The sequence below is a fragment of the Tenacibaculum sp. UWU-22 genome (assembly GCF_041021355.1).
In the GTDB taxonomy this organism is placed as follows: domain Bacteria; phylum Bacteroidota; class Bacteroidia; order Flavobacteriales; family Flavobacteriaceae; genus Polaribacter.
The window spans coordinates 403,700-634,385 of record NZ_JBFNGP010000001.1 but is presented as its reverse complement, the minus strand read 5'-3'; the positions used below and the strand labels follow the sequence as shown (position 1 = coordinate 634,385).

Annotated in this window: 192 protein-coding genes and 1 tRNA gene (2 of these 193 cut by a window edge); 71 read left to right on the top strand and 122 right to left on the bottom strand. The window is 32.3% G+C overall.

Translation table 11 applies throughout. The annotated features are described in order from the left end of the window. From sprA to AB2B44_RS02715, 7 genes are all read right to left on the bottom strand, one after another. Positions 1-6,891: the 5' portion of a cell surface protein SprA gene (gene sprA, locus AB2B44_RS02745; RefSeq protein WP_369048016.1), read on the bottom strand. 171 nt of this gene lie to the left of the window's left edge; only the first 6,891 of its 7,062 coding nucleotides appear in the window; the start codon lies at positions 6,889-6,891; its stop codon lies beyond the left edge, outside the window. Positions 6,892-6,897: 6 nt separating this feature from the next. Beyond that, complete coding sequence (gene ruvA, locus AB2B44_RS02740; protein WP_369048015.1) at positions 6,898-7,479, bottom strand: Holliday junction branch migration protein RuvA; 582 nt, start codon at positions 7,477-7,479, stop codon at positions 6,898-6,900. A gap of 52 nt (positions 7,480-7,531) precedes the next feature. Beyond that, positions 7,532-9,826 (bottom strand): NADP-dependent malic enzyme, encoded by a 2,295-nt coding sequence (locus AB2B44_RS02735; RefSeq protein ID WP_369048014.1) that lies wholly within the window; start codon positions 9,824-9,826, stop codon positions 7,532-7,534. Positions 9,827-9,934: 108 nt separating this feature from the next. Then, positions 9,935-11,650, bottom strand: a complete 1,716-nt coding sequence (locus AB2B44_RS02730; protein WP_369048013.1) for a glycosidase — start codon at positions 11,648-11,650, stop codon at positions 9,935-9,937. A 28-nt stretch (positions 11,651-11,678) separates the two neighbouring features. Then, complete coding sequence (locus tag AB2B44_RS02725; protein ID WP_369048012.1) at positions 11,679-12,617, bottom strand: carbohydrate kinase family protein; 939 nt, start codon at positions 12,615-12,617, stop codon at positions 11,679-11,681. A gap of 30 nt (positions 12,618-12,647) precedes the next feature. Beyond that, on the bottom strand, positions 12,648-13,994 hold the full coding sequence (locus AB2B44_RS02720; protein WP_369048520.1) for an MFS transporter: 1,347 nt from the start codon (positions 13,992-13,994) through the stop codon (positions 12,648-12,650). A gap of 103 nt (positions 13,995-14,097) precedes the next feature. After that, positions 14,098-16,722 carry a TonB-dependent receptor gene (locus AB2B44_RS02715; protein WP_369048011.1) on the bottom strand — a complete coding sequence of 875 codons (2,625 nt, stop codon included), beginning with the start codon at positions 16,720-16,722 and terminating at the stop codon, positions 14,098-14,100. 157 nt (positions 16,723-16,879) lie between these two features. Here AB2B44_RS02715 and AB2B44_RS02710 point away from each other — a divergent pair, with 157 nt between their 5' ends. Further along, positions 16,880-17,902, top strand: coding sequence for a LacI family DNA-binding transcriptional regulator (locus AB2B44_RS02710; RefSeq protein ID WP_369048010.1), 1,023 nt, complete (start codon positions 16,880-16,882; stop codon positions 17,900-17,902). On the opposite strand, the gene queG is transcribed toward AB2B44_RS02710, so the two are convergent. Beyond that, the gene (gene queG / locus AB2B44_RS02705; RefSeq protein ID WP_369048009.1) at positions 17,899-18,825 is read right to left on the bottom strand and encodes a tRNA epoxyqueuosine(34) reductase QueG; all 927 of its coding nucleotides are present in this window, start codon (positions 18,823-18,825) and stop codon (positions 17,899-17,901) included. The genes AB2B44_RS02710 and queG overlap by 4 nt on opposite strands. Before the next feature lie 121 nt (positions 18,826-18,946). Between queG and AB2B44_RS02700 the strand changes: the two genes are divergently transcribed. After that, positions 18,947-21,547, top strand: coding sequence for an AsmA-like C-terminal region-containing protein (locus AB2B44_RS02700; protein WP_369048008.1), 2,601 nt, complete (start codon positions 18,947-18,949; stop codon positions 21,545-21,547). Between the two features lie 106 nt (positions 21,548-21,653). Further along, on the top strand, positions 21,654-24,116 hold the full coding sequence (locus AB2B44_RS02695) for a DUF5686 and carboxypeptidase regulatory-like domain-containing protein (protein ID WP_369048007.1): 2,463 nt from the start codon (positions 21,654-21,656) through the stop codon (positions 24,114-24,116). 115 nt (positions 24,117-24,231) lie between these two features. Here the strand turns inward: AB2B44_RS02695 and AB2B44_RS02690 are convergent, their stop codons facing one another. Continuing rightward, positions 24,232-25,215, bottom strand: a complete 984-nt coding sequence (locus tag AB2B44_RS02690; protein ID WP_369048006.1) for an FAD:protein FMN transferase — start codon at positions 25,213-25,215, stop codon at positions 24,232-24,234. A gap of 118 nt (positions 25,216-25,333) precedes the next feature. On the opposite strand from AB2B44_RS02690, the gene AB2B44_RS02685 reads away from it, so the two are divergent. From AB2B44_RS02685 to tsf, 5 genes are all read left to right on the top strand, one after another. Further along, entirely contained in the window at positions 25,334-26,200 is an 867-nt protein-coding gene (locus AB2B44_RS02685) for a flagellar motor protein MotB (RefSeq protein ID WP_369048005.1), read from the top strand. A gap of 351 nt (positions 26,201-26,551) precedes the next feature. After that, complete coding sequence (gene rplM, locus AB2B44_RS02680) at positions 26,552-27,007, top strand: 50S ribosomal protein L13 (RefSeq protein ID WP_369048004.1); 456 nt, start codon at positions 26,552-26,554, stop codon at positions 27,005-27,007. Next, positions 27,007-27,393: a 30S ribosomal protein S9 gene (gene rpsI, locus AB2B44_RS02675; protein WP_369048003.1), complete on the top strand. Its 387-nt coding sequence runs from the start codon at positions 27,007-27,009 to the stop codon at positions 27,391-27,393. The genes rplM and rpsI overlap by 1 nt, the downstream gene beginning before the upstream one ends. 119 nt (positions 27,394-27,512) lie before the next feature. After that, positions 27,513-28,310, top strand: coding sequence for a 30S ribosomal protein S2 (gene rpsB / locus AB2B44_RS02670; RefSeq protein ID WP_369048002.1), 798 nt, complete (start codon positions 27,513-27,515; stop codon positions 28,308-28,310). 69 nt (positions 28,311-28,379) lie between these two features. Next, a complete protein-coding gene (gene tsf, locus AB2B44_RS02665; RefSeq protein WP_369048519.1) occupies positions 28,380-29,201 on the top strand; it encodes a translation elongation factor Ts in 822 nt (273 codons plus the stop codon). Between the two features lie 60 nt (positions 29,202-29,261). Here the strand turns inward: tsf and rsgA are convergent, their stop codons facing one another. The 5 genes from rsgA to AB2B44_RS02640 all read right to left on the bottom strand — a co-directional run bounded on the left by rsgA (position 29,262) and on the right by AB2B44_RS02640 (position 32,406). Next, the gene (gene rsgA / locus AB2B44_RS02660; protein ID WP_369048001.1) at positions 29,262-30,203 is read right to left on the bottom strand and encodes a ribosome small subunit-dependent GTPase A; all 942 of its coding nucleotides are present in this window, start codon (positions 30,201-30,203) and stop codon (positions 29,262-29,264) included. 5 nt (positions 30,204-30,208) lie between these two features. After that, positions 30,209-30,844, bottom strand: coding sequence for an AAA family ATPase (locus tag AB2B44_RS02655; protein WP_369048000.1), 636 nt, complete (start codon positions 30,842-30,844; stop codon positions 30,209-30,211). Then, entirely contained in the window at positions 30,814-31,437 is a 624-nt protein-coding gene (gene pnuC, locus AB2B44_RS02650; RefSeq protein ID WP_369047999.1) for a nicotinamide riboside transporter PnuC, read from the bottom strand. The genes AB2B44_RS02655 and pnuC overlap by 31 nt, the downstream gene beginning before the upstream one ends. Continuing rightward, the gene (locus AB2B44_RS02645; RefSeq protein WP_369047998.1) at positions 31,421-31,681 is read right to left on the bottom strand and encodes a hypothetical protein; all 261 of its coding nucleotides are present in this window, start codon (positions 31,679-31,681) and stop codon (positions 31,421-31,423) included. The genes pnuC and AB2B44_RS02645 overlap by 17 nt, the downstream gene beginning before the upstream one ends. 98 nt (positions 31,682-31,779) lie before the next feature. Next, positions 31,780-32,406, bottom strand: coding sequence for a 4'-phosphopantetheinyl transferase superfamily protein (locus AB2B44_RS02640; protein ID WP_369047997.1), 627 nt, complete (start codon positions 32,404-32,406; stop codon positions 31,780-31,782). Between the two features lie 60 nt (positions 32,407-32,466). Here AB2B44_RS02640 and ahcY point away from each other — a divergent pair, with 60 nt between their 5' ends. Then, positions 32,467-33,783, top strand: a complete 1,317-nt coding sequence (gene ahcY / locus AB2B44_RS02635; RefSeq protein ID WP_369047996.1) for an adenosylhomocysteinase — start codon at positions 32,467-32,469, stop codon at positions 33,781-33,783. Positions 33,784-33,796: 13 nt separating this feature from the next. Here ahcY and AB2B44_RS02630 read toward each other — a convergent pair whose 3' ends face one another. The 21 genes from AB2B44_RS02630 to AB2B44_RS02530 all read right to left on the bottom strand — a co-directional run bounded on the left by AB2B44_RS02630 (position 33,797) and on the right by AB2B44_RS02530 (position 61,081). Further along, positions 33,797-34,816, bottom strand: coding sequence for a LacI family DNA-binding transcriptional regulator (locus AB2B44_RS02630; RefSeq protein WP_369047995.1), 1,020 nt, complete (start codon positions 34,814-34,816; stop codon positions 33,797-33,799). 26 nt (positions 34,817-34,842) lie between these two features. Next, positions 34,843-36,015: a mannosyltransferase gene (locus AB2B44_RS02625; RefSeq protein ID WP_369047994.1), complete on the bottom strand. Its 1,173-nt coding sequence runs from the start codon at positions 36,013-36,015 to the stop codon at positions 34,843-34,845. A 179-nt stretch (positions 36,016-36,194) separates the two neighbouring features. Beyond that, positions 36,195-37,685: a cellulose synthase family protein gene (locus tag AB2B44_RS02620; RefSeq protein ID WP_369047993.1), complete on the bottom strand. Its 1,491-nt coding sequence runs from the start codon at positions 37,683-37,685 to the stop codon at positions 36,195-36,197. Next, entirely contained in the window at positions 37,682-38,377 is a 696-nt protein-coding gene (locus tag AB2B44_RS02615) for a glycosyltransferase family 2 protein (RefSeq protein WP_369047992.1), read from the bottom strand. Before AB2B44_RS02615 ends, AB2B44_RS02620 begins: the two co-directional genes overlap by 4 nt. Further along, positions 38,340-39,776, bottom strand: a complete 1,437-nt coding sequence (locus AB2B44_RS02610) for a 4Fe-4S binding protein (RefSeq protein WP_369047991.1) — start codon at positions 39,774-39,776, stop codon at positions 38,340-38,342. Before AB2B44_RS02610 ends, AB2B44_RS02615 begins: the two co-directional genes overlap by 38 nt. Further along, a complete protein-coding gene (locus AB2B44_RS02605; protein ID WP_369047990.1) occupies positions 39,773-41,128 on the bottom strand; it encodes an NAD(P)/FAD-dependent oxidoreductase in 1,356 nt (451 codons plus the stop codon). The genes AB2B44_RS02610 and AB2B44_RS02605 overlap by 4 nt, the downstream gene beginning before the upstream one ends. 234 nt (positions 41,129-41,362) lie before the next feature. Then, positions 41,363-43,483: a carboxy terminal-processing peptidase gene (locus tag AB2B44_RS02600; protein ID WP_369047989.1), complete on the bottom strand. Its 2,121-nt coding sequence runs from the start codon at positions 43,481-43,483 to the stop codon at positions 41,363-41,365. Between the two features lie 120 nt (positions 43,484-43,603). Then, positions 43,604-44,158, bottom strand: coding sequence for a ribosome recycling factor (gene frr, locus AB2B44_RS02595; RefSeq protein WP_369047988.1), 555 nt, complete (start codon positions 44,156-44,158; stop codon positions 43,604-43,606). Positions 44,159-44,183: 25 nt separating this feature from the next. Continuing rightward, entirely contained in the window at positions 44,184-44,897 is a 714-nt protein-coding gene (pyrH, locus tag AB2B44_RS02590; RefSeq protein WP_369047987.1) for a UMP kinase, read from the bottom strand. A 192-nt stretch (positions 44,898-45,089) separates the two neighbouring features. Further along, positions 45,090-45,485 carry a rhodanese-like domain-containing protein gene (locus AB2B44_RS02585; protein ID WP_369047986.1) on the bottom strand — a complete coding sequence of 132 codons (396 nt, stop codon included), beginning with the start codon at positions 45,483-45,485 and terminating at the stop codon, positions 45,090-45,092. A 17-nt stretch (positions 45,486-45,502) separates the two neighbouring features. Then, positions 45,503-46,918, bottom strand: coding sequence for a rhodanese-like domain-containing protein (locus AB2B44_RS02580; protein WP_369047985.1), 1,416 nt, complete (start codon positions 46,916-46,918; stop codon positions 45,503-45,505). A 109-nt stretch (positions 46,919-47,027) separates the two neighbouring features. After that, on the bottom strand, positions 47,028-48,761 hold the full coding sequence (locus AB2B44_RS02575; RefSeq protein ID WP_369047984.1) for a SulP family inorganic anion transporter: 1,734 nt from the start codon (positions 48,759-48,761) through the stop codon (positions 47,028-47,030). Between the two features lie 15 nt (positions 48,762-48,776). Next, positions 48,777-49,799 carry a Holliday junction branch migration DNA helicase RuvB gene (gene ruvB / locus AB2B44_RS02570; protein WP_369047983.1) on the bottom strand — a complete coding sequence of 341 codons (1,023 nt, stop codon included), beginning with the start codon at positions 49,797-49,799 and terminating at the stop codon, positions 48,777-48,779. A 98-nt stretch (positions 49,800-49,897) separates the two neighbouring features. After that, positions 49,898-51,667: a cbb3-type cytochrome c oxidase subunit I gene (locus AB2B44_RS02565; RefSeq protein WP_369047982.1), complete on the bottom strand. Its 1,770-nt coding sequence runs from the start codon at positions 51,665-51,667 to the stop codon at positions 49,898-49,900. Between the two features lie 33 nt (positions 51,668-51,700). Beyond that, entirely contained in the window at positions 51,701-52,702 is a 1,002-nt protein-coding gene (locus tag AB2B44_RS02560; protein WP_369047981.1) for a cytochrome c oxidase subunit II, read from the bottom strand. A 33-nt stretch (positions 52,703-52,735) separates the two neighbouring features. Then, a complete protein-coding gene (locus tag AB2B44_RS02555) occupies positions 52,736-54,103 on the bottom strand; it encodes a quinol:cytochrome C oxidoreductase (RefSeq protein ID WP_369047980.1) in 1,368 nt (455 codons plus the stop codon). A 21-nt stretch (positions 54,104-54,124) separates the two neighbouring features. After that, a complete protein-coding gene (locus tag AB2B44_RS02550; protein WP_369047979.1) occupies positions 54,125-54,676 on the bottom strand; it encodes a cytochrome c in 552 nt (183 codons plus the stop codon). A gap of 7 nt (positions 54,677-54,683) precedes the next feature. Beyond that, complete coding sequence (locus AB2B44_RS02545; RefSeq protein WP_369047978.1) at positions 54,684-55,214, bottom strand: DUF3341 domain-containing protein; 531 nt, start codon at positions 55,212-55,214, stop codon at positions 54,684-54,686. Next, entirely contained in the window at positions 55,201-56,604 is a 1,404-nt protein-coding gene (gene nrfD, locus AB2B44_RS02540; protein WP_369047977.1) for an NrfD/PsrC family molybdoenzyme membrane anchor subunit, read from the bottom strand. The genes AB2B44_RS02545 and nrfD overlap by 14 nt, the downstream gene beginning before the upstream one ends. Positions 56,605-56,670: 66 nt before the next feature. Further along, positions 56,671-59,730 carry a TAT-variant-translocated molybdopterin oxidoreductase gene (locus AB2B44_RS02535; RefSeq protein ID WP_369047976.1) on the bottom strand — a complete coding sequence of 1,020 codons (3,060 nt, stop codon included), beginning with the start codon at positions 59,728-59,730 and terminating at the stop codon, positions 56,671-56,673. A gap of 52 nt (positions 59,731-59,782) precedes the next feature. Further along, on the bottom strand, positions 59,783-61,081 hold the full coding sequence (locus AB2B44_RS02530) for a c-type cytochrome (protein ID WP_369047975.1): 1,299 nt from the start codon (positions 61,079-61,081) through the stop codon (positions 59,783-59,785). A 211-nt stretch (positions 61,082-61,292) separates the two neighbouring features. On the opposite strand from AB2B44_RS02530, the gene AB2B44_RS02525 reads away from it, so the two are divergent. Next, positions 61,293-61,658, top strand: a complete 366-nt coding sequence (locus AB2B44_RS02525) for an SPOR domain-containing protein (RefSeq protein WP_369047974.1) — start codon at positions 61,293-61,295, stop codon at positions 61,656-61,658. A gap of 37 nt (positions 61,659-61,695) precedes the next feature. On the opposite strand, the gene AB2B44_RS02520 is transcribed toward AB2B44_RS02525, so the two are convergent. After that, positions 61,696-65,691 (bottom strand): response regulator, encoded by a 3,996-nt coding sequence (locus AB2B44_RS02520; protein WP_369047973.1) that lies wholly within the window; start codon positions 65,689-65,691, stop codon positions 61,696-61,698. 161 nt (positions 65,692-65,852) lie between these two features. On the opposite strand from AB2B44_RS02520, the gene AB2B44_RS02515 reads away from it, so the two are divergent. The 5 genes from AB2B44_RS02515 (at position 65,853) to AB2B44_RS02495 (ending at position 75,084) form a co-directional block, all read left to right on the top strand. Then, complete coding sequence (locus AB2B44_RS02515) at positions 65,853-66,812, top strand: glycerophosphodiester phosphodiesterase family protein (RefSeq protein ID WP_369047972.1); 960 nt, start codon at positions 65,853-65,855, stop codon at positions 66,810-66,812. A 135-nt stretch (positions 66,813-66,947) separates the two neighbouring features. Next, positions 66,948-67,772, top strand: coding sequence for a sialate O-acetylesterase (locus tag AB2B44_RS02510; protein ID WP_369047971.1), 825 nt, complete (start codon positions 66,948-66,950; stop codon positions 67,770-67,772). Between the two features lie 382 nt (positions 67,773-68,154). Next, a complete protein-coding gene (locus AB2B44_RS02505; RefSeq protein WP_369047965.1) occupies positions 68,155-71,289 on the top strand; it encodes a SusC/RagA family TonB-linked outer membrane protein in 3,135 nt (1,044 codons plus the stop codon). 18 nt (positions 71,290-71,307) lie between these two features. Then, positions 71,308-72,867 (top strand): RagB/SusD family nutrient uptake outer membrane protein, encoded by a 1,560-nt coding sequence (locus AB2B44_RS02500; RefSeq protein WP_369047964.1) that lies wholly within the window; start codon positions 71,308-71,310, stop codon positions 72,865-72,867. Between the two features lie 30 nt (positions 72,868-72,897). Beyond that, a complete protein-coding gene (locus AB2B44_RS02495; RefSeq protein ID WP_369047970.1) occupies positions 72,898-75,084 on the top strand; it encodes a WD40/YVTN/BNR-like repeat-containing protein in 2,187 nt (728 codons plus the stop codon). A gap of 824 nt (positions 75,085-75,908) precedes the next feature. Here the strand turns inward: AB2B44_RS02495 and AB2B44_RS02490 are convergent. From AB2B44_RS02490 to AB2B44_RS02475, 4 genes are read right to left on the bottom strand one after another with little or no spacing between them, the layout of a single operon-like run. Beyond that, positions 75,909-77,396, bottom strand: coding sequence for a sulfatase (locus tag AB2B44_RS02490; RefSeq protein WP_369047969.1), 1,488 nt, complete (start codon positions 77,394-77,396; stop codon positions 75,909-75,911). Between the two features lie 4 nt (positions 77,397-77,400). Further along, positions 77,401-80,538 (bottom strand): glycoside hydrolase family 2 TIM barrel-domain containing protein, encoded by a 3,138-nt coding sequence (locus tag AB2B44_RS02485; protein ID WP_369047968.1) that lies wholly within the window; start codon positions 80,536-80,538, stop codon positions 77,401-77,403. A gap of 17 nt (positions 80,539-80,555) precedes the next feature. Continuing rightward, on the bottom strand, positions 80,556-82,106 hold the full coding sequence (locus AB2B44_RS02480; RefSeq protein ID WP_369047967.1) for an arylsulfatase: 1,551 nt from the start codon (positions 82,104-82,106) through the stop codon (positions 80,556-80,558). Between the two features lie 8 nt (positions 82,107-82,114). After that, positions 82,115-84,340: a beta-glucosidase gene (locus AB2B44_RS02475; RefSeq protein ID WP_369047966.1), complete on the bottom strand. Its 2,226-nt coding sequence runs from the start codon at positions 84,338-84,340 to the stop codon at positions 82,115-82,117. A gap of 366 nt (positions 84,341-84,706) precedes the next feature. On the opposite strand from AB2B44_RS02475, the gene AB2B44_RS02470 reads away from it, so the two are divergent. The 3 genes from AB2B44_RS02470 to AB2B44_RS02460 are packed head-to-tail and all read left to right on the top strand — an operon-like array spanning position 84,707 to position 91,666. After that, positions 84,707-87,841, top strand: coding sequence for a SusC/RagA family TonB-linked outer membrane protein (locus AB2B44_RS02470; protein ID WP_369047965.1), 3,135 nt, complete (start codon positions 84,707-84,709; stop codon positions 87,839-87,841). Positions 87,842-87,859: 18 nt separating this feature from the next. After that, positions 87,860-89,419 carry a RagB/SusD family nutrient uptake outer membrane protein gene (locus AB2B44_RS02465; RefSeq protein ID WP_369047964.1) on the top strand — a complete coding sequence of 520 codons (1,560 nt, stop codon included), beginning with the start codon at positions 87,860-87,862 and terminating at the stop codon, positions 89,417-89,419. 30 nt (positions 89,420-89,449) lie between these two features. Continuing rightward, positions 89,450-91,666: a hypothetical protein gene (locus AB2B44_RS02460; protein WP_369047963.1), complete on the top strand. Its 2,217-nt coding sequence runs from the start codon at positions 89,450-89,452 to the stop codon at positions 91,664-91,666. Between the two features lie 246 nt (positions 91,667-91,912). Here AB2B44_RS02460 and AB2B44_RS02455 read toward each other — a convergent pair whose 3' ends face one another. From AB2B44_RS02455 to AB2B44_RS02445, 3 genes are all read right to left on the bottom strand, one after another. After that, positions 91,913-93,202, bottom strand: coding sequence for an aminopeptidase P family protein (locus AB2B44_RS02455; RefSeq protein ID WP_369047962.1), 1,290 nt, complete (start codon positions 93,200-93,202; stop codon positions 91,913-91,915). A 167-nt stretch (positions 93,203-93,369) separates the two neighbouring features. Further along, positions 93,370-94,332 (bottom strand): succinylglutamate desuccinylase/aspartoacylase family protein, encoded by a 963-nt coding sequence (locus tag AB2B44_RS02450; RefSeq protein WP_369047961.1) that lies wholly within the window; start codon positions 94,330-94,332, stop codon positions 93,370-93,372. Next, a complete protein-coding gene (locus tag AB2B44_RS02445; protein ID WP_369047960.1) occupies positions 94,302-95,201 on the bottom strand; it encodes a RimK family alpha-L-glutamate ligase in 900 nt (299 codons plus the stop codon). The genes AB2B44_RS02450 and AB2B44_RS02445 overlap by 31 nt, the downstream gene beginning before the upstream one ends. Before the next feature lie 188 nt (positions 95,202-95,389). On the opposite strand from AB2B44_RS02445, the gene AB2B44_RS02440 reads away from it, so the two are divergent. The 3 genes from AB2B44_RS02440 to AB2B44_RS02430 all read left to right on the top strand — a co-directional run bounded on the left by AB2B44_RS02440 (position 95,390) and on the right by AB2B44_RS02430 (position 98,561). Next, positions 95,390-98,050, top strand: coding sequence for a glycosyl hydrolase (locus tag AB2B44_RS02440; protein ID WP_369047959.1), 2,661 nt, complete (start codon positions 95,390-95,392; stop codon positions 98,048-98,050). Between the two features lie 28 nt (positions 98,051-98,078). Then, positions 98,079-98,441, top strand: a complete 363-nt coding sequence (folB, locus tag AB2B44_RS02435) for a dihydroneopterin aldolase (RefSeq protein ID WP_369047958.1) — start codon at positions 98,079-98,081, stop codon at positions 98,439-98,441. 49 nt (positions 98,442-98,490) lie between these two features. Next, a tRNA-Cys gene (locus tag AB2B44_RS02430) sits at positions 98,491-98,561 on the top strand. A gap of 36 nt (positions 98,562-98,597) precedes the next feature. Here the strand turns inward: AB2B44_RS02430 and AB2B44_RS02425 are convergent. Beyond that, positions 98,598-99,548 (bottom strand): endonuclease/exonuclease/phosphatase family protein, encoded by a 951-nt coding sequence (locus AB2B44_RS02425; protein WP_369047957.1) that lies wholly within the window; start codon positions 99,546-99,548, stop codon positions 98,598-98,600. Between the two features lie 136 nt (positions 99,549-99,684). Here AB2B44_RS02425 and hflX point away from each other — a divergent pair, with 136 nt between their 5' ends. After that, positions 99,685-100,896 (top strand): GTPase HflX, encoded by a 1,212-nt coding sequence (gene hflX / locus AB2B44_RS02420; protein WP_369047956.1) that lies wholly within the window; start codon positions 99,685-99,687, stop codon positions 100,894-100,896. A gap of 152 nt (positions 100,897-101,048) precedes the next feature. Here the strand turns inward: hflX and AB2B44_RS02415 are convergent, their stop codons facing one another. From AB2B44_RS02415 to AB2B44_RS02380, 8 genes are all read right to left on the bottom strand, one after another. Beyond that, positions 101,049-102,119, bottom strand: a complete 1,071-nt coding sequence (locus AB2B44_RS02415; protein ID WP_369047955.1) for an SdrD B-like domain-containing protein — start codon at positions 102,117-102,119, stop codon at positions 101,049-101,051. Between the two features lie 63 nt (positions 102,120-102,182). Next, positions 102,183-103,922 (bottom strand): OmpA family protein, encoded by a 1,740-nt coding sequence (locus AB2B44_RS02410; RefSeq protein ID WP_369047954.1) that lies wholly within the window; start codon positions 103,920-103,922, stop codon positions 102,183-102,185. A gap of 211 nt (positions 103,923-104,133) precedes the next feature. Then, entirely contained in the window at positions 104,134-105,444 is a 1,311-nt protein-coding gene (gene nqrF, locus AB2B44_RS02405; RefSeq protein ID WP_369048518.1) for an NADH:ubiquinone reductase (Na(+)-transporting) subunit F, read from the bottom strand. A 2-nt stretch (positions 105,445-105,446) separates the two neighbouring features. Then, entirely contained in the window at positions 105,447-106,214 is a 768-nt protein-coding gene (gene nqrE / locus AB2B44_RS02400) for an NADH:ubiquinone reductase (Na(+)-transporting) subunit E (protein ID WP_369047953.1), read from the bottom strand. 87 nt (positions 106,215-106,301) lie between these two features. Further along, positions 106,302-106,952, bottom strand: a complete 651-nt coding sequence (locus AB2B44_RS02395) for an NADH:ubiquinone reductase (Na(+)-transporting) subunit D (RefSeq protein ID WP_369047952.1) — start codon at positions 106,950-106,952, stop codon at positions 106,302-106,304. Between the two features lies 1 nt (position 106,953). Continuing rightward, on the bottom strand, positions 106,954-107,703 hold the full coding sequence (locus AB2B44_RS02390; protein WP_369047951.1) for a Na(+)-translocating NADH-quinone reductase subunit C: 750 nt from the start codon (positions 107,701-107,703) through the stop codon (positions 106,954-106,956). A 2-nt stretch (positions 107,704-107,705) separates the two neighbouring features. Then, entirely contained in the window at positions 107,706-108,914 is a 1,209-nt protein-coding gene (locus tag AB2B44_RS02385) for an NADH:ubiquinone reductase (Na(+)-transporting) subunit B (RefSeq protein ID WP_369047950.1), read from the bottom strand. 4 nt (positions 108,915-108,918) lie between these two features. Further along, positions 108,919-110,271 (bottom strand): Na(+)-translocating NADH-quinone reductase subunit A, encoded by a 1,353-nt coding sequence (locus AB2B44_RS02380; protein WP_369047949.1) that lies wholly within the window; start codon positions 110,269-110,271, stop codon positions 108,919-108,921. Between the two features lie 160 nt (positions 110,272-110,431). On the opposite strand from AB2B44_RS02380, the gene AB2B44_RS02375 reads away from it, so the two are divergent. Next, complete coding sequence (locus AB2B44_RS02375) at positions 110,432-111,652, top strand: DUF5103 domain-containing protein (RefSeq protein WP_369047948.1); 1,221 nt, start codon at positions 110,432-110,434, stop codon at positions 111,650-111,652. A gap of 122 nt (positions 111,653-111,774) precedes the next feature. On the opposite strand, the gene AB2B44_RS02370 is transcribed toward AB2B44_RS02375, so the two are convergent. Genes AB2B44_RS02370 through AB2B44_RS02350 form a run of 5 tightly spaced genes read right to left on the bottom strand, consistent with a single transcriptional unit; the run spans position 111,775 to position 115,029 of the window. Continuing rightward, positions 111,775-112,617, bottom strand: coding sequence for a YgcG family protein (locus AB2B44_RS02370; RefSeq protein ID WP_369047947.1), 843 nt, complete (start codon positions 112,615-112,617; stop codon positions 111,775-111,777). Between the two features lie 31 nt (positions 112,618-112,648). Next, positions 112,649-113,086, bottom strand: coding sequence for a TPM domain-containing protein (locus AB2B44_RS02365; RefSeq protein WP_369047946.1), 438 nt, complete (start codon positions 113,084-113,086; stop codon positions 112,649-112,651). Further along, positions 113,087-113,692, bottom strand: a complete 606-nt coding sequence (locus tag AB2B44_RS02360) for a LemA family protein (RefSeq protein ID WP_369047945.1) — start codon at positions 113,690-113,692, stop codon at positions 113,087-113,089. Positions 113,693-113,704: 12 nt separating this feature from the next. Beyond that, a complete protein-coding gene (locus AB2B44_RS02355) occupies positions 113,705-114,034 on the bottom strand; it encodes a MerR family transcriptional regulator (RefSeq protein ID WP_369047944.1) in 330 nt (109 codons plus the stop codon). 26 nt (positions 114,035-114,060) lie between these two features. Then, positions 114,061-115,029: a M23 family metallopeptidase gene (locus AB2B44_RS02350; RefSeq protein ID WP_369047943.1), complete on the bottom strand. Its 969-nt coding sequence runs from the start codon at positions 115,027-115,029 to the stop codon at positions 114,061-114,063. Between the two features lie 149 nt (positions 115,030-115,178). On the opposite strand from AB2B44_RS02350, the gene alaS reads away from it, so the two are divergent. Together alaS and AB2B44_RS02340 are read left to right on the top strand one after the other, a co-directional pair. Next, positions 115,179-117,794 carry an alanine--tRNA ligase gene (gene alaS / locus AB2B44_RS02345; protein ID WP_369047942.1) on the top strand — a complete coding sequence of 872 codons (2,616 nt, stop codon included), beginning with the start codon at positions 115,179-115,181 and terminating at the stop codon, positions 117,792-117,794. Between the two features lie 20 nt (positions 117,795-117,814). Beyond that, a complete protein-coding gene (locus tag AB2B44_RS02340; protein ID WP_369047941.1) occupies positions 117,815-118,765 on the top strand; it encodes a GSCFA domain-containing protein in 951 nt (316 codons plus the stop codon). Between the two features lie 4 nt (positions 118,766-118,769). Here the strand turns inward: AB2B44_RS02340 and AB2B44_RS02335 are convergent, their stop codons facing one another. Beyond that, positions 118,770-120,095, bottom strand: a complete 1,326-nt coding sequence (locus AB2B44_RS02335) for a serine hydrolase domain-containing protein (protein WP_369047940.1) — start codon at positions 120,093-120,095, stop codon at positions 118,770-118,772. Positions 120,096-120,193: 98 nt separating this feature from the next. Here AB2B44_RS02335 and AB2B44_RS02330 point away from each other — a divergent pair, with 98 nt between their 5' ends. After that, on the top strand, positions 120,194-121,405 hold the full coding sequence (locus AB2B44_RS02330) for an aminotransferase class V-fold PLP-dependent enzyme (protein WP_369047939.1): 1,212 nt from the start codon (positions 120,194-120,196) through the stop codon (positions 121,403-121,405). A gap of 27 nt (positions 121,406-121,432) precedes the next feature. Here the strand turns inward: AB2B44_RS02330 and AB2B44_RS02325 are convergent, their stop codons facing one another. Genes AB2B44_RS02325 through trxA form a run of 3 tightly spaced genes read right to left on the bottom strand, consistent with a single transcriptional unit; the run spans position 121,433 to position 122,942 of the window. Next, complete coding sequence (locus AB2B44_RS02325; RefSeq protein ID WP_369047938.1) at positions 121,433-121,972, bottom strand: DinB family protein; 540 nt, start codon at positions 121,970-121,972, stop codon at positions 121,433-121,435. A 56-nt stretch (positions 121,973-122,028) separates the two neighbouring features. Then, positions 122,029-122,565: a Crp/Fnr family transcriptional regulator gene (locus AB2B44_RS02320; protein ID WP_369047937.1), complete on the bottom strand. Its 537-nt coding sequence runs from the start codon at positions 122,563-122,565 to the stop codon at positions 122,029-122,031. A gap of 17 nt (positions 122,566-122,582) precedes the next feature. Further along, positions 122,583-122,942 carry a thioredoxin gene (gene trxA, locus AB2B44_RS02315; RefSeq protein ID WP_369047936.1) on the bottom strand — a complete coding sequence of 120 codons (360 nt, stop codon included), beginning with the start codon at positions 122,940-122,942 and terminating at the stop codon, positions 122,583-122,585. A gap of 242 nt (positions 122,943-123,184) precedes the next feature. On the opposite strand from trxA, the gene AB2B44_RS02310 reads away from it, so the two are divergent. From AB2B44_RS02310 to pruA, 3 genes are all read left to right on the top strand, one after another. Then, a complete protein-coding gene (locus AB2B44_RS02310) occupies positions 123,185-125,329 on the top strand; it encodes a prolyl oligopeptidase family protein (protein ID WP_369047935.1) in 2,145 nt (714 codons plus the stop codon). A gap of 10 nt (positions 125,330-125,339) precedes the next feature. Beyond that, on the top strand, positions 125,340-127,415 hold the full coding sequence (locus AB2B44_RS02305; protein WP_369047934.1) for a M13 family metallopeptidase: 2,076 nt from the start codon (positions 125,340-125,342) through the stop codon (positions 127,413-127,415). A gap of 142 nt (positions 127,416-127,557) precedes the next feature. After that, positions 127,558-129,186 (top strand): L-glutamate gamma-semialdehyde dehydrogenase, encoded by a 1,629-nt coding sequence (gene pruA / locus AB2B44_RS02300; protein WP_369047933.1) that lies wholly within the window; start codon positions 127,558-127,560, stop codon positions 129,184-129,186. A 166-nt stretch (positions 129,187-129,352) separates the two neighbouring features. Here the strand turns inward: pruA and AB2B44_RS02295 are convergent, their stop codons facing one another. Together AB2B44_RS02295 and AB2B44_RS02290 are read right to left on the bottom strand one after the other, a co-directional pair. Beyond that, positions 129,353-129,826, bottom strand: a complete 474-nt coding sequence (locus AB2B44_RS02295) for a hypothetical protein (RefSeq protein ID WP_369047932.1) — start codon at positions 129,824-129,826, stop codon at positions 129,353-129,355. Between the two features lie 54 nt (positions 129,827-129,880). Next, entirely contained in the window at positions 129,881-135,937 is a 6,057-nt protein-coding gene (locus tag AB2B44_RS02290) for an alpha-2-macroglobulin (protein ID WP_369047931.1), read from the bottom strand. A 122-nt stretch (positions 135,938-136,059) separates the two neighbouring features. On the opposite strand from AB2B44_RS02290, the gene murC reads away from it, so the two are divergent. Beyond that, a complete protein-coding gene (gene murC, locus AB2B44_RS02285) occupies positions 136,060-137,412 on the top strand; it encodes a UDP-N-acetylmuramate--L-alanine ligase (protein ID WP_369047930.1) in 1,353 nt (450 codons plus the stop codon). Here the strand turns inward: murC and AB2B44_RS02280 are convergent. Together AB2B44_RS02280 and trkA are read right to left on the bottom strand one after the other, a co-directional pair. Continuing rightward, positions 137,409-138,908 carry a TrkH family potassium uptake protein gene (locus AB2B44_RS02280; RefSeq protein ID WP_369047929.1) on the bottom strand — a complete coding sequence of 500 codons (1,500 nt, stop codon included), beginning with the start codon at positions 138,906-138,908 and terminating at the stop codon, positions 137,409-137,411. The genes murC and AB2B44_RS02280 overlap by 4 nt on opposite strands. Before the next feature lie 3 nt (positions 138,909-138,911). After that, on the bottom strand, positions 138,912-140,258 hold the full coding sequence (gene trkA / locus AB2B44_RS02275; protein ID WP_369047928.1) for a Trk system potassium transporter TrkA: 1,347 nt from the start codon (positions 140,256-140,258) through the stop codon (positions 138,912-138,914). A 374-nt stretch (positions 140,259-140,632) separates the two neighbouring features. Here trkA and radC point away from each other — a divergent pair, with 374 nt between their 5' ends. The 7 genes from radC (at position 140,633) to AB2B44_RS02240 (ending at position 148,502) form a co-directional block, all read left to right on the top strand. Continuing rightward, complete coding sequence (gene radC, locus AB2B44_RS02270; protein ID WP_369047927.1) at positions 140,633-141,319, top strand: DNA repair protein RadC; 687 nt, start codon at positions 140,633-140,635, stop codon at positions 141,317-141,319. Positions 141,320-141,330: 11 nt separating this feature from the next. Next, positions 141,331-142,638: a polysaccharide deacetylase family protein gene (locus tag AB2B44_RS02265; RefSeq protein WP_369047926.1), complete on the top strand. Its 1,308-nt coding sequence runs from the start codon at positions 141,331-141,333 to the stop codon at positions 142,636-142,638. Beyond that, the gene (locus tag AB2B44_RS02260; protein WP_369047925.1) at positions 142,635-143,492 is read left to right on the top strand and encodes a hypothetical protein; all 858 of its coding nucleotides are present in this window, start codon (positions 142,635-142,637) and stop codon (positions 143,490-143,492) included. Before AB2B44_RS02265 ends, AB2B44_RS02260 begins: the two co-directional genes overlap by 4 nt. A gap of 40 nt (positions 143,493-143,532) precedes the next feature. Further along, positions 143,533-144,690, top strand: a complete 1,158-nt coding sequence (locus AB2B44_RS02255) for a glycosyltransferase (protein WP_369047924.1) — start codon at positions 143,533-143,535, stop codon at positions 144,688-144,690. Positions 144,691-144,692: 2 nt separating this feature from the next. Continuing rightward, a complete protein-coding gene (locus AB2B44_RS02250; protein ID WP_369047923.1) occupies positions 144,693-146,393 on the top strand; it encodes an asparagine synthase-related protein in 1,701 nt (566 codons plus the stop codon). After that, entirely contained in the window at positions 146,390-147,637 is a 1,248-nt protein-coding gene (locus AB2B44_RS02245) for an oligosaccharide flippase family protein (RefSeq protein ID WP_369047922.1), read from the top strand. Before AB2B44_RS02250 ends, AB2B44_RS02245 begins: the two co-directional genes overlap by 4 nt. 109 nt (positions 147,638-147,746) lie before the next feature. After that, positions 147,747-148,502 (top strand): hypothetical protein, encoded by a 756-nt coding sequence (locus AB2B44_RS02240; protein WP_369047921.1) that lies wholly within the window; start codon positions 147,747-147,749, stop codon positions 148,500-148,502. 86 nt (positions 148,503-148,588) lie between these two features. Here the strand turns inward: AB2B44_RS02240 and AB2B44_RS02235 are convergent, their stop codons facing one another. Together AB2B44_RS02235 and AB2B44_RS02230 are read right to left on the bottom strand one after the other, a co-directional pair. Continuing rightward, a complete protein-coding gene (locus AB2B44_RS02235; protein WP_369047920.1) occupies positions 148,589-149,857 on the bottom strand; it encodes an MFS transporter in 1,269 nt (422 codons plus the stop codon). Positions 149,858-149,882: 25 nt separating this feature from the next. After that, on the bottom strand, positions 149,883-150,542 hold the full coding sequence (locus tag AB2B44_RS02230) for a hypothetical protein (RefSeq protein ID WP_369047919.1): 660 nt from the start codon (positions 150,540-150,542) through the stop codon (positions 149,883-149,885). An 80-nt stretch (positions 150,543-150,622) separates the two neighbouring features. Here AB2B44_RS02230 and dut point away from each other — a divergent pair, with 80 nt between their 5' ends. Then, on the top strand, positions 150,623-151,054 hold the full coding sequence (dut, locus tag AB2B44_RS02225; RefSeq protein ID WP_369047918.1) for a dUTP diphosphatase: 432 nt from the start codon (positions 150,623-150,625) through the stop codon (positions 151,052-151,054). A 64-nt stretch (positions 151,055-151,118) separates the two neighbouring features. Here the strand turns inward: dut and recA are convergent, their stop codons facing one another. Both recA and AB2B44_RS02215 read right to left on the bottom strand, forming a co-directional pair. After that, positions 151,119-152,126 carry a recombinase RecA gene (gene recA, locus AB2B44_RS02220; protein WP_369047917.1) on the bottom strand — a complete coding sequence of 336 codons (1,008 nt, stop codon included), beginning with the start codon at positions 152,124-152,126 and terminating at the stop codon, positions 151,119-151,121. A 148-nt stretch (positions 152,127-152,274) separates the two neighbouring features. Next, positions 152,275-153,198, bottom strand: a complete 924-nt coding sequence (locus AB2B44_RS02215; RefSeq protein WP_369047916.1) for a hypothetical protein — start codon at positions 153,196-153,198, stop codon at positions 152,275-152,277. 144 nt (positions 153,199-153,342) lie between these two features. Between AB2B44_RS02215 and AB2B44_RS02210 the strand changes: the two genes are divergently transcribed. After that, positions 153,343-154,677 (top strand): deoxyguanosinetriphosphate triphosphohydrolase, encoded by a 1,335-nt coding sequence (locus AB2B44_RS02210; RefSeq protein WP_369048517.1) that lies wholly within the window; start codon positions 153,343-153,345, stop codon positions 154,675-154,677. 55 nt (positions 154,678-154,732) lie between these two features. Next, positions 154,733-157,906, top strand: a complete 3,174-nt coding sequence (locus AB2B44_RS02205) for a PA domain-containing protein (RefSeq protein WP_369047915.1) — start codon at positions 154,733-154,735, stop codon at positions 157,904-157,906. Between the two features lie 18 nt (positions 157,907-157,924). On the opposite strand, the gene AB2B44_RS02200 is transcribed toward AB2B44_RS02205, so the two are convergent. Then, positions 157,925-158,497 carry a DUF3109 family protein gene (locus AB2B44_RS02200; RefSeq protein WP_369047914.1) on the bottom strand — a complete coding sequence of 191 codons (573 nt, stop codon included), beginning with the start codon at positions 158,495-158,497 and terminating at the stop codon, positions 157,925-157,927. A gap of 76 nt (positions 158,498-158,573) precedes the next feature. Here AB2B44_RS02200 and AB2B44_RS02195 point away from each other — a divergent pair, with 76 nt between their 5' ends. Together AB2B44_RS02195 and AB2B44_RS02190 are read left to right on the top strand one after the other, a co-directional pair. Beyond that, on the top strand, positions 158,574-159,152 hold the full coding sequence (locus AB2B44_RS02195; RefSeq protein ID WP_369047913.1) for a MarC family protein: 579 nt from the start codon (positions 158,574-158,576) through the stop codon (positions 159,150-159,152). Between the two features lie 3 nt (positions 159,153-159,155). Then, positions 159,156-159,767: an FAD-dependent oxidoreductase gene (locus tag AB2B44_RS02190; protein ID WP_369047912.1), complete on the top strand. Its 612-nt coding sequence runs from the start codon at positions 159,156-159,158 to the stop codon at positions 159,765-159,767. 44 nt (positions 159,768-159,811) lie between these two features. Here the strand turns inward: AB2B44_RS02190 and AB2B44_RS02185 are convergent, their stop codons facing one another. Beyond that, the gene (locus AB2B44_RS02185; RefSeq protein ID WP_369048516.1) at positions 159,812-161,587 is read right to left on the bottom strand and encodes a 1-deoxy-D-xylulose-5-phosphate synthase; all 1,776 of its coding nucleotides are present in this window, start codon (positions 161,585-161,587) and stop codon (positions 159,812-159,814) included. 101 nt (positions 161,588-161,688) lie between these two features. Between AB2B44_RS02185 and AB2B44_RS02180 the strand changes: the two genes are divergently transcribed. Then, complete coding sequence (locus tag AB2B44_RS02180; RefSeq protein ID WP_369047911.1) at positions 161,689-162,138, top strand: nucleoside deaminase; 450 nt, start codon at positions 161,689-161,691, stop codon at positions 162,136-162,138. 4 nt (positions 162,139-162,142) lie between these two features. On the opposite strand, the gene AB2B44_RS02175 is transcribed toward AB2B44_RS02180, so the two are convergent. Further along, entirely contained in the window at positions 162,143-162,703 is a 561-nt protein-coding gene (locus AB2B44_RS02175) for a DNA-3-methyladenine glycosylase I (protein ID WP_369047910.1), read from the bottom strand. Between the two features lie 236 nt (positions 162,704-162,939). Here AB2B44_RS02175 and AB2B44_RS02170 point away from each other — a divergent pair, with 236 nt between their 5' ends. Both AB2B44_RS02170 and sppA read left to right on the top strand, forming a co-directional pair. Beyond that, a complete protein-coding gene (locus AB2B44_RS02170) occupies positions 162,940-163,368 on the top strand; it encodes a DUF6146 family protein (RefSeq protein ID WP_369047909.1) in 429 nt (142 codons plus the stop codon). A gap of 72 nt (positions 163,369-163,440) precedes the next feature. Further along, positions 163,441-165,189 (top strand): signal peptide peptidase SppA, encoded by a 1,749-nt coding sequence (gene sppA, locus AB2B44_RS02165; RefSeq protein WP_369047908.1) that lies wholly within the window; start codon positions 163,441-163,443, stop codon positions 165,187-165,189. Positions 165,190-165,237: 48 nt separating this feature from the next. Here the strand turns inward: sppA and AB2B44_RS02160 are convergent, their stop codons facing one another. Beyond that, the gene (locus AB2B44_RS02160; protein WP_369047907.1) at positions 165,238-165,729 is read right to left on the bottom strand and encodes a dihydrofolate reductase; all 492 of its coding nucleotides are present in this window, start codon (positions 165,727-165,729) and stop codon (positions 165,238-165,240) included. Positions 165,730-165,848: 119 nt separating this feature from the next. On the opposite strand from AB2B44_RS02160, the gene AB2B44_RS02155 reads away from it, so the two are divergent. Next, on the top strand, positions 165,849-166,634 hold the full coding sequence (locus AB2B44_RS02155; RefSeq protein ID WP_369047906.1) for an alpha/beta fold hydrolase: 786 nt from the start codon (positions 165,849-165,851) through the stop codon (positions 166,632-166,634). Here the strand turns inward: AB2B44_RS02155 and AB2B44_RS02150 are convergent. Continuing rightward, complete coding sequence (locus tag AB2B44_RS02150) at positions 166,631-167,434, bottom strand: hypothetical protein (RefSeq protein WP_369047905.1); 804 nt, start codon at positions 167,432-167,434, stop codon at positions 166,631-166,633. The genes AB2B44_RS02155 and AB2B44_RS02150 overlap by 4 nt on opposite strands. Positions 167,435-167,446: 12 nt before the next feature. Continuing rightward, a complete protein-coding gene (gene thiL / locus AB2B44_RS02145) occupies positions 167,447-168,493 on the bottom strand; it encodes a thiamine-phosphate kinase (RefSeq protein ID WP_369047904.1) in 1,047 nt (348 codons plus the stop codon). 126 nt (positions 168,494-168,619) lie between these two features. Here thiL and AB2B44_RS02140 point away from each other — a divergent pair, with 126 nt between their 5' ends. The 4 genes from AB2B44_RS02140 (at position 168,620) to sufD (ending at position 172,852) form a co-directional block, all read left to right on the top strand. Next, positions 168,620-168,949, top strand: a complete 330-nt coding sequence (locus tag AB2B44_RS02140) for a HesB/IscA family protein (protein WP_369047903.1) — start codon at positions 168,620-168,622, stop codon at positions 168,947-168,949. Between the two features lie 179 nt (positions 168,950-169,128). Continuing rightward, complete coding sequence (gene sufB, locus AB2B44_RS02135; RefSeq protein ID WP_369047902.1) at positions 169,129-170,577, top strand: Fe-S cluster assembly protein SufB; 1,449 nt, start codon at positions 169,129-169,131, stop codon at positions 170,575-170,577. 138 nt (positions 170,578-170,715) lie between these two features. After that, complete coding sequence (gene sufC, locus AB2B44_RS02130; RefSeq protein ID WP_369048515.1) at positions 170,716-171,468, top strand: Fe-S cluster assembly ATPase SufC; 753 nt, start codon at positions 170,716-170,718, stop codon at positions 171,466-171,468. Positions 171,469-171,538: 70 nt separating this feature from the next. Then, positions 171,539-172,852, top strand: coding sequence for a Fe-S cluster assembly protein SufD (gene sufD / locus AB2B44_RS02125; protein ID WP_369047901.1), 1,314 nt, complete (start codon positions 171,539-171,541; stop codon positions 172,850-172,852). A 32-nt stretch (positions 172,853-172,884) separates the two neighbouring features. Here the strand turns inward: sufD and gldA are convergent, their stop codons facing one another. The 8 genes from gldA to AB2B44_RS02085 form a co-directional block, all read right to left on the bottom strand. Further along, on the bottom strand, positions 172,885-173,778 hold the full coding sequence (gene gldA, locus AB2B44_RS02120) for a gliding motility-associated ABC transporter ATP-binding subunit GldA (RefSeq protein ID WP_369047900.1): 894 nt from the start codon (positions 173,776-173,778) through the stop codon (positions 172,885-172,887). A gap of 197 nt (positions 173,779-173,975) precedes the next feature. Then, complete coding sequence (locus AB2B44_RS02115; protein WP_369047899.1) at positions 173,976-174,479, bottom strand: OmpH family outer membrane protein; 504 nt, start codon at positions 174,477-174,479, stop codon at positions 173,976-173,978. A gap of 30 nt (positions 174,480-174,509) precedes the next feature. Further along, the gene (locus tag AB2B44_RS02110; protein ID WP_369047898.1) at positions 174,510-175,319 is read right to left on the bottom strand and encodes an OmpH family outer membrane protein; all 810 of its coding nucleotides are present in this window, start codon (positions 175,317-175,319) and stop codon (positions 174,510-174,512) included. Between the two features lie 66 nt (positions 175,320-175,385). Next, positions 175,386-177,974 carry an outer membrane protein assembly factor BamA gene (bamA, locus tag AB2B44_RS02105; protein WP_369047897.1) on the bottom strand — a complete coding sequence of 863 codons (2,589 nt, stop codon included), beginning with the start codon at positions 177,972-177,974 and terminating at the stop codon, positions 175,386-175,388. After that, positions 177,964-178,716, bottom strand: a complete 753-nt coding sequence (locus AB2B44_RS02100) for an isoprenyl transferase (protein WP_369047896.1) — start codon at positions 178,714-178,716, stop codon at positions 177,964-177,966. The genes bamA and AB2B44_RS02100 overlap by 11 nt, the downstream gene beginning before the upstream one ends. A 9-nt stretch (positions 178,717-178,725) precedes the next feature. Beyond that, a complete protein-coding gene (locus tag AB2B44_RS02095; protein WP_369047895.1) occupies positions 178,726-179,415 on the bottom strand; it encodes a DUF6089 family protein in 690 nt (229 codons plus the stop codon). A 172-nt stretch (positions 179,416-179,587) separates the two neighbouring features. Next, on the bottom strand, positions 179,588-180,484 hold the full coding sequence (locus tag AB2B44_RS02090) for an NAD kinase (RefSeq protein WP_369047894.1): 897 nt from the start codon (positions 180,482-180,484) through the stop codon (positions 179,588-179,590). Between the two features lie 48 nt (positions 180,485-180,532). Beyond that, positions 180,533-181,192 (bottom strand): CBS domain-containing protein, encoded by a 660-nt coding sequence (locus AB2B44_RS02085; protein ID WP_369047893.1) that lies wholly within the window; start codon positions 181,190-181,192, stop codon positions 180,533-180,535. Between the two features lie 60 nt (positions 181,193-181,252). Between AB2B44_RS02085 and AB2B44_RS02080 the strand changes: the two genes are divergently transcribed. The 8 genes from AB2B44_RS02080 (at position 181,253) to rodA (ending at position 190,020) form a co-directional block, all read left to right on the top strand. Next, positions 181,253-181,966, top strand: coding sequence for a pyridoxine 5'-phosphate synthase (locus AB2B44_RS02080; protein WP_369047892.1), 714 nt, complete (start codon positions 181,253-181,255; stop codon positions 181,964-181,966). 14 nt (positions 181,967-181,980) lie between these two features. Beyond that, positions 181,981-182,757, top strand: coding sequence for an alpha/beta fold hydrolase (locus tag AB2B44_RS02075; protein WP_369047891.1), 777 nt, complete (start codon positions 181,981-181,983; stop codon positions 182,755-182,757). Positions 182,758-182,887: 130 nt separating this feature from the next. Then, a complete protein-coding gene (gene purH / locus AB2B44_RS02070; protein WP_369047890.1) occupies positions 182,888-184,414 on the top strand; it encodes a bifunctional phosphoribosylaminoimidazolecarboxamide formyltransferase/IMP cyclohydrolase in 1,527 nt (508 codons plus the stop codon). 81 nt (positions 184,415-184,495) lie between these two features. After that, entirely contained in the window at positions 184,496-185,524 is a 1,029-nt protein-coding gene (locus tag AB2B44_RS02065; RefSeq protein WP_369047889.1) for a rod shape-determining protein, read from the top strand. A gap of 21 nt (positions 185,525-185,545) precedes the next feature. Then, the gene (mreC, locus tag AB2B44_RS02060; protein ID WP_369047888.1) at positions 185,546-186,373 is read left to right on the top strand and encodes a rod shape-determining protein MreC; all 828 of its coding nucleotides are present in this window, start codon (positions 185,546-185,548) and stop codon (positions 186,371-186,373) included. Continuing rightward, the gene (mreD, locus tag AB2B44_RS02055) at positions 186,366-186,875 is read left to right on the top strand and encodes a rod shape-determining protein MreD (RefSeq protein ID WP_369047887.1); all 510 of its coding nucleotides are present in this window, start codon (positions 186,366-186,368) and stop codon (positions 186,873-186,875) included. The genes mreC and mreD overlap by 8 nt, the downstream gene beginning before the upstream one ends. Then, entirely contained in the window at positions 186,876-188,762 is a 1,887-nt protein-coding gene (gene mrdA / locus AB2B44_RS02050; protein WP_369047886.1) for a penicillin-binding protein 2, read from the top strand. It begins immediately after the preceding gene. Next, positions 188,743-190,020, top strand: a complete 1,278-nt coding sequence (gene rodA / locus AB2B44_RS02045) for a rod shape-determining protein RodA (protein WP_369047885.1) — start codon at positions 188,743-188,745, stop codon at positions 190,018-190,020. The genes mrdA and rodA overlap by 20 nt, the downstream gene beginning before the upstream one ends. Before the next feature lie 32 nt (positions 190,021-190,052). Here rodA and AB2B44_RS02040 read toward each other — a convergent pair whose 3' ends face one another. The 37 genes from AB2B44_RS02040 to rpsL all read right to left on the bottom strand — a co-directional run bounded on the left by AB2B44_RS02040 (position 190,053) and on the right by rpsL (position 213,868). Continuing rightward, on the bottom strand, positions 190,053-191,009 hold the full coding sequence (locus AB2B44_RS02040) for an arginase (RefSeq protein ID WP_369047884.1): 957 nt from the start codon (positions 191,007-191,009) through the stop codon (positions 190,053-190,055). A gap of 55 nt (positions 191,010-191,064) precedes the next feature. Next, positions 191,065-192,351 (bottom strand): citrate synthase, encoded by a 1,287-nt coding sequence (locus tag AB2B44_RS02035; protein WP_369047883.1) that lies wholly within the window; start codon positions 192,349-192,351, stop codon positions 191,065-191,067. 133 nt (positions 192,352-192,484) lie between these two features. After that, complete coding sequence (gene eno, locus AB2B44_RS02030; protein WP_369047882.1) at positions 192,485-193,777, bottom strand: phosphopyruvate hydratase; 1,293 nt, start codon at positions 193,775-193,777, stop codon at positions 192,485-192,487. 398 nt (positions 193,778-194,175) lie between these two features. Next, entirely contained in the window at positions 194,176-194,685 is a 510-nt protein-coding gene (locus AB2B44_RS02025; RefSeq protein WP_369047881.1) for a hypothetical protein, read from the bottom strand. Positions 194,686-194,741: 56 nt separating this feature from the next. Continuing rightward, entirely contained in the window at positions 194,742-195,854 is a 1,113-nt protein-coding gene (gene carA / locus AB2B44_RS02020; protein WP_369047880.1) for a glutamine-hydrolyzing carbamoyl-phosphate synthase small subunit, read from the bottom strand. 208 nt (positions 195,855-196,062) lie between these two features. After that, positions 196,063-196,536 (bottom strand): 50S ribosomal protein L17, encoded by a 474-nt coding sequence (rplQ, locus tag AB2B44_RS02015; RefSeq protein ID WP_369047879.1) that lies wholly within the window; start codon positions 196,534-196,536, stop codon positions 196,063-196,065. A 59-nt stretch (positions 196,537-196,595) separates the two neighbouring features. After that, positions 196,596-197,588: a DNA-directed RNA polymerase subunit alpha gene (locus AB2B44_RS02010; protein ID WP_369047878.1), complete on the bottom strand. Its 993-nt coding sequence runs from the start codon at positions 197,586-197,588 to the stop codon at positions 196,596-196,598. A gap of 98 nt (positions 197,589-197,686) precedes the next feature. After that, a complete protein-coding gene (rpsD, locus tag AB2B44_RS02005) occupies positions 197,687-198,292 on the bottom strand; it encodes a 30S ribosomal protein S4 (protein ID WP_369047877.1) in 606 nt (201 codons plus the stop codon). Between the two features lie 146 nt (positions 198,293-198,438). Further along, positions 198,439-198,822, bottom strand: a complete 384-nt coding sequence (rpsK, locus tag AB2B44_RS02000; RefSeq protein WP_369047876.1) for a 30S ribosomal protein S11 — start codon at positions 198,820-198,822, stop codon at positions 198,439-198,441. 82 nt (positions 198,823-198,904) lie between these two features. After that, the gene (rpsM, locus tag AB2B44_RS01995; protein WP_369047875.1) at positions 198,905-199,270 is read right to left on the bottom strand and encodes a 30S ribosomal protein S13; all 366 of its coding nucleotides are present in this window, start codon (positions 199,268-199,270) and stop codon (positions 198,905-198,907) included. A gap of 106 nt (positions 199,271-199,376) precedes the next feature. Next, a complete protein-coding gene (gene ykgO / locus AB2B44_RS01990) occupies positions 199,377-199,493 on the bottom strand; it encodes a type B 50S ribosomal protein L36 (RefSeq protein ID WP_369047874.1) in 117 nt (38 codons plus the stop codon). A gap of 26 nt (positions 199,494-199,519) precedes the next feature. Then, positions 199,520-199,735: a translation initiation factor IF-1 gene (gene infA, locus AB2B44_RS01985; RefSeq protein ID WP_152285504.1), complete on the bottom strand. Its 216-nt coding sequence runs from the start codon at positions 199,733-199,735 to the stop codon at positions 199,520-199,522. Between the two features lies 1 nt (position 199,736). Further along, positions 199,737-201,062 (bottom strand): preprotein translocase subunit SecY, encoded by a 1,326-nt coding sequence (gene secY / locus AB2B44_RS01980; RefSeq protein ID WP_369047873.1) that lies wholly within the window; start codon positions 201,060-201,062, stop codon positions 199,737-199,739. Positions 201,063-201,075: 13 nt separating this feature from the next. Further along, complete coding sequence (gene rplO / locus AB2B44_RS01975; RefSeq protein WP_369047872.1) at positions 201,076-201,525, bottom strand: 50S ribosomal protein L15; 450 nt, start codon at positions 201,523-201,525, stop codon at positions 201,076-201,078. 12 nt (positions 201,526-201,537) lie between these two features. Continuing rightward, entirely contained in the window at positions 201,538-201,720 is a 183-nt protein-coding gene (gene rpmD, locus AB2B44_RS01970; RefSeq protein ID WP_369047871.1) for a 50S ribosomal protein L30, read from the bottom strand. A gap of 11 nt (positions 201,721-201,731) precedes the next feature. Then, positions 201,732-202,256, bottom strand: coding sequence for a 30S ribosomal protein S5 (gene rpsE, locus AB2B44_RS01965; protein ID WP_369048514.1), 525 nt, complete (start codon positions 202,254-202,256; stop codon positions 201,732-201,734). Positions 202,257-202,266: 10 nt separating this feature from the next. Next, positions 202,267-202,617 carry a 50S ribosomal protein L18 gene (rplR, locus tag AB2B44_RS01960; protein ID WP_369047870.1) on the bottom strand — a complete coding sequence of 117 codons (351 nt, stop codon included), beginning with the start codon at positions 202,615-202,617 and terminating at the stop codon, positions 202,267-202,269. Between the two features lie 77 nt (positions 202,618-202,694). Beyond that, positions 202,695-203,240, bottom strand: a complete 546-nt coding sequence (rplF, locus tag AB2B44_RS01955; protein ID WP_369047869.1) for a 50S ribosomal protein L6 — start codon at positions 203,238-203,240, stop codon at positions 202,695-202,697. Positions 203,241-203,252: 12 nt separating this feature from the next. Further along, entirely contained in the window at positions 203,253-203,651 is a 399-nt protein-coding gene (gene rpsH / locus AB2B44_RS01950) for a 30S ribosomal protein S8 (protein ID WP_369047868.1), read from the bottom strand. Between the two features lie 164 nt (positions 203,652-203,815). Further along, positions 203,816-204,085, bottom strand: coding sequence for a 30S ribosomal protein S14 (gene rpsN / locus AB2B44_RS01945; protein WP_369047867.1), 270 nt, complete (start codon positions 204,083-204,085; stop codon positions 203,816-203,818). A gap of 4 nt (positions 204,086-204,089) precedes the next feature. Next, positions 204,090-204,641 carry a 50S ribosomal protein L5 gene (gene rplE / locus AB2B44_RS01940; protein WP_369047866.1) on the bottom strand — a complete coding sequence of 184 codons (552 nt, stop codon included), beginning with the start codon at positions 204,639-204,641 and terminating at the stop codon, positions 204,090-204,092. Positions 204,642-204,643: 2 nt separating this feature from the next. Next, a complete protein-coding gene (gene rplX, locus AB2B44_RS01935) occupies positions 204,644-204,952 on the bottom strand; it encodes a 50S ribosomal protein L24 (RefSeq protein ID WP_369047865.1) in 309 nt (102 codons plus the stop codon). Positions 204,953-204,964: 12 nt separating this feature from the next. After that, entirely contained in the window at positions 204,965-205,333 is a 369-nt protein-coding gene (rplN, locus tag AB2B44_RS01930; RefSeq protein WP_369047864.1) for a 50S ribosomal protein L14, read from the bottom strand. Position 205,334: 1 nt separating this feature from the next. Further along, positions 205,335-205,592 carry a 30S ribosomal protein S17 gene (rpsQ, locus tag AB2B44_RS01925; protein ID WP_105046104.1) on the bottom strand — a complete coding sequence of 86 codons (258 nt, stop codon included), beginning with the start codon at positions 205,590-205,592 and terminating at the stop codon, positions 205,335-205,337. A 20-nt stretch (positions 205,593-205,612) separates the two neighbouring features. After that, positions 205,613-205,804: a 50S ribosomal protein L29 gene (gene rpmC / locus AB2B44_RS01920; RefSeq protein ID WP_369047863.1), complete on the bottom strand. Its 192-nt coding sequence runs from the start codon at positions 205,802-205,804 to the stop codon at positions 205,613-205,615. 77 nt (positions 205,805-205,881) lie between these two features. Next, positions 205,882-206,313, bottom strand: a complete 432-nt coding sequence (gene rplP / locus AB2B44_RS01915) for a 50S ribosomal protein L16 (protein ID WP_369047862.1) — start codon at positions 206,311-206,313, stop codon at positions 205,882-205,884. 19 nt (positions 206,314-206,332) lie between these two features. Then, positions 206,333-207,049: a 30S ribosomal protein S3 gene (gene rpsC, locus AB2B44_RS01910; protein WP_369047861.1), complete on the bottom strand. Its 717-nt coding sequence runs from the start codon at positions 207,047-207,049 to the stop codon at positions 206,333-206,335. A gap of 12 nt (positions 207,050-207,061) precedes the next feature. After that, on the bottom strand, positions 207,062-207,466 hold the full coding sequence (gene rplV, locus AB2B44_RS01905; protein ID WP_369047860.1) for a 50S ribosomal protein L22: 405 nt from the start codon (positions 207,464-207,466) through the stop codon (positions 207,062-207,064). Positions 207,467-207,475: 9 nt separating this feature from the next. Then, on the bottom strand, positions 207,476-207,754 hold the full coding sequence (rpsS, locus tag AB2B44_RS01900; RefSeq protein WP_369047859.1) for a 30S ribosomal protein S19: 279 nt from the start codon (positions 207,752-207,754) through the stop codon (positions 207,476-207,478). A 6-nt stretch (positions 207,755-207,760) separates the two neighbouring features. Further along, positions 207,761-208,585 carry a 50S ribosomal protein L2 gene (gene rplB / locus AB2B44_RS01895; protein WP_369047858.1) on the bottom strand — a complete coding sequence of 275 codons (825 nt, stop codon included), beginning with the start codon at positions 208,583-208,585 and terminating at the stop codon, positions 207,761-207,763. A 12-nt stretch (positions 208,586-208,597) separates the two neighbouring features. Further along, entirely contained in the window at positions 208,598-208,888 is a 291-nt protein-coding gene (gene rplW / locus AB2B44_RS01890; RefSeq protein ID WP_369047857.1) for a 50S ribosomal protein L23, read from the bottom strand. Between the two features lie 8 nt (positions 208,889-208,896). Further along, positions 208,897-209,526 (bottom strand): 50S ribosomal protein L4, encoded by a 630-nt coding sequence (gene rplD, locus AB2B44_RS01885; protein WP_369047856.1) that lies wholly within the window; start codon positions 209,524-209,526, stop codon positions 208,897-208,899. After that, on the bottom strand, positions 209,526-210,143 hold the full coding sequence (rplC, locus tag AB2B44_RS01880; protein ID WP_369047855.1) for a 50S ribosomal protein L3: 618 nt from the start codon (positions 210,141-210,143) through the stop codon (positions 209,526-209,528). The genes rplD and rplC overlap by 1 nt, the downstream gene beginning before the upstream one ends. A gap of 305 nt (positions 210,144-210,448) precedes the next feature. Continuing rightward, positions 210,449-210,754, bottom strand: a complete 306-nt coding sequence (rpsJ, locus tag AB2B44_RS01875) for a 30S ribosomal protein S10 (RefSeq protein WP_024740605.1) — start codon at positions 210,752-210,754, stop codon at positions 210,449-210,451. A 19-nt stretch (positions 210,755-210,773) separates the two neighbouring features. Beyond that, on the bottom strand, positions 210,774-212,891 hold the full coding sequence (fusA, locus tag AB2B44_RS01870; RefSeq protein WP_369047854.1) for an elongation factor G: 2,118 nt from the start codon (positions 212,889-212,891) through the stop codon (positions 210,774-210,776). A 5-nt stretch (positions 212,892-212,896) separates the two neighbouring features. Continuing rightward, complete coding sequence (gene rpsG / locus AB2B44_RS01865; RefSeq protein WP_369047853.1) at positions 212,897-213,373, bottom strand: 30S ribosomal protein S7; 477 nt, start codon at positions 213,371-213,373, stop codon at positions 212,897-212,899. A 120-nt stretch (positions 213,374-213,493) separates the two neighbouring features. Continuing rightward, positions 213,494-213,868, bottom strand: a complete 375-nt coding sequence (gene rpsL / locus AB2B44_RS01860; RefSeq protein ID WP_369047852.1) for a 30S ribosomal protein S12 — start codon at positions 213,866-213,868, stop codon at positions 213,494-213,496. Between the two features lie 182 nt (positions 213,869-214,050). Between rpsL and AB2B44_RS01855 the strand changes: the two genes are divergently transcribed. Genes AB2B44_RS01855 through AB2B44_RS01845 form a run of 3 tightly spaced genes read left to right on the top strand, consistent with a single transcriptional unit; the run spans position 214,051 to position 215,587 of the window. Then, entirely contained in the window at positions 214,051-214,665 is a 615-nt protein-coding gene (locus AB2B44_RS01855; RefSeq protein WP_369047851.1) for a DUF4230 domain-containing protein, read from the top strand. A 4-nt stretch (positions 214,666-214,669) separates the two neighbouring features. Continuing rightward, positions 214,670-215,038 carry an MmcQ/YjbR family DNA-binding protein gene (locus tag AB2B44_RS01850; protein WP_369048513.1) on the top strand — a complete coding sequence of 123 codons (369 nt, stop codon included), beginning with the start codon at positions 214,670-214,672 and terminating at the stop codon, positions 215,036-215,038. Next, entirely contained in the window at positions 215,039-215,587 is a 549-nt protein-coding gene (locus AB2B44_RS01845; RefSeq protein WP_369047850.1) for a 5-formyltetrahydrofolate cyclo-ligase, read from the top strand. A gap of 6 nt (positions 215,588-215,593) precedes the next feature. On the opposite strand, the gene lpdA is transcribed toward AB2B44_RS01845, so the two are convergent. Continuing rightward, the gene (gene lpdA / locus AB2B44_RS01840) at positions 215,594-216,994 is read right to left on the bottom strand and encodes a dihydrolipoyl dehydrogenase (protein WP_369047849.1); all 1,401 of its coding nucleotides are present in this window, start codon (positions 216,992-216,994) and stop codon (positions 215,594-215,596) included. 162 nt (positions 216,995-217,156) lie between these two features. Here lpdA and AB2B44_RS01835 point away from each other — a divergent pair, with 162 nt between their 5' ends. Together AB2B44_RS01835 and AB2B44_RS01830 are read left to right on the top strand one after the other, a co-directional pair. After that, a complete protein-coding gene (locus AB2B44_RS01835) occupies positions 217,157-217,615 on the top strand; it encodes a heme-binding domain-containing protein (RefSeq protein ID WP_369047848.1) in 459 nt (152 codons plus the stop codon). An 11-nt stretch (positions 217,616-217,626) separates the two neighbouring features. Continuing rightward, a complete protein-coding gene (locus AB2B44_RS01830) occupies positions 217,627-218,862 on the top strand; it encodes a glycosyltransferase family 4 protein (RefSeq protein WP_369047847.1) in 1,236 nt (411 codons plus the stop codon). 39 nt (positions 218,863-218,901) lie between these two features. Here the strand turns inward: AB2B44_RS01830 and AB2B44_RS01825 are convergent, their stop codons facing one another. Further along, complete coding sequence (locus AB2B44_RS01825; protein ID WP_369047846.1) at positions 218,902-219,651, bottom strand: DeoR/GlpR family DNA-binding transcription regulator; 750 nt, start codon at positions 219,649-219,651, stop codon at positions 218,902-218,904. A gap of 180 nt (positions 219,652-219,831) precedes the next feature. Between AB2B44_RS01825 and AB2B44_RS01820 the strand changes: the two genes are divergently transcribed. From AB2B44_RS01820 to AB2B44_RS01785, 8 genes are all read left to right on the top strand, one after another. Then, complete coding sequence (locus AB2B44_RS01820; protein ID WP_369047845.1) at positions 219,832-222,837, top strand: SusC/RagA family TonB-linked outer membrane protein; 3,006 nt, start codon at positions 219,832-219,834, stop codon at positions 222,835-222,837. Between the two features lie 22 nt (positions 222,838-222,859). Beyond that, positions 222,860-224,212, top strand: a complete 1,353-nt coding sequence (locus AB2B44_RS01815; RefSeq protein ID WP_369047844.1) for a RagB/SusD family nutrient uptake outer membrane protein — start codon at positions 222,860-222,862, stop codon at positions 224,210-224,212. A 107-nt stretch (positions 224,213-224,319) separates the two neighbouring features. Beyond that, on the top strand, positions 224,320-225,504 hold the full coding sequence (locus AB2B44_RS01810; protein WP_369047843.1) for an exo-beta-N-acetylmuramidase NamZ domain-containing protein: 1,185 nt from the start codon (positions 224,320-224,322) through the stop codon (positions 225,502-225,504). 82 nt (positions 225,505-225,586) lie between these two features. Continuing rightward, complete coding sequence (locus tag AB2B44_RS01805; protein ID WP_369047842.1) at positions 225,587-227,038, top strand: sodium:solute symporter; 1,452 nt, start codon at positions 225,587-225,589, stop codon at positions 227,036-227,038. Then, positions 227,035-227,859: an N-acetylmuramic acid 6-phosphate etherase gene (murQ, locus tag AB2B44_RS01800; RefSeq protein ID WP_369047841.1), complete on the top strand. Its 825-nt coding sequence runs from the start codon at positions 227,035-227,037 to the stop codon at positions 227,857-227,859. Before AB2B44_RS01805 ends, murQ begins: the two co-directional genes overlap by 4 nt. A 105-nt stretch (positions 227,860-227,964) precedes the next feature. Then, entirely contained in the window at positions 227,965-229,182 is a 1,218-nt protein-coding gene (locus AB2B44_RS01795) for an exo-beta-N-acetylmuramidase NamZ domain-containing protein (protein WP_369047840.1), read from the top strand. 104 nt (positions 229,183-229,286) lie between these two features. Then, complete coding sequence (gene fabD / locus AB2B44_RS01790; RefSeq protein ID WP_369047839.1) at positions 229,287-230,171, top strand: ACP S-malonyltransferase; 885 nt, start codon at positions 229,287-229,289, stop codon at positions 230,169-230,171. Between the two features lie 321 nt (positions 230,172-230,492). After that, positions 230,493-230,686, top strand: partial view of a hypothetical protein gene (locus tag AB2B44_RS01785; protein WP_369047838.1) — the beginning only. 289 nt of this gene lie beyond the right edge of the window; only the first 194 of its 483 coding nucleotides appear in the window; it begins with the start codon at positions 230,493-230,495; the stop codon falls past the right edge of the window.

Genomic DNA, 230,686 nt, shown 5'->3' with positions numbered 1-230,686 from the left:
CGTAATTTGATTGTTTTCAATTTCGATTGAACGAATTTGAGTAATATTATCTCTAAGCGAAATATCACCTCTTAAATTAATGTCTCCTTTAAGAGTTTCTTTTTTTCCTGCAAAACGGGTATTAACTTTTACATCTTTTATTCGGTATCCAAAACCAAAAACGTATTCGGTTCCTTTAATATCGGTTAATGTGTTATTGTTGAAATTAAGTGTTAACGTTCTGTCTTTTCTTATTTCTCCTTTAAAAGATAATGAACTTAGGGTTTTTAAATTTACACTGATTAAAGGAGAAAATTCATCAATTAATGTTGTGCTATTAATTAATAATTTTGGTTGATAATTGCCTGTTGCTGAATTAGTAGCGCTAGGGTTGTTTGCTTCGTATAGTAGATTGTTTGTGTATCCTTCAATTGTGTAGGTTGATTTGTAACCGTGTGATATAGAAAATGATGAAAAATTCTTTTTAAACCATTTGTTACTCATAAAACCACTATAACGGAAGGTCCAATTAGGAAGAGGGAAATTTTTAAAAATACCTGTATTTACAGTATTCGGATTTTTACCAGAATAGGCAGCTATAAAGGCTGGTAGTAAGGTTTGTTGTCCGTTTTTTCTATAACCCGCATCTGTGGTGTTGGGTAATCCTGTTTCAGCAGATAATCTGTTAGATAGGGTAGTTCTATAATCTCTAAATTTTTGAAATAAAGCATCACTATTACTAAAAGCAGTAGTTAGCATAAAATAACTAGTACTAAAATTACCTGTTTCAAAAGATTTAATGTCTGTGTTTAATGTTCTGTTTTCGTATTGGTTTGTAGAGGTATTATAGTCTCCAATAACATCTAACTGTCTATTTACTATGCTATTTTTAATGTTGTTAGCTTGTAAATCGATGTTAAAATTTTTAAAAGGTTTTACAGTAAGGTTGTAATTTAATTTATTACTAAACGATTTGTTATAGTTTTTGTTTGTGTAAGCATCGTTTATATTGTTGGGATCACGAGTAATTAGCCAGTTGTTTTCGATAGCGGTGTTTAAAATTTCGGTTTGGCTACCAAAAACAAATCCTAAAGAAGGGGCTAACCCTCCGTTATAATTGTCTCTGCCTAAAAATCCAACTGTAGGTATATATCCTTGTAACAAGGTTTTGTTGCTTTCGGTATAATTAACTTTAGCACTTTTAACCATGCTAAGTACATCATAGAATCCTTTGGCTATTTTTTGTCCTGTAGAGGCATTTTTTCTTTGTTTATTTTTTACAAATAGTTTTTCTAAGCGAATATTTTTGTAAAACCTATCAAAATTTAACATTCCGCCTAAACTGTGTTCGTTTGAGTTTTGAACCATATTACCTACTTGGTTTACATAGCTTTGCGAAGCTGCTTTCCAATCAAAATCTGCGGTATAGCCGTATTCTGCAGTAATGAAATTTAATATAGGTATTTTATTTATAGGTATTTTATAGGTTCCGTTTAGGGTTTGATGGTAATGGTCTTGGCGTCCGACAGTAAAAAATTTGTCGAAAATATTTAAATCTTCTTCTCTTCCAAAGCTATCGTATATATAATTATTTGAGGTGTTAAAGTTTAATTGTAATGATTTTGTTAGATTAAAACCAATAGCATAATCCCAATTAAACAAAAATCTACGCTGTTTTAAGGTAGGTTGTGCAGATAGCCCAATATCAATTAAATTTCTAGATTGTTGTTCGTTATAATTTCTATTAACATTTGAATTTATCGAAAATAAACTAGGCACAGGATTAATGTTAAAATCTTTAATTAATTGTAACCACTTGCTTGACAGTTTTTTTGATTTTTTAAAAGGTTCAAACGACCAAGGGTTAAAATTAAAATTATAACTAGCACTGGCCATAACGTTTTGATTTAAAGAGTTTTCAATATTATAATCTTTATGAAACTCCTCGTTAAAGCTGTATGAGACAGAGAAATTTTCTACATCGTAAAATTTAGGTTTTTCTTTACTTTCGGTATTTCTGTTTTTCTTTATATTGGTAAAACTAATACTTTTTCTACGGGTATAGTCTTGTGCGTTTTTACTGTTGGGGTTTAGATCTTTTGCATCTTCAAATTTCACATCTTGGTACTGAGGGTCAAATTCGGGATCTCTAAATTCTTCACCGTAACTATAGCTCATTGGTATTTGCATGTTCCATTTAGGAGGCATTACTTTACCTAATTGAAAACTCGTAGATACATTGTATTGTTTTACCTCTTCAATGCTTCTTTGTTGTACTCTGTCTTCTACGTTACCAAAGCCCATAGTAGACATGCTTCCTGATAATGATAAATTAGCTACGTCGGCTAAATTAGCATCGGCATTAATTACGGCTGCCCAACCTCCTTTATTATCAAATCCAGATGAGCGTAGTTCGTTAAACCAAATTTCGGCACTTTGGTTTGTATTTGAATTATTTTTTACCCCTAGCATTACGGTTCGTATTGCAGCAAGGGTTGGGTTTCCCTTTACTCGAATAGTCATTTGGTTAGCATCATCTGTAGACGGGGCAGGGTATATTTGATTTACAGCTAAACCAGCAGCATCGCGTTGTAATTTTAGTTTTCCTAGTTTTTCTAATAATACGTTTAAATTATTTGCTTCGGGCCATACATCGGTTTGAACTAAACTATTTGTAGTAGATAGCTTTAAAGGCATTTCTATTTGATAAAAATTTTCGTTTAAGTCGGTACCTAATCTAATAATGGCAGCCATATCACCATTTTGCACATTGCTTCCATGTATAGGTTCGGCATGGATAAACATTTTTAAATTTTTGTATCTACGTAAATCAATACTAATGTTTTTATATATTGTTCTAACCTTATTGCTTGGTAAATCGGTTACTTTTAAACTTACTGATTGCTCGTTTTGTGCTTGAATTCTATTTGTGCCTTGTAATTGTTCTCGCTCAATACCTGGAGGTAAAACATAACGATTTTCGTTTTGTTCAATATTTACTACACCTACTTCAAAATTATTAACTTCTTCAGGAGTCAGATTTTCTTGAGGTGTAACCGAAGGGTCTAAAGTTTTTGTATATCGTCGCCAATCGCCTCTAACCAATTCTAATTCTCCCATACGCAATACTATAGGCATTTTAAACTTGGTTAAAAATATGCGCATAAAACGAATGCTGTTAAAATCGGTAATTCCTCCTATTTTTTGAGCGTCGGTTACATTACGAATTGGAATTCGAAATTGATACCACGTAGTGCTTCTAGTGGTTCCGTTTTCAAGGGTAACAGTAGTTGTTTTTTTATCTACAATGTTATTGGTTCCTTTTACTAAATTGTTTTTATTTAGTGATATTTTATATTCAAAATAACTATTTACCGAATTCATGGTTTGATCCTTATTAATATCTTCGATATCTGGATAGGTAGTTGAAGAAGTTGGATAGGATTCGGTTGATTGATTTGCTGTAGGTGAATTACCTTGAGTATTGTTGTAATATTTATATCGTGTTATTATTGAGGCATTTTCAGCATCTAGATTTTTACCTCTAAAATATTGAAAGTTATCGCCAGCAGGATCTTTTAAATCAGCAAATGCAGGATATTTTTCGCGCTCTTCATCGTCGGTTAACCCATCTAGCCCTAAATCTTGATGCACCCGAGCCCCTTCATCGGCATCAAAGGCATATAAAACAGATTGGTTAAATGGAACGTCACCCCAATTGGTTTTTATAATATTAGTACCAGTTTTGTTACCATCTGGAGGCAACCCATTTTCATATTGTTTACGTCCATCACGCAAAATATCTTCTGATATATTTCCTAAATCAATATATAGGTCTCCTACCTGGTTGATTGGGTCTGAAGGATTTATACCTGTAGGAACCCCTTCGGCTTGAGTTAACGAATAATGGTCGTAAGGGTCCATTAGCCAAAATTGAATATACTCTACATTGGCTTGCTCAAAATTATTAGTATTTAATGGCCGCATTATACCTGCCCAGCGATCTTCAGGATTTACCGTTGAGCTATTGTAATTGTACGCCCCTCTTTCGGATGGAAAATAGGCTAAATCAAAGGTTCGCACAAAATTTAGTTGGGTAATGTCTAATTGCTCATTTGGAAAAAGTTCTGAGTATCGTACTTGACGAGATTCCTCTCTTGATAGTTCGTTGTTATTAATATTATCAGGTTTGTTGCTTCCTTTGGTGTAAAAAAGTTGGTCAATACTATACCATGCTAATCGACCTCTTTTATCATTATAACTTACATCATCGGTAACCTCACCATTAAATCCTTGAGAAATAGGTGTGCTTGCGGTAAACCATTGTGAAGGAGCGCCTATGTTTATAGGTACTTGCGAGCCTTCAAAATCGTCTATATACGAAGTTGCAGCGCCGTTAATATCAATACCTTTTGGCGACCCTGGTAATAGGTAAGCCATGTCGGTACGAACGGATAGATTAGAAGTTGCATCGGTATCTACAAAAGGAAGTTTATTTGCTAATTTAGTTAAAAAAGGTACTTCTGTTGAATAATTTACATTAACCCCTAACATAATATTGTTAATAGGCTCAGCACCGAAATTTACCTTGGGTGTAATCGGTTTTTCGTTAACATTTAAAAAAGTACCACCAAGAATAAAATTATCTGAAAAACGATGTTCAACATCAATTCCTATAAATGATTTTCGTTGTTGATTAAAAAATGAATTGTTTTCTACAGATGCATTTATAGGGATACCTGACGACTCTAATCCTGGATCCAAAATTTGTACACTTCCGTAATTATAATCAACTACATAATCTATCCCTTCAACAAGGGTTCTTCCACCAGCAGTAACTTTTACCGATCCTCTAGGAATATTATAAGCGCCTAATGAAATACCTCTGCCGCCTTCTGCTTTATAATAACCTTTTAAAAAGAATTTATCTTTGTGTTGGTATTCGTTTTTTGCTTGAGCTTTGGTGGTTAAGTATAATTCGGGGAAAGTATATTTTTCTTGATCAGCATTAGTAGTTAATACTTCTTTTAAATCGTTACCAAAGGGTTCTGTTTCTGGAAAAATAACATATCCTTTCGCTGAGTTTACCGTTACACCTTCTACATAATCGAAAAAACCATCACCATCAGGTACAGCGTATTCGCTCTGATCTAATTTATCTAGATTAAAGAGGTTTAATAATGTTTTATTGGTTGTATTTGGGGTAGTCGCATTTTGTAAGGTGTTTTGTAAAGTACCTGTTTGATCGTCTCGGTACATTAATTCAAAACGAAATCCGTCTCTTTGTAGCGAATAAGCTCCTAGAGCATATACGTTTTTCATCATTAACCGCCAAGTAGGAAAAGATTGCGATTCATCATTAGGTCTGGTAGTGGTTAAAATTTCGCTACGTAATAATTTTACTCCGATATTAGCAGGAGCAACTACAGCATCATTAGAAAATTCACCCACTCTAAAAACAGTTTTATTATTAGAAGCACCAACAACAGTATATTCGTATGCAACAGCTAATACTTCACCGTCGTTTAATCTTCTGTTTAAAGAAATAAACCCTAATTGAGGGTGTAATGTAAACTCATCGGGTTGTAGTTTTCGGGCATTTTGCAAATACGAATAGTCTATACCTTGTTGTACATTGGTAACACCAATACTGCTGTAAGCAGAATTAATGGTAGAAACATCTCTAATTCCGTTAGTCGTTTCTTCTAATAACGTATTTAAATTGTTAGCTTCGTTATAGGGTAAATTGGCAGGTTGTCCGTTTACAAAAACTTGTGCAGGGCTTGCATCTGCTTGTACAGAAGCATTTACTAAATCGGTGTCTTTAGATTCCCCTAAATCGGCCATAGCAACAATGCTTCGGTAATCTTTTACATTGGTATTTTTATTGGTAATCCAAACCTCAATTTTTGTAATCGTTATCGGACTAGCTATTAATGGATAATTTTTTAATGCGTTTTTATAAGTATCTCTAAAATATTGTGATAAAAAAAAGTGCCGATCATTATCGTAATCAGTTGCTCTTAGCTCAAAAGGTTCAATATTAGCACCACCTCTAGCCACAACAGTTTTGCTTTCGGAGTTTTGTTGCGAAAAAGCTGCTGTAATATGAGTTTTACCAAATTGCAATTCAGTTTTCACCCCAAATAAGGCCTGCGCCCCATTTATTAACGAGTTTTTTATAGGCATGCTAATATTACCCGCTTCAATGTTTTGCAAGATGTCATCTTCTGTAGGGGTGTATTCTAATTTTATTAAATTTTGAAAATCGAATGTAGATTGCGTATCGTAATTAGCAGTAACATTAAGTCGAGTACCTACCTTTGCTTGTAAACTGGCGCTAATTTGCTGGTCAAAATCAAATGTAAAACTACGTTGGTTTTCGATTGAAATTTGAGGGTTTTCAGTTTTTTGATAGTTTGTGCCAAGTTTTATATTTACCTGCCCTTTAGGCGTTACTTCAACAGCATTACTACCAAAAATAGATTCGAAAAATTTAGAATTTACATAATATTTAGGAAGTAAGTTTTTTTGATTGTTATTATTCCCTTTTTTCTTGGTGTTTGTAGCGGCAACTTTTTCTTTAAAATAATCTTTAATATCGTTTTTTAAACGGTATTTATCATATTCTTCAGGGCTTAAAAAAATAGGAGAGCTGACATAGTAATCGCCTATTTTTTCAACGATTACAAATTTATTAAGTTGGCTATCGTATTGTATAGTGGTTTTAGAAGGGTTATTTAAAAATAGATTACCTACACTATTGTTTTTAAAGTTGTATTTTAACGGTATAACAGTGTCGCGTTGAATAATTGAAGCACTACTTTTTTTCGTTTTAGTTTGCGAAAAAAGCACGAAACTTAACAGAAGGCTAAGTGTTGTAAATAGTATATCTAAAAATAATTTTCTCAATCTTACTTATAGGTTTTTTAGTGCTTTTTTTATCAATATTTCTACTGAAGCATCAGGTGCTTCTTTTAAAATATTACCAACTACTTTCTCGGCTTGTTTTTTATTAAAACCTAAAACCTCTAAAGCAGATAACGCTTCTTCTTTGTTAGTATTGCTTTTTACTGCCGAAACTTCATCTATAGCAAAAGTTTTTAGTATTTTGTCTTTCAAATCGACTATAACACGCTGTGCTGTTTTAGCCCCAATACCTTTTGCAGATTGAATTACAGCGACATTTTCTGATGCAATTGCCTGTTGTATTTCGTCACCTGTCATTGAAGACAACATGGTTCTAGCCGTTGTGGGGCCTACACCAGAAACAGAAATTAATAATTTAAAAATAGCTCGTTCGGTTTTGTTTATAAAACCAAATAAGGTGTGTGCATCTTCTCTAACGGATAGGTAAGTGTAAAAAGTTACGGCTTCGGTATCAGGGATAGCCGAAAATGTATTGAGCGAAATATGTAATAAATAACCCACGCCATTACAATCTACTACTACATGTGTTGGGTTTTTTTCAATTAATTTACCACTAATTTGTGTTATCATACATTACCGTTTCAAGACTTCTAAAGTAGAAAAAAAAATTCTTTTTTAAAATTTAGATAGCTGCTTCTTTTTTTAATATACGTTCTCTGTTTTGAGCGTCAACTACTGCAACAGCTGCCATATTTACCATTTCATCAACACTAGCACCCAATTGTAAAATATGAACGGGTTTGCTCATGCCTAATAAAATAGGACCGACAGATTCTATTTCGTTAACCTCTTTCATTAGTTTGTAGGTTATGTTTGCTGATTCTAAATTAGGGAATATCAATACGTTAGCTCTTTTGCCATTTAATCTTGAAAATGGAAATTCTTTAGCTAATAAGTCTGGATTTAAAGCAAAATCTGCTTGTAGCTCACCATCGACTACTACATTAGGAAAATGTCTGTGGATATATGAAACGGCTTCTCTAATTTTTGTAGAGCTTTCAGATTTTGATGATCCAAAATTAGAAAATGATAGCATCGCAACATTTGGTTTCATTCCAAACATTTTTGCTAGCGATGAGGTTAGCTGTGTTATTTTTGCTAAATCTTTAGCAGATGGGTTTATATTGATAGTGGTGTCGGCTAAAAATAAAGGTCCTTGTTTAGTAAGCAATAAATTGGTTGCGGCTATACGAGTAACCCCTTTATCTCTTTCTATTAGTTCTAATATGGGTTTTAATACCGACGGGTAAGGTCTAGAATATCCTGTAATTAAGGCATCGGCTTCGCCTAAATTTACCATCATAGCTGCAAAGTAATTGCGTTCTCGCATTAATTTTTTAGCTTCTAATAAGGTAATTCCTTTACGTTGTCTAGATTTCCAAAAAATTTCTCCAAAACGATTTTTACGCTCGTTTTCTTCATCCGTTTTTGGGTCTATAATAGGTACATCTGCTGTAAAGCCTATTTCTTCTTTTAGCTCTAAAATAACTTCTTTTCTACCCAGTAAAATAGGTTTTCCTATTTTTTCTTCTTCTATTCTCTGAGCGGCTTTTAATACATCTAAATGGTCGGCTTCTGCAAAAACTACTCGTTTAGGGTTTTGACGGGCTCTATTGTGTATTAATCTCACTTCTTTGCTTCCTGTGCCAGATCGTTCCATAAGTTCTTCACGATACTCTTTCCAATCGGCAATAGGTTCTTTTGCAATGCCAGAATCCATAGCGGCTTTAGCAACAGCAGGGGGTATTTCGTATATTAATCGAGGGTCAAATGGTTTCGGAATAATATAGTCTTTACCAAACGATAAACTAATTTCATCATATACAATGTTTACTTGCTCGGGTACCGATTTTTTAGCTAGATCTGCTAATGCTAGTACGGCAGCCATTTTCATTTCTTCGTTAATTTTGGTGGCACGTACGTCTAACGCTCCTCTAAAAATAAAAGGAAAACCAAGTACGTTATTTACTTGATTAGGATGGTCAGAGCGTCCAGTTGCCATTATAATATCGTCTCGTGTATCAACGGCTAAATCGTATGCTATTTCTGGTTCAGGGTTTGCCATTGCAAATACAATGGGGTTTTTTGCCATTGCTAATAACATTTTAGGGGTAACCACATTTCCAGTAGATAACCCAATAAAAACATCGGCATTATGCATGGCTTCTTCTAATGAGCTAACGTCTTTGTCAGTAGCAAACTCAGCTTTTTGAGCATTTAAATTTTCACGACTTTTTTTAATAACACCTTTACTGTCGCACATTACTAAGTTTTCTCGTTTAGCACCTAAGGCTAGGTATAAACGTGCACAAGAAATTGCTGCTGCACCAGCACCATTAACTACGATTTGAACTTCATCAATTTTTTTACCGTTTATTTCAAGAGCATTTTTTAGGGCTGCTGCTGAAATAATAGCAGTACCATGTTGGTCGTCGTGCATTACGGGAATGTCTAATTCTTCTTTTAATCGACGTTCAATTTCAAAGGCTTCGGGGGCTTTAATATCTTCTAAATTAATACCTCCAAATGTTGGTGAAATTGCTTTTACAGTTTCAACAAACTTATCTACATCGGTACTGTCTATTTCGATGTCGAAAACATCAATATCTGCAAAAATTTTAAAAAGTAAACCTTTTCCTTCCATAACAGGTTTAGAGGCTTCAGGACCAATATTTCCTAGACCTAAAACAGCGGTTCCGTTAGATATTACGGCAACTAAATTTCCTTTAGAGGTGTATTTATAAACGTTGTTTTTGTCTTTGTCTATTTCTAAACAAGGCTCTGCTACCCCAGGTGAATAGGCTAGTGATAAATCGTGTTGGGTTGCGTATTTTTTTGTAGGAACTACAGCTATTTTACCTGGTTTTGGTTTTGCATGATATAGTAGGGCTTCATGCCTTTTTCTAGAATCACTCATAAGTTTACTATTCTAATATTACAGCTTACAAATATAGGGTTTTAGTAATAAGATAAAACGGATAGTTATTCTTTTTAAAGTGAAAGAAAGTAGTTTGGTATAAGTTTATTAAAAAGTTAAGGTTTTATTTATTCCTGATTTTGTATAAGTAATGGTAAAGCGGTACGTTGTTAAGTTGGCTTTTAACTGGGCAAAACTTTTTTGATTAGACCAAGTAATGTTTAATTCGTTTTCTGCACAGGGGTTTATTTTTATTTTTCCAGAAAAAGCTTTTAAGGTGTTTTTTAACTGCATAATTTTAAGCTGGTTTATAACAATGTTTTGTTTAAGACCCGCTTCGATGTTTTTTTTTGACAGGGTAGTTCTATTTATTTCTTTATGAGCGGCACTGCCACCTTTGTCTGCAGCAAGATAATTGTTTTTGCCAGCAAAAATATCTAAATACCAAACTTGTGCTATGCCCGGAACAAACATTTGAATAGCTCTTGCTAATAATAATTTTTCTTCACTTTCGCCTAGTGCGCTGAAAAAGGTTGCATTTACTTGGTAGTACGAAATTTTTTTCCCTTCGGGGCTGTATAGGTTTTTTACTCTTCCGCCACGTTTAATAATTAGGTTTATTATTGTTTCTATTTCTTCGTCTTTCAATAACCCTTTGTTGTAATTTCCGTTTATTTCTTTACCTTTTAAATCAAGTACAGGAATTCCGTCATGACATCCCAGCATGTTAACGGTTTTATATTTTTGTTCTATAATTTCGTTAATCCAATTTAAAAGTGCTTTATTAGAGGCTGTTTCTAGTGTGTGAATCATGAGCCCTGGCAAGAAAAAATCGTAAACATGATACCCTTTTTCTGCAACTTGATTGTGTAATTTTGCGCCATATTCTGCATGAATTTCAGGCAAAAGCATAAGGTTGTTTTTAGAGGCAATTTTTTTTATTTTTTTTAAATATTGCCAAGTGCCAGGGGTATTAAAAAAATTAGTTTGCCCAACTTCTTTATGTAAATATGCAAAGGCATCTAAACGAAGTATTTTACACCCGTAGTTGTTAATTTTATTGAGGGTTTCGGTATAAAATTTCCAAACTAAGTCAGACTTGGCATTTACATCCATTTGTCCTAATAAGGTAGCATTAGCCTTTACAATTTTTAAAATTTGCGTTTTATATTGGTTGAGTTCGTTAAAATCGATGCTAGCTATATCTTTATTTTGGTCAATAGCGTTATTTATTTTTTTACAGAGGTGTGATTTTTGTGTTCCGTTTAACTGTGATATTACTAGTTTTTCAGGAGTAATTTTTTTATATTCAATTTGTTGGTAAAAGGTGTTCCAGTAAGGTTTTTCAGTTCCGTCTGGAAAAGGAACTTTTAAAATAGGAAGCCCAGACTTTCTCATAAATAATTTATTGAGAAATTCTTTTTTTGGAATCACAATTCCTTCATCATTAATGGTTCCGTTATTTTTCCAAAACTCATTCCAATTAATAAAAAAGTTTTTAAATTCAGAATTTTCGCCATTTTGTAATAAATCTTTAAACTGAGGTGAGGCAACAGATAAGTGATTTAAAACAATATCTAGTTTTAATTCGATGCCGAGGGTTTTTAAGGTTTCTAAATCGGTTTTTGAAACTAAGTTTTTGTTAAGATTGTAATCTATAATAGAAAATCCTCTGTCTAAATCACTATTAAAAAAAGTAGGTAATACATAAAACAAAGAAAATACATTTTTAAATTCTTTTTTTTTAAGCATTGCTATAGTGTCAGAAAGTGTTTTTCCTATACTATCTGGATATGCATTTAGCATTACACCTTGAGTAATCATAATTTTACGTTTCTAGTTTGGGTTAATTTTATAGTAACTCTGATATAATATTGATATTGCTAGGTAACCGACCTATATTTTGTAGTTTTAAAGCAGCTAGTTTTAGAGCTATTTCTAAACATTGTTTTATTGGTTTTTTGTTGATATAAGCATATAAAAAACCAGACCAAAAAGCATCTCCAGCACCAGTTGTATCGATTACCTTTTCTACTTTTATAGCAGGTAATGTTATAATGTCGTCTCCTTTTTTTGATAATTTAACGCCATGGCTACCTAGAGTAAGGCATACGATTTCTACACCTTGGTTATGAAAAAAATCAAAGATTTCTTTATGGGGTAATTTTTTTTCAAAAAGGCGATACATATCATCTTCGCTAATTTTAATTAGGGGGTTAAATTTGCAGTATTCTTTAATTACAGTCAAGGCTTCTTGCTGACTGTTCCACAATTTTTTTGCATAGTTAAGATCAATGCTTAACTGGCAACCCAAATTAAAGGCTTCATTAGCCTTTTTTAAAATAGTGGTTTGTGCAGGTTGTTTGCTTAAGGCAAAACAAGTGGTATGAAATATTTTTGTTTTTAAAAGTAATTCTTTCGGTATTTGATGTTCTAAAATTTCAGAATCAGCTCCTCTGTAAGGAATAAAATCAGGAGTTCCTTTAGATTTAGATATAAAAATTACGCTTGTGTTTTTAAGATTTGTTTTTTTTAAATGTTTTGTGCTGATGTTGATTTCTTCAAATTTTTTAAAAATATAGTCTCCAAAACCATCATTGCCAACAGTAGCAATCATAATTGATTGTAACCCCAGTCTAGAAGTGTTCATGGCTACATTTGCAGGAGAACCGCCTAGATATCGATGGTAATCTTTAGTATTATTGATAAGTACATTTGTTTGATGACCAATAAAATCTACTAAAACTTCACCAACACATAAAATATCTATGTTTTTTATATTCTGTGTCAAAATTATTTATCTTAAGGGTTTATGTTATAATTAAGAATTGGCTTTAATTGAATTATTTTGAATTTCGGTATTTGCTTTTGGTTGTTTAAGCCGTAGGGCTAGTACGCCAGATATTAAAAAAAAGAATCCGCCAAATAAAATAGCATTTACCGCACTGTTTTTTAAAAAAAACTTCATTACAGGGCCAAAAGTTACTGTTTGAATTCCCATCGGAATTACAATCATCATATTTAAAATACCCATATAAACGCCACGTCGTTCTTGTGGTACAATTTTCGAAACCATAGTGTATGGAATGCCCATCATAGCTGCCCAACCAATGCCAAATAAAATCATTGGCAGTAGTACAAACAAAGGGTCGTGTATATAGGGTAGGCTAAGCATGGCGACACCCGTTAAAAAAAGACTTAAAACATATACTTTTTTGCCGCCAAATTTTAATGTTAACGGCACTAAAACTAAAGCAAAAATTATTGTTGAAACATTATAAGTGGTGTTCATTTTGGCAGCTTGACTCAAAGCTTCTGATTTATTAAATCCAATATTTTCTTCAAACATTGGCGCAATAAATTGCCAATAAATAAAAAGGGCGTACCATTGAAATAGATAAACCCCCGAGAGTTTCCACATAAATTTAGGCATATCTTTAATGGCTACAATAATTTCTAAAAAAGGCCTTTTTATTCGGTCTAAAAGAGGTAGCGCTTTCTCTTTTTTAATGTCTTCTAATTCTTTATCAGATGGTGGAATTTCAGGTGTTTTTAAAACAGACCATAAAATAGTAGCTACTGATAATATGGCGCCTATAAAAAATGAATAATAAAGCCATTTGGGTATGCCTGTAGTTGAGTTGTTTTCAACGTCGACGCCGCCAAACCAATCTTGAAAAAGAAATATTGATGCATTTGCCAATACTATACCAGCCCCAACAAATAGGCTTTGCATTTGGTAACCAAAACTTAACTGGTTGTTAGGTAGTTTGTCACCAACAAAAGCACGATAAGGTTCCATTGCCATATTGTTGCCAACATCTAAAATCCATAATAACCCTACTGCAAACCAAAGCGAAGGGCTAAAAGGGAAAGCAAATAAACACAAACTGCCTATTAATGCGCCAATTAAAAAAAACGGTTTTCTTCTTCCCCAACGAGGAGACCAAGTTTTATCGGAAATGGCACCGATTATAGGTTGAATAATTAAACCTGTTACGGGGCCTGCAAGATTTAATAAGGGTAAGTCGCCGTGATTGGCGCCTAAAAATGAAAAAATAGGATTTACTGCGGTTTGTTGTAAGCCAAAACTATATTGAATACCTAAAAAACCAACATTCATATTAAATATTTGCCAGAAACTTAAATTTGGTTTTTTTATCATGATTTATATGCAATTTAGAGAGTGCGTTATTTAAAGAGCCAATGAAAGTAGTGTCATTGGCTCTACTATTTTTCTTTTAATTCAAAATTTATTTATCAAGCATTAATTAAAATGTATATCGTACTCCTAAAGATATAGATTTTCCAGGAACAGGTCTAGCTCTAACATAGTTTACTTGACCTTCTGTTATACTACCTTCTTCTGATTCTGTAATACCTAAGGTGTCAAAAATATTGTTTGCAGATAAATTAGTGCTTAAATTTTGAGTAATTCCAACATTTAAAAACCCATTTATGATAACAAAACCAGGCATTACTAATTTGTTTTCGTCTTGAGCAAATGCTTTACTTTGTCCTATAAAACTTAAACCTAATAGGTTTTGATTTTTGGCTCCAAAACTATACGTAGGTATTACGTTATAAATAAATTTAGGTTGTCTTCTTGGAGTGTTCCCTTCAAGGCTACCCGAATTAATTTTAGCATTAGTATACGTTAAACCACCTCTCATACCAAATTTATCACTGAGTTTATATGAGCCCTCAAGTTCTACCCCCATCGATTTATAGTCGTTTTCTATAATACTGTTAGATGTTGCTTCAAAGCCACCTTGTTCTTGGGTTTTAGCATAAAACAATGTTGCGTACAAAGCTCCGTTTTCAAAGCCTTTTTTATAACCAAGTTCTGCTTGATTAATAAAGTCTAGAGCGTTTATTTTATTGCCATCAAAGTAATCTAATCCAGAAAATAAAATTCTGTCAGCTTTAGCAGAAGCTCCTCTACTATATCTTGCAAATAAGGCTTGTTTGTCGTCTAATTTATAATTTGCGCCAAATGAGTATGAAACATAGTTGTAATCGTAGTTTACTGCTGTAGGATTTGCATTATCAATCGCAGAAACACTTTTTTCTGGGTTTGAAATATTACCGTCGTTATTTACATCAACGGTGGTTTGTACAGTTCCAGCAAAAGAACCATCTACTTTACCTCTGTCAAAACGAATACTTCCGTCTATATTAAGTCTGTCAGAAGCTACAATAGAAACGCTTGCGTATGGAGCAGAAACATTGTATTGAGTGTCGTAATTTCTTGTACAGCAGTTACCCCAAAAAGGTACTCCGTAGGCATATAATCCGTTATCGCTTAATGCATTGTTGCTTGCATCAAAAGCATTTATTAGTCTTGCTTTATCATCACTTACTTCTTGTAAATAAGAGTTCCATAACCAAGACATTGATATGTTTTGCATTGATTTAAAGTACCCTATTGTAACATCAATGTTTTCAAAAGATTTTGTAAGCTTAAAATCATTCATAAAGTTATTGAAGTTGTTTAATTCTACATCAAACATGTGTATTCTAGAAACTAAACTATTTGCAGATACGGTAGAATTATCGTTAGCGAATTTTAATGTTGTTCCTGCGCCAAAAGAATTTCCAATATCTGTGGCTGTAGCTACTTGAGCAGGAAAAGGAGAAACAAAATTTCCATTATTTACAGAAAACCGCCCATTGTTTTTTATTTTCCATCCTTCACCTAGGTCAAAAGAAGCATCTAGTCCTATAGCGGTAGAAACAGGGTTCATTCCGTCTTTTACAAAACCTCTTCTTAGTTGTCCGTCAGCACCTAAACCAATATTTTGTGTTAAATAAGGTGTGTGTGATGTGCCTTTGGTGGCACTAAAATTTGGTGCGTCTTCCCAAGTTGGGTCGCTGTTTGTTCCAGAAACTGCGATAGGCATTGGTAAATATGCGGCTGTTTTGTCATTTAAATATTTTGCGCTTAATCTTACATAACCACCTTCGAACTCTTTAGTAATATTAAATTTAAACTGACCTCCGTTGTTTGCGGTAAATCCAGTTTCACGTATGCCTTCTCCAACTCTATAAAAACCGCCTAGATGAAAATAAAGATTTTCGTCAATAGAGCTGCCATAGTTAAAATCTGTTCTAAGAGAATTGTAGTCTAGCCCAAAAGTTGTTCCTATAGAACCGCCACTAACTTTGCCTGTTTTGCTTATAAGGTTAATAATTCCTCCTGGTGAATTAGAAGATTCTGTTGATGCTGAACCTCCTCTAACTGCTTCGATTCTAGAAATGTTAGAGTCGAAACGTGTAAAGATATCGGCAGTTGCAAAAGAGATGTCGCCAAATAATAAAACGGGTAATCCGTCTTCTTGTAATTGTACGTATTTTGATCCTCCTGATGAAATAGGTACCCCTCTTACAGCAATATTAGAGTTACCTTCGCCACCTGAAGATTCTGACCGTATTCCAGGGATAGTTCTAAAAATTTCAGCGGTTGTTCTTGGAGCCGACTCAGTAATTACATTCGGCTTCATGGTGGTTATAGATACGCTTGATTCTAATTTAGACTTTGGATTTGTTACCCCAGTTACGATAACTTCATCTAATGATTCTGAATTTTCTTTAATAGTAGCATTTACAGTAATGTTACTAGAATTTATGGTTACTTGTTGGGTGAAATTATCAAAGCCAACATACGAAGCAACTAAAGTATATGTTCCGTTACTTACATTTTTAATTTCGTAATTACCATCAATATCAGAATTTGCTCCTAAAGAGGTTCCTTTTAAATATACATTTACTCCAGGAATAGCCTCTCCGTTTAGGTCTTTTACTGTACCAGAAATTGTCGATTGCCCTACTAATGTTACAGAAGTAAGTAAAAATAACATAATCGCTATTTTTTTTATTTGCATTATTTTTTCCATTTTATTATTAATTTAGTAAATAATTGGTTAATGTTTTAAGGCTAATTTAACATTAGATAATAAATAATAGTTTATTTTTTTAATCGAAAACGTTTTCGATTTTACGAAAACGTTTTCGATTTTTTAATTATATTAGCAATTATTATTAAATTTAACTATGGCGGTAGTAACCTTAAAGCTTATTGCAGAGAAATTAGGAATTTCTGTAACTACAGTTTCTAAAGCACTAAAAGATTATCCTGATGTAAGTAAGAAAACAAAAAAAATGGTTAAAGAAACCGCAGCAATGTTAAATTATAAGCCTAATTCGTTTGCGGTTAATTTAAGAACTAAAGAATCGAAAACTATTGGGCTAATTATTCCAGAGATTGTACATCATTTTTTTTCTAGTGTAATAAAAGGAATTCTTTCACAGGCTGAAAAAAAAGGATATTTGGTAATTATACTTCAGTCAGGAGAATTATATGATTTAGAAAAAAAACAAATAGATTTATTGTTAAGTAAACGTGTTGATGGGATATTGATTTCTTTAGCCAATGGTACTGCCGATTATAGTCATATTAATTCAGTTCTTGAGCAAGAAACGCCTCTTGTTATGTTTGATAAAATAGCAAAAATTGTAAAATGCTCTAAAGTGATTATAGATGATAGAAAAGCGGCTTATCAAGCTACTCAACATTTGATTGATATTGGTTGTAAAAGAATAGCTCATTTTAGAGGGCCTTTATTGCCTCAGAATTCTATTGATAGATTTTTGGGCTACAAACAAGCAATAGTTGATAATGGGTTAACTTACGATGCTTCTTTAGTGTATGTTTTAGATAAGATGAGTTTTGAAGAAGGTGGGTTTTACGCTAGACAACTTTTAAAAGACCATAAAAATGTAGATGGTATTTTTATAAATACTGATTTGGTGGCTATTGGTGCTATAGCAGAGTTTAATAAATTGGGAATAAAAATTCCTGAACAAATAAGTATTGTAGGGTTTAGCAATTGGTTTATGTCTTCGGTAATATCGCCATCTTTAACTACAATAGATCAACCAGGGTATGCTATGGGAAAAAAAGCATTTAAATTGCTTTTAAAAGAAATTAATAATAAAAAGAAAAATAAATCGATACAATTTAAAGAGCTTGTTTTAGATACAGATTTAGTAATAAGAAAATCTACAAAAAGCTAATCTTGTAAAAATTGAATATTTCTTTGTAAACCTAAAAATTTTGCTCGCTTAACGGCTGATTTTTTAAATACTTTTTTAAAAGTTTCTTCGGTAATTTCTTGCCAGTCTTTTTTTGTAAACGCTAGCATGTTTTCTTTAGCATTAAATAAAGGTTCGTTGTGGGGTTTTGAAAAACGATTCCAAGGACAAACATCTTGACAAATGTCGCAACCAAAAATCCAATTTTCCATTTTATTTTTAAATGTTGTGGGAATATTTTCTTTCAGTTCAATAGTTGCATAAGAAATACATTTGCTGGCATCTAATGTGTTGTTGGGTAAAATGGCTTGGGTAGGGCAGGCGTCAATACATTTGGTGCAAGAGCCACAATGGTTGGTGGTAAAAGGGGTGTCGTATTCGAGTTCTAAGTCAATAATTAAGTGAGCTAAAAAAAAGAATGAACCTTGTTTTTTTTGAATAAGTAAGGTGTGTTTTCCTGTCCATCCTAACCCCGACTTTTTTGCCCAAGCACGCTCTAAAACGGGGGCGGAGTCTACAAATGCACGTCCATTAACGTTGCCAATTTTATCGCGAATAGTACTTAATAATTCAAATAATTTTTTTTTAATGATTGTGTGATAATCTTCTCCGTATGCATATTTTGCAATTTTATAGCTGTCTTTTTTTTGAGCGTTTTTAGGAAAATAATTATAACTTAATGAAATTACCGATTTTGCGCCGTCGACCAATAATCGGGGGTCAAGACGTTTGTCGAAATAATTTTCCATGTAGCTCATTTTTCCGTGAAACCCATTGGTAAGCCATTTTTCTAGTCGTGGAGCTTCGTCTTCTAAAAAATCAGCTTTTGCAATGCCGCAATCTAAAAAACCCAAACGTTTTGCTTCGGTTTTAATAAGGTTTGAATAGGTTTGCTTTTTTATCAAGATATACGGTTTTATCGATGCAAAATTACCAAAACAAAATTTATAATTATCTTCACTTTTTATTTGTAAATAATTATTGAACTTTGTTCGTTAATTATATGTGTGGTAAATTTTAGTCATTATGAAAAAGATATATAAAATAATACTAGGGGTTGTTGTTGCTTTTCTAATTATTCTTATCAGTGTTCCGTTTTTGTTTCAAGATAAAATAATGGATTTGATAAAAACAACTATTAATAATAATGTAAATGCACAAGTTGATTTTAGCAACTCAAACCTGAGTTTACTTAGAAATTTTCCTAATGCATCGGTACAACTTTCTAATATAACGGTAATTAATAATGCTCCTTTTAAAGGCGATACTTTAGTTTACGCCAAAGAAGTAAATTTAAAATTTAAACTTACCGAGCTTTTTAAAAAAACGTCAGAGCAATTACATATTCAATCTTTTTCGGTTGATAATGCTTTAGTAAATGTATTAATTAACGAAAAAGGAGAGGCTAATTATAATATAGAAAAAGTAGCTGAAGCAGAAGATACTAAGCCAGAAAGTCAAACTCCTTTTACGTTTTCTCTCAACTCGTATGCAATTACAAATTCAATAATTAACTATAACGATAAACAAAGTAAATTAAATTTTAAATTAGCTGATTTTAACCATAGTGGTAGCGGTGATTTTTCTCAGTCAAATTCAGAATTAAACACAAAAAGTACGGCTTTGGTTTCTTTTGCAATGGATGGAAACGCGTATGCTAAAAATCAAAAAATAGAACTAGATGCGGTTTTAGGAGTAGATTTAAATAACAAGAAGTTTTCGTTTTTAAAAAATGAAGCAAAAATTAATAACCTTCCGTTAGTTTTTGATGGGTATGTTCAAATAAACGACAACAATCAAGAAGTTAATGTTAATTTTAAAACACCTTCATCAGACTTTAAAAATTTTTTAGGGTTAATTCCTGAAACATACACAAAAAATATTGCTAATGTAGCTACCTCTGGAAACTTTAGTGTAAATGGAAAAATAAATGGAATTATTGATGATAATCACATTCCGAAACTAACAATTTCAATGAAATCTGATAATGCATCATTTAAATATCCTGATTTACCTAAAAGAGTTGAAAACATACGTATAGATGCAGAGCTAAAAAACACAACGGGTAAAACCGAAAATACTTTTATGGCGGTTAATAATTTGTCGTTTAAAATAGATGAAGATGTTTTTTCTGGAAATGGAAAGGTGTATAATTTAACAACCAATCCTAAAATAGATGCTGACTTAAAAGGCACATTAAATCTTGCTAATATTAATAAAGCATATCCTATCGATTTTAAAAATGAGTTAAGCGGAATTTTAAAAGCAGATTTACATACACAATTTGATGTTAAGGCGATTGAGAATAATACCTTAGAGCGTATTAAAAATAACGGTAAAATGGAGGTTCATAATTTTGTTTTTTCTTCAAAAGACATGGTAAACCCGATACATATTAAAAATACAGAGGTTAATTTTACTCCAGGTCGTGTTTTATTGTCAAAGTTTAATGCTACTACAGGTAAAAGTGATTTAAATGCAACGGGAACCCTAAAAAATTTATTAGGTTTTTTACTTTCCGATAACAAGCTGCAAGGTAATTTTACGGTAAACTCTAATAATTTTTATGTGAGTGATTTTATGGAAGAAAATACTGATGCTGTTGATAATAAAAAAGAATCCACTCAAAATAATGAGCCCACAGAATCATTAAAAATTCCTGCTTTTTTAGACTGCTCTATAATTGCAAATGCCCAAACGGTACATTATGATAATTTAACTTTAGAAAAGGTAAAAGGAGAATTGATTTTAAAAGATGAAAAAGCTCTTCTAAAAGATGTAGATGCTAATATTTTTAACGGTCAAATAGGATTAAATGGAGAGGTGAATACCCAGCAAAAACAACCTACCTTTAATATGAAGTTAGGTGTTAAGTCGTTTGATATAGCACAATCGTTTACAGGGCTAGAATTACTACAGGTGTTGAGCCCTATTGCAGGGGCAATGAAAGGAAAATTAAATTCAGATATTACTTTGTCGGGAAGTTTAAATAGCGATTTTACGCCAAATCTTGCTTCAATTTCTGGAAATGCCCTAGCAGAATTGTTAACCACGAGTATTCGTACAGATAAAACAAAAGTATTGAGTTTGTTGAGCGATAAATTATCGTTTATAGATTTAACTAAACTTGATTTATCGGATGTTAAAACTTATGTGTCATTTAAAAATGGACAAGTAGCGGTAAAACCTTTCAATTTAAAATATAAAGATATAGGGATTACTGTTGATGGTAGTCATGGGTTTGATAAAACCATAAACTATAATGTAACACTTAATGTGCCTGCGAAATACTTGGGTAATCAAGTGCAAGCATTACTTTCAAAATTAAGTGCTAAAGACCAGCAAAATATAACCGTGCCAGTTACTGCTGTTATTACAGGAGATATGACAAATCCTTCTGTAACAACAGATTTATCTTCGTCAATTACTAAGTTAACTCAAAAATTAATTGAGCAACAGAAAAAGAACTTAATAAATAATACTTTAGATGGATTATTAGGAAATAAAAAGAAAGATAGTTCAACCACTAATACTACAGACATAAAAACACAAACGGTTAAAAAAGTGACTGATGTAATTGGTGGTTTATTTGGCAAAAAGAAACAAAAAAAAGATACGGTTAAGTGATGTTGTATGGTGTGCTCTTTTAATAAATAATTATATATAATTTAATATTTCTTAGATATTTAGCATAAAGTTTTTTAGCTATGTTTGTTATTGCTAACTTATGTCTATGAAAAATATAACCGTATTATTTTTAGTATACTCTTCATGTGTTTTTTGTCAACTTAAAGGAAAAGTTACTGATGTCAAAAACCATCCACTTTCTTTTGTAAGCATATATTTAGAAAACTCCATTACGGGTACAACAACGAATACGAGTGGAGATTACGAATTAACACTTTCAAAAAAAGGCACATATACCTTAGTTTTTCAAATGTTAGGATATAAAACCATTAAAAAAACAGTTGAAATTAATTCATTTCCTTACATATTAAATGTTGTGTTAAACGAACAAGAAGTTGTGTTAAATGAAGTGTTAGTTTCGTCGAAAGAAAATACTGCAAATAAAATTATTAGGAAAGCGATTGCTAATAAAGATAAAAATACAGATAAATTTGCTGCATATACCGCCGATTTTTATTCTCGCGGATTGTTTAGGGTAAAGAACTTTCCTGAAAAATTTTTAGGGAAGGATGTTGGTGATGTGGGAGGGGGGCTAGATTCTACTAGAAGTGGTGTGGTATATTTATCTGAAACAGTTTCAAAAATTGCTTTTCAAAAAAAGCCTCATCATTTTAAAGAACATATTATTGCCTCGAAAGTTAGCGGAAAAGATAACGGAATTTCTTTTAATCAGGCAGAAAGTGTAAATTTTAACTTTTATCAAAATTCTTTTACGTTAGCAAATGTTAAAGTAATTTCACCAATAGCCAACGGAGCTTTTGGGTATTATAATTATAAATTAGCAGGTGTTTTTTACGATAAAAATCAAAGGTTAATTAATAAAATTCAGCTGTTACCTAAACGAAAAAACGATCGTGTTTTTAGTGGGTTTATTTATATTGTTGAAGGCGATTGGGCTGTTTATGGAGCTGATGTTATTATTACAGGTGCTCAAATAAGTACACCTATGGTTGATTCGTTACATATTAAACAGAATTATAATTTTTCGATAAAAAATAAGGCATGGGTGCCTATAACTCAAACTATTGATTTTAAAGCAGGTATGTTTGGGTTTAATTTTAATGGGCGTTTTTCGGCAGTGTATTCTAATTACAATTTTAATACTAAGTTTACTAAAAATACTTTTAATAGAGAAATACTTTCGTTTGCTAAAAATGCTACAAAAAAAGACACAGCGTATTGGAATAAAATACGACCTGTTGCTCTAACGGCAGAGGAACTATCAGATTATAAATTAAAAGACAGTATTAAAACGTTTAGAGAGTCTAAAAAGTATTTAGATTCTATCGATGTGAAAAACAATAAGTTTAAACCGTTTGATATTCTTTCGGGTTATACCTATAAAGATTCTTATAACAAGTGGTCGATAAAATTTTTATCACCTATTGAAAAACTAAATTTTAATACGGTACAAGGTTGGAATTCATCTGTAGGAATTAAGTATCTAAAATCATTTAATAAGAAAGAGAACCATATTGCTTTTGGTGCCGATATTAATTATGGTTTTTCAGAAAAAAAAGTGCGTTCTACAGCTTATTTTAATTACCAATGGAATAATATAACAAAACCCTTTTTAACTATTTCAGGAGGAGTTGCTACGCCGCAATTTAACTCAAAAAAACCAATTTCTAAGTTTTGGAATACGATAAGTTCTATAGCATTTGAGCGAAATTATTTAAAAATTTATGAAAAAACCTTTGTTAAAGCTTCTTTTTCAGAAGAGGTTACTAATGGAATACAGATGTTTTCTTCTTTAGAATTTGCTAATAGAAAACCTTTGTATAATACTACCGATTATGTTATGTTTCCTCAAGCTAATGTAGATTATACATCTAACAACCCACAAGAGCCAAATAATTTTACTTCGGCATTTACGCCACATCATATGTGGATTTTTTCTTTGGGAGCAAACATTAATTTTGGGCAAAAATACTTGTCTTATCCTGATGGAAAATATAATCTTATTAATCGCAAATACCCATCGTTGTATATTGGTTATAAAAAGAATTTTGGCTCAGGTAATACTCAATGGAATTCTGATGTTGTTTTTTCGCAACTATATCAACAGGTTAGCTTGGGTAATTGGGGTGAGTTTACATATAAAACAAAAGCAGGGTTGTTTTTTGAAAAAAAAGATATTCCGTTTATAGATTATGCTCATTTTAATGGTAACCGTTTGTTAGTTACTTCTAAAAATAATTATGTAAATAGTTTTTATATGCTTCCGTATTATAAATTAAGTAGTAATGATAAGTTTTCAGAATTGCATGGAGAGTATAATTTTAAAGGAGCATTGTTAAGTAAAATGCCGTTGTTAAATAGGTTGAATTTTTATTTGGTTGCTAGTGCTAAAGGATTGTTTACTGCAAAAAATAAACCATATACTGAATTTGCCATTGGTTTAGATAATATAGGTATTGGTAAATGGCGTTTTTTACGGCTAGATTTTGCTCGTTCTTGTTTTAATGCGAGGTATGAAAATCGAATACTTTTTGGGGTTAAATTTTAATATATACTTACTAAATAACTGTAAAAATGCATTTTTAGAAAGCTGTGTTAAAGTTTTTATTTCGTAACAATTAAATAAAGCTTGGTTTTGCAGGCGTTCTAATTTTTATCAGTACTTACTCAGGAAACCCGTTTAGATTTAGTGTTTTTAATGTTTTGTTATTGTCTTCAAAAATAAAATAGACTTGTAGCTCAGGGTGTGTTTTTAAAAACTCCGTTACTTTTTTTATACCCATTGCTTGAAAAGCCGTTGCATACCCATCTGCTACCATGCAGTTTTTTGCGATTACGGATACACTTAAAACATTGGTTTTGCTTGGGCTGCCTGTTAGAGCATTTATAATATGTGCATAGCGATTTCCGTTTTCATCAACTTTAAATTTTCTATAGGTGCCAGAGGTTGCCATTGCGCAATTTGTTAAACTAATAATTTTAGAATAGCTTTCGGTACCATCAAATTTGGGGTCGTCGATACCAATTTTCCAAGAAGATTTTTTTTTGTTGTTTCGTCCTTTAACTCGAATTTCGCCGCCAATTTCAACCACATAATTATTGCATTGCTGTTGTTCTAAAAAATTAGCAATTACATCTACCGCATATCCTTTTGCTATAGCATTAAAATCGATAAATGTTCCTTTAGGTTTTGTTATTTTATTATTTATAAGCTGTGTTTTATTAAGCCCTACAAATTGTAGTAAGCTGTCGCGCTTTAAGCTATCGATGTGCTTAATTTTTTTTCCAGAACCAAATCCGTATGCATTAACTAATGTGCCTATTGTTGGGTCGAAAACACCTTTCGTTTCAGTATATATTTTTTGAGAAGCCTTGTATACATTTTTAAAATAAGTATCTACCGAGTCAATTTCATTTCTATTAACTTTTGAAATAATAGAGTTGGTTTGATAATTAGACATTGACTTGTTTAGTTGGTCAAATAAATGGTCTATTTGTTTTTGATAGTTAATGTTTGAATCGTAAATAAGGGAGTAACTTGTACCAAAAACACCTCCTGTTAATCGTGTTTGTTTAACTTCATTTTTTTTACAAGAAGTAGTTATAATAGTGATAGCTAGAAAAAATAGAATATTAATTTTTTTCATGGTTATGATAGTGTAAGTTTGCAAAAGTAATACATAAAATTATCATAAAATATTAATAAATACGGTATTTATAAACTCATTTTATTACTTTTGAAAACTAAAATCTAATAACTACAAAATGAAAAAAATAATCTTTTTATCAGTTTTTGCAATAATTGCGACTTCGTGTGCTTCTAAAAAAGAGTTTGAAGCGTTGCAAGCAAAATATAATAGAGCGGCAAAAGAATTGGTAAATACTAAGGCGTCTTTACAAAAGTGTTTAATTGATAAGACTACAGGAGCAACCAATGTTTCAGGTTTAGAAGGAAAAGTAGAATTGCTTGAAAATCAAGTAAAAGATTTAAAAGCAGATAAAGCTCAGGCAGTTAAGCAAGTTGAAAATCTTACGGTTTTAACCCAATCGGCAAGTGATAATATTAAAAATGTAGTATCGCAATTAAGTGAAAAAGATAAATATATTAATGGGGTTAGAGATGCAATGTCTAGAAAAGATTCTATTAATTTAGCACTTGCTTTTCACTTAAAGAAAGAATTAGATGCAGGTATTCAAGATCATGATATTCAAATTAATGTAGAAAAAACAGTAGTGTATATTTCTATTGCTGATAAATTATTATTTAATAGTGGTAGTGCTGTTGTTTCACAACGCGCAAAAGAAGTGTTAGGTAAAGTGGCAAAAGTGGTAGCTACTAAACCTGAGATGGAAGTGCAAGTAGAAGGCTATACTGATAACGTGCCAATTTCTAACAGTTGTATTAAAGATAACTGGGATTTAAGTGTAAAACGAGCTACAGCTGTTGTTAGAGTATTGCAAAATGATTTTTCTATTGACCCAGGTCGTTTAATTGCGGCTGGACGTTCAGAATATGTTCCTATAGAGTCTAATGACACTGTTGATGGTAGAGCAACAAATAGAAGAACAAGAATTGTTATTTTGCCTAAGCTAGAACAATTCTTTGAAATTTTAGAGCAAAAACCAGAATAATATATTTAAAAATATAACAAAAAAAGACCGTCATAATTGATGGTCTTTTTTTGTTTAATATTATTGTGCTTGATGTAGGTAATAATTAATCTAAAAAATAAACAAAATTGCCTTTAATTTTTCAAATTAATTTGATTCATTCAAAACAATATTGGTTTAGGGTTAATTTGCTTTTAATGAGGTAGTTATATTTGTTCTTAGTGTTTCTAAAAATCTAAAAAAAATATTTTTTACGTTCAATAAATAAATAAGAATAACAACGATTTGTTAATCAAATAAATAGTTGTACATTTGCAGACCTTTTTTAAGGGTAATAAAAATAATTAATAAACAAAAACTAAGCGTGTAATTATGAACACATTAAGTTACAAAACAGTATCAGCTAATAGCGCCACAGTAAATAAAGAGTGGGTTTTAGTTGATGCGGACGGGCAAACGTTGGGTCGTCTAGCTTCTAAGGTAGCAAAGCTAATTAGAGGTAAATATAAACCAAATTATACTCCTCATGTAGATTGTGGAGATAATGTGGTAATTATCAACGCAGAAAAAATTAACCTAACAGGTAAAAAGTGGACTGATAAATCATACATCCGTCACACAGGTTATCCAGGAGGTCAAAGATCGTTAACTGCAACAGAGATGTTCGAAAAAGATCCTACGAGATTAGTAGAAAAAGCAGTAAAAGGGATGTTACCTAAAAACAGATTAGGTAACGCATTATTCAAAAACTTATATGTATATGTTGGTGCTGAGCACGCACAAGAAGCTCAAAAACCAAAAACAATTAACCTTAACGATCTTAAATAATGGAAACAGTACACAAAATAGGTAGAAGAAAAACAGCAGTTGCTCGTGTTTATGTTTCAGAAGGTAAAGGAAACATTACAGTAAACAAGAGAGAGTTTAAAAGTTATTTTACAACTCCTACTTTACAATATAAAGTTCAACAACCATTAATGTTAACTGAAAACTTAACTAGTTACGATGTAAAAGTAAATGTATATGGTGGTGGTGTTACTGGGCAAGCAGAAGCTGTTCGTTTAGCAATTACTAGAGCTTTAGTAGAAATTAACGAAGAAAATAAAGCTGTCTTAAAACCAGAAGGTTTATTAACACGTGATCCAAGAATGGTAGAGCGTAAAAAATTCGGTCAAAAGAAAGCACGTAAGAAATTCCAGTTCTCTAAACGTTAAAATAAACGTTATAGAACGGATAATAATAAATCAATTTTTAACCGTTTAGCATCTAAATGGATAAGACTCGAAAGACTACTTAACCATTGCTATAAACAGAAAGTAAACACATTTTAAAAATGGCAAACATTAACATTCAAGAATTATTAGAAAGTGGCGTGCACTTTGGTCACTTAACCAGAAAATGGAACCCTAACATGGCTCCGTATATTTATACAGAGCGTAATGGTGTACACATTATCGATTTATATAAAACGGCAGCTAAAATAGAAGAAGCTTCTGCTGCACTACAGAAAATTGCAAATTCTGGACGTAAAATTTTATTTGTTGCTACAAAAAAACAAGCAAAAGATATTGTTGCAGAAAAAGCAAAATCTGTAAGCATGCCTTATATTACAGAAAGATGGCCAGGAGGTATGTTAACAAACTTTGTTACTATTCGTAAAGCCGTAAAAAAAATGGCTTCTATTGATAGAATGAAGCAAGATGGATCTTTTGATGCCTTATCTAAAAGAGAAAAATTACAAATTAACCGTCAACGCGAAAAATTAGAAAAAAACTTAGGTTCAATTTCTGATATGACTCGTTTACCAGGAGCTTTATTTGTAATTGATGTGAAAAAAGAACACATTGCTATTGCTGAAGCACAAAAATTAAATATTCCAATTTTTGCTATGGTTGATACCAATTCTGATCCAAGACCTATTGATTTTGTAATTCCATCAAACGACGATGCTTCAAAATCAATTAACAAAGTATTAGAGTATGTAGCAGCATCAATTTCTGAAGGTTTATCTGAAAGAAAAGCAGATAAAGAAAAAGCTAAAACAGAAAAAGAAACTGCAAAAAAAGCAGCTAAAGAAACTGAGGGTAATACCGAAAAAGTAGCGGCTCAAACATCTGCAGAAAAAGAATAAATTATAAATGTATAACTGTTGTAATGTTGTGCTCAACATTACAACACCATAACTATAATAATTATGAACATGGTTAAAATAACCGCTTCAGACGTAAAAAAATTAAGAGAAATTACTGGTGCTGGCATGATGGATTGCAAAAAGGCATTAGTAGAAGCAGAAGGCGATTTTGATAAAGCAATCGAAATTTTACGCAAAAAAGGACAAAAAGTAGCAGCAAAAAGAGCTGATAGAGAATCAACAGAAGGAGCTGCTATTGCAAAAGTAAACAAAGACCACACCGTTGGTGTTTCTATAGTATTAGGTTGCGAAACTGATTTTGTAGGGAAAAATGAAAGCTTTGTAAGCTTAGCAAATCAATTAGCTGAATTAGCGTTAAACTATGCTTCAAAACAAGATTTTTTAGCAGCTGATTTTGAAGGAATGACCGTTGCTGATAAATTAGTTGAACAAACAGGTGTTATAGGTGAGAAGTTAGACATCAATGCTTTTGAAAAAATAGAAGCTCCTTATGTGGGGTCATATATTCATGCAGGTAATAAAATAGCTACATTAGTAGGTTTGTCTGCAGCAGTAGAAGGTGCTGATGTTGTTGCTAAAGATGTAGCAATGCAAGCTGCAGCTATGAATCCGATTGCCTTAAATGAAGACGGAGTAGATGCGGCTACTATAGAAAAAGAAATAGAAATTGCAAAAGAGCAATTACGTTCAGAAGGAAAACCTGAAGCAATGCTAGATAATATAGCAAAAGGAAAAATTAAACGTTTCTTTAAAGATAATACTTTAGTAAATCAAGCATTTATTAAAGATAGTAAAATTAGTGTTGCAGATTATGTAAAATCTATAGGAAATGTTTCTGTAACTGATTTTAAACGAGTTGCTTTAGGGTAATTTATAAAAGAATATGACTAGTTCTAAAAAACCATCCATTTTTTGGATGGTTTTTTTATTTTACTCCCAAAGGTCGGTACGATAATGTGTCTGCTCTTCTTCCATAATTTGAAGATAGCTTTTATACCTTGACCAAGATACTTCTTCATTTTCTAAGGCGTCTTTTACGGCACATTGAGGTTCGTTTGTGTGAATACAATTGTTAAATTTACACTGGGGTTTTAAAGCCAAAAATTCCGGAAAATAATCACCTAATTCGTTTTTTTCGATATCTACTACTCCAAAGCCTTTAATACCAGGGGTGTCAATAATTTGCGCGCCAAAAGGCAAATCAAACATTTCGGCAAAAGTGGTGGTATGTTGTCCTAATTTGTGTTGTTCAGAAATTGCTTTGGTTTTTAAATCTAAGCTAGGCTCAATAGCATTTAATAAAGTAGTTTTTCCGACTCCCGAATGTCCTGCAAACATGCTTACTTTGCCTTTCATTTTTTCTTTAATGAGCGATATGTTTTTATGTTCAAGAGCCGATATTTCTATACACTCATAACCAATAGGCTCGTATATGTCTTTTAAGTATAGCACTTCGGCACGTTGCTCAATTTCATAAGTGTCCATTTTATTAAAAACTAAAATAGTTTTTATAGAGTACGCTTCTGCAGTAACTAAAAAACGATCAATAAAAGTAGTAAAAGTGGTAGGGTTGTTTATGGTAATTAGTAAAAATACTTGGTCTATATTTGCAGCAATAATATGTGTTTGTTTTGATAAGTTTACCGATTTACGTACAATAAAATTTTTTCTATCATAAATATTCGTAATTACTCCTGTTTCTTCATCGTTGTTCGTTTCAAGCAAAAAATCTACTTTATCACCTACCGCAATAGGGTTAGTTGTTTTAATGCCTTTAATTCTAAATTTGCCTTTAATTCGGCATTTATATAAGGTATTGTTGCTTTTAATCCAATACCAACTTCCTGTAGATTTATATACAATTCCTATCATATTTTTTACGGGTTTTTTTGGTGTAAAAAATGCATGTCCCAATCAATTAACGTATTAGAATAGGAATATAGTTTTTGTTTGTTTGCAACAAGCTTGTCAATAACTTTAATGGCTGTTTTTAAACGCGTTTTTTTATTTCCTTTTAGTAAAACATAAGGCCGTTTATGCTTTATTAAAGCATTTTCGAATGCTGTAAACATCTCTATACGTTGTTCGGGTTTATCTCTTAAATCATCGGCTTCCCAAGGGGTGTCAATATAAGTTAAAAAATACATATTGTAAGTGTTGTTAAGAGCTGCTTCATTTAGTTTTGGGTCTACAAACCCATCATAATATTCTTCAGAATATACTTTAGTTTCTAACAAGTCGGTATCGCAAATAAGTACTTTGTTTGCTTTTCTTGCAAGGTTATTTTCTAACGTTATTTGTCCACTACCAATAGGTATAATGTCTTTTTTTTCACATATTTTACCTTCGTTATTCCATTTGTTTTGTAAATATTCTCGGGCATATTCAGGAACCCAAACAGTATGGTAATGACGTGCTAATTCAATAGAAAGTGTTGTTTTTCCAGTGCTTTCAGGACCAAACAAAACTACTTTTATAAGGTTTATAGGGCGTTGCTTAAGCTTTTTTTCCATGCGAGATATCCTGCAATTGCCATAAAGGTAAAAATTAAATATTGAAAACTGGTAAATGTAAGTCCTTTATAAAAATAAAGTGGAACCGATATAATATCACCAATAATCCAATATACCCAATTTTCTATTTTTCGTTTTGCCATAAGCCACATTCCTACAAAGAAAATAGCGGTAGTAATGGTATCTACATAAGCAGTCCAATAAGACCATTTACCAAAAATGGTATACACAGCAAATACAAAAATAAGGGTTGCTATAAAAATAAAAATACTTTGTTTTTTTTCTTTAGGGGTTGTTCTAGATATTGGGGTAACATGTGTTGCGTCTACTTTTCGGGTCCAAATGTACCATCCATACAGGCTCATAATAAAATAGTAAGCATTAATCATCATATCGCCTAGCAAACCCCATTTTAATAAAAGATATACAAAAATTAAGGTGCTAATAATTCCGGCAGGAAATACCCAAATGTTATTTTTTTTTGAATACCAAACAGATAAAAATCCAAAGATAACCGCTGTAATTTCTAATCCAATATCAATAGGATTATAGGAGGCGTATTGACCAAAAAAAAAATTAAAAAGTTGGCTCATAATCGCTGCGGTCGCTTTTTACGATTTTCATATATAAAAGACCTTTATCGATTAACTCAAAAGTGTTTTTTATTTCGGCAGTTAAGAGCTTCATTACGGTGTCGTAATTGCCATAAACTTGTGTGCTTAGCGGATTTTCTAAAACGGTTAACCCTGAGGCTCTGAGCTTTTTTATAAAATCAATAATAGGTTGCTCAAATTCGTCTTGAAGAGGGCTTAAAGTAAGTTCTACTGAAATTTCCATTGTTTATATATAGGTATATAATTTAAAACGGCAAAGGTAGAAAAGTTTTTGGAGAGCAAAAGCTTAGTTATAAAACTTTAAAAATAGTTTTGTTTAATTTAAAAAGCATATACGCAGGTAAAGCCTTCGAACTCTAAAAAACAAATGTTGTATAAAAATGTTTCGCCTTTATATCGAATTTCTCCAGTAGTTTTTTTGTCTTCAAATTTAAAATCTTCAATATATATATGGTCTCTAAAGAGTAAGCTTTTTTTACCATATATTTTATACAAACTTTCTTTGGCACCCCAAACAATAGTTAACTTACTAATTAAAGCATCGGTGTTGGCTATGGTTCTGTATTCTTGAATAGGGGTAAATTTATGGGCTATTTTTAAAATTTTATCTCGTTGTTTTTCAATATCAATTCCAACAGGTTGTTTTTCAGAAAAAATAATTGCACAAAATGTAAATGAATGTGTAATAGAAATATATTTACCATCTTTTAAATGAGGTTTTCCGTATTCATCATATTCTAAATCATTATCAGTATAGCCAATTTCTTTTAATAAATGCCGAATACTTAAAAAACCTTTTTGATGTAAATCAGACTTCATTTGATTTACTCTTTGTTGACTTTGTTTTGTCATAAAAATTCCTTCAGAAAGCTCTTTTAAAGACTCTTCAATTTTCCAAATAAGAACTTTAGTGTATTCGTTTACCGTTAATGTTTTGTAGATGGGCATGTTTTAGAAAGTTATTTTGTAATTTTGCAAACTTAAATATAGATATAAATATACAAAAATATGGGTACAAAAACTGCGGCATATGTTCCTTTTAAGGTTAAAGATATTTCTTTAGCTGATTGGGGAAGAAAAGAAATTGAATTAGCAGAGGCAGAAATGCCAGGATTAATGAGCTTACGTGAAGAGTATAAAGATAAGCAACCTTTAAAAGGTGCAAGAATTGCAGGATGTTTACACATGACTATTCAAACAGCGGTTTTAATAGAAACTTTACAGGCTTTAGGAGCCGAGGTTACGTGGAGTTCTTGTAATATTTTTTCTACACAAGACCAAGCGGCAGCAGCAATTGCGGCAGCAGGTACAGCAGTATATGCTTGGAAAGGAATGAATGAAGAAGAATTTAACTGGTGTATTGAGCAAACCTTATTTTTTGGTGAAGATCGTAAGCCTTTAAATATGATTTTAGATGACGGTGGTGATTTAACCAATATGGTATTGGATAAATATCCTGAATTAACAGAAGATATAAAAGGTTTATCAGAAGAAACCACTACAGGAGTTCACCGTTTGTATGAGCGTGTTAAAAATGGAACATTATCTATTCCTGCAATTAATGTAAATGATTCGGTTACTAAATCTAAATTTGATAATAAATACGGTTGTAAAGAATCGGCGGTAGATGCTATTCGTCGTGCTACCGATTTAATGTTAGCGGGTAAACGTGTGGTTGTTTGTGGTTATGGCGATGTAGGTAAGGGTACTGCCGCGTCTTTTCGTGGAGCAGGCTCAATAGTTACGGTTACTGAAATTGACCCCATTTGTGCTTTGCAGGCAGCTATGGATGGTTTTGAAGTAAAGCGTTTAGAAACGGTTGTTGGTAATGCTGATATTGTAATTACTACTACAGGAAATAAAGATATTGTTCGAGCAGAACACTTTAAAGCGATGAAAGATAAAACAGTAGTATGTAATATTGGTCATTTTGATAATGAAATTGATATGGCTTGGTTAAATACAAATTACGGTGATTCTAAAATTGAAATAAAACCACAAGTTGATAAATATACTATTGATGGTAATGATATTATTGTGTTGGCAGAAGGGCGTTTAGTAAATTTAGGTTGTGCTACAGGGCACCCAAGTTTTGTAATGTCTAACTCATTTACCAACCAAACTTTAGCTCAAATTGAACTTTGGAATAATGCTGATGCGTATAAAAATGAAGTGTATATGTTACCCAAGCATTTAGATGAAAAAGTAGCTCGATTACATTTGGCAAAAATTGGTGTTGAGTTAACTAAATTAAACCAAGACCAAGCAAAATATATTGGAGTTTCTGTTGAAGGGCCTTTTAAACCTGAACATTACCGATATTAAAATAAAACCTTAATTAATAGGTTGAATCTCTAACAACCAAATCAGTTTTAATTACTTTCGTAATTGACTGGTGAGGTTGTTTTTTGTTTTCGATTCTTTCAATTAGCATTTCTGTAGCCGTTTCACCCATTGTTTCTCCATGTTGGCTTACCGTAGTAAGTTTAGGGCTAGAATGACGTGCTAAAATTCCGTTAGAAAAAGCGATAACTGAAACGTCTTTAGGTATTTCGTATCCGTTTTTTTTCGCAGCTTTCATTGCTGCGATAGCAGCAGACTCTCCCGTAGCTATAACCCCATCAACTTTATTGTTTTTAAAAAGCGGGATTAAAACTTTTTCATATTCTTTATAATCTTTTTCTAAAATATTGACTACTAATTTTTCGTTATAAGGTAAACGGGCTATTTCTAATCCTTTTTTATATCCTAAAAAGCGTTGTTTACCAATATTTAAAGTACTCATAGTAGACACAAAAGCGATGTTTTTAAGTCCTTTGTTAGCTAAAAAATTAATGGTGCTTAATGCTCCATTATAATCGTCAGTGATTACTTTATCACAATCTACTTCTTCGGCAACTCGATCAAACATAACAATAGGCGTTCCATGTTTAATGGTGTTTTTTATATGTGTAAAGTTTTTTTGTAATTCGGTTTCTTTAGATAATGATAAAATAAATCCATCAATACTACCATTAGAAAGCATTTCTATAATTTCTACTTCTTTATCAGCAGATTGATTAGATATACAGGTAATAACTTTATATCCTTTTTTATTAGCTACATTTTCAATTCCTTTAAAAACTTGTGCAAAAAAATAGTTCAACATATTAGGTATAATAATTCCTATGGTTTTGGTTCTTCTATTTTTTAGGCTTAAAGCATTAATATTGGGTCTATAATTATGTTCCTTGGCGTATTTTATTATTTTTTCTTTTGTAGACACACTAATTTCATAGCTATCGTTTAGTGCTTTAGAAACGGTAGAGATAGACACATTAAAGTGTTTAGCGATATCTTTTATTGTAATTTTTTTCATCAGAAGCGAAGATAAAAAAAATAATCTTAGTTTGCTTTTAAGATTTTTAATTCGTATAGCAAAAAAACATAAACAATACCGTATTCTATGCCAACTAACCAAAGATTTTCTTTCCAAGGTATATTTGCGTAGGCTTGATAACTTAAAACAACCACCATGCTCCATAAAAAAGGAAATCTATAGTTGGTAAAGATTGCTAAAACAAGTAATGAGGCAAGATACCAAGGATGTATTGTTGTGCTGATAAAATAATAAAATGACAATGTAAACAGCATAGCTGTTATTAAGTTTTTTAACGGAATGTTTTTTCGAAAAACAGATATGGCTAACACCAATAAAACAGTTACTATAAAAATAATTTTTCCAATAATAGCAATTTGGTTATAGCCCGTAAATGCATAGCCAATTTTTCTAGCTATGTAATAAAAGCTGGCATTAAATTCAAAATTTCGAAACCATAACCCTACACTATTTAAATAGTTGGGTATTACTTTGGGTGAGTAAAAAGGTGAAAACAGTAGTACGCATATAAGTATTATAAGAGCATAAAACACTAATAATTTAAAAAAGCCTTTCTTTTTTAATTGATTGGTATGAGGCATTTTTATAAACCACTGGTAAAACAAAGGTAAAAACAGAAGCGGTATAAGTTTAATAGCTATAGAACAAGCAAATAAAATGGCAGCCCAAATCCATTTTTGTTGCTGTAGCTTATACAAAGCAAAAATTAAAAAGAAAAGCATTACCGATTCGAAATGTAAATTGCCTGTAAGTTCTATAATTACAAATGGATTTAAAGCATATAAAAAAATGTTTGAAGTAGACAGTTTTAGTTGTTTTAACAACTTTACTCCAAAATAAAATATTCCTATATCGGCAAAAATTATTATAGTTCGCATAACTATTACTGACCCCAAAATACTTTTATTGGCAAAAATGGCGGCTATAAAAAAACAGAATTGGTTTAATGGTGGGTAATTGGTATAATGGCTTCCGTTAAACTCACCCATGCCTTGATAGAGCTGTAAGGCTTGGTTTATAGGATAATGGTTTTGCTGAATAATTATTTTAGGTAAAGATATATATGGATTTAAGCCTTCTAAAATTAGCCTGCCATCCCAAATAAACCGATAAAAATCTTGTGATAAATTGGGGATTGCTAAAAAAAAAATTAACCGAAATAAAATGGCAAATGCCATTAAATAGGTAAAAGATATTTGTTTAGTTTTAAGTAAAAAATAATAGCATATAAAAAGTGTAATCCAAATAAAAATTAGTGTGTTAAACTGTGTTCTTTTTAAAAAATAGCCTAAAAAAAAGTAGAAAACAACACTTATTGTAACTAGTAAAAAGGGTTTGTATTTTGAAAGTAAAAACATTAGGCTCTTGAAAATAGCGAATTAAAAAACACAAAACTAAACCCTATAAAAAGCATTAAGTGAAATGGAAATAAAGCAAAGTCGCCACCTTGATTACCTACAATAAAAGCACTATACATACCAAAGGCAAAATAAACGGCTAAAAGCCCCTCTAAAATTACGTTTAGCGATATTTTTTTTTGAATATATTTATTATTTCGCCAACTGTCTTTTAAATTTCTAATATTAAATTTTGGGGTACGTATAAATTCACTTTTTTTACCGACATGCCCCTCTATAACAGCAATAGTATTGTGTAAAGAAAACCCCATTACAATCGAAAAAAAAGTAAAAAAAGCACCAATGTATTGTATAAAGTTTTTAAAGCTTTTACCATAAATGGCTTTATACATAAACCAATAGCAAATAAAAAAAATAACAGAACTACTAACAAACAAACTTAGTGCATAAAAATATCCTTTTAAATGGGTATATTCATTTTTAATATACAGCATAGGGATACTTAGTACGGCTACTATAAATACACATACAAACATAGAGCTATTTAGTAGGTGCATTATTCCCTGAATTTTTGTTTTTGTAGCAATGTGTTTGTTGGTAATAATCTGTATAGCTATTTTTTGAAAATTTTCTGCCCCTCCTTTATTCCATCGAAATTGTTGTGAGCGAGCAGCACTTATTACTACAGGTAATTCGGCAGGTGTTTCTACCTGTTCTAAATATTTAAATTCCCAATTTTTTAGTTGTGCTCGATAACTTAAGTCAAGGTCTTCGGTAAGCGTATCACTTTGCCAATTACCAGCGTCTAAAATGCATTTTTTACGCCAAACACCAGCGGTACCATTAAAATTGATAAAATAGCCTTTAGCATTTCTGCCTTTTTGTTCGAGTATAAAATGAGCATCTAAAGCAAATGCTTGAACCCTTGTAAGGGTAGAGTAATTTTTGTTTATATGCCCCCATCGGGTTTGAACCACACCAATCTTAGGATTTTTAAAATAGGGAATGGTTTGATGTAGCCAATCGGGTTGAGGTAAAAAATCGGCATCGAAAATAGCGATAAACTCTCCTTTAGCAATTTTTAAACCTTCTTTTAGAGCACCTGCTTTAAACCCTATTCTATTTTTTCTAGTGATGTGTTGAATATTTACTCCTTTTTTCTGTAGTTGTAAAATTAAATTTGCTGTGCTTTGTAATGATTCGTCTGTTGAATCATCTAATACCTGAATTTCTAATTTAGATGAGGGATAGTTTATTTTTGCTATATTTTTTAGTAGGCGTTCTACTACATATAATTCGTTATAAATAGGTAACTGAATTGTTACATACGGAATTTGATCTGGATTATTTAAATTGAATTTAGGAGCAGTATCATTTTTTTTTTGAACGGTTAAATAGTTGAAAAGCAAGTTAAGTTGACCAAGAGCATATATAAAAATAAGCACAATAGAAATTGTGTAAATAGCTATAATTAAGTAGGTTAAAATCATTTTTTAAAGCTGTATTTAAAAATCCAACCTAGTATTTTTATACCCGCTAGTACGCTGCCTTTTATAGTGCCTGAAACTTTAGATACTCCTATTCGATTTCTATAGTTTATAGGAACTTCGGTATAGGTTATTTTTTGTTTTAGTGCTTTTAATTGCATTTCTACTGTCCAACCGTAGGTTTTATCTTCCATATTTAGTGCTAGCAAGGTGTCGTATTTTATTGCTCTAAAAGGACCTAAATCAGTAAAATTTGCGTTAAAAAAAAGCGTCATTAAAAAAGTGGCTAATTTATTGCCAAAAATTTGTTGAGGTGTCATAGCTCCTTTTTCTCTTAGTGCTTTTACGCGTGTACCAATTACAAAATCAAAATGATGATGTATAATAGGATTTATTATTTTAATAAGTTGTTCGGGATAGTCAGAATAATCACCATCTAAAAAAACAACGATATCAGGTTTGTTTTTTTGTTGTGCTAAATAGTGCATTCCTTTTAAACAAGCATATCCATATCCCTTTTTAACTTCGAGTAAAACGGTTGCTCCAGCCTGCGAGGCATTTTCTTTGGTTTTGTCGGTAGAATTGTTGTTAACTACAATAATTTCATCTACTAGTTTAGGAATATCGTGTATTACCTTAGCAATAGAATTTTGTTCGTTATAAGCGGGTATAATTACTTTTATTATGAGTTTCATTAACTAATTTTATCAAATCAACATTGTTACCTAACAAAATTTCGGTAGCGTTTATACGTCCTTTTTCAAAGCCATTTTCTAATTTTAAAACACCTCTAGGGCAAACATCTGAACAAATACCACAACCTACACAACTTGCTCGCACAATATTTTTTCCTTTTTGAGCATAGGCACGTACATCAATACCTTGTTCGCAATAGGTAGAGCAATTACCACAAGAAATGCATTGGCCGCCGTTAGTAGTAATTCTAAATCGAGACTTAAAACGTTGAATAATACCCATATACCCAGCTAATGGACAGCCAAACCGACACCAAACACGACTGCCTAATAAAGGGTAAAAACCAACCCCAATAACTCCTGAAAACATGGCGCCAATTAAAAATCCGTAAGGCTTACTAAAATAGGTATATATATCTAGCCCAAAAACTTCTCCTTTTCCTGTAAAATAACCATATAATACTACTGAAGTAACTATAAAAATAAATAGCATTACGCTGTGTATTGACCAACGTTCAAGTTTCCATGCACTTATTTTTTTTGATGATAACTGCCGAAAAGAGTCGCCCGCAGTTTCGGCTAAGCCACCACACCCACAAACCCATGAACAATACCATCTTTTACCCGTAAAATAGGTAATAATAGGTGTAAAAATAGCAAACATAAATATGCCCGTAACTAAATAAAACATACCTAGCGAGCCACTGTGCATCATGTTATTAAGGTGCCACGATTCAAAAAAATAGTAGTTTAGTGGCCACATATTTTTAATATCTTTTGAAAAGTAAGGCAGTTCAGCATGTAATCCTTCTAAAATTTCAGGAATTAAATAAGCTAAAAAAAGTTGAGAGGCAATAACCACACTAGTTCTAATGAGTTGATGTTTATTGTCTCTATATTTATACATGAATTTAACTCCTAAGGTTAAAATAGCAAGTGTATAAAGCGTTCCGTAAACAAACCATTGATTAGCAGGTTTGTTTTTAAAAAATTCACTTAGCGGGTCAAATAAGGCTATTAAACCTGTATTAGGGCTTTCGTCTAGGCTTAATCCTAGATATTTTGGATACCAATATAATAATACATAAAAAAGGGTTAGTAAAACGGCTAGTGCCCAGCCTATAACACCTCTATTTGACAATGTATTAAACCAAACGCCATTGTTTTTGCTTTTGCTAGGATGTTTTAAATAGGTTGCTCGTGTGTAAACTATAGAGCCTACAAAAATTAATAAAAATGAGAGCGATAAAAACAAAGTTTTGTTTTTAAAGGTTATTCCAAACCAAGCCACTAACAAGATAAAAACACCTAATAAAGCCGATCCTAAACTTAATTTTTGAACGGTATTTAAAGGGGTTTTATGAGGATTAGAAAAAGCTAAACTATTCCACTTGTTCATGTTATTATATTTTTAAAAATAGTTTTTAGATTTTTCTTTTTCAATTGAATATGGGTGTCGTTTTCATGATTATATTTTGCTATAATTTCAGGTTCGTATTTTTTATAAAATTCAGGATCAAAATTAGCACTTGCTAAGTGTTCTAAAACATAAGTTATTGTTTTTTTTTGAGTAAGCCACCGATCAAAAATTTCATGACGCATTCGAATACCAAAGGTATTAATACCTAAAAACAGTTTTGATTTTTTATGATATGCAAGGGTAATACATTTGGTGTTATTTGGGTGTTTCCATTGAAAATGTAATTCATATTCTTTTTTGTTTTTTTCGTTAGAAACAGAGCCGTAAGTTTGGTATTCGATATCTAAAAACTTAGCCGAATTAAACCAATGCCCTGGTTTATATTCTGTTTTATTGCTGCAAATGGTTTGCGCTACGGTTTCTCCCATCATGCGCCCAGTATACCAAAGTGCTTGAATATTGGGGCGATTGTTAATAGAATTTCTTTGTTCGGCACAATCGCCAATAGCATATATATTTTTTATATTGGTTTCTAAAAAATGATTAACTAAAACACCTTGATTGGTTTCAATAGAACTATTTTTAATAAAGTCGATATTAGGTGAAACACCTGTAGTTAATCCTACAAAATCACAAGGTATTTCTTCACCTGTTTCGTTTATAATTATTGATTTTACGTACCCATTATTATTTGCTTTTATTGCTTGTAAATTGGTTTCTAATCTTAAATCAATTCCTTGTTTTTTAATATAGTTGGTAATTATTTGTGATTCTTGATTGGGTAAAACACTATTCCAAAAGCTTTGTTCTCGAACTAAAAAGGTAACGGGTATATTTCTGCTACGTAACATTTCTACTAATTCTATCCCAATTAATCCCCCTCCAACAACAATTGCTTTTTTGCAAATTTTATTGTTGGGGGTGTATTGTTCTATTTTTTCAAGATTTTGTTTAGAATACATACCTGTAACTCCTTTTAAATCTTCTCCTGGACAACCTAATTTATTGGGTTTAGAACCTGTTGCAATAATTAATTTATCATAGCTTAATGTTTCATGGTTGGCAAATTTTAACAGCTTGTTTTCAGTATCAATTTTAGTAACCCATGCTTTTTTTAAATTGATTCGATTTTTTTTCCAAAACCAATTTTCGTAGGGTTGTGTGTGCTGAAATTTTAGATGTCCCATATATACGTACATAAGAGCTGTACGCGAAAAAAAGTAATCTGTTTCGCCAGAAATTAGTGTTATTTTTTTATTAGAAAATTTACGAATAAAACGAGCTGCAGTAACACCTGAAATTCCATTTCCAATAATAGCAATATGCTCCATAATACGAGTTGTTGTTAAGTAGTCGAAATTAAGAGGTGCTTTTAGTATTAAGCTAGAATAAATATAAATATTTTTTTTGACCTAAGAGTCAATAGCGTAATACGAAAACCGATTAATAACAAAACACCAACTATTTTTAACCCTATTAAGTTAAAATATTAAAATGGTAATTTAGTTAAAAATTAGAATTCTTCAATAAATATTTAAGAAGCGTATACGTTATGGTGAAACAAATTATTTTTTTACAATTTCGTGTTTAGGGTTCATTTTTAGCTCGCTTAACACATTTAATGCTTCGTTTACGTAGATATCTTTACTTAGATTTTTATGCCAAACCTTACGTTTAGTTTCTAAAACGGTATCTTTTTTAAATAAAGGGAGTTCGTATTTTGGAGATGTAAAAGTTAAATCGGATTGGTATTTAAATACATCTTTAAATTTTTTAATCTCATTTTCTTTTGCTTCATTTCCTTTTTTAAAAGACTCATAATTTAAAGAGTAGGTGGTGTCATCTTGATTTTTTTTCAACCATTTAGCATACTCGTTTATTGCTTGAAATTTTGCGCTATTATTAATTCTGTTTTTACTTTTGTATACTACATCTGCAAAATTTGAATATGAGTTTGTTTTTTGGTATTTGGCTTGAGGCACTTTATCCCAAGGTAATGCTTCATCTAAGTCACGTTCGCCAAATTCCATATAGCTATATCTATCGGGCATGGCTATATCTGAATAAACACCTTCTATTTGAGTAGACCCTCCGTTAATTCTATAAAATTTTTGGATAGTCATTTTTATAACTCCTAAATCTTCAGGATAATTTTGTGCAAATTTATTTAATGGTAAAATATTTTGAACAGTGCCTTTACCATAGGTTTGTTTGCCTCCTATAATAATAGCTCTTTTATAGTCTTGCATGGCAGCAGCAAAAATTTCAGATGCAGAGGCAGATAGTTCGTTTACCATTATTACTAGAGGACCATTCCACTGTATTTTAGGGTCTGTATCGTCTCTGATTATAGGATTTTCTCCTCTGTATTTCACTTGTACAATTGGGCCTTTATCAATAAATAAACCGGCTATTTCAATAGCGGTTTTTAGAGAGCCTCCACCATTATTTCGCAAGTCTACAATAAGACCTTCAACCCCTTGTTCTTTTAATCGATTTATTTCTATTGCCATGTCTTTGGCAGAGTCTCGATTATTTTGATCTTTAAAATCAATGTAAAATTTGGGAAGGTTAATAACGCCGTATTTTTTACCGTTTTTTTCTACAATACTCGATTTTACAAACGTTTCTTCTAATTCTACAACATCTCTAATAATCGAAATTACTTTAATAGAACCGTCTATTTTTTTCTTAACGGTTAGCCTAACTTCGGTTCCTTTAGGGCCTTTAATAAATTTGATAGCATCATCTAAACGCATACCTACTATGTCTATAGGTTCTTTGTCGCCTTGAGCTACTTTTAAAATAATATCTCCAGTTTCTAACTCGCCTTGTTTCCACGCAGGTCCGCCAGAAATTAACTCATCAATTTCTGTATAAATTCCTTTTTTAAATAATCGAGCACCAATGCCTTCTAATTTACCAGACATATCTTGGTCGAAACGTGTTTTAATGTCGGGCGACATATATGAGGTGTGTGGGTCAAAACCACTTACTACACTGTTTAAAAAGGTAGAATACCAGTCTGAATTTTCTAATTCATCTATACGGATGTATAAATCATCCATGTCTTTTTTTACTTTACTTCGCGCCTCAGCTTCTATTGTTGAAAATGTCGGTTTTTTAAAGTTTTTGTCGGTTTTTAGTTTTTCTTTATTTGCTTCTTCAGTAGCTTCAATATTTCCTAAAACTTGTAATTTTAGTTGTTTTCGCCAATAGTCTACAAGTTCTTTTTCGTTTTTTGCAAAAGGAATTTTTTCGTAATCTATATCAATAGATTCATTTTTTTTGTAATTAAATGGGTGTGATAATAAAACGCTATAATAGGTTTTTGCCGATTGTATTTTTTCTAAGAAACGATGGTATACTAAATTATAAAAAGTTAAATCACTATCTTTTAACTGATCGTCTATTTCGTATTTGTATTGCGAAAATTCTTTCAAATCTTCTTGGGTAAAATAGCGTTTACTTGGGTCTAGGTTATTAATAAACTCATTGTAAATATATTCAGAAAAAGTATCGTCTAGTTCTTTTTGCACATAATGTCCTCGTGTTAAGATATTTCTTAGTACATAAATAATTACTTTATCTTTTTCAGGGTCTTTAGTAGTGTTAGCACTTATAGTGTTACAGGTAAGTGCAACTAGTGTAATAAAAGCGACAATAGTTTTAAAGTTCGTCTTCATAAAACTTTTATTAGTGAATTAATGTGTTTTGACGTGCAAACTACTAAAATAATGCCAATGTTTTTATTTCTTACGCTAAGATTAAGAAAAACTTTAACACTTGATTTTGTGTTAAGAAATTTACACGGTCATAATTTCTTTTTCTTTGGTTGTGTACTTTGCGTCAATTTCGCGTACAAAGGTGTCGGTTAAATTTTGAATATCGTTTTCTGCATTTTTTTTCATATCGTCAGAAACATCTACCTTTTTTATCTCGTTATTAGCATCTTTTCGTGCGTTGCGAACACCTACTTTAGCGTGTTCTGCTTCTGCTTTTGCTTGTTTTGCTAAATCACGACGACGTTCTTCGGTTAAAGGAGGTACATTTATAATAATGTTTTCGCCATTATTCATGGGGTTAAAACCTAAATTCGCAATCATAATTGCTTTTTCTATTTCTTGCAACATGTTTTTTTCCCAAGGTTGAATAGAAATTGTACGCGCGTCAGGGGTATTTATATTAGCTACTTGACTTAGAGGGGTAGCAGAACCATAATAATCTACTTGAACGTTTGCCAACATTGATGGTGATGCTTTACCCGCTCTAATTGCGCGTAATTCTTTTACCAAATGTTCAACAGCGTTAGTCATTGCTTCTTTAGCAGTATCTAAAATAAATTCGATTTCTTCGTTCATGTTTTATGATGTTTTTTGTAACGATTTAGCTATTATTATCAACTATTGTTCCAATTTGTTCTCCGGAAATAAGTTTAAGTAGGTTTCCTTTGGTATTCATGTCAAAAACAATAATGGGTAGTTGATTTTCTTCGCTTAAAGTAAAGGCGGTCATATCCATTACTTTTAGTCCTTTTTCAATAACATCTTTAAAGGTTATACTTTGAAATTTTACGGCATTTTTATCTTTTTCGGGGTCGGTATTATAAATACCATCAACCCGAGTACCTTTTAATATAGCATCGGCATCAATTTCAATAGCTCGTAAAACAGCTGCGGTATCGGTTGTAAAGTAAGGGTTTCCAGTACCTGCGCCAAAAATAACAACACGTCCTTTTTCTAAATGGCGAATGGCTTTTCTTTTGATATACGGTTCTGCCACTTCTTTTATTTCTAAAGCGGTTTGTAAACGAGTGTGCACACCAATGTCTTCTAAAGCACTTTGTAAGGCAAGCCCGTTTATACAAGTGGCCAACATACCCATATGGTCTCCTTGTACTCTATCCATTCCATTTGCAGCTCCTGATACACCTCTAAAAATATTACCACCGCCAATAACAATAGCAACTTCAATATTTTTATCAACTACATCTTTTATTTCTAAGGCGTACTCTTTAAGTCTTTCTGGATCTATGCCATATTGGCGATTACCCATTAGGGCTTCACCACTTAATTTTAAAAGGATTCTTTTATACTGCATTTGTTTTACCATTAAAAAGTCTCGCCTTTACGGTAAAGGCAAAGCTGTGCAAAGCTACATATTTTTTTTGAGAGTTTAGAGAGCAAAAATTAGCTAGTAAAAGTGTTTTTGTAAAATTTTAAATAAAACTCAGTATATGAAAAACATGGTGTAACGATAATTATAAGGGGATGCCTTTAGTTTTATTAAAAGTTAATGTACTGTATCTTTAGAATTATTATTTTGAATTGTGTTTTTCCATGCGCTAAAACCACCTTCTACATTAACGGTTTTAAAGCCTTTTTTACTTAACATTTCAGATGCTTTTAGGCTTCTTCCTCCAGAATGGCAATAGATATAAACAGGTTTCGATTTATCTATATTTTTAATGGCATCAGTTAAAAAATTTGGAGAATAGAAATCAATTTGTTTTGCATTTTCAATATGCCCTCGATTATATTCTTCTGGGGTTCTAACATCTAATAACTGAATAGATTGTTTGGTTAATAAAGTTTTTAATTCTGATGTAGAAATTGATTTAACTTCTTGGGCTTGATTACAAGCGGTTAACATTATAGCAGTAAATAAACTAATAACAATATTTTTCATTTTAATAAATTTAAGATTTAATTATTTTTCGATGTTAACGAACAAGTCTTTGTTTCAGATTTTTTAATGTTTGTTTTGGCAATTGCTTTATAACCACCATCAATGTTAACCACATTGTGGTATCCTCTAGCTTTTAAAATAGATATTGCTATTACAGAGCGATATCCGCCTTCACAATGTAGATAAGAGGTGCTATTTTTTTTGAACTCATCAATGTAATCGTTTAAATAATCTAACGGAGTATTTACAGCGCCTATCATATGTTCTTTATCATATTCGCCAGGTTTTCTTACATCAAACACCGCAATGTTTTTTGAGGCTTTTTGCTCAAGTTCTTCAGCAGATATAGAGTTAACATGGTCTATTTCCTTATTTGCGTTTTTCCAAGCACCAAAACTTCCGTCTAAATATCCTAAAACATTATCAAATCCAATTCGTGAAAGGCGTGTAATGGTTTCTTCTTCTTTTCCTTCAGGAGTTATTAATAAAATAGGTTGTGTAACATCTTTTATTAATGCACCTACCCATGGGGCAAATGTTCCTTCTAAACCAATAAAAATCGATTGGGGTATAAATCCTTTTTTAAACTCTGCTTGTGAACGAACATCTAAAATTAAAGCATCTGTTTCGTTAGCAATAAGTTCAAAATCATCAACAGATAAGGCTTTTGCAGCTGTTTTTATAACTTCGTCTATTGATTTATAACCTTCTTTATTTAATTTTACATTTAAGGGAAAATAGGCTGGTGGTGGTAATAACCCTTCGGTAACTTCTTTTATAAACTCTTCTTTAGACATGTTTTCTCTTAGCGCATAATTGGTTTTTTTTTCGCTACCAATAGTGCCTACAGTTTCTTTACTTAGATTTTTACCACATGCTGAACCCGCACCATGCGCAGGATATACAATTACATCGTCTGCTAAAGGCATAATTTTAGTTCGTAAACTATCGTATAAATAACCTGCTAAGTCGTTTTGAGTTAAAGAGCCTTTTTGGGCTAAATCAGGGCGACCTACATCGCCTAAAAACAAGGTGTCGCCACTAAAAATAGCGTAATCTTTACCATTTTTATCTTTTAATAAAAAGGTTGTACTTTCCATTGTATGACCAGGAGTGTGTAAGGCTGTTAGTGTTACCTCGCCAAGGGTAAAAACCTCACCATCAGTAGCAATATGTGCTTTAAAATTTGGGTTTGCATTGGGGCCATAAACTATAGTAGCACCAGTTTTTTCTGCTAGGGTAACATGGCCACTAACAAAATCAGCATGAAAATGAGTTTCAAAAATATATTTAATTTTTGCATTATCTTTTTCGGCTCGGTCTATATAATCTTGAACTTCTCGCAAAGGGTCTATTATTGCTGCTTCGCCATTACTTTCTATATAATAAGCGCCTTGTGCTAAACATCCTGTATAAATTTGTTCTATTTTCATGAGTTTGTAAATTGGGTCTTAATTTAATATTATTTTTTAGAGTAGTTAATTTAACTAGGTTGTTATTTATTTTGGTTCTTGATTTTTCTACATTTTATGCAAACAAATATTAAGAATATGCTTGGTGTATGTATTGGGCGTATTTTTTTTGATGCTCTCGGTCTCCTGTTTTATAAAAGTTTACGGCTCCGTTGGCTCGCATAAAAAAGTGATTAATACTTATAACATCTAGCATATCACTTCTAAACATCACATCTCTTACAGGTCCCTTTATACCTGCAAAGTAAAATGTTATACCTTTATTTTTGTAATATTTTACCCGTTCTTTAAGCATTTCTATTCCTGTACTGTCTACTCTATTAATGCTTTCTCCATCTAAAACAATCAATTTCAGTACCACTCCTTTTTTTTCTGCCATTTCGTCTAATTTGTCTCTAAAATAATTAGCATTGGCATAAAATAGTTGTGCATCGAATCTGAAAACTAAAATTTCATTATCAATAATAACATCTGCAAAACGCTCTTTATTTTTATAGAAATTAGAATTGGGTACTTTTCCTAATTCAGCCACATAAGGTCTTGAAGTTCTATAAATTAATACAATAAGCGACAAGCCTACACCTGTGATAATACCATATTTGACACCTAAAAATAGTGTTGCTAAAAATGTCGCCATTAATAGCCAAAAATCTAAATTATTTGCTTTCCATAAATAACGAGCTTCCTTTAAATTTATTAGATTAAAAACCGACACAATTATAATGGCAGCTAATACTGTTTTAGGTAAATAGTAAAATACGGGGGTGAAAAATAATAGTGTAATTATAATTATAACAACCGAAATAACAGATGCTATTCCGCTAGTTGCTCCAGACTCGGCATTAATAGCTGAGCGAGAAAAGCCTGCGGTTGTTGGATATGCTTTAAACAATGAACCTACGAGGTTTCCAATACCTAAAGCAATAAGCTCTTGATTTGGACGAATTCGGTATTCTTCTTGTTTAGATTCTAAGGTTTTTCCTATTGAAATTGTTTCTAGATAGCCAACCATTACTAAAGTTAAGGCTATGGGCAAAAGTTGTTTAACTTGCCCGAGACTAATTTCAGGAATTGAAAATTTAGGAAAACCAGAAGGAATATCTTTTACAATGGCTACGTCACTTAAAGTTTTACCAAAATAACGAACAATTACAATACCTAAAATAACAACAACTAAAGCACTGGGTAATTTTTTATTGATTTTTCGAAATATAATTATAATTACTACTGAAATTAATCCAATTATAGCGATGTGTTTATTGTAGTTGGTTATATTTTTAACAATATCTTCTAGTAAGATGTGGATTTGATCAGATTGCATAAAATCTACCCCTAATAGGTTTCGAAATTGGTTTAGACCAATAATTAAGGCTATGGCAGAAGTAAACCCTGTTATAACTGGTTTTGATAAAAAATTAGCGATAAAACCTAACCGAAAAACACCCATTAAAAGTTGAATGGAACCAACCATAAAAGCTAATAAAATAGCAATGGCTATATAACTTTCTGATCCTGCGAGAGCAAAAGAAGAAACTCCAGTAGCAACAATTAAAGAATCCATAGCAACGGGGCCTACTGATACTTGACGAGACGAGCCAAAAATAGTATACATTAAGGGAGGGGCTAATGCACAATACAATCCATAAATAGGGGGTAGCCCAGCAATAAGGGCATATGCAATACCTTGCGGAATAAGAACAATGGCTGTGGTTATTCCTGCAACAAAATCGCCTTTAAAATATGAAGCTTTATAATTTGGTAGCCACTCTAAAATTGGTACAATTTTTTTAAATTTTTGTATCATAAGCTTTTATCCAAATTAAAAAAGTTCTCCTTGGCTAGTTCCTTTTATTCTGCCTAAATGTTTATAGGCTAAATCGGTAACCTCTCTTCCTCGAGGTGTGCGCATTATAAAACCTTGCTGAATTAAGAAGGGTTCATAAACTTCTTCTATAGTTTCAGCATTTTCACTAACGGCAGTTGCTAATGTGCTTATACCTACAGGGCCACCTTTAAATTTATCGATAATAGTAGCAAGTATTTTATTATCCATTTCGTCTAAACCATGAGCATCTACGTTTAATGCTTTTAGCGCAAATTTTGCAATTTCTATGGTAATGTTACCATTTCCTTTTATTTGTGCAAAATCGCGTACTCTACGTAATAAAGCATTTGCAATTCTAGGCGTTCCTCTACTTCTACCTGCTATTTCTATGGCGGCTTCCATAGATATAGGAACGTTTAAAATTTTAGAGCTTCGTTGTATAATGGTGGTTAACAATTCGGTATCATAATAATGTAACCTACTGCTAATACCAAAACGGGCTCGCATAGGAGCGGTTAATAATCCTGATCGAGTTGTGGCACCAACGAGTGTAAAAGGTTCTAAATTTATTTGAACGGTACGAGCATTGGGGCCTGATTCAATCATAATGTCAATCTTATAATCTTCCATAGCAGAGTATAAATACTCTTCTACTATGGGGCTTAACCTGTGAATTTCATCAATAAAAAGCACATCTCGTTCATCAAGATTGGTTAATAAGCCTGCCAAATCTCCAGGCTTATCTAATACGGGACCTGAGGTAACTTTAATGCCCACGTTTAATTCGTTGGCTAAAATATGGGCTAAAGTGGTTTTTCCTAATCCTGGAGGGCCGTGAAATAAGGTATGGTCTAATGCCTCTTGTCGTTGATTTGCGGCAGCAACAAAAATTTTCAAGTTTTCAATAGCTTGATTTTGTCCTGTAAAATCTTCAAACGAAAGTGGACGTAGCTTTTTTTCTAGGTCTAGTTCGTCACTAGAAAAATGACTGCTTTCAGGATTTAGGTTCTCATTCATTGTATTACAAAGATAAGAGATTTGCCTAAAGCAAAATACCTTTTCAAAAAATGATTTGAAAAGGTATTTTTATTTTTAAGTAAGATTGTAGTTTTTAACTAAGAGGGTTCTTCGCCTTCTAGTAACAAGGTTGTTTGTGGAACAAAGTCTTGCCCATGTATATAATTACCATCTTCATCTGTTTTACTATAATCATATGCCCAACGGTGTACTTCAGGTATTTTACCTGGCCAGTTACCGTGTATATGTTCTACAGGAGTGGTCCATTCTATAGTATTTGCATTCCAAGGGTTTTGAGGAGCTTTTTTACCTCTGTAAATAGAAATAAAGAAGTTTGCTAAGAAAAATAATTGACCTAAACCTCCTATAATGGCAAACACAGTCATTACCACGTTAATATTTGCTAAATCGTCGAATAGAGGGAAATTAGTATTGGTGTAATATCTACGAGGTAACCCTGCTAAACCAAGGAAGTGCATAGGGAAAAATACGCCATAAGCAGCAATAAGGGTAACCCAAAAGTGCCAATAACCTAATTTTTTATTCATCATTCTACCGTACATCTTAGGAAACCAGTGGTAAATTCCAGCAAACATTCCTAAAATTGCCGATACTCCCATTACTAAGTGGAAGTGAGCTACTACGAAATAAGTATCGTGTACATTAATATCTAAAGCAGAATCACCTAAAACTAATCCTGTTAATCCACCTGTTACAAAGGTAGAAACAAATCCGATTGAAAACAGCATTGCGGGGTTCATCTGCAAGTTTCCTTTCCACAAAGTTGTTATCCAGTTAAAGGCTTTTACAGCAGAAGGAATAGCAATTAAAACGGTGGTAAAGGTAAATACAGAACCTAATAGCGGGTTCATACCTGAAACAAACATGTGGTGCCCCCATACAATGGTAGATAAAAATGCAATAGCAAGTATAGAACCAATCATTGCTCGGTATCCAAAAATAGGTTTTCGTGAATTTACAGCAATTATTTCAGACACAATTCCCATTGCGGGTAATATTACAATATATACTTCAGGGTGCCCTAAGAACCAAAATAAGTGTTCGAAGAGTACCGGAGATCCGCCTTGGTAATGCAATACTTCTCCAGAAATAAAGATGTCTGATAAGTAGAATGAGGTGCCAAAACTACGATCAAAAATTAATAATAAGGCCGCAGATAATAAAACTGGAAACGAAACTACTCCAATAATTGCAGTGATAAAAAATGCCCACATAGTTAAAGGTAAACGGGTCATTTTCATTCCTTTAGTTCTTAGGTTAAGTATGGTTACAATATAATTTAACGACCCCATTAATGAAGAAGCGATAAATATAGCCATAGATATTAACCAAAGTGTCATTCCAGTTCCTGATCCAGGTATAGCTTGCGGTAGTGCCGAAAGAGGGGGGTAAATTGTCCATCCAGCAGAGGCAGGACCTGCTTCTATAAATAACGAAGATAACATAACGATGGTTGATATAAAGAACAACCAATATGAAAGCATATTTAAAAATCCAGATGCCATATCACGGGCACCAATTTGTAACGGAATTAATAAGTTTGAAAAGGTACCACTTAAACCAGCTGTTAGCACAAAAAATACCATAATGGTACCGTGAATGGTAACTAAAGCTAAGTATATATCTGGGCTCATTACACCACCAGATTGATGGGATCCTAAAAATGCTTCGATTATTGAAAATGATTTTTCTGGCCACGCAATTTGTAAACGAAATAGCATAGACATGAACACTCCGATAATTCCCATAAATATACCAGTTACTAAAAACTGTTTAGAAATCATTTTATGATCTGTGCTAAAGATGTATTTGGTTACAAATGTTTCTTTGTGATGATGATCTGACATAATTTATATCTCTTTATATACTTTTAAAATATCTTATTTAATAACTTGTGCTAATGTTTTTTGTTCTGACAACCATTTGTCAAATTCGGCTGGTTCAACTACCGTAATTTTCATTTGCATATTGTAGTGCGAAGCACCGCAAATTTTATTACATAATAATAAATAATCAAACTGATAAGGGTCTTCTCCTTTAGCTTTTCTTATTTTGTTTATTTCGTTTACCTTGGCTATTACCTCTGGTTTTTGACGCATTTCTTCTGTGGTGTATTTTGGCGTAAAGCCAAATTGAGTTACCATACCAGGAACACAGTTCATTTGCGCTCTAAAGTGAGGCATGTAAGCTGAATGGATTACATCTTGTGATCGAAATTTAAATAATACTTTTCTACCTTTTGGCAGGTATAATTCGGTTACTTGTTTGTCGTCTTGCGCATTTTTGTCAGACATGTCAACTCCCATGGTGTTGATTCCTTTGATGAAGTTTACATTGTCTAAACCTAAGGTGTTGTCTTCTCCAGCATAACGAGCTTCCCATTGAAATTGTTTTCCATAAACCTCAATAGTTATTTCGTTATCGTTTATAAACATCATATTATGCCATTGCCATAAACCGTACATTATTAATAATACGATGGTTACTGCAGGTATTACGGTCCAAATTAATTCTAATTTATGACTGTCGGCAAAAAATAGTGCCTTTTTACCTTTTTTACCTCTATATTTATAAGAGAAGTAGAATAATAAAAATTGAACAGCAAACTGTACAATTCCTATTAAAACAAAGGTGATGTCAAATAGCAAATCGTCGTGTTGTCCTTCAATAGATGCTGATTCGGGTAAAAGAACAACATTAAGTGCAATTAAACAGTAAATCATCATAGCATATAAACCTGCTAAGAAAATAAGGAAATAGGTTCCTTGTCTGTTGTTGTCTTTGTCGGTAGCAATTACCTCTCTAAAATTCATAATACGAGTAATTTGCCAAAAACTAACTCCTATTGCAATTGCTATAAAAATGTAAAATAAAGCGAGCATATTATCTAAACTATTATTTGTATATTATTTTTATTAATGATGATTGTTTTCTTGTCCTCTGTCTTCTACGTTGTTGTAGTGAAATTCTTCACTTTCTCGTATATAGGGGTTTCCTTTAGCAATTGGATTAACTCTGGCAAAGGCACTAAATGTTGCATAAATAAATATGCCTATAAAAAATAATAGTGCACTAATTTCAGGAATACCAAAACTCCAATGTGCTCCAACCGTTGCAGGCATAATCATTACAAATAAATCGGTGTAATGACCAGCCAAAATTACTAATCCAGCTAAAGTAACAAACCATGGAACACTTTTAAAATCACTATTCATTAGTAATAACACAGGGAAAACAAAATTTGCTACTACCATTCCTAAAAATGGTAATTTATATTCGTTAAATCGCATTGCAAAGTAAGTAGTTTCTTCTGGCATGTTGGCATACCAAATTAACAAGAACTGAGCAAACCATAAATAGGTCCAAAATATTGAAAAGCCAAACATAAATTTTGCTAAGTCATGTATATGGCTATTGTTAACAAAAGGTAAAGCTCCTTTATTTCGTAAATATATAGTTACTAAAGCAGTTACTGTTAAAGCACTTACTAAAAGCGATGCTAATACATACCATCCAAATAGGGTTGAAAACCAGTGAGGGTCTAATCCCATAATCCAATCCCAAGAAGCCATTGATTCAGATAACATAAAAAACACTAAAAAAATAACAGATGCGTTATAATTTTTTTTGTGCAATTTTAAGTCGCCATTATCTTGTTTGATAGAATTTTTTCTGATAAAGTATCTGTAGAAATTCCAACCTGCTAAATATACAAATCCTCGTATTAACCATCCAGGTGTGTTTAACCACCATTTTTTACCATATATAATGGGGTCAAATTTATCACTTGTAGGGTCAACTGTACCTTCGGCCATCCAAGGGAATAAGTGGTTAATATGCATATACGAGCATATTAAAATTACAATCATAATAATACTCGCAGGTACAAGGTTTGCTGTAATTGCTTCCATTACACGAAATAGCACAACAGACCACCCTGCTTGTGCAACTCTTTGAGCAGCATAAAAGGCAAGCATTAATAACGAAATTCCTAAAGAAAATATTAAAGCAACATAAAATGCCGACCAAGGACGGTTTTGCATTTGGTGTAATATGTGTTCGTAATGCGCAGTACCTTCATTTTCTTCATGGGCAACTTTTTCTCCATGACCTTCTGTAGCTGCTGCTGTGTGTTCGCCGTTATGTGCATCGTGTTGAGCAATAATTTCTTTTGCTTCATCAACGGTTTTGGGTGCACTCATAAAACTAATTGCTGTACCCAAAGCTCCTAAAATTATAAGAGCAATAGCAAATATTTTTAATTTTCCTGAAAATTGGTACATATCTTAATTATCTATTATAGATTATTTTAATAAATCACTTCTTAATTTTTCTACATATTGTACAACTTGCCAACGCTCTTTTGGCGTTAATTGCGAAGCATGTGAACCCATTAAGTTTCTACCGTGCATAATTACGAAGTAAATACTACCTTCGGTAATTTCTCTATCTTTATAGTTGGGTACACCGTTGAACTTATCTCTTTGTGGTAAAACACCATTTCCATCACCTTTTTGACCATGACAAATAGCACAATAAATATCGAACATTTTTTTACCATTGTCTAAGTTTGCTTGATTAACAGGTAAAGGTGATTTTAAATTAGCTTTAGCCGCCTCATAGCCTTCATTGTTATTTGGATATTCAAAAGCAGGAACACCACCTCTTTTAATTGTGCCAGCAACAGGTTTTTTATCTACCATTTCGCCGTTTATACCATTGGCTCCATTAGCTTCGTAGGGTACAGCTACATACATATCTGGCATATACTGTACTTGACGGTTCGATTTATCTTTACAAGAAATAACACTTGTAAAAGCAAGTAAAGCTACTATAAGTTTTATAAATTTTTTCATCTCTATATTAGTGCTTATCAACTACGTTAATTTCTACAGCTCCTGTTTCTGTTAACAGGGTCTTAATTTCTTCTTCGTTACCTTTTTCTACAGGTATTTCCATTAAAAAATGGTCGTCGGTTGTTCTAGGGTCAGGGTTTTCAGCTTCTTTAAAAGGCCACAATCTACTACGTAAGTAAAAGGTGATAACCATTAAATGCGCAGCAAAAAATACGGTTAGCTCAAACAATATAGGTACAAATGCGGGCATGTTTTCCCACCAAGTAAAGCTAGGTTTACCTCCAATATCTTGAGGCCAATCGGCAATCATGGTATACCAAGTTAACCAAATAGCAACGGATAAACCGGTTAAACCAAATAGAAAAGAACAGATAGCTATTCTAGTAGGTGCTAAGCCCATTGCTTTATCTAATCCGTGTACTGGAAATGGAGTATACACTTCTTCGATGTGATGATTTGCTTTTCTTACTTTCTTAACGGCATCCATTAAGATATCATCATCATTATATAATGCGTGAATTATTTTAGTGCTGCTCATTGTTTTCGTCTCTTAATTTTTTATACTTATCGCCTGAAGACTTTAAAATGGTTTTTACTTCTGCTTGTGCTATTACAGGGAATGTTCTTGCGTACAATAAAAATAACACAAAGAAAAAGCCAATGGTTCCAACAAAGATTCCCACATCTACAAAAGTAGGCTCAAAACGCCACCAAGTAGATGGTAAGTGACCTTTACTTAATACAATAGCAATAATATCAAAACGCTCAAACCACATACCAATATTAATTACGATTGAAATAATAAATGACCATATAAAACTTCTTCTAATTTTCTTAATCCATAATAATTGTGGTGTAAAAATATTACATATTAAAAGCGACCAAAATGCCCATCCATAAGGACCTGCTTCTGCACCAAACGATAAATAGGTGTAATTTTCATAAGGTGATCCAGTATACCATGCTATAAAGAATTCGGTTGAATAAGCTACAGCAACAATACCACCTGTTAGAATAATTACAATATTCATATATTCTACATGTAATCGAGTAATATAATCTTCTAGGTGTGTTACTTTACGCATAATACCTAGTAAGGTTTGTACCATGGCAAAACCTGAGAAAATTGCTCCTGCAACGAAATAAGGAGGGAATATAGTTGAGTGCCATCCTGGGTTAATAGAAGTGGCAAAGTCCATCGATACAATTGTGTGTACCGATAATACTAATGGTGTTGCTAAACCAGCTAATACTAAAGAAACTTCTTCAAAACGTTGCCAGTCTTTTGCTCGACCACTCCATCCAAAAGATAATAATGAATAGATTTTCTTTTGAAAAGGCTTTATGGCTCTATCACGAATCATGGCAAAATCAGGTAATAAACCAGTCCACCAAAATACTAATGATACCGATAAATAGGTAGATATTGCAAACACATCCCACAATAAAGGAGAGTTAAAGTTTACCCATAATGAACCAAATTGATTAGGAATTGGTAATACCCAATAACCGTTCCAAGGACGCCCCATGTGGATTATAGGGAATAACCCCGCTTGAAAAACAGCAAAGATAGTCATTGCTTCGGCAGAACGGTTAATTGCCATTCTCCATTTTTGGCGGAAAAGTAATAATACTGCTGAGATAAGTGTACCGGCATGACCAATACCTACCCACCATACAAAGTTGGTAATATCCCAAGCCCAACCAATGTTTTTACTTAATCCCCAAACACCTATACCGGTTCCGATAGTGTAAAAAATACACCCAAAACCCCAAAGCATTGCTGCTAGTGCGATATAGAATGCGATATACCAATTTTTATTGGCTTTCCCTTCAATGGGTCTTGCAATATCTTCAGTAACATCGTGGTAAGTTTTGTTACCGAGTACTAAAGGTTGTCTATAAGATGATTCGTAATGAGACGACATTATTTATTGTTTAAATTTTAATGGTTATAAAGTATAGACTTTTAACTTTTTATTATTTAACTTTATTTATACTTCGTTAGTGTTTTTAACTTTTACTTGGTATACTACATTAGGTTTTATACCCAAATAATCTAACACGTGAAATGCTCTTCGGTCTTCTTTTAATGAAGCAACGGTGTCTTCTTCGTTATTAACATCACCAAATACCATTGCACCAGTTGTACATGCCGATGAACAAGCTGTTTGAAATTCGTCTTTATTTACAGGACGTTTTTCGCGTTTTGCTTTTAATATGGTAGCTTGAGTCATTTGAATACACATTGAACATTTTTCCATAACCCCTCTTGATCGAACTACTACATCTGGGTTTAAAACCATTCTACCGTATTCGTTATTCATATTAAAGTCAAACTCTTTATTTTCGGCGTATTTAAACCAGTTAAAACGACGAACTCTATACGGACAGTTATTTGCGCAATAACGAGTACCTACACATCGGTTATAAGCCATTTGGTTTTGACCTTGACGACCGTGAGAGGTAGCAGCTACTGGACATACTGTTTCGCAAGGAGCATGGTTACAGTGTTGACACATCATAGGTTGAAAGGTTACTGTTGGGTTTTCAGCAGAGTTTTCTAAGGCATCAAATAAATCACCTCTTTCTAAGCCCATTTTAACCGCTTCTTCTCTGGTTTCTACTTTTGAAGAGTAGTAACGATCTATACGTAACCAGTGCATATCTCTACCCACTCTTACTTCGTGTTTACCTACAACAGGTACATTGTTTTCGGCATGACATGCTATTACACAAGCACCACATCCTGTACAAGATGTTAAATCTATAGATAGGTTAAAGTGATGTCCTAAGTCTCGATTATGAGGATCCCATAAGTCAACGCTTTTTGCTTCAACTTCTTTATGGTCGTAAGACACTTCAGCTTCTTTATTCCAAGTATGTTTTGGATCTAAGTTTTTATCGTTTACCTCTTTTAAAGAGGCAACTTTTAAAATATCGTGACGACCTGCAATGGTTTTTTGAACTTGAGGACAAGCAAATTGATGCCATCCACTAGCTTTTTCAATACTTACATTGTATTGAACGTTATTACCATCAATTAAAAAAGGATAAGCATTTACACCTACCTGCATTTCTTTTTTTAGTCCTTGTTTTCTTCCATAGCCTAAAGCTAATCCAACAGAACCTTTTGCTTGACCAGGTTGAACAATTACAGGGATATTATTAATCGTTACGCCATTTACGGTTACGTTAGCATAATTACCATCAATAGCACCATTATCTTGAACAGGATTGTCGAAACCTAGTTCTTTAGAGTCAGCCATGGAAACACTTAGGTAATTGTCCCAAGATACTCGTGTAATAGGGTCAGGAAACTCTTGTAACCATGGATTATTTGCTTGTTTTCCATCGCCTAAACCTGTTGAAACGTATAAGTTTAATTCGTATTTTGAAGGTTTTGTTGAGCTTACAAGTTTTTGAGCAGCTGTATTTACATCGATACTATTTGCAGTAACATCTTTAGCGGCATTTTCTTTTTTAAAGAACCCGTTTTCTAATGCGGTATTCCATGATTTGCCTTCTAATACATTTGTAGACCAAAAACTTTTTAGTACTTTATAATAATTTTGCTCTTCTGCATTAGACCAGTTTAACAATACTTCTTGAAATGGAAGGGTGTTAAACAGTGGAGAAATAGTAGGCTGCATTAAGCCATAATTTCCTTCAGAAGTTAGTACATCACCCCAAGACTCTAAATAGTGAGGAGTAGGTAATGCATATTGAGCTAATACAGCGGTTTCATCTTTTTGAGTAGATAAGGCTACTGATAATTTAGTTTTTTTAAGACCTTCAATAAAATCTTTTGTATTTGCTACAGTATAAGCTGGGTTAACGTTGTAAGTAATAACGCCTGAAATTTTACCAGCATTTAAATCGCTTACAAATTGTGACATTGCAGCGTCGTTTCCTTGTCTTTTATATATAGGATTTGCTGCATTAATAATTTCAGAGTTTAAAGCTTTATTAATTGCTAATGCAATTAATTGTGCATTTTTATCATTTAAACCAGTTACCACTACCCCTTTGCTACCTGCTTTTTGTAAAGTAACAGCTAGTTCTTTTACCTCTTTATCTATTGAGGTTTCTTTAGAAGGTAAATTAGCACCTGTTATAGCATTGTATAAATTAATTAATGCAAATACTTGTTCAGATGGTTTTGCATTAATTCGTTTATCTGAATTAGCACCAGTTAAAGACATGTTAGCCTCTAGTTGTACATGGTAAGACATTTTACCTGTTTCTGGTTTTCTACCTTGTACATACGATTTTTCAAATCCACCATGCCAATCACCTAAGAAGTCTGCACCAATAGAAGCAATTACTTCGGCTTTACTAAAGTCATAATTAGGTAAAGCTCGTTTGCCATATACTGTTTCAAAAGCATCTGCAGCACCACTTTCTGAAACAGCATCGTATACAATGTGTTTTGTATTTGGATAAGCAGTAATAAAATCAGAAATAATTTTTTCGGTAGAAGGGCTAGCTAAAGTACCTGTTAACAATACGACAGGTTCGTTATTGTCTTTTAATTGAGTAAGCTTTGCTTTAATTTGACTATGTGCCTCTTTCCAGCTTAATACCGATTCTTTATTTTGTGGTTCTTGTAAACGTAAAGCAACATCATATAAAGATAAAACAGACGCATGTATACGAGCATTAGTGCTTGCATTAGCCTCTTTATTAGGCATCACTAAAATAGGACGGCCTTCTCTTGTTTTCACCAATACATTTGCAAAATCAAATCCATCACCAATTGAAGAAGCGTACCAATCAGGAACTCCTACGATAGTATCATCAGGTTTTACAACATAAGGTATTGATTTACGCACAGGCCCTTCACAGGCAGCTAATGAAGCTGCTGCAGTAGTGAAGCCAACGTACTTTAAAAAATCTCTACGAGAGGTAGAAGATGATTCTAAGGTTTTTTTATCTCCTAAAAATTCATCTATAGGAATTTCTTCTATAAATTCATTTTTACTTAGCGTTTCAACAATAGAACCTTCTTTTAGTTCTTCAACACTTTGCCAGTATTTTTTGTTTACAGCCATTTATATTTAATTATTTTGATATTAGTTTGAATAACTAACGATATTTTTTAAATTAATAGTGACATTTACCACACTCTTTACCTCCTAACTCGGCAATGGTAACTTGTTTAACGCCGTATTTTTTCGCTAATTCGTCATGAATTTTAGCATAATAGGCATTTCCTTTTAAATCAACATTGGTTGTTTTGTGACAATTAATACACCAACCCATTGTTAAAGGAGAAAACTGATAAACTTCGTCCATTTCCTCTACAGGCCCATGACATTTTTGACATTTAATACCTGCTACGGTTACGTGTTGAGAGTGATTGTAATACACAAAATCTTGTAAGTTGTGTACGCGTATCCATTTAATAGGTTTTGTTTTACCAGTATAGGTTAGGTTTTCAGCATCCCACCCAACAGCATCATATACTTTAGCAATTTCTTTATCTAATTCAGGTTTGCCTAGTACTTTTCCGTTAATTTCAACCTTAGTATCTTCCGCAACTTCTGAGATATTTTTATGACAGTTCATACAAATATTTGTTGGTGGTATACCTGAGGTTTTACTATGTTTAGCCGATGAGTGACAGTATTGACAATCTATTTTGTTGTCTCCAGCATGAATTTTATGTGAAAAAGCTATAGGCTGAATAGGTTGGTATTTTTGGTCTACACCAACTTTAAACAAAGTACCAAAACCTACGTAAGCAGCAATTAGCAATAAAAATATGGTGCATAAAACCTTTAAAAAAGTGTTTTGTTTAATACCTGTCCATAGCTCTTGTAAATTACCTTTTAAGCCAGGTGATTTAGGAGCTCCTTTTAGTTCGCTAATTGTTTTTAGTAAACTAGCAATAATTAAAAATGCAACGATAATAGCTGCTGCCAAAATGTATATTAACCATCCAGGTGCTTGTGCCGTTGCAACTTTTGCTGCACTTGCATTATTATCTGCGGCTGCAGCTGTTTTTACATCTCCAACGCTGGTGTAATATAAAATATCCTCAATATTTTTATCTGTTAATTGAGGAAAAGTACTCATTGGAGCACCGTTGAACTCTTCAAATATCGCATTTGCATCAGCATCTCCTGAAGCTCTTAATGCTGCGTTATCTTTGATCCAAAGTTTTAACCATGATAATTCTTTGGTGTCTTGAATTTTACCTAAAGCAGGTCCTACTAGTTTTTTATCTAACTTATGGCACGAAGAACATAAAGATTTAAATAATTTTTTACCTTCTTTTTGGCGAGTCATATCTACAGCATCTTGTGCTTGTGTAGAAAAACTAAGAAGTAGAATTAAAAGAAAAGTAAGACTTTTAAAGAATAATTTGGTTAATCGATTGTGTTGTTCCACACTTTTCATACTATAAAATATAAATTTTGTATCTATTTGGTACGATTTTTATTGATATAAGGTGAGAGTACCTATGTCAAATAATTCGACAAAAGTACCATTTATCTCCAAATCTAAAAAAGCTAAAATAATGTTAAACTCAATTTATATCGATTCTAAATAAACCAGGTTTACAATCTATCCGGATAGAAGTCGTTATTTTTGCAGTAAAAATATTTTTATGTTGAGAAATAAAGGTTTTATACTCATTTTTTTTGTGCTATTTTTTTCAGGGATAGGCACAGTAAGCGCTCAATACAGTTATAGTACTGACAGGGGTGTTGATTCATTATTGATTAAAAAAAGAATTTTTAATAAAAATAATGGGTTGGGTTATCGAATCCAACTGTACAATGGCCTAGAAAAAAAAGCAAGAAGTGTAAAAGCAGATTTTGAAACTCAATTTCCTGGCGTTTATACCAAGTTAATATACGATTCACCTGAATGGAAAATTCAGGTTGGAAACTATAAAAACCGACTAGAAGCAGATAGAGCTTTGAATAAAATTAAAGAGAAATTTTATGGTGCAATTGTAATTCCGCTTTAAAGATTTTATTGTTTTTTTTACGCAATGTTTCTGCAAATTATCCTTCTGCTTTTATTTTTTCTTTGTATTTCGACGGGAGGCATCCAAATTGTTTAATAAAAGAAACCCTAAAGTACTTATAGTCATTAAAACCTGTTGCTGTTGATATTTCAGACAGACTAATATCTTCTGTAAGAATCATTTCAGCTGCTTTTTTAAGTTTTATAGAACGAATAAAACCAGTTAAAGAAAGCCCTGTTAAAGATTTAATTTTTCTGTATAAGGTAGATTGGCTCATAAAACAAATATCAGTTAAACTGTCTATGCCAAAATCATCATTTAACAAATTATCTTCGATAGCATTAATTACTTTTTGTAAAAATATACTTTCAGTATCATTTTGTTCGTCTTCAATTACAGTAGGTTCAAACCTAATTTTATTTAAAAAATAATCTCTAAGCTTAGCTCTGTTTTTTAGGGCGCTTGCAATTCTCGCTTTTACAACATATGGATCAAATGGCTTAGAAATAAAATCGTCGGCACCAATATTTAAGCCTTTTATTTCATATACATTAGCTGAACGTGCAGTGAGTAAGATTATAGGTATGTGAGAGGTGCCGATATTTGATTTTAATTCTTTACAAGCTGTTAGCCCGTCCATTTTAGGCATCATAACATCACATAAAATTAAGTCGCATTTTTTATTTTTGGCTACAGATAATGCTTCAAGACCGTTTTCGGCTTCTAAAATATTGTAATCAACATTTAATAGTTTTTTTAGATAATCTCTTATTTCGTCATTATCATCAACTACAAGAACGGTATTTTCTTTATTGTTTATTTTTAAGCTGCCTGGTTCTGGAAGTTTTTCATAATTTTCTATTTTGTCACTGTTTTTATATTTATTATCTTTTTCTTCACTTTTATATAGATTAGTTTCTAAGGGTAATTTTATAGTAAATACACTGCCTTTGTTTGGTTTGCTTTCTACTTCAATTAATCCGTGATGTAACTCAATTATCTTTTTTGAAAAGGTTAACCCAATGCCGGTTCCCATATTATCATAAGATTTTAAATCTTCAATTTGAAAATAGTGATCAAATATTTTGTTAATAGAGTCTTTAGACATGCCGATGCCTGAATCGGTTAATTTAATAGTGCAATATTCATCATCAGCATTTATTTTTAAAGTTATTTTACCTCCTTTATTGGTATATTTAAAGGCATTTGATAATAGGTTGCTAAGCACAATTTCCATTTTATGTCTGTCAAATAATAGTGAAATGTGTTCTTTTTTTTCAATAAACGTATAGGTTATATTTTTTAATTCAGCTTGTTCTTTAAAATATAAATAGACTTCATTGGTAAATCTAACTATATTGCCTTTGCTAACCCTTAATTTTAATAATCCGTGACCAGCTTTTCTAAAATCCAACAATTGATTAATAAGTCTTAATAAGCGCGTTGCATTTTTATCGATTGATATTAATTTTTCATAAGCCTCAGGGGTATTATTTTCGTAAGCCATAAGGTCTTTAAGAGGAGCTAATATAAGGGTTAATGGGGTTTTGAACTCGTGAGATATGTTGGTGAAAAAAGTAAATTTAGCTTCACTTAACTCTTGGTCTCTTTTTAGTTGAGTTTTTAATTTAGATTGTTTTAAGATTATATGAAAAATCCAGCTAATAAGTGTTAGTAATATAATGGCATATATAATATAGGCAAGGGGGTTAAGTAGTGCAGCATATTGTATTTGTATGTCAATTTTTTTAGGATTAGTCCAATGTTTAGAATCGTTAGAAGAGCTTAAAAGTAATTCGTACTTTCCAGGAGATAGTCCAACAAAGTTAACTTCGTTTTGTGATTTAGTATATACCCATTCATTATGATATCCTACTAATTTGTATTTGTATAAAGGAGATACTCCTTTGCCAAAATCATTATTAATAAACCCTATAGAAAAAGACTTTACCTTCGATGGGAGTTTTAATTTTTTTACATAACTAAAGTCTTTATCAATAATTTGTTTGCCATAAATAGTGTCGTTAGGGGTAACAGTGGTATTATCGATTCTTAAATGTGTTAGTACAATTTCTCTATTTAGGGGTTTTTCATCGCTAATATTATGAGGGTTAAAATAGATTAGATTATCCGTTCCTCCAACATAAATTATATTTTTAGTATCTTTAAAAATACTTCTGATGTTAAATTGCGATATATAAACACCTTCGCTTGATCCATATTCAGAGAATGAATTATTTTTGAAATCATATTTAACAAGGTTTGTAAGCGTGGTAAACCACAAGTGATTTTCAGACGAAGTTGCCGCACATATAAAATCGTTAGTTAAGCCGTCTTTTGCAGAAATTTTTTGATCAATTTTTAAAACGTTATTATCAGTATGTAATTTGTATAATCCGCCAGGGGTACATAACCAAATGTGTTTTTGGTATATAAGAATAGCGTTTACAATAGCGGGGAGGTTTTCTTTGGTAAGTTGGTTTTGTCGGATAAAATTATCTGAATCAGGGTTGTAGAGTTGAATGCCGCTATAGGAACCTATCCAAATATTTTTATTAGTGTCTTGTACAATACCTGTAATTCTATTACTTCCAATATTATTTGAGCTACCATATACATATTGTTTTACAATAGTAGGTTGTGTTATTGAGCTAATGTTTAATCTTACTAATCCTTTTTGCTGAGTACCTACCCATATTTCATTATCATTTTTTAAAAAATAACAAGTGGCTTTAGGTATTTCTGGGAGTGAGGCAATAATTTTTCCACTTCGATTAAGAATATATAAGCTAGACATAGCGCCTATAAAAAAATAATCTTTGTATTTAAATATGGATGATATTTTTCCGATTTTAATTTTATCGCTTTGCTTTAAATTCTTAAAATTTTTACCTAAAAACAATCCATTTCTTAAGGTTCCCAACAAAGCTATATCTTGATCTTTATAAATAGCTTCTGTTATTAAATTTTGTTCAAGTGCATTATCATTAATTTCTTTGCTAAGATTCATGAATCCTTTTCCCTTTGTGAGTTTTACAATGCCCCCAAAATCACACGATATCCAAAGTACCTTATTTTGATCTTCATGAATATCTAGAATAATATTATAATTATCCGTTTTTTTACTATTATTGGCGTATACTAATTTTACTTGTTTAAAAGCAGATAGGTTTTTGTTGCTTCTGTATAGCCCTTGCCCCCATGTACCTATCCATAACCTATTTGATTCATCTAAATAAAAACTTGAGAAAAAATAGGTAGATATGTTTGTTTTTATAGATTGAATAGTTTGTGTTTTAAAGTCAAACTTTTTTAAGAGCATATTATTATGAAATTTTTTAGTAGCTGTGGCAATCCAAAGACAATTTCGCGAAGTGTCTTCAACTAAATCTCTTATGCTAATTATATTCTCACCGACGTTGTAATTGGTAAAAGTGTTTTCAGAAGGGTTATATTTTTTTAATATGTTTTCATTAGCAACCCAAATATTATTGTGGCTATCCCTGTAAAGGCTAAGTACACTTTTAAACGGGAAATATTTTACTAATTCTCTAGTTTTTGGGTTTATTATAAAAAGTCCGCTATCGTTAGTGCCTACCCAGATATATCCTTTACTGTCTTCTATTATTGCACGTACTTTTAGTGTTTGGTTTTTTAAGAGTATATCATTGAAATTCTCAAGTTTATTATGTTTTATGTCTAAACGAGAAAGCCCTCCGCTTTTAGTGCCAATCCACAAATTGTTCTTTTTGTCAAGAAATAAAGTTTCAATATTTTCATTTTTAATGCCAGGGTATTTAGCACTTGGCTTAATTACAGTAAAATCATTACCGTCATATTTTATTAACCCATTTTCTGAGGCAATCCATTTCATGTTTAACGAATCACTTACAACTTGACTTACGTAGTTGTGAGGAAGTCCTTCTTTGGTTGAAATATAATTGATTAAATATTTAGAATTATTATTTTGACCAAGACCTATGTAGTAGATTAATAGAAAAAAAATGTATAATCTATTTTTTGATGCCCTCATAAATTTTAACATTGTTAAGTAACAAAAATAAGTAAGATAAACAAAATAAGTAACATAAGTTATAGACCAACTTTTGTTTTTTATAGATTTTGATGTATATATCCTGATTTTTGAACTAAATGACCCTATTTTCACCTAAACATTATTGTGATATTTACAACATGAAAAAACAATTATCTTGGTTATTACTGCTTTTTATAGCGGTCATGACAACTCAGTGTAAACGAAATAAATCTAATACAGAAATATATAGCGTAGCTAAGGCAAAAAAAAATGTAGTATTTACACCGCAATCAGTTCTTAGATATTCTAAAAACCTTCCTCCTCTTGTTAGTTCGCATCGAGGTGGAGCAACTAAATTTTTTCCAGAAAATTGCTTAGAAACTTTTCAAAACACCTTAAAACACACCTTTTCGTTGCTTGAAATAGATCCTCATTATACCAAAGATAGTGTTATCGTTTTAATGCATGATGCATCATTAAATAGAACAACTACTGGAAGCGGAAAAGTATTAGAACATACTTACAAAGAAATAACCCAATATAAATTAAAAGACCTTGAAGGAAACGTTACAGAGTTTAAAGTGCCAAAATTGGCTGATATTATTAATTGGGCTAAAGGAAAAACATTTTTGATTTTGGATATGAAAGATGTGCCAACAGAACAACGGGTTAAAGAAATTCAGAGAAATAAAGGGCAATCGAGTACCATATTAATGGTATATAATTATAAAGATGCAAAATTGTGTTATGATTTAGATCCTACCATTATGATGGAAGTGTTTATTCCTACATTAGAAAAGGCTAAAGAGTTTGAAAAAACAGGTGTTCCGTGGAAAAATGTAATAGCATTTATAACACATCAAAAACCTGAAGATGATAGTGTAATTAATTACTTACACACAAAAGATGTGTTGTGTATTGTTGGTAGCTCTAGAACTGTTGATGTACAATATACAAAAGACAATGATATTGATAAATTAAATCAAGGATATGAAAGTATTTTGCAGACTGGAGCAGATATAATAGAAGCTAATTTAGGAATTTTAGCAGGAAAGTATATGAATCAAAGAAACAAGAAAGAGTATCAAGAATTTATTAACTCATTAAAAAATAAGTAACACTAAATTTTATACGGAAATTAATGAAGCGATTATTAGCAGTGATAATTTTAAGTGTATTTTCATCGATTGGATTTTGTCAGCAAATAGAAAAAGACACGATAAGGGTTTTCTTTTTAGGGGGGGCAGTCAAATATGGATGGACATGGGTATAATTCTGATTTGCCTAATTCTTTAAAAAAGAAGTTCAAAAATGTATGGATATATCACGGAAATCCTGCTCCAGACGAAAAAGAAAATGGTGGATTGAGGGTTTGGAGTGTTTTGCAACCAGGTCATGGAGATGGCTTTTCTTCGGATGGAAAAAGCAACAAGCTCTCTAATGAATTTGGGGTCGAATTATCGTTTGCAAAAACGCTAGAAGAATTTTATCCAAATGAAAAAATTGCAATAATAAAGTATTCGCGAGGAGGAACCTCAATTGATAGTCTTGCTGCTAGTCGATTTGGTTCATGGGAACCAGACTATAAAGGGGTAAATGGTCTTAATCAATACGACCATTTCTTAAATACAATTAAAGGAGCTTTTAGTGTTAATGATATTAACGGTGATGGAAAAGAGGATTGTTTGATTCCTTATGGAATTGTATGGATGCAAGGAGAAAGCGATGCCGCTTACACCGAAGAAATTGCTAAACGTTATTACTTTAGCTTAAAAAGAATGATGGATTTGATAAGAGCTAGTTTCCGTAGAGATGATTTGCCTGTTGTTATAGGTAAAATTTCAGATTCGTGGAATGATAAGAAGCAAAAAGATGGGAAAGTATGGAATTATGGTGAATTAGTGCAGTATGCACAAGAAAAATATGTGAAAACAGATAAGAATGCGGCAATTATAAGAGATATGAGATATTACAAATATTCTGATCCATGGCATTACGATAGTAATGGCTATATTGATTTGGGAGAAAAGTTTGCAAAAGCTCTTTATATATTGGATAAGAAAAAAGGGTATAATTAATTTAGATATAAGATTTATAGTAGTGTTCTGACGAATGAGTCTAGTTTTTTAAATATCGAGGGGATAGCCTCGATATTTTTTTTATTAATGTTACAGAAGAGCGGGGGGTATAAGAGGTCTTTTGTATATATTTAATGACTTAAACAAATATTTAAAAACCCTTTACAAAAGCCGTAAACACTAATGTTTTTCATGTGTTTGCTTGGTTTGACCTATTTGACCTCAAATTTGATTATTACCCCCTTAAATTTTTAACATAAAATTATGAGTTTTGTAAACCAACAAAAGCTGTTGGAGTTTTCTTTATAAAATAACGGATATTAAATTTTCAATTAAGAAGCTTAAGGGAAGCACAAAACAAAACTCAAATCAATTATTATTTATGGAACTTTTTATTAAAAAAACAAACTTAGAGTTATTTACTCATAGTTATTTACGAAAAAAGGTAGTGTATGTTATATCACTGTTTTTTTTGATTTGGTCTATTTCTGTTAAAGGATTCAATGATCCTTCTACTACAGGAGAGGGGACTATTAGTAACCAAAGTTTTCAGGTTACAGGTAACGTAACGGATTCGAAAGGAGAGCCTTTACCGGGGGTTAATGTATTAGAAGTAGGCACGAATAATGGAGTTGTGACCGATTTTGACGGGAACTATTCGATTAAGGTTAGTTCACGGCAAGCCGTTTTAGAATTTTCATTTATGGGCTTTAAAAAGGTTCGTCAATCAGTAAGTGGAAAATCTAGTCTTAATGTTGTTATGGAAGAAGAGGCGACCTCATTAGATGAAGTAGTAGTGGTAGGCTATGGTTCGGTAAAGAAAGCGAATCTTACAGGTGCGACTTCTTCGATTAGTTTTCAGAAGTTAGAGTCAAGTCCAGCCTCTAATACGGCAACGTTGTTACAGGGTCAAATGACAGGGGTAACTGTTAGTAATTTCAACACACAACCAGGTAATGACAATCCACAGATTAGAATTCGAGGAGAGGGTACTTTTAACTCAGGAAAAAATCCGTTAGTATTAGTAGATGGGGTACCAAGTTCATTATCACAAATACCCGCGGCAGATATAAAGAGTGTAAGTGTATTAAAAGATGCAGCATCAGCGGCTATTTATGGTGTAAGAGCGGCCAATGGAGTAATTTTAGTTACGACAAAGCGCGGAACCACAAAAAAGCCAACGCTTACCTTAAAGCAAAACTATGCTGTTCAAAAAGCAGTTTCATTACCAGATATGGTAGATAGTTGGGATTATGCGAAGATAATAAATGAAAGTCGTTTAGTTAAAGGTCAAGATGTTCTTTATACAGATGATATGATTCAAAAAATGAAGGACGGTTCCGACCCAGATCATTTTGCAAATACAGATTGGGTAGAAGAAATGTTTAGAGTAGCCCCAATGAGTACGACCTATTTATCTATAGATGGAGGATCAAAAAACACAAGATATTTAGTTTCAGGAGAATACTTTGATCAATCAGGGGTATTATTAAATACAGCAACCAAGCGCTATAGTTTTCGGTCAAATATAGACACCGATATTTCAAACAGTGTTAAAATAGGATTAGATTTATCGGGATATGCCCGTAGAATAGATGAGCCTTTAGCTTCAGCCAATGAATCAGGCGGGAATAGTTCTATTTTTTATGTAATGCGTAGAAGTACAAGTCCGTTAGTACCTGTAAAATATACCAATGGATATTGGGGTACAATTGATGGTGTTTTTGATCAAACTAAGATAGGATATCCTAATCCAGTTTATATGGCACAATTAGGAGAGAATTATACGAACAAATATTTCTTTCAAGGAAAACTATTTTCAGACATTAAATTTTTCAAAAATTTTAACTACCGCATGAATCTTTCAGGCGTTTACAATTCAAGTAATAAGTTAAAATTCACGCCCACAGAGAAGTTCTACTATCCAGATGGGAACATTTTATCAGAGAACTCACAAAATGCTTTAGCACAAAACAGTTCAACAGGTACACAATATCAAATAGAAAACATATTTACGTATAAATTTGATTTAGGCAAGCACGCTTTTTCAGCGTTATTAGGTCAATCTGCTCAATTTTATCGATACGATTATATGTGGGCATCAGTAAAAGATCTTCCTAATGATGAGATACATGTTTTAGGAGCAGGAGTAAATGAGAAAGATGTTTCAGGAAATGCCAATGAAGTATCCTTACAATCGTTTTTTGGACGATTAAACTATAATTTTTCAGAGAAATATCTTTTTGAGTTTAATTTACGATACGATGGTTCATCACGTATGCCAAAATCTAGCCGATATGGATTGTTTCCATCCTTTTCAGGAGCTTGGATTATAAGTGATGAAAATTTCTTAAAAGACTCAGACTTTTTATCTTTTCTTAAGTTAAGAGGAAGTTGGGGTCAATTAGGAAACCAAGAGATCGGTAATTATGCCTATGTTCAAAACATTAACCTAGGTCAAAACTATATAATTGGCGATGATCTTGCAGCCGGAGCTGCTTTAACAAGTTTAGCAAACGACAAGATAAAATGGGAAACCACCACTATTACCGATTTTGGATTAGATTTTAACCTATTTAACAACAAGTTACAATTTGTAGTTGATTGGTTCGACAAAACCTCAAGCGATGTATTAGTAAAATTACCAATACCAAATACCTTAGGAGGATTAAATCCACCATATCAAAATATAGCTGAGGTAAATAACCGAGGATTTGAAGTAGATGCTAAGTATAGAAACAACATAAATGACTTTAACTATTTCATAGGCGGAAACTTTTCAACAGTAAAGAACAAGATTGTAGATATCTCAGGGATTTCATCATGGATATCTAACGGTGGAAGAAATATTAACTTAGAAGGGCATCCTATAAACGCTTATTATGGATTAGTAGCTGAGGGGTATTTTCAATCACAAGAAGAGATTGATAATTCACCAACACAATTTAACGCCGTAGCTCCAGGAGATGTAAAATATAAAGATATCAGTGGTCCAGATGGCGTTCCAGATGGAAAGATTGATGAGAACTATGACCGTACAATTATAGGTAATCCATATCCAAAATTCACCTATTCATTTAACTTTGGTGGTAACTATAAAGGTTTTGATGCTTACTGTTTTTTCCAGGGCGTTCAAGGTGTAGATCGATATTTTTGGTACAATAATGAGGCAGCAGGAAACTTTACTACGGCTGTTTTAAATTATTGGACTCCAGATAATCCTAATGCCGATTACCCAAGATTTGGAAATGAGAACAACAATAATAAGAACTCTACTTTATGGGTAAAAGATGCCTCATACTTAAGACTTAAAAATGTTGAGTTAGGGTATACTTTACCACAAGAAGTTACCACAAGAATGTCTATAAGTAAACTTCGCCTTTATTTATCAGGCACCAATCTTTTATCGTTTACCGACCTTGTAGATTATGACCCAGAGAAGATAGTTTCAGATGAGCGAAACCGGGTTTATCCACAAGCAAAAACGATTGCATTAGGCGTAAACATTACATTTTAAACAACAAATCTTAACAAGATGAAAAAACTACAATATTTAATAATAGTAACAGCACTGGTATTATCTATATCAGGTTGTTCAGATGAATTTTTGAACACTGTTTCCCCCAATTCGGTTTCAGACGCGACTTTTTGGAAAACAGATAAAGATATAAAATTAGCATTAACAGGATGTTATGCTGTTTTAGAGAGTCGTAATTTATATAACAGTAAGCATGCAGGTCCAAGTGGTTTTCCAGGTCTTGACTATGCTTGTGATAACGGCTATATGACTTGGGACTATAAACCAGGCGCAGCGATAGCTCGAGGCGATTATACTCCTTCAGATGCGATGGTTAATGGCGTTTGGGATGATAGTTATAAAGGGATTACACGCTGTAATCGTTTAATAGACAATATAGGCAATGTAGAAGAGAGTGAAGTTTCTTCTTCAGCAAAAGCACGTTATGTAGCAGAGGCTAAATTTTTAAGAGCATTGTATTATAACAAGTTAGCTATTTTGTTTAGAGATGTGCCTTTAATAACCAAGAGTCTTACATTATCAGAGGCGGAGGTTCCGGTAACAAACCATAGCGAAATAATTTCTTTTATAACTGAAGACTTAAAGTCGGCAGTAGAAAATTTACCATTACCACAAGATTTATCATCATCAGAGTGGGGTAGAGCAACACGTGGAGCAGGTTATGCATTATTAGCCGACATTTATTTAAACGATAAACAATATACAGACGCAGCTATTTATGCGAAAAAAGTTTTGGATTTAAATTATTATCAATTATTTCCAGACTATGCAACCTTATTTTCAGTGGCAAATGAGCAATGTAGTGAGGTTATTTTTTCAGTTTGTTTCAAACGTGGAATGGGCGGTCACGGATCAGGTTTTGGGTGGTTTAAAAAATCTAGAGTACCTGATAACTGTCATCCATTGAAAAACTTAGCTGATGATTTTTATTTAAATGATGGATTATCACCATCAGAATCACTAGAGTTTAATGCTAGTTTAGAGACCGAGAATAGAGACCCACGTTTTGATGCTACCTTAATAAGTAAAGGCTCACAATGGCAAGGATCGACAGTTCCCAACTCACAATTACGCTTAACAGGTTATGCGTTACGTAAATGGGTAGACACCTCAAATCCAACGTTAGATCAAAACGATGCCGACCAAGACTTTTATGTTTTCCGCTTAGCACATGTAATATTAGATAGAGCAGAGGCCTTGGTTCAGTCGGGTAATTATAGTGAGTCAGAAGTATTAGGTTTAATCGATAAAATACGAGAGCGAGTAAATATGCCAAAAGTAGAAGATGTAGAAGGTACAGGCTTATCACAAACGGATTTAATGGATATAATAAAACATGAAAGAAGAGTAGAAACTGCTTTTGAAGGAAGAAGATATATTGATTTAAAAAGATGGGGTATGTTAAAAGAGCGTTCAGATTGGTTTAATGAGCATGAGTGGGCCAACAATAGCGCCTTACAGAAACGTAATTTTATAGAGCCCAAACACAATGTTTGGCCAATACCTCAGTCTGAGCTAGATGTTAACAAAGCATTAGTTCAGCACCCAGAATGGTAAACAATTAATTATTAACTAAATTTTATGATTATGAAACATGGTAAAAATAACTCTTACACAAAAAGAATTTTGTATTTCTTGACTCTTATGAGTGTGTTTTTACTTGTCTTTGTTGCTTGTATAGACAATGTAGTGGTACAACAACCTGAAAATGGCGGAGGATCTGAATCTGGAACAACAGATAGTATACCTAGTAGCGGAAGCGAAACAACCACTACCCCTACACCTGATTATAATAGTTCTTACCAATGGGGTAACCTTGCTGTTGGTGGTGGAGGCTATGTTACGGGTATTGTTATACACCCAACAGCCCCTGATGTAAAGTATATTCGTACAGATGTTGGTGGGGCTTACCGATGGGATGCTTCAAAATCGGAATGGATTCCGATGCTTAGAAACATAGGCGATAATAAAGGAGCGGCTGGTTTAGCATTGGATAAAAACAATCCGAATAGAGTGTATGCAGCTCTTAATGGAGGAATCTATCGTTCAAATGATAAAGGGGTTACTTGGCAGTTGTTAAAATCTGTAGCCTATAACTCAAACGCTTCACTTAGATGGTTTGGAGAGCCTATAGCCGTTGATCCAAACAACAGTGATGTTATTTATGCAGGAACTGTAAATAGTGGGGTGCTTCGATCTCTTAATGGAGGTAACACATGGAGTGCTATGCTAGGTGTGCCAACTAAAGAAATACGATCAGTTGTTATAAACCCAAACGTTCAAGCTAATGGACGATCTAAAAAAGTATATGTAGCTGTTACTGGTAAGGGATTATACCGTAGTTCAAATGGCGGTGATACCTTTGCTTTAATGGCAGGAGCTCCTGAAGCGCCAAATTGTTTAGCTTTTCAAGATAAACTTTATGTAACTCATTCACAAGGTATTGCTAAATACGGCGATGGCGCTTGGACAGATCTTACCCCTAATGGCGTAAAATTAAATTATGGAGACATTGCTATTGAGCCAGGTAATACGTCACATATGGTTACAACCCAATTTATTAAAAAAATGGGTCAAAAAATTTATCGTTCTTCTAATGGTGGAAGCTCTTGGGAGACTATAGATACAGGAGCTGTACCTGTTGTACAACATAGAGAAGTTCCATGGTGGCCAAACAATTGGTTCTCAGCAGCAACAGCGGCTTTTGCATTTGATCCACAAAAACCAGGAAATTTATATTTTACTGATTGGTTTGGTATTTGGAATGCTCCTAATTTTTGGGCTAACCCAATTGATTTTTATACAAAAGAAAAAGGACACGAAGAGGTTGTTACCTTAACTGTTAAATGTCCGCCTTCAGGAGCAAAAGTATATAGTGGTGTAGCTGATGTTTTTGGTTTTAAACATACTTCAGTAACCGATTATCCAGAAAAACAATTATATAATATGCATGAAGGTTTTGATATTGCGTATTGTGAGTCACAACCTAATAATATCGCTTATCTAGGTGCTGATAGTAATAATGGTGCAGGTACAACTAAGTTGTTAGTGTCGGCTGATTCTGGTGATACATGGACTGTACGTTCTGTTCCTGGTTCAACCTTAGGACGTGTGGCTATATCTTCAACTGATGCCAATAAAATGGTATATATAGCAGGTGGCGCTACAGGAAGTGTATACTATTCAACAAATAAAGGCGCTTCTTGGTCACAAGCTAGTGGAGCACCAACAGGATCTACTACACGTAAAACCAGTAATGATGTGTGGAATAAAGCATTTCTTCTTACTGCAGATACCGTTGATGGTGACACCTTTTTCTTATTTGATCAAGGTTATCTTTATGCTTCTTTTGATGGAGGGGCTACTTGGGCTAAAAGAAATACGACAGCTATACCTACTCAAACTAAATTTTTAAACGTAGCGGCAGCTCCTGGTTTAAAAAATGAGGTATGGGTAAGCCTTTATGGTGAAGGTCTTTACAAAACATCTGATGGTGGTAAAAACTTTACAAAAGTTGATGCCTTTACGAAAGCAATTTCTTTTTCATGGGGTAAACCTGTTGATGGTTCTACTACTCCTACTGCATATTGTTTTGGTGATAAATCGGGAGTACAAGGGTTATACCTTTCTACGGATTTAGGAGCTACTTGGACTCGAGCAGATAAAGGTGAAAAGTATCTTAATAAAGTAAGAATGATTGCAGCAGACAGACAAACTTTTGGTCGTGTATATCTTGGGTCAAGTGGAGAAGGGATATTTACTGCAGGACTATAAACGATATAACAATATTTAAGAATTATATATATGTATTTATATATAAATGTGAGTTTTTTGTGAGTTAGTTTGAATTGGAAGAATCGCCTAAGAGTAATTTTAGGCGGTTTTTTTAACTTTAGTATTTAAACTGATAAGTGCAAAAAAAGGATAGGCGGGTATTAGACCCGCCTATCCTTTTTTAGTGGACTAATTAAGGGTAAGAAAATTGTAAAGTAATTTTTAAAAAGAGTTCTATTTATGTAATAAGTATCTCTTTTCAATTGATATAATAATTTATTAGAAAAAAATCTATTTACATTGAGATGGAACATAAAGAATAAAATTGTAAAATAACTTTGAATAGGTTTTAGATAAGAAGTAAGTATTACGTAATAAAAGTAGATTAATTAATTTGGAACTTTTAAATAAACTTTTTTACAATTAACTATCCTGAAAAAATAGTTTTTTTAGTTTAGAGCAGGTAAATGTTAAGTTTGGCGTTATATATTATAGCTATGGAAACAATTACGATGCGTTAAATTAATAATCTAGTTTTTGTAAGGAACTGGAAAACCTTATTAATTAATTGTTAGACTTTGGATTTAACATATTTTAATTAAGGTTATTAGAAAAAGAATATTCTTATAGTATAATTAATTACAAAGGCACGAATCAAATTATAATTATAAAGGGTTTTACTTAATTAAGTAAAACCCTTTATCGTTTTTAGTAGTATATAGCTTTTAAAATTTTAATAAAAGCGAAATCAAAAGAACAAAATTCGTTAATTTTAGGGAGGGTAAGGTTAATGTTTAACTTCTTAAACAAGAGAAGTAATAACCTTAAAACGTCGTTGGTTTTATTTGTAATTTCTTTTCCCAGTAATTTAAAAAATCAGCATCACTAATAGATGGGTTAAGACCAACTTTTTCCATCCATTTTTTATATTCGTTAGCCATCATTTTTTTTGCGTATTCTATTTCTTTTTCACTTTCAGGATATTTACCAAAATCATTTTCTTTTACCCATTCAAGTAACTTTGTTTTAAGCTCTTGTTTAATTTCGGTATATTTCGTGTTGCTTGCTAAATTGTTTATTTCAAAAGGATCGTTAACAAGGTCATAAAGTTCTTCACTGGGTTTAGATTGTGCCATAAATTGGGCTTGAACGCCATTTAATAACCCTTTTTTATTCATTATAGTCATAAGTGTTAAAACAGGGTAGTTAAATTTTTTATAAGCATTAAATTGAGTGTATGGCCTCTCAGGATAGTAATTTTTGATGTATTTAAACCGATCGCTTCGTATCATTCTCATTCTATCTACGGTTTCATCCATTCTATCTCTTGTAGCATAAATATATTTTCTTTTTTCTTTTAAAAAATTTATGCCTTTCATATTGCTAGGAGGGGTTATTCCAGCTAGCATTAAAGTTGTTTTAGCAATATCAATATTGCTTAAAAGATTGTTGTTAATAGTACCCGATTTTAATCTGTCTGGAAATGAAATAATCATAGGTGTATGTAGGCCAGCATCGTATAAATATTGTTTAGCTCGTAACATGGGCCTACCTTGATCGCCAAAAAAGAAAACAATAGTATTTTTATCTAAACCATCTTTTTTCAACTCTTTTAATACATCACCTACTTGCTTATCCATTATTTGAATGGTTTCTAAATACATAGCCCAATCTTTTCTTGTTATAGCTTGATTAGGATAATATGGAGGAGGAGTTACTAAGTCTGGATTTATAGGGTGTTCACTATCTTTTAAAAAAGGACGATGTGGTAATTTAATTTGTACTTGAGCAAAGAAAGGTTGAGAACCTTTTCGTTCTTTCCAATGTTCACCGTCATAAAGCGTGTTTTTATCATGAATAAAATTATAGTCGGTTTTTCCAAAATTAGAAACAAAATAACCAGCCTTTTTAAATAGTTCGGGAAGTGTTTTAACATTTTTAGGTAAACTATCTTTAAATCGAGTTCTATGTTGATGGGCATTTATAGAAACAGGATATGTGCCTGTTATTAATGTTGTTCTACTAACTGAACACACCGATGCCGTTGTATACATATTTGTATATTTTATTCCTGTTGAAGCTAGTGAATCAAGGTTAGGGGTATGTATTAATTTATTACCATAACAGTGCAAATCGGTTCCTACATCATCAGCAACAATCCAAAGAATATTAGGCTTTGTAATAGTATCTAAATTATTACTTGAGGTGTCTTTTTTAATATTGTTGGTGTTACATGCTGTTGCTAATGTTAAAACAAATAACATTTTTGTAACAGCTAATACACCTTTTGATCTTTTGCTTATTCGTATCATTTTTTTAGTTGTATATATTTGGTATAATAGTAAAGCTGTATTGATAAGATTTCGCTGGAATACGATATTTTGGATGTGGTTTTGCGTTCATTGACCATGAATCGTCACCACCGACACCCATTTGTATTAAGTCAATATTTAATGTATTGTATTTGTCGGCTACTAATTCATTTGTATGCATGGCTTTTCCTATATTTTCCATAGTATATGGCCACGCACTTATGCTTAGGTTTTGTTTGCCTAAAATGGTAAGACCATAATTCGAATTTCCTTTTAAGGTAAACCAAACAACCCCGGTTCTGTTAGAGCTTTCTTGTGGATTAACGTAGTAGGTATAATCGTTTTTTATTGAATAGTTAAATAGCCCCATACGTTCTCCTTTACGTCTGTCTATATAATTTTCATTAGGCCCTAATCCAAAATAATTTAAACTGTCTAGCGATTTATTTATACGGGTTTGAATTCCAAATCTTGGAAGCTCTGGTAAATCAGCATTTTTACCTGGAATAAAAGATGCTTCTACTGTAATTTTTCCGCCATCACTTATTAGGTATTTAAGCGTATACTTTGATGAAATTTTTGGCAGGTTGTAAGCAGAAGTTATTTCAAAAATATGATTTGATTTTTCTTTTACCTTACATTTGGTTAATTTAAAATCATCAAAGGCATATTGCCAAACTTGTTGGTGATCTTGAACTTTAGCACCTCTAAAGTCATTATCGGTTAAAGGTCTCCAAAAGTTAGGTTTTAGAGCAGCTGTAATAAGCTTATTACCATCAATGTCGTATTGCTCTATAAACCCATTTTCTTTATTAAATACAATTTTTACCTTATCGTTATGAAAAATAATATGAGTATTATTTTCTGTTTTTTCTAACTCGGGTAATTTAGTTGTTAATAGTTTTTTTGGAATGTTTTTGTAACTCTGGTTTAATTCAAATTGATTAAAAGCAATTTCTAAATCTTTTGGCGCCCACGGGGTGTCATTTTTTAATCGGTAGCTTACCGTTAAATAAACATTATCATACCCGTTTATATCACCATAAGGGATGTTAATATTAGCTGATTTTTTTGCAGGGATATTTAACTGTTCAATTTTTCCTGAATTAATAACGGTTCCGTTACTTTCTAGTTTCCATTGTAAGTAATACTCGTCAAGATTAATAAAGTTATGCTTATTAGAAACCTTAAATGTTTTAGAGGTTAAGTCAACAACTGTTGTTTCAATAGGTTGAAAAATCTTTTTACATTCGTATGCCGCTGGTTGTGGTGTTCGGTCAGAATTTATAATTCCGTTTATACAAAAATCACCAGAGTTTATCACATCACCAAAGTCGCCTCCGTATGCATAATAGCTATTGTTTGCCTTGTCTTTTTTTAAGATTCCTTGATCTATCCAATCCCATATAAAACCACCTATTATACTTTTACTAGATCTTATGGCTTCCCAAAACTCATTAAGGTTACCCGTAGAATTTCCCATAGAATGGGCATATTCGCACCATAACATTGGGCGGTCATCTTTTTTTGTTTGGTCTATTTTAACAACCTTTTCAATAGGAGTGTACATTCTACTGTATACATCTACAAAACTTGGGTCAGGATTGTCTTTTATTTGTGCTCCTTCGTAGTGAATAAATCTTGTTGGGTCGTAATATTTAACCCATCCAGACATAGCACTATGAGCAGCTCCCATACCAGATTCGTTACCTAAAGACCAGCCTATAATTGAAGGATGATTTTTGTCTCGTTCAACCATACCTACCATTCTCTGCATATAAGTATTTAGCCAACGAGCCTCACTAGCTAGCTTGCTTCCTATACCGTGAGTTTCTATATTAGCTTCGTCTAGCACATAGATACCAAACTTGTCGCAAAGGTCGTACCATCTCGGGTCGTTAGGGTAATGCGAAGTTCTAACAGCATTAAAATTAAGTTGTTTTAACAGCTGTATGTCTTTCATCATTTTTTCTTCGCTTATTGTTTTTCCAGTAATAGGATCATGTTCATGACGGTTTACCCCGTAAAGTTTTATAGAAGTTCCGTTAACAAGAAGTTTGCCTTTTTTTAATTCAATTTTTCTAAAACCAACTTTTGCACTTCTTACTTCAACAGTGTTATTATTAGCATCTTTTAAAACTAATAATAGGGTGTATAAGTTAGGTGTTTCAGCACTCCATAATTTTGGAGAAGCTACTTTGATATCAAAAATAGGAAAGGCCACATCGCCGAAAGGAGGAAATTTTTCGTTAACTATTGCAGTAACATCTTTTGTTTGTTTTTCTTTGAAAACTTGATTGCCTTGATCGTCATATAGTTCGGCACTAAGGATCCAACTTTGTAAGTCACTAATATTGTTTGTGGCTAATTTTGGTCTAATTTGCAAATCAGCATCTTTATATAATGAGTCTAACTCTGTGCGTACAAAAAAATCTTGAATATGGGTTTGGGGTACAGCTTCTAAATACACCTCTCGGTAAATTCCGCTTAAACGCCAATGGTCTTGGTCTTCCATATAACTACCATCACACCATCGTAATACCGCTACAGATATTTTATTTGTACCTAGTTTTAAGAATTTAGTAATATCATATTCGGAGGGGAGTCTGCTTCCTTGGTTATACCCTACTTTTTTACCATTTACCCATAGATAAAAAGCAGAACTTACCCCTCCAAAATGAAGTATAATAGATTTCTCTTTCCAGTTGTCAGGAATATTAATTTCTCTTTCATAAAACCCCATAGGGTTAGGAATATTGATATATGGGGGTATTGCTGGTTGAAAAGGATATTTAATATTTGTATAAATAGGTATTCCATATCCTTTTAACTCCCAATTTGAAGGCACATCTATTGTTTTCCATGTGTCAAAATCAAAAGTTTTTTGGTAGTCATCTTCATTTAATTTAGAAGTGTCATCAGCAAAATTAAAATTCCATTTACCATTTAACGTCAAGTATCTTGATGAATATTTTTTATCTACATGTAATGCATTATTTTTATTAGAAAAAGATATACTTGTTGCTCTTGGAGGTAAATTATTAATTTTAATTATTGAAGGGTTTTCCCAATTTTGTGATTGCGAAATAAGTACTGCGGGAAAAAGTAATGTTAACAGTAAATAGAATATATTTTTTTTCATGGTAAAATAAAAGTTTTTTACGACTGTAACTTATTTATAATGGGCAACTCAAATTTTTCATTAGCAGGCTTTTTGTGCTCTTGCTTTATAATTTGAATAGCTTTATCAACTATTTCAGGATGTTGACTTGCCACGTTTTTTGTTTCTGATGGGTCGTTATCAAGGTTATAGAGTTGGTAAACTAGAGGTTTTTCAGATAGTATGTCTGCAATGATAAATTTCCAAGCACCCATTCGTAATGCCACTTGACCGCCTTTTCCAGGAAATTCCCAATAAATAAATTCATGGGTGTCTTGTTTTCCTTTAGATAGTAGTGTTGGTAAAAAGCTAATGCCATCGGTGTAAATTTTATCTTTATAGTCTACCAATTGACCTAAAGTAGCCATTACATCGTATTGTACAGAGATATGGTCAGAACTGCTTCCTGGTTTTATTTTGTTTTTCCAAGTAGCAATCATTGGGGTTCTTATACCTCCTTCGTGTAAAGAGCCTTTTCCTTTTCCTTCAGCATTAGGAAAAGGTTTAGTGTCGTTAAAAAATTCGGTATCAGTACCTCCAGCTTCTGCAGGGCCGTTGTCGCTAGTAAAAATAATTAATGTGTTATCATAAATTCCTTTTCTTTTTAACAAATCAATAAGTTTACCTATATTTTCATCAAAATAAGATACCATAGCTGCATAAGCAGCATGTGGATATGCTTGAGGGAAATATTTTTTTCCATAATATGGTTTTTCATCGCCAAATTTATTATGGTAATAGTCAAGCCATTTTTTAGGAGCTTGTAGGGCAGTATGAGGTATTGGTGTAGCCCAATAAATGAAAAAAGGATTTTTTTGATTTTTTTCAACAAAGCTTTCTAATTTATTATAAATTAAATCAGGGGCATATTCTTTTTGAGTGTATTTTTTGTAATTGTCTATGTTATTAGGTTCTAACCCTTTAGGCCACCCTTTATGAGGGTAAATCGTATCATTATTTAAAGCTACTCTTTTTTCGTTTTCAAATAAATGTAATGGGTAATAGTTATGAGCTTGTCTTTGACAGTTGTAGCCATAAAAGTAATCGAATCCCATTTTGTTAGGAGTTGATGTTGAGCCAGGACCTCCTAAGCCCCATTTGCCAAAAATAGCCGTTTTATAATTTATGTTTTTTAACATTTTAGCAATAGTAAATGTACTATCTGGCATAGGACGTTGTCCTTCTAAATTTATGTCTTTTTCTACCGCTTCGTAGTTCCAAACATCACCTCTTTCAGCCCATTCATCATTTCCTCGAATAGAGGCTTTTCCGGCATTAAGCCCGGTTAAAAGCATACATCTGTCAGGTGCACATACAGGTGCGCTTGTATAATGGTTAGAAAACACCATTCCATCTTTAGCCATTTGGTCTAAATTTGGAGTTTCTATTTTTGTTGAACCATATGCTCCAATTTGATTGTAGCCTAAATCATCAGCTAGTATGTAGATAATATTTGGGGTGGTAGTTGTTTGTTCAACAGGTTGTTTTACTTCTTTTTTACATGAAAATAACACAAAAGGTGCTATAAGTAGAAATAATTTAAAGTTCATAATATTTTTTATTTAATTGAATATGTTATATCGATACATTTTAACTCTTGAGAAGAGCTTCCAACCATAATTCTATATTTTCCTTGGTCAATTTTCCATTGATCTTCTTTTTCGCTCCAATAAGAAAAATCTTGAGGGTTAAGCGTAAAGGAAACTTCTTTTGAGGTGCCTTTTTTAAGATTAATCTTTTTAAATCTTTTTAATTCTTTAATAGCTCTGTTTCCTTTATTATTAAGCGGTTGTATGTATAATTGAATGGTTTCTTTACCTTCAACTTTTCCAGTGTTAGACACATTTGCTACTATTTTTAAATTAGTGTTACCATTCCACTTTTTAGAATTAAGATTAGCTTTGGGCTTTGAAATTTTGAAATTTGTATAAGACAATCCATAGCCAAAAGGATAACGTACTTTGATGTTATTTTTATCATACCATCTGTAACCAATATAAATACCTTCTTTGTATGGAATTTTTATTCTTCCAAACTTCTCATAAATTTCAGCAGAATTTGGTTTATTACCTTCCCAGTAAATTGTGCCATCAGGTAAAACATTATAGTTGTATGCCGGACTATCTTTAAAGTCTTTTTCAATAGTAAAGGGCAGTTTTCCAGAAGGGTTTACTTTTCCACTTAAAACATTTGCTATTGCATGACCACCTTCTTGACCTAGAAAATAGGTAAACAAAAGACCTTTCACATTTTTAATCCAAGGCATCGGTATTCCATTACCGCCTGAATAGAGGACAACAATGTTCGGATTAATTTTTGAGATTTTTAAGAGCTTATCGGCTATATTGAGGCTGTTGTATTTAATATCAAACCCTTCGCCAGCAGGTTTATTAGCAAAATAAAGTATTATAGAAGCATTTTTAATGTCATCTTCTGTTGGCTTAATTACTCTTTTAACTCTGTTTTCTCCAAAAGTTTCTTTTAAACCTTGTAAAGGTGTTACAACGTCGTAACCTAAAACTTTTCCACTTCCGTTTCCAGTATAGGAGGTTAGTGCTTCATCAGTACCTAAAACAAGAATTTGTTTTACATCTTTATTAATGGGCAGTATATTTTTATTTTTTAATAAGGTTATACTTTCTTCAGCAGCTGTTAATGCTGTTTTTTTATGATTTTTTAATAATGATGCATAATCTATTGATTTTAAATCTCTGTCATAGACCCCCGATTTAAAAAAAGAATTAAGGTTATGAAACACCATTGTGTCAAGCTGTTTTTCTATATACGCTTTTGACGCTGGATTGGCCTTGTTAAACTTTTCTTTAATATATGCGGCAAATTGTTTGTTGTTAGCCATAAGTAAACTTTGTCCTGAACCTAAAACTAAGTCTAAGCTATCTGGCCAAAATCGTGTTGACGCCCAATCACTCATTATAACACCTTTAAAGCCATATTCTTTTCTTAATATATCATTTGTAAGCGGTTTGTTTGAAGCACCAGGGTATCCGTTCACAAAATTATTACCTGTCATTATTGCTAGTGCATGACCTTCTTTAATAGCCGCTTTAAAAGGAGGTAAATAAATTTCTCTTAATGCTTTTTCAGAAACTTTTACATCTGCCACATGTCTAACAAACTCTTGGTCGTTAGCAATAAAATGTTTTGGGCAAGTAATAACGCCTTTGCCTTCCATACCTTTTATGTATGAAACGGTAATGCGAGAAGTTAAATAAGGGTCTTCTCCATAATACTCATAACTTCTACCTCCTTCAGAATTTCTATACATATTTATACCAGGACCTAATAATATACCAACACCCCAAGCAATACATTCATCAGCAATATTTTTAGCATATTTATTGGCTAAATCGGTATTCCAAGTTGCTGCTAAAGCAATAGAAGCAGGGAAAGCTGTTGTTTTTTCGACTATATTACAAGTGTCTTCAGGTCTTATTCTTACCCCTTGTGATGCGTCGGCAAAGAAAACAGGAGGTAACCCTAATCGTTTAACTGCAGGAAATAGAAAGTCATTCCACCCTCCAGTAAGGTTAATTTTTTCGTCGATGTTTAATCGTTTAATAACATCCCATGATCTAGCTTCTGATGTTAAGGTCGTATCTGCATATGAATTGTTTGCAATAGAATCGTTGTGTAGATGTATAGGGCTAAAATCAGTATTACACTTGTTGTAGTTACTTACTTTTTGTCCATATATAACGTTACTAAAAGTTACTAAAAACAGTGCTTTAACTGTAAATGTCTGTATTTGTTTTTTACTAATCATAATTTATAAGCTAGGTTTATAAGTGAATAAATGGAATATGCAAATTTAGCTCCACAGGTTAAATTTTAAGAGGTTAAATAATTCATTTAACAGGTCTCATTCTTTATTGTTGTGAGTCTAACCCCTCTATATTATTGAGATTGTGAAGTGAATGCAAATCGATTTAAAAGGGGTAGGATGAGTTACTTAACTTGACTCATTTGACCTCAAATTTGATTATTACCCCCTTAAATTTTTAACATAAAATTATGAGTTTTGTAAACCAACAAAAGCTGTTGGAGTTTTCTTTATAAAATAACGGATATTAAATTTTCAATTAAGAAGCTTAAGGGAAGCACAAAACAAAACTCAAATCAATTATTATTTATGGAACTTTTTATTAAAAAAACAAACTTAGAGTTATTTACTCATAGTTATTTACGAAAAAAGGTAGTGTATGTTATATCACTGTTTTTTTTGATTTGGTCTATTTCTGTTAAAGGATTCAATGATCCTTCTACTACAGGAGAGGGGACTATTAGTAACCAAAGTTTTCAGGTTACAGGTAACGTAACGGATTCGAAAGGAGAGCCTTTACCGGGGGTTAATGTATTAGAAGTAGGCACGAATAATGGAGTTGTGACCGATTTTGACGGGAACTATTCGATTAAGGTTAGTTCACGGCAAGCCGTTTTAGAATTTTCATTTATGGGCTTTAAAAAGGTTCGTCAATCAGTAAGTGGAAAATCTAGTCTTAATGTTGTTATGGAAGAAGAGGCGACCTCATTAGATGAAGTAGTAGTGGTAGGCTATGGTTCGGTAAAGAAAGCGAATCTTACAGGTGCGACTTCTTCGATTAGTTTTCAGAAGTTAGAGTCAAGTCCAGCCTCTAATACGGCAACGTTGTTACAGGGTCAAATGACAGGGGTAACTGTTAGTAATTTCAACACACAACCAGGTAATGACAATCCACAGATTAGAATTCGAGGAGAGGGTACTTTTAACTCAGGAAAAAATCCGTTAGTATTAGTAGATGGGGTACCAAGTTCATTATCACAAATACCCGCGGCAGATATAAAGAGTGTAAGTGTATTAAAAGATGCAGCATCAGCGGCTATTTATGGTGTAAGAGCGGCCAATGGAGTAATTTTAGTTACGACAAAGCGCGGAACCACAAAAAAGCCAACGCTTACCTTAAAGCAAAACTATGCTGTTCAAAAAGCAGTTTCATTACCAGATATGGTAGATAGTTGGGATTATGCGAAGATAATAAATGAAAGTCGTTTAGTTAAAGGTCAAGATGTTCTTTATACAGATGATATGATTCAAAAAATGAAGGACGGTTCCGACCCAGATCATTTTGCAAATACAGATTGGGTAGAAGAAATGTTTAGAGTAGCCCCAATGAGTACGACCTATTTATCTATAGATGGAGGATCAAAAAACACAAGATATTTAGTTTCAGGAGAATACTTTGATCAATCAGGGGTATTATTAAATACAGCAACCAAGCGCTATAGTTTTCGGTCAAATATAGACACCGATATTTCAAACAGTGTTAAAATAGGATTAGATTTATCGGGATATGCCCGTAGAATAGATGAGCCTTTAGCTTCAGCCAATGAATCAGGCGGGAATAGTTCTATTTTTTATGTAATGCGTAGAAGTACAAGTCCGTTAGTACCTGTAAAATATACCAATGGATATTGGGGTACAATTGATGGTGTTTTTGATCAAACTAAGATAGGATATCCTAATCCAGTTTATATGGCACAATTAGGAGAGAATTATACGAACAAATATTTCTTTCAAGGAAAACTATTTTCAGACATTAAATTTTTCAAAAATTTTAACTACCGCATGAATCTTTCAGGCGTTTACAATTCAAGTAATAAGTTAAAATTCACGCCCACAGAGAAGTTCTACTATCCAGATGGGAACATTTTATCAGAGAACTCACAAAATGCTTTAGCACAAAACAGTTCAACAGGTACACAATATCAAATAGAAAACATATTTACGTATAAATTTGATTTAGGCAAGCACGCTTTTTCAGCGTTATTAGGTCAATCTGCTCAATTTTATCGATACGATTATATGTGGGCATCAGTAAAAGATCTTCCTAATGATGAGATACATGTTTTAGGAGCAGGAGTAAATGAGAAAGATGTTTCAGGAAATGCCAATGAAGTATCCTTACAATCGTTTTTTGGACGATTAAACTATAATTTTTCAGAGAAATATCTTTTTGAGTTTAATTTACGATACGATGGTTCATCACGTATGCCAAAATCTAGCCGATATGGATTGTTTCCATCCTTTTCAGGAGCTTGGATTATAAGTGATGAAAATTTCTTAAAAGACTCAGACTTTTTATCTTTTCTTAAGTTAAGAGGAAGTTGGGGTCAATTAGGAAACCAAGAGATCGGTAATTATGCCTATGTTCAAAACATTAACCTAGGTCAAAACTATATAATTGGCGATGATCTTGCAGCCGGAGCTGCTTTAACAAGTTTAGCAAACGACAAGATAAAATGGGAAACCACCACTATTACCGATTTTGGATTAGATTTTAACCTATTTAACAACAAGTTACAATTTGTAGTTGATTGGTTCGACAAAACCTCAAGCGATGTATTAGTAAAATTACCAATACCAAATACCTTAGGAGGATTAAATCCACCATATCAAAATATAGCTGAGGTAAATAACCGAGGATTTGAAGTAGATGCTAAGTATAGAAACAACATAAATGACTTTAACTATTTCATAGGCGGAAACTTTTCAACAGTAAAGAACAAGATTGTAGATATCTCAGGGATTTCATCATGGATATCTAACGGTGGAAGAAATATTAACTTAGAAGGGCATCCTATAAACGCTTATTATGGATTAGTAGCTGAGGGGTATTTTCAATCACAAGAAGAGATTGATAATTCACCAACACAATTTAACGCCGTAGCTCCAGGAGATGTAAAATATAAAGATATCAGTGGTCCAGATGGCGTTCCAGATGGAAAGATTGATGAGAACTATGACCGTACAATTATAGGTAATCCATATCCAAAATTCACCTATTCATTTAACTTTGGTGGTAACTATAAAGGTTTTGATGCTTACTGTTTTTTCCAGGGCGTTCAAGGTGTAGATCGATATTTTTGGTACAATAATGAGGCAGCAGGAAACTTTACTACGGCTGTTTTAAATTATTGGACTCCAGATAATCCTAATGCCGATTACCCAAGATTTGGAAATGAGAACAACAATAATAAGAACTCTACTTTATGGGTAAAAGATGCCTCATACTTAAGACTTAAAAATGTTGAGTTAGGGTATACTTTACCACAAGAAGTTACCACAAGAATGTCTATAAGTAAACTTCGCCTTTATTTATCAGGCACCAATCTTTTATCGTTTACCGACCTTGTAGATTATGACCCAGAGAAGATAGTTTCAGATGAGCGAAACCGGGTTTATCCACAAGCAAAAACGATTGCATTAGGCGTAAACATTACATTTTAAACAACAAATCTTAACAAGATGAAAAAACTACAATATTTAATAATAGTAACAGCACTGGTATTATCTATATCAGGTTGTTCAGATGAATTTTTGAACACTGTTTCCCCCAATTCGGTTTCAGACGCGACTTTTTGGAAAACAGATAAAGATATAAAATTAGCATTAACAGGATGTTATGCTGTTTTAGAGAGTCGTAATTTATATAACAGTAAGCATGCAGGTCCAAGTGGTTTTCCAGGTCTTGACTATGCTTGTGATAACGGCTATATGACTTGGGACTATAAACCAGGCGCAGCGATAGCTCGAGGCGATTATACTCCTTCAGATGCGATGGTTAATGGCGTTTGGGATGATAGTTATAAAGGGATTACACGCTGTAATCGTTTAATAGACAATATAGGCAATGTAGAAGAGAGTGAAGTTTCTTCTTCAGCAAAAGCACGTTATGTAGCAGAGGCTAAATTTTTAAGAGCATTGTATTATAACAAGTTAGCTATTTTGTTTAGAGATGTGCCTTTAATAACCAAGAGTCTTACATTATCAGAGGCGGAGGTTCCGGTAACAAACCATAGCGAAATAATTTCTTTTATAACTGAAGACTTAAAGTCGGCAGTAGAAAATTTACCATTACCACAAGATTTATCATCATCAGAGTGGGGTAGAGCAACACGTGGAGCAGGTTATGCATTATTAGCCGACATTTATTTAAACGATAAACAATATACAGACGCAGCTATTTATGCGAAAAAAGTTTTGGATTTAAATTATTATCAATTATTTCCAGACTATGCAACCTTATTTTCAGTGGCAAATGAGCAATGTAGTGAGGTTATTTTTTCAGTTTGTTTCAAACGTGGAATGGGCGGTCACGGATCAGGTTTTGGGTGGTTTAAAAAATCTAGAGTACCTGATAACTGTCATCCATTGAAAAACTTAGCTGATGATTTTTATTTAAATGATGGATTATCACCATCAGAATCACTAGAGTTTAATGCTAGTTTAGAGACCGAGAATAGAGACCCACGTTTTGATGCTACCTTAATAAGTAAAGGCTCACAATGGCAAGGATCGACAGTTCCCAACTCACAATTACGCTTAACAGGTTATGCGTTACGTAAATGGGTAGACACCTCAAATCCAACGTTAGATCAAAACGATGCCGACCAAGACTTTTATGTTTTCCGCTTAGCACATGTAATATTAGATAGAGCAGAGGCCTTGGTTCAGTCGGGTAATTATAGTGAGTCAGAAGTATTAGGTTTAATCGATAAAATACGAGAGCGAGTAAATATGCCAAAAGTAGAAGATGTAGAAGGTACAGGCTTATCACAAACGGATTTAATGGATATAATAAAACATGAAAGAAGAGTAGAAACTGCTTTTGAAGGAAGAAGATATATTGATTTAAAAAGATGGGGCATGTTAAAAGAGCGTTCAGATTGGTTTAATGAGCATGAGTGGGCCAACAATAGCGCCTTACAGAAACGTAATTTTATAGAGCCAAAACACAATGTTTGGCCAATACCTCAGTCTGAGCTAGATGTTAACAAAGCATTAGTTCAGCACCCAGAATGGTAAACAATTAATTATTAACTAAATTTTATGATTATGAAACATGGTAAAAATGATTCTTACACGAAAAGAATTTCGTGTATCCTGACCTTTATGAGTGTATTTTTATTTGCTCTTGTTGGCTGTAAAGACAACGCAGTAGACGATTTACAACCTCAATCACAACAACCGGAAGTACAATCAAATTCAATTGCCGCAAGAGGTGTTTCTACCCCCAATTATAATAGTTCTTACCAATGGGGTAACCTTGCTATTGGAGGTGGTGGTTATGTTACGGGTCTTGTTATACACCCAACAGCGCCTAATGTTATGTATATTCGTACAGATGTTGGTGGGGCTTACCGATGGGATGCTTCAAAATCGGAATGGATTCCGATGCTTAGAAATGTTGGTGAAAAAGGTTATAAAGGAGCAGCGGGGATAGCATTAGATAAAAATAATCCGAATAGAGTGTATGCAGCTCTTATTGGAGGAATCTATCGGTCAAATGATAAAGGGGCTACTTGGAATAAGATAAAGTCATTAACGTACGATCCAAATGCTGAAAAGAGATGGTTTGGAGAGCCTATAGCCGTTGACCCAAACAACAGCGATGTTATTTATGTAGGTACTGTAGGTGGTGATGTACTTCGATCGCTTAACGGGGGTAATACATGGGCTACTGTTTATGATGGTGATTCAGAAATACGATCAATTGTTGTAAATCCTAATATGGTAAGTAACGGGCGATCTAAAAAAGTATATGTAGCTGTTAGAGGTAGTGATAAAGGGGTGTTTCGTAGCTCAAATGGAGGAAATTCTTTTTATAAGATGGACGGTACTCCAATAAATCCAAATAGTTTAACTTTTCAAGGAAGGCTTTATGTAACGTATGATACTGGGGTATCTAAATACGGTAATGGTACTTGGACAGACCTTACCCCTAACGGAAACCATGTAAAATATGGAGATATCGCTGTTGATCCAAACAATACCTCAAATTTGGTTACAAACAAGTGGATAAAAAAGAATGAATATGCGATTTATCGTTCTTCTAATGGGGGAAGCTCTTGGCAAAAAATAAATACAACATCATTGCCTGTTGTACAACATCAAAAACCTCAATGGTGGCAAAACAATTGGTTTGCAGCAGCAGCAGCAGCTTTTGCATTTGACCCACATAACTCAGGCAGCTTATATCTTACCTGTTGGTATGGTGTTTGGCGTACACCTAATGTTTGGGCTAACCCAATTGATTTTTATGCAGAAGAAAAAGGGCATGAAGAAGTTGTTACCATAGCGCTGAAATGCCCACCTTCAGGGGCAAAGGTATATAGTGGTGCAGCTGATGTTTTTGGTTTCAGAAATACTTCATTAACCAATTACCCAACCAAACGATTGTATTATAAGAATAATACTATTGATTTAAAACAAGGTTTTGATATCGCATATTGCGAATCGCAACCCAATAACATTGCTTATCTTGGTGCTGTTGGTAAATACCCAAAGGCTGGCAACTCAAAGGTAATAGTGTCGTCTGACTATGGTAATACATGGGCTGTACGGGCGCTTCCTAATTCTGGTTCAAGATTGGGTAATATAGCAATAGCTTCAAATAATCCTGATAAAATGGTGTATGTAGAGGGGGGTAGTACAGGAAAAGTTTACTATTCAAAAGATAACGGTCGTTCTTGGAAACAAGCTGGTGGAACTGGAGTGCCAACAGGAGCTTCTTTAGGTAAAGGCGGTAGTAATGATGTGTGGAATAAAGTATTTTGTATTACTGCAGATGCCGTTTATGCTAACACTTTTTATTTGTTTTATGACGGATACCTTCGTGCCTCTTATGATGGTGGAGCTACTTGGGCTATAAAAAATACGTCAAATCGAACAAATATTGAACACGGTTTTGTAAATGTGGCAGCAGCCCCGGGTGTAGGTGGTGCCGTTTGGGTAAGTCTTGATAGTCAAGGTCTTTACAAATCGTCTAATGGGGGTAAAAACCTTACAAAAGTTACAGCCTTTACAAAAGCAATTTCTTTTTCATGGGGGGCTCCTATACAAGGGTCTACTTTTCCAACGGCATATTGTTTCGGTGTTAAATCTGGAGTATTAGGGTTATACCTTTCTACTGATGAAGGAGCTACTTGGACCCGAGCGGACCATGGCGGAGAATACCTTAACAGAGTAAAAATAATTGCAGCAGATAGACAAACTTTTGGTCGTGTATATCTTGGAACTGGAGGGGAAGGAGTGCTTACTGCACAACTATAACCGATATAACAATATTTAAGAATTATATATATGTATTTATATATAAATGTGAGTTTTTTGTGAGTTAGTTTGAATTGGAAGAATCGCCTAAGAGTAATTTTAGGCGGTTTTTTTAAACTTTAGTATTTAAACTGATAAGTACAAAAAAAGGATAGGCGGGTATTAGACCCGCCTATCTTTTTTTTGCTTAGTTTTAAAACAGATTTATTTGTAAATTTTACTTTATTTTTAGATAAAAAATTTTCATTAATTCATTAACTCTTCAATTTCATCTGCCTCGATAGGAATGTTACGCATTAAATTAAATGGTTGACTGTTTTCTTGAATTACAACGTCATCTTCTATTCGAATGCCAAATCCTTCATTTGGAATATAAATACCAGGTTCTACGGTAAATACCATATTGGCTTGCATGGGTTCGTGTAGTAAGCCATAGTCGTGGGTATCTAAGCCCATATGGTGACTGGTTCCATGCATAAAATATTTTTTATAAGCAGGCCAGTTTGGGTCTTGATTTTGAACGTCTACTTTATTTAACAAACCTAAATTAATTAACTCAGCAGTCATTATTTTACCAACTTCGGTATGGTATTCATTCCACTTAGTGCCTGGAACAAGCATTTTTGTTGCTTCGTTTTTTACGCGTAATACAGCGTTATATACATCTTTTTGACGGGCAGAAAACCGACCAGAGACAGGAATTGTACGTGTCATGTCGCTAGCGTAATTAGCATATTCGGCAGCTACATCCATCAAAATTAAATCGCCAGCCTTGCATTGTTGGTTGTTTTCTATATAATGTAACACATTTGCATTTTTACCACTGGCTATAATAGGGGTATATGCAAATTTTTTTGATCGGTTTCTAATAAACTCGTATATAAATTCGGCTTCTATTTCGTATTCCCAAACATTAGGTTTTACAAAATTTAATACGCGTCTAAAACCTTTTTCGGTAATGTTACAGGCTGTTTGAATTAAGTCAATTTCTATCGCATCTTTAACCGACCGTAAGCGTTGTAAAATAGGATTGCTTTTGGCTACTGAATGTGCGGGATATTTATTTAATAACCATTTTGTAAAACGTGCTTCACGAGTTTCTGTTTCTACAGTGGCTCGATAGTGTTCGTTGGTATTTATGTATACGGTGTTAGCAAGAGCCATTATTTCTGCTAATACGTTTTTAAATTCTTGTAGCCAAAAAACAGTTTTTATTCCGCTTGTTTCTAGGGCTTTTTCTTTAGTTAATTTTTCGCCTTCCCAAATGGCAATATGCTCATTGGTTTCGCGTAAAAATAATACCTCTCTGTATTTTTCTTTTGGGCAGTTTGGAAATAAAACCAAAATACTTTCTTCTTGGTCAACTCCACTTAGGTAAAAAATATCTCTATGTTGTTCAAAAGGCAAAGTGCTGTCTGCGCTTACCGGATAAATATCATTAGAGTTAAATATGGCTACACTGTTAGGTTTCATTTGAGCCATAAAATTTTCACGGTTTTTTATAAAGAGTTGGTTGTTTATTGGAAGGTATTTCATGAGACCGTATAATTTAAATTAAAAACATTCAAAAGTACATAATCCTATTTTTTTAAGTACATTAAATATGTTTTTATTTTGGTTTTAGTAGGGTTAAGCTTAAAAACAGGTGAGTGTTTTTAAAATAGCAAAAATTGTAAGAATGCTAACTGAAATAAGTTAGCAGGTTAATTTCCTAAATGAAATAAGGCATCACCCATATTAATAATAGGAAAATTGTTTACCGCAATAATGTATCCGTTTTTAGGCGATTTTACCGCAAATTTTGTTTCTCCGTAAGTATCCATAATATAACCTAAAACTTCCCCTTTTTTAACTTGAGAACCATTTTCTATTTTCACACTAAATAATCCGGCAACTTTAGCACGAATCCAACGGCTATTCGTAATTACAATCGTTGGGTCTTCTTTTGGAATTTTTACCGTTTTACTAATCATGTTAAAATAACGGAGTATTCGAAGCGTACCATAAATACCGTGTTGGGTAGCATTTTCATCTAACCTAAGCGATTCGCCACCTTCGTATACAATAATAGGAATTGCATTTTTAAAGCACTCGTTTCTAAAAGATTTTGGTATAAGTTTAGACCCAAACATTACAGGAGCGTTAAATATTTCTGCTAATTGCTTTGCGGTATGATCTTGCGGGGTGTATCGTATTTGAGGGTAATTGCTTCGTTGTGCACCACCTGTATGAAAATCGATGCCAAAATCTACGTTTTTGATGAGCTCTTGCATTAAATAAAAAGCCATTCTACTGGCTAAAGAACCTGTTTTTGACCCTGGGAAACTACGGTTAACATCTTTGCCATGCATGTCTCTAGACAAGTTTAAAAAACCAAAAATATTTAACAGGGGTACCACAATTACACAGCCTTTGTATATTTTATACGATTTGTCTATTAACATTCTACGAATAAGTTCTATGCTATTAACTTCATCGCCATGTAAGCCGCCTTGTAATAAAATAGTAGGGCCTGCCTGTTTACCATTAAAAACATAAACAGGAATTTCTATTAGGGTGCCTGTAGGCAATCGATCTATGGCAATTTTAATTAGCTTAGATTCGCCTAAACCTATTTTTTGCCCTCGAATTTCTACTACTTCGTTTTTAAATTCTTTTTTAAACATTTGTTTTCTACGTACTTAATAATTCCTTCGGCAACATTTATTTTAGTATAAGCTTCTATACCTTGTAACCCTGGGGTTGAGTTTATTTCGATAAGTAAAGCCCCTCTTTTAGATCGAATTAAATCTACCCCAGCAATAGGCAGCCCTAAATATTTTGCAGATTGAATTGCCATTTTCTTTTCTTGATTAGATAGGTTTGCAACAGACCCACTACCGCCTCTATGAATGTTAGATCGAAAATCATCGTCTAATCCTTTTCGTTTCATCGATGATAAAATTTTGTTTCCTGCAACAAAAACACGAATATCTTCACTATTACTCTCTTTAATAAATTCTTGTAACAAAATACTAGTATTCATACTATACATTGCATCGATAATTGATTTGGCAGATTTTTTACTTTCGGCTAACATAACCCCCATACCCTGTGTACCTTCTTGTAGTTTTATAATTACAGGAGCACCGCCTAATAATTCTATTTGTTCAGATATGTTTTCGGGGTTTACCGAAAAAACAGTATCAGGAATAGGAATGTTTTTTCGATTCATAATTTGCAAGGTACGTACTTTGTTTTGAGCTCGTATAATACCAAGAGATCGCGCAGTGCTAAATACGCCATTCATTTCAAATTCTTTTACTACTGCAGCTCCGTGACGGGTTACAGAAGCACCGATTCGCGGAATAATTACGTCGGCTTTATCAATAATATTTTCACCTTTATATATAATTTTTCGTTTACCCCTACTTAGTTTAATTGAACATTTGGTGTGATTAATAATGCGAACCGTATGCCCGCGTTTTTTTGCTTCTACATAAATTCGTTTAGTAGAATAAATATTTTCGCTTACCGATAAAATAAAAATATTCATAATACACAAATCTAATTAATTTTATGGTACGGTAAAACTACTTCTGTTAACATAAAAAATGATTTTATGTTTGTACTTTTGAAATTTTAAAACAACAATAACTAAAACTGTAATTAGGTACTGCAATTTTTTAAAATAAAGTATTTAAATATTACAAAAGTAAAAGGTTTAACTTAAAATTTATATACGTGAAAAGTATCATTAAATTAGCACTCTTTTTTTTACCTATAATTGTTTTTTCACAACAACTACCTACCTCTTCAAAGGCGGTTCAAGAAGCAGTAGCTAAAAAAGCAGTAATGTCTAAAAATTCGTTAGTTAAAAACGTTGCTCTTACAAATATTGGGCCAACGGTAATGAGTGGTCGGGTAGTAGATGTAGCTGTAAACCCTAATAATACAATCGAATTTTATGTTGCGTATGCTTCAGGAGGACTTTGGTATACCAATAATAATGGAACAACTTTTACCCCTGTTTTAGATAATGCCGCTACACAAAATATTGGTGATATTGCGGTTGATTGGAAAACAGGTACATTATGGGTTGGTACAGGTGAAAATAATTCTTCACGTTCTTCATATGCAGGAATAGGAATATTAAAATCAACAGATAAAGGTAAAACATGGTTGTCTGTTGGTTTGTTTGATTCACATCATATCGGTAGAATTTTAATAAATCCAGATAATCCAGAAGAGGTAATTGTAGGGGTGTTAGGACATTTGTATTCGCCTAATGCAGAACGTGGAATTTATAAAACAACCGATGGTGGTAAAACATGGAAAAAAACGTTGTATATAGATGAAAATACAGGAATTATTGATGTACAACCTGCTCCTAATAATTTTAATGTGCTTTATGCTGCTTCTTGGCAGCGCATTAGAAAAGCATGGAATTTTGATGGAAGTGGAAGTAATTCGGCTATTTATAAAAGTATTGATGGCGGAGACTCTTGGGTTAAAATATCTGATAATAATGGTTTTGTAAACGGAAAAGGTGTTGGTAGAATTGGATTAGCTGTTTTTGATGAAAATACCGTGTATGCTTTACTTGACAATCAATTTAAAAGAAAACAACAAAAGAGAAAGAAAAGAAAAAAGATAAAAAAAACGTCAAAAAAACAACAAAAAGAAGATGAAGAAAAAGAGACAGATGCATCAGTTATAGGGGCAGAAGTATATAGAACAGATGATGGTGGGAAGTTATGGCATAAAACAAATTTATCATACTTAAATTTATATTCTTCATACGGGTATTATTTTGGTGAAATACGAGTTGATCCACAAAATAAAAATGCGATATATATACTTGGGGTTTCTATTATGAAATCAAAAGATGGAGGAAAAACGTTTACTTCAATTAGCCGAGAAAATGTACACGCAGATCATCATGCCTTATGGATAGACCCCAAAAAACAAGGACATTTAATTAATGGTAACGATGGAGGTTTAAATCTTTCATATGATGATGGAGAAAGTTGGTTTTTATTAAATCAGCCCCCTGTTGGTCAATTTTATTCGGTTTTTGTTGATAATCAAGAGCCGTATAATGTATATGGTGGTCTACAAGATAATGGTGTTTGGGTGGCTAAAAATAATGCGAAAATTAATAAACAATGGCAACAGAGTGGTAAAAACCCCTATCAAAAACTTTTAGGAGCCGATGGAATGCAAGTTGTGGTTGATAGCAGAGACCCAACTATTGTGTATGCAGGATATCAATATGGTAGTTATTATCGTATTGACAGAAAGTCTGAAGAAAAAAAGAGTATTCGCCCAAAATCTACTTCAAAAAAAAGCTCTTATCGGTTTAACTGGCAAACACCTATTCAATTATCAAAACACAACCAAGACATTGTTTATTTAGGAAGTAATAAATTGCACCGCTCTTTAAATCGAGGCGATGATTGGGAAACTATTTCTGATGATTTAACTCAAGGAGCTAAAAAAGGGAATGTAGTTTACGGAACGTTAACAACGATAAGTGAAAGCCCATTTCAATCAGGGCTAATTTATGTAGGTAGTGACGACGGGTTAGTACATGTAACCAAAAATACAGGAGGTAGTTGGGAAACCATTTCAAATACACTTCCTCAAAATTTGTGGGTTACTCGTGTTATTGCCTCGGCTCATAAAAAAGAACGGGTTTATGTAACTTTAAACGGTTATCGATACGATGATTTTACCCCGTATATATACCTGTCTGATAATTATGGTGTAACGTGGAAAAATATTGGAAGCACCTTGCCAATGGGAGCTGTTAATGTAATAAAAGAAGATCCAGAAAACGAAAATGTTTTATACGTAGGTACCGATAATGGTTTGTATGTAACTTTTGACAAAGGTAATAGTTGGCAGGTGTTTAATAAAAATTTTCCACAAGTTGCTGTACATGATTTAGCTATTCAACCAACAGAAAAAGAATTGGTTGTGGCTACTCATGGGCGAAGTTTATACAAAGTTAATATCGCCCCATTACAAAAATTAACAGCTGATTTAACCCAACAAGCAGTTCATATTTTTGAAATAAAATCAATTAAAAAAAGAGATTCTTGGGGGCAATCAGCAAAATCTGATGAACCAAAAATTTCTATTCCTTTTTATAGTGATTCAGCAACAGAAGTAACCGCAGCTATTTTTTCGGGGTCAATAAAGGTAAATACGTTTACAATTAAGGCAGATAAAGGTTTTAATGAAGCAGTTTATGATGCAACTTTTTCTGAAGAAGGAAAAAAAACATACGAACAGAAAAATAAACCTGTAAAAAAAGCAAATAATAATCGGTATTACTTGCCAAAAGGAGAGTATACGGTAAAAATAAATGGAGCAAAACAGAATTTTAAAATAAAATAATTTTTAGAGTTTTAAATAGAGTTGTCATATGGGTATTATACAAATTAATAATATTAGGCTTAATGCATTTCATGGGTGTTTAGACGAAGAGGGTAAAATTGGTAGTGAATACAGGGTTGATGTAGAAATAAAAACCGATTTAAAAAAAGCTTCTGAAACCGATAATTTAATAGATACTGTTGATTATGTACATTTAAATTATATTGTAAAACAAGAAATGGCAATTCGAGCTAAATTATTAGAACATGTTGCAAAACGTATTTTAGATAGAATTTTTGAGGAAATTTCTATGGTTAAAAAAGCCACAATAAAGGTAGCTAAAATTAACCCACCTATAGGCGGAAATGTAGAAGACGTTACTATTGTTATATCAAAAAAGCGGAAAAAGTGATTTTTTCTTGTTGTAAAGTATAAAATATGTATTTTTGTCGTCCGTAAAAGGTACCGTGGCCGAGTGGCTAGGCAGTGGTCTGCAACACCATCTACAGCGGTTCGAATCCGCTCGGTACCTCAAGTATTAAGGTTCTTCGTAAATGAAGAACCTTTTTTAATTTTTCTCTAAAAATAAATACACAGGAAAATGGTCTGAAAATCCACCTTGATACCAAGGTCCAATGTACGTTCTAAAAGGGCTTCCTTTTAATTTTCCTTTATAAACTTTCAACCATTTTTTATTAAAAACTTCTGCGTATAAAAAAGAGTGTGTTCCAGCATTTTTTTGAAAGAAATTTTTTGAAAAAATAATTTGATCAAATAAATCCCATTTACCATTATAAGTTAATGATCCATATCCTTTGTCGAACAAGCTTTCCATAGGATTGTAAAAATTATCGGTTACCAACGTTTTTTTTATACTTTCGCTTGTAGGCTCATCATTAAAATCGCCCATAATAATAATTTTTGCATTGCTATCCGTTTGGTAAATATCTGCGATAATAGATTGTACTAATTTAGCTGCTTTTATCCGTTTATGCCTAGTTTTTTCTTCACCATCTCTACGCGAGGGCCAATGGTTTACAAAAATGTACATTAATTCGCCATTTAATTTTCCTTTTACCAGTAAAATATCTCTAGTGTAATCTCTTTTGCCTTCATCTGTTTTTAATAATAATGGAAAGGTTTTGTTTTCTATAACTTCAAAATACGTTTTGTTATAAAGTAAAGCAACATCAATACCTCTTTCGTCTGACGATTCGTGGTGTATATAGCTGTAGTCGTATTTGCTTAGGTTTTTATGTTGTACTAAATCGCGAACTACTTTACTGTTTTCTATTTCTACTAGACCAACAATAACAGGAGGCATCTGTGTTTTTTTTGCCCCTAATTGTGCTATTACAGCGGTTATTTTTTTAATTTTATTTTTATACCGTTTTTTGTTCCAGTGTTTGCGACCCTTAGGTGTAAAATCATCATCTAATGTTAGTGGGTCATCTTCTGTGTCAAACAAGTTTTCGGTATTGTAAAAAGCAATAGTGAACAGATTGTTTTGAGCTGTCATTTTTTTAAATTGAATTGACAATGTACAAAAAAATATTGCGGATATAAACACTTTATGAGCCTATTGTTTTTTGTTTTGCAAAGTGCTGAAGTTAAATAATATTTACATTTAAATTCTTTGTATTTTTGCCTTTAGAATGATAGAAGCAGAAAAAATTACGTTAGAAGAAGCTGTTTTAATTGGTGTAATTACACAACATCAAGACGAAAAAAAAGCTGAAGAATATTTAAATGAGTTGGCGTTTTTAACCGCTACCTCAGGCGGTAAGGCTATAAAACGGTTTGTACAAAAATTAGAAAAACCACACCCTAAAACATTTTTAGGAGCGGGTAAACTCGAAGAGGTAAAGGCGTATATAGACGCACGTAATGTTGGTACCGTTATTTTTGACGATGAGTTGTCGCCAGCTCAGTTGCGTAATATAGAAAAGATACTAGAATGTAAAGTTCTTGATAGAACCAATTTAATACTTGATATTTTTGCTAAAAGGGCGCAAACAAGTTCGGCAAAAACACAGGTAGAATTAGCGCAATACGAATATTTATTACCTCGTTTAACACGCCTTTGGACCCACCTAGACAAACAAAAGGGAGGTATTGGTATGCGTGGACCTGGAGAAACAGAAATTGAAACCGACCGACGTATTATTCGCGATAAAATTTCGTTACTCAAAAAGAAGCTACAAACCATAGACAAACAGATGGGAGTACAGCGAAAAAATAGAGGTAAAATGGTGCGTGTTGCATTAGTGGGGTATACCAATGTGGGCAAATCTACTTTGATGAATGTAATTAGTAAAAGTGAAGTATTTGCCGAAAATAAACTGTTTGCTACGTTAGATACAACGGTTAGAAAAGTGGTGATTAAGAATATTCCGTTTTTAATGACTGATACGGTTGGTTTTATAAGAAAATTACCCACCCAATTAGTAGAGTCGTTTAAATCTACTTTAGATGAGGTTCGTGAAGCAGATTTGTTATTACATGTGGTTGATATTTCGCATCCGAATTTTGAAGATCATATTGAATCGGTAAATCAAATTTTAGATGAAATTGACAGTGCCGATAAACCCATGGTAATGGTGTTTAATAAAATTGATGCTTATACACATAAAACCATTGATAAAGACGATTTAATGACCGAGAAAACTAAAGATTATTACAGTTTAGATGACTGGAAAAAATCATGGATGAATGATCTTGAAAATGAATCTATTTTTATATCGGCTCAAAACAAAGAAAACATAGAAGAGTTTAAAGAAAAAGTTTACGAAGCGGTAAAAAATATACATATTCAACGTTTTCCATATAACGACTTTTTATATTACGAGTATAAAGAAGAAGAATAAGTTTTTCGATTTTATAATAAAAAAAGCAACTACTTATTTATTGATAAAAGAATAAATAATGAGTCTTTCGGTTTGGGTTGTAAGAAACAGAAAGACTCATTATTATTGTTCGTGCTTAAAAAAGCACTAATAACTTTTCGGGATTAACTGTTTTATTTTTTACAGTTATAAAAATTGACTATTTTAACCATATTATTGGCAACACTAACAGTTATACTTCCAGAGGCAGAAGATGAAGAAACCCATCCTGTATGAGGTATTATTTCAACCGTATATGTGCCGTCTGACAAACCTGAGAAGAAAATATTTCCGTTTATATCTGTAGTTGCTGTTTTAATAATACTATTAGTAGAATCTTTTAAATTAAATACCCATCCATTTCCTAAAACATCTGCACCATTATATGCTCCATCACAATTTTCTTCGAGTATATTTAAAATACTTATTACATTATTTTGACAACAACCCTCTGTGTTATTTGAAATAGACTTATCTCCTTTAGTTGTAGTTATGTTTCCAACCAAAGAAAATCCCAATACGACAGCGTTTGTGTTTACCAAATAAGCTCTTAAACTATAACTCCCTGCATTTAAACACACATTAGAATCTTGCCATGCTTGTATAGGGGTTGAAGCCCATGTATAAACAGAGCTAGTAGCTATAACGGTATTGTTATTATCAAGATCTATTAATTCAAAGTATACTTGGTCGTCAGCTTTAAAGGTAAAACTATAATTTATACAGGTGTTGTCTAAAACACAGAAAGGTCTTTCGAAAACATAAGGTACTGTTTCTCCTTTTTTGTTTTTTGCATTATTACAACCAAAACCATCAGTTGTTCCTAAATCTACAGGAGCTAATGTTTTAGAATTTGGTTGGTTTACCCAAGCGTTATCTCCAGAATTAGAATAATTAATTACGTATGCACTACCATTAATAGTGTTTTTTAAAGAATTGTAACATGAGGTTAGGGGAGGGTTATTTATTACCCTCCAAAACGGATCTACTACGCCTTTTCCTGGAGATATTGTATCGCCTTTAGTATCTATGCCTGTAGATAGGTTTAATGAGTCTTTCGGGTTACAGCCTGCCGTAATATATTTTTTATTTATACACTCATTTTCATCTTTATTACAAGAAAAAAGTAAATAAGATAAAGCGGCAAAGCTTATTAGTAAACTTAGAATGTTATAGGTTTGTTTTTTTATATATAGCGTTTTCATAACTTTTTTTTTTAGAAAAAGTCAAAGCAGTAAAAACCGCCTTGACTTTGGTTATTTATACTTTTATTCTGGACAAAGAACTTTGAATTCGGTTCTTCTGTTTACTTCGTGTTCTGCATCACTACATTTTACACCGTTAGCACAGTGATTTAATAGCCTATACTCACCATAGCCTTTTGCAACAATTCTATTAGGATTTATTCCTTGTGAGATAATATACGCAGCAGAGTTATTTGCTCTTCTTTGAGAGAGGTCTTCGTTATAAGCATCACTACCTTGGCTGTCGGTATGAGAGCTCAGTTCTACTTTTATTAAAGGATAGGTTTTCATAAAATCTACCAGCTTGTTTAATTCAATTTTTGCATTTTCTCTTACAATATCTTTATCTAAAGCAAAATGAATATTTTTTAAAGGTATTGTGGTGTTACATTCTACATAAGTTAAACACACTTCTAGTTTTACAAATAAGGTAGTGTTTCTGTTATAATTTGAAGTAGATACGGTTTCTATTTGAGAAAAATAATTGTCTTTTTTACCACGAATCGTATAAGTAGCATTTTCATTTATATGAAAAATATATTCCCCTTTATTATCAGTCACCGTTCTTTTTTCTTCGGCTTTAGAACTATGTTTTAGAAAAACAGAAACACCAGATAGCGGTTTATTGGTATTACAAACTACGGCCTGCCCTTGTAGAATAAAGTTTCTGTCGGCATATTCAATAACTTTTTGAATACCTTCGGTGTTTTGTTTACAATTTTTAAATTCTTCTTTAGTAATACTTCCTTCTTCTAATGTAACTCCGTATAATTTTCCTCTAATTAAGTAATTATCTTCTTTTACTTCTTTAAAAACAACTACACCATAAGAATTTGTAGTAGCACTTTGAACAATATTTCCGTTTATATCTGCTAAAACTACATCGGTATTGGGTAAGGTTTCTCCAGTATATTTATCTTTAGCGGTAATAGTTACGCTACACCCACAAGTTGAACAACAAAAAGGGGTGTGTTCTTTACCACAAACAGGGCAAACTTTAGTTTTATTAAATTTAATAGTAACACCTGCAAATAATCCTATCGAAGAAATACCGCAATTACAAGGTTCGGCCCTAACTTTTGGGTTGCCCTCTTTAATTGTTATATGGCCTTCATCATCATTAAAAGGTTGATATCCTGCAGAAATACCTAATGAAGGGTCTAATAATTCTTTAGTGTTAAAATGTTTTAAATAATATGTGCCCACATTAAATCCGAAGTTTTTAGAAAGAAAATAGGTTAATTTTACTTGTCCTTTAAAAGAAAATACGTTAGAAAGGTTATAACCTGCATGAAAGTTTAGCATTTTGGGTGGGCTAGAAGTAATGTTAGTTAATAATGTTCTTCCTCCTTTAATTGAAGCTAATCCAAAACGGGTATTAAATTCAGTTTTAAATTTGCCAGAACTACTTCTAATTTGTGCATTGGGACCAATACCATAAAATAATCGAGTAATACCATTTTCTATTAAGGTAGTATTAATGGTTCCTAAATTTGTAGGGTAGGTGCTTTTGGGTTTATTCTTTATAAAATCAAAATCAGCACCTAAACCAAACCAATTAAAATAATAGTCGAAAGATATACCTAAGTCTATCCCTCCTTTGTAGTCTATGTAAGGTGTGTCGTTGTTGTAAGAAGGAAAATCATAACCAATTCTAGGGGATAATTGAAAATAATTTCGTTCTAATGGTACGTTTTGTGCATTTGAAATTGTTACAAAAGTAAAAATTAACACAGTTGATAAAATTTTTAAAACAGTTTTCATAATAATAGTGTTTAGATTTCTTAGCAAAGATGGTTTAAAGTGACACTAATACTATCAGGGTAAAAACTGACTTTTAAAAATATAACCTTGTATTTTTGATAGGGTAATTACCCTTTACTAAAAAGTGTAATTACCCTATTTAAATTATATGAATAAAAAAAACCGACTCTTTCGAAATCGGTTTTTGTGTTTGTTTTAGATGTTAAGTGGGTTATCCACCAAAGTCGTCGAAACGGATATTTTCATCTGGAATACCAAAGTCTTGTCCCATTTTTTCAACAGCTTTGTTCATTAATGGAGGGCCACAGAAGTATAGCTCGATATCTTCAGGAGAATCGTGTTTACTTAAATAATTATCGATTACACAGTTGTGAATAAATCCTACAAAACCATCACCTTCTTCATCATTAATATCTTTTTTCACTTTCCAGTTATCTTCTTCTAAAGGTTCTGATAAGGCTAAATAAAATTTAAAGTTAGGAAACTCTCTTTCGAGTTCTCTAAAATGTTCAACATAAAACAGTTCGCGTTTAGAACGACCACCATACCAGTACGATACTTTTCGTTTAGTTTTTAAGGTTTTAAATAAATGGTATATATGCGAACGCATTGGAGCCATACCTGCACCACCACCTACGTATAACATTTCAGCATCTGAATCGTTGATGAAAAATTCGCCATAAGGTCCTGAAATAATTACTTTATCTCCAGGTTTTTGGTTAAAAATGTACGAAGAAGCAATTCCTGGATTTACATCCATCCATTGGTTTTTGTTTCTATCCCAAGGTGGTGTTGCTATACGAACGTTTAACATAATTTCGCGCCCTTCTGCTGGGTAAGAAGCCATAGAGTAAGCACGCTCTACCGTATCGTCGTTTTTCATTACCAAAGGCCATAAACCAAATTTATCCCATTCGGCTTGAAATTTGTCTGGGGTTTCATGTTCTTCAGGGTGAGCAGTAATGTCAATATTGTTGTAATTTATAGAACACGATGGAATTTCAATTTGAATATATCCTCCAGCCTTGTAATCCATATCTTCAGGTAATTCAACAACAAATTCTTTAATAAAAGAGGCAACATTGTAATTTCGTACTACTGTTGCTTCCCATTTTTTAATTCCAAAAACTTCTTCTGGAATAGAAATGTCCATATCTTGTTTTACCTTTACTTGACACGCTAATCGTGCTCCTTCAGCTAATTCTTTACGGGTAAAATGAGGGGTTTCTGTAGGTAATGCTTCGCCACCACCAGATTTTACGTGACACTCACATTGTGTACAAGTTCCACCGCCACCACAAGCTGAGGGTAAAAATATTTTTTCGTTTCCTAAGGTGGTTAGTAATGACCCACCAGAGGGTACTTCTATTGTTTTTTCTCCGTTTATGGTAATTTTAACAGGCCCAGATGGAGCTAATTTTTGTTTTACAAATAATAACAAAGCTACCAATAACAATGTTATCACCATAAATGCACTTACGGTTGCAATAATTATTCCTGACGTACTTGTTGCTAATAATATCATTATTTTATAATTTCTTTATTAGAGGTTTCTACACTTTTGTTGTCGGTAGTTTTTAATTTATCTGTTGTTTCTTTTTTTGCTAGCGTATTAGGTTTTGTTGTAGCGATAGCAACCGAAGCTGTTTTTTCAGCAGGCTTTTTTTCTTTATCGCCACCAGTTAACATACCTCCAAAACTCATAAAACCAATTGCCATTAACCCTGTGGTAATAAAGGTAATACCTAAGCCTCTTAATGGGGCAGGTACATTAGAATATCTAATTTTTTCGCGTATTGCTGCAATAGCTAAAATTGCTAAAAACCATCCTATTCCAGAACCGATACCATAAACTGTTGCTAAGCTTAAAGTTGGTATTTCACGCGATTGCATAAATAAAGAGCCTCCTAAAATAGCACAGTTTACAGCTATTAGCGGTAAGAAAATTCCTAAAGAATTGTATAGTGATGGAGAAAATTTTTCTACAATAATTTCTACCAATTGTACCATCGTTGCAATAGTTGCAATAAATAGGATAAAAGATAAAAAGCCTAAATCGTAATCGGCATATTCTGGCCCTAACCATTTTAAGGCACCAGGTTGCAATAAATATTGATCTAACAACCAGTTTACAGGTACGGTTACAGCTAATACAAAAATTACTGCAGCACCTAACCCTATTGCGGTACTTACTTTTTTAGATACAGCAAGGTAAGAACACATTCCTAAGAATGTTGCAAACACCATGTTATCTATAAATATTGATTTGAAAAATAATTCTATATATTCCATATTTTTTAGTATTGATTATTAAGTTGTTAAGTATTGAGTATTTATATAATTAATAAACTCTCGTGATTAACAGCTGTATACTATTTCTTAGTCTTCTATTAAATCTTTATTTCTACTACGTTGTACCCAAATAATAATACCAACTACAATTAATGCCATTGGTGCTAATAGCATAAATCCGTTGTTTTCGTATCCTAATTTGTATAGTCCTGTTTTTTCTCCAGCGATAGGATTTCCTAATACTTTGAATCCTAATAAGGTTCCAGAACCTAAAAGTTCTCTAAAAAAGGCTACAATTACTAAAATAATTCCGTAACCTGCGGCGTTACCTATTCCGTCTAAAAACGATCTCCAAGGGCTGTTTCCTAAGGCAAAAGCTTCAAAGCGCCCCATAATAATACAGTTGGTAATAATTAACCCTACAAAAACAGATAGTTGTTTAGATAAGCCATATGCAAAAGCTTTTAATACTTGATCTACAATAATTACCAATGCGGCAGCAATAATTAGCTGTACAATAATTCTAATTTTTGATGGAATAATATTTCTCATTAAAGAGATAACCACGTTTCCCATAGCTACTACAAACATTACAGAAATAGCCATAACAATAGCTGCTTTTAGCTCTGCTGTAACCGCTAAAGCAGAACAAATACCTAATACTTGAACGGTAATTGGGTTATTGTCTGCAAGTGGATCTTTAACAAGTTTTGCGTCTTTTTTTGATAAAAGTCCCATATTAATTTGTTTTTAATGTTTTAAAATAAGGCACATATAATTTTAAGTCATGCTTAATCATAGCCGTAACACCATTTCCAGTAATTGTTGCTCCAGCAATGGCATCTACCTTATTGTCTGTTTTATTATTGTTTTTAGGGTCGTTATTTCCTTTTGCTACGGTTATTCCTACAAAATTATCTTGTGCGTCAAACACATGTTCACCCGTAAAATCATCCATAAAGAAACGTTGTTTAATATTTGCTCCTAAACCAGGTGTTTCTCCTTTATGATCAAAATATACACCTTGTACTACCATATCTTTATCCATGGCTACAAAGCCCCAAATAGCATCCCAAAGACCTTTACCTCTAATAGGTACGATGTAATAGGTTTTGCCATCTTTTTCACCAATAAATACAGGAAGTTTTTGTGTTTCGCCTCTTTTCGCTTTTTCTTGTTCTTTTTTAATATCAATTAAGTATGCTTCTGGATTTTCAGTTATTTTGTCTCCTTCGATTACTAATTGTTTTTTTATGTATTTAGAAAAAACCTCACCAACTTTTTTACTAGGAATAAAAATAGCACTGCTTTCATCGTTTTCATTTACGCCCATTGCGTACAAAATATTTTGTTGCTTTTCTATTCGTTTATTTTCTGCTATTTTTCCTTTTAATGATCCTGATACGTAGGCTAATAAAGTTCCTACCACGATAACCATTACTATAGAAAATAGTATTGTATATAAATTACTGTCTGTTTTTTTACCCATGACTAAGCCGTTTTTGCTTTTAAACGTTTTTTTCTTTTTTTGATGTTTGCTTGTATCACAAAATGATCAATAGTTGGCGCAAAGACATTCATTAATAAAATGGCTAACATTACACCTTCTGGATAAGCTGGGTTAAATACACGAATCATTATTGAAATAAAGCCAACAAAAAATCCGTAATACCATTTACCTTTATTTGTTTGTGATGCTGTTACAGGGTCTGTAGCCATAAATGCCACACCAAAAGCAAAACCTCCGATTAATAAATGATGCCAAAAAGGGGTGCTCATTAATCCGTAAAACTTACTTCCTTCTGTAATAATACCGGCATCTACAACTTGGTTAAAAATTAACCCCATTGTTAAGGCACCAATTACAGCACTTAACATAATGCGCCAACTTCCTATTTTTGTAAAAATTAAAAAGAGGGCTCCTAATAAGATAAGTAAGGTTGATGTTTCACCTACAGAACCAGGAATAAAACCAAAAAACATATCTTGTGTAGAATAGGTTAGGTGATGTCCTTGGGCTAAACTTCCTAAGATTGTTTCGCCAGAAATGGCATCTGCCGACCCAGCTAATTCTTTAGCTCCAGTAACCCAAACTTTGTCACCAGACATCCATGTTGGGTAGGCAAAGAATAAAAAGGCACGAATGGTTAAAGCAGGATTTAAGATGTTCATTCCTGTACCACCAAAAACTTCTTTTCCAATAACTACTCCAAAAATAACAGCAACAGCTAACATCCAAAGAGGAATGTCTACAGGTACAATTAATGGAACTAACATACCCGTTACTAAATACCCTTCTTCTACTTCGTGTTTTTTAATTACGGCAAAAATAAATTCTACCGCTAAACCAATCGCATAAGAAACAATGACTAACGGAATTATTTTTTTAGCCCCAATAATAAAGTTGTCTAAATTCCAAAACTCACCACTAAAAAATGACATATCCGAAGTAAAGTTGTGATTTACGGCTACATTATGTTGAAACCCAGCATTAAACATACCAAAAACTAAACAGGGTAACAATGCCATAATAACAATGTTCATGGTTCGTTTTAAATCGTCAGCCGCCTTAATGTGTGTGCCATTATGTGTGGTTTCATTTGGCATGTATAAAAAGGTATGGATTGCATTAAATGCAGGTTCCATTTTTGTTCCTTTATACTTTTCTTTTAAATTATGTAAATTTTGTTTTAAACCCATAATATTATTCTAATTCATTTTTCATTAAATCTAACCCCGCTCGAATAATTTGTTGATGCGGTTGTTTAGATACACAAATAAATTCTGTTAATGCAAAATCTTCAGGAGCTATTTCATATGCGCCTAAAGCTTCCATTTCTTCTAAATCTTGATATAAACAAGATTTTAAAAGTTGCATTGGGTAGATGTCTAATGGAAAAACTTCTTCGTAGGCACCAGTTACTACAAAGGCTCTCTGTTCTCCATTAGTATTGGTGTCTAAATTGTATTTTTTATCGGGGTGTAACCACGAAAACGTCAATGCTCTAGAAGTCGATATTTTGTCAAAAACGGGTTTGTTCCATCCAAAAAATTCGTAGTCATTTCCTTCTGGAATTGCAGTAATTTGATTATCGTAATATCCTAAAAAGCCGTCTTCGAAAACCTGTGTACCGCTAAGTACATTACCACTAATAATTCTAGTGTTATCGGTTATTAAATTTTCTTTGGTTATCTCTTTAATAGCAGCTCCAGAATAAACAGTAATGTAGTGGGGTTTTTTAAATTCAGAACCTGTTAAAGCAATGGTTTTTTTAGCATTAAACTTACCAGTTAAAAATAACTCGCCAATAATAACCAAATCTTGTGGATTTACTATCCAAACTACTTCACCTTTATTTATAGGGTCAACTTGAGCTATTTGAGTGCTTACATTTCCTACTGGGTGAGGCCCTAATAAACCGTGTAATTCGATATTGTTTACATTTAAAAACGGAGATTGTTTTCCGTATTTTTCTACTGAAACATGTATTTTACCTTTGGTTAATTTACTTAGAGCATCAATAGCAGTTTGTATCTCTGCTTCTTTACCTTTTAAAATGTAATCGTAATCAGGTGCTAATGGCGTAGTTGCATAGGCAGAAATAAAAATTGCTTTTGGTGCTTTGTCAGGATTTGCAATAACATCGTATGGACGTTGTTTAATAAACGGCCAACACCCTGAAGCTAATAAGTAGCTTTTTATTTCTTCGGCAGTCATTTCATTAGCATCTTTTTTGCCGAAATCGCTATATTCTTGTTTGTTGTTAGAAGAAATTTTTATTTCTAACACTTTTCTTCTTTCTCCACGAGTTATTTCTGTAACTTTTCCGCTAATTGGGCTTGGAAATAAAATGCGATCATCACTTTTATCATAAAAAAGTGCGTCACCAGCTTTTACTTCTGTACCTTCTTTTGCTAAAATTTTAGGAACAACTCCGTGAAAATCATTTGGCTTAATTGCATATGTACTACCTATAGAAAGTTCAGTAGTTGTTTGTACTGCTTCGCCAACCAGCTTAATATCTAAGCCTTTTTTAATACGGATGTCTTTTGACATAGTAGGTATGACTTTTAATTATCTTAAAAAAACGCACAAATTTACGCTTTTTGAATAGGTTTATTAAAATATTTTCTTCCATATATTTCTTAAAACTCTTATTTATATTCGTTTTAAATAATAAGTTTGTCTTTGGCTTGTATTTTGATACTTTTGTAATATGAAGCTAAAGTTATTTTTATTTATAAATATGTTTTTATGTTCGCTGTTATTAAATGCGCAGCAGATAAAAACAATTCAATTGCGCCCTTTAAACAGTGGTGAGTTTTCGGCGATTGTTCCGCTAGGGAGTGTTTTAAAGTTGTCGTTTGATGATTTAGATGGCGATAGTAAAGAGTATCAGTATAAAATTGAGCATATGACTCACGATTGGAAACCAAGTAATTTAATCACCAGTCAATACGTTCGCGGATTTAACCAAAATGTTATTAATAATATTTCTAATTCGTTTAATACCTTACAAAGTTATACGCATTATTCGGTAGAAATACCTAATAAAAACACAGTAATAACAAAAAGTGGTAATTATTTAATTTCTGTTTTAACTCAAGATGACGAGGTGGTGTTTACTAGACGCTGTGTGTTTTACGAAAAAGCTGTTGATGTTGGGGTTTCGGTGTATCGAAGTAGAGATTTAGTAACCATAGATCAACAACAGATGGTTCAATTTTTAATCAATTATCCCAATTTGCGAATTAATAATCCTTCGCAAGAAATATATGTTACCTTACTTCAAAATTACAATTGGGATACTCAAATAAAAGGTATTAAACCACAATACTATAGTTCACATCAATTACTTTATAAGTATACTAGAGAAACCAATTTTTGGGGCGGAAATGAATATTTAAATTTTGATAATAAATATATTCGTAACACGAGTGTTAATATTTCTCATACGCGACGTAAAGATGTATACCATAATTATTTATATACAGATGAGTCTCGAAGTTTAAAGCCTTATACATACTATCCAGATATTAATGGGTTTTTTATAGTTAGAACTTTAGATGCAAACGATAATAATACTGAAAGTGATTATGCAATGATTCATTTTTCTTTAGCAGCTTCTAAACCTTTTAAAAACAAAACGGTATATGTGTATGGCGCGTTTAATAATTTTGAATTAACCAACGAAAATAAAATGAGTTATAATGTAGAAAAAGGAATATATGAAACTCATTTTTTATTAAAACAGGGTTTTTATAATTATAGTTATGTTACGGTTGATGAAAATGGAATAATTGACCTAACAGAAATTGATGGGTCTTTTTACCAAACAGAAAATAAATATACCGTACTGGTTTATTACAAGCCTTTTGGCGGATTATATGAAAGAGTAATAGGTGTAGGGGAAGGCTTTTTTAATCAAGATAAATAACTTGCTTGCTTGGTGGTTGAGGTGTAAGATAACTAAGTAATTGCTTACGGATAAATTAAAAGAAATAGTTGCTTTTCTTTTGGTCGTGTATTTTATCAGGAATTATGGTAAGGGGGTGTTTTTTACCATCCTCCAGTGGCACCGCCACCACCGAAGCCACCACCACCGAAGCCGCCGCCAAATCCACCACCAAAACCGCCTGAAGAGCCGCCGCCAAAAATTCCACCACCACCAAAGCCACCTCTGCCAGCATTACTTAATATAATGGTGTCTAAAATATCTCTTGCTGTATTTTGACGATAATTTCCGCCACCGCCTCGATTACCTCTGTTTCCTCTACTTAATAAGATAAAGAAAACAATTAAAATAATAATAAAGATAATAAAGCCAATGTTTTCTCCGTCAGAACTTTCTTTTTGCGTTGCTTTGTATTCGCCATTCATTACTTTAAAAATGGCATTTACCCCGCTATCTAAGCCTTCGTAAAAGTTACCTGTTTTAAAATAAGGTAAAATATCGTTTTCAATAATTTTTCGTGAAACAAAATCGGTTAATAAATGTTCGGTTCCGTAACCTGTAGAAATGGTTATTTTTCTATCGTCTTTTGCTAATAAAATAAAAATACCATTGTCTTTGTTTTTTTGACCAATACCCCATTTTTGCGCCCAATTGGCAGCTAAATAATTAATATATTCGCCTTTAGTAGATGGGATAATAGCTATTACTATTTGTGTTGAAGTACTATCAGAATAACGAATTAGTTTGTTTTCTAAAGTTGATTTTTCTGTACCCGAAAGTAAACCGATATAATCGTATATACTGGTTTCAATATTTGGTTTTGGGGGTATTTTAAAGCCTTGCGAAAATATGTTTTGCACAAGTAATAGTCCAGCAAAAAAAAGAATTTTTTTTAGGTTTAGTATGGTGGGGGTTAATGTTTTTTTATGTTGAACTGTATTTGTCATTTATAAAAATTCCTTTATATAAAAGGTTATTTTATCCTTTAGAAATTTCGTTAGGTAGCTCATTTTGATCATTACTACTCCAAGGAAAATAAGATTTTAATTGTTCACCAATTTTTAATACGCCTGCAACAATACCATCTTTAAAATCTTGTTTTTTAAAGTGGTCTTGTATTATGTTTTTAGTGGTGTCCCAAAAATTATCAGGCACAATAGTATTAATTCCTTTATCGCCGTAGATTACAAATTTACAATCATCTACAGCAACGTATATTAATACGGCATTTTGTTGCTTGGTGTTATCCATTTTAAGCATGTAAAACACTTCTATGGCGCGATTATAATGAGAAATTGAACTTGATTTTTCAATGTGTACTCGTATCTCGCCAGAAGTGTTTTGTTCTGCTTGTCGAATAGCTTCAACGATTTCTTGTTCTTGTTTTGCAGAAAGAAAATTTTCTACTGTTGACATTTATTTTTTATTAAAGTCAAAGTTTACATTGGGTGCTTTTTCTGCTCCTGGATCAGCTTTGTAGCGTGCCATATCGCTAAAATTAAAGATGCCTGCTAAAACAGAGTTTGGAAACTTTTTAATGTGTTTGTTATAGATGTTTACCTCGCTATTAAAACGATCACGTGCTACGTTAATTCTATTTTCGGTACCCTCTAATTGGCTTTGTAATTCTAAAAAGTTTTTATTTGCTTTAATATCAGGGTAGCGTTCAACAGAAACTAATAATTTAGATAAGGCTCCGCTTAACCCTGTTTGTGCTTGTTGAAATTGAGCCATTTTTTCAGGTGTTAAATCACCAGCATTAATGTTTACCGATGTTGCTTTAGCACGTGCCTCAATAACTTCTTTTAACGTGCTTTTTTCAAAATCAGCGGCGCCTTGTACGGTTTTTACTAAATTACCAATAAGGTCGTTTCTACGTTGGTATGAACTTTCTACATTAGACCATGCTGTTTTTGCGTTTTCTTGATATTCAACCGCAGTGTTATTAAAACCAACTGCCCAGTTGTATATTCCAAAAACTATAGCAACAATAATAATTAAAGGGATTAACCATTTTTTCATAATTTTTGATTTTTATAATTGATTTTTAATTTTTATTAATTCAGCTTTTACAGCTTCCAATTTACTAATAATTTCGTGATTAGTAATTATGCCATCAAAATTTTTCTTTAATTTTTGTTTTGCCCCGTCAAGGGTAAAGCCTCTTTCTTTAACAAGGGTATAAATTATTTTAAAATTTTCAATGTCATCGGTAGTGAATAGTCGATTTCCTTTTGCGTTTTTTTTGGGTTTTATAATTTCAAATTCTTTTTCCCAAAAACGAATAAGTGAGGGGTTTACATTAAAAGCCTTCGCAACTTCTCCTATTTTATAGTACCTTTTTTCGGGCAATTCGATATGCATACTTTCTTTTTCGGTTATCCTAAAAATTAATCGTAAGATTGTCCTTCTTCTTGCGAGGCTTTTTGCATAGCTATAAACTCTTCAGGACTTAAATCTCCATAATAATAATAAATGGGGTTTAGGGCTTTACCATTTTTGTGTACTTCGTAATGTAAATGTGCTCCAACAGATCGCCCAGTATTACCTACAAGACCAATTAAATCACCTCTTTTTACCCTTTGTCCTTTTTTTGTTATTATTTTACTCATGTGCCCGTAAATAGTTTCATAGCCATAACCATGGTCAATATATACAACATTTCCAAATGTTGCGCTACGTTCTGCTCTAATTACCGTTCCGTTACCTGATGCGTAAATTGGCGTACCAACAGGCGCGGTAAAATCCATTCCTTTATGAAATTTCATTATTTTTAAAATGGGGTGCATACGCATGCCAAAACCTGATGCCATACGAGTTAGGTCTTCTTTTTTTACGGGTTGAATAGCTGGTATTGAAGCTAACATTTCTTCTTTTTCTTTGCCTAAGTTTACAATTTCGTCTAACGATTTAGATTGTACTACCAATTGTTTCGATAAGATATCTAACTCTTTAGTTGTGTTTTTAATCATTTCACTATTGTTAAAACCGTCTAAATATTTATAGCGATTTATTCCGCCAAAACCTGCTTTTCTTTGTTCGTCAGGTATGGGGTTTACCTCAAAATAGGCGCGGTAAATATTGTTGTCTCGAGCTTGTAAATCGGCAAGAACTTTTGAGCTTTCTTGCATACGTTTATTTAAGAGTTCGTAGTGTAGTTTTAAATTTTCTAGTTCTCTTTTTTGAGCTCTTTCTTTAGGAGAGGTTAAAAACTGACTAAAACCAATAAATCCAAAAAAAGCAATTAGCAATATCGCTAAAAACCCAAATAGGCTTTTTTTATAGGCATCACTCTTCTTTGTCTTTATTTTTCTGTACGACAGCGTATCTGCATCATAATAATATTTTACTTTTGCCATATAACTAAATGTAGTATTTTTGTGCTCTTTAGATTATTTTTTATAAAAAAATCATTTTACAAAACTCACAAATTTACAAAATGTTTTGGAACTGCTTTTTTTAAGTAATTTTTTAAAAAATTTTTAACAATTTTTCTACCTTAAACTGTATGGAATCTCAACAAATAAGAGCCAAATTTTTAGACTTTTTTAAATCGAAACATCATCATATTGTTCCTTCGGCCCCGATGGTGTTAAAAAATGATCCAACCTTGATGTTTACAAATTCGGGTATGGCGCCTTTTAAAGAGTTTTTTTTAGGAAACTCAACACCTAAAAGTACTAGAATTGCCGATACTCAAAAATGTTTACGTGTTTCGGGTAAACATAACGATTTAGAAGAGGTTGGTTATGATACCTATCATCACACCATGTTTGAAATGCTTGGAAATTGGTCGTTTGGAGATTATTTTAAAAAAGAGGCAATTACTTGGGCATGGGAGCTGTTAACCAAAGTGTATAAAATAGATAAAGATATTTTATACGTTACTGTTTTTGAAGGGAGTAAAGAAGACGGAACAGCAATGGATCAAGAAGCCTACGATATTTGGAAACAAATTATTCCTGAAAATCGTATTTTGATGGGGAATAAAAAAGATAATTTTTGGGAAATGGGTGAGCAAGGACCTTGTGGTCCGTGCTCAGAAATACATGTTGATATTCGTTCAGAAAAAGAAAAAGCTAAAATTGACGGGAAAACATTAATAAATAAAGACCATCCACAAGTAGTTGAAATTTGGAATTTGGTGTTTATGCAATACAATCGAAAAGCAAATGGTTCTTTAGAAGATTTACCTGCAAAACACATTGATACAGGAATGGGTTTTGAAAGGTTGTGTATGGTGTTGCAAAATGTAACCTCAAATTACGATACCGATGTTTTTACACCACTTATTCGAGAAATAGAAACCATAACCGACACAACGTATGGTAGTGATAAAAAAACAGATATAGCTATACGAGTTATTTCAGACCATATCCGAGCGGTAGCTTTTTCAATTGCAGATGGGCAGTTACCTAGTAATAACGGAGCGGGTTATGTAATTAGAAGAATTTTACGAAGAGCTATTCGGTACGGGTTTACTTTTTTAAATAAAAAAGAACCATTTATTTATCGCTTAGTTGATGTTTTAAGTAAAAAAATGAGTGCTGCTTTTCCTGAAATAAAAGCTCAAAAGCAATTAATTGAAAATGTAGTTAAAGAAGAAGAAGCTTCTTTTTTAAGAACCTTAGATCAAGGGTTAGTGTTGTTAGATAGAATTATTAGTGAAACTAAAAATAAAGAAGTGTCAGGCGATAAGGCTTTTGAATTATATGACACTTATGGCTTTCCAATAGATTTAACTGCTCTTATTTTATCAGAAAGAGGATTAACTTTAGATGAAAAAGGATTTCAAACCGAACTCGAAAAGCAAAAAAATCGTTCTCGGGCAGCAAGCGAAACAATTACAGATGATTGGATTGTTTTAAAACATGATGCACATGAAGAATTTGTAGGCTATGATATTTTAGAGGCTAATGTAAAATTAACCAGATACCGAAAAGTAACGTCTAAAAAAGAAGGAACGCTTTATCAGTTGGTTTTTAACATGACTCCTTTTTATGCTGAAGGAGGAGGGCAAGTCGGTGATAAAGGGTATTTAGAAGCACCTAATGGAGATGTAATTTATATCATAGATACCAAAAAAATAAATAATGTTATCATTCATTTTGCAAAAAATCTACCTAAAGAGTTAAACGAAACCTTTAAAGTGGTAGTAGATAAAAAACAGCGATATAGAACGGCTTGTAACCATACAGCAACCCATTTATTACATCAGGCTTTACGAGAAATTTTAGGTAGTCATATAGAGCAAAAAGGTTCTGCAGTGCACTCTAAATATTTACGTTTCGATTTTTCTCACTTTTCAAAAATGAAAGAAGAAGAGTTGCGCGACGTAGAAAACTTTGTAAATGCTCGTATTGCTGGTAAGTTGCCTTTACAAGAGCAAAGAAACATACCTATGCAACAGGCAATAAACGAAGGGGCAATAGCTTTGTTTGGTGAAAAATATGGTGATTCGGTTAGAACAATTCGTTTTGGGCAATCTATGGAGTTGTGTGGAGGTACTCATGTGCAAAACACAGGCGATATTTGGTATTTTAAAATTATATCTGAAAGCGCTATTGCTGCAGGAATTAGAAGAATAGAGGCAATTACTAACGATGCGGTAAAAGATTTTTATACCGAAAATAATACGGCAATGTTGAAAATTAAAAGCCTATTAAACAACACGAAAGAGCCTATAAAAGCTTTGCAAAATTTGCAAGATGAAAATGCTGCTTTAAAAAAGCAAATAGAAGGGTTGTTGAAAGATAAAGCAAAAAATGTAAAGCAAGAATTAAAAGCTCAGCTCGAAGAAATAAATGGTGTTCAATTTTTAGCTACGAAGGTTGATTTAGATCAAAATAGTATTAAAAATATATTGTTTGAATTGGGTTCAGAAATGGATAATTTGTTTGCTGTAGTAGCTGCAAGTCCAGCTCCTGAAAAAGCAATATTAACGTGTTATATATCAAAAAATACAGCAAACGAAAAAGGATATAATGCGGGTAAAGTAGTTCGTGAATTAGGCACTTATATTCATGGTGGCGGAGGTGGACAAAATTTCTTTGCAACTGCAGGAGGTAAAAATCCTGAAGGTATATCAAAAGCATTAGAGCAAGCGAAAACCTATGTTGTTTAAAAAAACAGAATTATGCTGTTATGCAATTACAAACCAATATACCTATAAAAAAACAGTCGTGTAACCTAATAAATTATAATGCTAAATTATTGTTGTTAGGTTCTTGTTTTTCAACCAATATTGGTAATAAGTTGGCTTATTATAAATTTCGAACCATTGAAAATCCGTTCGGAATTTTATTTCACGTAAAAGCTATTGAAAAATTAATTGTAAATGCACTTAATAAAAAGGTTTATACACAAGAAGATATTTTTTTTCACAATGAACGGTGGAATTGTTTTGACGCACATTCTAGTTTAAGTGCTACAGATAAAAACCAACTACTCTCTACTTTAAATAATGCACTTGAACTTACCAACAAACAAGTAACGAATGCCTCTCATTTGGTGATAACCTTAGGAACTTCGTGGGTGTATAAAGAAGTAGCTTCAGATAATACCGTAGCCAATTGTCACAAATTACCACAGAAGCATTTTACGAAAGAAATTTTAAGCGTAGATGAAATTTTAAAGAGTTTAAAAAATATGATTACTCTTGTTAAATCGGTAAACAAAGATATAACGGTGTTGTTTACGGTTTCACCTGTACGTCATTTAAAAGATGGTTTTATTGCGAATCAACAAAGTAAAGCACATTTAATTACAGCCATTCATCAGGTGGTAAATCAAAAAGAGGTGTGTTATTTTCCTGCCTATGAAATTATGATGGACGAATTGCGTAATTATCGTTTTTACACTCAAGATATGTTACATCCTAACTCAACGGCTATTGATTATATATGGGATAAATTTTTAATAGCTTGGGTGGCAGATGAAACAAATCAAACTATGCAAGAAATAGCAAGTTTACAAAAAGGATTAGCACATCGACCTTTTAATCCAAATACAGAACAGCATATGTTGTTTGTTAAAAAACTAGAACAGCAAAAAACTGAGCTTCAAAAAAAATTTCCGTTTATGAAATTTGAATAAAAAGTTATTTTTTTATCAACGCTACAATTTGGCTTAAAAAAGTATCTGTATCGATTTTTTTAGAAAGTGCCATTCGAACCACAACTAAATTTTGCTCAGGTAAAATAAATACGTTTTGCCCCTGATAGCCGTTAAATGAAAACATTGTTTTTGGTACATTCGGATAACGTTTGCCTGCATTTAACCATATTTGTGCTCCATACCAGCCGTTAGAAGTAGGTGTGGGTGTAGTAGCGTATGTTACCCAGTTTTGATCGAAAATTTGTTGCCCATTCCAATTTCCTTTTTTCAGGTATAATAATCCCAATTTAGCCCAATCTCTTGGGGTTGCCCAAGCATAAGAAGAGCCCACATAATTACCGCTTAAATCGGTTTCAACAACCATTGAATTCATTCCAATTTTGTCAATTAATTCGGCATACCAAAAATCTAAGTAGTTTTGATAGCTACCCAGTTTGTTTCGTAAAATACCAGAAAGTAAATTTGTGCATCCTGAAGAGTAATTCCACGTTTGGTTTGGTTTGCCCACTAAAGGTTTATTAAGTTGTGAGGCAGTCATATCTTTTTCTAAAAACAGCATTTTAGTAGCGTCTGAAATAGACTCATAATCTTCATTCCACGCTAAGCCACTATTCATTTGAAGTAAGTTGTTGAGAGTTATGTTTTTACGGTTGTCGTTTTTCCAAGCTGCAAAATTAGGCTTTTCATTTACGTTTAATTTTCCTTGAAATTGCATAATACCAAATAAAGAGCCTACAATGCTTTTTGTCATTGACCAGCCTAATATTACGGAGTTTTTAGTGAATCCTTTGTCGTATTTTTCAGCTATAATATGGTCTTTATAAATTACTAAAACAGCTCTGGTTTTAGAAGAATCGTTAAAAACACTAGTAATTGTTTGGTTTAGTTTTTTATAATTAATATTGGTAAAAATAGAATCTTTTTGGTCTGCATTTCCGTATGGGTAAGGGCTTTTGTTGTCGGCAGGTAAACGTTTTGGCGTTGGTGTTTTTTTTAAAGTTTTTACGCTATTAATAGTTAATACACTACCTAATCCTTTTCTATATATTGCCTTTCGGTTAAGTAAGCCAAAGACGCTAGAAATAACCGATTTGTCTTTAAGATTAACTTGTTCAGATGCAAACTTTATAGGTAAAAAATTTAAATCGGTAGCTTGGGTAAAAGATAAACTTCTATTTGCTAAAAAAACCGAAGAGCTAGCGTATTTAGCGGTGTACCCTGCAATAATATTAAATTTAGGGTAGTTGTAAAATATTGTTGCGATAATTAATATAGCGATAACTAGCAATGTTTTTTTTACGCTCGTCATAAGTCGTTTTCTGTAAAAATAATAAATTAATTTATTAAAAAAACAAAGCATGTAAAATACAAGATGTATTTTTGCTCGATGTAAAAAAGTAAAGATTTATGTTTTCAGTTGATAAAATTCGAGACGATTTTCCTATTTTAAAAAGAAAAGTAAACGGTAACCCTTTGGTGTACTTTGATAATGCGGCAACATCGCAAACACCACAGGTTGTTATTGATGCAATTGTTGATTATTACACTAATTATAATGCTAATATTCATCGAGGGGTACATACGTTAAGTCAAGAAGCAACTGATAAATATGAGGAATCACGTAGTATTATACAGAAGCATTTTAATGCAAAGTATGCTCATGAAATAATTTTTACTTCGGGTACAACGCACGGTATCAATTTAGTTGCATCAGGTTTCTCGGCTCTTTTAAAAAAAGGAGACGAATTAATTATATCTGCTTTAGAACATCATTCTAACATTGTGCCTTGGCAAATGTTGTGCGATAAAACAGGGGCTATTTTAAAGGTAATACCAATGGATAACGATGGCTCGTTACGAATGGATATATACCACGAATTATTAAATGTTAAAACCAAGTTAGTATTTTGCAATCATGTTTCGAATGCTTTAGGAACTATAAATGATATTCAAGAAATTATTCATGCAGCGCATAAATTTGGAGCTTACGTATTGATAGATGGCGCTCAAGCTAGTCCGCATATAAAAGTAGATGTACAAGATATTGATGTTGATTTTTATGTAACCTCAGCTCATAAAATGTGTGGGCCAACTGGGGTAGGAATGCTCTACGGAAAAGAATCTCTTTTAAAAAAACTGCCACCGTATCAAGGAGGAGGTGAAATGATAGAAATGGTAACCTTTGAAAAAACAACTTATGCAGGATTGCCTCATAAGTTTGAAGCGGGGACTCCAAATATTTGTGGAGGTATTGTTTTTGGTACAGCTATAGATTATTTAAATGAAATTGGTTTTGAAGCTATTGCTAAGCAAGAAACAGAATTGTTGAATTACGCAACTGATAAGTTACAAGAAATAGAAGGGTTAAAAATTTATGGAACCGCTAAAAAAACAGCGGTAATATCGTTTAATATTGAAAATATTCATCCTTATGATATGGGGGTTATTCTTGATAAATTAGGTATTGCCGTACGAACAGGCCACCATTGTGCGCAGCCTATAATGGATTTTTATTCGATTCCAGGAACGGTACGTGCTTCTTTTGCTTTTTATAATACCCAACAAGAAATAGATCAACTAGTTAAAGCTATTCATAGAGCAAAGGCAATGTTGTTATAGCTTTTTAATATTGATAGCTTTAGAGTTTTAAGATTTTAAAGTGTTTTCAGCTTGAATAATGTGTCTTACATTATGATACACTAAAACTCTAAAAGTATCGCCTAATTTCAATTTTATCCATTTTGTTATAGAAATTGGAGTTTTTATATTTGTTAAGTCAGTATTTGTTGATTTTTCGAGGAGTTCTAAAATTTCTTCTTGTTGATGTATAAATTTGTCCAAAACAGTTTTGTCTAAGAAGCTGTTTATTGGGTTCATAGTTTTAAAAGTTTTCATTTTATTTAACTTTTCTTTAGGGAGCATGCTTTTAGCAAAATAGCTGCCTAAAAAATTACTTATAAAAACGTTAGATTTCTTATAGTTAGATTTTTCAATGCCTTTTTTGATTTCTGGAATATAAAAGTCTCCATACCTGTTCAAATGTTCAATACACTCTAAAGCACTCCAACTTTTAGCATGTTGTCTTTGGTTTAATTTTTTAATTGAGAGCTCTTTGAGAGCTTCAACTTTCTTTAGATTTTTAAGCGTCAAATCAAGTAGTTCGTTGATTAAATTTTGTGCTTCCATAAATTTTATTTATCTGCAAATGTCAGTATTTTAGAAATTGAAAATATTGATTGAAGTCAAGATTTTTTTAGCCTGGAAAGTGTTTCGGGTGACATTCTTAGATAAGAAGCAATATGTTTATTTGGAATTTCTTGAAATAATTGAGGACTTCTCTGTAAAACTCGATTGTATCGTTTTTTTGGTGAAGTGATTAAAATGTCTTTTTCTCGTTCAATTTGCTGTAAAATAAGTTGTTGTAAGGTAGTTTCCCAAAGTTTTTTATACTTGTTGTTTTGATTTATAAAATAAAGGTATTTTTGTTTTGAAATAACTTTAAGTTCAGTTTTTTTAAGGGCTTGAATATAAAAATCAGAGGGTTTTTCAGTAATAAAACTATCCAAGGATGTAATAAAATTATTTTTGTATCCAAAACGAATAATATGTTCTTCGCAATCGTCAATAATTGAGATTTTTAAACTTCCAGAGATGATGTAGAAAAGATTGGTTTCAATGGTTCCTGCATCTTTTAAATATTCGTTTCTTTTTAATAGAATATTGTTATCCCAAAGATTTTGTTTTTCAAGTTGTTGGTATAATTCGTCAACAATGTTCATACATGTTTATACCTAAACTATTTTTCAACGTTTAAAACATCTTTTATTATTTGTTCTAACTGGGCTTTAGGTAGTGCTCCATTTGCCATTTGAGGGTCTTCATTTACAGGGCAAAATAACATAGAAGGAATACTTCTTATGTCAAAAGCAGCCGCTAATTCGGTTTCAACTTCGGTATTAATTTTATAAATAGCAATCTTATCACCGTACTCTTCGCTTAATTGTGCTAATATAGGAGCTAACATTTTACATGGAGCGCACCAATCGGCATAAAAATCAATTATAGCAGGCTTGGTTCCTTCAAATGTCCATTCTTTATTTTTTTCGTAGTTAAATACTTTTTCTAAAAAGGTTGCTTTTGTTAAATTTTGTACCATCGATAATTATTTATACCTGTAAAATTACGAGTTTTTTAATCATAAAGGGTAGTTTTAAAAACCTAAATAAACGTTAAATGTTGTTAAAAACACTTACTAAATTAGTGTGAGCGTTTTTTTTTCTTCTAACTTTGAAAGCTTACTAAATCTGTGTTTGAAGAAAATTATAGATAAGGTTAAATAACCTGAAAAAATTTTGTTATAAAAATCAAAAAATAAGCGTTTAATTTAAATTTATTTTTGTGAAAAAAATACATCTTCTTACTCTTTGCCTAATAGTTATAGTGTCGTGTAAAGAATCAAAACAACTCAAAAGAAATATTATAGTGAATTATCCAGAAACACCTCAAAAACCTGTTGTCGATGAATATTTTGGTACAAAGGTAACCGATAATTATCGTTGGTTAGAGGATGATAGAAGCCCAGAAACAGAACAATGGGTAAAACAAGAAAATAAAGTTACATTCGATTATTTAAGTAAAATTCCGTACAGAGAACAGCTAAAAAAAAGATTGTCTGAATTATGGAATTATGCAAAAGTAGGCACTCCTTTTATTGAGGGAGATTACACTTATTTTTATAAAAATAATGGCTTACAAAATCAATATGTTTTATATAGAAAAGATAAAAATGGTAAAGATGAAGTTTTTTTAGATCCTAACACCTTTTCTAAAGATGGTACAATTTCATTAGGCGCTGTTCGTTTTTCAAAAGATGGAAATTTGGTCGCCTATTCTATTTCTGAAGGAGGAAGTGACTGGAGAAAAATTATTATTATGGATGTTAAAAGTAAAGAAAGAGTTGGCGATACATTAACCGATGTAAAGTTTTCAGGTATTTCTTGGAAAGGTAATAGTGGTTTTTATTATTCTAGTTACGACAAACCTAAAGGAAGTCAGCTTTCGGCAAAAACCGATCAACATAAATTATACTATCATAAACTAGGAACAAAACAAAAAGAAGACGCTGTAATCTTTGGAGCAACACCCGAAGAAAAAAACAGATATGTAGGGGGGCATGTAACCGAAGATGATCGGTATTTAGTTATTTCTGCATCTACTTCAACATCAGGAAATAAATTGTTTATAAAAGACTTAACCCAGCCTAATAGTAAATTGGTAACTATTATAGATAATTATGACAGTGATACTTATGTTGTTGATAATAAAAATGAGCAATTATATTTAGTAACTAACTTAGGCGCACCCAATAAAAAAGTAGTAACAGTTAATGCTTCAAACCCTGTGCCTCAAAATTGGAAAGATTTTATTCCAGAAACTAAAAACGTATTAAATGTATCGAAAGGAGCAGGTTATTTTTTTGCAAAATATATGATTGATGCCGTTTCAAAAGTATTACAATATAATAGTGATGGAAAATTTATTAGAGAAATAAAACTTCCAGGGATAGGAACCGCAAATGGTTTTGGAGGTAAAAAAGATGCAAAAGAATTGTATTTTTCGTTCACCAATTATAATACCCCTAGTTCATCATATAAATTAAATCCAAAAGACGGTACCTATCAAGAGTATTGGAAACCTGCTATTTCTTTTAATAGTTCTAATTATGAAAGTAAGCAAATATTTTATACGTCAAAAGACGGAACCAAAGTTCCAATGATTATTACCTACAAAAAAGGATTGCAATTAAACGGTAAAAACCCAACTATTTTATACGGTTATGGCGGGTTTAATATTTCGCTAACTCCATCGTTTAGTATTGGAAATGCTGTTTGGATGGAACAAGGAGGGGTTTACGCAGTGCCTAATATACGAGGAGGTGGTGAGTATGGTAGAAAATGGCACGATGCAGGAACAAAAATGAAAAAGCAAAATGTTTTTGATGATTTTATTGCTGCAGCCCAATATTTAATAGATAAAAAATATACCTCATCAGATTATTTAGCTATTCGAGGAGGGTCTAATGGAGGACTTTTAGTGGGGGCTACAATGACTCAACGACCCGATTTAATGAAAGTTGCGCTACCCGCTGTAGGTGTTTTAGACATGTTGCGCTATCATACTTTTACTGCAGGAGCAGGCTGGAAATACGATTATGGCACAGCAGAAGACAGCAAAGAAATGTTTGAGTATTTAAAAAAATATTCGCCTGTACATAACGTGAAAAAAATAGCTTATCCAGCAACATTAATTACAACGGCAGACCATGATGATAGGGTGGTGCCAGCTCACAGTTTTAAGTTTGCTGCCGAATTACAAAGTAAACAACAAGGTGCAAACCCTGTATTAATTAGAATTGAATCAAATGCGGGGCATGGTGCAGGAACACCTGTGGCAAAAACCATACAACAATATGCAGATATGTTTGGATTTACGCTCTATAATATGGGATATGATGAGTTACCCAATTCACTTAATAAAAAATAAATATTAATAAATGAGAACTATAAAAAAAGTAATAATAGTGCCTGCAATTATTTTGTTGGCAATAAGTGCGTGTAAAAACGAGAAAAAAGAAGAATCTGTTGCAGGGATTATGTTAAAAAACATGGATTTATCGGTTAAACCTACCGACGATTTTTATAAATATGTAAATGGTTCATGGTTAAAAAGAGTCAAAATTCCTGAAGATCGAACGTCTTGGGGGGCTTTTACTGAACTTGCTACAAAAACAGATAACGATGTGTTAGCTATTTTAAATAAGGCTATAAAAGAGGGTGATTTTGCTAAGGTAAAAGATGCTAATGGAAACACCATAGATTCTGATCAAGAAAAAGCAGTACATTATTATGAAACGATAATGGATACTGTTGCAAGAAATAAAGCAGATAAAAAACCAGTAGTTCCATTTTTGAAAAAAATAGAGAAGATAAATAACTTAGATGACGTTCAAGCATTTATTGCAAATATGGCGCCATACGGAGGGGCAGGGTTTTATCATTTTTATGTTTATAATGATTTTAAAAACAGTAGCATTAATGTAGGTTATATGGCACCTGACGGATTGAGTTTGTCTAGAGATTACTATGTAGATGAAAAGGTAAAAGACAAACTAGAAAAGTATCAAGAATTTGTAGCAAAAATATTACAAGAGTTTGGCGATAGTGAAACGGTGGCTAAAAAAAATGCGGAAACAATTGTTGCTTTCGAAAAAAGTTTAGCCGTACAAATGATGTCTAAAGAAGATAGAAGAGATACCCGTAAAAAATACAACCCAATGACGGTTGAAGAACTTTCTAAGTTAGCTCCAACTATTGACTGGAAAACGTATTTAGATAAAATTGGCGTTAAAAATATTGAAAAAATTATTGTTACCGACCCTCGGTATTTTAAAGCAATGAACGAAATTCTTAAAAATCGTTCAATTGAAGATATAAAACTACTTTTACGTTGGAGGGTAATTGACGGCTCATTAAATATCTTATCAACTAGTTTAGAAAAAGAAAATTGGGAGTTTTATAGTAAAGAAATGCAGGGTGCTAAAAAGCAACGCCCGAGAGATTTGCGTGCATTGAGTAAACTAAACAGAGCAATAGGTGAAGCCGTAGGTAAATTGTATGTTGCTGAAAAATTTCCGCCAGAGGCAAAAGAAAAGGCAAAAAAAATGATTCAAAACGTTCGGTTAGGGTTTGAAAATCGTATTGCCAAATTATCTTGGATGAGTGAAGAAACCAAGAAAAAAGCCTTAGAAAAATTACATAAACTATCCGTTAAAATAGCATATCCTGATAAGTGGAAAGATTATTCTGCTTTACAAGTAAAAGGCTTAAATCAAGGAGGTACTTATTTTGAAAATGCAATTAATGTTGAGAAATGGAATTTTGATAGAAATATTGCTAAACTAGGTAAAGCGGTCGATAGAACTGAGTGGAATATGTCGCCACAAACAGTAAACGCTTATTTTAATCCAGTAAATAACGAAATTGTTTTTCCTGCAGCTATTTTACAACCTCCTTTTTATAATTACAAAGCAGATGAGGCGGTAAATTATGGAGGTATTGGGGCAGTTATTGGTCATGAAATATCACATAGTTTTGACGATTCAGGAGCGCGTTTTGATGGAGATGGAAATCTTAAAAATTGGTGGACAGATGAAGATTCTAAAAAGTTTAAACAAGCGAGTGAAAAATTAGAAAATCAGTTTACCAATGTGGTAGCTATCGATAGTATGCATTTAAACGGAAAATATACCCTAGGTGAAAATATTGGTGATTTAGGCGGTTTGCAAGCAGCATATGAGGGATTAGAAATTTTCTTAAATAAAAATGGTCGTCCAGCAGATATTGATGGCTATACTCCAGAACAACGATTTTTTATGTCTTGGGCAACTATTTGGAGAACAAAAATGCGAGACGAAGCATTAAAAAATTTAATTATGACTAATCCACATGCGCCAGGAATGTATAGAGCCTATATGCCGCTTAAAAACATAGAAGCTTTTTACCAAGCATTTAATGTAAAAGAGGGTGATAATATGTATTTAAAACCAGAGGATAGAGTTCGAATTTGGTAGTTTGTGTAAAAAAAATGTTATAATTTTTAAGTAATATGTGTATTAACTGTAACTTGGTAACAAGCACAATTAAGTTATTTTTTGTAATAAAAGTTGTAACTTTGCACCTCAAATTAACAAACCACACATTAAATAAATAATCATGGGAAAAGGATTTTTTCAGGTGCCAACGGCGGTTAATGAACCTGTAAAAGAGTATACTTCAGGGTCTTTAGAAAGAGAAGCTGTTGCAAAACAATATAAAACGTATTTTAACGGTTCTGTTGATGTGCCAATGTACATTAATGGAGAAGAAATTAGAACAGGAAATACTAAAAATATTACACCACCACATGACCATCAACACATTGTAGGAGCCTATCATATAGGTAATAAAAGTCATGTAGAAAAAGCTATTGAAACAGCTTTAGAAGCTCGTTCGGCTTGGGCAAAAACACCTTGGGAGCAACGTGCAGCTATATTTTTACGAGCAGCAGAGTTAATTGCGGGTCCTTATCGAGCTAAAATTAATGCGGCTACTATGATTGCCCAATCTAAAACGATTCATCAAGCAGAAATTGATGCGGCATGTGAGTTGATTGATTTTTTACGTTTTAATGTAGAATACATGTCTCAAATTTACGATGAGCAACCGTATTCTGGAGAGGGTATTTGGAATCGTGTGGAATATAGACCTCTAGAAGGTTTTGTATATGCAATTACGCCATTTAATTTTACAGCCATTGCGGCAAATTTGCCGGCAAGTGCTGCTATGATGGGTAATGTTGTTGTTTGGAAACCTTCGGATAGTCAAATATTTTCAGCTAAGGTTATTGTAGATGTTTTTAAAGAAGCAGGTGTGCCAGATGGTGTTATTAATGTGATTTATGGAGATCCAGTAATGATTACGGATACTTTACTTGCATCGCCTGATTTTTCGGGTATTCATTTCACAGGTTCTACAACGGTATTTAAAGATATATGGAAAAAAATAGGCGAAAATATTCACAAGTATAAAACCTATCCAAGAATTGTAGGCGAAACAGGGGGTAAAGATTTTATTATTGCGCATCCTTCGGCAAAAGCAAAACAAGTAGCTACAGGTATTTCGCGTGGTGCTTTTGAGTTTCAAGGACAAAAATGTTCAGCGGCATCAAGAGTATATTTACCAAAATCTATTGCTAAACAAACGTTAGATTTTGTAAAAGAAGATATCGCTTCTTTTAAAATGGGTTCACCTGAAGATATGAGTAATTTTATTACTGCAGTAATTCATGAAGGTTCGTTTAATAAATTGGTAAAATATATTGAGCAGGCAAAAAAAGATACTGATGCTGAAATTATAGCTGGTGGAAATTACGATAAATCGAAAGGTTATTTTATTGAGCCAACGGTTATTTTAACCACCAATCCAAAATATGCAACTATGGAAACAGAATTGTTTGGTCCTATTGTTACCATATATATTTATGAAGATAAAGAATGGGCAAAAACATTAAAATTAGTAGATCAAACTTCTGAATATGCTTTAACAGGAGCGGTCTTTTCAACTGATAGATATGCGATTGCTGAAGCTACACAAGCACTTGAAAATTGTGCAGGTAATTTTTATGTTAATGATAAGCCTACAGGAGCTGTTGTAGGACAGCAACCATTTGGTGGCGCTAGAGCTTCTGGAACAAACGATAAAGCAGGTTCTGCTCAAAATTTATTACGTTGGGTGTCTCCTCGATTAATTAAGGAAACATTTGTTTCGCCAATAGATTATCGTTATCCGTTTTTAGGTGAGTAGTTTGTAAAAAAACATAACTTATATAAAAAAATAAGAGGTTTAGGATAAATTGATGTTCTAGACCTCTTATTTTTTATTAAACTTTTTTCTACTTCAGTAGTGTAAGTTTAATTAAAATTATAATAGGGATTATACCGTATTGGCTCTGTTTTTTTACCAAACACAGTTAAAATTGATAACGAATACCTAAGCCTAAGTCAGAATTTAATCCATCATAAAAACCGTTAAAGCCAATTTCGGGTTTAAAATCTAATGAAATTAGTAAAGGAATATCAAAACTATATTCAATACCAACTACTCCAGATACAAATATTCCTGTAGAAGATGTGTTTGTTTTTTTAACATTCCACGAACCTAGACCACCACCAGCACCTGCGTACCAATTAAATCGATCTTGTAATTGCCAAACCCATTGGTATAAAGCAGAAGCTTTAAAGCCACTATATTCGCTATTACCTCTAACTCCTAAGCCAAGCTCTATACGATTAGAGTTGCTTAGTTTATTTTGGTAGTTAATTTCTGCGCCAAAACCACTATTGTTGCCAAATCGAATTCCTATGGCATTATTAGCAATTTCTTGGGCATTTGCAGTGAAAATAGATAGTGTTAAAAAACTGATTAGCAAAAATAATTTTTTCATAAAAAAGTGAATATTTCAGGTTACTAATATAATAAAAACAGTTTGTCAATTCGGTTATTGAATACTTAATCTTTGACCTTTAGAATGACTGCTAAACTCTGGGGCATACATGCTTTGTATGGTTGTAATTCCGTTGCTAAAATTACCAACATTATTTACTCTTACGTCGTATTCAAAAACATATATTCCTTTAGGTAAACGACCAAAAAAGAAATTTGTTGCCGTATCTGTGGTGTTTTCGTAATAACCTAAACCATCTTGCCATTTATATTGTGATAGTACATTTATAGGCTCTACACCACTAGCACGAGTGTCTTTCATGTGTATAAAATCCATTTCTCTATCTGAACGTAATTCTATTCTTACTGTAATTAAATCGCCTACTTTTAAAGGGGTAGTGTTTGTAATTTGTATTAGTTTTTTTCCGGTATCAGAATTTACCTTTTTAAATAGATGTTTTGTTAACTGTAAAGGTGTTTTTGCAGGGGTAATTTTATCAATGTTTTCAAAATATTGCCAATATAAACTTCCCCAAGCAGTACCTTTTCCTTTTTTAGAAATGCTAATGGTGCTCATTTTTGGGGTAATTTCGGTGCTGTTCCAAGAGGTTTTAAAATAACCTGTGCCAGCTTCAATTTTAGTGTTTTCTAATTTTGATGGTTTTATCGGTTGCCCACCAATTTTTACAGTTAGGTTATCGGTTACTGAAACCCAATCGCTTCCTTGTAACAATAGTGCATATACAGCTTCGGTTGTTGCTTTGGTTGTTTTCCACTGGGTGGTTTGCTTGTTTTTTAAAAGCCATATTTTAAGATTATCAACGATTTGTGTATCATTTTCAATTTCAGAAAAAGCTTCAATTAATAGAGCTTGTGTTTCAATGGGTGCCTGATACCAATACCAACTAGGTTGATTTTCTTTCCAGTACATGCCCAATTCTTCTGAAGTAATGCTGTTTTCTTTTAGCGATTTTAAAATTTTAGCTGCTATGGTATTGTTATTACTTCTATGTTGAAGTAGTGCTATTTGCCCTTTTGCATAAAGATTAAAATGAGACCAATAGGTTGCTGTTTGGTTTTTGTAATAGGCAATGGCTGTTTTTACCTTATCGTCAATATTTATTTGTTTGTAAAAACTTCGCATATACAAGTACTGAATAATAAAATAATTTATATGATTTTTTTCAAGGTAGTCTGTATATGCTTTTACGCCTTTATCAGCTTTAATAAGCGTAGCCTTTTCAATTAATTTTTGGTAGTTTTTTTCTATTTCTTGATCTAAAAAATGTACAGCTTTTTTAATGATGGCAGTAGTGTTTTGGTTAAAATTTGTTACGCCTAATTTTTTTAGATGTCCAAACCCTGTAGCAATGTGATTGGTAATGTATATATTTGGATAACGACCGCCTTTAAACCAAGGAAATCCGCCGTTGTTAAATTGCATTTTGGCAAGTTTGTTAATTGCATTTTGTTCTTCATTTTTCATTTTATTGAGGTCGAACAATAAAGCTATTCGTTTTTTTTGTTCAGTTTCTGATTGTGCTTCACGCAACCAAGGTGTTTCTTGAATAATTAACGATTTTAATTCTTGATTTTTCTCCAAGTTGCTCAACAAAGCACCCGAAGATTTCCAAGCATTAAAAACTTCTTGAATTCGTGGGTTTGAATTAGCAATAAAACTCGCCAAGGTATTGGCATAATATCGCGCAAAAGTTTGCTCGCTACATTCATATGGATATTCCATTAAATAAGGTAATGCCTGTACTGCATACCAAGCTGGGTTTGAAGTAATTTCTAAAGTTAATTTATGATGATTAAGCGTGGTAGAGGTGTTGTTTTTTAGCTTATTTAATACAAATGTTTTGGTTTGATTGCTACGAACCCACATAGGTAGCGTTTCAGTAACTAACATTCGGTTTGATAAAACAGGAAGTATGTTTTGTTCTCCGTCAGAAAAATCACCTGCTTTGGCTACCACTTTGTATTGAATGGCTTGATAGGTGTTAGGAATTGATAAATTCCACGAAACTTCGCTGTTGCCATTGGCATTTACTTGAAAAGATTGATTTTTAACAGCCCCTTCAAGTAGATTAATATTTTTACCTGTAATGGCATCGGTTAATAAAAGTTGTGCTGTGCCGCTTAAGTTTTTGTTAGATATGTTGGCAATTTTAGCACTCAAGGTTATAGTGTCTCCTTCTCTTAAAAATCGAGGAGCATTAGGTGTTACCATTAGTTCTTTTTGTGTAACTGCGGTCAGTGTTTTAATGGTAGATTGTAATGTTTTGGTATGAGCTAATAATTGTAATTTCCATTTGGTTAACGATTCGGGGGTGGTAAAGCTAAATGTTACGTTGCCCTTTTTATCGGTGATTAAGTGTGGATAAAAAAATGCTGTTTCTTGTAGATTTTTACGAATTTGAATGTTTTTTAATGAAGCTTTTTCGTCTGCTATTTTTTTCTGATCAAGAGTAGTTATAGCTACATTATCTAATTCGCCTTTATCGCTTTCGGTTGCAGGTATTGCTGTTCCATAAACTTCGTTATTTGCTTCTATAGCGGGTGATCTTTTATATTTTACAGATTCGCTTAAAAAAATGGGTCTATTTCTTGCAAATTCAAATCCAAACCAGTTTAATTGGTCGTATTGTTGTTGTGCAAAACCAGTGTATGTATTGCGGTTGTTATATAACCTAAAAGCCTTAATGCCAAAACTATGGTTGGCACTTGCATGGTTTTGATAAGAATTGTAAGAAGTAATTGTAATAGGATTAAATTGCCAATTATTTGGTTTAAATTGATCTAACGATGCATCGTACATACTAGCTAATATTTCTGCAGTAACTTTATTTTTTTTGTCGTTTTTAATGGTAAAACTCCAAGTTTCATTTGTTCCTGGTTGTAGCTTGTCTCTAAAAGTATTTGTTTCAATGCTAATCGTTTCTTGTGTGTTTGGTACTAAAATAGGTATGCTGCCACTAACAAAGCTGTTGTAGTTTACAAAGTAATATTTAATAGCAAATCCGCCAAGGTCTTCTTTAGTTACAGGAATGGTAATTGTTTTAAGATTGTTGTTTAAATGGGTAAATATTGTTTTTACAATTTTTTGCTTTTTTTCAATTTGAAGCATTACTGTTACATCTTTTGAGGCCGAACCAATTTGTAAGTGTATATGATCGCCAATTTTATACATTTTTTTGTCGGTGGTATACACGAATAATTGATTGTCTGGAATAATTTTTTCGCGAGTATTTACCACACTAAAAATAGCTTTGTCTGTAACCTTTTGACCAAATTTATCTTTTGAACTTAGAACAATTATGTATTTTCCAATGGCCCATTTTTTATAATTAGTAAGAGTTATTTTTTTTGCTTTTTTAGTATTAAAAGCTTGCTCAAAAACCAATTTTTCTTGTTTCCAAGCACTTGCATTTTCTTCTTCTTTAGTATAAGCGTCATGAGGAAACAATTTTCGAAATTCAGTTTCTGAAATGTCTTGATAATCAGGGGTGCCCCAAGGTCGTTTACGTACGGGGTTTTGTGGGGCTTGTAGCTTATAAATTTTAATATTTCCTTTGGCGGACACAAAAGTTCCGTTTAAATTTTTGCTAGTTATTTCAATATTCGTTTTGTTGTCTGAGGTATAAATTTTTTCAGGTATTTGAACTGTAGCAAGTAAGGTGTGGTAGCCAATTTTTATGGTTGAAGTAGCTGAGTGTGTTTCTCCGTTTATATCGGTTACATCTACAGTAACTTGATAATTAAAAACAGGTAAACTTTCTTTTTTTAGGCTTTCGTCAGGTAAGGCTTTAAAAGAAAAGGTAAAGTTTCCTTGGTCATCAGTAGTTGATTTACCATGTGTAATTTCTTGTTCGTTAGCGATGAAATAAGGTCTTTTCCAGTACCACCAATTAGGAAATTTTACTTTTCGATGTACTCGATATACTACTTTAGCATTAGTGATAGTTGACCCCGAAAAGGCTTTGGCAAAACCAGTTACGGTAATAGTGTCGTTTAATTTATAAGTATTTGTAATCGGATTAAATTCTGTTTCAAATTTGGGGCGCTTGTATTCTTCAACCGATATTGTGTGATAATTTTTAATTCCGTCAATTTGAGCTTCTATGTTAAATTGACCTGTTAAACCCGTAGTTGGTAATACAAATTCACCCGAAAACGAGCCAAATTCATTAGTAGTTAAGCTTTTACTTTTAATTAATTGATTATTAACGTCTTTAATGTTGATGCTAACTGTTTCGCCAACTTTTAATGTAGATTTATTTTTAAAAGTTTCTATAGAAATTCCTTTAAAATAAACGGTTTGTCCAGGGCGATAAATACTTCTGTCTGTAAATAAAAATGTTTTTACATTTACCTTCGGAAGCCTTTCTTTAGGTTTGTAATATTTATTGATATAATAATTGTCAAAATAGGTAGTATCGCCTTTAAAATTTACCGTAATAACAATTTGGTTGTGTGAGGTGTTGCTTTTGTAGGAGAAAAAACCATTTTTATTGGTTATGAAATTTTTATCAATTGGTTTGTTGTATTTATCTGTGTTGTAATTTTTAAGGGTTACAGTAGCATTTGGTATGGGCGCACCATTGTTTCTATTTACTACTTGGTAAGTATACACCCCATTTTCATTTAATTCTACTAAAGCAATATTTGTAATTTTTAGGTGAGAGATACCATACAAGTTTCCTGTTTGTAAAGCATTTTTTTCAGTAGCAACAATTAAATAATCTCCCTGTGTCATTTTAGGGGTAATTACTTCGGTTGTATGTTGTAAATAATCGTATTCGTTTCGTAAAGAAGCCTCCCAAGAATAGGCTTTTTTTAAAGAGTTAATAAGCTTTATTTTTTCTGATTCGTTATGGGTAGTTTGTAGTTTGTTAAAGAAATTTCTATTTGCTCTAAATGCTGTAAAGTGTACTTTGTTTATGTTTTTGTAATTGATAAGTAGACGAGAGTTGGTGTTAATCGGCACAAAATTTTCAGCAATAATTTGAATGGTTTTCTCTTCAATTTGTGATTTTAAATAAGCGCATTTTTTTGCACTCTCACTATCTGGAAATTGTTTAATAACAGTTTTACAAATTGCCAAAGCATCTGTTTTTTTAAAACGAAAAATGCTGTTTTTATTGGCTTGTTGATTGTAAATTTGGGCAATTTCGTATTTATATAATCCAGAAACCTCGTTTTTTGAGTATTGTTTAGCAGAGGTTTCTAAAGTTTTTAAAAACAAGTCTTGTTTGTTATTAAAAGTTGCGTGTTGATATACAAAACCTAGACGTTCAAGATCCACTTTTGTTAGTGCTTTAAAATTGTTGTTTACTAAATGAAAGCCAATTAAGTCTTGATATATTTTAAGTGCTTTTAATTCTAAAGAAAGTGTATCTTTAGTAGTAATATGTAGTCTTGAAAAAGTAGAGGCATCACTTAAAAATGCGGGGTCGTCAATTTTAAATTGATAGGTTGGTTTGGTAATACTGTTTTCAGATGTTTTATAAAATGTTAAAGCATTATGAGCTAAAAAATCGAAAAGAGTAGGTCTAAATTCTTCAGAATTTTTCGCTTTTTGTAAAATTACCGAAAAAGCATCAATATTAATTTTTTGTAAGAATAACTTATCGCTTAAAGAAGCGCTGTAGTAATGGTTAATTTCTGCAAAAAGGGTGTTTAAATCCCATGTTCTAAAATCATTTTCATCTACTTTTTGAGCAGTTTGTGTTCGGTTGTAAAATCGCCATCGATTTTGATTAAAATATTGCCAATATAAATTAGCTAATATATTTTCTAATACGTTTTTAACAGGAAAATTACTGTTGCTTATTTGTTGTTTAAAAGAATTAATAATGTTTAACTGTGCATTTTCTTCTAGCGTTAAGGCAAATTTACTTTTATAAAAAAGAGCTTTAATTAGTTGAGGCGAATTGTTTTCTTTTACCGCTTTTTCGTGTATTTCATCAACTATTTTTAAAGCTGATTTAGGCAAGTTGTCCATTTCTAAACGTTGTACTTTTTTCCATAAGCCATCAAAGTTTTCTTGAGCGGTTATAATATTTGAAAATAGAAACGAAAGTAATATTACCGTTATTATTCTTTTCATTTTTTTAAATTTTATATAGTAAAAAAAACCGTCTTTTTTAGAGGTATATCGTAATTTTGACGATTAATTTTGTTAAAGATAGTTATTTGAATTTTGTATTTTTGATTTTATAAATATTAAGAATGAACATACACTTTATTGCGATAGGGGGAAGCGCTATGCACAACCTTGCTATTGCATTATACCAAAAAGGATACCAAATTACAGGAAGCGATGATACTATTCATAACCCATCAAAATCTCGATTAGAAAAATATGGGTTGTTACCTAAGGAGTTTGGTTGGTTTCCTGAAAAAATCACAACAGATTTAGATGGGGTAATTTTAGGGATGCACGCTAAAATAGATAACCCAGAATTATTAAAAGCACAGCAGTTAGGATTAAAAATATATTCGTATCCAGAGTTTTTATACCAACAATCGAAAGATAAAACTCGTGTGGTAATTGGTGGTTCGCATGGAAAAACAACCATAACCGCTATGATTTTGCATGTGTTGAAATATCATAACATAGCGGTAGATTACATGGTTGGTGGTCAGATAGAAGGTTTTGATACCATGGTGCATCTTACAAAAGAAAACGAGTTTATCGTGTTAGAAGGTGATGAGTATTTATCTTCACCTATTGATAGACGCCCCAAATTTCATCTATATAAACCCAATATTGCCTTGTTAAGCGGTATTGCATGGGATCATATTAACGTGTTTCCAACGTTTGAAAATTATGTAGAACAGTTTGCTATTTTTACAGATTCGTTAACTAATGGTGGTATTATGGTATATAATCAAGAAGATGAAATTTTAAAAGGAGTGGTTGAAAGTTCGAAGCACCCTATTAAAAAATATCCATACACCACTCCAGATTATTTTATTGATAACGGAATAACCTACCTTTCTACTGCTGAGGGAGATTTGCCTTTAGAAATTTTTGGCAAACATAATTTACAGAATTTAGCAGGAGCGAAATGGGTTTGCCAACACATGGGGGTTGATGAAGATTATTTTTATGAAGCTATTGCCAGTTTTAAAGGGGTAGATAAACGATTAGAAAAAATAGCTGAAAATGATTCGACTGTTGTTTTTAAAGATTTTGCACATTCACCTTCTAAAGTGGCTGCTACTACAGCAGCCGTTAAAAATCAATATTCTGACAGAACCTTGTTAGCTTGTTTAGAACTACATACTTACTCAAGTTTAAATACCGAATTTTTGTCGCAATATAAAGGAGCTTTAGACAAAGCCGATAAAGCGGTGGTTTATTATTCACCTCATGCGGTAGCGATTAAACAATTAGAAACGGTTTCTAAAGAACAAATAGCAAAGGCTTTTCAACGAGACGATTTACTTATTTATACTAACCCAGAAGCGTTTAAAGCGTTTTTGTTTAGTCAAAATTTACAGAATACTGCGTTATTATTAATGAGTTCAGGTGATTATGGTGGTTTAGATTTTGAGGAAATCAAAAAATTGATTTAATTTTTTCTCCAGAAAAAAGGAGTAAATAAAATTAGCACTGTAAAAAGTTCTAAACGACCAATTAGCATTAAAAACGAACAAAACCACTTGGCTCCAACAGTTAGATGATTAAAGTTATCTACAGGACTTACCGATCCAATTGCGGGTCCAATATTGCCTAACGAAGATGCCGTTGCGCCTAATGCAGAAATAACATCTAAGCCTAAAAAAGTTAAAATAACAGAACCAATAATAAAGATAAACATATATAAAACAAAGAAAGATAGTATGTTAAATATAATGTTTTGGTTTACGGCTTTTCCGTCGTAGCGAACGGGGATAATAGCATTAGGGTGTAATGATTTTTTAAATTCTAAAAAACTATTTTTAAGCAGTATAATATGTCGAACAATTTTAACACCTCCAGCAGTTGACCCTGCCGACCCTCCTAAAAAAAATAACGAAAAAATAATGGCGGTTGCAAAAGAATTCCATTTAGTAAAATCGCCTGCTACAAACCCTGTTGTTGTTACCACACTTATTACTGAAAATAAAGCATGCCTAATTGCACTTTCTGTTTTTCCGTAGGGCTGAGGGTGTGCTATGGTAGTTTTTAAATTGGGGTCTTGATCAAATAAAATAATTAAAGCAATAATGGCAGAGATACCGATTACTCCAAAAAGGTAGTATCTAAATTCTTCGCTTTTAAACACTCGTTGTACTTTACCTTTTAGTGCAAAATAGGTTAATACAAAATTGGTACCTGCAATAAACATAAAGAATATAATAATATATTGCACCATTGGTTCGCCATTCCAGTAAGCAATGCTATTGTTTTTAGTTGAAAACCCTCCTGTACTCATTGTTGCCATGGCATGGTTAATAGCGTCAAACCAAGACATACCTGCAATTTTAAGTAAAAAGAATTCTGAAAAAGTTAAAATAACATAGATAAGATATAGTCGTTTGGCGGTATCGGTAATTCGAGGATGTAATTTGTCTGCTGAGGGTCCAGGTGCTTCTGCCATAAAAAGTTGCATGCCACCAATACCTAACAAAGGCAAAATAGCAATAGTTAGAACAATAATTCCCATTCCGCCAATCCAATGGGTTGCTGAACGCCAAAATAAAATTCCTTTAGGTAAGGCTTCTATGTTAGTTAAAATAGAAGAACCTGTAGTTGAATAGCCCGAAATAGTTTCGAAAAAAGCATTGGTAACATTAGGTATTGCACCTGAAAATAAATAAGGTAACATGCCTGTAATAGATAAGGTTAGCCAACCTAAAGTAACAATTAAGTATCCTTCTTTTTTTTGAATAGAGGTGTCTTTAGGTTTATTTAAAAAATACAACAGCGCACCTGAAAAAACCGTAATAATTCCAGCATTTAGTATGCCCCATTTAGCATTTTCTTGGTGGTAAATGCTAAAAGGAACGGCTATAAACATAAATAGCCCATTTAAAATAGCAGTAATGCCTAAAAACCGATAAATAATTTTTAAGTTAAGCAAATTCATTTGTTAATTAAAAAGTTCTTCAACCGTTGCAATTGCTTCAGGTAAACAAAATACAATTACTTTGTCGCCACTTTGAATTTGCATGTCGCCAAAAGACATTAAAGCTTTTCCGTTTCTAATAACGCCGCCAAAAACTGCTTCGCGAGGAAATTTTAAATCTTTAATTAACTGTTTGGTTACTTTGGCATTAGGTTGCACTTCAAATTCAAAGACTTCGGCATCAATATTATGTAAATTAGCTAGGGCTAAAATTTCTCCTTTTCTAATGTGGCGAAAAATATTACTAGCGGCAATTAGTTTTTTATTAATAAGTGTGTCGATACCAATAGTTTGAGAAATATTAATATAGTCCATATTTTCTACTAAAGCTATCGTTTTTTTTACGCCTTTAGATTTTGCTACTAAGCACGACATAATGTTGGTTTCAGAATCGCCAGTTACAGCAATAAAAGCATCCATTTCTCGAATACTCTCTTCTTCTAGTAATTCAATATCTCGTCCGTCACCATTAATAACGAGAGTGTTGGGCAGCTCTTCGGCAATGAAAAGGGCTTTGTTTTTATCTTTTTCAATTAATTTTACATTAAAATTGTCTAGACAAAGATTTCGAGCTGTTTTTATGCCAATACTACTGCCTCCTAAAACCATAACGTTTTTAATAGCGATATGTTTTTTGCCAATAATGGCGTATAATTTGTCAATGCTATAATTTGGTATTGAAAAGTAAACTTGATCTTTGATTTTATATACGGTATCTCCGCGAGGAATAATAGTTTGAGCAATGTTTTCACGCTTAATAGCAATGGTAATAAAATCAATCATATTAAATTTTTCTTTTGATTCTTTTACCGTTAAATTTATAATAGGCGATTTGTGGGTAAGCGAGGTTCCCATTACGTTAAAAAGCCCATTTTCAAAAGCTACAGTATCATTAAACGAAGATTGTTTTAATAGCATTTTAATTTCATCTGCAGCTAGTTCTTCAGGTGAAATCATAAAATCAACACCGTAATCTTTAAAATTAATTTCGTCGTTTTTTAAAAATTCGGGGTTATTAATTCGGGCAATTGTTTTTTTTGCCCCTAGTGCTTTACCAATAACCGATATGGTGAAATTAGTGTTTTGACTTTCGGTTACAGCTAACAATAAATCGGCATTGCCAATACCAACTTCTTTTAGTAATGATATAGAAGTAGCGTCTCCTTTTGTGGTAATTACATCAAGATGATTGTTAATATAATCTAACTTTTCGCCATCGAAATCTATAATAAAAATATCTTGAGATTCGTACGAAAGCAGTTTCGCCAAATGAAATCCAACATCACCAGCCCCAGCAATAACTATTTTCATCCGAATAAATTTAGGTTAAACATTTATTTTTTAAATGAAAGTTAAATTAATAACCGTTTTTAATTGTTGTATGTTAATCGGTATTTATCGCAGGTTAATTAACTATTTCTGCTATAATGGTAAAAACCGAATACCTTATTTTACTAGTGTAAATAAGTATACTATGAAGTGTAAATATACATTTTTCGTTCAATATACTAATTTATTAAGTAAAATCTATTTATAAATAAGATGCGTGTAGAAGGCTGTTTTACGTATTGTAAATATGCTTAGGGGGTAAAAAAATATTTGTGGTTTTAATAAAAAAATAATGGGTAATTTTAAACCATGTTACAAGTTTATTAGCATAAGATAGTTAAATTAAATTTATTTAGGTGAAAAAATTAACAATAAAATCGTGGGCATTAGATGATAGACCTCGTGAAAAATTACTAGCTAAAGGTAAAAAATCGCTTTCTGATGCTGAGTTAATTGCTATTTTGATTGGTTCAGGAAATAGAGAAGAAAGTGCCGTAGCATTATCGAAACGAATTTTACAAAGTGTTGATAATAATTTAAATAAAGTAGCTCGTCTTTCAGTGGTAGAGTTAATGGCTTTTAAAGGTATTGGAGAAGCTAAAGCTATTAGCATTATTACAGCCTTAGAATTGGGTAAAAGACGCCAGTTTGAAGAAGTTTTAACCTTGCCAAAAATAACAAATTCGGTTGATGCATATAAATTAATGCAGGCAGTTATTGGCGATTTATTACATGAAGAGTTTTGGGTGTTATATTTAAATAACGCAAACAAAGTGCTGGCAAAAGACCAAATAAGTAAAGGCGGTATAACGGCTACTTCTGTAGATATTCGCCTATTATATAAACGCGCTTTAGAATTAGGATGTGTGGGTATTATAATTTGTCATAATCATCCTTCAGGAAAAATAGAGCCTAGTGTTGCTGATAAACAACTTACCCAAAAAATACAACAGGCAGGTGTAATGTTAGATATTAAATTATTAGATCACCTAATAATTACAGAAAAAGCGTATTTTAGCTTTGCAGATAAAAATTTACTATAAATTTTACGTATTTGATATTAATTTACACACATAAAATTAAACCAAGGGTACGGTATATTTTTAAACATATTTTCACTAGAATATTACAAATTCCGGTTGATTTTACAGTTACTGTAGAAGAATTTGTGGCGCATAATGGCCCTAAAATGTCTTATACTAAAGTTCCGTTAGGAGCAGAGTTTTTTGTAAAAAGTCATGACTTATTATTTGAGCAAGGGGTTAATAATTTAGAAATTATCATGAACCAATGGGATGAGGTTTCTTGCTTCTTTTCAACAGGCGCAAAGTCGGCAATTCCGTTTGATATTTTTGCAGCAAGTTTTTACCTAATAACTCGTTATGAAGAGTATTTACCTCAAGTAAAAGATCAGCACAATCGTTTTACGGCAGCCGAAAGCTTAGCGTATAAACATAATTTTTTAGAAAAACCAGTTATTGATATTTGGGCATATAAATTATTGGATGCATTAAAAGAAAAATTTCCTGATTACCCTTATAAATCGCGAAAATATAGTTTTATTTCTACGATAGATGTAGATAATGCATATGCTTATAAGTATAAAAATTTTGTACGTACCGTTGGTGGGTTTTTAAACGATCTTTACCAACTGCAAATTGTGAATATATGGAATCGTTTTTCAATTGTTTTTAGAATAAAAAAAGATCCGTATTATACATTTGATAAAATAATAGACCTAAAAAAAAAATATAATGTTAAAACTATATTTTTCTTTTTAGTAGGCGATTATACTACGTACGACACCAATATTTCTACAGCAAAAAATAAAATAAAATTATTGATTAAAGATATGGTAGATTATGCTCGGGTGGGGTTACATCCATCATATTTCACCATGAATGACGCACAGCTTTTAAAAAAAGAAAAACAACGTTTAGAAGCCATTGTTAATATGCCCGTTACCCAGTCGCGTCAGCATTATTTACGCTTTACTTTGCCAGAAACGTATCAAAATTTAATTGACCTAGAAATAATGGAAGATTATTCTATGGGATATGCGGGACAGGTTGGTTTTAGAGCAAGTACGTGTACTCCGTTTTATTTTTACAATTTAGATTTTGAAATTCAAACTCCGCTAAAAATATTTCCGTTTGCTTTAATGGATACCACATTAAATGATTATTTAAATTTAACCCCAAAACAATCGTTAGGTAAAATACGTGATTTAAAAAACCAAGTAAAGCAAGTAAATGGCACTTTTATTACCTTGTTTCACAACGAAAGTTTAAGTAATTATCAGCGTTGGAAAGGGTGGCAGCGTTTGTATGAATCAATGTTAAAAATTGCTTCTGCAGAATGATAAATTACGTAAAACGTAAACATATTGATGAACAAAAATACAACACTTGTATAGAAAAGTCGTTGCAAAGTAGGGTGTATGCTTATACTTGGTATTTAGATGTTGTTGCTGATAATTGGGATGCTTTGGTACTCGATGATTATCAAGCGGTAATGCCTATGCCGTGGAAAAGAAAATGTTTTATAAAATATATTTGTCAGCCTTATTTTACTCAGCAATTAGGGGTGTTTTCTTTAAAAAAGATGTCACTTAATACAATAGATGATTTTATAAAAAAAATACCTAAAACCTTTATAAAGGTTCGACTTCAATTAAATTCTGAAAACACGTGTAATAGTGCAAATGTAGAGTCTAGAAATAATTATATACTGCCTTTAAACAATGAGTATGGTGAGTTGTTAAAAGGGTTTAGTTCGATTAGAAAAAGAACGTTAAAAAAAAATAGAAGTTTTAATTTAATATTAAATCAAAAGGTAGCACCCGATGTGTTTTTAGATTTTATATTAAAAGTGCCTTTACATTATAAGCTAAATCGAGATCAAATAACAGTGTTAAAAAAAATAGTTTTATCAGGTAAAATTGATTATAAAATCTGGGGGGCAGAATATGATAAAAAAATGGTTGCGTTAGTACTTTGGGTATTTGATAATAAAAGAATTACTTATTTGTTTCCTATTAATACTAATATTGCTAAAAAAATAGGCGCATCCTCTTTTTTAATTAACGCCTTAATAAAGCAATATGCAAATTCAAATTATATTCTAGATTTTGAAGGCTCTATGATTTCTAGTATTGCTTACTTCTTCAAAAGTTTTGGGTCAGAAAAAGAAACATACCTATATTTAAAGCAATAAAAATGTTGCATTAACTATAATTATATTATTAGTAAATAATTTGGAAGAAAAACTAAACATATTGTTTTTAAATTCATGGTATCCTAATATCGTGCAACCATTTAATGGTAATTTTATTCAACAACACGCTAGGGCTTTATCGTTATGTTGTAATGTAGCATGTTTAAATGTAGAGTATAAAGAGCAAAAATCAGCTTTCGAAATTTCTAGTGTACAAAATAAAGGGGTTTTCGAAGTTATTGTTTATATAAAAAAACCGATGGGTGTTTTGGCTTGGGTAAAAAAAATAAGAAGAAGACATGTGGCATACAAAAAAGGCTTAGAGGTAATTAAAAAACAATTTTCTCAAATTCATTTAACACATTTAAATGTTATTTATCCTGCTGGTTTTTTTGCTTTGTATTTAAAAAAGAACTTTAATATTCCGTATATAATTACAGAGCATAGTACGGTATATTTAAATAGTAATCATAATTCATTTAGCGGGGTTAAAAATATTTTTATTAAAAATGTAGTTAAAAAGGCTTCTAAAATATGTACTGTTTCTAATGATTTAAAAGAAGCTATGATGGCTAAAGGATATAAAGGTAGTTATGCAGTTGTTCCAAATGTAGTTAATACACAGTATTTTAAATTTTTAGACAAAGAAGTAATAAAACCGCTAAAAATTTTACATGTTTCGTCTTTAAAAGAAGAACATAAAAATGTGAAAGCAATTTTACGGGTAGTTAAAAAATTACATAAAAAAAGAACGGATTTTACAATTACGATTATTAGTGATGGCAATTTAGAATCGATAAAAAAATATGCTGAAAATATTGAGTTGTCAAAAGCTGTTTTAAAAACAGAAGGGGCAAAAACCATAGAAAACATTGCTCTTGAAATGCAAAAACACGATTTGTTTTTGTTATTTAGTAACTACGAAAATTCACCTTGTGTAATATCAGAATCTTTAGTTAGCGGTATACCAGTTATTTCTTCGAATGTTGGAGGTATTAAAGAAATGATTTCTGACACAAATGGGGTGTTAGTTGAAGCGGCAAATGAAACAGAATTGCTAAACAAACTTGACGATATGTTAAATAGAATAACTACCTATGATAGAAAAAAAATTGCTAAAGAAGCAAAAGAAAAATATAGCTATCAAGTTGTTTCAAATCAATTTTTGTCTATCTATAAAGAAGTGTTAACGCAATAAAGGTGTACGGGTTTACCATAATAAAGGGCGCAAATATTGATAAGGAAAAACTTCCTTTGTATAAACAGTCTATTGAGTTAAAATTACAAGATAAAGACCAACTTTTTTTTGGTTATAATAGTTTTTCAAAGTTTAATGAAGATAAAATATTTAAAGAAAATACGAAGTATGTTATTGGGTTAGATGGAGTTGTTTTAAACTTACAAAAGCTTAAAAACACATACGGAATATCTAATTACTTTGATCTTATTACAACGCTATATTTTAAATTTAACATCAATTTTGTAGCTGAATTAAAAGGCGATTTTAACGGATTTCTTTTTAATAAAGAAACGCAACAGTTATATTTTTTTAATAATAAAACAGGCACTAAGCAAGCATTTTATACTACTTTTCATGGTTTTACTATGATTTCTTATTCGATAGAGCAGATTGTTTTATTTAAAGAGTCTATAGGCTTATCTAATAGGTTGGCTATACAATCGGTTTACGATATGTTAACCTTTGGCACTGTGATGGCTAACAAAACATTGGTTAAAGATATTTTTTGTTTAAGAGCAGGAAAATATTTAGAACTTACAAAATCATCTTTTATAGAAAAAGAATACTTTTCTTATAACACTATTGATTATACAATACATTCAAAAAAGGAAGCAATAAACAAAATAGACAAAACAATTATTGAGGCTGTTAAAATGCAGTACGAAAAAGATATTGCTTATCACTACCCACATTTAGCATTGTTAAGTGGTGGTTTAGATTCAAGAGTTAATGTTATGTTGGCTGATAAATTAGGATATAAAAATAGCATCCTTTGTTTTTCTAACCCAAATTATTTAGATGAAATTATTTCGAGAAAAATAGCAAAACGCCTCAATTTAGACTACCAATTTATATCGTTAAAAGATGGGGGGTATATGAAAAATTTACAACAAAATGTTTTTATTAATAATGGCATGAGGGTTTTTACAAGCTCGGCTCATTATAATTATGCATTGCAAAAAAAAGATATTTCTTTATATGGTTTAGTGCATTCAGGTCAAATAGGTGATGGTGTTTTTGGAGGGCTATTGTCAAAAACAAATAAAGAAAATTTTTTGTCTAAAGTAGTGTCAACAAAATTTTTAAATAAAACAAGTATTACTCAAGCATATCAAAAAAAATATAAAAATGAAGAAATTTTTAAATTATACAACTACGTTTTTAATCTAACACATTCAGGTTCTTATACTACCGAATTTTATAAAAGTTATTTGGTGTCTCCTTTTTTAGATGATGATGTAATGGCTGTAGCTTTTTCTATTGATCCAAAACTTAGATATAACCAAAATATTTATATAGATTGGATTTTAAATAAGCATCCAGAAATTTCAAAATTTGTTTGGGAAAGAACAGGTTTTAAACCTAATAAAAAATGGAAAACAATAGTAGGCAGGTATACCAATAAAATTAAAAAAGAATATTTTTATGTATTAAATAAAAAAGAAAAGCTGTCTATGACTCCTGAAGATTTTTGGTTAGAAACAAATAACGAACTGCAAACATTTTATAACCACTTTTTTGAAAAGCACATACTCCTTTTACAGAAAAATAAAGAGGTTTTTACGGATTTAAAAAATTACTATACGTATGGTGATTCAACAGAAAAATCAATAGTATTAACTATACTTCAAATTATTTTAAATTTTAAATTAAAAATATGAAGTTTAGCGTTTTTGTAAATAATTTTATTAAAAGAAAAGGGATATTAGTTGGTGTTTCTTCAATGGTAGAAAAAATTGGAGGTTTTTGTGTTGTGTTTATCGCAACTCATTTTTTAACCCAAAATAATTTTGGGTTAATTACTTATGCGAATACGATATTAATGTTTATCGCACCATTTATTGGTTTTGGAATTCATCAAGGCTTAATAAGATATGGTTCTATAGCTAAATCACAAATAGAAAAAAAAAACTTGTTTATTTTCACCTTAAAAAAGGGAATAAAATTTTCTTTTGTATTAATAGGTATTGTAATACTACTTTCTCCATTACTTACTTCAAATTTAAAACAAGCAAATACCTATTTAATAATTTTAAGTTTTCAGTTACTAAGTCTTTTTTTATACGAAATGTTACGAGTTTATTCTCGGATTATAAATCTTAATAAACTATACGCATACATAACTATTTTTAAAACGTTACTTTTAGTAATTTCTACATACTTACTTACCCTGAAATTTAAAAATATAGGTTATGTTATAGCCATTACACTAACCCCTTTTTTGACGGCTATTTTTTATTTCAAAAAGATAAAATTAAAGACATTTAAAAGTACAACACTTTCAAAAATTCAATTTAAAAATATTTTGTTTTATGGGTTTAATACTTCGGTTGGCGGTGTGCTATCTCAGTTGTTATATGCGGTAGATATTTTGTTAATTGCAAATATAATTAAAAAAGAAGCAGCGGTAGCTTTATATAAAGTTTCTAGTGTTGTTCCGTTTAGCTTATTAATATTACCTTTAATTTTTATGAAAACCGATTTTGTATTGTTAGCAAATAAATCGGTAGTTGATAAACAATACATAAAAAAGTACTATTTTAATTATTTAAAAATTTTTACAGTTATTAGTTTTTTAATAGTGTTGTTTTTTTATTTTTTTTCGGGCTCTATAATGTCTTTGTTTAGTGAAAGTTATACAGATAGTTCGTTGGTAATTATTTTTGCAGTAGGTGTAGTGGGGGCATTGTTATTAAGAATTCCTTTAGGAAACATACTTTCTGCAGTAGGTTTAACAAAAATAAATGCTATTAATTCTTTTATAATAGTACTATTAAACATAGTATTAGGCTATATTTTTATTTTAAAATACGGATTGGTAGGGGCAGCCTTAACAACCGCTTTTTTAATGTGGTTTTCAGGCGTATTGTCTTTGTTGTTTTTTATCCGATTTTTAAAGCAATAAAAAATTTATCTTATTAACAAGTAATTTTAAAATTAGTATAATTTTCCGATATTGCAGGTTTAAACACGTTTTTATATACTCGTTGTTAATTTAATTTTAAATAAAAATAATGAAAAAAATATTTTTTGTAACACTGTTTTTAACCAGTTTTTTAGGCTATGCGCAACAAAGCAATGTTAACAATTATAAATACGTTATTATACCTAAGCAGTTTAATTTTTTAAGTTCCCCAGATCAATACCAGCTTAATTCATTAACTAAATTTTTGTTTGAAAAATATGGTTTTACAGCTTTTTTTGAAGATGAAAAACTACCTGAAGATGCTATGGCTAATAGATGTTTATCGTTAACGGCTAATGTAAAAAATAATTCAGGATTTTTGAAAACTAAAAATGTTATAGAATTAAAAGATTGTTATAATAAAGTAATTTACACCTCAAAAGAAGGGAGCAGTAAAGAAAAAGAATATAAAAAAGCATTTCATGAAGCTGTACGAGATGCTTTTACTTCGATAAAGGCATTACATTATAAGTATAACGGACAAGTAGTAGCTAATACCCAACCCCCTGTAGAAACTCAAGTACCAGTAAAAACAGAAGCTCCTGTAAAGCAAACAACTTCTGAGCCAACAAAACCTATAGCTACAACTGCTCAGGGTACATTATATGCGCAACCCATTACAAACGGTTATCAATTAATAAATACAAAACCCGAAGTGGTTTTTCAAATTTTAAAGTCAAGTAAAGAAAATTATTATTTTTTAAAAGATAAAGATGGTGTGTTATTTAAAAAAGGAGATAGCTGGATTGCCGAATATTACCAAAATAACGTATTAATTCAAAAACAATATCAAATAAAGTTTTAATTTAATTGTAATTTTTTTCCTAGTGAATAATAATAGTTGAAACGGCAGTTTTTTTGTTGTTTGAATTGTTTAATAGTTAGGTAAAATTATTCCTTTTTTTCGTGAGCTTCTAAGTCTTCAGTAAGGTCTAATTTTCGTAAAGTAGGATTTATAATTCCTGTAGTAATAACGGTAATTAAAGTCATTGTTCCGCCAAAAACAACAGCGGTTACCGTACCCATTAATTTAGCAGTTACACCGCTTTCAAAAGCACCTAGTTCGTTAGAAGAACCTACAAACATAGCATTTACTGATGCTACTCTACCCCGCATTTCGTCGGGTGTTTTTAGCTGTAAAATGGTTTGACGTATTACCATTGAAACCCCATCGGTAACCCCACTAAAAAAGAGTGCTATAAGAGAAATTAAAAAAGTTGATGAAAGTCCAAAAACAATAATACAAATTCCAAAACCAAAAATGGCAATTAATAATTTTATTCCTGCATTTTTGCTAATAGGTATGTAGGCGGTAACAAGCATTGTTAAAAAAGCACCAATGGCAGGTGCTGCTCGAAGTGCACCAAACCCTTCTGAACCAACTTTTAAAATATCTTGAGCATAAATAGGCAATAGCGCAATGGCGCCGCCAAAAAGCACAGAAATCATATCTAAGGTAAGAGCCCCTAAAATAGCTTTGGTGTTGTATACAAACCTAATGCCTTCTTTTAAACTTTGCATTACGGGTTCTCCAATTTTAGGATTTAAAACGGGTTTTCTTTTAATAAAAAAGATAAAAAATAAAGAAAGTAATACTAGTGTAAAAACAATGCATAATGACCAGTGTACGCCTATCCAAGCAATTGAAAAACCTGCAAAAGCAGGGCCTAAAACACCTGCTATTTGCCAAGTAGAACTGCTCCAAGTTGCGGCGTTAGGATATAGTTTTTTAGGTACTATTAAGGCGATTAATGAAAAAATAGTAGGTCCAAAAAATGAGCGTAAAAAACCGCCAAAAAATACTAAAGTATAAATGGCATATAAAATGGTGTTTTTAGACCAATTGCCAACAAAATTTGACCAGGTTAAAAAAAATAACCCTATGCTAATTAAAGAAAAAGCAGCTGTTATAAGCGCAAATAAATTTCGTTTTTCTTTTTGATCTACAATATGCCCTGCAAATAAAGCCATAGAAACCGCAGGAATAACTTCCATCAAACCTATAATGCCTAATGATAGCGGGTTTTTGGTAATGCTATAAATTTCCCATTCGATAATAATAAATTGCATAGACCAAGCAAAAACTAATAAAAATCGTATGAGTAAAAAAATATTAAACTCTTTAATTCGTAAAGAAGCGTATGGGTCTTTTTTTTGCATCGGGTGAATTTTTTGGTTTTGTTTACTAATTTAGTTTTAAATCCATTAAAATTGCAAAAGTTTGGTTAACATCTTCTTCTTTTACCACAATTGTCATTTCGTGTGTAGTAGAGATAATTTCTTGAACAGCGATATTTGCCCAAGCTAATTGTTTTAAAATAAAATAATACACGCCAGGCTGCTCTAGGTTTTCTTTTGGTAACTTTAGTGTTATAGAGGCTAAGTCTAAAACACTATTTATTAAATTTTCTTTTTCAAAAATAGCTTCAATATCGGGTTGTAAATTTTTACTGGTAACGATATTGGTTTCAAAAATTCCTTGCGAAATGGTTAAAAAATAATCTTTATTGTCGGCAGATTTACTTAAAATTTTAGCAATTTCTTTATGTAATGAAGGGGTGTTTTTAAAAGTAAAATCACATAAGTCAGAGCGTACAATTACGTCGCCTAAATCTAATGCTAATTTTTTGATATTACGTCGAATACGCAGTTCGTTTGCAGGCGATAACCTGTTTATCGCCATCATTACAGCACCAATTTTTATTTCTTTTTTTAATAATTGAGAAACTTCAGGTAAAATTATTCTGGCTAAAGACGAAACGTTTATTAATTTTTCATTTAGAGCCTCTTCAATAAAAGGTGTTTTTCTAATGGTTGTTTCTACCGCTTCTTGAATAGTTTTCATTTGGTTTAAATTTTAGACAAAGTGTTCAAAATTAAACATTTTTTTACATATTTTTGTTTCTGTATAAAAGATTTTTTAAGATGAAAGTACAAATTATAAATAATTCAAGACATCAAATACCAACTTACGAAACTGAAGGTTCTGCAGGAATGGATTTGCGAGCAAATATAAACGAACCTATTGTGTTAAAACCATTAGAAAGAACTATTGTAAAAACAGGTTTATTTATAGCTTTACCTGTTGGCTTTGAGGCGCAAGTACGCCCGCGAAGTGGGTTGGCAGCTAAGAGTGGAATAACTGTTTTGAATGCTCCTGGAACTGTTGATGCGGATTATCGAGGAGAGATAGGGGTGATTTTGATAAATCTTTCTAATAAAGATTTTACAATTAACGATGGTGAACGAATTGCTCAATTAGTAGTAGCTAAACACGAACGGGTAAATTGGCAAGAAGTTCGTGTTTTGGACGAAACACAACGTGGGGCAGGAGGTTTTGGAAGTACGGGGGTGTAATTTGTAAGGATAAAAATAAAAAAAAGGCTATTTTTAATAGCCTTTTTTTTGATTATCATTTTTTTTATTCTTGATTATCAATAGCTTCTTTGATTTTTACTTCAAGTTCTTCCATTAATTCAGGGTTGTCTTTTATTAATGCCTTTACCGCATCTCTACCTTGCCCTAATTTAGTATCGCCATAGCTGAACCAAGAACCACTTTTTTTAACAATTCCTAACTCAACACCAATATCTAAAATTTCACCAACTTTAGAAATTCCTTCGCCATACATAATATCGAACTCTGCTGTTTGAAAAGGAGGTGCAACTTTGTTTTTTACAACTTTTACTTTAGTGCTGTTACCAATAACTCGGTCACCATCTTTTATTTGTGTTCTACGACGAATGTCTAATCGAACCGATGCATAAAATTTTAAGGCATTACCTCCTGTTGTAGTTTCTGGATTGCCAAATAGTACTCCAATTTTTTCTCGTAATTGATTAATAAAAATTACGGTACAATTTGTTTTTGATATAGTGGCGGTTAATTTACGTAGCGCTTGCGACATTAAACGAGCGTGTAATCCCATTTTAGAATCACCCATTTCTCCTTCAATTTCCGATTTAGGTGTTAAGGCTGCAACCGAGTCAATTACAACAATATCAATGGCTCCAGAGCGGATTAAATTATCGGCAATTTCAAGTGCTTGCTCTCCGTGGTCGGGTTGCGATATAATTAAATTATTAACATCAACCCCTAAACTTTCAGCATAAAAACGGTCAAATGCGTGTTCAGCATCAATAAATGCAGCTATTCCTCCTGCTTTTTGAGCCTCAGCTATCGCATGGATAGTTAAGGTAGTTTTACCAGAAGATTCTGGACCATAAATTTCTATAATTCGTCCTCTTGGGTAACCTCCAACCCCTAGGGCTAAATCTAACCCTAATGAGCCTGATGAAATGGCGTCTACATCTTCGGTAACGACATCGCCTAATTTCATGACAGCTCCTTTTCCATAGGTTTTGTCTAATTTATCTAAAGTAAGCTGTAATGCTTTTAATTTTGCTTGTTTTTCTTTATCTGATGACATAAAAAAGTTGAATATTAATTAGCTATAAATAGGTCGAACAAGGTACAAAAACATTTTTTCTTAAAAAAAAGAAAAACCGCCCTTTCGAGCGGTTTTTCTCTCAATTGGTTATTCGTAAATAACCAATCAAAAATCAACTAACCAAACTTTATTTCAAATTTCTTTCAGAGACTGTTTGTCTTTTAATTTTAGTTCGCTTTCTATTTGTATTTCTAGTAGCGGTTTTGTTTTCTTGTTCTTCGTTTTTTAAACTTCTATAATATTGAACAAAACCTTTGCCCGTATACTCATAGGTGGTTTTAGAACGTACATGATATAATCTTATTTTTTCATCATTAATAACGGTTAAGTCAAACTCTTCAGTATCGCCGTTGTTGTAAAATAATGTTAAATATTTTAAGTCGTCAATGCCTTGAACATTTTTCACAACATAGCTTCCGACAAAATCCCAATTAATACTATCAATATACGTGCCATTTGTGTCTTGAGACGAATAAAAAGTTGTATTGTTCTCGGGAGTGAATTGTAAAAAGTTTTCATAATCAAAGGCATTACTTGTTCCGCCGCTAACATCTGTTTTTTCCCAGGCTACATATTCTTGTAAAAAATATTCTATATTGTCGTAAAATAATTTGTTGTAATCAAAATTATCTCTTTGATAACCAATTAAATAGTATCTAGTGTCGCTATATCGGTCGTATAGGGTAATTTCATTAACTCCGATTTGCTCTACTTCAAAATCAAACGTACCGTCTAAATCGTGATTGGTTGTTAGAATGTTAGAGTAAGCTCTATACTTTCCGATAGAGATACCTAGTCCGTTTCCTGTTCTACCTACATCTACAATATTGTTATTTGCATATAATGTGCCATTTAAAAACGACAGGGTAAATGCTTTTGCTACAAAAGGAACATCTACATTCCCTGTAGTTCTATGGTAATCTACATACCATAAATCGTATTGAGAAATTAATTCGTTTAACGAAATGGCTTCGTTATCTGAATAATCGGTGCAAGCAGTAAAAAAAGTTGTGGTTAGCACAAGTGTAAAAAGTAATTTTATAAGTTTCATAGGCATGTGTTTATTATTCATATGTTAGTTAAGATTTCAAATTACGTGCCAAATCAAAAAAAAGTAAGCCGATACAACAAAACGAAAACCTCTTTTTTCGTAGAAAATTACTATGTTTACACAGATATAAAAACTTTTTAAATGATGAATTGGGAACAGCTCCTTTCGTTAAAGCGTTTTGGAGACACCGAAAAACGATTGCGGATAAATCAAGACGAAACCCGTTTGGGCTTTGAAGTAGATTTTGATAGGATAATTTTTTCTTCAGCATTTAGAAGTTTGCAAGATAAAACTCAGGTAATTCCGCTTTCTAAAACTGATTTTGTACACACTCGTTTAACGCATAGTTTAGAAGTGTCGGTAGTAGGTAGAACATTAGGCAGAAAAGTTGGTAAAGTGTTGTTGCAGCGTCATTCTAATTTAGCCAAACTAGGTTATACGTTTAATGATTTTGGAGCTATTGTGGCGGCGGCTTCTGTAACCCATGACATTGGAAATCCGCCTTTTGGGCATTCAGGAGAGAAAGCTATTGGCGAATATTTTAAAACAGGGAAAGGCTTACAGTATAAAACAAACCTTACAACAAAAGAATATCAAGATTTAATTGATTTTGAGGGGAATGCAAATGGATTTAAAATTTTAACGGAGTCTAAACAAGGTATCGAAGGAGGGTTGCGGTTATCGTATGCAACTTTAGGAGCCTTTATAAAATATCCAAAAGAATCGCTTCCGAAAAAGAATAGCACCCATGTTGTAGATAAAAAATATGGCTTTTTTCAATCAGAAAAAGAAGCTTTCTTAGATATCGCAACTAGCTTAAGGTTAAAACAAAAAACTGAAAATGAAATTTCATTTTATAGACACCCGTTAGCGTATTTAGTAGAAGCTGCAGATGATATTTGTTATACAATTATCGATTTTGAAGATGGTATTAATTTAGGGTTAATCGATGAAAGTTATGCCCTAGAATATTTAGCTAAATTGGTTAAAAAAATTAATAGAGAAAAATACTATGCTTTACAAACTACAAAAGATAGAACCGCTTATTTAAGAGCAATAGCTATTAATTCATTAATCGATGAAGCGGTTAATATATTTTTAGCTAATGAACAAGCTATTTTAGAGGGTACATTTGATAAATCGTTATTAGATAAATGTGTTTACGAAGCTCAAATTAATGATATTATAAAAATATGTTCTGAAAAAATTTATCGTAGTAAAGAAGTTGTTGAAAAAGAAATAGTGGGATATAAAATTATAGCGGATTTATTAGATGTTTTTGTAAACGCTTTAAATAATAAATTTAATCATACAGCATCTAATTACGATAAGTTGGTATTAAAAATATTGCCAGCTACGTATCAAATAGAAAAAGAAAGCTTATATGATAGAATCATGTTAATTTGTAGTTATATATCGGGCATGAGTGATGGGTTTGCTATTAGGCTTCACAAGAAATTAATAGCCAATAGTATGTAAAAAATGGATTAACTTTAGAAGCTATCAGACTATCTTTCAATTTTAAATAGTACAGATGAAGAAAAAAATAATATATGTTTCTGTTTTAATTTTTTCGGCTTTAATGTTATTTAAAGTATTGTTTAAGCAAAACGAGATTGCCAAAATTCGTGAAAAACATATTGCGTTTTTAAAGAATCATCGATATCAAAAAACAAGTTTATTATCACCTAAACAAAGAAAATCACAAGGTTTACCACCTAACGCATATTTTGAACAAGAATATTTAAATGAAATGAACCCTTATACGGGTAAAACAGATAAAGAAAAATTATATGCATTACAGCAAGAGCTGATTTCTAAAAAGCCATTGCGTAGAGTTCCAGGTGATGGCTCAGATAATAGTTGGATTGAGCGGGGGCCAACTAATGTTGGCGGTAGAACTAGAGCAGTGCTTTTTGATCCCAACGATGCCACACACGAAACGGTTTTTGCAGGAGGTGTTAGTGGAGGATTATGGAAAAACACCAATATTTCAAACCGTAATTCGAGATGGGTACAGGTTGGAATACCTGAAAATTTAGCAGTATCTTGTATTGCTGTCGACCCTAATAACACACAAATATTTTATGTAGGTACGGGAGAGTCTTATGTGAATGGAGATGTTAATGGTAATGGCTTATGGCGTTCAATAGATGGGGGTAATTCTTGGGAAAAAGTATTAGGCGGTATTACAGGAAATATTATTTTTGAATCTAATGCTAAAATTACGGTTAATAGTCCTACAAATATTGCAGGCGATTATAATGCTGTTTTAACAACTTCTTTTGGTGGAGATTTGTCTTCTCCAATTACAGGTGATTTAACGTTGGTTAATGATGGTACTTCTCCTACAGACGATGCTTGCGAAACAATAACAAATTTTGCGGCTGTTAATGGTAAAATTGCGGTAATTAAAAGAGGAACTTGTTTCTTTGCAGAGAAAGTAAAGAGAGCACAAGAGGCAGGGGCAATTGCTGTTATTATGGTTAATAATGTAGGTGGATACCCAATTGTAATGGGGGGTAGCGATGCTTCTATTACAATTCCTTCTTTAATGATTTCTAAAACAGATGGAGAAACTATAATAAATCAATTAACCAATGGTGTTACTGCAACCCTAACACTTGTTGATGAAAATGCATTAAATATGGCAAATGTTCCAGGAATACAGCATATTAACGATGTGGTAGTAAGAAATAATGGAGGAACATCAGAAGTGTATGTTGCCGTTAGTGAATCTATTTATTTAGAATATTCTCCGTCTAGTTTACTAGGAAGTGATGCGGTAGGATTATATAAATCAACAGACGGTATTAATTATGCAAAGCTGAATATGCCTAAAATGTCACAAGGAAATGAGTATGAGCCAAATAATATAAAAATTGCGATTGATAATTCGATATATGTGTCTACGAATTATAGACTTTTACATGGAGGAGGGGGAGGAACCATTTTTAAATCAACAGATGGTAATACGTTCAATTTATTATATACCATACCCAATGGTTTACGAACAGAAATAGCACTTTCACCCTTTAATAAACGAGGGGTATATGTTTTAGCGCAAGTAAATAGTAGTTCTAATCCTGTAAAAATATTTAAAACGGCAAATGATTTTAGTTCTATTACTGATTTGCCATTGCCTAAAGATGCGGATTCAAGTATACCCACTTCTGATTTTACTAGAGGACAGTCGGGGTATGATTTACTTATCTCGGTAGACCCAAACAACGAAAGTATATTATATGTTGGCGGTATAGATTTATTTAAATCAACAACCAGTGGTAATAATTGGAATCAAATTTCTATTTGGCATTCTGGCATTACAGGTAGTTACCCTGAAGTACATTCAGACCAACATGGAATTGCTTTTGCTCCAGGTTCTTCAACAAAAATAGTTTTTAGTAATGATGGGGGAGTATATTTTTCGAGCGATGGAGGAGGAGATATTACAGCAAGAAACAGAAATTACAATACCGTTCAATTTTATAGCGTTGGAGTAGCCCCAACAACAGCATTTGGTGGGAAAGAATATTTTATTGCGGGAGCTCAAGATAATGGTTCGCAGTTGTTTGAAGATGCATCAGCAGGTCTTAATACATCTGTTGAAGCACAAGGAGGTGATGGTGGATATAGCTTTTTTGATCAAGATGGAACGGATAAATATTATATAACCAACTATGTTTTTAATAGTAATATTGATTTGTATAATTACCAAACAAATACAACCAGAACCATTAATTATGAAAGTGGTCAAAATGGTAGCTTTATTAATCCACAGGCATTAGACTCTAATTTAGATATTTTGTATTCAAATTACTCTAATAGTAGCAGTGGAAGTTATATCATAAAAAGATATTCAAATATTAAAAGCGGAACGGTGACTAAAACTGATTTAACAAACGGCTTGTTAAATAGTAGCCCTTCTGCTTTAACAGTGTCTCCATTTACAACTACTGCAACCAATTTATATGCGGGTTTAATAAATGGTGAATTATTAAAAATAACCAATGCAAATAGTGCTAATCCTAGTTGGCAAGATATTACAGGTTCTGAATTTGTTGGTTCTGTTTCTGATGTAGCATTTGGCACAAACGAAAATCAAATATTACTTACACTCCATAATTATGGAGTGGTAAGTATATGGTATTCAGATGATGGAGGCGCTACTTGGCAAAATAAAGAAGGTGATTTGCCTGATTTACCAGTAAAGGCCATATTACAAAATCCGTTAAATGCAGATGAGGTAATTATTGGCACTGATTTAGGAGTATGGCGTACAGCTAATTTTTTAGCAGCATCGCCCAATTGGGAGCACTCATATAATGGTATGAGTAATGTAAAAGTTACTGATTTAGATTTAAGAGATGATAATACTGTTTTTGCTTCAACCTATGGGCGAGGTGTTTTTTCTGGAAAATTCACTTCAGAAACGGCGTCGGTAAACGATGTTTTGGCAAACAAACAACAACTTACAATTTATCCGTCAATTTCTGATGGAAACTTTACCATACAAGCAGAAAGTATATTTGGAAAATCTACCTTGTATATTTTTGATGTAAACGGAAAAAAAGTATATACTCAAAAATTAGATTTTTCTATGTTACAAAAACAAGCCCTCTCTGTTAACTTAAAATCGGGCATATATATTGTTAATATTACTGATGCAAAAAATAGAAAAGCATCTAAAAAAATTATAATCAAGTAATACGCGTTTTAACACAGATTACTTTTTAAGTAACTTTTGGGCAATTTTTTCTAGTTCGGCATACCAGTTTTCGCCAAATTTTCGAATTAAAGCTTGTTTAACAAATTTATAAATAGGTACTTGTAGTTCTTTTCCTAATGAACACGCATCGTCGCAAATTTCCCATTTATGGTAATTTACGGCAGAAAACTCATTATAATCTTGTACACGAATAGGATATAAATGGCAAGAAATAGGTTTTTTCCAGTCAATCTCACCTTGATTGTAGGCTTCTTCAATTGCGCACATTGCCGTATTTTTTTCATCAAAAATTACATAAGCACAATCTTTACCCTCAATTAAAGGGGTTTCTAACTCTCCAAAATCACTTGTAACCCAAGTGTCCTGTTGTTCAATAGCTTTTATGCCTTTTTTGCGTAAAAAAGGTTTTACTTTTGGATATATTTTTTCAAGAATTTGAGTTTCTTGTTTTTCAAGTGGTGCCCCTGCTTCACCATCAACACAACAAACGCCTTTACATGCTGAAAGATTGCATACAAATTCTTTTTCTATAATATCTTCTGAAACTATGGTTTTTCCTAATTGAAACATTGCGCAAAAATACAATTTTAATAACTATTTGTTAACTTAAGTTTTCTAATATTGCATTTTTAAACAATAGAAGAATATGGGTTTTAATTTAAAAGAAATATTTACATCTTTTATGGTATTGTTTGCTGTAATTGATATTGTTGGAAGTGTTCCTATTATTATTGATTTGCGTAAAAAAGTTGGGCATATTCAGTCTGAAAAAGCATCGGTAATTGCTGGGGTTATTATGATTTTATTTTTATTTTTAGGTCAAAGTTTGTTAACCATAATTGGCATTGATGTAAATTCTTTTGCGGTGGCTGGGTCTTTTGTGTTATTTTTTATTGCTTTAGAAATGATTTTAGGTATTACACTATATAAAGACAATGGGGGTGAAGAGGGTACAACCTCTGTGTTTCCACTAGCATTTCCTTTAATTGCAGGGCCAGGAAGTTTAACAACCTTACTTTCGTTGCGTTCAGAGTTTCGTATAGAAAATATAATTGTAGGGGTGTTATTAAATGTTATTCTTATTTATGTAGTATTAAAAACATCTTCTAAAATAGAACGGTTAATTGGTGCTGGAGGTATTAATGTTGTTCGAAAAGTATTTGGGGTAATATTACTGGCTATTTCTGTAAAATTATTTACAGCCAATATTAAAGCATTATTTTAAAAAATGTTTGATATACTAATCATTGGAGGAGGAGTATCAGGAATGCAATGTGCATTAATTTTAGGGTCGGCTAAGCATAAAGAATATGCTAAAGATAAGCGAATAGGTATTATTGCGCATCAAAAAGCCTCTCATTTGCAAGAGGCTTTGTTTAATAATGTTTTAGGATTACCACCTGAAACATCAGGAAAAAAAATTTTAGAAGAGGGAAAAAAGCAGTTACAAGAACTATATCCGCATATTGTTCAAATTGCTAACGAAAAAGTAATTTCGGTTACAGCTAATCAGCAATATTATACAGTAACAACAACTAAAAAAAAGTATACAAGCAAAGTGGTAGTGGTGGCATTAAATTATGCAAAACCTTTTACTGTTGCTGGGTTAGAAGAGTATGTTGAGCCACATCAACGAGCAAACCCTGTTAAAGATAGAATTCAGTTACGTAATCAAAATCATTTAATTAAAAAAGGCTTGTATGTTTGTGGAACCATTTCTGGTTGTAGAAGTCAGTATGCTATTGCTGCAGGAAGTGGTGCTAGTGTGGCAACCGATATTTTAACTATGTGGAATAATGCGATACCTACTAAAATTCACGATAAGATTAAAAATACTTGATTTCACAAATTATTTGTAACATCAAAAATTATATAGACAACTTGTTAAAGCAACAATAATTCATCAATTTTATTTTTAATAGAAGCGGCGTCTAACTGACAAATTTTTTGTAATTCTTCAACAGTTCCTTGCTCAATAAACGTATCGCGAATTCCCATTAATTCAATCTTATTTTTATAATTGTTTTTAGCAGCAAACTCTAAAATGGCACTGCCAAATCCGCCTTTTGTTACACCATCTTCAATAGTAATAAGGGTGCTGTAATTTTTGAAAATATGTGTTAGTAATTTTGTGTCTAAAGGTTTAACAAACTGCATGTCGTAATGACCAATTTCTACACTTTTATTACTTTGTTCAATAGCTTCGGTTACATTATTTGCAATAGTGCCTATCGATAGTATGGCAAGTTTTTTTCCTTTTTGTAAACAAATACCTTTGCCTATTTCTATTTTATTAAAGGGTAGCTGCCAATTAGAAAGCACTCCTTTGCCTCTTGGGTATCGAATAGCAATAGGTTGCTGTAAACCTAGCTGTGCAGTATATAAAATATTACGTAAAGCTATTTCATTTCTTGGAGCAAAAACAATTAAATTGGGTATGCATCGTAAAAAAGCTAAATCAAAAACGCCGTGATGGGTTGCGCCATCTTGTCCTACTAAACCAGCCCTATCTAGGCAAAAAACAACAGGTAAGTTTTGTAGTGCTACATCGTGAATAATTTGGTCGTAAGCACGTTGTATAAAAGTAGAGTAGATAGTGCAAAACGGAATAAGTCCTTGTGTTGCCATTCCAGCAGCTAAGGTAACAGCATGTTGTTCGGCAATTCCTACATCAAAGGTTCGGTTAGGGAAAGCATCCATCATATAAGTTAAAGAACTTCCTGAAAGCATTGCGGGTGTTATGGCCGTAATTTTATCGTTTTGCTTTGCTAATTCAACCAACGTTTTGCCAAAAACATCTTGATATTTTGTATAATTACTAATGGTTTTAGGAATAATATCTCCTGTTTTAGGATTAAATTTTCCAGGAGCATGGTAAACTACCTGATTTTCTTCTGCTTGACGTAATCCTTTTCCTTTAGTTGTAATTATATGCAAAAATTTAGGTCCCGTAATGTTTTTGAGTCTGTTTAATTCTGATAATAATTTATCAATGTCGTGGCCGTCAATTGGGCCAGAATAATCAAAATTTAAAGCGCTAATAATGTTGTTGTTAACGCTTTTTTTATCTTTTTTTACTTTAGTTAAATATTGTTTTAATGCACCAACAGACGGGTCTATTCCAATAGCATTATCGTTTAATATAATTAGTAAGTTAGCTTTGCTAACTCCAGCATGGTTTAAGGCTTCAAAAGCCATTCCGCTTGCTATTGAGGCATCGCCAATAATTGCAATATGTTGTTTTTTAGTATCTCCTTTTAAGTTAGAGGCAATTGCCATACCTAAAGCCGCTGAAATAGAAGTTGAAGAATGGCCAACCCCAAAAGCATCGTAAATACTTTCGCTTCTTTTTGGAAAGCCAGATATACCTCCCAGTTGTCGGTTAGTATAAAACTGGTTTTTACGTTCGGTTAAAATTTTATGAGCATAAGCTTGATGCCCTACATCCCAAACTAATAAATCGTTTGGCGTATCAAAAATATAATGTAAAGCAATGGTTAATTCTACAACTCCTAAGCTGGCTCCTAAATGCCCTTCTTTTGTGGCAATAACGGTAATAATATATTTACGTAATTCTTTTGCTAACACCTTTAATTGCTGAGGTGTTAGTTTTCGTAAATCTGTCGGATTGTTAATGTTTTCTAATAACGAGTTAACCATAGTACAAAAGTACATATTTACATCATCTGTTTTTTATAGACGCACAAAATAAAATAAAAGAAATTATAAATAAATTATACAAATGAACTTATATTTGAAAAATGATACAGCCGTTTGATGATATTTATTTTATGAAACGAGCCTTGCAAGAGGCAGAAGTTGCTTTTGGTAAAGGTGAAGTTCCGGTTGGGGCAGTAGTTGTTTTTAAAAATCAAATTATTGCTCGTGCTCATAATTTAACCGAAACGTTAAACGATGTAACAGCCCATGCTGAAATGCAAGCGTTTACTGCAGCTGCAGATTTTTTGGGCGGAAAATATTTAATTGATTGCACACTTTATGTAACATTAGAACCTTGTCAAATGTGTGCAGGGGCTAGTTATTGGACACAAATAGGTAAAATTGTTTTTGGTGCTTTTGATGCTAATCGGGGGTTTACAAATTTAAAAACAACACTGCATCCCAAAACTACGGTTGTTTCAGGAGTTTTAGAAAACGAATGTGCATTGCTTTTAAAGCGTTTTTTTATAGAAAAACGAAATTTAAACTAAGAAATTATACTTCGTTATGCCGAAAACAATCGGTAGTGTGGTCGTTTACCATCCCTGTGGCTTGCATGTGAGCATAAATAACCGTTGAACCAACAAATTTAAATCCACGTTTTTTTAAGTCTTTCGAAATACAATCTGAAAGAGGCGTTTTTGCGGGGACGTCTTGTATTTTATCAAAGCTGTTTTTAATAGGCTGGTTAGCTGCAAAATTCCATATATATTTTGAGAACGAACCAAATTCGTTTTGAATTTTTATAAATGCTTGTGCATTGGTAATGGTGGCTTTTATTTTTAATTTGTTTCTAACAATTCCTGAGTCTTGTAATAAGGCTTCATATTTTTTTTCTGAATAAGCAGCAATTTTTTTGTAATCAAAATTATCGAAGGCTTTTCTAAAATTTTCGCGTTTTTTTAAAATCGTTATCCAACTTAATCCAGCTTGAAAAGTTTCTAAAATCAAAAATTCAAAAATTTTAGCATCATCGTAAACAGGTACGCCCCATTCTTCATCGTGATATTGAATATATAGCGGGTTATTACCTACCCATGAGCATCTTGACTTCATGTATTTTTATATTTAATAAGCGGAAAATACTGTTAAAAAGCGTAATAATCAATAAAAAATAAAATAATTTTTGCAAATTTATAACGTGTTATTTTTTTAATAATGAAATCTTTTACAAGAGAGAATAAAACATTTAAGGCAAAAGCTTAACAAAAAAAGCAAATGGTTTTTGTGGCTAGTAACGTAACAGTTAAGTTGTATAAAAATGTAAAATGTTTAATTTAAAATTTAAGCCAATGAAGTTAGTAAAACAAGTAGCCCTTCTTTGTTCTTTTGGATTATTTATTTGGGCTTGTGGGTCTTCTAAAGTTAAAAATACTACAGAAAAAAAAGAAGAGCCTGTGGTTATCGCTAATGATAGCTTAGAATATGAAATAACGATAATAGATGTTGGGTTTGAAAGGTATTTAAATTCAGTAGCCAAGCCTAGAGGATATTACTCTCAAGCGTATTTAGAAAACAGAAATGCAATATATGTCTCTAATTGGAATTATAGAGCCAGAAACCCAAGCTCGTTTAATCCTAATATTTATGAAAACGAAATAGATTATAACCCAAATACCGATTATGGTTACGAAGTAAACTATAAGCTTTTTAATTATTTTGAATTTGCACAACATAAATATAGAATGAGTTTAAATGGTGCTTTAAGCCCGAGGTATTAATGGTAAAAAATAAATGTTGGTGTACTTTATTAAGTGTATATTTGTTGTTTAATTTTTTAACTCATAAAAAAAATGGCTTTTTTACGTAATTTACTAGCAGTTATATTAGGGTTTTTTATCGCACTTTTTTTATTGTTTCTTCTTTTTGCAGGGATAGGCTCTGTAATGAGCTCTCAAGAAGAAGTGGTTGTAAAACCTAATTCGGTTTTAGAAATGGATTTATCAACACCAGTAAAAGATTATGCGCCTAAAGATTCAAATCCGTTTGTTCAGGCTCTAGATTTAGTTGATGAAAAATTAGCTTTAAATAATATAATTATAGCTATTGATAATGCTAAAACCGACCCAAACATAAAAGGCATTAGTATTAAAAACACTACTATTAATGCGGGTATAGCTCAAACGCAAGCCATTAGAAATGAATTAGAAGATTTTAAAAAAAGCGGAAAATTTATTTATGCATATGCCGATGTATATGATCAAAAAAACTACTACCTGAGTTCGGTGGCAGATAGCTTATTTATAAATCCTGTTGGGCAAATTGATTTTAAAGGATTATCAACTGAAATTTTATACTATAAAGATTTTGAAGACAAATATGGTGTAAAAATGGAAGTGGTTCGACACGGAAAGTATAAAAGTGCAGTTGAGCCTTTTTTAACCAATAAAATGAGCGAAGCAAATAGAGAGCAAACCACCTCATTTTTACAATCAATTTGGTCTGAAATTATAGACGATGTTAGCCAAAGTAGAAATATAACTACTGATAAGTTAAATGCTATAGCTGATGGTTCTTTAGCAAGAAATGCTACTCTTGCAAAACAAAATAACTTAATAGATGAAGCTATTTATGAAGACCAATATGTTGCAAAAATGGAAAAGGCTACAGATAGTGATAAATTAGAAACAATAAGCATTAAAGATTATATTGCTTCAGGAAAAGGAAGAACGTCTTCGGTAGCTAAAAATAAAATCGCTGTAATTTATGCCCAAGGAGAAATTATGTATGGAAAAGGGAGTGAAGAAATAATAGGGCAAGAAATTATTAATAAAGCGCTAAAAAAAGTACGTAAAGATAAAACGGTGAAGGCTGTTGTGTTACGTGTAAACTCTCCTGGAGGGTCAGCATTAGCCTCTGAATTAATTTGGAGAGAATTAGAACTTACCAAAAAAGAAAAACCATTAGTGGTTTCTATGGGTAATTTGGCAGCTTCAGGCGGATATTATATTTCGTGTAATGCTAATAAAATTATAGCAGAACCTACTACTATTACGGGTTCTATTGGTGTTTTTGGGGCAATACCTAATGCGCATAAATTGGCAGACCAAATAGGTATTAATGCAGAGCAGGTTTCTACTAATAATGCTGCTAGTTATAGTATTTTTGAGCCAATGAATCAGAAATATTACGATGTTACTAAACAAGGTGTAGAACAAATTTATAACACTTTTGTTACTCACGTTGCTGCTGGCAGAAATATGACTTTTGAACAAGTTGATAAAATTGCCCAAGGACGAGTGTGGACAGGTAAAGAAGCCAAAGAAATTGGATTAGTTGACGAGTTAGGAGGGTTGCAAGATGCTATTGAAGAAGCAGCTAAATTAGCAGATATTGATACTTACAGAGTGCGCAACTACCCAAGTTATAAAAAAGATTTTAAAGATGTTTTTAAATTCTCTCCATTTGCAAAAGCTTCGAAACAGGAAATTATAAAAGAAGCCTTAGGCGATAAAAATTATCATTTATACAACACAATAAATAAAATGAAAACCTTAAAAGGTATTCAAGCTAGAATGCCTTTTGTATTTGAAATACAATAATTTTTTAAATATGTAACAAACTTTTAGTTTAGTTAGGTGTAACTATTATTAATTGCTTTTTACATAAGTAACAAAGCTATAATTGTAAGGGTTTTCGTTGTCGGCTTTACAATCTATTCGATTAATTTCTTTCCAGATTTTTTTATCAATTTCAGGAAAAAAAACATCTGCTTCAAAGTTTTGATGTACAATGGTAATATGTAGTTTGTCAACCAAGTTTTTTTCTAAAGCCTGTTTGTAAATTTGTGACCCGCCGATAATAAAAATTTCATCATTATTTTCTGCCATATCTATGGCTTGTTCAATAGAATTAGCAATTAAACAACCATCAATAAAATAATGGTCATTATTTGTAATAATTATGTTTGTTCTTTTAGGTAATGGTTTTCCAATACTTTCAAAAGTTCTTCGCCCCATTAAAATAGCATGCCCTGATGTTGTTTTTTTAAAATGCTTTAAATCGGCAGGCAAGTGCCAAATTAAATCGTTGTTTTTACCCAATTCGTTATCTTTTCCAATAGCGGCTATAATAGAAACCATAAATTTGTACGTTTTTTTAAACAAATGTATAAACCTGTGTATAGATTTACAAATCTATTTTTAGTTTTAAAATACCTGTTTAGATTACGGCTAAACCAAAAAACTATTATTTTTGTGTAATGCAACACACCATTGATTTTAAAGGGGCTAAAGTTAATTTTTTCGTAAAAGGAAAAGGGAGTGCTATTGTGTTATTACATGGTTTTTTAGAAAACCAAACAATGTGGAAATCTATTTCTGAAACGTTAACTAAAACCCATAAAGTTATTACTATTGATTTATTAGGGCACGGAAATACGGATTGTTTGGGCTATATACATACTATGGAGTTAATGGCAGATGCGGTTAGTGCTGTTTTAAAACATTTACGCATTAGACGTTTTATTGTTGTGGGTCACTCAATGGGAGGCTACGTTGCTTTAGCTCTTGCCGAAAAAAATATCGAGAAAATAAAAGGCTTTTGTTTGTTAAACTCTACTTCGTATGCCGATGATGAAGAACGAAAAAAATTAAGAGCTAAAGCCAATAAATTGATACCTAAAAATTTTGAAAACATGGTTCGTATTTCTTTTCTTAATTTATTTACACAACAAAGTCGAAAAGTGTATAAAGAAACTATTTCACGAGTTTTAAAAGAGGCTTTAAAAACGCCGTTACAAGGCTATATGGCATGTCAAGAAGGAATGCGAGAAAGACCTAGTAGAAATGATGTGCTTAAACAATTATCTTGTGAAAAGTTATTAATTATAGGTAAAAAAGACCCAGTATTAAATTTTGAGACTTCGTTACAAGAAGCAATAGATGCCAATGCAAATAGTGTTGTTTTGTCAAACGGACATATGAGTCATATTGAAGATGAAAATGAGTTGATACTAGCCTTACAAACATTTGTAAAAAAGTGCTAAAAAACATACTCCATACCCAAAACAATACCGCCAATAGGTTGGTTTCCTAGTTGATAATTATGATATCCTGTATAAATTGCAGTGTTTTTTAAATGGTATTTTAACTGTGATTTAAAAACATCAATGGTATTATGGTTAATAAAACTTTGTTTCCACGAAACGTGTAAACTTATCGGTTTTATAGGGTATATCTCTGTTCCTAAGGCATAACTAAAGCCAATGGTGTTTACTTGATTACCTGCATAAGTGGCTCCTAATCCCCACCAAAAACTAATATAGTTTTCTCTAATTCGATAATAATTTGCCATAACAGAAACAATATTAAAATTTTCGTTATGGTTAAATGTTGCCTCAGAAAAATAGAGGTAAGATACATCTATTCCAACAAGTGGAATGGGTTTAAAAAGTGCAGTTGTTTCAATTCCTTTTACAGTATTAAACAAATAATTACTCCCTAGTTTAAAACTACTTCGTTTTGTTTTGTCAGAAAAATGAGTAGTATATTCTCCATAATCGTTGTAATATGGATATGGATTTAATTCTCGCCATTCTGCTCTACCACTAACCAAACCAACGGTACTGTAAAAAATAACATTACCAAAAATTTTAACAAAAGGATTGGCAGCCTCATCAGTGTTATTGATAGATGAGTTGTTAGATTTACGATAGGTAACTTTTGTGTTTTTTGTAAAAGAGCGCTCCGTTTTTTGTTTTGATAAACTTTTTTTTGCGTTTTTTAATTTTTCTTGAGAAAAAGCCAAAGAAGAAAGTAGTAGTAAAGAAAAAAGAAGTTGTTTCAATATTAATAAGGTTTAGTCTTTCAAGGCATTCCAACCTTGAGCTTTTAATTCAATTTCTTGATTAGCACGGGTAACTAAATTCATGCCTTGGTTTTTTTCGGTAATGTGCCCAATTACGGTTAGGTTTGGATTTCCTTTTATTTTTTCATAATCGTTAATAGATACCGTAAATAGCAATTCATAATCTTCACCTCCGCTTAATGCTACCATGGTAGAATCGATATTAAACTCTTCGCAAGTAGAAATTACTTGAGGGTCGAGAGGTAACTTATCTTCGTAAATTTTACAACCCACATTACTTTGCGAACAAATATGCATGATTTCAGATGATAAGCCGTCTGATATATCAATCATTGAAGTAGGTTTTACCGTCAATTCTTTTAAAATTTTAATAACATCTTTACGAGCTTCGGGTTTTAATTGTCGTTCAATAATATAACTGTAAGCATCTAAATCAGGTTGATTGTTAGGGTTTACTTTAAACACTTGTTTTTCGCGTTCTAAAACTTGCAACCCTAAATAAGCACCGCCTAAATCGCCTGAAACCACAATTAAATCGGTTGGCTTTGCTCCGTCGCGGTATACAATATCTTTTGGGTTAGCAGTTCCGATAGCAGTAATAGATAGCAACATTCCTTTAGTAGACGAAGTGGTGTCGCCCCCAACTAAATCTACCTTATAGGTTTCGCATGCTAATTGAATACCAGCATATAATTGCTCTAAAGCCTCTAAACTAAAACGATTAGAAACGGCAATAGAAACCGTAATTTGCTCGGCAATACCATTCATAGCATATACATCTGATAAATTTACTATTACAGCCTTATACCCTAGGTGTTTTAATGGCATATAACTTAAGTCGAAATGAACCCCTTCAACTAATAAATCAGTAGTAATTAGCGTTTCTTTTTCTTTTGATGAAATTACGGCACAATCATCACCAATAGCTTTTTTTGTAGTGCTATTAATTGTAGTAAAGTATTTGGTTAAATGCCTAATTAATCCAAATTCTCCTAATTCAGATAATGAGGTTTTTTCTTGGTTTTTATCTTCTAACATCTTGCAAAGATAGATACTCGAAAGTAAAAACCTATTAGGCTATAAAGTTTATTAATACTAAAAGTAAAAAAAAATCAAAATTTGTCATTATCTTTGCAAATAATTTAGATTTAATCTATTTAAACGATGATAAAAGTTTCGAACACAGCGAAAAAGAAAGTTATTGAGTTGATGACAGATGAAGGTTTTGATGTTACAACTGATTTTGTTCGTGTAGGGGTAAAAAGTGGCGGTTGTTCAGGCTTATCATATGACTTAAGTTTTGATAAGACACAACAAGATAACGATAAAATTTTTGAAGATAACAACATAAAGATAGTTATTGATAAAAAGAGTTTTTTGTATTTGGCAGGTACTACTCTAGAATATTCTGGCGGGTTAAATGGTAAAGGTTTTGTGTTTAATAACCCTAATGCCAATAGAACTTGCGGGTGTGGTGAGAGTTTTTCGCTTTAGTTTAAAAGTAGAAAAGAGTATTACGGATGTATGAAAAAATTAAATAGTAGAACAATACCCAAAGAATACAAAAATAGTAATTGCTATTAAAATAATTTAATGGTATTCTAAATTTGTTTATGAGTAAAAAAACAAGCAAGATTGATAACATTTTTTAAATTTTCAATCTTTTAATAATTATGGCTAAATATACTGAAGACGATTTAAGAGAAGAGTTAAAAACCAAAGAATACGAATATGGTTTTTATACCGATATTGAAAGTGAAACATTTCCTAACGGGTTAAATGAAGATATCGTACGCGCTATTTCTAAAAAGAAAAATGAGCCTGAATGGATGACCAAATGGCGTTTAGAGGCTTTTAGAATTTGGGAGAAAATGGAAGAACCTGAATGGGCAAATATTACGTATCAAAAGCCTAAATTTCAAGAAATATCGTATTATTCGGCTCCCAAAAAGAAACCTAAATTAAATAGCCTAGATGAGGTAGACCCAGAATTATTGGCAACCTTTAAAAAGTTAGGAATTTCGTTAGAAGAGCAAAAACGATTAGCTAATGTAGCCGTTGATATTGTAATGGATTCTGTTTCAGTAGCCACTACTTTTAAAGAAACGTTGGCAGAAAAAGGAATTATTTTTATGCCCATTTCTGAAGCTATTCAAAAACACCCAGAACTAATTAAAAAATATATAGGTTCAGTAGTGCCTCCAACAGACAATTTTTATGCGGCTTTAAATTCGGCAGTGTTTTCAGATGGATCGTTTTGCTACATTCCTAAAGGGGTTCGTTGCCCAATGGAATTATCAACGTATTTTAGAATTAATGAAGGAGGAACGGGGCAGTTCGAAAGAACGTTGGTTATTGCCGATAAAGAGAGTTATGTTTCGTATCTTGAAGGGTGTACAGCACCACAACGAGATGAAAATCAATTACACGCGGCCGTTGTTGAATTGATTGCTTTAGATGATGCTGAAATAAAATATTCAACGGTACAAAACTGGTTTCCAGGCGATAGTGAAGGTAAAGGAGGGGTTTTTAATTTTGTAACCAAAAGAGGATTGTGCGAAACCAATGCTAAAATTTCTTGGACACAAGTAGAAACAGGGTCGGCAATTACATGGAAATACCCAAGTTGTGTGTTAAAAGGAAATAATTCAGTAGGTGAGTTTTATTCAATTGCAGTAACCAATAATCATCAACAGGCAGATACAGGAACTAAGATGATTCATTTAGGTAAAAACACCAAGTCAACAATTATTTCAAAAGGCATTTCAGCAGGTAAATCGCAAAATAGCTATCGAGGATTAGTACAAATTAATTCTAGGGCAGAAAATGCACGTAATTTTTCTCAATGCGACTCATTGTTAATGGGTAATGAATGCGGTGCACATACTTTTCCGTATATCGAAGCAAAAAATAAATCGGCTCAAATAGAGCACGAAGCAACAACTAGTAAAATTGGGGAAGATCAATTATTTTACTGTAATCAACGTGGTATTGATACCGAAAAAGCGATTGCTTTAATTGTTAACGGATTTAGCAAAGAAGTGCTTAATAAATTACCAATGGAATTTGCTGTTGAAGCCCAAAAACTATTAGAAATCTCGTTAGAAGGATCTGTAGGATAAGTAAAAAGGTTAAAGAATTATCGATAGAGCTTAGTCATATAATCTTTTATTTTCAGTTTTTTTTGACTTTCCTCTTTAAATAAAATTACAATTATAAAAATGCTTATAGCGAAAGCTAAAGCCAATAACATCAGAAAAATGTTAAAAATAGAAAATTTACACGCGTCAGTAGAAGAAAAATCAATTTTAAAAGGATTAGATTTAGAAGTAAAAGCAGGTGAAATTCATGCAATAATGGGGCCTAATGGTGCTGGTAAAAGTACCTTAGCCAATGTTATTGCGGGTAAAGAAGATTATGAAGTAACGCAAGGAAATATAGAACTTGAAGGAGAAAATATTGGCGAGTTAGCCCCTGAAGAAAGAGCGCATAAAGGCGTGTTTTTATCGTTTCAATACCCAGTAGAAATTCCTGGGGTTACGGTTACTAACTTTATAAAAACAGCCATTAACGAATCTCGTAAGGCAAAAGGTTTAGAAGAAATGCCTGCGAAAGATATGTTGAAAAAAATTCGTGAAAAATCAGAATTATTAGAAATTAATCGAAAGTTTTTATCTCGTTCGTTAAATGTAGGCTTTTCTGGTGGAGAAAAGAAGCGAAATGAAATTTTTCAAATGGCAATGTTAGAACCTAAATTAGCCATTTTAGACGAAACCGATTCTGGTTTAGATATTGATGCCTTACGTATTGTTGCAAATGGTGTAAACAAACTAAAATCTAAAGAAAATGCAGTAATTGTAATTACCCATTACCAACGGTTGTTAGATTATATTGTTCCAGATTTTGTACATGTTTTACACGATGGAAAAATTGTTAAAACTGGCGATGCTTCTTTAGCATTAGAGTTAGAGAAAAAAGGATACGATTGGATTAAAGAAGAGGTAAATAGTTAAAATCTAAATCTTGAAAATAGAAAGTTAAAAGCGTTTTTTTACCGCATAAAGCTTTCTAAACTACAGAATAATGGAATTAAAAGAAAAAATAGTATCATCATACGTAGCTTTTGAAAACCGAATGAATATTAATAATGATATTCATGAAATAAGAACCAAAGCCCTCCAAAATTTTGAAGAATTAGGTTTTCCTACTAAAAAACTAGAAGATTGGAAATACACTTCATTGGCTTCAATTTTGAAACACGATTATAGTATTTTTCCTAAAGCCGAAGAAGTTGTTGAATTGGCTGATGTAAAACAATATTTTATAGATGATATAGATACGTATAAAATTGTGTTTGTTGATGGTAAATACAATTCGTTTTTATCAGATACCACACATGACGGAAAAGATATATGTTTGTTATCGGCTGCTTTTACTAAAGCTAAATATAAACCAGTAATAGAAAACTATTTTAACAAAATAGCTAAACAAGATAATTTAACTTCGTTAAACACAGCTTTTGTTACAGAAGGGGCGTATATTTATATACCTAAAAATGTTGAGGTAGAAAAACCAATACAAATTATTCATCTTGCTACTGGTAAAGAAAATGCAACTTTGTTACAACCTCGAAATTTAATTGTATTAGAGCAAAATGCTCATGTGCAAATTATTGAACGTTACCAAAGTTTACACGATCATGCTGTATTAACTAATTCGGTTACCGAAATATTTCTTAATAACCATGCAACGGTAGATTATTACAAAATACAGAACGATACCTATAATGCCTCATTAGTTGATAATACCTATGTAGAACAGCAAAAAGAGAGTACTTGTGCAGTACATACTTTTTCATTTGGAGGAAATATAACACGTAATAATCTTAATTTTTACCAAAAAGGAACTCACGTAAATTCTATTTTAAAAGGAATTACAATTACTGAAGGCAAACAACATATTGATCATCATACTTTAGTACATCATACAGAGCCAAATTGTGAAAGCCATCAAGATTATAAAGGAATTTTTGATGCGCGTTCTACAGGTGTTTTTAACGGAAAAGTAATTGTTGAAAAAGAAGCGCAAAAAACAAATGCGTATCAACAAAATAATAATGTTTTAGTTAGCGATAAAGCAACAATTAATGCTAAACCACAATTAGAAATTTTTGCAGATGATGTAAAGTGTTCGCATGGTTGTACTATTGGTCAATTAGATGAACAAGCCCTTTTTTATATGCAACAACGCGGTATACCTAAAAAAGAAGCGAAAGCCTTGTTAATGTATGCTTTTGCCAATACAGTTTTAGAAAGTGTAAAAATACCGCAAGTAAAATCTAGAATTACGAAGTTAATTGCTAAAAAACTAAATGTTAATATTGGGTTTGATTTATAAACTCAAGTGGTATTTCAGATAGTTTTAATTGGCTAGTTTGTTAGTTCTCTAAAAAGGTTTTCTAAGTTTTTGTTTTCGGTATTTAACCCAAGAATTTTTAACCCATTTTCTTGAGCAAAGTCAAAAATTATTGGACGCATATCATCTACAGTATTAAAAGTAAGTACCCAATTGTTTTCGATTGTGTTTTTTAATTCGACAATGTTAGGTAGTTGTTGTAAAAATTGTTCTTCAATTTTATAATCAAAAGTTACTTTTAGTATTTGTTCGTTATGTTGTTTCAGTTGGTTTATAGGTTTGTCTAAAACAATTTTTCCCTGATTTAAAATAATTACTCGATCACACATGGCTTCTACTTCTTGCATAATGTGTGTTGACAATAAAACGGTTTTGTTTTTTCCTAGTTGTTTAATTAATTGACGAATTTCTACTAATTGATTTGGGTCTAAACCTGTAGTGGGTTCGTCTAAAATTAATACATCGGGGTCGTGTAAAATAGCAGCTGCTAAACCTACTCTTTGTCGGTATCCTTTAGATAATTGTTCTATTTTTTTATGAGCTTCAATAGCTAATCCTACTTGCTCTATAACTTGATTAACCTTGGCTTTTTCAACCTGATATAATGCCGCCTGAAACTGTAAATATTCACGAACGTACATTTCTTTATATAGTGGATTGTGTTCGGGTAAATAACCTATTTTTTGTTGTGCTTTTATAGGATTACTTGAAACGGGTATTTTATTTACATAAGCACTACCTTCAGAGGGTTTAATATAACCCGTAATAATTTTTATAGTGGTAGATTTACCAGCTCCATTAGGGCCTAAAAAACCAACAATTTCTCCTTTTTTTATAGTAAAAGAAATAATGTCTATTGCTTTTTGATTTTGATAGTACTTAGAAAGAGCGGTTACTTTTATAGACATGTTTTTTAAGTTGTTTAATATTTAGCTAACGTAGTTTATTGTAAATATATATAATTGTAGTATTAATTTTTATTTAATACTATAAATTAAATAATTTGAAGTAGTCTTTTTAATTTTAATAGACTGATTATAAAAATAAAAAAAACCTGCTGTTTTTTGGTAACAGCAGGTTTTTTCATGTATTAAGTGTAATTTTTTTAGAACCCTAATTTTGTTTTTACAGCACTGTATAAGTCTTCTCCTTTGTCAAAAACTAACAAGCCTTTTCCTGGGCTAGCATCTAATACATAAACAACACCTTTTTCTGCAGCAACAGCTTTAATCGCATCTTCTGCTTTTTTTAGAATAGGACCTAATTTAGATTGGTATTTTTTCTGCATTTCTTGAGAGGCAGATTGTTGAGCTTGATATACTCTGTTTCTGTCTTGTTGTACTTCTGCAGATCTTTTTTGGTTTTCTTCTAAAGTTTGTGTTTTTCCTTCGGCTTCGTATTTTTTTATTTTAGCTTCTAGTTTTGTAACCATTGCATCAATATCGTCTTTATAGGTTTTGTTTAACCTTTCTAACTCTGCTTTTAACGATTTTGTTTCAGGCATTTCAGCTAGTAATTTATCAGTATCAATATGAGCAATTTTTTGCGCATATGATACACTAGCGATACCTAAAATTGCAATTAATAATAGAATTTTAAAATGTTTCATTTCTTTTGTTTTAATTATAATTTATTTGTTTTACTCTCCGTCTTTTTTTTCTTTTTCTGCTGCTTTTTTCTTTATAGCTTCCTCTCTAGCTTTTTTTAGTGCTGCTTTTTTTTCTTCTAGTAATTTTCTTTTTTCTTCACGTTTTTTTAAACGGTCTTGCTTTATTTTTTCAATTTGCTGTTTTTTTGCTTCTTGTTCAGCTAGTTTTTTGTCTTTTAAAGCTTGTTTAGCTTCAATTTGTTTTTTTTGCTGTTCACTTAATTGGTTCGTGGCTGCAGCAGCCTTTTTTTCTTCTAATTGATCTTTTTTGTCTTGCCTTTTTCTATCAACATTTATTGTTTTTAAAACCAAGTCGCTAATATCGTATTTTTTATTAGAATATAGCATAACTAAATCACTCGATTTATCAAAAACAAAATCATACTTCTTACGTGCGGCAATGTCTTGAATTGCATTATAAACTTGATCTTGCACAGGTTGTACTAATTGCTTTCTTAAGTTGTACATATTGCCTTGAGGACCAAAATATTGCATTTCTAACTTTCTTAATTCTTGTTGTTTAATATCAATATCTTCTTCGCGCTCGTCTATTAAATTTTTGGTTAAAATTGCTTTGTCATTTGCTAAATCAGTTTTTAGCACTTCAATATCACGTGCCTTTTTATCTAATTCGTTACGCCATTTTTCAACTTTTGAATTTAACGAGTTTTGTGCGTCAAGATATTCAGGAACATTTTCTAAAATATAGTCCATATCTATATAAGCAACTTGTTGTGCCTTTTGTGCACTAATAAGTGTAACAGTAAGTATAAGAACGATTGATAAAATTTGTTTTTTCATCTTTATATTTAGTATTAAGAAAAAACCGTGCCAAAAAAACGGTTTGCTTACAAATATACTGTTTTCTTAGAACTGTCTTCCAATTATAAAATGTGTTTGCCAACCAGATTTTTCTGTTTTTCCTGGTAATGGATCAAAGCCGTAACCAAAATCAATACCTAATAAACCAAATGCTGGCATAAAAACACGAACGCCGAAACCAGCAGATCGTTTTAATATAAACGGATTAAAAGTGCTAAAATTGCGATACGAATTACCTGCTTCTAAAAAGCCTAATGTGTAAATAGAAGCCGCAGGTTTATCGGTAATAGAATATCGTAATTCTAGCTGAAATTTATTGTATATAGAACCACCATCTATTGATGAAAGCCGATTGTTTTCGTATCCTCTTAAACCAATGGTTTCTCTTCCGTCTAATTGCCCTTGAGCAATTCCATCACCCCCAACAAAATAACGTTCTACAGGAGGTAACCCTAATGTTTTGTTATATGAACCTAAATATCCTAATTCAAAATTAGACATTAATGCTAATTTTTTTGCTAGAGCGGTGTACCATTTTCCTTTGGCTGAAATTTTATAATATTCTAACCATTTGTATTGTTGTGCTAACCAGTTTCTTCTAGCTTCTGGAGTTAAATTAGCTGGTTCGCTATAGTTTTTTCCATTTACTGCAGAGTAAGGAAAGGTAGCTTTACCCGTAATTGAAAACTGAGACCCATAGGTAGGAAATATTAAACTGGGACCTGCAGAATTTCGACTAAACGTAATATTATAGGCTAGGTTATTTAGATTTCCTTTATTTAAAACATTATTAGACGAACCTACGGTGTATGGATAGTCATGCAAATCTATTCTTTGATAGGTAATGCTTTGTGATAATTGAAAATAATCATCAGGCCATTGTAAACGTTTACCTAGCCCAAGAGAAGCTCCGAGAATATTTATGTATTGGCTTTTATTTACATCGTACGAATAATAATCGTATCGGTATTGTTTTGAAGAGTAAATGGCTGCAGAAAAAGATTGAGGTGTTCTACCGCCTAACCAAGGCTCTGTAAATGAAAAACTATAGGTTTCGTATGATCTACTGGCTTGTAAACGGAGCGATAATTTTTGACCATCACCCATTGGTAAAGGTGTGTAGGCTTCTTTTTTAAAGATATTTCGCATTGAAAAATTATTAAAAGATAAGCCTAAAGTACCAATAAAAGAGCCTCCACCGTAACCGCCTTGTAATTCTACTTGACTAGCTCCTTTTTCGACTACTGAAAAATCAATGTCGGTAGTTTTATCGTTGTAATTGGGTTTTACATCAGGGGTTACATTAGAGTCAAAAAAACCAAGTTGTCCTATTTCTCGGATAGAGCGGATAATATTTTCACGCGAAAATAAATCGCCAGGTTTTACTCTGAGCTCTCTATATATTACATGGTCGTTAGTTTTGTCGTTGCCTAAAACAGTTACTTTTCTAATAGTTGCTGGGTCGTCTTCTCTAATGCGGACTTCAACGGTTATAGAATCATTTTGTACTTTAGTTTCAACTGCATTTACTTGTGAAAATAAATATCCACTATTGTGATATAAGGTTTGAATATCTTGTGAGTCTGGGGAGCCATCGCCAGAAATACGTTCTTTTAGTACTTTTCCGTTATAGATATCTCCTTTATCAATTCTTAAAAAGCTGTTTAATTGCTCGTCGGTATATTTTTTATTTCCAATAAATAAGATATCGCCAAAGCGGTATTGACGCCCTTCTTCTAAATCAATTTCTAGGTTGATTGTATTATCGTTGTTCCAAGTAAGTTTGTCATTTAAAATACGCGCATCGCGGTAGCCTTTTTCGCTATATTTTTCTAAGATGCTTTCTAAGTCTTTTTTATAATTTTCTTGAATGTATTTTGATGATTTCCAAAAGCGTCCAAAAAATTTACGTTTGGTGTTTTTCATGGCTCCACGTAGTTTTTTATCGCTTAAGGCTTTGTTGCCTATAAAGGTTATTTTTTTCACTTTAATACGACTGCCTTTGTCGATATGAATGTTCATGTCAACAGCATTTGTATTGGTTGTGTCTTTTTGAGTGTTTAGAGAAACTTTGGTTTTTAAAAAGCCTTTGTCGGTATATTTTTTTTTCAGGTAGTTTTTAGAGGTAACAATAAGGTTTTCGGTAACCATAGCTCCTTTTTTTAAGTCAGTTTCTTTAAGTAAGTCTTTTGTTTTAGAACTGCTAATGCCGGTTACTTTTATGTTGTTTAGTTGAGGGAGTTCAACAACTTTAAACTCTAGATAAACGGTATCTCCATCAATTTTAGAAAGGTATACTTCTACCTCGCTAAATTGTTTGCTGTCATACAATTTTTTAATAGCACTAGTTAATTTGTCGCCAGGTAATTTTATCGTCTGTCCGTTTTGTAATCCTGTAAAAACTTTTACGGTTGCTTCGCTAAATTTTTGTAATCCAGTTACGGTAATTCCGCCTAAAATATATTCTTTTCCTTTATCGAAAGAAGAATTGTTTTTTGAGATAGAGTCTTTAGAAACGATGAGCTCTTGGTTATTTTTTGTCGAAACACTATCTTTAGGAGTATCTTGAGCTTGTAGTTTTGCGCTTAAGGCAATAAAAAGTAATACTATTAAAAATGATTTTTTATTCATCATTGTCTGTAATCTGTTCGCTTGTTTTTCCAAATCTTCGTTCTCTGTTCTGATAATCAATTATTGCATTAAATAGGTTTTCTTCTCTAAAATCAGGCCATAACACATCTGTAAAATAGAGTTCTGCGTATGCTATTTGCCATAATAAAAAATTACTTATTCTTTGTTCGCCGCTGGTTCTGATTAACAAATCAACGTCGGGCAAATTAAACGTATATAAATGATTATTTATAATTTTTTCGTCTATTTTTTTTATATCTAGTTTGTTATTAACAACTTTTTTAGATATGTTTTTGATTGCGTTAACAATTTCTTCACGAGAACCGTAACTTAAAGCAAAGGTTAGTGTAATTTTTTTATTGTTTTTTGTTTCATTGATTACTTTTTCTAAAATATTTTGTGCTTTTGTAGGTAAACTACTAAGGTTACCAATAGCATTTACTTTAACGCTTTTTCGCTGAAATTCAGGTAATTCTTTTACTAAAGAAGTAACTAATAAATTCATTAGTGCATCTACCTCTAATTTAGGCCTGTTCCAATTTTCGGTAGAAAAAGCGTAAAGCGTTAAAAATTTAACACCAATTTTAGAAGCGGCAGTAGTAGATTGCCGAACAGCAGTTAGGGCATTTCGATGACCAAAAATACGCTGCATTCCTTTTTTTTTGGCCCAACGACCGTTACCATCCATAATAATGGCAATATGATTAGGAATTTTATGTTGTAGAATTTGTAGTTTTTTATCCATATAAAATTATTAGGGGGCATCGGTATAACATGGTGGTCTGCCAAAGGTATAAATTAAAGAGATGCCTGTAAACATATACCAATCATTTCCTTGCCCACCAAAATGTAATATTGGGTTTTCTGGAAATCTGGCAGTGCTATAGTCTAAATCGTCAACAAAGGTATAGCGAACTTTTGTTTCAAAGGCAAAGGCTAAATTACTGCTTCCTAATCGTCCTTTAATACCTAGCCCAAAAGGGATGGCATAAGAATATTTTTGTTGTAAAGTAATTGTGTTATTGCTCGAAATGGCAACAGGAGATTTGTAATTAAATGTTGCAGCTTCAATTAAAATATACGGTGTAAACGATTTACTGTGTTTTGAAATGTTGTATTCAAAAAAGTTATATTCCATTCCTAAAGCAAACTCATTTATCGTATTCTTAAAGCTTCTGCCTTGTTGTTTTCTATATGGGTTTGAAGCGTTAGCATCGTCTGCTTTAATGGGCAAGTATGTATAAGTGGCTCTAAAACCTATTCTAGGGGTGTAGTTGTATTTATACATAAAGGCTCCTGAAAAATTTTCAGGATATATGTAATTTGTTCGTCCTATATCACCCACATAGTTACAGCCCCCTATAAATAAGCCTATTTCATGGATTTGAGAAAAAGTGCTGTTTGTTACTAAAATAAACAATATGTAAAAAAAAACGTTTTTCATTACTATGATAGCGTGCAAATATAGTTAATTTGAAATTGCTTAAAAACGGTTATAAATCAATTTTTTAAAAACTAGATTATAACTAATGGTTGATACGTAATTGATTGATACATTTAAAAAATGTTATCAGTTGAATAACTAATATTTTGCCGTTTTATTGTTGAATAAAACACTATAAGGGTTCATTTCGGGTATCTTCGCCCCATAACAATTTACCTCGTATAGTTTTTAAAAATGATTGGTTTTTAAGTAAAATGCTTTTAATGGTAAACGGTGTTTTTTTAATATGTATTTTAGTTTTTTGTTTAACTGTTGTAATTCGAGAGTCTAAAGAAACTAAAAAATCTTTTTCTCGTGCGCTTACTTCTAATTGTATGGTAATATCGTCGCTAATTACTAATGGGCGAGCATTTAAATTGTGTGGTGCAATAGGTGTGATAATCAGGTTTTTAGAGTTGGGTAATACAACAGGGCCATCACAACTAAGCGAGTATCCTGTAGAACCTGTTGGGGTTGCAATAATTAGCCCGTCAGCCCAATAATTGGTTAAGTATTCATTATTTAAATAGGTTTTTATACCAATCATAGCGGTCGTATTTCTACGGGCAATAGTAATTTCGTTTAAAGCAAAATTAAGTTCTGCAAATTCTGGGGTACTCGGGGTTGTTTTTATTTCAAGTAATGAGCGTTCTTGAATACTATATTCTTTTCGAATTAAAAGGTCAATAGCTTGTTTTATTTCATTTTTTTGTACGGTTGCTAAAAAACCTAAACGCCCAGTATTAATACCTAAAACAGGGATATTTAAATCTCGAATAAAAGTTATCGCTCGTAAAATAGTACCATCTCCGCCAATACTAAACAGAATGTCAAATGAATTGTTTAAATCGCTAAAATGAGCGTAGGTAGGGTATTTTTTTTGTATAGTATTGTTTTTTTGTAATAAGTCGTAAAAATTTTTTTCAAAAAAAACGACAATATTATGCGTTTCTAGAACCGTTAATAAAATTTCGATTTCTTTTTCTGCAGAAACTGTATATGCTTGTCCGTAAATGGCTGCTTTTTTCACTGTTTTATCGTTTTTATACGAGAATACTTGGTAAAGAGGTGTTACAAATTACATATCTAAGTATTTTTTTAGATATTCTGATCGGTTTTTTAAGTCTTCTAAATATACATCATCTTCGTGCTGGGTTACAACGTTGTAATTATACCTTCGAAAAGTTTGTATAATTTCATTTATTTGTTTTGCAATGACTTTAAGGGTAACTCGAGTAATATCATTTTCTTGTGAAGAGATATACATACCTAAAAGTTTGCCATTATTGGTTTCTACAATTTGAGAAATTTCACTCATCGAATAATCATCTTTGTTTTTTTCTACAATAATTGTATTACTTTCATTATGTAAAAAAGGGCTATCGGCAAAAGCATCTAAAATGTCACTTAGTTCGTAGTATCCAATGTAATTCTGGTCATTGTCTAAAACGGGAATTAGATTGGTATCATTGTCGGCAAACAACGTAATTAAGTCCAGTAAAGTTGCTTTTACATTTGTATGAAAATGGTCAAATAGGTAGGTGTATTCTTTTAACTCTCTATTTTTATTTTCTATTGTTTGCACATCGCTTTCGGGTAAACATCCTATAAGTTTATTATTTTCTACTACTGGAATGTGAGTAATAGGTAATTCTTTACAAATGTTTTGGGCGCTTTTAATAGTGCTCTGCAGGGTAAGCGCCTTTATTTCTTTTAAAATGTATTCATTAATATTCATTGCTACGAATATAGTTTAAAATGTTTTAATAATTTACCTTTGTGGCTTATTCTAAATATAATGACAAAGTTAAGTGTAAATATTAATAAAATTGCAACATTGCGTAATTCTCGTGGTGGCGATGTTCCTAATTTATTAAAAGTTGCAGCCGATATTCAAGAATTTGGTGCGCAAGGCATTACAATACACCCTAGACCTGATGAACGGCATATTCGATATCAAGATGCTTACAATTTAAAACCGATAGTTACTACCGAGTATAATATAGAGGGTAACCCAATTGATAAATTTATACAATTGGTGTTAGATGTAAAACCTACTCAGGTTACATTAGTGCCAGATGGCGATGATGTTTTAACCTCAAATGCAGGTTGGAATACTGTTGCAAATCAATTATATTTACAAGAAGTGATTGCGGTATTTAAAGAAGCAGGGATAAGAACTTCTATTTTTGTTGACCCTGATTTAAAAATGGTAGAGGCTGCGGCAAAAACCGGAACTGATAGGATAGAATTATATACTGAGCATTTTGCTAGCGAATTTGAAAAAGGAAATAAAGACGCTATAAAACCGTATGCCGAAGCAGCCGTTTTGGCTCATCAGCTAAAATTAGGAATTAATGCTGGGCATGATTTAAGTTTAAACAATATACAGTTTTTTAAACAACATATTTCTAATTTGGCAGAGGTTTCTATAGGGCATGCATTAATTTCAGAAAGCTTATATTTAGGATTAGAAAACGTAGTAAGCATGTATCTTAATAAGTTAAAATAGTATCTAAAATTATTATGCAAATTCTTCATTCTCGTATTGTAGGGTCGGGTAAGCCATTGTTAATCTTACATGGTTATTTTGGTATGGGAGATAATTGGAAAAGTTACGCCAATAAATTTGCGTTAGATGGTTTTGAAGTTCACTTGATAGACCAGCGCAATCATGGGCGAAGTTTTCATTCCGATGCTTTTAATTATGAATTAATGGTTGCTGATTTATATGCCTATATTAAACACCATAATTTAGAAAAAGTTGATTTGTTAGGGCACTCAATGGGCGGAAAAACAGTTATGTTGTTTGCTGTAGAATATCCTGAAATGGTAAACAAATTAGTTGTTGTTGATATTTCTCCAAAAATGTATTTGCCTCATCATCAAAATATTATAAAAGCGTTAAATTCCGTTGATTTTGTGACACAAAACACTCGAAAATTAGTAGAAGAACAATTAGCAAAATACATTCCTGAAATATCTGTACGACAATTTTTATTAAAAAACACCTATCGTAAAGATAAAGAAAACTTAGCTTTTCGATTCAATTTACCGTCATTAACAGCAAACAATAACGAGGTAGGGGAGCCTCTTCCGTCATTTACGGTTTTTAAAGGAGAAACATTATTTGTGAAAGGAGAAAATTCAGGTTATATAACAACTGAAGACGCCGCTTTAATTAACGCTCATTTTCCAAATTCAAAAATTATTACCATTTCTAAAGCAGGTCATTGGGTACATGCTGAAAATCCAACCGATTTTTATGATGCCGTTGGTACATTTTTAACAAAAATGATATAAAAAGCAATAATTAAGTAAGTTTTAAACAAAAAACAGTTAATTGTTAATTACTTACCAATATTGTTATTCTTTTTTGTTGTACTAAATTTAGAGTTTTAGTAGTTTTGTTCGCTTAATAATACTACACTAAATGAGTAACTTAAAAACAATTAAATCTGCATTAATTTCGGTATTTAGCAAAGAGGGTTTAGAGCCGATAGTACAAAAATTGAACGAACAAAATGTAACTATTTATTCTACTGGAGGAACAGAAAAGTTTATTAAAAATCTTGGTATAGATGTTATTCCTGTAGAAAACATAACTTCGTATCCATCAATATTAGGAGGGCGTGTAAAAACATTACACCCAAAAGTTTTTGGAGGTATTTTAAATAGACAAGAAAACGAACAAGATATTGCTGAATTGGCTACCTACAAAATACCTCAAATCGATTTAGTAATCGTTGATTTGTATCCGTTTGAAAAAACGGTTGCTTCAGGAGCATCTGAACAAGATATAGTAGAAAAAATTGATATAGGAGGTATATCGCTTATTAGAGCTGCAGCAAAAAACTTTAAAGATGTTTTTACGGTTTCTTCAGTAGAACAATACAGTGAGTTTTTAGATTTGATTACAAGAAATAATGGCGAAACTAGCCTTGAAGATAGAAAACGATTTGCAGCCAAGTCGTTTAATGTTTCATCGCACTACGATACAGCTATTTTTAATTATTTTAATACAGATGAGGTTGTTTTTAAAGCGAGTGAAACCAAATCAAAAGTTCTACGTTATGGAGAAAATCCGCATCAAAAAGGCTATTTTTTCGGTGATTTAGAGGCTATGTTTGATAAGTTACATGGTAAAGAACTAAGTTACAATAATCTGTTAGATATAGATGCAGCTGTAAATTTAATAAATGAGTTTGCAGGAGAATTACCTACGTTTGCCATTTTAAAACATAACAATGCTTGTGGTGTAGCACAACGAAAAACAATTCGTCAAGCTTATGTAGATGCTTTGGCTGGTGACCCAGTTTCTGCTTTTGGAGGTATTTTAATTTCTAATACAAAAATTGATAAACCTACTGCAGATGAAATTCATAAGTTATTTTGTGAGGTAGTAATTGCACCAAGTTATGACGCAGATGCTTTAAACGTTTTAAAAGGAAAAAAGAACCGAATTATTTTAGTTCAAAAAACAACAGAGTTACCTAAACAAACTGTTCGAACCACTTTAAACGGGTTATTAGTACAAGATAAAGATGATAAAACAGACACGGTTAAAGATTTATCGTATGTTACTAACAATAAACCAACACTAAATGAGTTAGAAGACTTGTTGTTTGCATCAAAAATATGTAAACATACCAAATCAAATACTATTGTATTGGCAAAAGACAAGCAACTGTGTGCTAGTGGTACAGGTCAAACCAGTAGGGTAGACGCATTAAAACAAGCAATTGAAAAAGCGGTTAATTTTGATTTTGATTTAAATGGAGCGGTAATGGCAAGTGATGCATTTTTTCCGTTTCCAGATTGTGTCGAAATTGCAGATAAGGCAGGGATAAAAAGTGTTATACAACCTGGAGGATCTATTAAAGACGAATTAAGTATTGCGTATTGTAACGAGCATAATATGTCAATGGTTTTTACAGGGGTAAGACATTTTAAACATTAATAAATTCTATTGTAAAATCAACACATAATTTATTAAATTTGTGAGAATTTTTTAGTAGAAGAAAAACAAGAACAAGTATTTATGGGTTTTTTTGATTTCATGACTGAGGATATTGCTATCGATTTAGGTACGGCAAACACCCTAATTATTCATAATGGAAAAGTAGTTATAGACAGTCCGTCTATTGTAGCAAGAAATAGAATTACGGGTAAAATCATAGCAATTGGTAAAGAGGCGAATTTAATGCAGGGGAAAACCCATGAGAATATAAAAACTATTCGACCTTTAAAAGATGGGGTAATTGCTGATTTTCAGGCTTCTGAAGAAATGATTAAAGAATTTGTAAAACAAATTCCTGCAATTAAAAAGAAAATATTTCCTCCATCATTACGTATGGTAATTTGTATCCCTTCAGGTATTACTGAGGTAGAAAAACGAGCTGTAATTGATTCAGCCCGTCATATGAATGCAAAAGAAATATATTTAATATACGAACCTATGGCAGCGGCTATTGGGGTAGGTATTGATATTATGGAGCCTAAGGGCAATATGATTATTGATATAGGTGGTGGTACTACTGAAATAGCAGTAATTGCTTTAGCTGGTATTGTATGCGACCAATCGGTAAAAGTTGCTGGCGATTTATTTACAAGTGATATTATGTATTATACCCGTGCTCAGCACAATTTATATGTTGGAGAAACTACAGCAGAAAAAATAAAAATTGAAATTGGGGCGGCAACAGAAGATTTAGAAACTCCACCAGAAGATATGATGGTGCAAGGGCGTGATTTATTGAGTGGAAAACCTAAACAAGTACAAATATCATATCGCGAAATAGCAAAAGCCTTAGATAAATCTATTTTACGAATAGAGGATGCTGTAATGGAAACACTATCAAAAACGCCACCAGAGTTGGCTGCTGATATTTACAATACAGGAATTTATTTAGCAGGCGGTGGTTCGATGCTTCGAGGTTTAGATAAACGATTATCTAGAAAAACAGATTTACCAGTTTATGTGGCTGAAGACCCTTTACGAGCTGTAGTTAGAGGTACTGGAATGGCACTTAAAGATTTAAATAAATATAAGAATATTTTAATTAGATAATAAAAAAAGCTTTATACTTCTATGCAGCAGCTTATATATTTTTTTCAGAAGTATAAAGTTTTTTTATTTTTTCTGTTACTAGAGTTTATTGCCATCGCATTAACTATTAATAACTATAACTTTCATAAAAGTAAAATAGTAGGTTCTGCTAATTTTGTTACTGGCGGAATGCTAAAAACCTATTCTGATTTTTCTGATTATTTACATTTAAAATCACAAAATAAAGACTTAGTTCAAGAAAATGTGTACCTTAAGAATTTAGTAGAAAAAATTCGATTTTCTAATGATAGTATTATAGAAAACACAGTTGTTGATAGTTTATACAGACAAAAGTTTAAGTACCTAAAAGCTAAAATAATTAATAACAATTATAGCAACCAATTTAACTTTATAACAATAGATAAAGGAGAAGGTAATGGGGTAGCTAAAGAAATGGGGGTGGTTAATGGTAAAGGAATTATAGGTATTGTAGATTATGCAACAAATAAATATGCAAGAGTGCAATCTATTTTAAATAAAAATAGTAAAATAAACGCTCGATTTAAAAATAGCTCTCATTTTGGTACACTCACTTGGGACGGAAAAGATTATAATATTGTGCAGTTAACAGATATACCTAGACAAGCGGTTTATAAAAAAGGAGATACAATTATTACAGGGGGTAAGTCTACTATTTTTCCAGAAGGTATAAATATTGGAACCATTGTTAAAGTGCCAGCCCAAAACACAGCTTCTAACACACTCGATATAAAATTATTTAACGATATGAGTAACATAAATTATGTGTACGTTATAAATAATTTAGAAAAAGAAGAAATTAAATCTGTAGAAAATATAACCAATGAATAAGACCGCAGAAATAATATTCTTATTCTTTTTTCTCTTGTTTTTACAAGTGTTTATATTAAATAAAATTTTGTTTTTAGGGTATATTAATCCCTATTTATACATTGCTTTTGTGTTTTTATATCCACTTAAAGAAAATAAAACTTCATTGTTAATTTCAGCTTTTTTGTTAGGTTTATGTGTCGATTTTTTTTCTAATTCAGGTGGAATTCATGCATTTGCAACTGTGTTTATTGCTTACATTAGATCGTATTTAATTCATCCTATTTTTAGAAAATCACCAGCCGACTATCCCTTTTTTAATCTAAGATTAGAACCCTTTGGAAAAGTTTTTAACTATGTTTCAATTTTAACCATAATACATCATTTTCTTTTATTTAGTCTTGCTAATTTTAGTTTTCAAAATTATGTTAATGTGTTGATTAACACCCTTTTTTCAAGTATTTTTACATTAATATTATTCTTTTTAGGAGATTATATTTTTAGACCTAAGAAAGTATCATAAATGAAACGAAGTTACTTATTAATCTTTTTAATTATTTTTTTTGGAATTATTTTTATAGGAAGATTATTTCAACTTCAAATTATAGAGGGGTCAACATATAACCCTGTAAAAAATGTTGCTGTAAAAGTAGTTTATGATTTTCCAGAACGAGGATATATCTATGATAGAAACAATAAATTGCTGGTAGCTAACCAATTGTCGTATGATGTAATGGTGGTGCCAAATGAAGTAGAACCTTTAGATACATTAGAGTTTTGTTCGTTTTTAAAAATAGATAAAGATGATTTTAAAAAGCGATTAGATAAAGCAGTAAAATATGCAGGATGGCTTCCATCGGTATTTTTAAAGCAATTAGCAAAACAAGATTTTGCGTATTTACAAGAAAAACTAAATAAATTTAAGGGGTTTTATATTCAAAAAAGAATTATTAGAAATTACCCTATAAAATCTGCGGCAAATGTTTTAGGTTATATTAGTGAGGTAAATGAAAGTATTGCAAAAAATAGTAGCGAATATGAACAAGGTGAGTTAATTGGTGCTTGGGGGGTAGAAAAACAGTACGAGAAAGTATTGAGAGGCGTAAAAGGGAAAAAATATTTACAACGTAATAATCGTAACAAAATTATAGGATCGTACAAAGATGGACAGTACGATACAGTTGCAATTCCAGGAAAGGATTTAACCTTAACCATTGATAGTGATTTACAAGTTTATGGTGAAAAATTAATGAAAGGTAAACGAGGAGGTATTGTTGCTATAGAACCTAGTTCTGGAGAAATTTTAGCTTTAATTACGTCACCTAGTTATGATCCTAATTTAATGGTAGGGCGAAAACGCAAAAAAAATTCGTTTATTTTATTTAACGACACTATTAATAAACCTATGATTGATAGAGGGTTGCAAGCTCAATATTCACCAGGGTCTCCATTTAAAATTATAAATGGGTTAATAGGTTTGCAAGAGGGGGTTATTGATGAAAATTTTTACGTGTATTGTAATCACGGCTATCGTTATGGAAGAAGAAAAAATGCTTTTATGCGTTGTCACTGTGGTATTGTTGGTCGCCCTATTCGATTTAAAACGGCAATAGCTAAATCATGTAACACTTATTTTGCAACTACTTACAGAAAAATTATTGATAAATTCGAAAACCCCTCAATAGGGATGGATGCATGGAGTAATCATGCAAAAAGTTTTGGTTTAGGTAATTACTTAGGGTACGATTTGCCTTCTGGGCAAAAAGGGCGAATACCAGATGGTCAATTTTATGATAATAATTATAAATTTAGATGGGGTGCCACAACAACTATTTCTAATGCTATTGGGCAAGGAGAGGTAGAAACAACGCCTATTCAGTTAGCAAATATGACGGCAGCCATAGCTAATAGAGGTTTTTTTTACACTCCGCATATTGTTAAAAAAATAGCCAATCAATTTATAAAAGATAGTACCTATACTGTTGCCAAGAAAACAACAATTCAAGAAAAGTATTTTCCGCCAGTTATTGATGCTATGCAAGAGGTTTTTAAAACGGGTACAGGAAGGTGGAGTCAGGTTAAAGGAATAGAAATGTGTGGTAAAACGGGTACGGTAGAAAATTTTATTCGAGCAAATGGAGTAAAAAAACAACTTCCAGATCACTCTATTTTTGTTGCTTTTGCACCAAAAGAAAATCCTAAAATAGCATTAGCCATTTTTGTCGAAAACGGGGGATTTGGGTCTGTTGTTGCCGCTCCAATAGCCAGTTTGTTAATCGAAAAATACATTAATAAAAAAATATCGAAAGCTTCAAAATATAGAGAAGCTAAAGTGCTTAAAACAAATTTGCAAAGCGTGTATAATTTGCAAATACAAAAACCTGATAGTATTGCGACAAGAACGAAATAACATATTTTTAGGCGTAGATTGGTTACTTGTTATACTCTATGTTGTCTTGGTTGGTTTTGGCTGGATGAATATTTATGCAGCATCTATATCTAACGAGAGCTTACCATTGATAAACCTTTCCACTAAATACGGTAAACAGCTTCTTTTTATTTGTTTGAGTATTCCGCTTATAATTTTCGCTCTTTTTTTTAATTCAAAATTTTATGAGCGTTTTGCGAGTATTTTATACCTTATTTCACTTGTTTTTTTAATTGGGTTGTTTTTCTTTGGAAAGAAAATAAATGGAGCAACTTCATGGTATGATTTTGGAGGAATAGGTTTACAACCTTCAGAATTTGTAAAGGCATTTACAGCTTTGGCTGTTGCTAAATTATTGAGTGATAGAAACTATAATTTTAAACTCGTAAAAAATCAGATAAAAGCTTTTTTAATTATACTTTTTCCTGCTTTTTTAATAGCCTTACAGCCTGATATGGGGTCGGTTTTAATTTATATGGCTTTCTTTTTTGTTTTTAATCGAGAAGGCTTAACAGTTTATTACATTTTACTTGGGTTTATTACGGTAGTTTTATTTATATGTGTTATTTATTTTGGTAAGTTTTGGGTGTTAGGGGTTTCGTATGGTTTAATAAGTGCATACTTTATATATGTAATTTATAGGAACCCACAATTTTTGCGGTTTAATTGGCAAAAAATTATAGGGGTTTTTCTTATTGTTGGATTATTTATTTTTAGTGCAAATTATGCTTATAATCATGTTTTATCAGTACATCAAAAAGATAGATTTGATATTTTATTAGGATTAAAAACCGATAATAAAGGGATAGGGTATAATTCACATCAATCAGAACTTACCATTAGTTCTGGAGGTTTTTTTGGTAAAGGATTTTTGCAAGGAGATAGAACACAAGGGCATTTTGTGCCTGAACAACATACCGATTATATTTTTAGCACAGTAGGTGAAGAATGGGGTTTTCTAGGTTCTAGTCTTGTTATTATATTGTTTATTGTAATGCTTCTTAGAATTATTTACTTGTCAGAAACACATACTAATAAATTTGGTCGAATTTATGGCTACGGGGTTGCTTCAATTTTGTTTTTTCATATATTGGTAAATATAGGAATGGTTATTGGCTTGTTTCCAACAGTAGGGGTTCCATTACCCTTTTTTAGTTATGGCGGTTCTTCGCTTTGGGGATTTACCATTTTACTTTTTATTTTTATTCGGCTAGATGCGCATAAAAAGTATGATTTGTAGGTTTTAAAATCTAGGGTGTTGAGGTAACGATACTAAGGTAATTTTTCAATTTCTTTTGTAACTTCAGAAAGTATTTCAAAAGCCGTTTCGGCCATTTTATTTCCTTTATAGTCTAGTAAAGGGTTTATTTCTACAAACTCTAAGCAAACAACTTTGTTACTAGATAGTAAATTTTTTATAATATTAATTACTTCATACTGGTCAAATCCTTTAGGAACAGGAGTTCCTGTGCCAGATGAAATCATATCACAATCTAGAGAGTCTACATCGAAAGATATATAAATAACTTCGCAATTATCTAATTTTTTTAGAGCATCGTTTACACAGGTTTTTAATCCACGATAACGAACTTCTTCAACAGTATAATTTTTTATTTGGTTTTTTTCAATGAGTTTGTCTTCAGGTTCTTCAGTGTCTCTTACGCCAAAAAAAACAATATTTTCAGGGGCTACCTTTTGTCCAGGAATACCCAAGTTTTTCATGCGTTCCCAATATTCGGCAGTTTCTCTGTCAATATCATTTTCTTGATAATCTAAATTATCATCGGCAATGGCAGCAGCTAAGGGCATACCATGAATATTACCCGAAGGTGAGGTGTAAGGAGAGTGTAAATCTGCATGCGCATCAATCCACACTACTCCTATATTTTTTGTTAGGTTTGCGGCTTTAACACCACTAATGGTTCCTAGCGCCGAAGAGTGGTCGCCTGATAATATGATTGGAAATCGACCTTCTTGAAGATTTACCTTTACATGATTACTTAACCGTTTACACTGGTTAAAAACACTTTCAATACGTTTTGCAAATGAGTTGTTTTTTTTGTTGTAAATAGATTCGTTTTCGGTAATTACATCTTCGAAGTCGAATAAATCAAAATAATTACTTCCTTGATTAATAGCGGCAATTTCAATAGCGTCTACCCCCATATCGGAGCCTCGCGTACCTGCTCCAATATCAGATCTATTTTTAATAATTCTTATCGCACTCATTTTTACAAAATAAAATGAAATAAAGCGTTGTACTTTTTATTAAGCTTTTTGTATTTTATCGTTTGTTAATTTCTACAAAAGGACGATAGTTTTTTCCTATATAAATTTGTCTTGGGCGACCAATAGGTTCTTTATTTAAACGCATTTCTCTCCATTGCGCAATCCATCCAGGTAAGCGCCCTAAAGCAAACATAACAGTAAACATTTCAACAGGTATACCCATAGCACGATAAATAATGCCTGAATAAAAATCTACATTTGGGTATAACTTTCTTTTTACAAAGTATTCGTCGTTTAAAGCTTCTTGTTCTAAGCCTTTAGCAATAGTTAAAATAGGGTCTTCAATTCCTAAGTCGTTTAATACTTGGTCGGCAGCAACTTTTATAATTTTTGCTCTAGGATCAAAGTTTTTATATACTCTATGCCCAAAGCCCATTAATCTAAAAGGGTCGTTTTTGTCTTTTGCTTTTGCCATATATTTTTTGGTGTCTCCACCATCTTGTCTAATAGCTTCGAGCATTTCTAATACAGCTTGGTTAGCGCCACCATGTAAGGGACCCCAAAGAGCCGAAATACCAGCAGAAAGTGAAGCAAAAAGACCCGCATGCGATGAGCCTACAATTCGTACTGTAGAAGTAGAACAGTTTTGTTCGTGATCGGCATGTAAAATTAATAATTTATCTAAGGCGTCTTTTATAATTGGATTAATTTTGTAGTCTTCATCAGGTGTAGCAAACATCATACGCAATACATTTTCTACATATCCTAAACTTTTTGACCCGTAGTTTAAAGGTAATCCTTGTTTTTTACGTAAGGTCCAAGCTACTAAAACAGGAAATTTAGCTAGTATTTTCACAATAGCTCTGTACATTTCTTGTTCAGAATCAACATTAACAGAAGATGGATTAAAGGCAATCAGCGCACTTGTTAACGAAGATAATACGCCCATAGGGTGCGCATTTTTTGGAAAAGCATCAATGATTTTTTTTACATCTTCATCTACAATGGCTTTTTCTTTAATATCAGCATCAAATTTTTCTAGTTGCTCTTTTGTTGGTAATTCTCCAAAAATTAATAAAAAGGCAACTTCTAAAAAATCGGCTTTTTCGGCTAGCTCTTCAATTGAATAGCCTCTATATCGTAAAATACCTTCTTCACCATTTAAAAAAGTAATAGCACTTTCGCAAGAACCTGTATTTTTAAAACCAGGGTCAAGAGTAATAACTCCTCCAGAAACTCCTCGTAGCGTTTTTATGTCTATTCCAATTTCATTTTCAGTTCCTTTTACTAATGGAAATTCATAAGTGTTTTGATCAATTACTAGTTTTGCTGTGTCTGCCATTTTTTAATTTGATTTTGAATTGAAAAGGGTACGAAGATACCAAATTTATAGCATTTTAAAAACAACTAGATATAAAAAAAAGACCTAATAGATTTTAAAATCTATTAGGTCTGATAAAAAAGTTAGGTTTTAGCTATTGTTGAATTTTAAATGCTTTTTTCTGAGGATAAAAAGCTATGCCGTTTAATTCTTCTTCAATACGTAACAATTGGTTGTATTTTGCCATTCTATCAGATCGAGAAGCAGAGCCTGTTTTGATTTGCCCGGTATTTAACGCTACGGCTAAATCGGCAATAGTGTTATCTTCGGTTTCGCCTGAGCGGTGACTTATTACAGAGGTATATCCTGCTTTGTGTGCCATATTTACGGCACTAATAGTTTCGGTTAAAGTACCTATTTGGTTTACTTTAATTAAAATTGAGTTTGCAATTCCGTTAGCGATACCTTTTGATAGTCTTTCTACATTGGTAACAAATAAATCATCACCAACTAATTGTACTTTAGTACCAATTTTGTCAGTTAAATATTTCCATCCGTCCCAATCGTTTTCATCCATTCCGTCTTCAATAGAAATAATAGGGTATTTATCAGCTAATTCGGCTAAGTAATCGGCTTGTTCTTTACTTGTACGTATTTTTCCTTTATCACCTTCGAACTTTGTGTAATCATATTTTCCGTCAACATAAAATTCTGCAGAGGCACAGTCTAGGGCAATCATTACTTCGTCGCCAAATTTATAACCTGCATTTTTAGTAGCTAAGGCAATGGTTTCAATAGCATCTTCTGTTCCGTCAAGGGTAGGGGCAAAACCACCTTCGTCACCAACAGCAGTAGAAAGGTTACGGTTGTGTAATACCTTTTTTAGGTTGTGAAAAATTTCAGATCCTATTTGCATTGCATTGGCAAAGTTTTTTGCTTTTACAGGCATAATCATAAATTCTTGAAAAGCAATAGGAGCATCTGAATGTGAACCACCGTTAATAATATTCATCATAGGAACAGGTAAGGTGTTGGCCGAAACTCCTCCAATGTATCGATATAAAGGTATTGCTAACTCATTGGCAGCCGCTTTTGCTACAGCTAAAGAAACGCCTAAGATAGCATTTGCACCCAATTTAGATTTATTTGCTGTACCATCTAAATCTATCATGGTTAAATCAATGGCATTTTGTTCAAAAACAGACATGCCTAATAATTCTTGAGCAATGATGTTGTTTACGTTATTTACAGCATTTGATACACCTTTACCCATATATTCTTTGCCACCATCACGTAATTCAACCGCTTCGTGTTCTCCAGTTGAAGCTCCAGAAGGAACGGCTGCTCTACCTAAAATTCCATTTTCGGTAATAACATCTACTTCTACGGTAGGGTTTCCTCTAGAATCAAAAATTTGACGTGCATGAATGTTGGTTATAATGCTCATAATATTTGGGTTTTTAAGTTTTTTTAATAATAAGTTATTCTATTATTTTAATGAGCGCTAAATTACAAAATGTCTTTTATTGTTTTAAAGTTTAAGGAGGTTTTATTACGAAAACGATTGCTAAAAAAACCCACTCTTAATAATAAGAGTGGGAAAATTGCTATGAAAAAGAAAAGTGATTATTTAATCACACTGTAAATTAAACTAAAATTGAAATACTTTTTTTGTTAAAAACTTTATATGGGACGTTTCTATAGACGAAATGCAATTAAATTTCGTTAAACGGTTGCTTAAACAATTATATAGGCTAATAAAATAGTTAGTCATATTATAAAAAAAACAGCTAAATACATAAAAATGTAAATAGCTGTTTTGAGTATTGTTTGTTTTATTTTTGTTTAGATAAATAAGAAAATAAGCGTTAATATAATACCACCAATGGTAAAGTAAAGCCCTTTTTTTAGTATAGGTTTACTCGGTAAAAACATATAAAATGCAGAAACTACAAAGAAAATTAGCGATATACCAAAGAAAAGATTAAAAATAAATATAGGGCTACTAGTTGAAGATTTATGTAAATCTTCCATCTTTCCAAGTATATACGGTGATCTCATTTTTTTTATAATTGCAACGCCTGTTGCTTGATTATAAGTTCCATTTTTAAAATATAAAGTATCACCTTCTTGTTTATTGATATCTTCTTTTAACCGTAGCTTTGATTTAAGTTGATTGTTTGCTAGGTTTTTATCTAGTTGTTGCGTAACTATTGTTTCTACTTTAAAAAAGTTTGTTTTTCTAAAAATTAGTGCAATACCACTAATTGAGTAAACGGCAATAATACCTACTAAAAAGAACCCTAAATAACGGTGTATTAGACGAAATTTTAAGCTTAAGTTTCTGTTATCCATAAAAATTGAATTAATTGTTTGAGTTATATGTTTAAATAAGGGTTTAAATTTAAATATTAATTCTGTTTATTTTTTTTGATGTTTTCTATAAAAACATCAAATAAATATGCTGAATCATGAGGTCCAGGGCTAGCCTCTGGATGGTATTGTACTGAAAATACATTTTTATTTTTCATTCGTATACCTGCAACAGTATTGTCGTTTAAGTGTACATGTGTAATTTCAACCTCAGGGTTTGCTTCAGTTTCTTCTCGATTGATAGCAAATCCGTGATTTTGAGAGGTAATTTCTCCTTTACCAGTTAGTAAATTTTTTACAGGGTGGTTAATGCCTCGATGTCCATTATGCATTTTGTATGTAGAAATTCCGTTAGCTAAAGCAATTACTTGATGACCTAAACAAATACCAAATAAGGGTAAATTTCTTTTAATTATTTCTTTAGCAGTATTTTGGGCCTCTGTTAAAGGTTCTGGGTCTCCAGGTCCGTTAGAAATAAAATATCCGTCAGGATTAAAAGCTTTCATTTCTTCAAAACTTGTATTGTATGGAAATACTTTAATATAGGCGTCTCTTTTAGCTAAGTTTCTTAAAATATTTTTTTTAATACCAATATCTAATGCAGCAATTTTAATAGCGGCATTTTCATTGCCTACAAAATAAGGTTCTTTAGTAGATACTTTTGAGGCAAGCTCTAGCCCCTCCATATTAGGTGTTGTAGCGAGTTGTTTTTTTAACTCATCAAGTTTATCAACTTCGGTAGAAATAATGGCATTCATAGCTCCATTGTCTCTTATGTATGCTACTAATGCGCGAGTGTCTACATCTGATATAGCTACTAAGTTGTGTTTTTTAAACCAATCAAACAGACTGCCATCGGCATTTTCACGCGAATAAGTAAAGCTAAAATTACGACAAATTAATCCTGAAATTTTAATTCCGTCAGATTCTACCTCGTCGTTATTTACACCGTAATTACCAATATGGGCATTGGTTGCAACCATTAACTGACCATAGTAAGATGGGTCTGTAAATATTTCTTGATAGCCAGTCATACCTGTATTAAAACAGATTTCGCCAGTAGCAGTACCTTCTATTCCTATAGATTTACCATAAAAAATGGTGCCGTCTGCTAATAAAACAAGTGCTTTTTTTTGTTGTTTGTATTTCATATGAATGAGCTTATATTATCTATTTTTAGCTTTTGGTTTTGTTTGTTGGGTTATGTTGCTGTTAAGGTATTTATTCTTTATACAGCTGCCTCTTTTTCGCCTAATTTTAATTATCGTAATGAGGTTAAAATAATTTGGCGCAAAAATATAAAAAAAGCAGTAAACTTTACGTTTACTGCTTTTTTTATACGGTATATAAATTCATATACTATTCTTCTGCTGTCGTTTCTGTTGTTTCAGTAGTAGTTGCTTCTGCTTTTTTACCACCTCTACGGCTACGACGCGTAGTTTTCTTAGCTTTTTTACCTTTAGGGTTGTATAGTTCGTTATAATCTACTAACTCAACCATTGCCATTGGAGCGTTATCGCCTTGACGGTTTCCTAATTTAATAATACGAACATAACCACCAGGACGTTCAGCTACTTTTACCGATACTTCTTTAAATAACTCAGTAACTGCATATTTGTTTCGTAAGTAACTAAATACTACACGACGATTATGAGTGGTATCTGCTTTAGATTTTGTTATTAACGGTTCAACAAATTGGCGTAATGCTTTGGCTTTCGCAACAGTAGTGTTAATGCGCTTGTGCTCTATTAAAGAACATGCCATGTTTGATAACATTGCCTTTCTGTGTGCTGTTTTTCTTCCTAAATGGTTAATTTTTTTTCCGTGTCTCATGACCTTTGTTATTTGCTTTCATCTTGCTCAACTCTCTTTGAGGAGCAAATTATGAAAGATTAATCTTTATCTAATTTGTATTTGCTTAAATCCATTCCAAAACTTAGGTTTTTGTTAATCACTAACTCTTCTAATTCGGTTAATGATTTTTTACCAAAGTTTCTAAATTTCATTAAATCACTTTTGTTAAATGATACTAAATCACCTAATGTATCTACTTCTGCGGCTTTTAAACAGTTTAATGCACGTACCGATAAGTCCATGTCAACTAAACGTGTTTTTAACAATTGACGCATATGTAACGATTCTTCATCGTAAGTTTCTGTTTGTGCAATTTCATCAGCTTCTAACGTAATGCGCTCATCTGAGAACAACATAAAGTGGTGAATTAAAATCTTTGCAGCTTCTGTTAAGGCATCTTTTGGATTGATAGATCCATCTGTGTCAATATCAAAAACTAATTTTTCGTAATCGGTTTTTTGCTCAACACGAAAGTTTTCTACAGCGTATTTTACGTTTTTAATAGGAGTAAAAATTGAATCTGTAAAAATGGTTCCTAAAACAGCACCTGCACGTTTGTTTTCTTCTGCAGGCACAAATCCTCTTCCTTTTTCAATGGTAATTTCACCATTTAATTTTACAGAAGAATCCATGTTGCAAATAACTAATTCTGGGTTTAATACTTGAAAACCAGAAATAAATTTTTGTAAATCGCCAGCGGTTAATTGTTCTTGTCCAGATACTGAAATAGATACGGTTTCTCTATCAGAGTCGTCTATTTGTTTTTTAAAACGTACTTGTTTTAAATTTAAAATAATTTCGGTTACATCTTCTACAACACCTTTGATGGTAGAAAACTCGTGCTCAACACCATCAAAACGTAATGATGTAATTGCAAAGCCTTCTAAAGATGAAAGCAATACGCGACGTAAAGCATTACCAACGGTTAAACCAAAACCAGGTTCTAGCGGTCTAAATTCAAATCTACCTGAAAAATCGGTAGATTCTATCATAATTACTTTGTCGGGCTTTTGAAAATTTAAAATTGCCATATTTTTTTCTTCGTTTTAATTGTTATTTGGTTGCGCGGTTTATAAGTTTGAAGAGGTACGAATAAACCCTTTGGCCAAATACCAATAGGATTAATTTATTATTTAGAATATAATTCTACAATTAATTGTTCTTTTATGTTTTCAGGAATTTGTTCTCTTTCAGGGGCTTTTACAAAAGTTCCTGATTTTTGTTCTGTATTCCAAGTCAACCATTCGTAAACACTATTATTTGCTGCTAAGGCATTTTCGATAGCGTCTAACGATTTTGATTTTTCTCTTACCGCTACTACATCGCCGTCTTTTAATCGGTATGATGGAATGTTTACTATATCACCATTTACGGTAATATGACGGTGCGATACTAATTGACGTGCAGCTCTTCGAGAAGTTGCAACTCCTAAGCGATATACTACGTTATCTAAACGTGATTCGCATAATTGTAATAACACTTCACCTGTAATACCACCAGCAGCTTGTGCTTTTTTAAACAAGTTGCTAAATTGACGTTCCAAAATACCATAAGTGTATTTTGCTTTTTGTTTTTCCATCAATTGCGTAGCATATTCTGATTTTTTCCCGCGACGACGGTTGTTACCGTGTTGTCCTGGAGGGTAATTTCTTTTTTCGAAATTTTTGTCATCTCCGAAAATTGCTTCACCAAATTTACGGGCGATTTTAGTTTTTGGTCCTGTGTATCTTGCCATTTTGTTTTTTTGTTGTATTAGGGATTATGAATTAAGGCTAATATCCTTCGATAATCATTTTTCCTAATGGGTTAAAATATTAATTAATATCGGATTCTAATTTTTCGATTAAAATCTAAAAATAGTTTTTGCAAAGTTTAATTTTATTAAACTCTTCTTCTTTTTGGAGGACGACATCCATTATGAGGAATAGGAGTAACATCGATAATTTCGGTTACTTCAATACCTGCATTATGAATTGATCGAATAGCAGATTCTCTACCATTACCTGGTCCTTTTACATATACCTTTACTTTTCGTAATCCGGCTTCTTTTGCAACTGAAGCACAATCTTCTGCTGCTAATTGCGCTGCGTAAGGTGTATTTTTTTTAGAGCCTCTAAAGCCCATTTTACCTGCAGATGACCAAGAAATTACGTCTCCTTTTTTGTTGGTTAAAGAGATGATAATATTGTTAAAAGAGGCTGCAATGTGTGCTTCACCTACCGACTCTATTATAACTTTACGTTTTTTTGAACTTGCTTTTGCCATAATCTTTAGTATTTAGTTATCAGTAAATAGCAATTAATTTTTTTAACTAAAAAATTAATGGGTTTTTACTTAATACTATTTCTTATTTTTTCTTGTTAGCTACTGTTTTACGTTTTCCTTTTCTAGTACGAGAATTGTTTTTGGTTCGTTGTCCTCTTAGTGGTAAACCAAGTCTGTGACGAATACCTCTTTGACACCCGATGTCCATTAAACGTTTAATGTTTAATTGTACTTCTGAGCGTAATTCGCCTTCAATAGTGTACTTTCCTACTTGCTCACGAATTGCAGCAATTTGGTCATCTGTCCAATCTTGAACTTTAATGCTTTCGTCAATTTTTGCATTTGCTAAAATTTCTTGCGCTCTACTTTTTCCGATACCAAAAATGTAGGTTAACGAAATAACGCCTCTTTTATTCTTTGGTATATCAATACCTGCTATTCTTGCCATACTTTTTTTAGGTTTAGTTGTTAGTTTTTAGTTGTTAGAATCCTAAACATTTCTATTTCGAGCAGATTCATCTAACGACTAATTGCTAATTGACTTTATTTATTTTTTACCCTTGTCTTTGTTTAAATCTTGGGTTTTGTTTGTTAATTACGTATAATCTGCCTTTTCTGCGTACTATTTTACAGTTGGCACTTCTTTTTTTTATGGATGCTCTTACTTTCATCTTTATTAGTTTTACAACTTAATGTATTAATATCTATATGTTATACGAGCCTTTGTTAAATCGTAAGGACTCATTTCTAATTTAACCTTATCTCCAGGTAATAATTTTATATAGTGCATACGCATTTTACCTGAAATATGCGCTGTAACAATATGTCCGTTTTCTAACTCTACACGAAACATAGCATTTGATAATGCTTCTGTTATTGTTCCGTCTTGTTGTATTGCTGCTTGTTTAGCCATATTATTTTAGTGATTTTCTATTACTGCTTCCTGTTTTCATTAAACCATCGTAATGACTATTTAATAAATACGAGTTAATTTGCTGAATGGTATCAATAGCAACTCCTACCATAATAATTAATGATGTACCGCCATAAAATAAAGCCCAGCTTTGTTGTACGCCAAACTTAGTTACCACAGATGGTAAAATAGATAAAGCGGCTAAAAATAAAGAACCAGGAAAAGTTATTCTAGATAAAATAGCATCTAAACGATTAGCTGTATCTTTTCCAGGTCTAATTCCAGGAATAAAACCACCGCTTCTTTTTAACCCTTGTGCCATTTCATCTGTACGAACAGTTATAGCAGTATAAAAATAACTAAAGATGATAATTAGTAATGCAAAAATTACATTATACCATAAACCATGTATGTCTTGTAAGCTGCTTAAAGCAGGGTATTTTTTAGCTAAAGCTAAAGGTAAAAACATAATAGCTTGTGCAAATATAATTGGCATTACACCTGCTGCATTTAGTTTTAATGGAATATACTGTCTTGCACCAGCAACATCTTTGATGTTTCCAGCAACGCCACGTCTTGCATATTGTATGGTTACTTTGCGTACAGCTGTAACAAGTAATACGGTTAATAATATGACAACCAACCATACAATCATTTCGATTAAAATCATCATAATTCCACCACCACCAGCATTGGTTGTTTTAGAAACAAGCTCTTGAACAAAAGCTGCTGGAAATCTAGCTACAATACCTACGGTAATTAATAATGAAATACCATTACCAACACCTTTATCGGTAATACGTTCACCTAACCACATTGCAAAAATGGTTCCTGCGGTTAACAATATCATCGACGAAACCCAAAAGGTTGCCCCACCAACTAGAAAAGCTGATTCAGGTAAACCGAATTGCGTTTTAATTGCGGTAATATATGCTGGACCTTGAAACATGGTAATTAGAATGGTTAACCAACGGGTAATTTGGGTTATCTTTTTTTGCCCACTTTCGCCATCTTTTTGTAGTTTTTGTAAATAGGGTATAGCAATACCCATTAATTGAACAACAATAGATGCCGAGATGTAAGGCATAATACCCAAAGCCATTACCGATGCTCTTGCAAAAGCTCCTCCTGTAAATGCGTTTAAAATTCCTAAAAGACCACTAGAAGTGCTATTTTTTAAAGCCGATAACTGCGTTGGGTCTATTCCGGGTAAGGGAACGGTTGACATAAAACGATAAACAGCAATTAAACCTAGTGTTAATAGAAGTTTTTCTCTTAATTCTTCTACTTTCCAAATATCTTTTAAGGTATTTATAAAATTCTTCATTTACGGATGGTTCTTATAAAGTTACTGCTTCGCCTCCTACAGCTTCAATAGCTTCTTTAGCGCTAGTAGTAAATTTATGTACAGTAATATTTAACTTTGCTTTTAACTCTCCACGACCTAATATTTTTACTAAATCGTTTTTACCAGCTAATCTATTTTCTATTAAAATATCTAAATTAACGGTATCTTTAATTCTTCCATTATCTACTAAAGATTGTAGTTTGTCTAAATTAATACCAACATATTCTTTACGATTAATATTGGTAAAACCAAATTTAGGCACACGTCTTTGAAGAGGCATTTGCCCACCTTCAAAACCAATCTTACGAGAATAACCAGAACGAGATTTTGCTCCTTTATGACCTCTGGTAGAGGTGCCTCCGTGACCTGAACCTTCTCCACGAGCAATACGTTTGGTTTTTTTCGTAGATCCAGTAGCCGGTTTTAAGTTATGTAAACTCATTTGTATATTGTCTTATTTAACTTCTTGTACAGAAACTAAGTGTGAAACTTTATTTATCATTCCTAAAATTGTAGGGGTTGCGTCGTGTTCAACAGTTTGGTTGATTTTTCGCAATCCTAACGCCTCTAAAGTTCTTTTTTGATTTTTAAGGCGACCAATTTTACTTTTTACTTGTGTAACTCTAACTTTACTCATCGTCTTAAAATTTATCCGTTAAAAACTTTTTCTAAAGAAACACCTCTTTGTTTTGCAATTGTTGCAGCACTACGTAACTGTAATAAAGCATCAAAAGTTGCTTTTACTACGTTATGTGGGTTTGATGATCCTTGTGATTTTGATAATACATCGTGTATTCCAACCGATTCTAATACTGCACGTACAGCACCACCAGCAATAACTCCGGTACCGTGTGAAGCAGGCTTAATAAATACTTTAGCTCCGCCAAATTTACCTTTTTGTTCGTGAGGTAAAGTACTATCGATAATAGGAATTCGTACTAAATTTTTCTTAGCATCTTCTACTGCTTTTGCAATAGCTGATGAAACATCTTTTGATTTTCCTAGACCATGACCAACAACTCCGTCACCGTTACCTACAACTACAATTGCAGAGAAACCAAAAGCTCTACCACCTTTAGTAACTTTGGTAACACGTTGTACGCCTACTAGTCTATCAACAAGCTCTAATCCGCTTGGTTTTACTCTTTCTACGTTTTTATATCCTTGCATAATATAATGTGTCTTAAAATTTTAAACCAGCTTCTCTAGCGGCGTCAGCTAATACTTTAACTCTGCCGTGATATAAATATCCGTTTCTATCAAAAGCTACCGTTTCAACACCTGCTTTAGATGCTTTTTCAGCAATTGTTTTACCAACTGCCGCTGCGGTATCTGCCTTAGAACCTGCTGTAATTTCTTTATCTCTTGATGATGCTGATGCTATAGTAACACCTTCTACATCATTTATTAATTGCGCATAAATTTCTTTGTTACTTCTAAAAACTGATAATCTAGGTTTGTCAGCTGTACCGGTAACAATTTTTCTAATTCTATGCTTAATACGTTGTCTTCTTTCAAGCTTTGATAATGCCATAATTTTATAATTGGTTTTGAATTTTGAATTTTGAATGGTCTTTTTACAGACTTTTTCAATTTTCTAACTTCAAATAATTATGCAGATTTACCTGCTTTTCTTCTTAATACTTCTCCTACAAACTTAATTCCTTTTCCTTTGTAAGGCTCAGGCTTACGGAACGAACGAATTTTAGCGGCTACTTGACCTACTAATTGTTTGTCATAAGAAGTTAATTTAACGATTGGGTTTTTTCCTTTTTCTGATATTGTTTCAACCTTAACCTCAGGAGCTAAGTCTAAAATAATATTGTGCGAAAAACCTAAAGCTAAATCTAATTTTTGACCTTGATTTGAAGCTCTGTAACCAACCCCTACTAATTCTAGTTCTTTAGTAAAGCCTTTGCTTACACCTTCAATCATATTATTTACCAAAGCTCTCATAAGCCCGTGTTGTGCTTTCTGAGTTTTGCTTTCTGATGCTCTTTCTAAACTAATTTGAGCATCTTCGATCGTTAAGGTAATTCCTTCAGAGATAGTTTGTGATAATTCTCCTAATTTACCTTTTACCGTAACCACGTTATCGTTTACTTTAACTTCAACACCTTGTGGTAATGCGATTGGATTTTTTCCTATTCTACTCATTGTACAAAGTGATTAATAAACGTAACATAATACTTCGCCTCCAACATTTTCTTGGCGTGCTTTTTTGTTTGTCATAACACCTTTTGATGTAGAAACAATAGCAATACCTAATCCGTTTAATACTCTTGGCATTTCTTTAGCGCCAACGTATTTACGTAAACCTGGAGTTGAAATTCTTTGAATTTTTCTAATAACAGACTCTTTTGTGTCTCGGTCATATTTTAAAGCTATCTTTATAGTTCCTTGAACTTTATCGTCTTTGAACTGATAGCTTAAAATGTATCCTTGATCAAACAAAATTTTTGTCATTTCCTTCTTCAATTTTGAAGCGGGAACTTCTACTACTCGGTGATTTGCAGCGATTGCATTTCGAACACGAGTTAAAAAATCCGCGATTGGATCTGTGTACATATAATTAAATTTGCGGTTTTGGTATTTAGTAATTTCTATTGTACCTACGGTTAAAACCGTAATTACTAAACCTGAAACCTGTTAATACTTATTTTACTCAAAAAAAATAGAGCGTGCAAATATACACATTCTATTTTATTTTTTTGAGTTTTATTTTAAAGTGCTTACCAGCTTGCTTTTTTAACACCAGGAATTAATCCTTGGTTAGCCATTTCACGAAAAGTTACACGTGAAATTCCAAACTGACGCATATAACCCTTTGGTCGTCCAGTTAATTTACAACGGTTGTGTGTTCTAACAGGAGAGGCGTTTTTTGGTAGTTTTTGTAATGCTTCATAGTCGCCAGCTTCTTTTAAAGCTTTACGTTTTTCTGCATATTTTGCTACCGTTTTTGCTCTTTTACGCTCACGGGCTTTCATTGATTCTTTAGCCATCTTATTAATTCTTTTTAAAAGGTAAACCTAATTCTGCTAATAAAGATTTTGCTTCTTTGTCGGTAGTAGCAGATGTTACAAAAGTAATATCCATACCGTTAATCTTTTTAACTTGATCTATGTTAATTTCTGGAAAGATAATTTGCTCAGTAATACCTAATGTGTAATTACCTCTACCGTCAAAACCACTTGTTTTAATACCGCCAAAGTCTCTTACACGAGGTAAAGAAGCTGTAATTAATCGATCTAAAAATTCATACATTTTTTCTCCACGTAGTGTAACTTTAGCTCCGATAGGCATGCCTTTACGTAGTTTAAAGTTAGCAACGTCTTTTTTAGAGATAGTAGCTACTGCTTTTTGACCAGTAATAGTTGTTAATTCTTCAACAGCATATTCGATTAATTTTTTATCGGCTATTGCAGAACCTACACCTTTACTTACAACTATTTTTTGTAATTTAGGTACTTGCATTACGTTTGAGTAGCTAAACTCGTCAGTAAGAGCTTTAATTACTCTTTCTTTATATTCGGCTTTTAATCTTGGTACGTAACTCATAATTAAATTGCTTTTTCTGATTTTTTTGAAAATCTTACTTTTTTATCATCTTCTATTTTATATCCTACTCTCACAGCTTTGCCATTTTCTACTAAAGCTACGTTTGAAATATGTATAGAAGCTTCTTTTTTTACAATACCACCTTGAGGATTTGAAGCGCTTGGTTTAACATGCTTAGATATCATATTTACCCCTTCTACTACAACTCTGTTTTTATCTTTGATGATTTGTAAAACTTTACCTTCTGAACCTTTATGGTCTCCAGCGATTACTTTTACAGTATCTCCTGATTTAATTTTGAACTTTTGCATCTTATTTTGATATTAAAGCACTTCAGGTGCTAATGATACTATTTTCATAAATTGTTTTTCACGTAATTCGCGTGCAACTGGACCAAATACACGTGTACCTCTCATTTCTTCTGTAGGATTTAAAAGTACACAAGCGTTATCGTCAAATCGTATATACGAACCGTCTTTACGTCTTACTTCTTTTTTAGTACGAACAACAACGGCACGAGAAACTTGTCCTTTTTTAACAGTTCCGTTTGGAGTAGCTGCTTTTACTGTAACAACTATTTTATCTCCAACACTAGCGTATCGTTTTTTTGTTCCTCCTAAAACTCTAATTACTAAAACTTCTTTAGCTCCAGTATTATCAGCTACTTTTAATCTTGATTCTGTCTGTAACATATTATTTCGCTCTTTCTAGGATTTCTACTAATCTCCAACGTTTAGATTTACTCATAGGACGTGTTTCCATAATCCTAACGGTATCGCCTTCGTTGCAATCATTCTTTTCGTCGTGTGCAACGTACTTTTTCGTTTTTAACACGAATTTACCGTACATTGGGTGTTTTACTCTTTTTACTTCTGAAACAACAATAGATTTTTCCATTTTGTTACTAGAAACAACACCGATTCTTTCTTTTCTAAGATTTCTTTTTTCCATCTTTAAAACTGACTATAGAATTATTGTAATTCTCTTTTGGTTAATTCTGTGGCAACTCTTGCAACAGATCTTCTTAAGCTACGTAACTCCAAAGGATTTTCTATTGGAGTAATGGCATGTGCCATTTTAAGGTCTGTATAACTTTTTTTCAACGCTTCTAGCTTTTCTTGTAAGTCAGCTGTTGATAATTCTTTAATTTCTGATTGTTTCATCTTTTTTTAGTTTTTAGTTGTTTGTTAGTAAATTTTATTTTTTAAAACCACTAACTTTTCAACTGTATAACTTCTGTTTAAGCGTTGTAATCAAAATCTCTTGCTATTACAAACTTTGTTTTTACGGGAAGCTTTTGTGCGGCTAAGCGTAAAGCTTCTTTGGCGATAGGCATTGGCACACCACCAACTTCAAACAAAATTCTTCCTGGCTTAACAACGGCAACAAAATGATCAGGAGCACCTTTACCTTTACCCATACGTACCTCTAATGGTTTTTTAGTAATTGGTTTGTCTGGGAAAATTTTAATCCAAAGTTGTCCTTCTCTTTTCATATAACGAGTTGCCGCGATACGAGCTGCCTCTATTTGACGAGAAGTAAGTAAGTTCTGGTCTAGTGATTTGATACCAAACATTCCGTTAGAAAGTTGGTTACCTCTACCAGCATTACCATTCATGTTTCCTTTCGCCTTCTGTACCTTACGGTATTTTACTCTTTTTGGCTGTAACATTTTTAATTTTTTTTAAAAATTATTTTCTTTTACGAGGTTGACGTTTACCTCCACCTTTGTTTCCGCTACCTTTTTGTTTTGATAGCCCTACTAATGGAGATAACTCTCGTTTTCCATAAACCTCACCTTTCATAATCCATACTTTTACACCTATTCTTCCGTAGGTAGTATGAGCTTCAACAAGTGAATAGTCGATGTCTGCTCTAAAAGTAGAAAGAGGAATTCTTCCTTCTTTATAGTGTTCAGAACGAGCCATTTCAGCACCGTTTAAACGTCCAGAAAGTTGTACTTTAATACCTTCTGCATTCATACGCATTGCTGCAGCAATAGCCATTTTAGTAGCACGCTTATACGAAATTCTATTTTCAATTTGACGAGCAACACTGCCAGCTACTAATTTAGCGTCTAATTCTGGTCGTTTAATTTCAAAAATATTAATTTGAACTTCTTTGCCTGTGATTTTCTTAAGCTCTTCTTTTAACTTGTCTACCTCTTGCCCGCCTTTACCGATAATAATACCTGGACGTGCTGTAGTGATAGTAACGGTTACAAGTTTTAAAGTGCGTTCTACAATTATACGTGAAACACTCGCTTTTGCTAATCGAGCATCTACATATTTTCTAATCTTATCGTCTTCAGCAATTTTATCTCCGTAGTCATTTCCACCATACCAGTTAGATTCCCATCCTCTGATAATTCCTAAACGATTTCCTATTGGATTTGTTTTTTGTCCCATTTCTACTGTTGATTAATTACTGTTATTTTTAGTTCCTAACTCTAAGGTTACATGATTAGAACGCTTACGAATTCTATGTGCACGCCCCTGTGGAGCAGGTCTTAACCTTTTTAACATACCTGCGCTATCTACACAAATTGATTTTACAAATAATCCAGCTTCTTCAATGTTAGCTTCTTCGTTTTTAGCTTGCCAGTTTGCAATGGCAGATAATAATAATTTTTCTAAATTACGTGATGCTTCTTTTGGACTGAATTTTAAGATTTGTAAAGCTTTTTCAACTTCAACACCTCTTACTTGATCTGCTACCAAGCGCATTTTTCTTGGTGATGTAGGACAATTAGTTAATTTAGCAAAAGCTTTTGCTTTTCTTGCTTCTTTTAACTGTGTTGCCATGTTATGTTTACGACTTCCCATAATTTCCTACTATTTTTTTCCTTTATTTTTAGCACCAGCGTGTCCACGGAATGAACGTGTTGGTGAAAATTCGCCTAATTTATGACCTACCATGTTCTCTGTAATATATACAGGAACAAATTGACGTCCGTTATGAACGGCTATTGTTTGCCCAACAAAATCAGGAGTAATCATACTAGCTCTAGACCAAGTTTTAATTACTGATTTTTTTCCTGCTTCTACGTTAGCCAATACTTTTTTCTCTAATTTATAATGAACGTACGGTCCTTTTTTTAATGATCTTGCCATGGTTTATTATTTCTTTCTACGTTCTATAATATACTTATTACTAGCTTTGGTTTTTGATCTAGTTTTGTATCCTTTTGCAGGAATACCGTTACGAGATCTTGGATGTCCTCCAGAAGAACGTCCTTCACCACCACCCATTGGGTGATCAACTGGGTTCATACGAACAGCATTTGTTCTTGGTCGTCTACCTAACCATCTGCTTCTACCTGCTTTACCAGATACTAACAATTGGTGGTCTGAGTTTGATACAACACCAACAGTTGCCAAACAGGTTAATAAGATTAATCTTGTTTCTCCTGATGGTAATTTTACAGTTGCATATTTACCTTCTCTTGCCATTAATTGTGCAAACGAACCTGCTGAACGAGCCATAACAGCTCCTTGACCAGGGTGTAATTCTATACAAGAAATAGTAGTACCTAACGGAATATCGCTTAAGTACATAGCGTTACCAATTTCTGGTGAAGCTTCTTTTCCTGAAACGATAGTTTGACCTACTTTTAAACCGTTTTGTGCAATTACATAACGTTTTTCTCCATCAGCATAATTAACTAATGCAATAAATGCAGTACGATTTGGATCGTATTCAATAGTTTTTACTGTTGCAGGCACACCGTGTTTATCTCTTTTAAAGTCGATAATACGGTATTTTTGTTTATGACCACCACCTATATTGCGGGTTGTCATACGCCCTTGGCTGTTTCGACCTCCAGATCTTTTTTTCGGAGCTAATAACGATTTCTCCGGCTTGTCAGTAGTAATGGTGTCGAACCCATTTACTACTCTAAAACGCTGACCTGGTGTTATTGGTTTTAATTTTCTAACTGACATGGTTGTCTTTTGTTAAAGATTGTTATAAAAATCAATGCTTTCTCCTTCAGCTAACTGAATAACTGCTTTTTTGTAGCCACCTGTAGATCCTGTAGTTAACCCTTTTTTTGTGTATTTGGTTTTTCTATGGATTGGGTAATTCATGGTCTTTACAGACTCAATAGTTACGCCATAAGTAGCTTCTAAAGCTTCTCTTATTTCTAATTTGTTAGCTTTTTTATTTACAACAAATGTATAACGGTTGTGTAACTCGCTATCGTTTGTAGCTTTTTCTGTAATAATAGGTTTAATTAAAATGCTCATTTTCTTCCCTATTTACTTAAATTAGATTCAATTCCTTCTAAACAGCTTTCGGTAATAATTACTTTGTTAGCATTTAAAACGCTATAAGTATTAATACCTGAAGCTCCTACAACTTTAGATTTCTTTAGGTTACGAGAAGATAAGTATACATTTTTACTTTCTTCACCTAATACGAATAAAGACTTTTTAGTGTCTAATTCTAAAGCTTTTAATACGTTGATAAACTCTTTGGTTTTTGGCGCTTCAAAATTAAAATCTTCAATAACAACTAGGTTGTTGTCTTTTGCTTGAATACTTAAAGCTGATTTACGTGCTAATCGTTTTAAGTTTTTATTTAATTTGAAAGAATAATTTCTTGGTCTTGGACCAAAAACACGCCCACCGCCTCTAAAAACAGGAGATTTGATACTACCTGCACGAGCAGTACCTGTTCCTTTTTGTTTTTTGATTTTTCTAGTACTACCAGCAATATCAGCTCTTTCTTTAGCTTTGTGGGTACCTTGACGTTGGTTTGCCAAATATTGTTTTACGTCTAAATAAATAGCGTGATCGTTTGGTTCTATACCAAATACTTCGTTAGAAAGTTCAACTTTTCTACCAGTATCTTTTCCTGTGATATTTAATACTGCTACTTCCATTATTTCTCGATAGTTACATAAGCGTTTTTGTGGCCAGGAATAGCTCCTTTTACAACGATAAGATTTTTATCGGCTACCACTTTTAAAACTCTTAAATTTTGAACTTTTACTTTGTCTCCACCCATACGACCTGCCATGCGCATTCCTTTAAATACTCTTGCAGGATATGATGCAGCACCAACTGAACCAGGCGCTCTTAAACGGTTGTGTTGACCGTGAGTCGCTTGTCCAACCCCGCCAAAACCATGACGTTTAACAACTCCTTGAAAACCTTTACCTTTAGAAATTCCTGATACATCAACAAATTCTCCTTCGGTAAAGTATTCAACAGTAATTGAGTCACCTAATTTGTACTCATCTTTAAATCCTTGGAACTCAACAACTTTTCTTTTAGCAGATGTGCCAGCTTTTTTAAAGTGACCATCTAAAGCTTTATTAGAGCTTTTTGCTTTTTTGTCATCGAAACCAAGTTGTAACGCGTTATAACCGTCAACCTCTTCGGTTCTGACTTGGGTAACAACGCAAGGACCCGCTTCGATTACTGTACAAGGAATATTTTTCCCGTTTTCATCAAATAAGCTGGTCATTCCTACTTTTTTTCCTATTAACCCAGACATTTTTAATTTTTGATTTACATTTTTGAGATTTATTTCCTCGAAAAATGCTTCAATTAATACTTGTTTTTTGAAACAAATGTTTCGTTTTTTTGCCCTTTTTAAATTTCGTTCTAAAAAAATAGAGCGTAAAACACCCCGCTTTAAGCTCTACTGTGTTTTACCATTTTTCCTTCGCGAAACCCTCTGGACATGTTGTTTTTATTGAGTTTTTAACTACAATAAAAAGCTAAACCCCAACTTAATGGGTGTGCAAAAGTATAAAAAACTTTCGGTTTAGCAAAACTAAACCGAAAGTTATTAATTACTTATACTTTAATTTCAACTTCAACGCCGCTTGGTAACTCTAATTTCATTAAAGCATCAATAGTTTTTGATGAAGAACTATAAATGTCTAATAAGCGTTTGTAAGCAGATAATTGAAATTGCTCTCTAGATTTTTTGTTTACGTGTGGAGAACGTAATACTGTAAAAATCTTTTTATTAGTTGGTAAAGGTATTGGACCGTTTACTACAGCTCCAGTACTCTTTACAGTCTTTACAATTTTTTCAGCAGATTTATCTACTAAATTGTAATCGTAAGACTTTAATTTAATTCTAATTTTTTGACTCATCGTATTATTATTTAGTAAATTATCCTTTTGCTTTTGCGATTACTTCTTCAGATATGTTTGAAGGTGTTTCTGCGTAGTGAGAAAACTCCATAGTAGAAGTTGCTCTACCAGAAGATAACGTACGTAATGACGTTACATAACCAAACATTTCAGATAAAGGAACTAAGGCTTTTACTACTTTAGAACCTGCTCTGTCAGACATGTCAGAAACTTGCCCTCTTCTTCGGTTTAAATCACCTACAATGTCACCCATGTTTTCTTCAGGGGTAAGTACCTCTAATTTCATGATAGGTTCCATAATTACCGCTCTAGCACTTTTAGCTGCTGCTTTATAGCCCATTTTTGCAGCTAATTCAAATGATAATTGGTCAGAATCTACAGGGTGGAATGAACCATCTTTTAAAGTAATCTTCATCGCATCCATTTCATAACCTGCTAAAGGACCATTTTTCATGGCTTCTTTAAATCCTTTTTCTACTGAAGGAATAAATTCTTTTGGAATATTACCACCTTTAATTTCAGAAACAAATTCTAATCCGTGTTTACCTTCTTCGGCTGGTTCCATAGTAAATACGATATCAGCAAACTTACCACGACCACCAGATTGTTTTTTGTAAACTTCTCTATGGTCTGCTTTAGCAGTTAAAGCTTCTTTGTATTCTACTTGAGGTTGTCCTTCGTTTACTTCTACTTTAAATTCTCTTTTTAAACGATCTACAATAATATCTAAGTGTAACTCGCCCATACCAGAGATAATGGTTTGACCTGAAGCCTCATCAGTACGTACCGTAAAAGTAGGGTCTTCTTCAGCTAGTTTTGCTAAAGCTAAACCTAATTTATCTACGTCTGCTTTTGTTTTAGGCTCAACAGCTATACCGATTACTGGATCAGGGAAATCCATAGATTCTAAAACAATAGGGTGTTTTTCGTCTGATAAAGTATCTCCTGTTTTTATATCTTTAAATCCAACTGCTGCTCCAATATCACCCGCTTCAATATATTCGATGGCATTTTGTTTGTTAGAGTGCATTTGGTAAATACGAGAAATACGTTCTTTTTTACCAGAACGATTGTTTAAAACGTATGAACCTGCATCTAAACGGCCAGAATAAGCACGGAAAAAAGCTAAACGACCTACGAAAGGATCGGTAGCAATTTTAAAAGCTAAAGCAGAAAAAGGTTCTTTTGCATCTGGTTTACGAGAAACTTCTTCACCAGTATTTGGGTCGGTACCTATGATGGCATCTTTATCGGTTGGTGAAGGTAAATAACGGCAAACAGCATCTAATAAAAATTGTACACCTTTGTTTTTAAAGGCAGAACCACAAATCATAGGAATAATAGACATGTCCATTACTGCTGCTCTCAATGCTGCATGCACCTCGTCTTCAGTAATAGAACTTTCATCTTCCATAAATTTTTCTAGTAAATTTTCATCGTAAGCAGCAACCTCTTCTATTAATTTAGCTCTATATTCAGCAGCTTCTTCTTTTAAGTCTTCTGGAATTTCGATGATATCGAATGTAGAACCCTTAGTTTCGTCATGCCAAACAATAGCACGGTTTTTTACTAAATCAACTACACCTTTAAAGTCAGCTTCATCACCAATTGGTAATACAATAGGCACTGCGTTAGAACCTAGCATATCTTTTACTTGTTGGCAAACAGCTAAGAAGTTCGATCCTTGACGGTCCATTTTGTTTACAAATCCCATACGAGGAACTTTGTAGTTGTCGGCTAATCTCCAGTTAGTTTCTGATTGAGGCTCTACACCATCAACAGCTGAAAATAAAAATACTAACCCATCTAATACACGTAATGAACGGTTTACTTCTACTGTAAAATCTACGTGACCTGGAGTATCAATAATGTTAAAATGATATCCTTTAGTGTCTGGAGTTTTTTCGCCGTTTTCTGTTGGAAAATCCCAAGTACAAGTAGTTGCGGCAGATGTAATGGTAATACCTCTCTCTTGCTCTTGCTCCATCCAGTCCATAGTTGCAGCACCATCGTGTACTTCACCAATTTTGTGCGAAACACCTGTGTAATAAAGAATACGCTCTGTAGTGGTGGTTTTACCTGCATCAATATGTGCAGCAATACCTATGTTTCTTGTATATTTTAAATCTCTACTCATCGTTATTAAAATCTAAAGTGCGAGAATGCTTTATTAGCTTCTGCCATTTTGTGAGTGTCTACTTTTTTCTTAACAGCGGCTCCTTCTTCTTTAGAGGCAGCTAATACTTCTGCAGCTAAACGTTGTGCCATTGTTTTTTCATTACGCTTACGCGCATAAGAAATCATCCATTTAATTGCCATAGATATTTTTCTATCTGGGCGAATTTGCATAGGGATTTGGAATGTTGCTCCACCAACACGACGAGAACGTACCTCTACGTGTGGCATAACATTAGATAAACCATCTTTCCAAATTTCTAAAGACGATTTTTCTTCGTCTGTTTTCTTTTGTTCTACAATATCCATTGCATCGTAAAACACTTTGAACGCTACTGACTTTTTACCGTCCCACATTAAGTTGTTTACAAAACGTGTTACCAATTGGTCATTAAACCTTGGATCTGGTAAAAGTTCTCTTTTTTTCGCTCTCCTTTTTCTCATGTTTCTACATTAAAAAAGTTAATAAATTAATTTAGTTATTCGTTAATAGTTACTGTTGGTTAATTTATTGTTTTTACAATTCTTAACTTTATTAGTTAACTAGTAACTCTTAACTCCTTGTTACTTTTTAGGGCGTTTAGCACCGTATTTTGATCTACGTTGCGTTCTTCCTTCAACTCCTGCAGTATCTAAAGCTCCACGTACTACATGGTACTTTACACCTGGTAAGTCTTTTACCCTTCCACCTCTAACTAATACTATCGAGTGCTCTTGTAAGTTGTGGCCTTCACCAGGGATGTACGCGTTTATTTCGTTACCATTAGTTAACCTAACACGCGCAACTTTACGCATTGCTGAATTAGGTTTTTTTGGTGTAGTGGTATACACACGCGTACAAACGCCTCGTCTTTGTGGACAACTAGTTAAAGCAGCCGATTTACTCTTCTTAGTTATTTTGGTTCTTCCTTTACGAACTAATTGTTGAATAGTTGGCATACTAAATTGTTGCTATTTTTCGTTTGTACTAAAATTTTACTCTTTATTTAAGAGTGCGCAAATGTACGACTATTTTCTAATTATTCAAATATCAGTGACTTATTTTTAATTTGAGTTCAAAATAGTTATAAAATATATGTTACAGGCACCTTATATTTAAGATAATTTGTAACTTCGTATTTATGGAATTATTTTTTGTAGGTCTTATCATCGGTTCGATTGTTTCGTATTTTATTTTACTTCGTTTTTCAGTTAAGTCTAAGCGAAGTTTAACCGAAAAGCAGTCGGTAATATTATTGGATAAGGTAAAAAAGGTGTCTAAATTAATTACTGTTCAAGGCGAATTTTCAGAAATCTATCATCATGAAAACAAGCAAGAAAAGTGGTTGGGGATGTTTACTAGTAAAAAGAAAGCTCTTATTTTAATTAATGCAAAAGCTCATATAGGGTTTGATTTCAGAAAGATAAAAATGGAGGCAGATAGTAAAAAAAAGAAAATTATTTTGTCAGAGTTTCCTCAGCCCGAAGTGCTTTCGCTTGAACCTGATTTGCGTTTTTATGATTTACAAAATGGGTTGTTAAATAAATTTGATTCTGCCGACCTAACAGCATTAAATAAAGAGGCAAAAGAGTATATTTTGCAAAAAATACCAGATAGTAATTTAATGCAAACTGCCCGTAAAGAAGCTGTTGAGGCAATAGTTTTAATGCAGAATTTGGTAGAAACTATTGGTTGGACACTTGACTATTCGGCTTTAGAGTTACCTGATGCGTCGAATAAATTACTGGAAAAATAACGGTATGCATATTGATGAACTTAGAGAGTATTGCATTCAAAAGAAAGGTGTTACAGAGCATTTTCCGTTTGATCAGGTTACTTTAGTTTTTAAAGTTATGGGAAAAATGTTTGTATTGGTTGGGTTAGAAAAATGGGAGCAAGGAGAAACAACGGTAAATTTAAAGTGTAATCCAGATTGGGCAATAGAACTACGAGAAAACTATCAAAGTATAAAACCAGGATACCATATGAATAAGAAGCATTGGAATACGATTGTTTTAAATTCAAATGACATAAATGATGCTTTCGCATTTGAATTAATAGATCATTCATACGATTTAGTGGTAAGCGGGTTAACTCAAAAAGACAAAGAAGCTTTTAAAAAACTTTAAATGAATAAAGAAATACTTAGAGAGCTGTATAAGCAAAAACGAAAAGAATTGTCTGACGTAGAAATTGAAGTTTTTCAAGAACAAATTTACAAACAGGTTTTTGAGCTCGATTTTTCTGCAATTAAGACGGTGCATATTTTTTTATCTATGAAAAAGTATAAAGAGGTAGATACAAATCCAATAATTGATTTTTTATTACAACAAAATATAAATATTGTTACTAGTAGGTGTAATTTTGATACGGATACTTTGTCGCATTTTTTATTTGATCGAAATACGCAATTACAATTAAATAAATTTGGGGTTCCAGAACCTATAAATACTCCTCAGGTTGATGAAAAAGAGATTGATTTAGTTTTTGTTCCGTTACTGATTTCTGACAAAGAAAAGTATCGAGTAGGGTATGGAAAAGGTTTTTACGATCGATTTTTAAGTGCGTGTAGAGATGATGTAAAAAAAATAGGCTTAAATTTTTTTAAGCCTATTGTAAAAATTGATGGTATTCATCAGTATGATGTTGCTTTAGATAAAGTGCTTTATCCAAAGTAAAACATGTTAAGCATTTAAAGGTTTTCCGTCCCAAGCTGATTTTGCAGCTTCTTTTACGGCTTCAGAATAGGTGGGGTGTCCGTGACAGATTCGAGCTAAATCTTCAGCAGAAGCTCTATACTCCATAGCTACGGCAGTTTCCATAATTAAGTCAGCAACACGTGCGCCAACCATGTGAACTCCGAGTATTTCATCGGTATTTTTATCGGCTAATATTTTTACAAAACCGTCTAAATCGCCACTGGCACGCGAACGTCCTAATGCACGCATTGAAAATTTACCAACTTTATAATCTATTTTAGTGTCTTTTAATTCGTCTTCTGTTTTTCCAACAGCAGCAACCTCTGGCCAAGTATAAATAATACCAGGAATTAAATTATAATCAATATGTGGTTTTTGTCCTGCTAAATATTCGGCAACCACAACACCTTCTTCTTCAGCTTTATGAGCTAACATAGCTCCTCTAACCACATCGCCAATTGCATAAATGTTAGTAATATTGGTTTGTAAATGGTTGTTTACTTCTACCATACCTCTTTCAGTAACTTTTACGCCTGCTTTTTCTAAAGCTAGTCCTTCGGTGTATGGGTGTCGACCTACAGCAACTAAACAGTAGTCTCCTGTAAAAACAACTTCTTCACCTTTTTTATTGTTAGCTTTTACAATTACTTCGTTTTCAATTCTTTCAACAGAGGTAACACCGTGGCTTGTATTAATTTTCATGCCTTGTTTCTTTAAAACTTTTGTTAGTTCTTTAGAAACATCTTTATCCATAGTAGGTGTAATTGTTGGAGCATATTCAATAACGGTTACCTCTGCGCCTAAACGCTTGTAAACAGAACCTAATTCTAAACCAATAACACCACCGCCAATTACTAGTAAATGTTTGGGTACTTCAGAAAGTTTTAAAGCCTCGGTTGAAGTTATAACGCGCTCTTTGTCGATTTTAATAAAAGGTAAACTTGAAGGTTTAGAGCCTGTAGCAATAATAATGTTGGTGCCTTCGATAATTTCAGAGGTATTATTACTTTTAGTGATTTTTATATGAGTAGTATCTTCAAAAGAACCTAAGCCTTCATATACGTCAATTTTGTTTTTGTCCATTAAAAATTTAACGCCTCCTGTAGTTGCTTCTACAACGCTAGCTTTACGGGCTATCATTTTTTTAAAGTCAAACGAAGGTTTCGAAACTGAAATTCCGTGTTCATCAAAATGATGTACAGCATCGTAATAATGGTGTGATGAATCTAATAAAGCTTTAGAAGGGATGCATCCTACATTTAAGCAAGTTCCGCCTAAGGTTTTATATTTTTCAATAATAGCAACTTTAGAACCTAATTGAGCAGCTCTAATAGCAGCAATATATCCTCCAGGACCAGAACCAATGACGATTAAATCGTATTTCATAAGTTTTGTTTTTTCATAAATAACGCTCACAAAAGTACAATTATTTGTTGATAAAATTAATTTTCATATCTTTAAATCTAAGATGTATATTTGTAAGCATGGTGCAAATAAAGTAGTTTTGTTTTAGTGTCATTAAAAAAATACTTACCTTAAATTATTTATATGAAAAATTTTAAAAGAGTTACTGGGATTTTAATATTAGTATTGATAATTGCGCAGTTTTTTCATCCTAAAAAAAATGAAGGAGATATGTCTTCAATTGAATCGTTTATTACAGAAACAAACGCTCCTGATGCAGTGCATACAATTTTAAAAAAAGCTTGTTTTGATTGCCATAGCAATAAAACGAGGTATCCGTGGTATAATAACATAACGCCTGTTAATTTTGTTATAGCAAATCATGTAAACGAAGGAAAAGAAGAATTAAATTTTTCTGATTGGGTTACTTATTCTTCGAAAAGAAAAGCACATAAAATAGAAAAAATTAGAGAAGAAGTAGAAAAAAGAAAAATGCCTTTAAGTTCATATACACTAATACATACAGATGCTCGCTTAACTGAGCAAGAAGTACAGCAAATTGTTGATTGGACAAAAAGTGTGGAAAATAATTACAAAAATTAGACAGAAAATTAATGCAGAAGTTATTAGTTATTGGCTGTGTTTGGTTAGAAAAAACGACTGGAGCTGGTAACCGAATGTTGCAATTAATCGATGTTTTTAAGCAGTATAATTATACTGTTACTTTTGTAACAACAGCTCAAAAAACCGAAAACTCATTAAACTTGATTGAGTTAGAAATTCAGGAGAGGTTAATTGAGTTGAATTCGGCTTCTTTTGACTCTTTTGTTAAAGAGTTGCAACCTAACATCGTGTTGTTTGATCGTTTTATAACTGAAGAACAATTTGGTTGGCGTGTTGCTGAAAATTGCCCAAACTCTTTACGGATTTTAGATACAGAAGACCTCCATTTTTTACGTAAAATACGTCACCAGCAACTTAAAAAACAAGAATCATTATCTAATAAAGTTTTGCTAAAATCAAATGAGGCAAAGCGAGAAATAGCTGCTATTTTACGTTGTGATATGAGTTTAATTATCTCAACTTATGAAATGCAATTGTTAAACAGTGTTTTTAAGATTGACAGTGCTTTGCTGTATCAAATGCCTTTTTTACTTGATAAAATCAACAAAAAAGTAATTGAAAGCTGGAAGCCATTTGAAGAACGCCAACATTTTGTGTTTGTGGGTAATTTTTTACATAAGCCAAATGTAGATGCTGTTCTGCAATTAAAATTAATTTGGAAGCAAATTAAAAAGCAGTTGCCTAAAGTTAAACTTTATGTTTACGGAGCGTATGCTACACAATCGATAAAACAATTACACAATTCTAAAGAAGGGTTTATTATAAAAGGTTTTGTTAATGATGCTTTAGAAGTGGTTGAAAATGCTAGAGTTGTATTAGCACCAATACGTTTTGGAGCGGGAATTAAAGGTAAGTTAACCGAAGCAATGGTTTGTGGTACGCCTAGTGTTGTAACTTCTATAGGAGCAGAAGGTATGTGTGAAAATTTACCTTGGAATGGGTTTGTTGAAGATGATTTTACTGTATTTGCAAATAAGGCTGTTGAGCTGTATTCTTATAAAACCATATGGAAAGAAGCTCAACAAAAAGGCGTGCAACTTGTTAATCAGTTATATGATAGGGAAAAATTAATACCTGCTTTTATGAGTAGAGTTGATGAGATTCAAAAAAGCATAGAGAAGCACCGTATTCAAAATTTTTTAGGAGGTTTGCTACAATATCAAACTTTACAGGCTACTAAGTATATGAGTAAGTGGATTGAGGCTAAAAATAGCGTGTCTAAATAGTTTAATAATAATTAGGTAGAATGTGTGTTTCTTTTTATGTTACTTAAACTGTACACCTGCTTTTACATACGGTTTTAGTAGGGGGTCGGTAGGCTCTAAGTTAGTAATAGCTAAGTCGATATCTTTTAAATTACAAACTTCAAAATTAAGTCGAATATTTAACTTGTTAGCGGTAGACATATATATGGTGTGTTCAGCGGTGTTTATCATGGCTTTTTTAACTAAAGAAACCTCATAGCCTTCGTCGGTTATTCCTTGTTCTAAGCTAAAGCCACTAACCCCAATAAAACATAAATTAGCGGTTATGTTTGATAAAAATTGAACTACGTCGATGCCTGTAGTAACCATAGAATTTCGATGAATTCTTCCGCCAATAAAAATAGTTTCTACCAAGGGGTGTTCAGTTAATTGCATAGCAATTGGTAGACTATAAGTATAAACTGTAATTTTAATATTTTTTGGTAATAATTTGGCTAGTATTAAGTTAGTTGTACCACCACTCATAATAATAACCATTCCTTCTTTAATAAACGAAATCGCTTTTTTAGCAATTTGTATTTTTTCTTCTCTATAATAGATGATGTCTTCGTTGTAGTGGTATAGTTTCTGAATAGTAGAAATTGCACCACCATGTACTTTGGTTAAAAGTCCTTGTTTGTCTAGCTCTTTAATGTCTCTTCGTATGGTATCTTCAGATACGTCTAGTTTTTTCGATAAGTAGCTAGAACTAACTTTTCTGTTGATGCTAACTTCGTCTATAATTTTTTTTTGTCTTTCCTTTTTTTTCATCTAAAAAAATTTGCTCAAAGGTACTGCTTTTTAATAAACCTTAAAGCTTGTTTTATGGTTATAGTGTACATGGGGTTCTTGAAATAAAAATATTGAAAAAAAATTAAAACAGCAAAAAAAATGCAAAATTCTGCATTTATTTTTTATATATTAGCCTTTACTAATTTAAATTTTACACGTATGAAAAAAAATAATAAAATACACTGTAGGCTTTGGTCTAGAGAATTTAAAATTATTATTGGTTTGTTTAGCATGTTAATAAGTTTACATTCTCAAGCGCAAAGTAATTATGTGTTACGAGGTAATGTTCTAGACAATCTTCATGAACCTGCTGTTGGTGTAGCTGTTCAAATAAAAAACACTTCAATTGGGGTTGCAACTGATTTTCAGGGTAATTATGAGTTAAAAGCTAGTTTAAAACCAGGTAATTATACTCTCGTTTTTAGGTCACTTGGTTTGGCAAATAAAGAGGTTAGTGTGGTTTTAGGTAATCAGTTAGAGGTTAAGAATGATGTTCAGATGACTGCAGATATTTTAGGGTTAGATGAAGTTGTGGTTACAGGAACAGGAGCATTAACGGCAAAAAAACAACTAGGAAATACCATTGCAAGTATTACTGGTTCAGAAGTTGCAGAGTCTGGATCGGTAGATGTTACAGGAGGTCTTTCTGGAAAGTTAGCCGGTATTCAAGTGTCTCAAAATTCTGGAGATCCTGCTGCAGGTATTAGTGTTCGATTAAGAAGTGCTAGTACGGTTAATGGTAGTTCAGATCCTTTATATATAATAGATGGAGTAATTGTTAATAACAATTCTACGGATGTTTTAAATTCGGTAAGTGTTGTACAAAATCGTTTGTCAGACATTAGTCCTCAAGATATTGATAGAATAGAGGTGATAAAAGGAGCAGCGGCGGCAGCAATATATGGGTCTAGAGCTAGTAATGGAGTTGTTCAGATTTTCACAAAAAAAGGGCAATCAGGAGAGCCTGTGATAACGATTTCTACGAGTACAAATTTTAATAGTTTACGTAAAAAACGCGCATTCAACCAAGAACCGTATGATTGGGCGTCAACTGATGTAACGGTGTTAGATAAAGTGCCAGCCAAGCGATATGACTATCAAGATATGGTTTTTCAACAGTCAACAGGAACAGATAGTTATATTTCTATGTCAGGAGGAAAAGAAGGATCTGATTACTTTACTTCAGTTTCGTATTTAAAAAACAATGGAATACTAAAAAGTACAAATTACGAAAGGTTAGGAGGTAGAATTAGATTAAATCAAAAAATTAATAATTGGTTGTCAGCCTCATTTGGAGCGTATTTTTCTACGAGTGATAGTAAAGATCAGCCAAATGGAGGTTATGAGGCGGGGGTGTTACCAACTATTTTATTTACTAATAACACTATAGATCCTAATCCTGATAGTGATGGTAACTATCCGAAAATGACATTTTATCCTAATATTCTTGAGTACATTAATACATTTGATTTCCGTCAAAAAAATAACAGAACGATTAGTGATTTACAATTAAAGATAAATCCTTTAGAGGGTTTAAAGGTAAATTATGTTTTAGGATATGATAACTCAGAATCTAATGGTACTTCTTATATTCCTATAGGAACTACAACAATAACACAAGGAAAAGCAAGTACTAAAACTATTAGTACAAAACTGTTTAATAGTGATTTAAATGCGTCGTATAATGCAGCTATAAATCAAAATATAAAATCAACAACAACAACAGGTTTTACTTGGCAATTTGACACTACTATGTTGCAGGCTATTTCGGCTTCTGGGTTGGCGTTAGGAGTGAAAACTACTGATGGTGCAGCTTCAATTTCAACTGATGAAAGTAGAAGTAAAAGAGCTTTTTGGGGTGGTTTTTTACAGCAAACTTTTGGTTTTAGCGATAAGCTTTTTTTAACAGGGGCGATTCGATTAGATGGAGCTTCGGTATTTGGAGAAAATGAAAGAAATCAGTTTTATCCAAAGGCTAGTATGTCGTACCTTATTTCAGAAGAAAACTTTTGGCAAAAAACTTTTGGGTCTGCGGTTAATAGTTTTAAAGTTAGAGCTGCTTGGGGGCAAGCAGGAAATTTAACAGCAATTGGTCCGTTTGACAGATTGTCTAATTATGCCGCTACAAGTATAGATGGAAACTCGGGTTTAATTGCGCCAACTAGACTAGGAAATGCAGATTTGAAACCCGAAAGACAAACCGAGATAGAGTTGGGTGTTGATATAGGGTTAATTAACAACAGAGTTGGTTTAGAGTTAACCTATTATAAACAAGATATTCAAGATTTATTATTAGCAAGAACCTTGTCACCTTCAACAGGCTTTGGTTCAAGAGTTGAAAATATAGGAACAATGACCAATAGAGGTTTTGAGGCGACAATTAATGCGGCTGCAATACAACAAAACGATTTTAAATGGACTATAGTAGGTACTTTTTCTACCAACAAAAATGAAGTAAATAATATTGAAGGAGAACAATTTGGTATTGGAAATTTTGGTTTTTCAGTTGCTAAAAACGGACAGCCGTTAGGAGTGTTTTATCAAGGCTTTTATGCTAGAAATTCAGATGGTAGTTTGTTGCTAACCCCTGCGGGATTACCACAAAGAGAAAAAGGAACTTATGATGCTAATGGTAATCCTGTGCCGCAAAGAGATAGTTCGGGGCAGCCTACGGGTTCAAACTTAAGTAAGGTTATTGGAGATCCTAACCCTGATTTTATAGCTTCATTAACAAACGAATTTGAATATAAAAATTTTTCGTTTAAAATACAGTTTGATGCTGTTGAGGGTTCAGATATTTTGAGTTGGGATACCAGAATGTTTTATCGCTTTGGAGGTGGTCCGCAAACTGCAAGTGAATTGAGAGGTGATGCTGTTAGAGGAACAGGGGCTGCTAAATTTGGTATTGCTGAATCGTATATTGAAGACGGTTCGTATGTTAAACTTCGTGAAGTATCTGCAGGTTATTTGTTAAGAAGCCCTCTTAAAGGAGTTGATAAAATAAAATTTACATTGTCAGGACGTAATTTATTGTCGATTGATAACTACTCGGGTTATGACCCAGAAGTAAATATGGACGGGCAAAGTAATGGTGCTAGAGGTGGTGTTATGGGATTAGTGCCTATACCAAGAGTAATTAAATTTGGTGTCACTGCTACTTTTTAAATGTTTAACATAAAAATATTACATGATGAAAAATATAAAAAATTATATAATAATTGCTAGTGTTTTATTTATTACAAATGGCTTATTTACCGCTTGTGAAACTGATTTTGAAAATCCAAATAACCCAACAGAAGATGTTGTATTAGGAACAAAAGAAGGGCTTTATGCATTAGCTACAGGGATTCGCCAATACTATTCGGTATATGCTTTAAGACAAGTAATAGAAGCACCTGGTATAACTACTCGTGAGTTAGGGGTAACTAATACGTTTTTAAATATTAATGAGTTGGCTAAAGGTGGGGCTGAATTACCAGCAGAAAGTGGAGGAATTACAAATCCTTGGGTAAATATTTTACGAGCAAAAGGAATGGCAGAATCACTAATAGAAGGAGCAAATGGTATTGAATTGTCTGCAGGAACCAAAAGTGGTTTAGTAGCGTATGGCAACTTATTTAAAGCGATGTGTTTGGGTTCATTAATTGAAATGTTTGAGCAAGCCCCTATTGATAATTCGGCTGATGGAGCAGCGCAATTTAGTGATAAGGCTACTGTGTTGGCAAAATGTATAGAGTTATTAGAAAATGCACGTGATATGTTGTCGGCTACACCTGTATCTAATGATTTTAAATCTGCTGTTCTTTGGTCAGATTTTAGTTTAGAAAAAACAGTTAACGCATTTTTAGCTAGATATCAATTAATGGCAACTAACTATACTGAAGCAGTTACGGCGGCTGATGCCGTATTAAATAGTACTGATACTACTAACTCTATGTGGGTGTACGATGCTAATAACCAAAACCCTATTTGGAATAGAACTGTAAATTCATCAGATTTAAATCCGCAAAAAAACTTTGGATTATTAGGTGCATACCTGCCTGAAACAGGTGATCAACGTATTGATTTTTACCTAGGCGCTGATGCTGGTAATGCTAATGCTGATGCTGGTGGACAAGCACTTAGTGAAATGTTAGGTTTTTTTGCTACAAGTACTACATCTATTCCGATTTATCTTCCAGGAGAAATGATGTTGATAAAAGCAGAAGCTTATGCCAGACAAGATGATTTTGTAAATGCAGTAATTCAAATTAACAAAGTAAGACAAAAAAATGATGATCCTCTTGGGGTAAATGCTAACCTTCCTGCGTGGACAGGAGATGTAACCAGCAAAGAAGATATTTTAGAAGAAATCTATAAAAATAGATGTATAGAATTATTTTTAACAGGTTTAAGATTTGAAGATAGTAAACGATTTCATCCTAATTTTGTCGTACCTTCTGCTGCAAATACTACAAATGAACGAAATAGAAACTATTATCCTTATCCATCAATAGAAAGAGAAAATAATCCTAATACGCCTGCAGATCCATCTATTTAAAAAAAATAATAAAAATAAAAGAGGTGTCTAAAAGTTGTTGTTGCAAAAAATAAGAATAAGGCAATTTGTATTTTTAGACACCTTTTATAATTTATAATATTGTAATTATGAAAGTACTAACAGGGTTAGATGTTTTAGTAAATGATAAAGCACTCCAAAAATCATTTAAAGGAAATGTGGCATTGTTGTGTCATAATGCTTCTGTGGATGCTAAATTTACGCATGCGGCACTTAAATTTAAAGAAATATTTGGTAATCGATTTATAAAATTATTTGGGCCACAACATGGTTTTGCTACCGATGTACAAGATAATATGATTGAAACAGATCATAGTATTCATCCGTATTTTAAAATTCCAGTATATTCTTTGTATTCTGAAACTCGGATTCCAACTGATGAAATGTTGGAGGGTATTGATCATTTATTTGTTGATTTGCAAGATGTGGGTTGTAGAATTTATACCTATATATACACGCTTACATTAATGTTAGAGAAATGTAGTAATAAAGAAATTGAAGTTTGCGTGCTTGATCGTCCCAACCCTATAAACGGAATTGATGTAGAAGGAAATGTTCTAGACCTCAAATATAGGTCGTTTGTTGGGCGACACCCAATGCCTTTTCGGCATGCAATGACGATGGGAGAGGTTGGTTTAATGCATCAAAAATTTTGGGCAAAAGAACAGGCTAATTATAGGGTAATAAAGATGGAGCATTGGAGCCGAAATATGTATTTTAGTGATACAAAATTACCTTGGTTATTACCGTCTCCAAATTTACCTCGTGCTGAAAGCACATTAACTTTTCCGGCAACAGTGTTATTTGAGGGTACTTTGTTGAGTGAAGGTAGAGGAACAACTCAGTCGTTAGAAATAGTTGGTCATTCTAAAATAGAGCCTTTTTCGTTTTATGAAAATCATTTAAAATCAGTTGTGCAAAAATCAAAACTAAAAGGGTTTGTTCTAAGGCCTGTAACTTTTCTTCCAACTTTTCAAAAACAAGCAAATAAAGTGTGTGGTGGTGTTCAGGTGCATATCACTAATAGAGCTGAGTATAGACCATGGCGATTAGGACAATTATTATTGCGTGAGTTTTACCATTATTTAGGAAAAGATTTTGAATGGAAAAAACCGCCTTATGAATACAATTACACTCAACATCCTATAGATATTATTAACGGTACAGATAAATTGAGGTTTTGGGTAGAAAATAATGACGCTCTTGATGTGTTAGATTCTTTTGAAGATTTAAAGAATTATAATTTGCAGCTCAGAGAAATAAAAATATATTAGTTTTTTTAAGTTAACCAGATATTAATAATTAACCTGCTGAAAAAAATAAATTAAAGTTTAACAAGTAAATTTGCTGATTTAAATGAATGCAACACTAGTTTTAATAATAATAGCATCTTATTTTGCGATATTACTTTTAATATCTCATTTTGTTTCTAAAAACACAAGTGAAAACTCTTTTTATACTGGCGATAGAAAATCACCTTGGCAAGTGGTTGCTTTTGGAATGATTGGAGCAGTATTGTCGGGAGTTACTTTTGTATCTATTCCAGGAATGGTTAGTAACAACTATTTCTATTATTTGCAATTTGTTTTTGGAAACATAGTTGGGTATGTATTTATAACTTATGTGCTTTTACCCATTTACTACGATTTAAAATTAGTTTCAATTTACACCTATTTAAAATCTCGTTTTGGAGTAAAAACCTATAAAACAGGGTCGCTGTTTTTTTTAATATCGCAATCATTTGGAGCTTCTTTAAGGCTTTTGTTAGCAGCAAAAATTTTGCAATATGCTGTTTTTGATGCTTTTGGTATTCCATTTTTTATAACGGTAATTATTATTTTGGTATTAATATGGCTTTATACCCATAAATCAGGTATTAAAACGATTGTATGGACAGATACTTTACAAACGTTTTTTTTGTTATTGGCGGTAATAGTATCCATTTATGTAGTTAAGAGTTCGCTAAATTTAAATTTTTCAGAAACAATAACTTCGATAACCCATCATAAATATTTTAAAATTTTTAATTGGGATTTTAATTCTGGTAGCAACTTTTTTAAACAATTCATTTCAGGGGTTTTAATTGCTATAGCCATGGTAGGTTTAGATCAAAACATGATGCAAAAAACACTAACATGTAAAAATAAAAAAGAAGCCCAACGTAATGTGTTAACTTTTAGTTTAGTATTAGCATTGGTTCAATTTTTATTTTTAGGATTAGGCGTTATGCTCTATATGTATGCTGAAGAATTTAATATACCATTGCAAGTAGAAAATGGTAGATTTATTAATACAGATAATTTATTTCCAATGTTGTCATTAAATTACTTTGGTATTGTTGCAGCAATAAGTTTTATTTTAGGTATTACGGCAGCTTCATTTTCTAGTGCAGACTCTGCTTTAACAGCATTAACCACTTCGTTTACACACGATTTTTTAGATATACAACACAAAAATTCAAAACAAAAAAAGCAATTAAAAAACGCTGTTTTATTTGGTTTTTCAGTAGTCGTTTTTTCTATTATTATGTTATTTTCTAGTAGTAAAGGCGATGTAATTTCGACTATTTTTAAAGTAGCTGGATATACTTATGGACCTCTATTAGGATTGTATATGCTAGGAATTTTCACAAAAATAAAAATAAAAGATGCAGCAGTACCCATTATTTGTGTAGCAATGCCTATAGTAACCTATTTATTAAACTATTATTTTATTCGTTGGTTTCAATTCGATTTTGGGTTTATGAATATATTTGTTAATGCACTTTTAACGATTTTGTGCTTACTTATTTTTAAAGATAGAAAATGAAAAATAATTTAACAACTGAACAATCATCAGATTATAATGATTTAGAAAAAATGAGTACCAATGAGTTACTCACCCATATTAATACAGAAGATAAAACGGTTCCTTATGTAATAGAAAAAGTAATACCTGATTTAGAGAAATTAATTGATGAGATTTATCAAAAAATGAAAAAAGGTGGTAGGTTGTTTTACATTGGTGCAGGTACAAGTGGAAGACTTGGCGTGTTAGATGCTTCAGAATGTCCTCCAACTTATGGGGTTCCTGATAATTGGGTAATAGGCTTAATTGCAGGGGGTGATATAGCTTTAAGAAAAGCAGTTGAAAATGCTGAAGACGATACAACACTGGCATGGAAAAATTTACAACAATACAATATTAATGACAAAGATGTTTTAATAGGTTTAGCAGCTTCTGGTACTACGCCTTATGTAATAGGAGGAGTTAAAAAAGCAAAAGAAAATAATATAGTAACTGGCTGTATTACTTGTAATAAAAACTCACCATTATCAAAAGAAGTGGATTATCCTATAGAGCTAATTGTAGGTCCAGAATTTGTTACGGGTAGCACTAGAATGAAAGCAGGAACAGCTCAAAAATTAGCATTAAATATGATTTCTACTACAGTAATGATAAAGTTAGGTAGGGTAAAAGGAAACAAAATGGTAGATATGCAACTGTCTAATAAAAAATTAGTTTCTAGAGGAATTCGTATGGTTATGGATGAGTTAGATATTAATGAGCAAAAAGCTAATGAACTATTACAGAAGTATAAGAATGTGAGAAAAATTTTAGAAGTGTATAAAAATAACGGTACAGAATAATTAGTTGAATTGAAAATCATGCTTTCATGGATGTTAACTTTGTAACACAGTATTTGGTGTAAAAAAGCAATGTTTAAAATTTTAAAATATTAATACTTTAAGATTATGAAAAAACAGATAACATTTTTGTTTGTGCTAGTTTTATTAAGCTGTAGTGCTAAAAAAAATAAAGAAAAACAATCTGATAAAAAAACAGAAATGCATACTTCTTCAGTTGTTAAAATTATAGAAGCAGCTAATATAACTAATGACTATTTACCGTTGTTAAAAGGAAAAAAAGTAGGGGTTGTAGCCAATCAAACAAGTGTTATTTTTAAAGCACATAATAAGCCTATTCATTTGGTAGACTCTTTAATGTCTTTAAAAATAAATATCGTTAAGGCATTTGCTCCAGAGCATGGTTTTAGAGGAGTTGCAGATGCAGGAGAGCATGTTAGCGATGGTGTTGATAAAGCTACTGGGCTGCCTGTAATTTCTTTGTATGGGAAAAATAGAAAACCTGCCAAAGCACAATTGCAAAACATAGATGTTATGTTGTTTGACATACAAGATGTGGGAGTGCGTTTTTACACCTATATTTCGACCTTACACTATGTTATGGAGGCTTGTGCAGAGCAAAATATTCCAGTAGTTGTTTTAGATCGTCCAAATCCGAACGGACATTATGTTGATGGCCCCATATTAGAAAAAGAATTTAAAAGTTTTGTAGGAATGCATTCAGTACCGATTGTTTATGGAATGACAATAGGAGAATATGCTAAAATGATAAACGGTGAGGGGTGGTTAAAAAATAAGATAAAATGTAACCTTACAGTAGTTCCGTTAAAAAATTACACCCATGCTTCAACGTATAATTTACCTATAAAACCCTCGCCAAATTTACCCAATGCCACTTCAATTAATTTATATCCTAGCTTATGTTTTTTTGAAGGAACAAATGTAAGTTGTGGTCGTGGTACTGAAATGCAATTTCAAATATTTGGGTCACCTTATTTGTCAAAAAAATATTTTCCTTTTCAATTTATACCACAACCTAATTTTGGAGCTAAAAACCCAAAAAATAAAGGTGAAATAAATTATGGTCGTGATTTAAGAGCTGCCCAAAAATTAGGCTATATTAATTTAAATTGGCTTATAGAGGCGTATAACCATACAACAGATAAAAAAGTGTTTTTTAATGCATTTTTTTCAAAGTTAGCTGGGACTGAAACGTTACAAAAACAAATAATTCAAGGTATGTCTGTTAAAGAAATCAAGGCTGGTTGGCAAAACGATTTAGAAAAATTTAAAAACACTAGAAGTAAATACCTTTTGTATCCGTAATAGATGTACGTTATTTTTTGTTATGCTGTTGTAGAAATAAAGATACAAGATTTAAAAATTTGTATGTTTGCAGTAACAAACAAAAAATAAACAGAAAAAAATACATGAAAGCATATATTTTTCCAGGTCAAGGGGCTCAATATACGGGTATGGGGTTAGATTTATATGAAAAATCACCGTTAGCTCAAGAACATTTTGAAAAAGCAAATAAGATTTTAGGTTTCTCTATTACTGATGTGATGTTTGAAGGTACAGCCGAAGAGCTCAAACAAACTAAAGTAACGCAGCCTGCAATTTTTTTACATTCGGTAATTTTAGCCAAAGTGTTGGGTGATGATTTTAAACCCGAAATGGTTGCAGGACATTCTTTAGGTGAGTTGTCAGCATTGGTGGCTAATCAAGTTTTATCTTTTGAAGATGGGTTGCAATTAGTTTCTAAACGTGCTTTAGCTATGCAAAAAGCTTGTGAAATAACACCTTCAACTATGGCGGCTGTTTTAGGCTTAGAAGATAAAGTAGTTGAAGACACTTGTGCTGAAGTTGACGGAGTTGTTGTTGCTGCAAACTATAATTGCCCAGGGCAATTGGTAATTTCTGGTGAGGTGAAAGCTGTTGAAAAAGCCTGTAAATTATTAACTGAAAAAGGGGCTAAAAGAGCATTGGTTTTACCTGTTGGAGGGGCTTTTCATTCTCCTTTAATGGAGCCTGCTCGTGAAGAGTTAGCGGCTGCAATTGAAGCAACAAATTTTAATCAGCCTATTTGTGCGATTTATCAAAATGTAGTAGCAAAAGCGGTAAATGATCCAGTAAAAATTAAAGAAAATTTAATTGCACAATTAACGGCTCCTGTAAAATGGACACAATCTATCCAACAGATGATTGCTGATGGGGGAACAGAATTTATCGAGGTAGGTCCAGGAAAAGTGCTACAAGGCTTAATGCGTAAAATTGACAGAAATGTTACGGCTAGTGGAGCAAGTTTTGAGTAAATTATAATTTTAAAGTAAAAAATAAATGAGACTGTCTTTTGACGGTCTTTTTTGTTTTATGACAGTAATAAAAAAAGTACATTTTTTAGTAATAATAAAGGGAGGTTGAATTAAAGAGGAAAAATCACTTCTAAAAAAAGGGTTTTACCTTATGATAAATTTTCTGGTTATACGAATCTTTGTAAGAAATAAATATAAAGCTTTTATCTAGAAAGAGAATGAAGGCCTAAAAGAATTGAGTCTGTTAAAAGACAAATTAAAAATGAGAATTAAAAAGTTACCGTATTAAAAAAAATAAGAGTTTAATTTAAAATTATTTGTATGAAAATTTTCAAACGTATTATGGTTTTTTTAGTTATTTGTTCATGTCAAAACAATGCTATTGTGATGTCTGAAAAAATAGAAATGAAAATCGATAGTAATATTGTTTATTTTAACAATAATATAGATGCTATATATTACAATATACCAGCAACTACAGGAGTACAGAGTTATTTTAAACTAACAGCTACTGA

What these genes read in the sequence shown, in the direction of transcription:
- ruvA (WP_369048015.1), bottom strand. Translation starts at nt 7,479, where the DNA reads ATGATAACACAAATTAGTGGTAAATTAATTGAAAAAAACCCAACACAT.
- AB2B44_RS02735 (WP_369048014.1), bottom strand. Translation starts at nt 9,826, where the DNA reads ATGAGTGATTCTAGAAAAAGGCATGAAGCCCTACTATATCATGCAAAA.
- AB2B44_RS02730 (WP_369048013.1), bottom strand. Translation starts at nt 11,650, where the DNA reads ATGATTACTCAAGGTGTAATGCTAAATGCATATCCAGATAGTATAGGA.
- AB2B44_RS02715 (WP_369048011.1), bottom strand. Translation starts at nt 16,722, where the DNA reads ATGGAAAAAATAATGCAAATAAAAAAAATAGCGATTATGTTATTTTTA.
- AB2B44_RS02710 (WP_369048010.1), top strand. Translation starts at nt 16,880, where the DNA reads ATGGCGGTAGTAACCTTAAAGCTTATTGCAGAGAAATTAGGAATTTCT.
- AB2B44_RS02700 (WP_369048008.1), top strand. Translation starts at nt 18,947, where the DNA reads ATGAAAAAGATATATAAAATAATACTAGGGGTTGTTGTTGCTTTTCTA.
- AB2B44_RS02695 (WP_369048007.1), top strand. Translation starts at nt 21,654, where the DNA reads ATGAAAAATATAACCGTATTATTTTTAGTATACTCTTCATGTGTTTTT.
- AB2B44_RS02690 (WP_369048006.1), bottom strand. Translation starts at nt 25,215, where the DNA reads ATGAAAAAAATTAATATTCTATTTTTTCTAGCTATCACTATTATAACT.
- AB2B44_RS02685 (WP_369048005.1), top strand. Translation starts at nt 25,334, where the DNA reads ATGAAAAAAATAATCTTTTTATCAGTTTTTGCAATAATTGCGACTTCG.
- rplM (WP_369048004.1), top strand. Translation starts at nt 26,552, where the DNA reads ATGAACACATTAAGTTACAAAACAGTATCAGCTAATAGCGCCACAGTA.
- rpsI (WP_369048003.1), top strand. Translation starts at nt 27,007, where the DNA reads ATGGAAACAGTACACAAAATAGGTAGAAGAAAAACAGCAGTTGCTCGT.
- rpsB (WP_369048002.1), top strand. Translation starts at nt 27,513, where the DNA reads ATGGCAAACATTAACATTCAAGAATTATTAGAAAGTGGCGTGCACTTT.
- tsf (WP_369048519.1), top strand. Translation starts at nt 28,380, where the DNA reads ATGGTTAAAATAACCGCTTCAGACGTAAAAAAATTAAGAGAAATTACT.
- rsgA (WP_369048001.1), bottom strand. Translation starts at nt 30,203, where the DNA reads ATGATAGGAATTGTATATAAATCTACAGGAAGTTGGTATTGGATTAAA.
- AB2B44_RS02655 (WP_369048000.1), bottom strand. Translation starts at nt 30,844, where the DNA reads ATGGAAAAAAAGCTTAAGCAACGCCCTATAAACCTTATAAAAGTAGTT.
- pnuC (WP_369047999.1), bottom strand. Translation starts at nt 31,437, where the DNA reads ATGAGCCAACTTTTTAATTTTTTTTTTGGTCAATACGCCTCCTATAAT.
- AB2B44_RS02645 (WP_369047998.1), bottom strand. Translation starts at nt 31,681, where the DNA reads ATGGAAATTTCAGTAGAACTTACTTTAAGCCCTCTTCAAGACGAATTT.
- AB2B44_RS02640 (WP_369047997.1), bottom strand. Translation starts at nt 32,406, where the DNA reads ATGCCCATCTACAAAACATTAACGGTAAACGAATACACTAAAGTTCTT.
- ahcY (WP_369047996.1), top strand. Translation starts at nt 32,467, where the DNA reads ATGGGTACAAAAACTGCGGCATATGTTCCTTTTAAGGTTAAAGATATT.
- AB2B44_RS02630 (WP_369047995.1), bottom strand. Translation starts at nt 34,816, where the DNA reads ATGAAAAAAATTACAATAAAAGATATCGCTAAACACTTTAATGTGTCT.
- AB2B44_RS02625 (WP_369047994.1), bottom strand. Translation starts at nt 36,015, where the DNA reads ATGGCATTTGCCATTTTATTTCGGTTAATTTTTTTTTTAGCAATCCCC.
- AB2B44_RS02620 (WP_369047993.1), bottom strand. Translation starts at nt 37,685, where the DNA reads ATGATTTTAACCTACTTAATTATAGCTATTTACACAATTTCTATTGTG.
- AB2B44_RS02615 (WP_369047992.1), bottom strand. Translation starts at nt 38,377, where the DNA reads ATGAAACTCATAATAAAAGTAATTATACCCGCTTATAACGAACAAAAT.
- AB2B44_RS02610 (WP_369047991.1), bottom strand. Translation starts at nt 39,776, where the DNA reads ATGAACAAGTGGAATAGTTTAGCTTTTTCTAATCCTCATAAAACCCCT.
- AB2B44_RS02605 (WP_369047990.1), bottom strand. Translation starts at nt 41,128, where the DNA reads ATGGAGCATATTGCTATTATTGGAAATGGAATTTCAGGTGTTACTGCA.
- AB2B44_RS02600 (WP_369047989.1), bottom strand. Translation starts at nt 43,483, where the DNA reads ATGAAGACGAACTTTAAAACTATTGTCGCTTTTATTACACTAGTTGCA.
- frr (WP_369047988.1), bottom strand. Translation starts at nt 44,158, where the DNA reads ATGAACGAAGAAATCGAATTTATTTTAGATACTGCTAAAGAAGCAATG.
- pyrH (WP_369047987.1), bottom strand. Translation starts at nt 44,897, where the DNA reads ATGCAGTATAAAAGAATCCTTTTAAAATTAAGTGGTGAAGCCCTAATG.
- AB2B44_RS02585 (WP_369047986.1), bottom strand. Translation starts at nt 45,485, where the DNA reads ATGAAAAATATTGTTATTAGTTTATTTACTGCTATAATGTTAACCGCT.
- AB2B44_RS02580 (WP_369047985.1), bottom strand. Translation starts at nt 46,918, where the DNA reads ATGAAAATAGAACAAATTTATACAGGATGTTTAGCACAAGGCGCTTAT.
- AB2B44_RS02575 (WP_369047984.1), bottom strand. Translation starts at nt 48,761, where the DNA reads ATGATACAAAAATTTAAAAAAATTGTACCAATTTTAGAGTGGCTACCA.
- ruvB (WP_369047983.1), bottom strand. Translation starts at nt 49,799, where the DNA reads ATGAATGAGAACCTAAATCCTGAAAGCAGTCATTTTTCTAGTGACGAA.
- AB2B44_RS02565 (WP_369047982.1), bottom strand. Translation starts at nt 51,667, where the DNA reads ATGTCAGATCATCATCACAAAGAAACATTTGTAACCAAATACATCTTT.
- AB2B44_RS02560 (WP_369047981.1), bottom strand. Translation starts at nt 52,702, where the DNA reads ATGCTCGCTTTATTTTACATTTTTATAGCAATTGCAATAGGAGTTAGT.
- AB2B44_RS02555 (WP_369047980.1), bottom strand. Translation starts at nt 54,103, where the DNA reads ATGTACCAATTTTCAGGAAAATTAAAAATATTTGCTATTGCTCTTATA.
- AB2B44_RS02550 (WP_369047979.1), bottom strand. Translation starts at nt 54,676, where the DNA reads ATGAAAAAATTTATAAAACTTATAGTAGCTTTACTTGCTTTTACAAGT.
- AB2B44_RS02545 (WP_369047978.1), bottom strand. Translation starts at nt 55,214, where the DNA reads ATGAGCAGCACTAAAATAATTCACGCATTATATAATGATGATGATATC.
- nrfD (WP_369047977.1), bottom strand. Translation starts at nt 56,604, where the DNA reads ATGTCGTCTCATTACGAATCATCTTATAGACAACCTTTAGTACTCGGT.
- AB2B44_RS02535 (WP_369047976.1), bottom strand. Translation starts at nt 59,730, where the DNA reads ATGGCTGTAAACAAAAAATACTGGCAAAGTGTTGAAGAACTAAAAGAA.
- AB2B44_RS02530 (WP_369047975.1), bottom strand. Translation starts at nt 61,081, where the DNA reads ATGAAAAGTGTGGAACAACACAATCGATTAACCAAATTATTCTTTAAA.
- AB2B44_RS02525 (WP_369047974.1), top strand. Translation starts at nt 61,293, where the DNA reads ATGTTGAGAAATAAAGGTTTTATACTCATTTTTTTTGTGCTATTTTTT.
- AB2B44_RS02520 (WP_369047973.1), bottom strand. Translation starts at nt 65,691, where the DNA reads ATGAGGGCATCAAAAAATAGATTATACATTTTTTTTCTATTAATCTAC.
- AB2B44_RS02515 (WP_369047972.1), top strand. Translation starts at nt 65,853, where the DNA reads ATGAAAAAACAATTATCTTGGTTATTACTGCTTTTTATAGCGGTCATG.
- AB2B44_RS02510 (WP_369047971.1), top strand. Translation starts at nt 66,948, where the DNA reads ATGGATGGACATGGGTATAATTCTGATTTGCCTAATTCTTTAAAAAAG.
- AB2B44_RS02505 (WP_369047965.1), top strand. Translation starts at nt 68,155, where the DNA reads ATGGAACTTTTTATTAAAAAAACAAACTTAGAGTTATTTACTCATAGT.
- AB2B44_RS02500 (WP_369047964.1), top strand. Translation starts at nt 71,308, where the DNA reads ATGAAAAAACTACAATATTTAATAATAGTAACAGCACTGGTATTATCT.
- AB2B44_RS02495 (WP_369047970.1), top strand. Translation starts at nt 72,898, where the DNA reads ATGAAACATGGTAAAAATAACTCTTACACAAAAAGAATTTTGTATTTC.
- AB2B44_RS02490 (WP_369047969.1), bottom strand. Translation starts at nt 77,396, where the DNA reads ATGATACGAATAAGCAAAAGATCAAAAGGTGTATTAGCTGTTACAAAA.
- AB2B44_RS02485 (WP_369047968.1), bottom strand. Translation starts at nt 80,538, where the DNA reads ATGAAAAAAAATATATTCTATTTACTGTTAACATTACTTTTTCCCGCA.
- AB2B44_RS02480 (WP_369047967.1), bottom strand. Translation starts at nt 82,106, where the DNA reads ATGAACTTTAAATTATTTCTACTTATAGCACCTTTTGTGTTATTTTCA.
- AB2B44_RS02475 (WP_369047966.1), bottom strand. Translation starts at nt 84,340, where the DNA reads ATGATTAGTAAAAAACAAATACAGACATTTACAGTTAAAGCACTGTTT.
- AB2B44_RS02470 (WP_369047965.1), top strand. Translation starts at nt 84,707, where the DNA reads ATGGAACTTTTTATTAAAAAAACAAACTTAGAGTTATTTACTCATAGT.
- AB2B44_RS02465 (WP_369047964.1), top strand. Translation starts at nt 87,860, where the DNA reads ATGAAAAAACTACAATATTTAATAATAGTAACAGCACTGGTATTATCT.
- AB2B44_RS02460 (WP_369047963.1), top strand. Translation starts at nt 89,450, where the DNA reads ATGAAACATGGTAAAAATGATTCTTACACGAAAAGAATTTCGTGTATC.
- AB2B44_RS02455 (WP_369047962.1), bottom strand. Translation starts at nt 93,202, where the DNA reads ATGAAATACCTTCCAATAAACAACCAACTCTTTATAAAAAACCGTGAA.
- AB2B44_RS02450 (WP_369047961.1), bottom strand. Translation starts at nt 94,332, where the DNA reads ATGTTTAAAAAAGAATTTAAAAACGAAGTAGTAGAAATTCGAGGGCAA.
- AB2B44_RS02445 (WP_369047960.1), bottom strand. Translation starts at nt 95,201, where the DNA reads ATGAATATTTTTATTTTATCGGTAAGCGAAAATATTTATTCTACTAAA.
- folB (WP_369047958.1), top strand. Translation starts at nt 98,079, where the DNA reads ATGGGTATTATACAAATTAATAATATTAGGCTTAATGCATTTCATGGG.
- AB2B44_RS02425 (WP_369047957.1), bottom strand. Translation starts at nt 99,548, where the DNA reads ATGACAGCTCAAAACAATCTGTTCACTATTGCTTTTTACAATACCGAA.
- hflX (WP_369047956.1), top strand. Translation starts at nt 99,685, where the DNA reads ATGATAGAAGCAGAAAAAATTACGTTAGAAGAAGCTGTTTTAATTGGT.
- AB2B44_RS02415 (WP_369047955.1), bottom strand. Translation starts at nt 102,119, where the DNA reads ATGAAAACGCTATATATAAAAAAACAAACCTATAACATTCTAAGTTTA.
- AB2B44_RS02410 (WP_369047954.1), bottom strand. Translation starts at nt 103,922, where the DNA reads ATGAAAACTGTTTTAAAAATTTTATCAACTGTGTTAATTTTTACTTTT.
- nqrE (WP_369047953.1), bottom strand. Translation starts at nt 106,214, where the DNA reads ATGGAATATATAGAATTATTTTTCAAATCAATATTTATAGATAACATG.
- AB2B44_RS02395 (WP_369047952.1), bottom strand. Translation starts at nt 106,952, where the DNA reads ATGGGACTTTTATCAAAAAAAGACGCAAAACTTGTTAAAGATCCACTT.
- AB2B44_RS02390 (WP_369047951.1), bottom strand. Translation starts at nt 107,703, where the DNA reads ATGGGTAAAAAAACAGACAGTAATTTATATACAATACTATTTTCTATA.
- AB2B44_RS02385 (WP_369047950.1), bottom strand. Translation starts at nt 108,914, where the DNA reads ATGGGTTTAAAACAAAATTTACATAATTTAAAAGAAAAGTATAAAGGA.
- AB2B44_RS02380 (WP_369047949.1), bottom strand. Translation starts at nt 110,271, where the DNA reads ATGTCAAAAGACATCCGTATTAAAAAAGGCTTAGATATTAAGCTGGTT.
- AB2B44_RS02375 (WP_369047948.1), top strand. Translation starts at nt 110,432, where the DNA reads ATGAAGCTAAAGTTATTTTTATTTATAAATATGTTTTTATGTTCGCTG.
- AB2B44_RS02370 (WP_369047947.1), bottom strand. Translation starts at nt 112,617, where the DNA reads ATGACAAATACAGTTCAACATAAAAAAACATTAACCCCCACCATACTA.
- AB2B44_RS02365 (WP_369047946.1), bottom strand. Translation starts at nt 113,086, where the DNA reads ATGTCAACAGTAGAAAATTTTCTTTCTGCAAAACAAGAACAAGAAATC.
- AB2B44_RS02360 (WP_369047945.1), bottom strand. Translation starts at nt 113,692, where the DNA reads ATGAAAAAATGGTTAATCCCTTTAATTATTATTGTTGCTATAGTTTTT.
- AB2B44_RS02355 (WP_369047944.1), bottom strand. Translation starts at nt 114,034, where the DNA reads ATGCATATCGAATTGCCCGAAAAAAGGTACTATAAAATAGGAGAAGTT.
- AB2B44_RS02350 (WP_369047943.1), bottom strand. Translation starts at nt 115,029, where the DNA reads ATGGCAAAAGTAAAATATTATTATGATGCAGATACGCTGTCGTACAGA.
- alaS (WP_369047942.1), top strand. Translation starts at nt 115,179, where the DNA reads ATGGAATCTCAACAAATAAGAGCCAAATTTTTAGACTTTTTTAAATCG.
- AB2B44_RS02340 (WP_369047941.1), top strand. Translation starts at nt 117,815, where the DNA reads ATGCAATTACAAACCAATATACCTATAAAAAAACAGTCGTGTAACCTA.
- AB2B44_RS02335 (WP_369047940.1), bottom strand. Translation starts at nt 120,095, where the DNA reads ATGACGAGCGTAAAAAAAACATTGCTAGTTATCGCTATATTAATTATC.
- AB2B44_RS02330 (WP_369047939.1), top strand. Translation starts at nt 120,194, where the DNA reads ATGTTTTCAGTTGATAAAATTCGAGACGATTTTCCTATTTTAAAAAGA.
- AB2B44_RS02325 (WP_369047938.1), bottom strand. Translation starts at nt 121,972, where the DNA reads ATGGAAGCACAAAATTTAATCAACGAACTACTTGATTTGACGCTTAAA.
- AB2B44_RS02320 (WP_369047937.1), bottom strand. Translation starts at nt 122,565, where the DNA reads ATGAACATTGTTGACGAATTATACCAACAACTTGAAAAACAAAATCTT.
- trxA (WP_369047936.1), bottom strand. Translation starts at nt 122,942, where the DNA reads ATGGTACAAAATTTAACAAAAGCAACCTTTTTAGAAAAAGTATTTAAC.
- AB2B44_RS02305 (WP_369047934.1), top strand. Translation starts at nt 125,340, where the DNA reads ATGAGAACTATAAAAAAAGTAATAATAGTGCCTGCAATTATTTTGTTG.
- pruA (WP_369047933.1), top strand. Translation starts at nt 127,558, where the DNA reads ATGGGAAAAGGATTTTTTCAGGTGCCAACGGCGGTTAATGAACCTGTA.
- AB2B44_RS02295 (WP_369047932.1), bottom strand. Translation starts at nt 129,826, where the DNA reads ATGAAAAAATTATTTTTGCTAATCAGTTTTTTAACACTATCTATTTTC.
- AB2B44_RS02290 (WP_369047931.1), bottom strand. Translation starts at nt 135,937, where the DNA reads ATGAAAAGAATAATAACGGTAATATTACTTTCGTTTCTATTTTCAAAT.
- murC (WP_369047930.1), top strand. Translation starts at nt 136,060, where the DNA reads ATGAACATACACTTTATTGCGATAGGGGGAAGCGCTATGCACAACCTT.
- AB2B44_RS02280 (WP_369047929.1), bottom strand. Translation starts at nt 138,908, where the DNA reads ATGAATTTGCTTAACTTAAAAATTATTTATCGGTTTTTAGGCATTACT.
- trkA (WP_369047928.1), bottom strand. Translation starts at nt 140,258, where the DNA reads ATGAAAATAGTTATTGCTGGGGCTGGTGATGTTGGATTTCATTTGGCG.
- AB2B44_RS02260 (WP_369047925.1), top strand. Translation starts at nt 142,635, where the DNA reads ATGATAAATTACGTAAAACGTAAACATATTGATGAACAAAAATACAAC.
- AB2B44_RS02245 (WP_369047922.1), top strand. Translation starts at nt 146,390, where the DNA reads ATGAAGTTTAGCGTTTTTGTAAATAATTTTATTAAAAGAAAAGGGATA.
- AB2B44_RS02240 (WP_369047921.1), top strand. Translation starts at nt 147,747, where the DNA reads ATGAAAAAAATATTTTTTGTAACACTGTTTTTAACCAGTTTTTTAGGC.
- AB2B44_RS02235 (WP_369047920.1), bottom strand. Translation starts at nt 149,857, where the DNA reads ATGCAAAAAAAAGACCCATACGCTTCTTTACGAATTAAAGAGTTTAAT.
- AB2B44_RS02230 (WP_369047919.1), bottom strand. Translation starts at nt 150,542, where the DNA reads ATGAAAACTATTCAAGAAGCGGTAGAAACAACCATTAGAAAAACACCT.
- dut (WP_369047918.1), top strand. Translation starts at nt 150,623, where the DNA reads ATGAAAGTACAAATTATAAATAATTCAAGACATCAAATACCAACTTAC.
- recA (WP_369047917.1), bottom strand. Translation starts at nt 152,126, where the DNA reads ATGTCATCAGATAAAGAAAAACAAGCAAAATTAAAAGCATTACAGCTT.
- AB2B44_RS02215 (WP_369047916.1), bottom strand. Translation starts at nt 153,198, where the DNA reads ATGAAACTTATAAAATTACTTTTTACACTTGTGCTAACCACAACTTTT.
- AB2B44_RS02210 (WP_369048517.1), top strand. Translation starts at nt 153,343, where the DNA reads ATGAATTGGGAACAGCTCCTTTCGTTAAAGCGTTTTGGAGACACCGAA.
- AB2B44_RS02205 (WP_369047915.1), top strand. Translation starts at nt 154,733, where the DNA reads ATGAAGAAAAAAATAATATATGTTTCTGTTTTAATTTTTTCGGCTTTA.
- AB2B44_RS02200 (WP_369047914.1), bottom strand. Translation starts at nt 158,497, where the DNA reads ATGTTTCAATTAGGAAAAACCATAGTTTCAGAAGATATTATAGAAAAA.
- AB2B44_RS02195 (WP_369047913.1), top strand. Translation starts at nt 158,574, where the DNA reads ATGGGTTTTAATTTAAAAGAAATATTTACATCTTTTATGGTATTGTTT.
- AB2B44_RS02190 (WP_369047912.1), top strand. Translation starts at nt 159,156, where the DNA reads ATGTTTGATATACTAATCATTGGAGGAGGAGTATCAGGAATGCAATGT.
- AB2B44_RS02185 (WP_369048516.1), bottom strand. Translation starts at nt 161,587, where the DNA reads ATGGTTAACTCGTTATTAGAAAACATTAACAATCCGACAGATTTACGA.
- AB2B44_RS02180 (WP_369047911.1), top strand. Translation starts at nt 161,689, where the DNA reads ATGATACAGCCGTTTGATGATATTTATTTTATGAAACGAGCCTTGCAA.
- AB2B44_RS02175 (WP_369047910.1), bottom strand. Translation starts at nt 162,703, where the DNA reads ATGAAGTCAAGATGCTCATGGGTAGGTAATAACCCGCTATATATTCAA.
- AB2B44_RS02170 (WP_369047909.1), top strand. Translation starts at nt 162,940, where the DNA reads ATGAAGTTAGTAAAACAAGTAGCCCTTCTTTGTTCTTTTGGATTATTT.
- sppA (WP_369047908.1), top strand. Translation starts at nt 163,441, where the DNA reads ATGGCTTTTTTACGTAATTTACTAGCAGTTATATTAGGGTTTTTTATC.
- AB2B44_RS02160 (WP_369047907.1), bottom strand. Translation starts at nt 165,729, where the DNA reads ATGGTTTCTATTATAGCCGCTATTGGAAAAGATAACGAATTGGGTAAA.
- AB2B44_RS02155 (WP_369047906.1), top strand. Translation starts at nt 165,849, where the DNA reads ATGCAACACACCATTGATTTTAAAGGGGCTAAAGTTAATTTTTTCGTA.
- thiL (WP_369047904.1), bottom strand. Translation starts at nt 168,493, where the DNA reads ATGTTAGAAGATAAAAACCAAGAAAAAACCTCATTATCTGAATTAGGA.
- AB2B44_RS02140 (WP_369047903.1), top strand. Translation starts at nt 168,620, where the DNA reads ATGATAAAAGTTTCGAACACAGCGAAAAAGAAAGTTATTGAGTTGATG.
- sufB (WP_369047902.1), top strand. Translation starts at nt 169,129, where the DNA reads ATGGCTAAATATACTGAAGACGATTTAAGAGAAGAGTTAAAAACCAAA.
- sufC (WP_369048515.1), top strand. Translation starts at nt 170,716, where the DNA reads ATGTTAAAAATAGAAAATTTACACGCGTCAGTAGAAGAAAAATCAATT.
- sufD (WP_369047901.1), top strand. Translation starts at nt 171,539, where the DNA reads ATGGAATTAAAAGAAAAAATAGTATCATCATACGTAGCTTTTGAAAAC.
- gldA (WP_369047900.1), bottom strand. Translation starts at nt 173,778, where the DNA reads ATGTCTATAAAAGTAACCGCTCTTTCTAAGTACTATCAAAATCAAAAA.
- AB2B44_RS02115 (WP_369047899.1), bottom strand. Translation starts at nt 174,479, where the DNA reads ATGAAACATTTTAAAATTCTATTATTAATTGCAATTTTAGGTATCGCT.
- AB2B44_RS02110 (WP_369047898.1), bottom strand. Translation starts at nt 175,319, where the DNA reads ATGAAAAAACAAATTTTATCAATCGTTCTTATACTTACTGTTACACTT.
- bamA (WP_369047897.1), bottom strand. Translation starts at nt 177,974, where the DNA reads ATGATGAATAAAAAATCATTTTTAATAGTATTACTTTTTATTGCCTTA.
- AB2B44_RS02100 (WP_369047896.1), bottom strand. Translation starts at nt 178,716, where the DNA reads ATGGATAAAAAACTACAAATTCTACAACATAAAATTCCTAATCATATT.
- AB2B44_RS02095 (WP_369047895.1), bottom strand. Translation starts at nt 179,415, where the DNA reads ATGAAAAACGTTTTTTTTTACATATTGTTTATTTTAGTAACAAACAGC.
- AB2B44_RS02085 (WP_369047893.1), bottom strand. Translation starts at nt 181,192, where the DNA reads ATGAATATTAATGAATACATTTTAAAAGAAATAAAGGCGCTTACCCTG.
- AB2B44_RS02080 (WP_369047892.1), top strand. Translation starts at nt 181,253, where the DNA reads ATGACAAAGTTAAGTGTAAATATTAATAAAATTGCAACATTGCGTAAT.
- AB2B44_RS02075 (WP_369047891.1), top strand. Translation starts at nt 181,981, where the DNA reads ATGCAAATTCTTCATTCTCGTATTGTAGGGTCGGGTAAGCCATTGTTA.
- purH (WP_369047890.1), top strand. Translation starts at nt 182,888, where the DNA reads ATGAGTAACTTAAAAACAATTAAATCTGCATTAATTTCGGTATTTAGC.
- AB2B44_RS02065 (WP_369047889.1), top strand. Translation starts at nt 184,496, where the DNA reads ATGGGTTTTTTTGATTTCATGACTGAGGATATTGCTATCGATTTAGGT.
- mreC (WP_369047888.1), top strand. Translation starts at nt 185,546, where the DNA reads ATGCAGCAGCTTATATATTTTTTTCAGAAGTATAAAGTTTTTTTATTT.
- mreD (WP_369047887.1), top strand. Translation starts at nt 186,366, where the DNA reads ATGAATAAGACCGCAGAAATAATATTCTTATTCTTTTTTCTCTTGTTT.
- mrdA (WP_369047886.1), top strand. Translation starts at nt 186,876, where the DNA reads ATGAAACGAAGTTACTTATTAATCTTTTTAATTATTTTTTTTGGAATT.
- AB2B44_RS02040 (WP_369047884.1), bottom strand. Translation starts at nt 191,009, where the DNA reads ATGAGTGCGATAAGAATTATTAAAAATAGATCTGATATTGGAGCAGGT.
- AB2B44_RS02035 (WP_369047883.1), bottom strand. Translation starts at nt 192,351, where the DNA reads ATGGCAGACACAGCAAAACTAGTAATTGATCAAAACACTTATGAATTT.
- eno (WP_369047882.1), bottom strand. Translation starts at nt 193,777, where the DNA reads ATGAGCATTATAACCAACATTCATGCACGTCAAATTTTTGATTCTAGA.
- AB2B44_RS02025 (WP_369047881.1), bottom strand. Translation starts at nt 194,685, where the DNA reads ATGGATAACAGAAACTTAAGCTTAAAATTTCGTCTAATACACCGTTAT.
- carA (WP_369047880.1), bottom strand. Translation starts at nt 195,854, where the DNA reads ATGAAATACAAACAACAAAAAAAAGCACTTGTTTTATTAGCAGACGGC.
- rplQ (WP_369047879.1), bottom strand. Translation starts at nt 196,536, where the DNA reads ATGAGACACGGAAAAAAAATTAACCATTTAGGAAGAAAAACAGCACAC.
- AB2B44_RS02010 (WP_369047878.1), bottom strand. Translation starts at nt 197,588, where the DNA reads ATGGCAATTTTAAATTTTCAAAAGCCCGACAAAGTAATTATGATAGAA.
- rpsD (WP_369047877.1), bottom strand. Translation starts at nt 198,292, where the DNA reads ATGGCAAGATACACAGGACCAAAAACTAAAATCGCCCGTAAATTTGGT.
- rpsK (WP_369047876.1), bottom strand. Translation starts at nt 198,822, where the DNA reads ATGGCAAAAGCAAGTTCAAAAAAACGTAAAGTTATAATAGAGTCGGTA.
- rpsM (WP_369047875.1), bottom strand. Translation starts at nt 199,270, where the DNA reads ATGGCAAGAATAGCAGGTATTGATATACCAAAGAATAAAAGAGGCGTT.
- ykgO (WP_369047874.1), bottom strand. Translation starts at nt 199,493, where the DNA reads ATGAAAGTAAGAGCATCCATAAAAAAAAGAAGTGCCAACTGTAAAATA.
- infA (WP_152285504.1), bottom strand. Translation starts at nt 199,735, where the DNA reads ATGGCTAAACAAGCAGCAATACAACAAGACGGAACAATAACAGAAGCA.
- secY (WP_369047873.1), bottom strand. Translation starts at nt 201,062, where the DNA reads ATGAAGAATTTTATAAATACCTTAAAAGATATTTGGAAAGTAGAAGAA.
- rplO (WP_369047872.1), bottom strand. Translation starts at nt 201,525, where the DNA reads ATGAGTTTACATAACTTAAAACCGGCTACTGGATCTACGAAAAAAACC.
- rpmD (WP_369047871.1), bottom strand. Translation starts at nt 201,720, where the DNA reads ATGAGTAAAGTTAGAGTTACACAAGTAAAAAGTAAAATTGGTCGCCTT.
- rplR (WP_369047870.1), bottom strand. Translation starts at nt 202,617, where the DNA reads ATGGCATTATCAAAGCTTGAAAGAAGACAACGTATTAAGCATAGAATT.
- rplF (WP_369047869.1), bottom strand. Translation starts at nt 203,240, where the DNA reads ATGAGTAGAATAGGAAAAAATCCAATCGCATTACCACAAGGTGTTGAA.
- rpsH (WP_369047868.1), bottom strand. Translation starts at nt 203,651, where the DNA reads ATGTACACAGATCCAATCGCGGATTTTTTAACTCGTGTTCGAAATGCA.
- rpsN (WP_369047867.1), bottom strand. Translation starts at nt 204,085, where the DNA reads ATGGCTAAAGAATCAATGAAAGCCCGTGAGCGTAAAAGAGCAAAAACG.
- rplE (WP_369047866.1), bottom strand. Translation starts at nt 204,641, where the DNA reads ATGAGTTACGTACCAAGATTAAAAGCCGAATATAAAGAAAGAGTAATT.
- rplX (WP_369047865.1), bottom strand. Translation starts at nt 204,952, where the DNA reads ATGCAAAAGTTCAAAATTAAATCAGGAGATACTGTAAAAGTAATCGCT.
- rplN (WP_369047864.1), bottom strand. Translation starts at nt 205,333, where the DNA reads ATGTTACAGACAGAATCAAGATTAAAAGTAGCTGATAATACTGGAGCT.
- rpsQ (WP_105046104.1), bottom strand. Translation starts at nt 205,592, where the DNA reads ATGGAAAAAAGAAATCTTAGAAAAGAAAGAATCGGTGTTGTTTCTAGT.
- rpmC (WP_369047863.1), bottom strand. Translation starts at nt 205,804, where the DNA reads ATGAAACAATCAGAAATTAAAGAATTATCAACAGCTGACTTACAAGAA.
- rplP (WP_369047862.1), bottom strand. Translation starts at nt 206,313, where the DNA reads ATGTTACAGCCAAAAAGAGTAAAATACCGTAAGGTACAGAAGGCGAAA.
- rpsC (WP_369047861.1), bottom strand. Translation starts at nt 207,049, where the DNA reads ATGGGACAAAAAACAAATCCAATAGGAAATCGTTTAGGAATTATCAGA.
- rplV (WP_369047860.1), bottom strand. Translation starts at nt 207,466, where the DNA reads ATGGGAAGTCGTAAACATAACATGGCAACACAGTTAAAAGAAGCAAGA.
- rpsS (WP_369047859.1), bottom strand. Translation starts at nt 207,754, where the DNA reads ATGGCAAGATCATTAAAAAAAGGACCGTACGTTCATTATAAATTAGAG.
- rplB (WP_369047858.1), bottom strand. Translation starts at nt 208,585, where the DNA reads ATGTCAGTTAGAAAATTAAAACCAATAACACCAGGTCAGCGTTTTAGA.
- rplW (WP_369047857.1), bottom strand. Translation starts at nt 208,888, where the DNA reads ATGAGCATTTTAATTAAACCTATTATTACAGAAAAAGCTACAAACGAT.
- rplD (WP_369047856.1), bottom strand. Translation starts at nt 209,526, where the DNA reads ATGGAAGTAGCAGTATTAAATATCACAGGAAAAGATACTGGTAGAAAA.
- rplC (WP_369047855.1), bottom strand. Translation starts at nt 210,143, where the DNA reads ATGTCTGGGTTAATAGGAAAAAAAGTAGGAATGACCAGCTTATTTGAT.
- rpsJ (WP_024740605.1), bottom strand. Translation starts at nt 210,754, where the DNA reads ATGAGTCAAAAAATTAGAATTAAATTAAAGTCTTACGATTACAATTTA.
- fusA (WP_369047854.1), bottom strand. Translation starts at nt 212,891, where the DNA reads ATGAGTAGAGATTTAAAATATACAAGAAACATAGGTATTGCTGCACAT.
- rpsG (WP_369047853.1), bottom strand. Translation starts at nt 213,373, where the DNA reads ATGAGAAAAAGGAGAGCGAAAAAAAGAGAACTTTTACCAGATCCAAGG.
- rpsL (WP_369047852.1), bottom strand. Translation starts at nt 213,868, where the DNA reads ATGCCAACTATTCAACAATTAGTTCGTAAAGGAAGAACCAAAATAACT.
- AB2B44_RS01855 (WP_369047851.1), top strand. Translation starts at nt 214,051, where the DNA reads ATGGAATTATTTTTTGTAGGTCTTATCATCGGTTCGATTGTTTCGTAT.
- AB2B44_RS01850 (WP_369048513.1), top strand. Translation starts at nt 214,670, where the DNA reads ATGCATATTGATGAACTTAGAGAGTATTGCATTCAAAAGAAAGGTGTT.
- AB2B44_RS01845 (WP_369047850.1), top strand. Translation starts at nt 215,039, where the DNA reads ATGAATAAAGAAATACTTAGAGAGCTGTATAAGCAAAAACGAAAAGAA.
- lpdA (WP_369047849.1), bottom strand. Translation starts at nt 216,994, where the DNA reads ATGAAATACGATTTAATCGTCATTGGTTCTGGTCCTGGAGGATATATT.
- AB2B44_RS01835 (WP_369047848.1), top strand. Translation starts at nt 217,157, where the DNA reads ATGAAAAATTTTAAAAGAGTTACTGGGATTTTAATATTAGTATTGATA.
- AB2B44_RS01830 (WP_369047847.1), top strand. Translation starts at nt 217,627, where the DNA reads ATGCAGAAGTTATTAGTTATTGGCTGTGTTTGGTTAGAAAAAACGACT.
- AB2B44_RS01825 (WP_369047846.1), bottom strand. Translation starts at nt 219,651, where the DNA reads ATGAAAAAAAAGGAAAGACAAAAAAAAATTATAGACGAAGTTAGCATC.
- AB2B44_RS01820 (WP_369047845.1), top strand. Translation starts at nt 219,832, where the DNA reads ATGAAAAAAAATAATAAAATACACTGTAGGCTTTGGTCTAGAGAATTT.
- AB2B44_RS01815 (WP_369047844.1), top strand. Translation starts at nt 222,860, where the DNA reads ATGATGAAAAATATAAAAAATTATATAATAATTGCTAGTGTTTTATTT.
- AB2B44_RS01810 (WP_369047843.1), top strand. Translation starts at nt 224,320, where the DNA reads ATGAAAGTACTAACAGGGTTAGATGTTTTAGTAAATGATAAAGCACTC.
- AB2B44_RS01805 (WP_369047842.1), top strand. Translation starts at nt 225,587, where the DNA reads ATGAATGCAACACTAGTTTTAATAATAATAGCATCTTATTTTGCGATA.
- murQ (WP_369047841.1), top strand. Translation starts at nt 227,035, where the DNA reads ATGAAAAATAATTTAACAACTGAACAATCATCAGATTATAATGATTTA.
- AB2B44_RS01795 (WP_369047840.1), top strand. Translation starts at nt 227,965, where the DNA reads ATGAAAAAACAGATAACATTTTTGTTTGTGCTAGTTTTATTAAGCTGT.
- fabD (WP_369047839.1), top strand. Translation starts at nt 229,287, where the DNA reads ATGAAAGCATATATTTTTCCAGGTCAAGGGGCTCAATATACGGGTATG.